The following is a 227,916-nucleotide window of genomic DNA, read 5'->3' as shown; positions in this document are numbered from 1 at the left end:
ACCGCGGCGAGTCGCCGACCACCGGCGCGAAGGACGCTCACGCGTGGCACAGTACTGGCGGATCGGCGACCGGGCGCTACGGCGCGTCGACCACCACGACGCCGTCGTGGTCGGCGACCACGTACTCGCCGGGGACGAACCGGACACCGCCGAGCTCGACGACCTCGTCCACGACGCCCTCGCCGGTCTTGGTGCTCTTGCGCGGGTTGGTGCCCAGCGCCTTGACGCCGAAGTCCATCTCGGCGAGCACGGCCGAGTCGCGCACCGCGCCGTTGACGATGACCCCGCTCCAGCCGTTGGACCGGCCCAGCTCGGCGATCAGGTCGCCGATCAGCGCGGTGTGCAGCGAGCCCTGACCGTCGATCACCAGCACCGCGCCGTCGCCCGGCGTGGAGAGGACCTGCTTGAGCAGGGCGTTGTCCTGGAAGCACTTGACGGTGCGGATCCGCCCCTCGAAGGCGGCGCGCCCGCCGATGGTGCGGAACTGCACGTCGCAGCTGCGCACCTCCGGGCCCTCCCGGTCCGCAAGATCAGCCGTCGACGGTCCCGCCTCTCCGCGATTTTCACTGGTGGTCGCGCCCGGTGGTGAACTCGCGTTTCGCGGTTTCTTGTGGCTAGGTTGCATCACGGTCCCCTGAGGTGCGGTTGAGCAGGACTCGACACAAGAGATGTCATGCGTCCTCCCAACAGGCTTGAGGTGGACCGCGAGCCTACCCACCGGTAGTCGCCTCCCGCGCGGCACCGCGATCAACACCACACCCTGCCGGTCAGCCGCAGTTCTCGGCGCGCTTCAGGAGCAGGTCGCGTTCGCGGGTGTTGGCGGTCAGCTCGGCGGCGCGCTCGAACTCGGCGCGGGCCTCGGCGGGCCGGTCGAGCTTGACCAGCAGGTCGCCGCGGACGCTGGGCAGCAGGTGGTAGCCGCTCAGCGACCCCTCGGCCACCAGCTGGTCGACGAGGTGCAGGCCGTGCTCGGGGCCGAACGCCATCGACACCGCCACCGCCCGGTTGAGCTCCACCACCGGCGACGGCATGACCTCCGACAGCTGCTCGTAGGTCCGGGCGATCCGCGCCCAGTCGGTCTCGTCGGCGGTGCGGGCCCGCGCGTGGCAGGCCGCGATCGCGGCTTGCAGCTGGTAGGGGCCGGGCGGTGCGCCGATCGCCTCCGCCCGCTCCAGCGCGGCGAGCCCGCGGCGGATCAGCAGCTGGTCCCAGCGGGTGCGGTCCTGCTCCAGCAGCAGCACCGGTTCGCCGGTCGGCCCGGTGCGCGCGGCGGCTCGGGACGCCTGGATCTCCAGCAGCGCCACCAGTCCGTGCACCTCGGGTTCGGCGGGCACCAGACCCGCAAGTATCCGGCCGAGCCGCAGCGCGTCGTCGCACAGCTCGGTGCGCATCCAGTCCGCGCCCGCGGTGGCCGTGTAGCCCTCGTTGAAGATCAGGTAGACGACTTCCAGGACCGCGGGCAGCCGCTCCGCGAGCTCGTCCCCGCTCGGCGCCTCGAACGGGATCTGCTTGCGCGCCAACGTCTTCTTGGCCCGCACGATGCGCTGGGCGATGGTCGGCTCGGGCACCAGGAAGGCACGGGCGATCTCCTTGGTCGTCAGCCCGCACAGCACCCGCAGGGCCAGCGCCACCCGCGCCTCGGTGGACAGCACCGGGTGGCAGGCGGTGAACACCAGGCGCAGCAGGTCGTCGCCGAAGTCCGGGCCGTCGTCCACCTCGATCTCGGCGTGCTGCCGCTGCTCCAGGTCGCGGCCGATCTCCTGCTGCTTGCGCGCCAACCGCTCCTTGCGGCGCAGCTGGTCGATCGCCCGGTGCTTGGCGGTGGACATCAACCAGGCGCCGGGGTTGGGCGGGACACCGGTCTCCGGCCACTTCTCCAGCGCGATGACCAGCGCGTCCTGCGCCAGCTCCTCGGCCAGGCCCACGTCCTGCACGAGCCGCGCCAGCCCGGCGATGAGGCGCGCCGCCTCGATCCGCCAGACCGCTTCGATGGCGCGGTGGGTCTCGGAAACCGTCACCACGCCATCTCAGCACAGCTGGTCAGGCGATCCCGCCCGCTTCGCGCACCTCGTCGCGCAGCTTCGCCTCGCGGGCGGCCTCCTCCTCGGACATGTCGAAGTCCTCGGCCTCGAAGACCCGCCGCACCTCGACCGGTTCCGGGCACCGCTTGGCCCACTCCAGGGCCTCCTCGCGGGAGCGGACCTGGAGCAGCCAGAACCCGGCGATCAGCTCCTTGGCCTCGGTGAACGGGCCGTCCACCACGGTCCGCCCGCCGCCGGTGGCGATCTCGGTGCGGAAGCCCTCGGAGCTGGGGTGCAGACCCTCACCGGCCAGCAGCACACCGGACTTGACCAGCTCCTCGTTGTAGTCGCCCATCGCCTTGAGCTCGTCCTCGGTCGGCATCGCACCGGCCTCGGTCTCCGGGGTGGACTTGACGATCATCATGTATCGCATGGCGGGTCGCTCCCTGGTCCTCCGCCGCTGACCAGCGGCGGATCGGTGCACAAGTTCTACCAGCGCAGGGCCGGTTCAGCCGGTGAATTCGCGGATCTCCGCCGCGAACCGCACCTCGACGTCCTCGACCGCCCGGACCTGCAGCACGGTGACCGGGACCGGGCAGCGCCTGGCCCACTCGACCATCTCCTCGCGGGAGCGCACCTGCAGCACCCAGAACCCGGCGATCACCGCCTCGGCGAACGGGCCGCGCACCACGACGCGCCCGCCGTCCTCGGCGACCTCGGTCCGGAAGCCCGCCGAACTGGGGTGCAGCACCTCCCCCGCCAGCAGCACACCTGCTCGGACCAGCTGCTCGTCGTAGTCGCCCATCGCCTCGACGAGCTCCGGGCCGGATGGCGCAGCCGTCATCAGGAATCGCATCTCGGGGTCCTCCTGTCCGCGCGGCCGGACCGTCCGGCCGCTCACCGACGCATCGAACGGAGAACCCCGAGATCGACATGACCCCCAGGGCTCTCCGCTCAGCCAGCCAGGTGCCGCCGGATGAGGTCGTTGGCGCGCTGCGGCTCCTCGTTGTTCGTCATGTGCCCGCAGCCGGTGAACTCGACCAGCTCCGCGTTCGGCATCCGCCGCGCCGCCTCACCGGCCATCCGGTGCAGATCGCTGGACTCCAGCTCGCCCACCACCAGGACCGTCGGCGCGGCGATCTCCTCCAGCCGACTGCGCACGTCCTCCTCCAGGAGGGCGCCGGTCGCGGTGTGGTGGTTCATGATCGTGGTCATGGCCATGTCCCGGCACCGCCGCCGCAGCTCCGGATCCACTTGGTCGGGCTGGCGGTGCGGGCCGTCCACCGCGTAGCGCACCAGCGCGTCGAGGTAGGCCTCGGCGTCCATCGCCTCCTTCGCCGCGTCCTGCGCGCGGTGGTGCTCGATGATGAACGGGTCCCGGAACTCCACCGGCGGCACGCCCGGGCCGAACAGCACCATCCGCCGCACCCGGTCCGGGTGCTCCAGCGCGAACGTCAGCGAGGTGGCCCCGCCCATCGAATTGCCCACCAGCGAAGCGCTTTCGAGCCCGAAGTGGTCCAGGACCGCCAGCAGGTCCTGGTACGGGTGGTGGTCGCGCATCGCCGTGCTGGAGCGCCCGTGCGAGCGCGCCTCGTAGCGGATCAGCTGGTGCTCGTCGGCGAGTTCGAGCTGCTCGTCCCACATCTGCACGCCGAGGAATCCGGCGTGCAGCAGCACGATCGGCGGGCCCGAGCCCACCACCTCGGCGTAGAGCTCCCCGTCGGGGACCGGGATCTTCGTGGTTTCGATGGCATTCATGGCAACCAAGGTGTCATAATGACACCGTGGTTGACAACTCTCCGCTTCCGCCGGAACGACTCGGACCGCGACTGGCCGAGGTCTACGCCGTCCTAGGCCCGCTGTACCGCAGGGTGGCGCGGCTGGTCGAGCACGACAGCCCCCGCAGCGGCCTGTCCATCGGCGTCCGCGCCGTCCTCGAACGCCTGGAGATGGCCGGGACCGCCGAAACCGTCCCGCAGATCGCCCGCACCCTGGAGCTGAGCAGGCAGTTCGTCCAGCGCATGGTCAACGACGCGCTGGCCCAGGACTTCGTGGAGCTGAAGCCGAACCCAGCGCACCGCCGCTCCTCGCTGGTGGAGCTGACCGAGGCGGGCCGCGCCGCGATCAACGCCCTGCAGCAGCGCGAGCACGAGACGATGGGCCGCGTCGGCGGCGACCTCACCGAAGCCGACATCGAGACGACCCTGCGAGTCCTGCGGCACATGCTCGCCTCCGTCCCCGAAACAGACCCCGCTGACACGAAGAACCGGGCCAGGCGATCACTCACCTGACCCGGTTCTCGTGGACTGAGCCATCCATCCCGACGGGCACCGCAGCCGCGAAGCCCGACCCCGCCGTGATCCACAATCTCCCGCCAAGCGCCGCAAGGCGCTTTCGGGCCCACCCTGGCAACTCGCACCGCCGCGGGTTCTCAGCGTTCGCCTGGCGAGGACGGCCCAGCCGCCGTGTATTTGGCATACATAAGGCTGGGCATCCGCAGTCCAGGCGGGCGCTGAGGTTCCGCTACCGGCACCGCCACGCAAGACGAGCCTGGAACAACCGTATTTCAGCGGCCCTTGCGCTCGCGGAGCTTGGCCAGCGCTTCTTCCAGGATGGCCATCCCGTCGGCGTCGCTGCGGCGCTCCTTCACGTACGCGAGGTGGCTCTTGTACGGCTCGGTGCGCCGCGCCGAGGGCGGGTTGTCCTGGTCCAGGCCCGCCGGCAGTCCGCAGCGCGGGCAGTCCCACTCCTCGGGCACCTCGGCGTCCACCGCGAACGACGGCCGGCTGTGGTGCCCGTTGCTGCACCAGTAGTCGACGCGTTTGCGCGGCGCGGCTTCCCCCCGCTCCGACTCGCCCACCGCGGGGCCGGAGCCCACTCGCGTGCCGCGAATGGCGTTACCACCAGTCATCCATCCTCACCCACCAAGCGGCCCTGGGTCGTCGACCGGCTGGGGTGCCGACCGATCAACCGATCTTGATCAACAGGCCGACCCCGACGATGGAGATCACCCACAGCGCCATGACGAACAACGTCATCCGGTCGAGGTTCTTCTCCGCCACGCTGGAACCGGCCAGGTTGGACTGCATACCGCCGCCGAACAGCGAGGAGAGGCCACCACCCTTGGCCCGGTGCAGCAGCACCAGCAGCACCAGCAGCACACTCGTCACGATCAACATGATCTGCAGGAAAAGAGTCATCACGTCCTCGTTCGCACAGCGGTTCGCCACCAAGCGTACCGGGCCGCCAACAGCGAGTTGACCACTGTCCACCGTTTGCCACGGAGACGCTCTCACACTGCTCCACCCGGGGCATCCCCCAGGGTGGCGATGTCGGGTGACGGGCACCCGCGCCCGGCTCGGCGGGTCGCGGGCGCCCGCCGGAGGTCACGGCAGGGGGCCGCCTGCCGCCATGGCGGAGAGCTTGGCGAACTCGTCGCCGTTGAGGCTCGCGCCGCCGACCAGGGCGCCGTCCACGTCCGGCTGACCGACCAGGTCGCCGATGTTGCTCGACTTCACCGAGCCGCCGTAGAGCACCCGCACCTCGTCGGCGATCTCCTTGCCGTACTTCTCGGCCAGGGCCGCGCGGATCGCCGCGCAGACCTCCTGCGCGTCCGCGGCGGTGGCCACCTTGCCGGTGCCGATCGCCCACACCGGCTCGTAGGCCACCACGACCTGGTTGATCTGGTCGGCCTTGAGGCCCTTGAGCCCGTTGATCAGCTGCGTCGTGCAGTGCTCGACGTGGTTGCCCGCCTCGCGCACGTCCAGCTGCTCGCCGACGCACAGGATCGGCGACAGGCCGTTCTTCAGCGCGGCGCGGACCTTCTTGTTGACCAGCTCGTCGGTCTCGCCGTGGTACTCGCGGCGCTCCGAGTGGCCGACCACCACGTAGGTGCAGCCCAGCTTGGCCAGCATCGGGCCGGACACCTCACCGGTGTAGGCCCCAGACTCGTGCTGGGAGATGTCCTGCGCGCCGTACTTGAGCAGCAGCTTGTCCCCGTCGACCAGGGTCTGCACGCTGCGGATGTCGGTGAACGGCGGCAGCACCGCCACCTCCACCTTGGCGAAGTACTTCTCCGGGAGGGCGAAGGCGACCTTCTGCACCAGGGCGATGGCCTCGAGGTGGTTCAGGTTCATCTTCCAGTTGCCCGCGATCAGCGGCGTCCTGGCCATGGTCAGCGCTCACCTTCCAGGACGGCCACACCGGGCAGGTCCTTGCCTTCCAGGTACTCCAGCGACGCACCACCGCCGGTGGAGATGTGCGAGAAGCCGTCCTCCGGCAGGCCCAGGGTGCGCACCGCGGCGGCCGAGTCGCCGCCGCCGACGACGCTGAACGAGTCGGAGTCGACGATGGCCTGCGCGATGCCGCGGGTGCCGTCGGCGAACGCCGGGAACTCGAACACCCCGGCCGGGCCGTTCCAGAACACCGTGGCCGACTCGCGGAGGATCCCGGCGAACTCCTCGACGCTGCGCGGGCCGATGTCCAGGCCCATCCAGCCGTCCGGGATCGCGTCGGCGGCGACGACCTGCTTGTCGGCGTCGGCGGCGAAGCGGTCGGCGACCACCACGTCCACCGGCAGCACCAGCTTGTCGCCGTGCTCGGCCAGCAGCTGCTTGGTGGACTCGATCTGGTCCTCCTGCAGCAGCGAGCTGCCCACGCCGTGGCCCTGCGCGGCCAGGAACGTGTAGGCCATGCCACCGCCGATGAGCAGCTTGTCGACCTTGGGCAGCAGCGCCTTGATGACGCCGAGCTTGTCGGAGACCTTCGAGCCGCCCAGCACCACCGCGTAGGGGCGCTTCGGGTCGCCGGTCAGGGTGCGCAGCACCTCGACCTCGGCGAGCACCAGGCCACCGGCGTAGGCGGGCAGCCGCTTGGCGACGTCGTAGACCGACGCCTGCTTGCGGTGCACGACGCCGAAGCCGTCGGAGACGAAGGCCGCGTCCGGGCCCACCAGCGCGGCCAGCTCGTCGGCCAGCGCACCGCGCTCGGCGTCGTCCTTGCTGGTCTCGCGGGCGTCGAAGCGCACGTTCTCCAGCAGCGCCACCGAACCGTCGGTCAGCCCGGCGACCACGGACTTCGCCGAGTCGCCGACCAGGTCACCGGCCAGCAGGACGTCGGTGCCCAGCAGCTCGCCGAGGCGGCGGGCCACCGGGGCCAGGGAGAACTTCGGGTCCGGCTCGCCCTTCGGCCGCCCCAGGTGCGCGGTGAGCACGACCCGGGCACCGGCCTCGGTCAGCTTCCGCACCGTCGGCAGGGAGGCGCGCACCCGGCCGTCGTCGGTGATCTTCTCGCCGTCCAGCGGCACGTTGAGGTCGGCACGCACCAGAACACGCCGCCCCCGAACGCCCTCGGACAGCAGATCGTCGAGGTTCTTCACGCTCTGCTCCTACGCAGTTATGAGAAAGGCCCGCACGAGCCGGGTTCCCTTACCGCTCGTGCGGGCCTTCAAGGACTGGTCCTTGCAAGCGGCGAAGCCGCTTCCAGCGGTGGACCGGCCGCCGCGACGCTCAGCTCGCTACCGTCCTGAGCCGCCGCAAGCGGCGAAGCCGCTTAGCCCACCTACGCAACTGGCACCGCCGCGGGTTCTCAGAAGCTTTCTCGCGAGGACAGCCCGGACGCCGCGTATTGGTTCATACTCAAGTCCGGGATCCCGCAGTGAGAAAGCTTCTGAGGTTCCGCTACCGGCACCGCTGCGCAAAACGAGCCTGGAACTCTCAAGAAAGCTTCTTGCCGACGAGGTCGACCAGGTCGGCGAGGCGGTTGGAGTAGCCCCACTCGTTGTCGTACCAGCCGACGATCTTGACCTGGTTGCCGATGACCTTGGTCAGCGGCGCGTCGAAGATCGTCGAGTGCGGGTCGGTCACGATGTCGCTGGAGACGATCGGGTCCTCGTTGTACTTGAGGATGCCCTTGAGCTTGCCCTCGGCGGCAGCGGCCTTGAACGCCTCGTTGACGGCCTCGACCGACGCCTCGCCGCGCACGGTGGCGGTCAGGTCGGTGGTCGAGCCGGTCGGCACCGGGACGCGCAGCGCGTAGCCGTCCAGCTTGCCGTTGAGCTCCGGCAGCACCAGGCCGATGGCCTTGGCCGCACCGGTGCCGGTCGGCACCACGTTGACCGCGGCGGCGCGGGCGCGGCGCAGGTCCTTGTGCGGGCCGTCCTGCAGGTTCTGGTCCTGCGTGTAGGCGTGGATGGTGGTCATCAGGCCCTGCTCGATGCCGAAGGCGTCGTCGAGGACCTTGACCATCGGGGCCAGGCAGTTGGTGGTGCACGAGGCGTTGGAGATGATGGTCTGCGAGCCGTCGTACTTGTCGTCGTTGACGCCCAGCACCACGGTCAGGTCCTCGCCCTTGGCCGGGGCGGAGATGATGACCTTCTTCGCGCCGCCCTCGTCCACGTGCTTGCGGGCGTCCGCGGCGTTGGTGAAGAAGCCGGTGGACTCCACGACGACGTCGACGCCCAGGTCGCCCCACGGCAGCTTGCCCGGGTCGCGCTCGGCGAGGATCTTGATGAGCTTGCCGCCCACCTCGATGCCGTCGCCGGTGACCTTCACCTCCTGGTCGAGGCGACCGAGGATGCTGTCGTACTTCAGCAGGTGGGCCATGGTCGCGACATCGCCCAGGTCGTTGGCGGCCACGATCTCGATGTCGTGATCACTGGCGGTGGCGGCCCGCCAGAAGTTCCGCCCGATCCGACCGAAGCCGTTGATACCTACGCGAACGGTCACGCCGATCTCTCCTCGTGACTGACCCGGCCGACGACGCGGCGGGTGAGGTTGATGGTCTCGACTTCACCCTATCTGCCATCGAGGCCGGTGCACGCGGGCGGGCGAGGCCGCTCACCCACCGGAACGGGGATGATCACCACCGGGCGCCCGCGAACCCCGGAACAACCGCATCACAGCTGGTCAAAGCCCCCAGAACGGGCTCCCCCGCCCGTGATCGGCATCTCTGCAACGGTTCTGGCCGAGCCCCGCGGGACCACAGTTTCAATTGAAACTGTGGATATCCCCGCACACCGGGTCGCGGTTTCAGCTGAAACCGCGATCAGGACCCGGATCAGGCCTCGGCTTCGAGCATCTCCGCGGTGACCGCGGACTCGGTGTCCGGAACGCCCAGTTCGCGGGCGCGCTTGTCGGCCATCGCCAGCAGGCGGCGGATCCGACCGGCCACCGCGTCCTTGGTCATCGGCGGGTCGGCCAGCTGGCCGAGCTCCTCCAGCGAGGCCTGCCGGTGCGCCAGCCGCAGCTTGCCCGCGACCATCAGGTGCTCCGGCGCCGTCGGGCCCAGCAGCTCCAGCGCCCGCTCCACCCGGGCCGCCGCCGCGACCGCCGCGCGCGCCGAGCGGCGCAGGTTCGCGTCGTCGAAGTTGGCCAGCCGGTTGGCGGTGGCCCGCACCTCGCGGCGCATCCGCCGCTCCTCCCAGGCCAGCACGCTGGAGTGCGCGCCGAGCCGGGTCAGCAGCGCGCCGATCGCGTCGCCGTCGCGGACCACCACCCGGTCCGCGCCGCGCACCTCGCGGGACTTGGCCGCCACCCCGATCCGCCGCGCCGCGCCGACCAGCGCCAGCGCCGCCTCCGGGCCGGGGCAGGTGACCTCCATCGACGAGGAGCGCCCGGGTTCGGTCAGCGAGCCGTGCGCCAGGAACGCGCCGCGCCAGGCCGCCTCGGAGTCGCAGGCCCCGCCCGAGACGACGTGCGCGGGCAGCCCGCGCACCGGGCGGCCGCGCGGGTCCAGCAACCCGGTCTGCCGGGCCAGGCCCTCCCCGTCGCGCACCACGCGCACCACGTAGCGGGTGCCCTTGCGCAGCCCGCCGGAGGTGATCACGTGCACGTCGGAGTGGTGCCCGAAGAGCTCGTGGATCTCCTTGCGGAGCCTGCGCGCGGTGGAGCCGCTGTCCAGCTCGGCCTCGACCACCACCCGGCCGGCAACGATGTGCAGCCCGCCGGCGAAGCGCAGCAACGAGGAAACCTCAGCTCGTCGGCAGCACGTCTTGGTCACCGCCAACCGGCTCAACTCGTCCTTGACCGCCGCGGTCATCGCCACCGGTCCGTCCTCCTCTCCAGTGCTGCCCGCAGGCTCGCCGCGAGCGCCTGCGGGTCGTGCCGTCCCGGCACGGCGGGTGCGGCGATCTCGTCCAGCAGAGTCCGCGCACCCAGTTCGGCCGCCGCAGCGCGGAGCCGGTCCGGGGTGGGAACCGAGTCCGCGTCGGCCAGCACCGCGTCGACCCGCAACCGCGGTGCGTGCTGCGAGAGTACGTCCAGGTGCTGTTCGGGTGAGAAACCCGCCGTCTCACCGGGCTGCGGCACCAGGTTTAGCACCACGAACCGGCGCGCGGAGGTGCGCACCAGCGCCTCGTGCAGCTCCGGGACCAGCAGGTGCGGCAGCACGCTGGTGAACCACGAACCCGGCCCGAGCAGCACCAAGTCCGCCGACAGCACCGCATCGACCGCTTCCGGGCAGGCCTTCGGGAGGGCCCCGCCGTTCGCCTGCAAGCTCACCTGTTTCACCCGACCGGGCGTACTGGCGATGGCGACCTGACCGCGGATGGTCCGCACCGAGTTCGGGTCGGAGTCCAGCCCGACCACGTCGGCGGACATGTCCAGCGGTTCGGTGGACATCGGCAGCACCCGGCCCCGCACGCCGAGCAGGCGGCAGGCCTGGTCGAGCACCTGCACCGGGTCGCCGAGCACCTCCAGCAGCCCGGCCAGCACGAGGTTGCCCACGGCGTGCCCGGCCAGCGCGCCGCTGCCGCCGAAGCGGTGCTCGAACACCGTCGACCACAGCTTCCCGTCGGGATCGCTGTCGGACAGCGCGGCCAGCGCCTTGCGCAGGTCACCGGGCGGCAGCATGCCGAGCTCGCGGCGCAGCCGACCGGACGAGCCGCCGTCGTCGGCCACCGTCACCACGGCCGTCACGTCCGAGGTGATCTGCCGCAGCGCGGACAGCGTCGCCTGCAGACCGTGCCCGCCGCCGAGGGCGACTGCGCGCAGCTCGGTGCTCACTCTCGCCCCAGGTCCCGGTGCACCGTCTTGACCATCATCCCGTCGTCCTCGGCCAGGCGGCGGGCCAGCTCCTCGGTCAGCGCGACGCTGCGGTGCTTGCCGCCGGTGCAGCCCAGCGCCAGCGTCAGGTAGCGCTTGCCCTCGCGGTGGTAACCGGCCCCGACCAGGCGCAGCAGCTGCTGGTAGCTCTGCAGGAACTCCTCGGCGCCCTCCTGGCCGAGCACGTAGTTGCGGACCTCGTCGTCGAGGCCGTTGAACTCGCGCAGCTCGGGGATCCAGAACGGGTTGGGCAGGAACCGGCAGTCCATCACCAGGTCGGCGTCCATCGGCAGACCGTACTTGTAGCCGAAGGACAGCACGGTGACGCGGGTGCGGGTGCTGGCCTCGGTGCCGAAGGCGTCCTCGATCTTGGACCGCAGCTGGTGCACCGACAGGTTCGAGGTGTCCAGCACCAGGTCGGCCTCGGAGCGCAGCCGGGACAGCAGCGACCGCTCCGCGGCGATGCCGTCGGCCAACCGGCCCTCCCCCTGCAGCGGGTGACTGCGCCGCACCCCCTCGAAGCGGCGGATCAGCACCTCGTCGGTGGCCTCCAGGAACAGCACCTTCGGCTTGTAGCCGCGGGCGTCCAGGTCCTTGATCACCGCCCCCAGGTCCTCGGTGAACGCGCGGCTGCGCACGTCCATCACCACCGCGACGCGGGTGACCGCTCCGCTGGAGCGCGCCCCCAGCTCCACCATGGTGGCGATCAGCTCGGGCGGCAGGTTGTCCACCACGAACCAGCCCAGGTCCTCCAGGCACTTGGCCGCGGTGCTGCGGCCCGCTCCGGACAGGCCGCTGACGACCGCGACCTCGATGCCCGACTCCTCAGTCACTGCTCTCCCCTTCAGCGTTCTCCGTCGCCGGGCGCGGCCCGGCTCCCCCGTCCGCCGCCAGCGCCGAGTGCACGGTCTCGGCGGTGCGGCGGCCGATCCCGGGGACCGCGGCGATCTCGTCCACCCCGGCCTGGCGCAGCTTGCGCACCGAACCGAAGTGCTTGAGCAGCGCCGTGCGGCGGGTCTCGCCCAGTCCCGGAATCGCGTCCAATGTGGAGCTTGTCATGCGCTTGCCGCGCTTCTTGCGGTGGTAGCTGATGGCGAAGCGGTGCGCCTCGTCGCGGACCCGTTGCAGCAGGTAGAGCGCCTCGCTGGTGCGCGGCAGGATCACCGGGTCCGGGTCGGCGGGCAGCCAGACCTCCTCCAGCCGCTTGGCCAGGCCGATCACCGCGACGTCGGTGATGCCCATCTCGGTGAGCGCGTCGGCGGCGGCGTTGGCCTGCGGGGCGCCGCCGTCGATGACCAGCAGGTTCGGCGGGTAGGCGAACTTCTTCGGGCGACCGGTGTCCGGGTCGACGGCCGCCCCGACCTGCTCGCCCTCGGGCTTGCCGGTCTCGCTGAGGTAGCGGTGGAAGCGGCGGCGCACCACCTCGTCGATGGAGCCCACGTCGCCGCCCTCGGCGCCTTCGCGGACCTCGAAGCGGCGGTACTCGGACTTGCGCGGCACGCCGTCCTCGAACACCACCAGCGAGGCGACCACGTCGCTGCCCTGCACGTGGCTGACGTCGATGCACTCGATCCGCAGCGGCGCGGTGTCCAGCGCCAGCACCTCCTGCAGCTCCTGCAGCGCGGCCGAGCGCGCGGTCAGGTCCCCAGCGCGGCGGAGTTTGTACTGCTGGAAGGCCTCCTTGGCGTTGCGCTCGACAGTCTCCATCAGCGCCCGCTTGTCGCCGCGCTGCGGCACCCTCAGGCTCACCCGGCTGCCGCGCAGCTCGCTGAGCCACCCGGCGATGGTCTCGGCGTCCTCGGGCAGCTGCGGCACCAGCACCTCGCGCGGCACCGGGCTGCCCCCGGCGTCGGCCTGGTCGGCCAGCGACGCCTGCTCGCCGTAGAACTGGGTGAGGAACTGCGAGGTGAGTTCTGAGGTGTCCATCTCTGCACCATCAGCCTTGGCGACCTTGTCGATCACCCAGCCGCGCTGCCCGCGCACCCGGCCACCGCGGATGTGGAAGACCTGCACGGCGGCGGCCAGCTCGTCCTCGGCGAAGGCGACCACGTCGGCGTCGGTGCCGTCCCCCAGCACCACCGCCTGCTTCTCCATCGCGCGCCGCAGCGCCTCCAGGTCGTCGCGCAGCCGGGCGGCGCGCTCGAACTCCAGCTCGGCGGAGGCGGCCTGCATCTCCTTGTCGAGCTTGCGCATCAGCTGGTCGGTGTGCCCGGCCAGGAAGTCGCAGAAGTCCTCGACGATGTCGCGGTGCTCCTCGGCGCTGACCCGGCCGACGCACGGCGCCGAGCACTTGCCGATGTAGCCGAGCAGGCACGGCCGGCCGATCTGGGAGTGCCGCTTGAACACCCCGCCGGAGCAGGTGCGCGCCGGGAAGACCCGCAGCAGCAGGTCGAGCGTCTCCCTGATGGCCCACGCGTGCGCGTACGGGCCGAAGTACCGCACGCCCTTGCGGCGCGGGCCGCGGTAGACGTGCAGCCGCGGGTACTCCTCGTGCAGGGTCACCGCGAGCACCGGGTAGGACTTGTCGTCGCGGTAGCGGACGTTGAACTTCGGGTCGTACTCCTTGATCCAGGAGTACTCCAGCTGCAGCGCCTCGACCTCGGTGCCGACGACGGTCCACCGGACCCCGGTGGCGGTGGTGACCATCTGGCGGGTGCGCGGGTGCAGCCCGGCCAGGTCGGCGAAGTACGAGGACAGCCTGCTGCGCAGGCTCTTCGCCTTGCCGACGTAGATCACCCGGCCACCGGCGTCGTGGAACCGGTACACGCCGGGGGCGTCCGGGATCGTGCCGGGTGCGGGTCGGTAGGTGGACGGATCGGCCACACCACCACCCTACGTGCGTGGTCCGACTGCCTGGATCTCGGTGCGGGGCGCACCATCCGGCCGCGGGGCGGGGCACACTGGATCTCCACGACGATGATCGGCCCGGGGAGGTCTCGCGCCTCCCCGCAGCAGGCGGGAGGTCAGCCGTGAACACCGAGAACGCCCATCCCGATCGCGCGGCGCTGTCCGAGGTCGGCCCCGGGGTGCACGCCTGGGTCCAGCCGGACGGCAGCTGGTGGATCAACAACGCCGGGGTGGTGTTCGGCGACGACGGGGCGGTGCTGGTCGACACCTGCGCGACCGCCGAGCGCACGCGGCGCTTCCTGGACGCGGTGCGCGCGGCCGGTGGGGGCGCGCCGATCCGGTTCGCGGTGAACACCCACCTGCACGGCGACCACACGCACGGCAACGCGCTGCTGCCCGAGGCCACCGTCCTCATCGGACACCCGGCGACCCGGGACGGCATCCTGGCCGACACCGTCCTCACCGACCCGCCGCCGGTGTGGACCCCGACCCCGCAGTGGGGCATCACCGAGCACCGCGCGCCGACGGTGCTGCTGCGGGACTCGCTCACCCTGGACGTCGGGGGCCGCCTCGTCGAGCTGCACCACCCCGGGCACGCCGCGCACACCGCGGGCGACGTGGTGGCGTGGGTGCCGGACGCGGAGGTGCTGTTCACCGGCGACCTGATCTTCCACGGCGTGACGCCGCTGGTGTTCATGGGATCGGTGGAGGGCGCGCTGAAGTCGCTGGACTGGCTGGCCGGTTTCCGCGCCAGCGCGGTGGTGCCGGGCCACGGACCGGTCCTGCCGGGCCTGTCGTTCCCGCGCGTGCTCGAGGACCAGGCCCGCTACTACCGCTTCGTGCTGGACACCGCCCGCCAGGCCCGCACCGACGGCCTGTCCCCGCTGGAGGCGGCGCAGCGCTGCGACCTCGGCGAGTTCGCGAGCTGGCCGGACCGCGAGCGCATCGTGCTCAACCTCCACCGCGCCTACGCCGACGCCGACGAGACCGAGCTCGACCTGGCGGCGGCCTTCGCCGACGCGGTCGCCTACAACGGCGGCCCCCTCCGCTCCGCCGTCTGAGCCCGGGGCGGGTGCCGATCCCGCGCGAGATCGGCACCCGGGCGGGTCACAGGGGGCGCGGGATGCGGTCCTCGACGGGGGCGAGGGTGACCGGGAGCGCCGGGAGGGTCTGGTACCAGTAGGCGACCGAGGAGACGTCGTCGGAGCGCTTGTTGGCGTGGCCGTGCTCGATGGTGACCTTGATCGACCTGTCGAACACCACCGGGTCCTCCACGTGGAACCGGTAGTAGGACACCTGGCCGCTCCAGTTCGGCCCGCCCGGCATGGTCAGCCCGTGGTAGGGCGCCTGGTACACCTGGCCCGGGCACCACGCGGTGTTGAAGTAGTCCTCGGTGCCGGTGCCGTGCAGGCGCGGCGGCCACGTCTCGCCGTCGATGAAGAACATGTCGTCGCCCTCGCCGTACCAGTTCCAGTCGCTGGTGCGGCGGAGGTTGTGCACGTTGAGCACGGTGCCGACGTAGTGCCCGCGGCCCTCGGCCTCGAGGATCACGTAGTTGCCCTCGCCGCCGATGTTGGTGCCGCCGAAGAGGAACTCCTCGTTGGTCTGGTCGCCCTGCTCGACGCCGTCGGTGGGGTTCTGCCGCCGCCACTGCGCGTGGAAGTAGCCCAGCTCCGGGTCGGCCTCGGCGTAGGTCTCGTAGTCGATGTAGTAGTAGAACGTCACCGGCTTGACGCTCAGCTCGCTGATCAGCTCGAAGCGGGCTCGTCCGGCGAAGGGCATGGCGAACCAGCAGTTGAAGCCCTTGCCGTCCTGCGGGCTCATCTGCAGCGGCGCGGACACGAAGTTGGCGCTGCGCCCGTGGCCCATGCCGAAGAAGTCGCCCAGCGGCACCAGCACGGCCGGGTGCGGCTGGTCGTCCCAGGTGATCTTGAGGACGAGCCGCCGCAGGTAGTCGCCCTCCAGCTCGGCGGGCTTGCCCACGTGGTCCAGCGCCACCGTGCACCAGATGTGCGTGATCGCCCCGGGCCCCCGGATGTCGGCCAGCTCGCGGGTCTGCCCGGGCTCGACGCGGATGTTGTCGGTGTTGCCGCCGGTCTGGTCCCAGCTGGACACCCGGCCGCGCCGGCTGGCCCGCAACCGGGGCAGATCTCGCAGACTGCTGCCGAAAGCTCCGTAGCCGCCCAAAACCGCCTCCCCAGAAGTGATGTGTCCCTGATCACTTCTTACCACGGGAATCGCCGGGTGCGGCGCTCTTCCAGACGGGGCAAGCTGAATGCGCGGTTCAGCGGACCTCCCGCCCCACCAGCGCGAGACCGCCGCCCTGCCAGCGGTACCGGTCGCGCACCCGAGCGTCCGGGTCCACCGGGTAGACGAACTCCTGCCAGGCGTGCGATTCCACCACCAGGTCGGAGCCGTCGGTCGTCAGGGCCACCGGGAGCAGGCCGGTGCCGAACGGGCCGGGGTCGTCCCGCAGCAGCGACTGGAGCAGCCGCGGCGAGTCCGGCGACGACGCCCCGTCGTACACCCGTACCTCGCCGAGCTCGGAGCCGTCCTCGGTGTCGCACAGCAGCGCGATGACCGCCTCCTGGCGGCCGTCCCCGGTCAAGTCCTCGAACAGCGCGTGCGAGATCGGGCCGAACGGGTACATGTCCGACGCGCACCCCGCTTCCGCGGCCAGCGACGGCCAGTCCGCTCCGCCGAGCGGCCCGTTGGGGTCGGGCCCGCACATCCGCGCCGCGACCGGCGCTGCCGCGGAGCAGTGCTGCACGTGGGCGTCCCAGCCGATCCCCGCGAGGCCACCGGAGCGCACCGTCGAGAACACGGCCGCGGTGTCCCCGCGCCGGAAGCTGAGCGCGCCGTTGCGGTGCACCGCAGGGCTTTCCAGCAGCCGCGCGAACTCCCCCGGGTCCCCGATGTCCACCGCGCCCGGGTCGTCGGCGAACCCGCTGTCGACGACCAGCGGAGCCGACTGCATCGCCCCCACCAGCTCGGCCTGGCCCCGGCAAGCCATGTCGTGCACGGTCGCCAGCGCAGCTGCTGCCTCGTCGGTCAGCGCACCCACCGGCAGCTCGGGTGATCCGCAGTCGCTGCGGGATCGGCCCGGTGCCAGGAAGTGCGTGCCGACCTCGCGGTCCCACCCGGAGAGCAGTTCCCGGTAGATCTGCGCGGCGCCGTCCACCGTGGCCCGGTAGGCCCCGACGGCCACCAGCCACTCCCCGGACGTCGTGAACGACCAGACCGGTCCGCCGTTGAGCAACGGCTCGCCCGCGACGTTGCTGTCGGCCACCCGGAACAGCGCGGCAGCATCGCCGAACCAGGGGTGGTCGACCTTGGTCCACCACGTCTCGGTGTTGTCGGGCCCGGAACGCTCGCAGTGGGTGCTGGAGCGCAGCGCAGCGCCGACCGGACCCACGTCCTCGTCGGCCAGCCGGACGACCGCCACGTCCACCGACGTCTCGCCGACGCCGTACCGCACGAAGCCCGCGGGCGCCCGCGTCCGGAACTTCTGCACCACGGGCACCGGCCCGCACTGCTCCATGCTGGCCTGAACCGCGCTGACCTCGATCGGGCCGACCTCCTTCGTCAGGAACCGGCCGCTTCCCGCGGGCGGCAGCAGCGCGGTCAGCTCCTCCGGCGAGTCGAGCTCCTCCGCCCCGCCCCGGACCCACCAGACACCGCCCGCGATGCCCAGCGCCAGCAGCAGCCCGACCGCCAGCGCCCGCTTCCCGTACCGGTTCACCCGCACGACCTCCCCGGCCCGTCCGGCGACCAGGAGTTGCCGCGCCACCGGTAGACCGCGCTGCTCCCCGGCCCGGTGCCGGTGATCTCGAACGGCCCGCCGGGCGGGTGCACGCCGATGGTCTGCGGGCGGCCGTCCACGACCAGGTCGATCTCCAGCTCCCAGCGGTAGTGCGCCGCCGCGGCGCGCGCCTCGATCTGGAAAACCGCGGTCTCGCCGTCGGTCAGCTGCTTGGCCTTGCCCGCGAAGAACGGCGCACCCAGCTGGTCGTCGCGCAGCTCCCGCGCCACCGGGCGCACCTCGTCCAGGTCGAAACCGATGTTGTCGGCGGGCACGTCGCCCTGCTGGCCCGCGCAGAACAGGGTGCCGGTGACGTTCGGGCCGCGGCTGAGGATCTTGGCCCGCATGTTGGTGATCACGATGTCGCGCGACTGCGCGCCCTCGACCGTCACCGTGCTGCCCTGCACCCCGACCTTCGTGGCACCACCGGCGAAGAAGTCGTACGGCGTGCCGATCTCGCCCAAGCGCTGCTCCGGCAGCTCCTCGGGCAGCGCGAAGGAGAGGTCGCCGACCGCCCCGCCGTCCGAGCTCGCCCAGGCGAGCAGCGGCGGCCGGGCCGCGTCCCGGACCGCGTTGAACACGAAGGGCGCAGCCAACCCGATCAGCGCTGCGACCAGCCCGGTGATGACGAACGCCGGACCGCTCAGCAGCCGCTGCCACCACCGGCGCCGGGGTTCCTCGTCGTCGTCCGCCACGGCACCGCACCCGCCTCCGCACGGGGATTCCGCGTGATCACGCGGAGATCAGCGTATGGGAAGCGCGGCGGGTTTCCCGCGGTGACCGCGACGATCACCCGATCCGCCCAGCGGTCAGCGGGCCGGGGGCTCGTAGTTCTCGATGCGGCGCAGGAGGTTGCGGATGCGGGCCCCGTAGAGCGGGGACAGCGCGTAGCCCGGGTAGCTGGCGAACCAGCTGGCGCTGCCGAGGCTCACCGCGTCCGCACCCGCCCAGAAGTACTCGCGGCAGTCGTCGAAGCTGCGGATGCCGCCGGTGGCGATGATCGGCAGGGTGACGCCGGAGTCGCGGAGCTCCTTGACCACGCGCAGGCCGATCGGCTTGATCGCGCGGCCGGACAGGCCGCCGAAGCCGTTCTTCAGCAGCGGTTGCCCGGTGTTCGGGTCCAGCCGCAGGCCCTTGACGGTGTTGATCGCGGTCAGCGCGGACACCCCGTGGCGGGCCGCCAGCCGCGCGTGGCCCAGGTAGTCGTAGTCCGGCGAGAGCTTGAGGATCACCGGGTGGTTGCTGCGCGGCACCGCCTCGGCCAGCACCGACTCGATGATCTGGTTGAAGTCGAAGTTGACGTTGTGGCAGGAGACGTTGAACTCGACCGCGGCGATCTCCCCGGCGGGCACCGCGGCGTTCACCTTGTCCACCAGGGTGACGAACTCCTCGGCGGAGAACCCGCCGACGGAGATGATGGTGTTCTGCTCGCGGGTGCGCGGGTAGTAGTCGCGCAGGTAGGCGTCGATGCCGACGTTGCACCAGCCGAAGGCGTTGAGCCAGCCGCCGTCGACCTGCCGCAGCGCCTGGCCGTAGCGCTTGATCAGCGCGGGCAGCTCCTGCAGCGGCCACACGTCTCGGGTGGTGAAGTGCCCCTCGCGGGGTTCGACGGTGACGGTGCGGGTGGTGACCGCGCCGAACCGGGCCAGCGGCACGAACGACGAGATCGGGCTCATGCCGTAGGGCACCAGCTTGGCGTTGGCCACGCCGTAGCCGAGCAGGCTGGACGAGGTCACCAGGCGGTTGCGCAGTCTGATGTCGCCGAGCCGAACGCCGGGTTCGGCCGGAACGTCTCGCACCAACCGTAGGTTGCGCTCCTGGGCCACGCTCACGATCTCCTCCTACCCGCGTCGACGACCTGCGCATCGCAGCGTCGACGTCCATTGTCCCCCATTCGCCGCTCCCCACCCCAGCGGCCTCGATCACACGCCCTGTTCGTTCTCTTGCGTTTCGCACATGATTCCTGTTCGATCGCAATCGTGGAAAGTTCGGAACGCACGGCGGCGATCGTCGAGCGGCTGCGGCTGGCCGAGCGCGTCACGGTCGCCGAGCTGGCCGAGGCGACCGGCTGCTCGGAGATGACCATCCGCCGCGACCTGGACCAGCTCGCCGAGCAGGGCGTCCTGCGCCGGGTGCGGGGCGGCGCGGTGAGCTTCCTGCGCGGCCACTCGGCGCCGTTCCCGCTCCGCGAGCGCGACGAGGTGGCGACCAAGCAGCGGCTGGCGGCCGCGGTCGACGAGCTGATCGCCGACGGCGAATCGGTGATCCTCGATTCCGGCACCACGACGCTGGAAGTCGCCAAGCGGCTGGCCCACCGCCAGCTGACCGCGATCCCGCTGGACATGCACTCGGCGAACGCGCTGAGCAACGTGCCGCAGGTGGACCTGCTGCTGCCCGGCGGGCGCGCGAAGCCCGGAGAGCTGTCGTTCATCGGGCACCTGGCAGAGGCGTCGCTGCGCGCGCTGCGGGTGGACACCGCGGTCCTCGGCGTGTGCGGGTTGTCGGCGAAGCACGGGCTGACCGCGCACGACCTGGAGGAGGTCCCGGTGAAGCGGGCCGCCGTGGAGGCCGCCCAGCGCGTCGTGGCCGTCTGCCACGGGGCGAAGTTCGCCCGCACCGGGCTGGGGCTGGTCTGCCCGGTCACCGATCTCGACGTCGTCGTCACCGACTCCTCCGCGCCCGAGGAGGCGCGCGCCGAGCTCGCGGCGGCAGGGGTGGAGGTCCGCGTTGTCTGAGACCACCGTCGCCGTCCCGCAGCGGGCGCGCTGGGCCGTCACGGCCTACTTCGTCAGCACCGGCGCGGCGCTGGGCACCTGGACCGCGCGGATCCCGGCGATCAAGCAGGACCTCGGCCTCGACGACGGGCAGGTGACGCTGGCGCTGTTCGCGGTGGCGGCCGGGTCGGTGCTGGCGATGCAGGCCGTCGGGCACCTCGCCGACCGGTTCGGCAGCGCCCGGGTGCTGGGTCCGGCCGGGGTGGCGATGGCGGCGAGCCTGCTGCTGCCGGGCTTCGCGGGCAGCCTGCCGCTGTTGCTGGTGGGCCTGCTGGTGTTCGGCGCCGGCCACGGGACCGTCGACGTGGCCATGAACACCCACGCGATGCAGGTCCAGCGCAGCTACGGCCGACCGATCGTGAGCACCTTCCACGCGATGTTCAGCGTCGGCGGCCTGCTCGGCGCCGGGGTCGGGGCGCTGGCCGCCCACGCTTCGATCAGTGCGGGGGCGCACTTCGCGTTCGTCGCGGCGGTGCTCGCCGCGGTGCTGCTGCTGGCGCGGCGCGAACTGCTCCCGGCGGAGGTCCGCGCGCCGAGCGAATCTTCGCCGCGGCAGCGCGGAATTTCGCCGGGGATCCTGTTCCTGGGCGTGCTGGCGTTCTTCTGCTCGGTCGGCGAGGGTTCGATGGCCGACTGGTCGCCGCTGTACCTGCACGACGTGCTGGAGACCAGCCCGGCGATCGCGGCGGTCGGCTACGCGGTGTTCTCCGCGATGATGGCCGTCTTCCGCTTCCTGGGCGACTTCCTGGTGGCCCGGCTCGGACCGGTGCTGCTGGTCCGCTGCTGCGGCGCGATCGCGGGCACCGGCCTGGGCACCGCCCTGCTGCTGCACCACCCGGTGGCCGCGATCATCGGCTTCGCGCTGTTCGGGATCGGCCTCTCGTGCATCATCCCGCAGGTGTTCAACGCCGCGGGCAACCGCGACCCGAACCGCAGCGGCCGGGACCTCGCGCAGGTCAGCACCCTCGGCTACGGCGGACTGCTGGCGGGCCCGGTGGTGATCGGCCTGATCTCCAGCTGGACCGACCTGAGCATCGGCATGGCCGTCCCCGCCGCCCTCGCCCTGCTGGTCGCCCTTTCCGCCCCGGCCGTCCGGCCCCGCTGACGGCTACTCGGCGCCCGCCGGGTAGCCCTCCTTCTCCTTCCACAGCTGGGGCCGGTTGCGGCCCGCGAACTCGTGCACGTACCCGCACTCGTCGCAGACCAGCCCGGTGGCGGACTCGTTCGCCCACGCCATGTTGAAGAGCTCGGCGCCGGTCGTGTTCAGCTTGACCTCCCGGGACCAGAACCAGGCGTTGCCGCACCCCAGGCACCGGAACGCCTTCCCCAGCACGGTCGCGAGCTTCGGCTTCGCGTCGAACAGCCCCATGCGGACGATCATGGCAGCCAGCCGGGCCCGCCCGCTCGTGAGTGCGAAAACCGGCCAGAACCGGTTTCCGCACTCACGAGTGCGTCAGCGGGCTGCGGATACCGCCGCCTCGCAGCGGGCCTGCGCCCGATCCACCGCCGCGACCAGGGAATCCGGGGTCAGCCCGGCGATCACCTGGTCCACGTCGCGCAGTCCCGCCCTGGCGAGCAGGCGCTTCTCGTTGGTCACCCACTCCCCTCGCGCGGCCAGGACCGCGTGGGCCGACTGGCAGGCCGCCTGGGCGATCGCCCCCGCCGTTTCGGCGAGCTGACCGCGCGGGGCGTGGTTCGCCCGGGCGTAGGCGAAACCGAGCGATGCCTGCTGCCACCAGACCGCCGGTGCGGCTTCGCGCAGCGCCCGCGGGTACTCCGGTCGCGGCAGCTCACCGTGCAGCACGCGGTTGATCGCCAGCTCGGCCAGCAGCAGGTAGCTCGGGATACCGGCCAGGTGGAACATCAGCGGCTGCCACTCGAAGCGCCCGGCGCGGGCTTCGGCGAGCACGTGCTCGACCACGTCGAGATCGCGGTAGTGGACGTCCACCGGGCGGCCGTCGATCCGCAGCCAGGCACCGCCGTTGAACACGCCGCCGCCCCAGGCGCCGAGCTCGGACACCTCCCCCGGCCAGCCGACGTCGCGCAGGTGCTGCGGCTCGAACCGGCCGCGGTAGTAGATCGCGAAGTCCCAGTCGCTGTCGGCGCGGTGCGTACCTTGGGCGCGCGACCCGCCGAGGCTCACCGCGCGCACGCCCGGCAGCGCGGCGAGCCGGTCGGCGACGTGGGTTTCGAACTCTGCTTCTTCCAGCAAAACGACTCCTCCAGCGCAGTGCGAACCGGCGCGACCGCGAGAACGCGTCGCGCCGTCAACGGGTGGTGGTCACTGCGCGGAGCCCATGCCGCGGAGGTTATCAGCGCTCGCCGACGAAGGTCAGCCAGTGCCGGTAGCGCTCGTCCGCACCGGTCACCGCGGCGCGGAACGCGTCGCGGATCTTGCAGGTCATCGGCCCGGGGCCGCCGATCTCGCGGTTGTCCACCGAGCGCACCGGCGTCACCTCCGCCGCCGTGCCGCACAGGAACATCTCGTCGGCGGCGTAGAGGTCGGAGCGCAGCAGGTTCTCGCGCCGCACCTCGATCCCGAGGTCCGCAGCGAGCGTCCCGACCGTGTCCTGGGTGATGCCCTCCAGCGCACCCGCGCTGGACGGCGGCGTGTAGAGCACGTCGCCGCGCCGGATGAAGACGTTCTCGCCGGAGCACTCGCTCACGTACCCGTCGGTGCTCAGCAGCACCGCCTCGTCGAACCCGGCCTCGCGCGCTTCGAGCTTGGCCAGCGCGGAGTTCAGGTAGGGGCCGGTGGCCTTGGCCGCCGTCGGCACCACCGTCGGGTCGTTGCGGCGCCAGGAGCTGGTCATCAGCCGGATGCCGTGCTCGGCGGCGTCGCCGAGGTAGGCGCCCCACTCCCAGCTGCTGATCGACATCTGCACCACGGCCCCGGTGGGGTCGACGCCCATCGCGCCGTAGCCGAGGTTCGCCAGGTGGCGCACGTAGCAGGAGCGGTGGCCGTTGGCGCGCACCAGCTCCAGCGTCGCCGCGCGCAGTTCCGCCTTGTCGCGCGGCAGCGCCATGCGCAGCATCTTGGCGCTGCGGAACAGCCGGTCCAGGTGCTCGTCGAGCCGGAAGAGCGCCGGTCCGTCCGATGTGGAGTACGCGCGGACGCCCTCGAAAACACCGGTGCCGTAGTGCAGTCCGTGGCTGAGCACGTGGATCCGGGCGTCCTGCCACGGAACCAGCTCGCCGTCCATCCAGATGTAGTCCGCCTCGGTCAGCGCCATCGCCGCTCCCTCCAGCAAAGTGGCATATCTCGCGATGTGGAACAAGCCACTTCGCGGCTGAGTGACACGCTAGCAAGTGGATCGTTCATCCACTAGAGCGTGGTCCTCCTTGCGGCAGAATGGCCGCATGCCATCCGCCGATGTGGACCACTTCGCCGCGCTGCTCCGCGACCGGCTCCGCCACGAGCACGGCCCGCTGAGCCGTCGGCTGGCCGCCGCGCTCACCGACCTCGCGCGCACCGGCGCGCTCAGCCCCGGCACCCGCCTGCCCTCCGAGCGCGACCTGGCCCGCGTCCTGGAGTGCAGCCGCGGCGCGGTGGCCGCCGCGTTCAACGCGCTGTTCGAGGACGGGATCTGCGAGCGCAAGCACGGCAGCGGCACCTACCTCACCGCGACCGGCGCGACCTCGGCGATGGACCGGTTGCTGAGCCCCGGCGCGGTGTTCGCCGATCTGTCCACATCGGTCGTTCCCGATCCGGCGCACCTGCACCTGCCCCGGCTGGACCCGGCCGACCTCCTGCGCACCCCGAGCAGGCACGGCTACGACCCGCGCGGTGAGCCGGGCCTGCTGGAACTCCTCGGCGACGTGCTGATCACCGGCGGCGGGCAGCAGGGCATCGACCTGAGCACCCGCTGCCTGGCCCGCCCCGGCGAAGCGGTGCTGGTCGAGGAACCCACCTACCCCGGCGCGCTGGCCGCCATCACCGGCTGCGGGGCGCGGGCCGTCGCGGTGCCCACCGACGAGCGCGGCATGCTCCCCGGAGCGCTGGCCGAGGCGCTGACCAGGCACCGGCCCGCGTTCGCCTACGTCCAGGCGGTCCGCAACCCCACCGGCGCGGTCGCCGACGCCGAGCGCGTGCGGGAGCTGGCCGGGATCGCCCGCGACGCCGACCTGCCGGTGGTCGCCGACCACACGCTGGCCGAGGTGCGGCACGGGGGCCCGCCGCCCGGCCGCTTCGCCGACACCCACCCGCACGGCACGATCGAGGTCCACTCGCTGTCGAAGACGCTGTGGGGCGGGCTGCGGGTGGGCTGGCTGGTCGCCCCCGAACCGCTGCGCAGCCAGCTCACCGAGCTGAAGCAGACCGGCGACCTGGCGACCAGCACGGTCGCCCAGCGCTTCGCCGCGGAACTGCTGCGGCACAACGACATCACGGCCTGGCGCGCCGAGCTGACCCGCCGCCGCGACCACCTGTCGGCGGCCCTGCGCCGGGAGCTCCCGCAGTGGACCTGGCCCGCCCCGGCGGGCGGCCTGTCGCTGTGGGTCCGCCTCCCCGGCACCGACGCCGACGCCTTCGCCGAACGCGCCCGCGAGCTGGGCGTCGCGGTGGCCCCGGGCTCGATGTTCTCCCCCGACGGCCGCTACCGCGACCACCTCCGCCTCAGCTTCGCCCTGACCCCCGAGCTCCTCGACCAAGCTGTCCCGGCCCTCGCCCGCGCCTGGTCCGACCACGCCTGACGACGCCGGGCGGCTGCGCTCCACATCGGACCGCCCTGGGAGAATTCCGCAGCAGCGCTGGACGACGCGGCGCACCACCGATCAAGGAGAACGCTCGTGAACATCGAGAAGCCGAAGATCGCCCGGCCCACCGGCGAGCCCCCGGCCGAGCTGGTGATCAGGGACATCACCGTCGGCGAAGGCCCGGAAGCCACCGCGGGCAGCCAGATCGCCGTCCACTACGTGGGGGTCTCGCACAGCACCGGCAAGCAGTTCGACGCCAGCTGGGACCGCGGTCAGCCGCTGCGCATCCAGCTCGGCGCCGGTCAGGTCATCCCGGGCTGGGACCAGGGCCTGCAGGGCATGCGGGTCGGCGGCCGCCGCCAGCTGATCATCCCGCCGGGCCTCGCCTACGGCGACCGGGGCGCGGGCGGCGTCATCGCCCCGGGCGAAACCCTGGTCTTCGTCTGCGACCTCGTCGAGGCCCGCTGAGCAGCATCCCGGCTGCGGGTGCCGTGGGCCCACGGCACCCGCAGGACTAGCCCAGGCGCAACCGCCGCACCGGCGGCAGCAGGAACGCGTAGACCGCGGCCCCGGTCAGCGCCACGCCCCCGGCGATCAGCAGCGGCAGGGCGAACGAGCTGGTCAGCCCGGTGATCACGCCGATCAGGACGGGCGAGACGATCCCGGCGACGTTCGCCGCGGTGTTCTGGATGCCGCCCAGCGACCCGACGTGACCGGGGGTCGGGGCGAAGTCCGCCGGGAGCGCCCAGACGCTCGCCGCGGCGAACGTGCTGCAGAAGTACGAGGCGGACAGCGCCGTCAGCGCCACGCCCATCGACGGCGAGACCACCGCCAGCGCGATCACCGAGGTGCCCAGCAGCCCACCGACCAGCGGGATCTTGCGGGCCACCGTCAGCGACACCCCGCGGCGGACGAGGTGGTCGGAGAGCAGCCCGCCGCACCAGCCGCCGATCATCGACGCGATGCCGGGGATCATCCCGTAGAAGCCGAACTTCAACAGGCTCAGGCCGTAGGTCTTGACCAGGTAGGTCGGGAACCAGGTGATGAAGAAGTAGGCGACGAAGTTGACGCAGAAGAAGCCGATCATCATCGCCCACACCGCGCGGAACCGGAACAGCTGGCCCCAGCTGACCGCCTCGCCCGGCGGGACCTCCGCCTCCTGGCCGTGCTCGATGTGCGCCAGCTCGGCGGCCCCGACCCCCGGGTGCTCGCGCGGTTCGCGGTAGAACTTCCACCACACCAGCGCCCACACCACGCCGAGCGCCCCGGCCAGCGCGAACGCCCACCGCCAGCCGAACGTGGCGATCGCCAGCGCCACCAGCGGAACCGAGAGCGTCGCGCCGACCGGATTTCCGTTGTTGAACGTCGCCGACGCGAAGCTGCGCTCGGAGCGCGGGAACCAGCGCGACACCACCTGCGCGCTCGCCGGGAACGCGGGCGACTCGCCGATGCCCAGCAGCAACCGGAGCACGATCAGCGACGCCACGCCCCAGGCCAGGCCCATGGCCATCGTGGACAGCCCCCAGACCAGGCTGGCGATCATCAGCATCTTGCGGGGGCCGAGCCGGTCGGCGAGGAAACCACCGGGCATCTGCCCGGCCGCGTAGGTCCAGAAGAACGCCGAGAGGACGACCCCGGCGACGGCGTCGGACAACCCGAGCTCGTCGCTCATGAACGGCATCGCGACGCTGATCGTCGCCCGGTCGACGTAGTTGATCGCGATGCCGGTGAACAGCACCGCTAGCACCGCGTACCGGACCTTGCCGGTCCCGCCGCGCGCTGGCCCGGTTCCGGTCGACGCTGACCGGGGCGAGGTGACCATCGAGTCCTCCAGAGGTGGAACCGCCGCCGGTGGCGGCGGATGAGCTGGTGTTCAGCGCGGGCGGACGCCGTTGACGACGTCCGTCGGCGGCCGGCCGGCGAGCACTGCGGCGAGCTTCTCGAACAGCCGGTTGCGCAGGTTGTGGTAGGCCTCCCAGGTCACGCCCGCCGTGTGCGGGGTGAGCAGCACGTCGTCGCGACCGCGCAGCGGGGAACCGGACGGCAGCGGCTCCTCGGCGAAGACGTCCAGCGCGGCACCGGAGAGGCGTCCGGTGTCCAGGGCCCGGACCAGTGCGGACTCGTCGATCACCCCTCCGCGACCGGCGTTGACCACGTAGGCGCCCTCGGGGAGCGTGGCGAGCAGGTCGTCGTCGAGCAGGTTCCGGGTCGCGTCGTTGAGCGGCAGGTGCAGGCTCAGGACGTCCGACCGCGCCACGACCTCGCCCAGTTCGAGGTAGTCGCGGTCGGGTTCCGAGGGGACCGGGTCGTGCACCACGACGGTCGCGCCGAAGCCGTCCAGCCGACGGGCGACGGCGCGGCCGATGTTGCCGAAGCCCAGGATTCCCACGGTGAGCGCGGAGAGATCCCGTCCGCGCAGGCCTTCGGGCCCCCAGCCGCCCTGCTCGACCTTGCGGTGGCCCTGCGCGTAGCGGCGCAGCAGCTGCAGCATCGCGCCGACGGTCCAGTCGGCGACCGCGTCGGCGTTGAAGCCGGGCAGGTTCGCCACCGGGATGCCGCGCTCGGCGGCGGCGACGTGGTCGACGCCGTCGAACCCGACCGCGACGGCCTGGACCAACCGGCAGTTCGGCATCGCGTCCAGCAGCGCCGCGTCGATTCGCCGTTCCTTCTCCAGCGGCGCCAGCACGATCGTCGCGGTGGCCAGCTCAGCGCGGTGCGCGGCGGGGTCGGCGTCCGGTCCGATCTCGGTGATCCGCAGGTCGTCGTGCGGCGGCAGGTTCCTGCGGAGCTCCGCCTCGGTGATGTTGTTCAGGTCGTAGAAGCTGACGATGTGCTCGCCCATGCGGGGCCGCGCTCCTCTCCGGGCCGAGGCGCCGGTGAACTCGCGGCGCCGCACGGCACAGTGACACCCCGAACTCAGCATCGTCAACCGTTAACGAAATTTCGTTAACGGTCTACGATGACGGGAACCCCCTCCGACGAAAGGAAGCCGGCACATGAGCGGCCAGCGCACCGTCATCACGGCGGTGACCACGCCCTTCCACCCCAGCGGTGACCTCGACCTGGCGGCCACCAGGGAGCTCTACGGGTTCGTGCGGAGCACCACCGGCCAACTGCTCGTCGGCGGCACCACCGGCGAGTTCCCCGCGCTGAGCACCGGCGAACGCCTGCAGCTGCTGGAGATCGCGCTCGAAACCCTCGGCGACCAGAACGTCATCAACCACGTCGGCGCCGCGGACGCGCGCACGGCGGCGCTGCTGACCCGCGCATCGGTGCGGGCGGGCGCACGGCGGTTGGCCGCGCTCACGCCGTACTACCTGCCCGCGACGCCGGACGAGCTGCACGCCTACTTCGGCAGCATCCGGGAAGCAGCCGGGGACGCCGAGCTCTACGCCTACCTGTTCCCCGAGCGCAGCGGCCTCGACGTCCCGCCCGAGCTGTGCGCCGAACTCGCCCGCGCGCACGGCATCGCCGGGGTCAAGCTCAGCGGCTCCGCCTCCCGCCAGGTGCGGGAGCACGTCGCCGCCGGGCCGGACGGGTTCGAGGTGTACAGCGGCAACGACCGGGAGCTGGCCGACGTGCTGGCCGCCGGGGGTGCGGGCGTCGTGTCCGGCTGCGCGGCCGGGCTGCCCGAAGCGTTCCTGGACCTGCTCGAAGCCCTGCGCACCGGGAACACCGGCACCGGACCGGCGCAGGACCGCGTCGACCGCGTCGTCGCCGCGCTCGGGCCGAGCATCGGGCGGATCAAGTGCGCCCAGCGGTTGCGCGGCCTGCCCGCCGGGGGTTCCCGCATGGCCGTCGCGGATCCGGACGCCGCCGCGGAGGCGATCATCGCGGAACTGGTCCGCGAGAGCGCAAGCTAACCTGGTACGGCCCTGCCGACGACTCACCTGGCGGGGCGGCCCCCGACCTCGCGAGGAGTGGTTTTGAGCTTCCCGTCCCTGGTGCAGCAGTCGCTCGGCGACCGGGTCGCGCAGGAGCTGCGGGTCCGCATCATCGGCGGGGAGCTGGCGCGCGGCACCAGGCTCGTCGAGGACGTGCTGGCCGAGCAGTTCGACGTCAGCCGCGGCCCGATCCGGGACGCCTTCCGCCAGCTGGAGGCCGAGGGGCTGCTGGAATCGCGGCGGCGCGGCGTGTTCGTCATCGGTCTCACCGAGGACGACGTCGACGAGCTGTACACGCTTCGGGGCTCGTTGGAGACGCTGGCGCTGTCGCTGGCCATGCGGCGGGCAGCGCCCGAGGACTGGGCGCGGGCCGAGGAGTGCTCGCGCGCCATGGAATCCGCCGCGCAGCGCCGCGACGCGTCCGCTTTCGCCCGCGCCGACCTGGAGTTCCACGCGCAGCTCTACCAGCTGTCCGGGCACCGGCGGCTGCTGGCGGTGTGGGAGCAGTACCGGCCGACCTTCGGCGTGATGCTGGACGTGACCAACGCGCAGGACATCGACCTGCACCCGGCCGCCGAGGCCCACGCCGAACTCCTCCGGCTGGCCCGCACCGGCGACGAGGAAGGGGCGGTGACCAACCTCCGGGGTCACCTGCTCGGCGCCCAGAACCGGCTCCGCTCCGCCCTCCGGGCCACCCAGAGCTCCGCTGCCGAGGACTGACGGGGCCCGCGACCGCAGCTGGTCGCGGGCCCCGTTCTCGCTCTGGTCAGGCGTCCTGGGCTTGGCGGCGGAGCTCTCGGAGGTCTCGCATCGCCTTGATGGCCTGCTCGCCGTCGGCGGCCTGGATCGCCATGATCGGGACGTACTCGTCCTCCGGCAGCTCCAGGCGCGCCCACGCGGAGCCGTCCGGGAAGCTCACCGCCTGCACCAGCGGCCACGAGTAGCGGTGGGTGCCGATGATGTTGCGGACCTCCAGGCCCTCGGCGTCGGCGCGCAGCCGGGGACGCGTCAGCAGCATCACGCCAGCGGCCAGCAGGACGCCGATCATGGCCATCGCGATCTGGTCGGACACCGAGAAGATCACGCCGGTCGGGCTGTTCGTCAGCAGGGTGCCGACCACCGCGAACACCACGACGAACAGCACCGCGAGCGGGATCGCCACCTTGCGGACCTTCCGCGGCCGCACCTCCACAGTCACAGGAACCCCCGCTCTCCGTCCCAGCCCCGCAGCTCCCGCAGCACCAGCGCGGTCTCCAGAGCCGCCGCGGTGGCCTCGAAGCCCTTGTCCTCCACCGAGTGCTCGAACCCGGCGCGCGCCTCCACCTGCTCCACGGTGTCGCAGGTCAGCACGCCGTTGCCGACCGCAGTGGACTCGTCCAGCGCCACCCGGGTCAGGCCCTGGGTGACCGAGTCGCAGACGTACTCGAAGTGCGGGGTCCCGCCGCGGACCACCACGCCGAGCGCGACCACCGCGTCGTGCTGGTGCGCCAGCTGCTGGCAGACCACCGGCAGCTCGATCGAACCGGGCACCCGCACCACCGTGGGCTCCGCGATGCCCGCCTCCGCGGCCGCCGCCAGCGCGCGGGAGAGCATCTGCTCCACGAACCGCTCGTGCCAGCGGATCGCCGCGATGCCCAGCCGCAGCTCGCCGGCCTTCGGCACGCCGACCCGCGGCCTCCCCTCGCCACTCATGCCGTCACTCCAGTCTCGCCGTTGATCGAGGAATCCTCGCCGTCGTCGAGATTGTCCAGCACGTGCCCCATGCGGTCGCGCTTGGTCCGCAGGTAGTGGATGTTCTCCGGGTTGGGGCGGATCGGCAGCGGCACCCGGTCCACGATGCGCAGCCCGTAGCCCTCCAGGCCGACCCGCTTGGCCGGGTTGTTGGTGAGCAGCCGCATCGACTTCACGCCCAGGTCGCACAGGATCTGCGCGCCCTGCCCGTAGTCCCGGCTGTCCACCGGCATGCCCAGCGCGACGTTGGCGTCCACCGTGTCGGCGCCGTCGTCCTGCAGCTGGTAGGCCTGCAGCTTGTGGATCAGGCCGATGCCGCGGCCCTCGTGCCCGCGCATGTAGAGCACCACGCCGCGACCGGCCTCGGCGACCTTGGCCAGCGCCGCGTCCAGCTGCGGGCCGCAGTCGCAGCGCAGCGAGCCGAGCACGTCGCCGGTCAGGCACTCGGAGTGCACCCGCACCAGGATGTCCTCGCCGTCGCCGATCTCGCCGTAGACCAGGGCCAGGTGCTCGATGCCGTCGAGGGTGCTGTCGTAGCCGACGGTGCGGAAGGTGCCGTGCGCGGTGGGGATGCGGGCCTCGGCGACCCGGACGACCTGCTTCTCGAAGCGGCGCCGGTAGGCGATCAGGTCGGCGATGCTGATCAGCGCCAGGTCGTGCTCCTCGGCGAAGACCTCCAGCTCGTCGCGGCGGGCCATGTCGCCCTCGGACTTCTGGCTGACGATCTCGCACAGCGCACCGGCCGGGCGCAGGCCCGCGAGGCGGGCGAGGTCGACCGCGGCCTCGGTGTGCCCCGGGCGGCGCAGCACGCCGCCGTCGCGGGCGCGCAGCGGGACCACGTGGCCGGGGCGGGTGAGGTCCTTGGCCGTGGACTCCTCGGCGGCCAGCACCTGCAGCGTACGGGCGCGGTCGGCGGCCGAGATGCCGGTGCTCACGCCGTCGGCGGCGTCCACCGTGACGGTGTACGCGGTGCCCTTGCGGTCCTGGTTCCAGTAGTACATCGGGGGCAGGTCGAGGCGGTCGCAGTCCTCGCCGGGCAGCCCGACGCAGATGTAGCCGGACGTGTAGCGGACCATGAACGCCACCAGCTCGGGCGTCGCCTTCTCCGCGGCGAAGATCAGATCGCCTTCGTTCTCGCGGTCCTCGTCGTCGACCACCACCACCGGACGACCGGCGGCGATGTCGGACAACGCGCGCTCGATGCTGTCGAACCTGTTCGTGCTCACGGTGCCGCCAACCTCGGGGTTCATCACTGCGCCTCCCTGACGCCGCCATTGTCCCCCGAACGGACCTGCGCACCACGGGCCTGGTGGTCCAGCTGGGCCGCGGCGAGCCGTTCGAGGTGCTTGGCCAGCACGTCCACCTCGATGTTCACTTCGTCACCCGGCGCGCGGCGGCCGAGGGTGGTCAGCTCCTTGGTGGTGGGGATCAGCGCGACGCTGAACGTCGACTCGCCCGCCTCGACCACGGTCAGCGACACGCCGTCGACGGTGATCGAGCCCTTCTCCACCAGGTAGCGGGACAGCCGCTGCGGCAGGTCGAAGCGGGTCAGCCCGTCGGCCTCGGTGCCGCGCAGCACGGCGGTGCCGTCGACGTGGCCCTGCACGATGTGCCCGCCGAGCCGGTCCCCGAGCGCCATGGCGCGCTCCAGGTTGACCCGGTCACCCGCGGCGATGCCCTTGAGCGAGGAGCGGCGCAGCGTCTCGGACACCACGTCGACGGTGAACTGCCCCTCGCCGACGGTCACCACGGTCAGGCACACGCCGTTGACCGCGATCGAGTCGCCGTGCTTGGCGTCCTCGGTCACCACGGGACCGCGGATGGTGAGCCGACTGCCGTCGGCCAACGGCTCGACCACCTCGATGGTGCCGAGTTCCTCGACGATCCCGGTGAACACTGCTGCCTCCTCGCGTCCGGCGTTCATTCCGGACCTTCTCAGAGCCTGTCTTTGTCTTTGAAGCGGCGCCAGCCGCTTGGCCCACCCTCGCAGCTTGCACCGCCGCGGGTTCTCAGCGTTCGCCTGGCGAGGACGGCCCTGACGCCGTGTATTGGACATACACAAGTCAGGGCACCCACAGCCAGGCGGGCGCTGAGGTTCCGCTACCCGCACCGCCACGCAACACGAGTTCGTCAGACAACGTCTCAGCTCTCCTGCGGGATCGCGCTGATGCGGACGTCCGGGCCACTCATAGTCGTCTCCTCGATCTGCAACCGCCATGCCTGCGAGATGCTTCCCACTCCCGCTTCGCCGAGGGCGGCCGGTCCGGCGCCGAGCAGCACCGGAGCGACGTAGGCCAGCACCCGGTCCACGCAGCGGGCCGCCAGGAACGCCCCGGCCAGCCGCGGCCCGCCCTCCAGCAGCACGTCGACCACGCCGCGGTCGGCGAGCGCGGCGAGCACCGCGCGCGGGTCGCCGCCGGGCAGCTGGATCGTTTCCGCCGCGTCGTCGAAGACCTTCGCGGTCGCCGGGACGTCGCTGTCGCCGACCACGACCCGCAGCGGCTGCCGGTCCAGCAGCGCGCCGTCCGGGGCGCGGGCGGTCAGGTGCGGGTCGTCGGCGCGGACCGTGCCGGTGCCCGCGAGGATGGCGTCCACCCGCGCGCGGATCCGGTGCACCTCGGCGCGGGACTCGGCGGAGCTGATCCACTTGCTGGTGCCGTCCGCGGCGGCCGAGCGCCCGTCCAGAGTGGCCGCGTACTTCCAGGTCACGTGCGGCCGCCCGGTGCGGGCGAAGTGCAGCCAGGCGCGCAGCGGACCGGCCGCCACCTCGTCGACCAGCAACCCGCTCCGGACCTCGACGCCCGCCGCGCGCAGCACCTCAGCGCCGCCGCTGGCCAGCGGGTTGGGGTCGGATGCGGCGTGCACGACGCGCTTGATCCCGGCCTCGACGAGCGCGTCGGTGCACGGCGGGGTGCGCCCGGTGTGCGAGCAGGGCTCCAGCGTCACCACGGCGGTGCCGCCCCGGGCCCGTTCCCCCGCCGCGCGCAGCGCGACGACCTCCGCGTGCGGGCCGCCCGGGGGCCGGGTCGCGCCGACCCCGACGACCTCACCGCCGGTGCCGAGGATCACGCACCCCACGGGCGGGTTCGGGCTGGTCGTGCCCCGGACCTGCTCGCTGGCCGCGATCGCGGCGCGCATCGCCTGCTCCTCGCCACGATCGACCATCGCCGTCCTCCCCGCTCACGCGAACCGACCGTTCGAGCAACCTGCTCGACTCACATGTCCGCTCACCTGGTGGAGGGTGCCAGGGGCTGTGCAGCCATCCACGCTTTCTCATTCTTTGAAGCGCCGCAGGCGCTTAGCCCACCCCCGCGACCGGCACCGCCGCGGGTTCTCAGACGTCGCCTGGCGAGGACAGCCCGTTCGCCGTGCATTGAGCATGCACAAGAACGGGGTCGCAGCCAGGCGGTCTGAGGTTCCGCTACCCGCACCGCTGCGCAGAACGAGCCCGGAATCCGATTATCGCCGGGCGTGGGCGAAGTTCGGGGCTGCCTTGGCTCGCAGCGCCTCGACCGCCTGGGCCGGGTCGTCGGCGTTGTAGACCGCCGAGCCCGCCACGAAGCAGTCCACCCCGGCCTCGGCGGCCTGCTCGATGGTGTCGGCGTTGATCCCGCCGTCGATCTCCACCAGCAGCTTGAGGTGGCCGGTGTCGACCAGCTCGCGCGCCTTGCGGGCCTTGTCCAGCACGTCGGCGATGAACTTCTGGCCGCCGAAGCCCGGCTCCACCGACATCACCAGCAGCGTGTCGTAGTGCTTGAGCACGTCGAGGTAGGGCTCCAGCGGGGTGCCCGGCTTGATCGACAGGCCCGCCTTGGCGCCCGCGGCGCGCAGGTCCTTGGCGATGGCGATCGGGTCCTTGGCGGCTTCCACGTGCACCGTGACGTTGTGGGCACCGGCCTCGGCGTAGCCGACGGCCCAGCGGTCCGGGTCCTCGATCATCAGGTGGCAGTCGACCGGGATGTCGGTCGCCTTCAGGATCGACTCGACCACCGGCAGCCCCAGGGTCAGGTTGGGCACGAAGTGCGCGTCCATCACGTCCACGTGCAGCCAGTCGGCACGCTTGCCGGGCTCGCCGTTCACGGCGGCGATCTCATCGGCGAGACGGGCGAAATCGGCAGAGAGGATGGAGGGCGCGATCATCGGCTGGTTCGACACATGCGGGAGTTTAGAAGAATGCATGACTCGCCTTGCGTAGCGGTGCGGGTGTAGCGGAACCTCAGCGCCCGCCTGGACTCCGGGTGCCCAACTTTATGTATGCCAATACACGGCAGTTGGGCCGTCCTCGCCGGAAGGAACCCCGAGGGGTGGGCACCGCGAACCCGCGGCGGTGCAAGCTGACAGCTCGGGCTATGCGCCTGCGGCGCATGCGACACCTCCAAGCTCGGTGCCATTCATGCGTCGCAGTCGCTGTTCACCACCGAAATCGGCTCCGCCGCTTGCTCCCGAGGGCCGTGTCCGCGCAGCGGGCGCCAACCTTGGCTTCCGCCTAATCCGATGATTGCGCGCTCTCGATCTCGGGGTCGCGCTCAGCCGAGCTGCGGCGGCGGACGACGTAGTACGCGATGCAGAGGACGACGACGAACGGGACGCCCGCCTTCCAGGCCGTGTTGAACTGCTCGGTGAACGGCGTGGTCAGCAGGACCGCCAGGACGAACAGCATCGCCAGCACCGTGGTCACCGGGGCGCCGGGCAGGCGGACCGGGGACGGCGGCAGGCCCTCCTTCGCGCGGCGGCGGCGGAACACCAGCTGGCTGGCGAAGATCAACAGCCAGGTCACCAGCGCCCCGAACAGCGCCAGGCCCAGCAGCATCGGGAACGCCGAGTTCTCCGCGAACACCGCCAGCGCCGCGGCCAGCGCCAGCCCGGCCGCCGAGAGCACCAGCGCCCGGCGCGGCACGCCGTTGCCGCTGACCTTCGCGAACCACTTCGGCGCGTAGCCGTCCATCGCCAGCGAGTGGGTCATCCGCGCGGTGATGTAGAGGTTGGTGTTCATCGCCGACAGCGCCGCGGTGAGCACCACGAAGTTCATGATCCCGGCCGCCGCGGGGATGCCCACCATGCTGAACAGCCGCACGAACGGGCTCTCCGTGACGTCACCGGAGGACGACACCTCGTTCCACGGCAGGATCGAGACCACCACGAGCATGCCGAGCACGTAGAACAGCGCCAGCCGCAGCACCATGCCGCGCGCGGCGCGCGGGACGTCGCGGCCCGGGTTGCGGGACTCGGCGGCGGTCATCGACACCGCCTCGGTGCCCAGGTAGGAGAACGTGACCACGGTCAGCGCCAGCCACACCGCGCCCAGGCCGTTGGGCAGGAACCCGCCGTGCTCGGTCAGCGCCCCGACACCGGCGGGCTGCTGGCCGGGCAGGCCGAAGAAGATGTAGAACACGCCGAGCCCGATGAACACCACGATCGTGACGACCTTGATCATCGCGAACCAGTACTCGAACTCGCCGAAGAACCGCACGGCCGCGAAGTTGACCGCCAGCATCAGCACCGAGAACGCCACCACCGGCATCCACAGCGGCAGCTGCGGGTACCAGAACTGCACGTAGAGCCCGGCCGCGATCACCTCGCTGCCGATGTTGACCACCTGCGCGGCCCAGTAGATCCAGCGCGACACGAACCCCGGCAGCCCGCCGAGGTAGCGCTGCACGACGGCGCCGAAACCACCGGCCTCCGGGTGCACCACGATCATCTCGGCCAGCGCGTAGGCCAGCGCCAGCGCGGCGAACGCGGCCACCGCGTAGGCGATGATCACGGCCGGTCCGGCGATGGAGATCGCCAGGCCGGAGCCGAGGAACAACCCGGTGCCGATCGCACCGCCGATGGCGATCATGCCGACCTGGCGGCCGGACAGATCCCGGCGCAACCCGGACTGCCGTGCCGGTGCGGTCTCCTGTGCCACTACGCCTCCCACTCGTCGCGCACCGCTCGGTGCGCGACGAGCACCTTACGACGAGACCGCTACCACCGGAGGTCGCGGTTGCGCACTTGTGGCCGGGGAGGTCGGGTCAGCTGGGGAGGGTGAGGTCGATCGGAGTGCCCTCCTCGACCGAACGGCTGACCGTGCAGTACTTGGTGATGGCGCGCTCGACCGCTTCGACCAGCTTGGCGCGGTCGCCGTCGTCCTCGATCGCGCTGAGGTCGACGTCGAAGCCGACCTGGACCCGGGCGAACTTGTGCTTGTCCTCCGGGACCGTGGTCCGGTCGGCGTGCACGGTCAGCTCGGCGTCCTCCCCGAGGCGCCGGACGAGCATGTTCTCGCTGGTCACCGCCGAGCACGCGGCGATCGCGGCGAGCAGCAGCTCGCCGGGCGTGAACGCGTCGGGGGCGTCCTCCCGTCCGATCGCCACCTGCCCGCCGCGCGGGTTGGTCGCGAGGAAGGCGTGCTGACCGGTCCTGGTCACTTCGACCGGAGTGGAAGACATTCGTACCACCTGACGTTCGTTGGAGTTGCCGATCCAGCCTCCGTTGCGAGGCTGGCAAGGTCAACCACTCCGGCGACCGCGTTGTTCCGACCTGGGATCGAGGCCATGACCACTACCGCGGAAGGCTTGCAGCGCCGCTTGACGCTGCGCGACCTGATCGTCTCCGGGCTGCTGTTCATCGGCCCGCTCGCCCCCGTCGGCGTCTTCGGCGTGCTGGACGTCCGCAGCGGCGGCGCGGTGGCGCTGGTGTACGTCGTGGCGACGATCGCCATGGGGTTCACCGCCTGGTCCTACGCCCGGATGTCGGCGGCGGTGCCCCGGGCCGGGTCGGTGTTCGCCTACGCCACGGCCGGGCTGGGCCGCGCGCCGGGGTTCGCGGCCGGTTGGATGATCATGCTGGACTACCTGTTCATCCCGAGCGTGGCGTCGCTGTTCGTGGGCATCGCAACCCACTCGCTGCTGCCGCAGGTCCCGGTGTGGCTGGCGACCGGTGCGGCGATCGCGGTGGTCACCGCGCTGAACCTGACCGGGGTCAAGGTCGCGGCCGTGGTCGGCACGGTGGTGCTGGCGGTGGAGATCGTGCTGCTCGCGGTGTTCGTGGTCGCCGCGCTGGTGGTGCTGGTCGGCGAGGGCCCGGCGCGGCCGTGGCTGTCCCCGCTGACCGGGTTCGAGGGGTTCGCGCCGCTGGCGGTGCTGGGCGCGGTCTCGGTGGCGGTGCTGTCGTTCCTGGGCTTCGACGCGATCGCGTCCTTCGCCGAGGAGAACACCGGTTCGGCGCGCCAGGTCGGGCGGGCGCTGCTGTTCTGCCTGGCGCTGAGCGGGGTGCTGTTCTTCGTGCAGACCTACCTGGCGTCGCTGCTGAGCCCCCTGACCCCGCAGCAGCTGGCGCAGGACCCGACCGCGCAGGACGCGGCGTTCTACGACATGCTGCGCGCCGCGCTGGGCGGCTGGCTGGCGGTGGCCGTCACGGCGGTGAAGGCGATCGCACCGGCGTTCTCGGCGATGGTCGCGCAGGCGGCGGTGAGCCGGTTGCTGTTCGGCATGGCGCGCGACGGTCAGCTGCCCGCGGCGCTGGCCCGGATCGACCGGCGGACGCACGTCCCGCGCAACGCGACAGTGCTGGCCGCAGTGGTGACGCTGCTGGTGTCGGTGTGGGCGGCGTCGGCCGAGGACGGTCTGGAGGTCCTCTCGTCGATGGTGACGGTCGGCGCCCTGACCGCGTTCGTGCTGCTGCACGCCTCGGTGATCGGCTACTTCGCGGTCCCCGGCCGGGACCGCCGCGCGTCCACCGTGGTGATCCCGGTGATCGGCGGCCTGATCTCGGTGGTCGTGCTGATCACGGCCAGCGGCCTGGCCCTGGCGGTGGCCGCGGTGTGGCTGCTGCTCGGCCTGGTCGTCCACGCCCTCCGCCGCCGCGCCGCGGTGGGCGGCTGACCCGGCGGTTTCGCGCGAGATCGGCGTTCTGCACGCCTGCGAGGTGGCGGTTTCGCGCGAGATCGCCACCTGCCGCAGGCGCCCGCCGCTCAGGCCTCGCCGATGTCCTCGTACCAGAGGTCGGGGTGGGCCGCGATGAAGTCGGCCATCAGCCGGGTGCACTCCGGGTCGTCCAGGACCACGACTTCGACGCCGTGCTCGGCCAGCCAGTCGTGGCCGCCGTGGAAGTTGCGCGCTTCGCCGATCACGACGCGGCTGATGCCGAACTGGCGCACCAGACCGCTGCAGTACCAGCACGGCGACAGCGTGGTCACCATCGTCGTCCCGGCGTAGGAGCGCTGCCGCCCCGCGTTGCGGAAGGCGGCGGTCTCGCCGTGCACCGACGGGTCGTCGTCCTGCACGCGCCGGTTGTGCCCCTTGCCGAGCACTTCGCCGTCGCGACCGATCAGCGCGGCACCGATGGGGATCCCGCCCTCGGCGAGCCCGGCGCGGGCCTCGCCCACCGCCACCGCCAACCACCGCTGGTAGTCCACTTCAGACACTGAGCACCTCTCAACCCGAAACGCTGCGACCGCACCCACCGAGCCATGACGAGACCTCGCCCGCAACCCGCTCCCCCCGTCCGAGTTCCGCCGCGATCTCAATGGAGATCAGTTCCCCGATTTCCATTGAACTTGTTCATCCTGCCCGTGGACCGCAACTGCGAAGGGCGAACTGCACCGGTCGGCAGGTGTCGCATGCGCCGCCAGGCGCATAGCCCACCCTCGCAGCTTGCACCGCCGCGGGTTCACGGTGCCCACCCCACTGGGGTTCCTTCCAGCGAGGACGGCCCTGACGCCGTGTATCGGGTCATACACAAGTCAGGGCACCCACAGCCAGGCGGGCGCTGAGGTTCCGCCACCCGCACCGCCACGCAGAACGAGGCTGGAAAACCTCATTGAAATCGCGGAGCGGATCAGCTCGGGACCTGGAGCAGGGCGCAGAACATCGCGTCGGTGCCGTGGCGGTGCGGCCAGAGCTGGACGCCCGGGCCGTCGCCGAGGTCCGGCACACCCGGGAAGTACGGGCGCGCGTCGAGCTGGGTCACGCCGGTGCGGCGGATCGCGTCGGCCACCACGCCCTCGGTCTCCGGCAGGTGCGGTGAGCACACCACGTAGGCCACCACCCCGCCGGGGCGGGTCAGGCCGATCGCCGAGAGCAGCAGTTCCCGCTGCAGCTTCGTCAGCTCGCCGACGTCGGAGGGCTTGCGCCGCCAGCGCGCCTCCGGGCGTCGCCGCAGCGCGCCCAAGCCGGTGCACGGCGCGTCGACCAGCACCCGGTCGTAGCCGGGCTCCAGCCCCGGGTCGCGGCCGTCGCCGACGTGCACGTTCACCGACAGACCTTCGGTCGCCTGCCGGATCAGGTCCGCGCGGTGCGGAGCCTGCTCGACCGCGTCGAGGGTGCCGCCGTCCATGGTGACCAGGGCGCCGAGCAGGTTGGCCTTGCCGCCCGGACCGGCGCACAGGTCCAGCCAGCGCTGGTCGGGGCCGGTCAGCTCCGGCCGGGTCAGCGCGAGCGCGACCAGCTGGCTGCCCTCGTCCTGCACCGAGGCGAAGCCCTCGCGCACCGGTTCCAGGTCGCCCGGGTCGCCCGCGCCCGCGTCGAGCCGCACCCCGTAGGGCGAGTACGGTGCCGGGTCGCCGCCGGTGATCGCGGCGAGCTCGTCGGCGCTGATCTCGCCGGGTCGGGCCGTCAGGTGCACCGCCGGGCGGGCGTCGTCGGCGGCCAGCGCAGCGTCGAGCTCGTCGACGCCGAGCACGTCGGCGAAGGCCTGCGCGATCCACCGGGGGTGGGCGTGGCGCATCGCCAGGTGGCCGATCGGGTCCTCGGAGCGCGCCGGGGCGAGCTTGTCGACCCAGCCCTGCTCGTCCAGCTCGGTGGCGCTGCGCAGCACCGCGTTGGCGAAACCCGCCAGCTTAGAACCCGATTCGTACCGCACGATGTCCACAGTGGAAGCCACGGCGGCGTGCGCCGGGATCCGGGTGCGCAGCAGCTGGTAGACGCCGACGCGCAGCGCGTCGAGCAGCTTCGGGTCCATCTCGGACAGCGGGCGGTTGCTGCAGTCGTCGATCACGGCGTCCAGCAGGCCCTGCGCGCGGCACGCCCCGTAGGTCAGCTCGGTGGCCAGCGCGGCGTCCCGACCGGTGATCCGGCGCTGCTTGAGCAGCGGGGGCAGCGCGAGGTTGGCGTAGGCGTCGCGCTCCCGGACGGCTCGCAGCGTCTCGACCGCGACCAGCCGCACCGGGTCGACCTCCACCGGTCGCGGCGGGCCGGACTTGCGTCGCGGCGGGCGGGCCTTGGTCGGCCGGGACGGCCGACGGCGGCGTTCGTTCACTTGAGCCGTTCTCCTTGCTCGATGCGTGTTCCGCGGGCCCAGTCGGTGGCGGCCATCCGCTTCTTGCCCGGTGCCTGCACCTCGCCCAGCGCGACGGCCGAGGTCCCGGTGCCGACCAGCACGCGGCGCTTCTCCACCCGGATCTCGCCCGGCGGCAGTTCGTCGTCCACCACGGACACCGGGCCGAGCTTGAACCGCCCGTCGCCCAGCAGCGCCCACGCGCCCGGGTCGGGCGTGACCGACCTGATGAGCCGGTCCACCGCGGTCGCGGGCGCGGTGAAGTCGACCTTGGCGTCCTCGACGGTGACCTTCGGCGCGTAGCTGACGCCGTCGGCGGGCTGCTCCTCCGCGCGCAGCGTGCCGTCCTCGACGCCGTCGAGGGTCGCCGCCAGCAGCCCGGCCCCGGACACCGCCAGCCGGTCCAGCAGCTCACCGGCGGTGTCGGTGGGGCGCACCTGCTCGGTGACCACGCCGAACACCGGACCGGCGTCCAGCTCGCGCACGATGCGGAAGGTGCTGGCCCCGGTGATCTCGTCGCCGTGCCGGATCGCGGCCTGCACCGGCGCCGCGCCGCGCCACGCCGGGAGCAGCGAGAAGTGCAGGTTGATCCACCCGTGCTCCGGGATGGCCAGCGCCTCCTCCTTCAGCAGCGCGCCGTAGGCCACCACCGGGCAGCAGTCCGGGGCGAGCGCGCGCAGCCGGTCGAGGAACTCCGGTTCCGAGGCGCGCGCGGGCGTGAGCACCTCGATGCCGTGCTCGTCGGCGAGCGCGCCGACGGGCGAGCGCACCAGCTTGCGGCCGCGTCCGGCGGGGGCGTCCGGGCGGGTGACCACGGCGACGACCTCGTGCCGGTCGGACTCGAGCAGGGCGCGCAGCGCCGGGACGGCGGGCGCGGGGGTTCCGGCGAAGACCACGCGCATCAGCGGCCTCCGAACAGCGGGTGCGGGCTCTCCTTGATCACCGGCACGTCGCCGTCGAACCACTCCGCACCGCGGATCTCGCGCAGCGCCTGCTTCCGGGTCTGCTCGTCGAGCCGGTCGACGAACAGCACGCCGTCCAGGTGATCGGTCTCGTGCTGGATGCAGCGCGCCAGCAGGTCGGTGCCCTCCACCTCGACCGGCTCGCCGTGCATGTTCCAGCCGCGCGCCACGACGTGCTTGGCGCGCACGCAGTCCCAGAACATGTCGGGGATGGACAGGCACCCCTCCGGGCCGAACTGCTCGTCGTCGCCGACCGCCGTCCAGGTCGGGTTGACCAGGTGCCCGGCGAAGCCGTCGCAGTGGTAGGTGAACACCCGCAGGCCCACGCCCAGCTGCGGCGCGGCCAGCCCGGCACCGCCCTGCGACTCCATGGTGTCCCACAGGTCCTGCACCAGGGTGCGCAGCTCCTTGTCGAAGTCGACCACCTCGTCGGCCCTGGTGCGCAGCACTGGGTCGCCGAAGAGTCTGATCGGCTGGACGGTCACGTGGGCCCCCTGGAGAGATCGGCAGTACGGGTTTGGCGACCCGCCGAGTTTAGATGGTTTTCCAGACTCGTTTTGCGTGGCGGTGCGGGTGGCGGAACCTCAGCGCCCGCCTGGCCGCGGGTGCCCAGCTCGATACATGGCCGTCCGTTGATCGCCGCGGCTGCGGTCGCCGACCAAGGTGAAAAGCACTCAGCAGAAATCGGCCGCGCCGCGTGGTGGCAGTTGTGCCGACTTGGCCGATTCGGATCACCCGCCGGACGCGATTCACTGGGGAGCCCCGAGTCACGGAGCGGCCATGTCGAGCACCGAGCAGATGCAAGCACTGACCCCCGCAGACCACCCGGGCCTGTTCCAGGCGGCCGACGCCGCCGCGGCCCGCCAACGGCACGCCTACCTCAGGGCCGTGCGATCCCGGCTGGCGCTGATCGTGGCGGCGGCCGTGTTCGCCACCCTGACGCTGCGCCTCGGCGACACCGCCATCGACCTGTTCGCGATCGGCGCCGCGCTGGCGCTCGTCGGAGCGGTGGCGGTCGAGCTGGCCCTGGTGAGCACCCGCCCGGACCGGCTCTGGGCGGAGAGCCGCACCCTCGCCACCTCGGTCAAGACGCTGGCCTGGCGCTACGCCACCTGCGCGGCACCGTTCCCGGCCGGTGACGGGCAGGCCGACCAGCGGTTCACCGAACGGCTGCGCGCGCTGCAGCAGGAGCTCCCCGACGTCCCGCTGGCGCAGCACACCACCGAGACGATCACCGAGCGGATGCGGACGCTGCGCAGCGCACCGCTGGCCGAGCGCAAGGAGGCGTACCTGATCGGCCGGGTGCTCGACCAGCAGGACTGGTACGAGACCCGGGCCCAGCACCACCTTCAGCAGGCCCGGTTCTCCCGGACCGCGATGCTGGTGATCGAGGTGCTGGGCGTGGCGGGGGCGCTGAGCGAGGCCTTCGGCGTCACCGGGCTGAACAAGGCGGGCGCCACCGCGGTCGTGGTGGCGGCCACCGCGGTCGCGGCGATCATCGCGTGGGTCGCCACGCGGCGGCACTCGGCGAAGGCCGCGGCCTACCGCCGGGCCACCGCCGAGCTGGGCGCGATCCGGGACCAGCTGGACCGCGACCTCGACGAGCGGCAGTGGTCGACGGCGGTGGCCGACGCGGAGGCGGCGATCACCCGCGAGCACGCCACCTGGCGGGCCACCCGCACCACCTGACCACCCGCGGGCGCCGCAGTTTCAATTGAAACTGCGGTCCGACGACACGCCGACGGGTGCGGACGACCACCCGTCGGCGCGAGGAACATCCGCGATTTCAATGGAAATCGGATGTCCGATTTCCATTGAAATTGTTCATCCCCGTCCGTGGACCGCAGCCGCGAAGGGCGAACTGCACCGACCGGCAGGTGTCGCATGCGCCGCCAGGCGCATAGCCCACCCTCGCAGCTCGCACCGCCGCGGGTTCACGGTGCCCACCCCACTGGGGTTCCTTCCGGCGAGGACGGCCCTGACGCCGTGTATTGGACATACACAAGTCAGGGCACCCACAGCCAGGCGGGCGCTGAGGTTCCGCCACCGGCACCGCCACTCGGAACGAGGCTGGAAAAACCTCATTGAAATCGCGTCCACCCGGTGGCCGGTCAGCGGGCCGGGGTCACCACCGCTGCTGCGCCGCCGCCGCGGCGCTCGCGCTCGGCCGCGGCGATCCAGCGGCCGTCCGGGAGGCGCTCCACGCCCGTCGCCGCGCCGATCTCCGCGGTCGTCTTGAACTGATGGCCGATGGCCTTCAGCTTCTCCGCCTCCGGCTGGGCCAGGAACGCCGGTTCCGCCTCGGTCGTCGCGGCGTTGCGCTGGGACGCGCGGGGCTCGGCGATGGCGTCGACCAGGGACATGCCGCGGTCCAGGCGCCCGGTGAGGCTCTGCAGCACGGTGGTGATGATCGTCGCGCCGCCGGGGCTGCCGACCGCCAGCAGCGGCTGGCCGTCCTGCAGCACGATCGTCGGGCTCATCGAGCTGCGCGGCCGCTTGCCCGGCCCCGGCAGGTTCGGGTCCGGCTCACCCGGCGTGACCGGGGTGAAGTTGAAGTCGGTGAGCTCGTTGTTGAGCAGGAAGCCCCGCCCGGGCACCACGATGCCGCTGCCGCCGGTCTGCTCGATGGTGAGCGTGTAGGCGACCACGTTGCCCTCGGCGTCGGCGACCGCCAGGTGCGTGGTGTTCGGCCCCTCGTACGGCTCGACGCCGTCGGCGGTGCGGGCCTGGCAGTCCTGCGGCCGGTTCGGGTCGCCCGCCGCCACCGGCGTGGGCAGCACCGAGTCGTCGCTGATCAGGCAGGCGCGGGAGTCGGCGAAGTCCTGATCCAGCAGCTGCTCGGTGGGCACGTCGCTGAACTCCGGGTCGCCGACCCAGCGGTTGCGGTCCGCGAAGGAGATCTTGCTGGCCTCCAGGAACCGGTGCAGGTACTGGGTCTTGTCGGCCGCGGCGAGGTCGGTGCCCTCCAGGATGTTGAGCGCCTCGCCGACGGTCGTCCCGCCGGAGCTGCCCGGCGCCATCCCGTACACGTCCAGACCGCGGTAGGTCAGGTGGGTCGGGGCGTGCTCCAGGGTGCGGTAGCCGCTCAGGTCGTCGGTGGTCATCGCGCCGGGCCGGACCTTGCGGTTCGCGGCCGGGTCCACCGGCGGTTCGTTGACGGTGCGGACCACGTCCGCGCCGATCTCCCCGTCGTAGAGCGCGTTCACGCCGCCCCGGGCGAGCTCCCGGTAGGTGTCGGCGAGGTCGGGGTTGCGCAGCGTGCTGCCGACCTCCGGCAGCTTCCCGCCGGGCAGGAACAGGTCGCGGGTGGCCGGGAAGGCGCGGAAGCGCTCCTCGTTGTCCGCGGTCTGCTCGCGGAAGGTCTCGTCGACGACGAAGCCCTGGCGGGCCAGCCGCTCGGCCGGGCGCAGCACCTCGGCGAGGTCCTTGCGCCCCCACTTCTCCAGCGCGTTCTGCCAGGTCATCGGGGTGCCGGGGACGCCGACGCCGAGCCCGCTGGTGACCGCCTCGTCGAACGGGATCGGTTTGCCGTTCTCCAGGAACAGGTCCTCGTCGGCGGTGGCGGGCGCGGTCTCCCGGCCGTCGATGGTCTCGACCTCGCCGGTCTTGGCGTCGTAGTGCACGAAGTACCCGCCGCCACCGATGCCCGCCGAGTAGGGCTCGGTGACGCCCAGCGCCGCTGCGACCGCGACGGCGGCGTCCGCGGCGTTGCCACCGCGGCGGAGCACGTCGAGGCCGATCTGCGTCGCGTAGGGGTCGACGCTGGACACAGCGCCGCCGAAGCCGACCGCCTCCGCCTCCTTGGGCGGCTCGGGCAGACCTCTCGGGGCCGCCTGCGCCGCGGGGACGATCAGGGCACCGGACATCAGCACTGCGAGGGTGAGCCGAACCGGCCTCGCGGGCATCTCCACACCTCCAACGTCGGGACCCCGCTAACTCTGCACAGTCGTCTCCCCGACGACAACACCGAATTTTCCCGCAGGGCGGATCGTTCGCCGACCGTTCGCTCAGCGCGGTGGCAGGGCCTCCCCGTGGTAGCGGCAGTTCGGCGCCCAGAGCAGGAACGAGCTCATGCCGTTGTCGCGGGCCGCGGCGATCTGCGCCGCCACCTCCGCCGGGCCGTAGCGCACGCCGAGGCTGAAGTCCTGCAACCACGGGATGATCTGCACGTCGGTGCCCTCGACCGCCCTGGCGAACTCGGCCAGCGAGCGCACCACGATGTCGTAGGGCTGGGCGTTGGGGTTGGCCACGCCGAACTCGCCCGGTGCCCAGTGCGACGGGTAGACCATCGGCGAGATGTAGTCGACGTGCTGCGCCATCTGGCGGATGTCCTGGGCGATCTCGGTGGGGCGGTCCACCGCGATGCCGAACACCGATGCGCCGAGCAGCGCGCCGCGCGAGCGGACCTCGGGCTGGGTCTGGCGCAGGAAGTCGGCGATCGCCGCTTCCGGGGTGGTGGTCAGGCCGGGGATGCGCATCCGGTCGAGGTGCCCGTCGGGTCGGCGCACGTAGTCGTAGAGGACGTCGTCGAAGCCCAGCGCGGCGGCCTCGGCGGCGATGTCGATGTTGTACCGGACCACGGCGGGGTCGGCGAAGTTGGTGAAGGCGTACCCGCCGTAGCCGCCGCTCCACGGCTGGCCGTCGGCGGTCTGCACCACCCGCTCCGGGTGCCCGCCGCGCCAGGAGGCCTCGCCCAGCACCGGGTCCTTGAACGCCACCAGCCGACCGACCACCCGGACGCCCATGCCGTGCAGCTGGTCGAGCACCTGCCGCGCGTTGTAGTAGCCCTTGACCGCGCCGATCTGGTGCGCCATCGGCACCGCGGAGTCGTAGACCACTTCCCCGCTCTCGTCCTTGATGTCCAGCTCGACGGTGTCGATCTGGCCCCGCCGCGCCAGCTCCAGGACGGGTTCGCGCAGCGCGTCGCTGGTCCAGGCCAGCCCGGTGAGGTGCACCGCGCGCATCCCCGGGTGTCTGGTGTGGACGGTCACGGTGCGCTCGGCGCGGTTGCCCGCGGCGTCGGCGGCCAGCACCGGCACCTCCCGGCCGGGCCGCTCGACGACCGCGCTGAACCCGCCCTGCGGGTCCGGGACCACGGGCCGCCCGGCGACCAGCACCTCGGTGGCGCCCCGGACGCGCCCCTCGACGGTCACCGGAGCGTTCGGCGCCTCCGCGCGCAGCGAGTCGCCGACCTGCAGATCCGGCGGCGAGTTGTCCACAGTGAACTCCCGGGTGGTGGTGGTCGAACCGATCCAGGAGGGCACGACGACGCGCAGTTCGTGCGGCCCGTCGGCCAGTTCGACCGGCAGCACGTGGTGCGCGCCCGCCGCGCGGACCACCGGCACTTCCCGGTCGTCCAGCAGGACCCGCACGCCGTCCTTGGCGCCGGAGCGGATCTGAATCGACCCGACGTCCGCCGACGTGACGGGCCGGTCCGGCAGCCCGGCGATCTCGACGTCCTCTGTGGACATGATGCGGGCCAGCAGCACGCCGATCAGCAGGACCAGCGCAGCGCCCACCCCGACCACGACGAACCTGGGCAGCTCGGCCAGCAGCGCCCGCGCACGGGCGGTGGCAGCATCCGTCATCGCTTTCGCCTCCCCGACTAGGCGAACTCGCGCGGCAGCACGGAATCCCGTGCTCTTTCAAGCGGAATGCGTGCTCGTCCACCCTCCCAGCCGGAGCGCGGCAGATCAATTAACCACTTGGAGTATCCCCAAGCCGCGAAACCGGAACCTACCGTTGGTGGCGATGCTGCCAGCTGTGCGCTCCGGACGCGTCGTCGCCGCGGTGACGGCGGCACTCCTCACGGCCCTGGCCAGCTGCAGCGCACCTCCACCGCCACCTCGCCAGGTGGTCGAGATCCCGCCGCCCCCACCACCACCTCCGCCGCCGACGCCGGAGTCGGTGGGCGCCAACGAGCTGGGCGAGGTCCCGGTGCTCATGTACCACCGGATCACGCCCGCTCCGACCAGCGTCTACGACCGGACCCCGGAGGACTTCCGGGCGGAGCTGGAGCGGCTGGCCACCGAGGGCTACGTCCCGGTGACCGCGACCGAGTACGCCACCGGGCGGTTCGACCTCCCGGCGGGCGCGCACCCGGTGGTGCTCACCTTCGACGACGGCTCCCCCACCCAGTTCACAGTGGACGGTTCGGGCGAACCGGCACCGGGCACGGCCACCCGCATCCTGCTCGACGTGGCGGCCGCGCACCCGGGATTCCGCCCGGTGGCGACCTTCTACGTCTTCAACCCGCCGTTCGAGGAACCCGGCGGACGGCGCAGCCTCGCCTGGTTGCACGAGCACGGCTTCGAGATCGGCAACCACACCCTCGACCACCCGAACCTGGGGCGGCTCGCGGGGGACGAGGTGCAGCAGCAGATCGCCGGGATGCAGCGGGTCATCACCGATGCCGCACCGGGCGCGGAGGTGCGCTCGATCGCGCTGCCGCTGGGCGTGCACCCGGACGACGAGCGGCTGGCGGCCGACGGTTCGGCGGACGGCACGACCTACCACCACGACAGCGTCCTGCTGGTCGGCTCCAACCCGGCGCCCTCGCCCTGGTCGGCCGACTTCGACCCGGCCAACGTGCCGCGCATCCGCTCCCAAGCCGCGACCGGGCCGGACGCCCAGTTCGGCTCCACGGCCTGGCTGGACCTCCTGGCCGCCGACCCGGCCCGCCGCTACACCTCCGACGGCGACCCGAACCGCATCTCGGCCCCAGCGGGCCTCTCCACCCAGCCCGCCCCAGCGGTCGCCGACCGCCTGTACCGCTACTGAGCCAACCATTCGTCGCGGGTCAGCGCGTACTCCACGTCGCCGTGCTCCGCCCCGTCGATCGGCGGGCCAGGCCAGTCCGCGAAGAACGTCCGCACGTACCGCAGCCCGGCCTTCTCCAGCACCCGCCGCGAACCGGTGTTGACGGTCATCGCCTGCCCGAAGACCCGCCGCAGGCCGAAGTCGGCGAACCCCTTGCGGAGCAGCGCGATCGCGCCCTCGGTGGCGTACCCCCGGCCCCAGGCGAACCGGTGCAGCCGGTACCCGAGCTCGGCCTCGTCCGATGGCCCGTCCCCGTCCGGGTGCAGCATGAACACTCCGATGAACCGCCCGGTCCCCCGCTCCAGCGCGGCCCACTTGCCGAGCCCGCCGAACTTCTCGTAGTACGAGAGGTACCGGGGCAGCAGCTGCTCGGCGACCTCGGCCCGGGTCGGCGGCGGCCCGCCGAAGATGTAGCGCATCACCGCCGGATCGCTGTTGAGCTCCAGGAGCAGGTCGACGTCGTCCGCCCCGAACTCCCGCAGCAGGAGCCGCTCGGTCTCCAGGAAAGCCGTCACCCCCGGAGTGCAGCACTCCCCCGAACCCCCGGACAACTGAATTCCGGGGTCGTGAGTGCGAAACCCGGCTGGAGCAGGGTTTCGCACTCACGACCCGTCAGCAGGCCTCGCCGCGGGTGGTGGCCGTCTCCTCCAGGAGGTCGCGGAGCAGGTCGAAGTCGATCGATTCGACCTTGCGGAAGCGCAGGCAGCCCTTGCCCGCGTCGTGGCCGGTGAGCCGCTCGGCGAAGGCTGCGCGCACGTCGGAGCGCAGGAGGTGGAACGAGATGTACTGCTTCTGGGAGGCGAACGCGATCTCGGCGACGCCGTCGCGCTGGTACGCGGGCATGCCGTGGTTCATGACCTCGTCGAACCCGCTCAGCTCGGCGCGGCACAACTCCCGGATCCGGGTCAGCGCATCCCGCCGGGCGGCCGGGGCTTCCCGCCAGGTATTCGTCCACGTCGGGAGCCGAGCTGCGCACCATGCTCGAAGCCTAGCCGCGGAACGGCCCCGCTGCGCTTGCCCAGGTCGTGGCGCTGTTACGCGCTCACGACCGCCGCCTGGGCCCGAACCGGTCAGAGCATCTCCAGCGGGTCGAGGCGGACCTGGAGCTCGGCCGCCTTGCGGGCTGCGCGGATGGCTTGGGCCGCGTGCAGGGAGCTGGCCAGGGCTCGACCTTCGGTCCGGTCCACGCGGACGATCAGGCGTTCCCGCTCCGAGTTGCCGTCCTCGTCGACCGCGCCGAGCGGCACCGGGCCGAGGATCTCCGCCGTGGCGGGCAAGTCCGCCGAGTCGAGCAGCGCCTCGATGGCCTCCGGCGTGCCGTCCACCGCTGCGACCCGCCGCGCCGGGGGGAAGCCCAGCTCGGCGCGCTCGGCGAGCTCCAGCGAGGCGAACCAGGCCGGGTCCCACCGCACCAGCGCCTGCACCGGTTGCAGCGACGACTCGGCCATGACGACCACCCGACCGCCGTCCCGCCCCGGACGCACCAGAGCGGCCGCGTCGAACCACAACCGCAGCGTCGTCTCGGCCGCGCGCAGCTCCGGGCGGGCCAGCAACGTCCGACCGTCCAGCAGCAGCGCTGCGCCGTACCCGCCCTCGGCCACCGGCTCGGCCCCCGGCGTGCACACGATCAGCGCGGGCTTCGCCGGAACCGTCGCCAGCACCTCCCCCGCCCCGGAGGTCCGCACCGTCACGTTGCTGAACGCACGCCCCAGCTCCTCGGCGGTGCGACCAGCGCCGATGGCGATCGCCCGCAGCCGCCGCGACCCGCAGTTGCCGCACTTGAACGCCGCTTCCGCGGCTCCGCACCAGCTGCACGCCGCGGGCTTCGGCGCGCCGCCCTCGCTGCCTCCCGGCAGCGCCAGCGGCCCCGCGCAGCGGCGGCACCGCGCCCGCTCGCGGCAGTCGCCGCACGCGAGCGCTGGCACGTAGCCGCGCCGCGGCACCTGCACCAGCACCGGCGCTCCCGCGCCGAGCGCGGCTCGCGCCGCTTCGAAGGCCACCGACGGCAGCCGCGCTGCGCGCGCCGCCGGGTCGCGGGCCAGCTGCGTGTCGTCCTCGCCGATGGCGGTCACTCGCGGCGCTGCCGCTCGCACTTCCGCGCGGTGCGCGGTGAGCTCGTGCGCCCAGCCGGACTCGGCGAGCAGCGCGGCTTCGGCGGTGCGGGCGAAGCCGCCGACGATCAGCGCCGCGCCCGCCGCGTGCGCGCGCTGGGTGAGCACGTCGCGGGTGTGCGGGTAGGGCACCTGGGGGTAGCTGTGCAGGTCGTCGCCGTCGTCCCACACGGCCGCGAAGCCCAGGTCGCGCACCGGGGCGAACATCGCCGCGCGCGTTCCGACCACCACGCGGGCCGCGCCGCGCAGGACCGCCAGCCAGCGCCGGTAGCGCTCGGCGGGGGCGAGTTCGGCGGCGAGGGCGACGACCCCGTCGCCGACCAGGGCGGCGCAGGCGTCCTGCAGCCGCTGCAGGTCGCGGTGGTCGGGGACGACGATCAGCGCTCCGCGCCCGGCTGCCGCGGCGGTCGCGGCGACCTCGGCGAGGCGGCCGGGCCAGTCCTCGCCGGGCAGCGCCTGCCAGACCGCCCGGGCCGAGCGCCCGGCGTGCACGGCGTCCAAGAAGGACTGGCCGTGCTGGTAGCGGTTCCAGCCCTCGGTCTCGGGGCGGGGCGGGGGCGGGCCGGGTTCGCTCGGGGCCTTCTTCTCCGCCCCGGCGTGCCGCGGTGGGATGGCCAGGCGCACCACGTCGGCGAGCATCCCGCCGTAGCGGGCGGCGACCGCGCGGGCCATCTCCAGCAGCTCCGGGGTGAGCACCGGCTCGGGCGAGGTCACCCGCTCGACCCAGGACAGGGTGCCCTTGAAGTCGGTGGTCTCGTTGCGCTCCAGCAGGTAGCCGTCGACGAGCTTGCCGCGGAAGCGCACCCGCACCCGGCAGCCGGGCACCGCGTCGGCGTCGAGCCGGTCGGGCACCTGGTAGTCGAAGGGGCGGTCCAGGTGCACCGGCAGCGGGACGTCGACCAGCACGCGGGCCACCGGTCGGTGCGCCGCCGCGGTCCGCTGCTCTGCCGTCGCCCCCTTCCGCTTCCGGGGTTGTGCACCTGCCATGCCTCTTCTCTACCAGAAGCCCCGGACCAGCCCGTCAACAGCACATCAGGACGCTCGGGCCCCGTGTCAGAACCACGCTCGAACACCACGCCACCGACCCCAACCCGGCGTACTCCTGAAAGCACCCGACAGACAAGCGCCACCCCCTCCCCAACCGCACCTCAGGGGACCGTGACGCAACCCAGCCACAAGAAACCGCCAAACGCGAGATGAACCTCGAACGCGACCACCACTGTGAATCGCGGAGAGGCGGAACAGAGAGGCGGAACTGCCCGATGACCCTGGCCGAACTGCTGCCGACCTACCGCCGGAGCTTGCCCGAGAAGCTGTGCACCTCGGTCTGGCCGACCTCTGCCGAGGCGATGCCGTCCGGCGACCTGGTGGTGAGCGGTGTCTCGCTCACCGAGCTCGCCGACCGCTTCGGCACGCCCGGCTACCTGTTGGACGTGCCGACCGTCCGCGAGCGGTGCCGCGCCTACCGCGCGCTGGACGCCGAGATCGCCTACGCGGGCAAGGCGTTCCTGTGCCGCCGGATGGCGCGGCTGATCGCCGAGGAGGGCCTGTCGCTGGACGTCTGCTCGGCCGGGGAGCTGGCCACCGCCCTGTCCGCGGGCTTCCCCGCGGAGCGGATCTTGTTGCACGGCAACGCGAAGACCCACCAGGAGCTGCGCGCGGCGGCGCGCGCCGGGGTGGGCCGGGTGGTGGTCGACTCGCTGGCGGAGATCGACCGGATCCCCGGCCCGCAGGACGTTCTGGTCCGGGTGACGCCCGGCATCGACGGGCGCACCCACCGGGCCGTGGCCACCGGGGTCGAGGACCAGAAGTTCGGCCTGTCGCTGGCCGGTGGGCAGGCGGCGGTGGCGGTGGCGCGGGTGCTCGCCCGCCCCGAGCTGCGGCTGGTGGGGCTGCACTGCCACCTGGGCTCGCAGATCGCCGAGGTGTCCGGCTACGAGGAGGCGGTGCGGCGGCTGGTGGCCTTCCTGGCCGAGATCGCGGTCCGCCACGGGGTTACGCTGCCGCAGCTCAACCTCGGCGGTGGGCACGCGGTGGCCTACTGCCCCGGCGATGCGGCGTTCGACCTGCCCGGCTTCGCCGCCCGCATCCCCCGCGTGCTGGCCTACGAGTGCCGCAAGCACGGCCTCGTGCCGCCGCGCCTGACGTTGGAACCCGGCCGGGCGATCGCGGCCCGAGCGGGCCTGACCCTGTACCGGGTGGTGACCGTCAAGCACAGCAGCACCCGGACCTACGTCGCGGTCGACGGCGGCTTCAGCGACAACCCGCGCCCGGAGCTGTACGGCTCGCGCTACACCGCGCGCCTGGTCGGGCGGACGAGCGATGCGCAGAAGCGCTCGATGAGCGTGGTCGGGCGCCACTGCGAGGCCGGTGACGTCCTGATCCCCGACGCCCAGCTGCCGTCCGACATCCGCGCCGGTGACCTCCTGGCGGTCCCCTGCACCGGCGCCTACCACCACTCGATGGCCTCCACCTACAACCTCGTCCCCCGACCCCCGGTCCTGGCCCTCGAAGACGGGACGACCGAGGTCTGGATCCGCCGCGAAACCGAAGCCGACCTCCTCCACCGCGACATCGCCTAGGCGATCACGACGCCCCGGACCTGCTGTAGAAGGTGATCTGCGGGCCGTACGAGTTCTCGTCGTCGCGGACCTCCACGGCGAACTGCCGCTCCGGGAACTGCCTCGCGAGCAGCGCCCTCCAGCATTCCGCGATCGTGCAGGCGAGTTGGGACAGGTCTTCCTCGTACCCGGTGGTGTCGTCGTTGGTGAAGACGTCCCACAACGTCGTCGTGTTCGCGTGGAACTCGACGAGATCCACGCGGTCCTCCCGACCGGAGAACCAGGTGTCGATGTTCCTCCGGCGAGACCCGCTCGATTCCGCCGGGAGCTCGGAGCGGAAGACGCCACCGCGGTGCTCGATGAAGTTCGGGCAGAAGAGCCACTGCGCGGCCAGCACGAACTCGATGCCACCTCCCCGGCCGAGGTGGTCGAGCGGGGTGAGCTCCGGGCCGTTCGCCTCCTGCCAAGCGGCCAGGAAGCCCGGAAACGGGCGGTTGCCGACCTTCGGATCGGGTGGGTCCGTTTCGTTCCGCTGCTGCTCGTGCGCCATCCCACCACGCGTCGGCCGCGCGGGGTTCCGGGAGGGGTGGGGGCGTAATAGCCTGAGCGGCGGTTCGAGGGTGAGGAGGTGCGATGGCGGGACCGATCCGGCCGACGATCTCCGATGTCGCGCGGGCTGCCGGGGTGTCGCGGACGACCGTGTCGCACGCGCTCAACGGGATCGGCAAGGTCGATCCGCGGACGCGGGAGCGGGTGGTGCAGGCCGCCGCCGAGCTCGGCTACCGGCCGAGCCTGCGCGCGCAGCGGCTGCGCAGCGGCCAGTCCCGGACCATCGGCCTGGTGTCGTCGATGCCGGTCGCGGTGGCGGGCGGCCCGTCCAAGCTCGGCTTCTTCATGGAGGTCGCCGCGGCGGCGGCCGAGACCGCGCTGCTGCACGGCTTCGCCCTGGTGCTGGTGCCCCCGCTGGACTCCGACCCGCCGCTGGACTCGCTGGACATCGACGGAGCGATCGTGATCGAGCCGGACCAGGACGACCCGACCACCAAGCGCCTGCAGTCGCGCGGGGTGCCGATCGTGAGCATCGGACCGCAGCGGGGCACCGACCTGCCGCACGTGGACCTGCGCGCGCCGCAGGTCGGCCGCCTGCTCCTGGACCACCTGCGCGAGCAGGGCGCGGACCGGATCGCGCTGCTCATGGGCAGCGGCCACCGCAGCTGGTACGTGGACCTGGCGGAGGTCTACGCCGAGTTCTCCCGGGAGCACGGCATGCCGCCGCTGGTGGTCGAGGCCGACGAGTCGGGCGGCGAGGAAACCGGCCAGGCCGCCTGCGAGGAGCTGCTGGCGCAGCACCCCGAGGTCGACGCGATCTGCGCGTCGGTGGACGCCTTCGCCATCGGCGCGGTGCGCGCCGCGGAGTCGCTGGGCCTCGACATCCCGACCGACCTGCGGGTGGCGACCCGCTACGACGGCGTCCGGGCCCGCACCAGCACCCCGACGCTGACCGCAGTGGACCTGCACCTGGCGCAGGCCGCGGCGAGCGCGGTCGAGCTCCTGCTGGCGAACCTGAAGGGCACCGAGGTTCCGCAGGTGGTCACCAACCCGCCCCCGCGCCTGGTCCCCCGCGCCTCGACCCTGACCGGTTAGCCGCTCCGTCGGCCCGGGGAAGGTTTCGGCAGCTCATGTCCCGTGAGCAGGCAAAGCGAGTACGACGGCCTGCGCCCGGGCCACCATCGGCATTTCCGGACCGGTTCTGGCCGCAATTGCCGGGACGATCGGGGCATGGGACTTGATGGGAAGACCGCAGTCGTCACCGGTGGCTCTCGCGGGATCGGGCGGGCGATCGTGCAGCGGTTGGCCGCCGACGGCGCGACGGTGCTGTTCGGCTACGCCAGCGACGACTCCGCGGCCGAGGACGTCAGCACGCGCACCGGTGCCCGCGCCGTGCTCGTGGAAATGGGCGAAACCGACCAGGTGGCAAGGCTTTTCGACACCGCCGACGAGCACTTCGGCCAGCTCGACATCCTGGTGAACAACGCCGGGATCCCCGGCACGGCACCGCTGCTGGACACCTCCGAGGCCGAGTACGACCGGATCATGGCGGTCAACGCGAAGGGCACCTTCCTGGCGATGCAGCACGCGGCGCGGCGGATGCGCGACGGCGGGCGGATCGTCAACATCTCCACGATGAGCACCGCGTGGGCCAGCCCGGGCGAATCCGCTTACGCCGCGAGCAAAGCCGCCGTCGAGCAGCTCACGCAGGTCGCGGCCAAGGAGCTGGGTCCGCGCGGGATCAACGTCAACGCGGTCTCCCCCGGCCCCACCGACACCGACCTGCTGCGCGGCGCGGTCGACCCGGACGCCATCGCGGCGACCGAGCACATGACGCCCCTGGGCAGGCTCGGGCGGCCTGCGGACATCGCCGACGTGGTCGCGTTCCTCGTCAGCCCGGACTCGCACTGGGTCACGGGCCAGAACATCCGCGCCACCGGCGGTCTGGTCTGAGCGGGCGCTTTCGCGCGAAACCGGCGCTCTAGCGCCAGGTCTCGACCACCACCGGATCTCCGACTGACAGCGTTCCGCGGCGCAGCACCGCGAACTTCGCGCCGAAAGCGATCCCCTCGCCGGGAACCCGGCGGTACCGGGCGAGCGTCCGCAGCGGTTCCGGGCCGCTGCGGCGCCCGGTCGCCTGGTCGACCGTGGTGACCGCGCACCTGATCGCGAGCTTGGCGAATCCCAGCACCGCGTCACCGGCCCTGATGCGGCCAGCGCGGTCTTCGTCGTGGGCGTCCCAGCCGTCGACCACGATGTTGGGGCGGAAGCGGTCCATCGGCAGCGGTTCCGGCAACCGCTCGTTGAGCAGGTCCAGCGAGGACCGCGACACGACGTGCACCGCGCAGCTGTCGGCGTAGCCGGAGGTCCCGGGCGTCTCGCCGTCGGTGGCGCGGTCGTGCTCCGGCGGCACCCGCACCAGCCTGCTGCGCGCCCCGAGCACGTCGGAGAGCCATTCCGCGACCGGATCTCCCTGGTCGATGCCCCGGTACCCGGTGCCGAAGAGGTCCACCGCCCGGCGCGGTCCGGTCACGTCGACGTCCACCGCGATCGAACCGGCGCCGGGTGCGCTCAGCTCGATCCGGTCGTCGCTGATCGCCGGTTGGATCTGCGCGAGGTGCGGCCACCGGCGCTGGGTCCGGAACACCCCGTTCTCATCGATGACCATGAAAGCCCGGTCGTGCGCCAAACCCGCGTCGGTCAGCGGCGTGCTCGGGACGGACACCCCGGCGCAGCCCTTCACCGGGTAGCTCAGCAGATCAACGATTTCGGTTGCGGGCAGCGGAAGTCCGGTCACCACGAGGACACCTCCGGTCGCGGGAGGCACCCTTCCGACACCCGCACCGACCGAGCGTGGCGGGCCGACGCCCGTTGCAGCGCCTCTCGACCGGCGGCACCAGGGTAACAGCGGTTGATCTTGCCGCACCAACGGTTTTCGGCCCCCGGATGCCACCGGGAACGCCGGTGTGAAACGATTTTGGGTGTTTCACGTCGTGTTCTACCACCCGGAGATCCCCGGCAACGCGGGCAACGCGATCCGCATGGCGGCCGGTTCCGGCTGCGCCCTGCACCTGATCGAGCCCCTCGGGTTCTCCGTGGAGGACGCGAAGCTGCGCCGGGCCGGGCTCGACTACCACGACCGGGCCGCGCTGCACGTGCACCCGGACCTGGAGTCGGCGTGGCGGGAGCTGCGACCGCAGCGGGTCATCGCCTTCAGCTCGAAGGCCGAGCGCTCCTACGAGACGGTCGACTACCAGCCCGGCGACGTGCTGCTGTTCGGTCCGGAATCCACCGGCCTGCCCGAGGAGGTCCTCGCCGACGTGACGCTCCAGGTCCGCATCCCGATGCTGCCCGGCATCCGCTCGATGAACCTCGCCAACTCGGCAGCAGTCGCGGTCTACGAGGCGTGGCGCCAGCAGGGCTTCACCGCGGCCTCGGGCTGAGCGCGCGGGCGCGCGTCCGGGTCCACGGCCAGGTCAGCAGCGCCCACGCGACCATCCCGACGATCGCGGCCACACCCAGGTACCAGGGCCAGCCGCCCATCAGGTCGAGCAGCGACGGGTTGTCGGGCTTCCGGCTGACGAAGCCGTAGTTGCTGCCCGCCCAGGAGTTGAACGCCAGCACCGCCAAAGCCCACGCGGCGGTCACGACCACCGAGAACCAGTACCCGCGCCAGTTCGGCCGCACCCCGACACCCCAGGTCAGGAACGCCGCGGCCCAGAGCACCAGCAGGTGCTGCCCCCAGAACTCGACGAACGCCAGCGACGGGAAGTCCGGGGCGTCCAGCGCCGGGGTGATCATCGCCTGCGGCGTCAGCGTGAGCCCCCAGTAGTAGAGCAGCGCGCAGGCCAGCGGCTGCCGGGTCCACAGGGCGTAAGCGCCGACCATCCACGCGAGGTCGCACAGGTGCAGCGGCAGCGAGTCGTCGATGTCGAACTGCCAGGGCATCTGCTGGTAGATCAGCAATGGGACGTTGAACGCCAGGACCACCGCGGCGAACGCCCGCGAGAGCATCCGCGCATCGCGGTGCCGCCGGCCGAGGACGACCAGCACCGCGGACCCGACGACGATGAGCGCCATGAGCACCAGGTGCGACGGGCCATAAGGAACGAATCGGTCCCCCACTCACCCAGCGTAAAGCTGTCGTGAGCGGCGATGGCGGTAAGGACGACCATCGCCGCTCACGACACCGTCAGGCGTTGGCGGCGGCCTTCAGCGCGTCCGCGCGGTCCGTGCGCTCCCACGGCAGGTCCAGGTCCGGGCGGCCGAAGTGGCCGTACGCGGCGGTCTGCGCGTAGATCGGGCGCAGCAGGTCCAGGTCGCGGATGATCGCCGCCGGGCGGAGGTCGAAGACCTCGTTGATCGCCGACTGGATGCGGGCCGGGTCGACGTTCTCGGTGCCGAAGGTCTCCACGAACAGACCCACCGGGGCCGCCTTGCCGATCGCGTAGGCGACCTGCACCTCGATCCGGCTGGCCAGGCCCGCGGCGACCGCGTTCTTCGCCACCCAGCGGGTCGCGTACGCCGCCGAGCGGTCCACCTTCGACGGGTCCTTGCCGGAGAACGCGCCACCGCCGTGGCGGGCCATGCCGCCGTAGGTGTCGACGATGATCTTGCGGCCGGTCAGGCCCGCGTCGCCCATCGGACCGCCGACCACGAACCGGCCGGTCGGGTTGACCAGCAGCCGGGTGTCGGAGGTGTCGAGGTCGAGCTGCTCGATCTCCGGGCCGACCACCCGGTCCTTGATGTCCACCGCGAGCATCGAGTCCAGGTCGATGTCCGCCGCGTGCTGCGTGGACAGCACCACGGTGTCCAGGCGGACGGCCTGGTCACCGGCGTACTCGATGGTCACCTGGGTCTTGCCGTCCGGCCGCAGGTAGGGCAGCACGCCGTCCTTGCGGACCTTGGTCAGCCGCCGCGACAGGCGGTGCGCCAGCGCGATCGGCAGCGGCATGAACTCCGGGGTGTCGTCGCAGGCGTAGCCGAACATCAGGCCCTGGTCACCGGCGCCCTGCTTGGCGATCTCGTCGATCACGCCCTCGACCCGCGACTCGTGCGCGGTGTCCACGCCCTGCGCGATGTCCGGGGACTGCGACCCGATGGCCACGTTCACGCCGCAGGAGTTGCCGTCGAAGCCCTTGGCCGAGGAGTCGTAGCCGATCTCCAGGATCTTCTCCCGCACGATGGTCGGGATGTCGGCGTAGGCGTCGGTGGTCACCTCACCGGCGACGTGCACCTGGCCGGTGGTCACCAGGGTCTCCACCGCCACGCGGGAGCGGGGGTCCTGGCCCAGCAACGCGTCCAGGATCGAGTCGCTGATCGCGTCGCAGATCTTGTCCGGGTGGCCTTCGGTCACGGACTCACTGGTGAACAACCTGCGACCGGTGCGCAGGCCAGACTGCTGACTCACGACTCTCCCTGAATTGCTTGAAAGTCCACCGCGCGGTGGTTGACGTGCGCGGTCACCCTACTGGCGGTGCCACTGCCGGTTCACAGCATCCCACAGTGTGGATGCCAACCGGGACTTCGCGCCGAACGGGATCGGTTCCTCGGTGCCGTCGCCGCCCAGCAGCCACCCGGCGTTGTCCTCGACCTCGAAGGCCCGCCCGTCCCCGACGGCGTTGACCACCAGCAGGTCGCAGCCCTTGCGGGCCAGCTTGGCGCGGCCGTGGTCGAGCACCGAGGTGGTGGCGTCGCCGGTCTCGGCGGCGAACCCCACGATCAGCGACGCGGCCAGCTTGCCCGCGCCGCGCGCTTCGACCAGTTCGGCGAGGATGTCCGGGTTGCGGGTCAGGGCCAGCGGGTCCGGGTCCCGGTCGGACTTCTTGATCTTGTGCTCGACGTGCGAGACGGGCCGGAAGTCGGCCACCGCGGCGGCCATCACCACGGCGTCCGCGCCGTCGGCCTCGGCCAGCATCACCGACCGCAGCTCCTCGGCGGTGCCCACCTTGATCACCCGGACCCCGGCCGGGGCCGCCAGGTCCGCGGTGTGCGCGGCGACCAGCGTCACCTCCGCACCGCGGTGCGCGGCCACCCGGGCCAGCGCGTAGCCCTGCCGCCCGGAGGAGCGGTTGCCCAGGTAGCGCACCGGGTCCAGCGGTTCGCGGGTGCCACCGGCGGAGATCACCACGCGGCGGCCCTCGAGGTCGCGCGGCAGCGCCTTCGGCTCGGCCAGCAGCAGGCGGGCCAGGTCGACGATCTCGGCCGGGTCGGGCAACCGGCCCTTGCCGGTGTCCGCGCCGGTCAACCGGCCGCTGTCCGGCTCGGCGACCACCACGCCGCGGCTGCGCAGCAGCGCGACGTTGTGCCGGGTCGCCGGGTGCTCCCACATCTCGGTGTGCATCGCCGGGACCATCAGCACCGGGCACCGGGCGGTCAGCAGCGTCGAGGTGAGCAGGTCGTCGGCCTGCCCGTGCGCGGCGCGGGCCAGCAGGTCGGCGGTGGCGGGCGCGACCACGACCAGGTCCGCCTCCTGCCCGAGCCGGACGTGCTGGACCTCGTGGACGTCGGTGAACACGCCGGTGCGCACCGGCTGCCCGGACAGCGCCTCGAAGGTCGCCGCGCCGACGAAGTTCAGCGCCGCCTCGGTCGGGACGACCCGGACCTGGTGCCCGGACTCGGTCAGCCGCCGCAGCACCTCGCACGCCTTGTAGGCGGCGATGCCACCGCTGACCCCGAGGACCACCCGCGGGCGGTCCTCGGCGTGCTCGGTCGTCACTCGCCTTCGGTGTGCTCGAGAACGCCGGCGTGGATCTCGCGGAGCGCGATCGACAGCGGCTTCTCGCGCGGGCCCGGCTCGACCAGCGGGCCGACGTACTCCAGCAGGCCCTCGCCGAGCTGGGCGTAGTAGTCGTTGATCTGGCGGGCGCGCTTCGCGGAGTAGATCACCAGCGCGTACTTCGAGCTGACCTGCTCCAGCAGGTCGTCGATCGGCGGGTAGGTGATGCCTTCGGCGGTGTTGGTGGACGGGCTGCTGTTGAGCGCAGCCAGCGCGCTGGGGGTGCTCACGTGAGTGGCTCCTGCTCCTCGTGGACGGCGGCGTGGTGCCGTTGCCTGGGGGCGGCGGTGCGACCCGCGGCGTGCCGGACTTCGATCTGCCGAACTCCGGCGCTGCTCGCGGTGCCCTTACTCAAAGGCTCGTCACAGCTCGCGACCGAGTATCAATCGTAGCAATTCGCTGGTCGCGGCCTGCACGTCGGCGTTGACCACGCTGGCGTCGAACTCCGATTCGGCGGCCAGCTCCTCGCGCGCGGTCGCCAACCGCCGCTCGACGACCTCGGCCGGTTCGGTGCCGCGACCGGTGAGCCGGTCCACCAGCACCTCCCAGGACGGCGGCAGCAGCATGACCAGCTGCGCCTCCGGCATGGCCCGGCGGACCTGGCGGGCGCCCTGCAGCTCGATCTCCAGCACCGCGGGCCGCCCGGCGGCGAGGGCGTCCTCGACGGGCTTGCGCGGGGTGCCGTAGAGGTTGCCCGCGTAGCGGGCGTGCTCGAGCATCTCGCCGGCGGCGATCATCCGCTCGAACTCCGCGGTGTCGACGAAGTGGTAGTGCACCCCGTCGACCTCCCCGGCGCGCGGCGCGCGGGTGGTGGCGGACACGCTGAAGTAGATCTCCGGGGCCTGCCTGCGCACCTCGCTGAGCACGCTGGACTTGCCGACGCCGGAGGGCCCGGAAACGACGGTGAGCCGAGGCTCGCCCTGGCGGACGGTCCTCGGCTCAGCGCCGGTTTGTGCGTCGATCACTCGCCGCTGAACTCGGAGAGCAGCGCCTTGCGCTGCCGCTCGCCCAGCCCGCGCAGCCGACGGCTGTTGGCGATCTCCAGCCGCTCCATGATCTGCTGGGCGCGGACCTTGCCAACGCCGGGAAGGGCCTCGAGCAGGGCGGAGACCTTCATCTTGCCCAGGACCTCGTCGTTGTCGGCGGTCTCCAGGACCTCCGCCAGCGTGGTTCCACCTCGCTTGAGGCGCTCCTTGAGCTCCGCTCGGGCGCGACGGGCGGCAGCCGCCTTTTCCAGAGCTGCTGCCCGCTGCTCCTCGGTCAGCTGGGGAAGGGCCACCATGTCCTCCGTGATGTGGGGTTTCTCTTGATCGGTGCGGCGACGGTACCGAGTCGGCTCGACCGGGTTCCACGGGGGTCCGGTTTTTGTGAGCCTGATTCGGCCGGGCCCGCCACCAGGCCCGCTCGTACGAGGCGTGCACGAGCGCGGCACCGCTGCAAGTACTACCAACAAAGGCGCTGAAGTGCACTAATCTCGGCGAAATTCATCAAATGTGTCCGATTTCCGGGCAGTTGAGCCATGCCGGTGGCGTCCTCGCAGGTCAAACCGGGGTGAAATGCCCCTCACCGGCGAAGTGATCAAGAACTCGCGAAGACCGCGAAAAATTCCGCTACGCGGAAGTTCCGTATTGATTCAGGCGTCGGCCGGACGTCCGCCGGGGTGCCGGTGCCGCCAGGCCCAGAACACCCCGCACGACAGCAGCGCCCACCCGGCCAGCACCAGGAACGGGAACACGTGCTGGGAGCCGCCGAAGTAGACGGCGGTGTGCAGGGCGTTCACCGAGGCCCCGGGCGGCAACCAGGCGCCGATCAGGCCCAGCGGGGACGGCAGCAGCGGCCAGGACACCGCGCCGCCGGACGAGGGGTTGCCCAGCAGCACCATCAGCCCCCAGGTCGGCACCATCGCCCACCGCCCCAGCAGCGTGTTGAACATGGTGAACACCATGCCGGAGGTGAACATCGTCAGCGCCAGGATCAGCCAGGACTCGACGAACGGGAACCGCACGGCCCCCAGCAGCCAGTCGACCACCGCGATGATGGCGAACCCGCCGAGCAGCGCGAAGGCGGCGGTGAACCCGATCCGCTCGGCGGGGTTGAGCGCCTTGGCGTGCACGCTGAGCTGGATCGCGCCGACGAACCCGATGACGATCGCGGCCAGCGACACGTAGAACAGCGCGAGCCCGCGCGGATCGCCCCGCTGCAGCGGCTTGAGGTCCCGCACCTCGATCGCCACCCCGTGGCTCGCGGCGGCCTGCGTCGCGACCTGCTCCAGCAGCTGCGCCACGGAAGCCCCGGCGGCGCTGGCGAGGTCGAGCCGGACCGCGCTGCCGCGCAGGTCGAGCACGCCGAACACGCGCTGCTCCTCCACCGCGTGCACGGCTTCGCCGTAAGCCGGGTACCGGCGGAGGTCGAACTCGGTCCCCGTGGCCCGCTCCATCTCGGCGAGCAGCGCGGGATCGTCGCGGACCCCGACGACGGCCAGCGGAACGCTGTGCGGCGTCGGATTGGCCATGGCGAAGGTGTAGGACCCGGCGAACAGCGCGGCAGCGGCGCCGATGATGAGCACGAGCACGGTCGCGGGGAAGAACGGCGACCGCCGGAAGGCGGCCCACCGCCCGTCCACCTGCGTCGAAACCATGCGCCGACTCTAGGTGATCAACCCCACACCGGCCGTGGCGGAGCGCCGGACTGCCGGGAGTGGGGATTCCGGCGATTTCGCGCGAGATCGCCCCCGTCCGCCGGGTTCAGAAGGTCTTCATGAGGTCCGAAACCCGGGAGGACATCCGCGGCTTGTCGATCGGGGCGACCGTGGTCCACGGCTCCGCGCCGCGGGTGTTGGTCTCGATCATGTACCAGCCCTTGGCGGTGGCGAAGAAGTTCGTCACCATCGGCGCCCGGTGGCGCTTGCCCTGGCCGTCCATCACCGCCGCGCCGAACTGGGCCCACGCGAGGCGCTCACCACCGGCCATCTCCACCAGCAGGCGGGCGTCGTCGCGCTTGACCCCCTGGCGCGCGAGACCGTCGGCCATCGCGCGGTCGGAGCTCCCGGCCTCCTTGGCCGCCGCAGACATCGCCGCGCTGCGCAGCGAAACACCGCGCCCCGGACCGGCCTTCAGGTCGTCCGGCAGCACGCTCAGCAGCGCGCGGACCATCGAGTCCGCGGGAAGCGCCTGCAGCCGCACGGATTCCTCGGTCAGCACGGCGAGCGTGGCGTTGCTGCGGACGTTGGCGACCATCCCGGTCGTCTTCCGCTCCCCGTCTGGGGTGCGCTCGCCGAAGGTGACGTCGAAGGACCGCTCGTAGCGCTGCAGCGGCAGGAAGACGCCGCAGATGTCCTCCTCGCGCATCTCGTTGCCGAAACCGAGGCGGTGCAGCTCGTCCCAGGCCCGGCGCTCGACGGCGCGCCGCTCGGACTCCAGGATCCCCTCCGGCAGGACGTTGAGCACTATTGGCTTGGTCCCCAGGTTGAAGTGCTTCCACGCCTCGTAGAAGGCCTGCCGCGACAGCTCGAACTTCACGGAATACTCCCCAGACCGCTGCGTGGGCGGCACCGAGCCGATGCCGCCCACGTGATCATCTGCTTGGTTGCGGACTACTTCTGCTGGTCCCAGTCGCCGAACACCGGAGGAGCGACCTTCGGCATGTCGTCGTCGAAGAACCCGTGGTCGCCCTTGAGGAACTCGGGGGTCTCGTGCTCCTGGTCCTCCTCGCCCTGCTTGCCCTGCGGACGCCCGGCCGCAGCACCAGCACCGGCCATGCCACCACGACCACCAGCGCCACCGGCACCACCAGCCCCGGAGCCCGTCCCGGTGCCACCGGCACCGCCGAGCCCACCGGCCCCAGCACGACCACCAGCGCCCAGGCCGGAACCGGCCCCACGACCACCGGCGCCACCAGCACCACCGGCCCCGAACCCGCGGCCACCGGCACCACCAGCGCCGGGAACCCGACCACCAGCGCCCGCGCCCGTGCCGGAACCACCACCGGGCCCGAGAGCCATCCCGGGCACGCCGGGCTGACCGGCCCCCGGACCGGTGGGCACCCGCCCACCGCCCGGCCCGCTCTGCCCGGGCCCACCCTGACCAGGCCGCTGCCACACCGGAGTGGTCCCGTAACCGCCACCGCCACCACCGGTGCCGCCCGACCCGAAACCACCGGAGCCACCGCTGTACCCAGACGGAACGGTCGAAGACCCACCACCGCCGACGCCACCGGTACCGCCACCACCGGCCCACTGGCTGCTGGTGCCGGACGGAGTGTTGGAGACCGTCGGGACGCCGCCGACGGTGGGGTGCTGCGAGCCGGAGACCGCAACCTTCATCCCGTTTTCTGGTGGCGGAGTGAACACCGCACTCGACGCCACATTGCTCTGCGAGGTGTTCGCGTACGTTTCGAAGGCTTGCACAGCCTCCTGACGCAGCTTCTCGTTGTGCTGCTTGGCAGCCTCGGCGTCGGTCTGACCGTTCACCATGCTGTCCCAGGTGTCCTCGAACCAGTTGTTGTCCGGGACTTCCTGCTCTTCGTCCTTACCAGGAATCGAAGACTGCACCTTGTTGAAGGCGTCGCCCTGCTGGGTCATTAGCCGCGATTGCGCCAACGCACTATCGGCAGCGACCTCGGTCCAGAGCACAACCGGCACAGCCTGGTTCTGCATCGCCTCGCCGGACTCAGAGCGCATCACTGCGCCGACTTCCTTGAGCCGGTCCTCGAGACGGGTTCTCAAGTCCCGAAGGTACTGATCTTCGGTCTTCCAACCGTCAGCCTGATTGTAAGCGCCGTCAGCAGAGCCACCGTCGACCCAATTCCGCATTTGCTCCAAGGTTGCGGATTCAAAGGTCGCTGGCTCCATGTGCCTACTGTTGGTCATCCCTCGTCCCCCTCACGCATTGGGAAGATTCTGAAGTGCGGCTTCAGCAAAACGCTTCGACAACTCGCAAGGGTTCGGATCAGCCGAGGACACCACAGTGTTCACGAACAGAGAACCCTGATCGGAAACATCCAGCACGAGAGTGCAGTTGGTTTCAACCAAACTAACCTGCACGGCGGGGTAACCTGCAATCTCGCTCTTCTCAGGTTCCTTGGTCGCCGATTCAGCGTATTTCTGCATGGTCGAAGACTTGTCCACCGCCACGAAGACCGTGGCGTCTACGCCAGCAGTGCCGCGACCATAGCTGCATCCCGGCTTTCCGTTGGACTCGCGCTCCCGCGGAGCTTGATCCGCTCCAAGCTCCTTGACCTGCGCCTCAGAAATAATTGCGCATCGGTCACCGATCTCCAACGACTTCGCCGGAGCGGTACGAGCAGACTGCGTAGCCGGCGCTTCCGATGTCACCTGCTCCTGCGGGGTTCCCGTGCCCGTGGGAACAGGTTCGCCCGAACCACCGCTACAACCAGCCAGCAAAACGCTAGCCAGGACCGCGCTTGCAGCGAGCCCCTTACGCAAGTTCTCCCCCTCGCATACCATCCGCCGCGTTTTCGTCATCGAGCCGCGTCTGCTTTGCACTGTCTCGCAAATCTTCCGCAGCCTTGAGGAGGACTTTCGCAAGCTTCACGTAGTTATCCAGATAGGCCTGGCCATCCCCAGCTACAACCTGGGAGTAAGCCTGGCCGGACTGCGTGCTAACCGGGTCGCTTGCCGACACCCCGTACGCCGCCATTTCGTGAATATCGAGCTGGCGGTCCATCAGAGCCCGGGCTTCATCTTCGAAGGACTGCGCGACCTTCTCGACCTGGTCCGGGTCGATCATCATCGTGCCGCCCGCGGCCTGAGAAGCCGCCAAAGCCGCCTTGTCCTGGACCCTCGTCACAACATCCAGCATGTTGCCCATGAAGCCAGCGGGCCCTGGTGCCATCCGCATGGCCTCGATCTGGCGCTGGTCGACCGGCTGGTACGTACCGCCATCCCCCTCTGACACCGCTGAACTCCCCTCGTTCGCGAACCGTCGCGGGGGTCCAGCGACGGTCATCAGCTTGCCAACGGGGCAAACGTTAACGCACGACACCGTCGCTACGGGACGAAGTCGACCAAAGAAGACTGCGACATCCGAGTGATTTTGACCTCGGAACCGACGAAGGGGTTTCGGAGTCTAAGCAGGTCAGCTATGGGCCAGCCCGCCCGCTCCGACACCAGTCGCCCCCGAAGCACCAGGTCAGGGCACCGAGACCAGATACCGAAGCCCGGTCTCAGCAAGTGCTTCGAAGCTGGCAAGTAGAGCACCCCAACTTGCCAGAAGATTCGGTTGATCTCTCAACAAAATGCGGCATCCGAGCGAAGTCTCGCCCGGATGCCGCACCTGAGGCGCTACCCATGATCATTTACACGTCGAACCGGCCGTTTCGGAGGCCGTCGAGGAAAGATGCCCAGGCACCAACGCCGAGCACCAGCTTGCCCCCTTCAGGGTCCTTGGAGTCTCGCGCCGCAACGGCTGATCCGCTGAATGCGACCTCGACGCAGTTCCCGTAGTTGCTGCTTCGGCTGCTCTTGCGCCAGCGAAGCGCCGAGAGATCCAGTGATGTCACTGAGCTACTCCTTGCCGGTCGTCACACCAACCGCTCGGCGATGCCGTTGATGAGGTCAACTGAATCCTCGACCGACAGTGCCACGTCCTGCAAGGTCTGAAGTGCTTCCTTCGCGGCGGCGACGTGCTCGGGCTCCTCGAGGAACGCGCTGCTCCCCCGGTTCTCGAGATACACCAGGCTAGGATGCTTTTCGAAGTCGAGGACGACGAACGGCCCCGCCATCCCCGGATGCACACCGAGCGCAGATGGCAGCACTCGCAGGGTGACGTTGTCCTGGCTCGTCGCGCTCACCAGGTGGCGGAGTTGGCGGTACATCACCCCCGGACCTCCAGCCGGACGTTCCAGGATGCTCTGCTCGACGAGCACTTCGAGCATTGGCGCAGTCGGCCGGTTCAGCAAGGTCTGCCGCCCCATGCGCGCAGTGACCAGGGTGTCGACCTCCGCGAGGTTCAGGTCTGGATCGGTGCCCTGGACGATGGCGGTCGCGTACTCCGAGGTCTGCAACAGCCCCGGAATGAGCATCGTTTCGTAGTTGTAGATGGCCGTGGCTTCCTTCTCGAAGCGGATCACGTCCTCCCACATCGCTGGCAATCGACCGTCCTGAACTTGCCACCAGTTCGGGCTCGACGCCGTGCGCACAAGGTTCAGCAGCTCCTCGCGACGCTCAGAAGGCACTCGATACAAGCCCAGAAGCGCCGCCACATCGTCTGCGTACAACCCCCGCTGGCCGTTCTCGATCCGGCTCAGCTTGCTCATCGAGAAACCCAGTGCTCCGGCGACTTCCTCCGCTGGCAGGCCGTTACGCAGCCGCAGCTCTCGCAGTTCGCTCGACACCCGCCGCACCCGGACCGGAACCCCTACTCGTCCGTTCATGCGCTCTCCCCGTTTCGGAATCGATCTGAGCTCCCCCGATCACCATCACTGGTTTCCAGCGGGGCAAGCACCCCCAGTCACCCGAAAGAATCGTTGCGTGCCTGATCGGGAACGCCGGAGAGTCCTTCTCGCAAGCGAACATTCCGATACGGGAGGGCTGAAACATGTGCGCTCGCTGGAACATCCCGGCTGACGACCGGCGCGACGAAGTAGTCGTCACGATGCTGATCCGCGACGAGGTGTCGATCAGGCAAGGCGGCGCGGAAGTCGTGGTGAGCCGAGCCCAGCTGACCGACCTCGCCGACAAGCTCTACTTCCTCGACCTGGCATTCCGCTCCGACGCACGCGACGTCGTGGAAGCCCTCTGCGGGCAGGAATGACCTCCAAGGTCGTGTCTCACACTTCGCGCGAAATGCGCCCGATGCCTGTTCTGCCTCCATACGATGCAGCAGATCAAGGGCACATCAGGCAGGGAGGGTCTTGTGCCAAACCAACCGGGGTGGAACCCGAACCAGCAGTGGGGGCCGGACCAGGGACCAGGCGGCGGGTGGTACGGGCCGCCACCAGCCCAACAGACACCACCTGCTCGCAAGCGCCGGAAGTGGCCGTTCATCGCCATCCCCCTTGCCGTGCTGCTGCTCGTCCTCGCGGGCCGCGTCTTCTACGTGCACGTCATCAATCCGCCGAAGAAGATCGCCACGTCCACCAGCGAGGCAGCTCCGCCACCGTCCTTTCCCATGCCCACCACAAGCGAGCGGAAGCCGCCGGAACCCGGCGAGCCGGTCCCGTGCCAGGAAAGGCATCCGAACGGTTACCAGTGCTTTCCCGATGACTTCAACCCGGAGGCCGTGATGGACAGCGTCGCAGCTGAGGGGTGGAAATGCCTTCGAGAAGGCGAGACGGATGAAGGCGGGTTCACCGTGAAAGCGCCGCGGAGGTGCGAGGGCAAGGACAACGTCAACCAGCCCTACACCATCTACGGGTCAATCGAGTACAAGAGGTTCTCCAACCTGCCAGACGGCAAGCTCATGGATTTCACCATCAGCGTGAGCACCTCAGCCAAGGCAAGCAGGGGCGAGCACACCACCAGGGAAGATCCGCCGAAGGCCCTGCTCCGTGCCGTCGATGTCACGTACAAGCACATCTGGCAGGGCAAACCAGAGCTTCTGAAGGAAGCCACCGACGCCTTCGAGCAGATCAAACCCGGGTGCATGTCACCGGCCGGACAGACCTTCGAGGGCGTGAGCGCGACTACCCCGTCCGGCTACGAGATCAACTGCAGTGGCGGGACTTCCATCGCCTCCGGAGACGTCGTGACGCACGGCCAGTCGCTGACGATCAGCGCGGCGCGCCCCAAGTGACCACTCCCGAAAGGCGCCATATCCGGTGAGGCTGGCGATTTCGCGCGAAAGCGGCGCTCTGCACGCCTGGCGGGTGGCAGTTTCGCGCGAAATCGGTGGCTACGCCGGTGGGAGGGTCTTCAGGGCTTCTTCCACGACCTTGGTTGCTGCGTCGCAGCTGCCGCCTACCTCGATCGGGGCTCCGGGGCGGACCAGGGCTGAGACGCGGAGGGTTCCCGTGTCCGCTGCGTCGACGACCAGGGTGCAGCCCGTCGTGTCGTTGACCTTGGCCGTCGGGTAGCCCGCGATGTCGAGCTGTTGGGCACCTCGGTTGGCTTCGGCGAACTGCTGGTAGGTGGTCGTTCCGTCCACCGCGGCGAAGGCCGACCAGCCGGGGCCTCCTGGGGTGCCCGAGCCGTATTCGCAGCCCTGCTTGCCGTTCTGGTCCGTCGGCTTCGGTTCTTGGTCCAGGGACAGGGTTTTCCGCTGGTCCTCGGTGAGCAGGGCGCACGGGTCGGACGTGCTCAGGGACTTCGGCGGGGCCGCTCGGTTCGGGGCGTCCGGTTGGTCGGTCGGGGTTGCGCCGGAACTGCAGCCCGCCAGCAGCAGGCCAGCCGCGATCACGCCTGCAGCGAGTCCCTCGCGCAACTTCCGCCTCCTCGGGGTCGCGGGTCGCCGCCCGCACCGGATCAGTGCGAGCGAACCCTGCCACACCCCGCGAAATTGGCACAACCACTTGCGCGGCGACCGGGAACTTTCCCGTTCAGTCGTCGCCGTTGCCGTTGTTGTTCCCGTTGTTGTTGCCGTTGTTCTCGCGGACCTTGCGCCACTCCTCGCGGTTCTCCTCCCAGGACTTGCGCATCTCCTCCCACTTCCGGGCCCGCTCCTCCGCCCGCTCCTGGCGCTGCTCGGTCCGCTCCTGCGCGGGCGGCGCGAGGACCGGCGGGTCCGGTACGACCGTCACGGTGACCGGGGCCGGGGGTTCCGGCAGCGGCAAGGTGCGGACGTCCTGGGCGACCCGCTCGGTCGCGGTGAGCAGCGTGCGGGCGGTCTCCGTGGCGAGCTCGCCGCGCGCCTGGGCTTCGGCGATCGCCCGGTGCAGGTCGCCGAGCGCCGCCTCCGCGGCGGGGCGGTCGTGGTTCTCCGCTGCGGACTTCACCGCTTCCACGTGCCCGAGCAGCTGCTCGCGGATCTGCGGGTCCATCGCGCGGGGCGCGCTGCTGCAACCGGCGAGCGCCAGCAGCAGGACCGGCAGCAGGAGGCGCTTCATTCTCGGATCAGTCCCTCCAGGTTGGCGAGGTCCTCCGGCAGCCGCTCCACCCCGGCCGGGCCGGACACCGGCGGCAGGTTCGGCGGTTCCGGGGCCGGGGGCAGGGCGAGGAACACGATCAAGGCCACCAGCAGCACCCCGAGCCCGGCGCCGCTGAGCAGCCACGGCTTCAGGTTGCGGCGCGGTTCGGGCTTCGGCAGCAGCTGGGTCGCCGGGCGCGGTGGCTCCGCCTGGATGCGCGGGATGACGTCGGTCGACCGGCCCGCCAGCAGGTCCGCGCACTCCGCCGCGGTCGGGCGCTTGGCCGGGTCGGACCCGGTCATCAGCAGCAGGGCCCGGTGCAGTCCGGTGGGCAGCGACAGCGGGATCTCCGGGGCGCGGACCAGCCGCGCCACCGCGCTCTCCGCCCCGGAACCGGGGTACTCGACCCGCCCCGTCACGCTCTCCAGCAGCACCAGGCCCAGCGCGTAGACGTCGGCGGGGTAGCCGACCTCACCACCGCTGACCTGCTCCGGGGACATGTAGGTGGCGGTGCCGATGAGCACGCCGGAGCTGGTCCTGCGCGCAGCCGCGGCGGCCAGCCGCGAGATGCCGAAGTCGGCGAGGTAGACGCTGTCGTCGCAGGCGATCAGCACGTTGGAGGGTTTGACGTCGCGGTGCACGATGCCGTTGTCGTGCACGTGGGCGAGCACGTCGGCCAGCCGGGAACCGATCTCGGCCACGCGCTGCGGCGACAGCGGGCCGAGCTGGACCTCGTCGGCGAGGGTGCGGCCCTCGACCAGCTCCATGATCAGGTACAGCTCGTCGGGCCCGGCGCTGAAGTCGTGCACGGTGACCAGGCCCGGGTGGCTGAGCCCGGCGAGAGTGCGGGCCTCCTCGGCGAACCGCTCCCGGCCTGCGGCGTCGGCGCCGGAGCGGAACACCTTCGCGGCCACGACCCGCTGCAACCGGGTGTCCATCGCCCGGTACACGTCGGCCATCCCGCCACTGCCGATGCGGGCACCCAACCGGTACCGCCCGCCCAGCAGAGGTGCCTCACCCATCGACCCCTCCGGTCCTTGCGCTCCCGCAACCGACATTAGCCGAACCGGCGCGCACACCTGCGGGACGACCGGGGGACCGCGGCTACGGAGGAAACGGGTTGACAGCCGCGGTGCCGCGAGTTAGCGCTCAGACCAGGACGAACACGAGAGCGGTCAGCAGGAAGAGCAAGGACAGCACGTAGCAGATGATCCGCGCACCCCACGCCAGCGGCGAAAGCCGCACCCGCGCGACCCCGTCGCTGTCGCTGAACTTGCCCCAGTAGAACGAGCTGTACGCGGCGGCGATCAACCCGAGATCACCCCGGCCCACGCCAGCGGCCCCTCGCCCACGACCCGCATCAGCACCAGCCCACCGGCCATCACCACCACCGCGGCCACCCGACCACCGGTCCATCGCCAACCCTCAACAGCCACTCGCTACCCTCCGAAAAGAGCATTCCCAGCGGACACAACGGACTCCGCCGCGGCCTTGTTGTCCATTCGAATCAGCACCGTCGAACCGTCCTGGAAGGCGATCTGCCCGAACCACGCGGGGTCGACATCGCGCCCCATCGGCACTGCGCCGAAATGGCGGATCGCCGCGCTGGGCGCCTCCCACAGCGTCAGCAGGGATTCCTCGTCCGACTGCACCAAGGACTGGGCGTCCTTGGCGATCGACTTGGCGCGCGACAGCCAGCCGCCGGACTGCTGTTCGGCCCTCGGTTCCGCCTTCTTCGCCGCGGACGCCGCCATCACCACGGCGAGGCGGTGGTTCGACAGGACCAACCAGGCATCGGCTCCGCCCGCAGCGAGCCCGTCGGCGACCCCGGCTGCAGCGCCTGCCGGGTTCGGCGCGTGCGCCCACGCCCAGATCGACGGGTCGTGCACCCACTCATCGCCGTGGTAGCGCCCGGTGGCGATCGCCTCGGTCGGCAACGGCCACTCCGGAACTCCGGCGCTCTGCAGCGGGATCCGCCCGCCGTGCTCGTGCGGAGCTCCTCGACGACCACCGATGTCGGAGGCCACGTGACCCCACCGCGGCCCGATCCGCATCAGCAATCGTTCGCCCGGCTGACACCACGTCTGCGCGGCGAGCTTCTCCAGTTTGAACGGGTCTTTCAACACGAGAGCCCCCCTACTGACGTCCGAACGCCATCGCTTCGAGACGTGCGACGTTCTCCTCCGTTGGCGAGAGCACGTCCAGGCCGGATCCGTCGGCCAGTTCGACGCGCAGCGCGAAGACCTTGCGCGGCGCGTACCCGCCCGGAAGCTTCCGGTTCGTCCGGTTGACTGCCCGGACCTGCTGCACCGGGAACTCCGCGCGGACGGCGACCGGCGCGACCGGAATCGGCTCGTTCGGCGGGTACTCGCCGAGTTTCTTGTCCTGCAGGATGTCCACCACGTCACGGGAGAAGTCCCGGACCCCGACACCGAACTTGCGGGCCTTCTGCCAGATGGAGTCACCGGAGTCTTCCGCTTCCTCCGTCGGCGGAGGCACCTCCGCCAGCAGGGCGAGGCGATGCGAGGTCAGCACCCAGGTGAAGCGGGCATCGGCGTCCTCAGCGGGACGAGCCTGCATGATCTGCGCCTGCGGCCCCGGACCGAAGCAGACGACCTTCGGCGGGGGGAGGCGGTTGTCGTGGTCGGACGAGGCGCTCACCATGTCTTCCACCGCCGTGGCCACCCGCCCGACACCAGCGGCTACCGAGCCGCCGCCCGCCCGGCCTTCCCACGACAGGCCGTTGACGTCGAACCGGATGCTGGACCGGGTGCACGGCACCGCGAAGCGGATGACCTCATCCGACCGGCACCAACCGTGCCGAGCCGCCAACACCCCACCGACTCGCCTGCTCACCGCATCACTCCGCACTCATCGTCACGAGAAGCCCTTCTCCTGAGCTGCTCTGCGATCTTCCTCGGACAGATCGCCCTGGAACCAACCCTTGCCCGTGTCGTAGACGTGGTTGGCCCCTTGCTCGATCGCCGCATCGGTGCCGACCTCCATGCCCGCCGACATGGCCGCTCGCCCGACGCTGGTCTGGCCACCGAGGACGCTGCCGATCACCCGCTGGCTCACGTTAGCGGCCAGCGCGCTTTCGCCGGTGGCTCCCTTCATGAACACGTTCGACGTGGTCGACGCCAGAGTGTCGGCATCGAACTGCTTCGCGACGCCGAACACCGGGTTCTGCCGCCCCAGGCGGTTGGTCAGCATCTGACCGCCGGGAATGTTGTTGACCCGGTCCAGCACGCTCTTCAGCGGACCGCGCAGCCGCACCAGCAGCTGCTCAAGCTTCTGGAACAGCTGGAAGAGCTTGCCCTGCACCTGAGCGATCCGGGCGCTGATGCGGCCGCCCTGCACGCCGACCTGGGCAGCGGTACCGGCGCTCGCCGCTCCGACGGAGGCACCGGCGGTGATCCACGACGCCGCCAGCGCGGCCAGCCACTGGACGATCAGGCCGATGATCAGCTCCGTGACCACCTGGATGAAGAACTCGACGAACATGTCGAAGATGTCGGCGATCATGTCCAGCGTGCCCTTGAGGTCGCGGACGTCCTGTGCCAGGGCCTTCACCCCGTCGCCGAATTCCGTCATCTGCTTGCGGAAGGCGTCGCCGTCCTTGCCGACCCACGTCTCGGCGGTGGCCTGAGCGCGATTCTTCTCCTGTTCGGAGACCTGGTCGAGCCAGACCGCGACCTTCTCCCACCCCTCACCGGTGGCGCGCATCTGCTCCGGATCACCGACCGCGTACTCGGCGAGTTCGATCAGCGGGCTGAGCACGATCGACACCAAAAAGCCCAGGCCGTTGCTCATCAACGCCTGCCCTGGGCTGGCCATCGACGTGAGCAGTTCCGCGCGCGCCGACACCGCCGCCACGCCCCACTCCGGCGGGGACGAAGCATCGGCGAGGTCTTGCCCGGCCCCCACCAACGAGGAACCTCGGCCGGCGGCCTGCTCGAACCAGTTCTTCGAATCGCCGTCGCCCTGGTTCAGCGACTGGAAGTCACCCGGCCCCGTCATCCCGCCAGATCCTCCCCTGCCTTCTTCAGCATCTCGGAGATCTGCTTCTCGGTCTCGGCGTAGTCCTTGATCGTGTCGTCGAGCGACTGCTTGGTGTGCTTCAGGAACTCCTGCGCCTTGGTCGCCAGCTCCCGGCACTGGTCGAGGCTCTCGAAGTACTTGCTGCTGATGCCCACCGCTTCACCGATGGGGCCGAAGCACTGGTCGTCCACCTTCGCCTGGTGGAGCAGGTCGGCGAGCTGGGCGAACTTGTCGGCCAGGCTCTCGCAGCCCTGGCCGTGGCCGGACAACGTCTCCGGCGTCACCTTCAAATCCGTCATGTACATCCCCCTCAGCGCAGGAACGAGCCCGTGGAGAAGTCGTCGTCATCGTCGTACGCCTCGCTCCGCTGCGGCTGGCGCTTGGACGTTGCCGGGCCGGGGGACGGTTCCCGCTGAGCGGTGGGCGTTGCCGCGGGCCCGGCCGTCGGCGCTTCGTCGTCGGGCTGCGGTTTGAGCGTGGGGGCTTGGGCGTTGAACGCCTGCTGGAACTGCTCGTACTGGTCGCCGAGGATCGGCGCCACCGCGCTGTTCATCTTCTCCGCCGCGTTCGCCGTCGCCTGGCGGATCGTGGCCATGATCTGCTGCTGCAGGTCGTTGGCCGACTGGCGGACCGCGTTCGGCGCCAGCTTCAGGTCCAGCACCGCTCCGGAGGCGGCCACCGTCACCGTGACCGAGCGGTCCTGGCTGCTCGCCGTGCCCTGCATGTCCTGCATCGCCGACTGGAGCTCGGACGCCTTCTGCGCCTGCTCTTCGAAGCGACGCATCATCGCCTGGATTCGCTCTGAAGCCGTGCTCACCGATTACCCCTCGACTCGGACCTGCTCCGATCGAGACTAGCCGACCGGCGACCACGCGTTCGAAGCTTTCGCCGGTCTTGTTCGCGCTAGCGAATCAGGTGCGCTGGTGCTGCCGGTTGCTGAACCGCACTCGGCGGGCGATCTGCACCAGGACCACGACGATCATCAGGCTGGACGCCGACATCAGGACGTACAGGACGTTCAGTCCGGTCTTGTCGTAGCGGTCCGGGAGGAGGACCGTCGTCGGGCCGGTGCAGCGGACCTCCGCCGGACCGGAGAACCACGCCGGTTCCGGGGCGGGGAGGCGGGAGCTGCGGAGGCTGTTGGCCGGGCGGTCGGGGACGAACTGCCGCGCCTCACCGCTCTCCGGGAGCACCTGGCACTTCACGTACTCGTCGCGCTGAGCCGCCAGCCCGAACGGCTGCCCCTGCTCCAGCTCCACCTGTGCGACCGGGTCGGCGGTGGCCTCCCCATTGCCGAAGACGCGGGACCAGATCGCGGCCTCGGTGGAGACCAGGAAGTAGCCAGCGGTGACCAACCAGACCAGCACGAGCACGATGATCCAGCGCAGCACGCGCGGCGGCTTCTTCTGCGCGACAGCGCCATTCGCAGCGGGGTGCATGCGGATTTCCTATCAGGCGCGCCGACTCCACGTCCGGCGAGTGCTGATTTCGCGCGAAACCGCCGGTTTCCACGCCTGAGAAGTGCCTGTTTCGCACGAAATCGCCGCTCCGCCCGAGCACTGGCTCAACGGCGCGGGACAATGCCTCCGCAACCCCAGCGCCAGCAACTCCTCCCCCTGCTCCAGCACCTGCCGGGCGTCATCGCCGTGAATCCTGAGCGCGTTCAACAACGGCATGATCAGCACCCCCGGATTCTGGTTCTACAGGGCAAAACGAAGGAAGGGCACCTTTGCCGGATGTGCCGGGAAGGTGCCCTTCGCTTCCGCTTCAGCCGTGGAGGAGTTCCGATACCTCGTCTCGGACCCGGTGGGCCGCCGCGCGCAGGGCGTCGGGGGTCGGGCCGTGGCGGAGGATGTCTCGGGAGGTGGTCGGGAGGACGTTCGGGAGGGATTCGCCAAAGACCTCCCGCAGGGTTCGGACCGTCGCTCCCTGGGCTCCCAGGCCGGGGGCCAGGATCGGGCCGTTGAGCCGGGAGAAGTCCAGGTCGCCCGGGCGGATCGTGGCGCCCGCCACCACCCCGACGTGGCCCATCGGGGTCGCGTCGAGGTTGGTCTCCGCCGCCGAGTCCACGATGTACTGGGCGACCGAGTCGCCGCTGCCGTGGATCGACTGCTGCAGGCCCGCACCCTCCGGGTTCGAGGTGCGGGCCAGCACGAACACGCCGCGGCCGGTCTGCTCGGCCATGCCGATCGCCGGGGCCAGCGAGCCGTAGCCCAGGTACGGCGAGACGGTGATCGCGTCCGCCGCCAGCGGGGCGTGCTCGTCCAGGTAGGCCATCGCGTAGGCCGTCATGGTGGAGCCGATGTCGCCGCGCTTGACGTCCAGCAGGACCAGCGCACCGGCCTGCTGCGCCTCGCGGATCACCTTCTCCAGCACCGCGATCCCGGCCGAGCCGTAGACCTCGAAGAACGCCGACTGCGGCTTGAGCACCGCGACCTCACCGGCCAGCGCCTCCACCGCGGTCATCGCGAACCGCTCCAGCGAGGCGGGCGACTCGTCGAGGTCCCAGGCCAGCAGCAGCGACGGGTGCGGGTCGATGCCCACGCACAGCGGGCCGCGCGCCCGCACCACGTCGGTCAGCCGCTGGCCGAAGGGCGCCCGCAGCGGGGCGGTCACCGCTGCCCACCGCCCTGCCGCAGCGCCGCCTGCAGCGCCTGGAGCGGTCGGACCCCGATGTTGCCCTGGATCGCGGCCTCGATGCCCTGCACCGCCGCGGCCGCGCCCTGCACCGTGGTGATGCACGGGATGTCGCGGGAGACCGCCGCGGTGCGGATCTCGTAGCCGTCGACGCGCGGGCCCGGGTTGCCGTACGGGGTGTTGATCACCATGTCGACCTCGCCCGCCTTGACCAGCTCGACGATGTCGCGCTCCCCGTCGACCTTCTCGATGTGCTTGGCGACCACGGTGGACGGAATCCCGTTGCGCCGCAGCACCTCCGCGGTGCCGCTGGTGGCCAGGATCTCGAAGCCCAGGTCCGCCAGCCGCTTGACCGGGAACACCAGGGACCGCTTGTCCTTGTTGGCCACCGAGACGAACACCTTGCCGGAGGTCGGCAGCGAACCGTAGGCACCGGCCTGGGACTTGGCGAACGCCTGCCCGAAGGAGGTGTCGATGCCCATCACCTCGCCGGTCGACTTCATCTCCGGCCCGAGCAGCGAGTCCACCCCGACGCCCTCGCGGGTGCGGAACCGGTGGAACGGCAGCACCGCTTCCTTGACCGCCACCGGCGCGTCGATCGGCAGGTCCGCGCCGTCGCCCTCGCCCGGCAGGATGCCCTCCGCGCGCAGGTCGGCGATCTTGGCGCCGAGCATGATCCGCGCGGCGGCCTTCGCCAGCGGCGCGGCGGTCGCCTTGGACACGAACGGCACGGTCCGCGAGGCGCGCGGGTTGGCCTCCAGCACGTACAGCACGTCGTCCTTGAGCGCGTACTGCACGTTCAGCAGGCCGTGCACGCCGATGCCGCGGGCGATGGCCTCGGTGGACCGCCGCACCATCTCGATGTCCTGGCGGCCCAGCGTGATCGGCGGCAGCGCGCACGCCGAGTCGCCGGAGTGGATACCGGCCTCCTCGATGTGCTCCATCACGCCGCCGAGGTAGACGTCGGTGCCGTCGCACAGCGCGTCCACGTCGATCTCGATGGCGTCGTCGAGGAAGTTGTCCACCAGCACCGGGTGCTCCGGGGTGACCTCGGTGGCGCGGGCGATGTAGTTCTCCAGCGACGCCTCGTCGTAGACGATCTCCATGCCGCGCCCGCCGAGCACGTAGGACGGCCGCACCAGCACCGGGTAGCCGATCTCGTCGGCGATCCGCTTGGCGCCCTCGAAGGAGGTCGCGGTGCCGTACTTCGGCGCGGGCAGACCCGCCCCGGCCAGCACGTCGCCGAACGCGCCGCGGTCCTCGGCCAGGTGGATCGCCTCCGGCGGGGTGCCCACGATCGGCACCCCGGCCTCGGCCAGCCGCTTGGCCAGGCCCAGCGGGGTCTGGCCGCCCAGCTGCACGATCACGCCCGCGACCGTGCCGGACCGCTGCTCGGAGTGCACGACCTCCAGCACGTCCTCGAAGGTCAGCGGCTCGAAGTAGAGCCGGTCCGAGGTGTCGTAGTCGGTGGAGACGGTCTCCGGGTTGCAGTTGACCATCACGGTCTCGTACCCGGCCTCCCGCAGCGCCATCGCGGCGTGCACGCAGGAGTAGTCGAACTCGATGCCCTGGCCGATCCGGTTCGGGCCGGAGCCGAGGATGATCACCTTCGGCCGCTCGCGCTGCTCGGTGACCTCCGACTCCGCCGCCGGGTCGGACTCGTAGGCCGAGTAGTGGTACGGCGTGCGGGCCGCGAACTCGGCCGCGCAGGTGTCCACCGTCTTGTACACCGGCCGCACGCCCAGCCGGTGCCGCAGCGCGCGGACGCCGTCCTCACCGGCCAGTTCCGGCCGCAGCGCGGCGATCTGGCGGTCCGACAGCCCGGCCCGCTTGGCCCGCCGCAGCAGCGCCGCGTCCAGCACCGGGGCCTCGACCAGCTCGGCGCGCAGCTCCACCCACGCCGCGATCTGGTCGACGAACCACGGGTCGATGCCCGAGGCCTCGTGCACCTGCTCCACCGAAGCGCCCAGCCGCAGCGCGCGCTCCACGTTGTAGAGGCGACCGTCGTGCGGGGTGCGCAGCAGCTCCAAAGTGGACTCGACGGTGATGCCCTCCGGGTCCGGCTTGGTCCAGAAGCCCGCGGCCTTGGTCTCCATCGAGCGCAGCGCCTTGCCCAGCGCCTCGGAGAAGCTGCGGCCCACGGCCATCGCCTCGCCGACGCTCTTCATCGTCGTGGTCAGCTCCTGGTCCGCGCCCGGGAACTTCTCGAAGGCGAACCGCGGCACCTTCACCACCACGTAGTCCAGCGTCGGCTCGAAGCTCGCCGGTGTCTCGCCGGTGATGTCGTTGCGGATCTCGTCCAGCGTGTAGCCCACCGCCAGCTTCGCGGCGATCTTGGCGATCGGGAAGCCGGTCGCCTTCGAGGCCAGCGCCGAGGAGCGCGACACCCGCGGGTTCATCTCGATGACGACCATCCGGCCGGTCTCCGGGTGGATGGCGAACTGGATGTTGCAGCCACCGGTGTCCACCCCGACCTCGCGCAGCACCGCGATGCCCACGTTGCGCATGTGCTGGTACTCGCGGTCGGTCAGCGTCATCGACGGCGCCACCGTGACCGAGTCGCCGGTGTGCACGCCCATCGCGTCGATGTTCTCGATCGAGCAGATGACCACCACGTTGTCCGCGTGGTCGCGCATCAGCTCGAGCTCGTACTCCTTCCAACCGAGGACGCTCTCCTCGATCAGCACCTCGTGCACCGGGGACTCGGCCAGCCCGAAGGAGGCCATCCGCTCCAGCTCCTCCTCCGTGTGCGCCATGCCCGAGCCCAGGCCGCCCATGGTGAAGCTGGGCCGGATGACCACCGGGAGGCTGTGCGCCGCGACGAACGCGCGCACGTCCTCCATCGACTTGCACACCGCCGACTCCGGCACCTCGCCGCCGACGGCGCGCACGATGTCCTTGAAGCGCTGCCGGTCCTCGCCGCGCTGGATCGCCTCCACGTCGGCACCGATCAGCTCGACGCCGTACTTCTCCAGCACACCCCGCTCGTGCAGGGCCATCGCGGTGTTCAGCGCGGTCTGCCCGCCCAGCGTGGCCAGGATGGCGTCCGGCCGCTCGGCCGCGATCACCTTCTCCACGAACTCCGGGGTGATCGGCTCGATGTAGGTCGCGTCGGCGAACTCCGGGTCGGTCATGATCGTCGCCGGGTTGGAGTTCACCAGCGAGACGCGGATGCCCTCCTCGCGCAGCACCCGGCAGGCCTGGGTTCCGGAGTAGTCGAACTCGCACGCCTGGCCGATCACGATCGGCCCGGAACCGATGACGAGTACGTGCTTGATATCGGTCCTCTTCGGCATCAGCGAGTCTCCGTCATCAGATCAACGAACTTGTCGAACAGCGGTGCGGCGTCGTGCGGACCCGCCGCCGCTTCGGGGTGGTACTGGACGCTGAACGCCGGGCCGTCGAGCAGCCGCAGGCCCTCGACCGCACCGTCGTTCGCGCAGTGGTGGCTGACCATCGCGCGGCCGAAGTCGGTGTCGAACTGCTCGCCCGGCTCGCCCTCCACGGCGAAGCCGTGGTTCTGCGCGGTGATCGCGACCTTGCCGGTCTCGGCGTCGATCACCGGGATGTTGATGCCCCGGTGGCCGTAGCGCAGCTTGTAGGTGCCGCGGCCCAGCGCGCGGCCGAGGATCTGGTTGCCGAAGCAGATGCCGAACAGCGGCAGCTTGCGGTCCAGCGCCTGGCGGGTCAGCTCGACCTGCGCGTCGGTGGTGGCCGGGTCGCCCGGGCCGTTGGACAGGAACAGCCCGTCCGGGCTGATCGACAGCACCTCGTCCAGGGTGGACGCCAGCGGCAGCACGTGGACCTCGATGCCGCGCTCGGCCATCATCCGCGGGGTGTTGGACTTGATGCCCAGGTCCAGCGCGGCCACGGTGAACCGCTTCTCCCCGACCGCCGGGACCACGTAGGGCTCGGCGGTGGTGACGTCACCGGCCAGCGAGGCGCCGACCATCTCGGCGCTGGCCTTGACCGCGGCGACCATCTCGTCGTCGCCGCCCAGCTCCGGGCCGGAGAAGATGCCGCCGCGCATCGCACCCAGCTCGCGGACGTGCCGGGTCAGGGTGCGGGTGTCGATACCGGCGATGCCGACGATCCCCTGGCGCTCCAGCTCCTCGTCCAGGGAGCGGCGGGAGCGCCAGTTCGAGGGCCGCCGCGCGGGGTCGCGCACGGCGTACCCGGCGACCCAGATCCGCGCGGACTCGTCGTCCTCGTCGTTCCACCCGGTGTTGCCGATCTGCGGCGCGGTCTGCACCACGATCTGGCGGTGGTAGGAGGGGTCGGTCAGGGTCTCCTGGTAGCCGGTCATGCCGGTGGTGAACACGACCTCCCCGAGGGTGCGGCCCACCTCGCCGTAGGCCTCCCCGCGGAAGATCCGGCCGTCCTCCAGCACCAGCGCGGCCGGGACGTGCTCGCTCATTTCTCCTCCTGCCGCGACTCAGCCGAGCCGCCGGTCGTTTCTTCCGGTCCTGCGTGCGCCGCGCCCACGACTTCCTCGGCGGGGGCCAGGGCGCGGATCGCCTCGACCCACTCGGTCTGCGCGTCCTTGTCGTCACCGCGGAAGCCGGTGTCCAGCAGCACCTCGCCGAGCCGCCAGGTCACCACGACGAGCCCGGCGCCGGGCACCACCTTGTTGGCCAGCTTGTGGTCCAGGCGGCAGTCGACCACCGACTCCGCCGGGATCCACAGGTCGCTGGCCCCGGTCCGCTCCAGCAGCAGGCCCGCGGCGTGCAGGTGCGCGCTGCCGTCGGCGCGGTGGCCGATGTCGCCGACCGCGATGCGGTCCTGCCAGTCGGTGGCCTTCGTGGTGCCGACGTACATGCCGGTGGCGGCGGGCCGCAGCTCCGCACCCGGTTCCGCCGGGGGTGCGGGGAAGTCCGGCAGCTCAGCGGCCTGGCGGCGGGCCCGGTTGCGCCAGCCCCGCCACATCCCGAAGAACACCAGCGCGGCCAGCGCGGCCAGCCCGAGAACCCACAGGGTGCGTTCCATCAGCGCCTCACCTTGCCCTCGTGTGCGGTGAGCCGTCCGCGCAGCAGCGTCGCGACCACCCGGCCCGGCAGCTGCATGCCGTCGAACGGCGAGTTCTCCCCCAGGCTGGCCAGCTCCGCGCCGCGCACCGTCCACTCGGCGTCGGGGTCGACCAGCACCAGGTTCGCCGGTTCGCCCACCGCGACCGGTCGGCCCTGGTCGGCCAGCCCGGCGATCTCGGCGGGGCGTTCGCTCATCACCCGCGCGACGCCGCGCCAGTCCAGCAGGCCGGAGCGCACCATCGTCTGCACGACGATGCCGAGCGCGGTCTGCAGGCCGAGCATGCCGGGCTTGGCGGCGGACCACTCGCAGTCCTTGTCCTGCGCGGCGTGCGGCGCGTGGTCGGTGGCCACGCAGTCCACGGTGCCGTCGGCCAGCGCCCGGCGCAGCGCCAGCACGTCGGCGTCGGTGCGCAGCGGCGGGTTGACCTTGTTGACCGGGTCGTAGGTCTCCAGCCGGTCGTCGGTCAGCAGCAGGTGGTGCGGCGTGACCTCGGCCGACACCTGCCCCGCGGTCTCCCGCGACTTCCACCAGCGCAGGATGTCCGCGGTGCCCGAGGTGGAGACGTGGCAGATGTGCAGCGTGCCCCCGGTGTGCCCGGCGAGCAGGCAGTCGCGCGCGACGATCGCCTCCTCGGCCGGGGCGGGCCACCCGGCCAGGCCCAGCCGCGCGGCGTTCGCGCCCTCGTGCGCCTGCGCGCCCACGGTCAGGCGCGGCTCCTCGGCGTGCTGCGCGACCACACCGCCGAAGGACTTCGTGTACTCCAGCGCGCGGCGCATGATCAGCGGGTCGTGCACGCAGTGGCCGTCGTCGGAGAAGACCCGGACCTCGGCGGCGGAGCGCCGCATGGTGCCCAGCTCGGCGAGCTTCTCGCCCTTGAGCCCGACGGTCACCGCGCCGACCGGGTGCACGTCGACCAGCCCGATCTCGCGGCCGCGCCGCCACACGTGCTCGACGATCACCGCGTTGTCGGCGACCGGGTCGGTGTTGGCCATCGCGAAAACAGCGGTGTAGCCGCCCAGCGCCGCCGCGGCCGAGCCGGTCTCGATGGTCTCGGCGTCCTCGCGGCCCGGCTCCCGCAGGTGGGTGTGCAGGTCCACGAAGCCCGGCAGCAGCACCGCGCCGTCGGCGTGCACGATCTCGTCGGCATCGACGTCGAGGTTCGCCCCGATCTGGGCGACGACCTCGCCCTCGACCAGCACGTCCACCGGATCGCCCTCGCCGTACGGACGGACGTCCTTCAACAACAAGCGGCTCATGCTGAGAGCTCCTCTCCGGCCAGCAGGTGGTAGAGCACCGCCATCCGCACGTGCACGCCGTTGCTGACCTGCTGGGTGATGGCGGCGCGCGGGGAATCGGCCACGGCCGGGGCGATCTCCATGCCGCGCAGCATCGGGCCGGGGTGCAGCACGACCGCGTGCTCCGGCAGCTTGGCCAGCCGCGCCTGGTTGAGCCCGTAGGCGATGGAGTACTCGCGGGCCGACGGGAAGAAGCCGCCGTGCATCCGCTCGGCCTGCACGCGCAGCATCATCACCGCGTCCAGCTTCGGCAGCTCCGGGTCCAGGTCGTGGCGCACCTCCGCACCCCACTGGTCGGCCCCGGTCGGCACCAGCGTCGGCGGCGCGACCAGCACCACCTCGGCGCCGAGGGTCTGCAGCAGGTGCACGTTGGAGCGCGCGACCCGGCTGTGCAGCAGGTCGCCGACGATCGCGATGCGGCGGCCGGACAGCTCGCCCAGCCGCTCCCGCAGCGTCGCGGCGTCCAGCAGCGCCTGGGTCGGGTGCTCGTGCATGCCGTCACCGGCGTTGACGACCTGGGTGCCGACCTCGTCCAGCCACCCGGCCAGCCGGTGCGCGGCCCCCGAGGCGGGGTGCCGGATGATCACGCAGTCCGCGCCCGCCGCGGCCAGCGTCAGCGCGGTGTCGCGCAGCGACTCGCCCTTGTTCACCGACGAGCTGCTGGCCGAGACGTTGATCACGTCGGCGCTCATCCACTTCCCGGCGACCTCGAAGGACACCCGGGTGCGCGTGGAGTTCTCGTAGAACAGGGTCACCACCGTGCGCCCGCGCAACGTCGGCAGCTTCTTCACCTCGCGCCCCAGCAGCGTCTGCTTGAGCGTGTCGGCGGTGTCGAGAACGCTGGTCGCGGTGGCCGCGTCCAGGCCCTCGGTGGACAGCAGGTGGCGCATCACTCATTCCCCTCGTTGCGCCGCAGCACCACGCGGTCCTCGCCGTCGGACTCCGCGAGCTGCACGGCGACGTCCTCGGAGCGCGAGGTGGGGATGTTCTTGCCGACGTAGTCGGCGCGGATCGGCAGTTCGCGGTGCCCGCGGTCGACCAGCACGGCCAGCTGCACGGCGCGGGGGCGGCCCTGGTCGCGCAGGGCGTCGAGGGCGGCGCGCACGGTGCGGCCGGAGAACAGCACGTCGTCGACGAGGACGACCAGGGCGTTGTCGATGCCCTCGACGGGCAGGTCGGTGGGCTCCAGCGGGCGGTTCGGGCGCTTGCGCAGGTCGTCCCGGTAGAGCGTGATGTCCAGGGTGCCGGTGGGCACCGTCACCCCGCTGAACTCGCTGATCTTCGCGGCCAGCCGCCGCGCCAGCGGGGTCCCCCTGGTCGGGATGCCCAGCAGCACGACGTCGCTGCCGCCGGTGTCCAGGGCGGTCTTCTCGATGATCTGGTGAGCGATCCGGGCAATCGTGCGCGCAACGTCACCGGTCGAGAGCAGCTCCCGCTGCCCGACCGGGTCCGCCGCGCCCGCCGGTTGGCGTGACGCCACGGTGCGACCTCCTTCTCCGCCTCACTGGACGGATCCTTAAAGGATGGTGTGTGACCTGCCCCGCAGTCGCCGTTGCGCGAACTCGGGCGGACCGCCGGGCTGCCCCGTACGCTATCAGCGTTGCGCGGTCAATCGTCCGGGTGGTGTGGTGGGACTCGCCCCATTGCCGACAAAGACCAACTTGACCTGGTGACGCTGGCGAGCGAACATTACTCTCCGTATCGATCTGAGCTTTGCTCCCCGGTCGGCACTATCGGCTGACGGGGCGAACGAACGGAGAAACGCCACATGGGCGACTACGCCAAGGCGCTGGGCAGCAAGCTCCGCGCTATCCGCCAGCAGCAGGGTCTGTCGCTGCACGGCGTCGAGCAGAAGTCTGGCGGGCGGTGGAAGGCCGTGGTCGTCGGGTCCTATGAGCGCGGCGACCGTGCGGTGACCGTGCAGAAGCTGGCCGAGCTGGCCGACTTCTACGGGGTTCCGGTCGCGGAACTGCTTCCGGAGGGGCGGGTGCCGTCCGGCGCCGAGCCCGCCACCAAAGTCGTGATCAACCTGGAACGGCTGCAGCAGCTGCCCGCCGAGAAGGTGGGCCCGCTGGCCCGCTACGCAGCAACCATCCAGAGCCAGCGCGGTGACTACAACGGCAAGGTGCTGTCCATCCGCACCGAGGACCTGCGATCCCTGGCCATCATCTACGACATGACGCCAGGTGAGCTCACCGAGCAGCTCATCGACTGGGGCGTGCTTCCCCCGGAGGCCCGCCCGGCCCGCGAGGAGTGAGAACTTCCGCACAACGCGAAGGGCACCTCCACCGCGCAGGTGGGAGGTGCCCTTCGCGTTCGGCCGCGAGCACGACGAAGGGCGCCTCCCGCCGGGAGGCGCCCTTCACGCGTTCGTGCTAGTCCTGCTGGACGGTCTTGCGGAGGCGGTTGCCGATGCCCGCGATGCGGCCGAGGACGCCGTTGACGAACCTCGGCGAGTCGTCCGTGGACAGCGCCTTGACCAGCTCCACCGCTTCGTCGATCGCCACCGCCGGGGGGACGTCGTCGCTGCGCCACAGCAGCTCGTAGAGGCCCAGCCGCAGCACCGAGCGGTCCACCGCGGGCATGCGGTCCAGCGACCAGCCCTCGGCGTGCTGGGTGAGCACCTCGTCGATCCGCTCGCGGTTCTCCGTGACGCCCTCCACCAGGGTGACCGTGTACTCGGCCACCGGCGGGACCTCCGGGGAACCGATCCGGTCGGACAGCAGCGTCACCGCGTCCACGCCGCGCTGGTCGGCCTCGTAGAGGAAGTCCACCGCGCGCTTGCGCGCCTTGCTCCGTGAACCCACCTCACACCCTCTTCCCGGCCGCGGTGGCCGACGGGCAGGCGCTCATTTGCTGCTGACGCGGCTGAGGTACCGGCCGTCGCGCGGGTCGACCTTCACCTTGTCGCCGGTGTTGAGGAACAGCGGCACCTGGATCTCGGCGCCGGTCTCCAGCTTCGCCGGCTTGGTGCCGCCGGTGGAGCGGTCGCCCTGCAGACCCGGGTCGGTGTGCTCGACGACCAGCTCGACGGAGGCGGGCAGCTCGACGTAGAGCGGGTTGCCCTCGTGGCGGGCCACGACCACGGCGCTGTTCTCCAGCATGTAGTTCGCCGCGTCACCGACCACGTCGGGCGAGATGCTGACCTGCTCGTAGGTGTCCGGTTCCATGAACACGTAGTCGTTGCCGTCGAAGTAGAGGTAGGTCATCTCGCGGCGGTCGACGTTCGCGGTCTCCACCTTCACCCCGGCGTTGAAGGTCTTGTCCAGGACCTTGCCGGAGAGCACGTTCTTCAGCGTGGTGCGCACGAAGGCCCCGCCCTTGCCGGGCTTGACGTGCTGGAAGTTCACGACGGACCAGAGCTGGCCGTCGAGGTTGAGCACCATTCCGTTCTTCAGGTCGTTCGTGGATGCCACGTGGGGATCTTCTCCTGTGGTGATGGCTTCGGGCGTGTTCCGCCGGATCGCGATTCCGGCGGTGTCGGCGCACCTGACGTGCGTCAGACAGCGACGAGCTCCTTCGTCGTCAAGGTGAGGAGCTCCGGCGTGCTGGGACGCACGACCAGCGTGTCCTCGATGCGGACCCCGCCCCGCCCCGCCAGATAAACGCCAGGCTCGACGGTGACCGCCATCCCGGCGCTGATTCTACCGTCTCCCCGCTGCGACAACGTCGGTGCCTCGTGGATCTCCAGCCCGACGCCGTGTCCGAGGCCGTGCAGGAACTGATCGCCGTACCCGGCGTCCTCGATCACCTTCCGCGCCGCGGTGTCCACTTCGCGCACGTCGGCGTCGACCTGGACCGCGGCCCGACCGGCGGCCTGCGAGGTGCGCACCAGCTCGTAGATCTCGCGCTGCCAGTCGGCGGGCTTGCCCAGCACCACGGTGCGGGTCATGTCCGAGTGGTAGCCGTCGACCAGCGCGCCGAAGTCCATCTTCACGAAGTCCCCGGCGGTCAGCACCGCGTCGGTCGGGCGGTGGTGCGGCACCGCGGAGTTCGCCCCGGCGGCGACGATCGTGGCGAACGACGGCCCGGCGGCGCCGTGGTCCAGCATCCGCGCGTCCAGCTCGCGGGCGACCTCCAGCTCGGTGCGGCCGGGGCGCAGCCCGCCGTGCTCGATCAGGTCGGCCAGCGCCCGGTCGGCGGCGGCGCAGGCCATCCGCAGCGCCTCGATCTCGATCTCGTCCTTGACCAGCCGCAGGTGCTCGACGTGCCCGGGCGCGCGCACCAGCTCGGCCTCGCCCGCGGCGTCGGCCAGCACGTCGCGGCGGTCCACGGTGACGTGCTGGCTCTCGAACCCGACGCGCCGGTGCTCGGCGGCCGCCGCGCCGATCCGCTCGGCCAGGGTCAGATCGCTCGCCCGGTCGATCACCCGCTCCAGGTCCGGGACCTGGTGCTCGGCCTGCGTCAGGTAGCGCCCGTCGGTGCAGAACACCGTCCGCGACTCGGCACCCGGCTCGTCGGCGGCGTGCACCACCAGCGCGGCGTTGGACCCGGTGAAGCCGGTGAGGTAGCGGATGTTGAGCAGATCGGTCACCAGCATCGCGTCCAGCTCCTGCGCGCGGAGGCGGTCGCGGAGGGCTTGCCGTCGGTGGGAGTGCGCTTCGGACATGTTCCGGAGCCTAACGCTCGGACCAGTGGGCGGACCTGGTCAGCTCGAGGTCGGCGGGAAGCCGCCACGACCTTGTGCGGACCGCGTTGTCGGTGCTGAGCGCTAGTGTTCGTGCATGTCGCTGTCGTGGAGCGTGGTGGCGAGCCCGGTCGGAGAGCTGACCGTGGTGGCCGGTGCGTCCGGGGTGCGCCAGGTCGCCTTCGCCGGGCCGGACGCGGTGCTCGGCGCCTACGAGGAGGAGCTGAGCCGGGACACCGGGATGGCGGTCGAGGCCGCCCGGCAGCTCGACGAGTACTTCGCGCGCGACCGCCACGAGTTCGACGTCCCGATCGAGTGGGAACCGCTGGAGGGCCTGCGGTTGCACGTGCTGCGCACCCTGTTCGAGCTGGTTCCGTTCGGGGAGACGGTGAGCTACAAGCGGCTGGCCGAGCTCTCGGGGCGCCCGGAGGCCTCGCGCGCGGTGGGCACGATCATGGGCAGCAACCCGGTTCCGGTGATCGTGCCGTGCCACCGGGTGCTGGCCAGCGGCGGCGGGCTCGGCGGCTTCGGCCCGGGGCTGGAGGCCAAGCGGCGCCTGCTGGTGCTGGAGGGAAGCCTCGAACCGAGCCTGCTGGAGCTGGACCTGCTCGGCTGAGCGCCTCACCGGGCCGGGACGGCCCCGCGGACGGCGAGGAAGAGGTGGTAGGTCGTCTCGTGCTGGCCGAGCCGGACCGGGATCGCCAGCTCCTCGCAGTTGCCGAAGACCTCCTGCAGCGCACCGCGCAGCGCCGGTGAGGTGTCGGCCGACCAGATCGCCAGCGTGCCACCGGCGGTCAGCTTCTCCCCGCAGCGGGCGAGGAATTCGCCGCGGTAGATCGCGGAATTGGCGTCGTAGACGAGGAAGTCGGGGCCGTTGTCCACATCCAGCAGCACGACGTCGAACGCGCCCGGAGGCTGAGCGGCGATCACCTCGGCCACGTCGCCGACGTGGCAGCGCACCCGGTCGTCGCGGATCGCCGCGGCGGTGTCCGGCACCAGGCCGTCGCGGTGCCAGCCGAGCAGCTCCGGTTCGATCTCGACCACGTGCGCCTCGCGCACCCGCGGATCGGCCAGCACCTCCCGCAGCGTGAAGCCCAGCCCCAGCCCGCCGATCAGCACCCGCAGCTCCGCCGCGTCCACCGCGCGCAGCGTGGCGGTGGCGAGTTCCCGTTCGGTTTCGGTGTGCGCGGTGTCCATGACGAACACGCCGTTGACCCGGAGCTCCAGCACGTCACCCCGGCGCAGCAGCGCCAGTTCGCCCCGCTCGGACTCGCCGCGCGCGACTAGTTCGGCCATCGAGGCCACGGTAGCCAACACCGCGGCCGCGATCCGCATCGCCTCACGCCCGCTTCACCCGCCGCTGGGCAAGATCGCCCGGCGGTTCGGCGCGAGGGGGACGCATGATCGGACGACGGCTCTTCCTGGCGGGCCTGGCGGTCACCGCGACCGCGGCGGCGGGCACCCGGCAGCAGGTGCGGCTCGAACTGCCCGCGCCGACCGGTCGGCACCGGGTCGGCGTCACCGACTTCCACCTGATCGACGGCTCCCGCCCCGATCCGCGGGCGCCGGAGAAGCCGTACCGCGAGCTGATGGTGACGGTTCGCTACCCGGCGCAGCGCGTCGGCGGCCACCCGGTGGCGCCGCACATGACGCGCGCGCTGGCCGAGCACTTCGCGCACACCGCCGCCCGGGGCACCGTGGCGATCCCGCCCCGGATCCCGGTCGGCTCCGTCGACTGGGCCGCGACGCCGACGCACTCGCACCGGAACGCCCCGGTGGAGCTCGGCAGCGGACCGCTGCCGGTCCTCCTCTGCTCCCCCGGGCACCTGATGTCGCGCGCCTTCGGGGCGCTGCTCGCCGAGGACCTCGCCAGCCACGGCTACGCCGTGGTCTGCCTGGACCACACGCACGACCCGACCGAGGTGGAGTTCCCCGGTGGCCGCATCGAGGTGAACCGGCAGGCCGACCTACCCCCAAGTCCGCTTCACGGCCTGGTCCAGGGGCCGCACGAGCGCACGCCCCCGGGTGACGACTGGCGGGATTCCGGGGTGTTCCGGGAAATGCGGGAATCGCGGTAGGGATATCCCCCGGTGGGGCCGGAAGGCGTCGAGGCCTCGGATTTGTCCGGAAATGACTCGCCGGTTGGGCCGTTTCGAGCAGGGGTCGGCGGCGGTTCGGCGCAGCGGGCGTTGGTGGGGGCGTCCCCAGAATTGTGGCCCTCCGAACCGATTCCGACCGAAGGGATGCGCCGTGCTCAGCAGAAGGTCCTTCCTCGGCGGTGTTTCCGCCGCCGCCCTCGCCGTGCCCGCCCTCGGCGGCCTGGCCACCTCGCCCGCGTTCGCGCTGGGCGGTCGCCGCGCGCCGGACGTCCCGCTGCCGCTGACGATCGTCAACCGGAGCGGGCAGTTCGACAACGCCTCCATCCACGTCTACGTCGTCGGCGTCAACCTCGACACCGGCGAGCAGTCCCGGGTCACGCCGGAGGGGCAGCTGGTGCCGGTCTCGGAGTCCGACAACGGTTCCGACGGCTTCGCCGACTACGCCATCCCGCTGCAGGGCAGCGGCGACACCGCGCTGAACCTGCCGAGCATGTCCGGTCGGATCTACTTCGCCCTCGGCGACAAGCTGAAGTTCAAGGTCGTCACCGGCGGCGACGGCAAGCCCGCGCTGCAGTACCCGGCGGGCTGGGTGGACAGCGACCCGAACTACGGGATCCTGCACGACACCGTGGAGTTCACCCTCAAGGCCGACGGGATGTACTGCAACACCACGATGGTCGACATGTTCAGCGTGCCGCTGTCCATCCACCTGCAGGGCGCCGCCGACCAGACCACCGGCACGGTGCCCGCCGGCGGCCGGGAGCGGATCCTCACCGGCGTCGCCGAGCACCCCGACTTCGCCGGGCTGCGCCAGGACGACCTGCGGGTGATCGCGCCCGGCCACGGGCTGGACCTCGGCAAGTTCCCGGACACCTACTACGACGCCTACATCGACGAGGTCTGGTCCAAGTACCAGGGCACCCAGCTGCGGGTGGACACCGACAACGGCAAGGTCTTCACCGGCCAGGTCTCCGGCGACACCTTCAACTTCGACGGCGGCGTGCAGCCCATCGGCCGCCCGTCCACGCGGGACGTGCTGTTCTGCGACGGCGCGCTGGCCGCCCCGAACGACGGGATCACCGGGCCGGTCGCGGCGATCCTCGGGGCGGGCTTCAACCGCTCGATCCTGCTGGACTCGGCCGACCAGCCGGGCACCGACCCGGCCACCTTCTACCGGCACGACATCACCAACCACTACTCGAAGGTGATGCACGAGAACACCGAGGACGGCAAGGCCTACGGCTTCGCCTTCGACGACGTGGCCGGGTTCGCCTCCTACGTCCAGGACAACGCGCCGACCTCCATCACCGTGACGCTGACCCCGTGGTGACCCGCTCCGGCGCGCGGCGCCGGATCGACACCGAGAAGGCCGTCGCCAGCAGGCACAGCAGGCCCGCGCCGTACCAGGCCGCGGCGTAGTCGCCGAACTGGTCGCGCACCACGCCCGCGATGCTGGCGATGGCCGCCGCGCCGATCTGGTGGGAGGCGAAGACCCAGCCGAACACCACCGACGCGCGCGGGCCGAAGTGCTCCCGGCACAGCGCCATCGTCGGGGGCACGGTGGCCACCCAGTCCAGCCCGTAGAACACCACGAACAGGACCATCTCCGCCCCCACCGAGGGCGCGAACAGCTGCGGCAGCACGAACAGCGAGATGCCGCGCAACGTGTAGTAGATGGCCAGCAGCAGCCGCGGGTTGACCTTGTCGGTGAGCCAGCCGGACAGCACGGTGCCCGCCACGTCGAACACGCCGATCACGGCCAGCAGCCCGGCGGCGGTGGTGGTCGGCATCCCGTGGTCGTGCGCGGCGGGCACGAAGTGCGTGTTGACCAGTCCGTTCGTGCTCGCCCCGCAGATCGCGAAACCACCGGCCAGCAACCAGAAAGCAGGCGTGCGGGCGGCGTCGCGCAGCGCGCGCAGGGCGGCGGCGGCCGGATTTCCGGTCACGCGCGCGGGTTCCGGCTCGTCCCCGGTCGCGCCGTAAGCGGTCGTCCCCGCGCTGGCGGGGTATTCGCGCATCACCAGCCACACCAGCAGGGCGACCAGCAGCGCCGTGGCGGCGATGGTCAGCGAGGCGACCCGCCAGCCGAGCTGCTCGACCAGGACCGCCGCCAGCGGCAGGAACACCAGCTGGCCGGTCGCGCTGCCCGCGGTCAGCACCCCGCTGACCAGGCCGCGCCGCGCCACGAACCACCGGTCGACCACAGTGGACACGAAGGCCAGCGCCATCGACCCGGTGCCCAGGCCGACCAGCAGCCCCCAGCAGATCACCAGCTGCCAGCTGGCCGTCATGAACACGGTGAGCCCGCTGCCCGCCGCGACCAGCGCCAGCGCGGCCACCGTGACCCGCCGGATGCCGAAGCGGACCATCAGCGCCGCGGCGAACGGCGCGGTCAGCCCGTAGAGCAGCAGGTTCAGCGAGACCGCGGCCGAGATGACGCTGTGCGGCCAGCCGAACTCCTCGTGCAGCGGATTCATGAACACGCCGGGCACCGACCGGAACGCAGCGGCACCCACCAGGGCGACGAAGGCGACGGCCGCGATCCACCACGCCGGGTGGACGCGCCGCGCGGAGACAGTGCTGATCACCCGACCAGCGTCGCCAAGACGACGACGCCGAACCAGTGGCCGGAGGGACAATATGTGAGAAGATCCGGCCATGGCCACCGCTCAGCACCGCATCGCCGTCCTGGGACTGCCGGACGTCATCGGCTTCGACCTGGTGATCCCGTCGCAGATCTTCGTCGGCGCCCGCGACGAGGACGGCATCCCGCTCTACGACGTCCAGGTGTGCAGCTTCGACGGCGGCCCCATCCCCACCACCAGGGGTTTCGCCATCCTGCCCGGGGCCGACCCGGACTTCCTGACCGCGCCGGACACGCTGGTCATCCCCGGCACCCACCTCGAGGGGCCGCGCACCGACGGCAGCCTCGACCCGCAGCTGGCCGACTACCTGGCCGGGCTGCCCGCCCGCACCCGGATCATGTCGATCTGCACCGGCGCGTTCGTGCTCGCCGCGACGGGCATGCTCGACGGCCGCCCGGCCACCACGCACTGGAAGTACGCGGACGACTTCCGCCGCCTGTACCCGAAGGTGGACCTGGACCCGGACGTGCTGTTCGTCGACGACGGCGACGTGCTCACCTCGGCCGGGGTGGCCGCCGGGATCGACCTGTGCCTGCACGTGATCCGCCGCGACCACGGCAGCGAGGTGGCCAACCGCGCGGCCCGCTCCAGCGTGGTGCCGCCGTGGCGGGAGGGCGGCCAGGCCCAGTACATCGAGCGTCCGGTGCCCGCCCCGTCCGGCAACGGCACCGCGGCGACCCGCTCCTGGCTGCTGGAGCACCTCGCCGAGCCGCTGACGCTCGATCAGATCGCCGCGCACGCCGGGACCAGCGTGCGGACCTTCACCCGCCGGTTCCGGGACGAGACCGGCACCAGCCCGATGGACTGGCTGCTCCAGCAACGCCTGGAGCACGCCCGCTACCTGCTGGAATCCACCGACCTGCCGATCGACGCGGTCGCCGAGCGGGCCGGGCTGAGCACCGCGGCCTCGCTGCGCAAGCACCTCCGCCACCGGCTCGGCACCAGCCCGGCCACCTACCGCCGCACCTTCCGCTCCTGACCGCCCCCGGCGCCCACCCCGACCGCAGTTTCAGTTGAAACTGCGGTCCCCCACGCACGGGGACTGCAGTTTCAGTTGAAACTGTGCCTCCCGCGGAAGCATCGCCCCCGACACGCCGACGCCTGTGCACGATCCCCACGATTTCAATGGAAATCAGAGGTCCGATTTCCATTGAACTTGTTCATCCTGTCCGCGGACCGCAGCCGCGGAGGACGACCGGCACCGATCGGCAGGTGTCGCACGTGCATACCCCCCCTCGCAACCGGCACCGCCACAGGTTCTCAGCGTTCGCCTGGCGAGGACGGCCCAACTGCCGTGTATCAGCCATACATCAAGTTGGTCGCCCGGAGTCCAGGCGGGCGCTGAGGTTCCGTCACCAGGCACCGCCGCGCAATACGAGGCTGGAAAACCTCAATGAAATCTCACTGGGTGACACCGGCCTGGATGGTCTGCACCGTGAGCTGGTGACCGGGGATCCCGTTGCCCGCGCAGCCGTTCCGCTCGTGCTCGAACGGGATGAACATCGAGGCGGTCTCCTGCGGCGGGTAGATCCGCAGGCCCTTGGCGGGCTCCATCCGGCACTCGCCGGAGTCGTAGTTCTCCACGGTGGTGTACTTGATCATCGCCGAGGCCTTGCCGCCCGGCTCCAGGTTGATCTCCTCGCCCTTCTTGCCCTCGCGGAACGCGGCCTCGCCGATCTGGTGGCCGTCCTCCCCGCCGACGTAGGACACCCCGGGGAAGCCCTGGAGCACGCACGAGCGGTCGCTGGAGTTGGTGAAGATCAGCGGCTGGTAGGTGCTCCCGGCGGCCCCGTCGCTCTCGCCGAAGGACAGCTTGAGATCGGCGGCCTTGCACAACGGATCGCCGGTGCGCCCGTTCTGCTGCAGGGCAGCGCTCGTGGTCGACCCCTCGCCGGTCGTCCCCTGGGCCTCCCCCACCGGCGAATCCACCGCGCTGGTACCGGAATCCTCCTGGACGGTCGGCGGCAGGGCGTTGTTCACCGTGCTCTGCTCGCCCGACCCGCCGGGGCTGCACGCGGTCAACCCGACCGCCAGCGCCGCCGCCGTGACCGCGAGGAACTTCGCCCTCATCATCGTTCCCACCTCTCCTTGCACCGTCTTCCGATCAGTAGACGCCCGGTGCGCGGAAAGGTTGCGCTGAAATCCGGTCAACCACCGGATCGGCGCGGCGAGGCCGACCGCACGCGGTAGGACTCCGGTGGCCGCACGAGCGCGTCGGGGTCACCTGTGTACTCGACGTCGACGCCGTACTCGTCCCGGGCCGCGGCGATGCTGATGTAGCCGTTGACCACGTCGTCGAGCACCTTCTCGACCGGCCGCGCGCGGGGATCGCCGTAGCCCCCGCCGCCCGGGAAGCGCAGCCGCACCACGGCATCCGGGGCGAGCCGGACCAGCTGCTTGCGCGGCAGGTCCGCGCCGGTGCGGACGTCGGCGAACTCGCCGGGCGCCCCGGCCGAACCGGATTCCGCCCCCGGCGCGGGGAAGTCCACCCGGTCGATGTTGGCGTTGACGGTCCACTCGTGCCCGCCGTGCCGGGTGACCTCCACCACCTGCCCCAGCCCGCCGCGGAACCGCCCCGCACCACCGGAATCCGGCCGCAGCTCGCGGCACCGCTGCACCAGCGGCGTCAGGGTCTCCAGCACCTCGGTGGGCGCGGCGCGGACGCCGGTCGGGAAGCCGGTGGTGCTCAGCCCGTCCTTGTCCGGCCGCGCCCCGGTGCCACCGGCGCCGAAGACGGTGAGCGTGAACGGTCGCGGCTCGTCGATCCCGCCGCCCCGCCACACCGTCATCCACAGCGCGTCCGCGCTCATCGCGGGCAGCCCGCCGGGAACCGCCGGTCGCAGCGCCTCGAACAGCAGGCTGGGCAGGAAGTGCCCGATCAGGTGCCGGGACGCCACCGGTGCCGGGTCGACGCAGTTGAGCACCGAACCGCGCGGCGCGGTCACCTCCACCGGGCGGAACGACCCGGCGTTGTGCGGCACCTCCGGGGCCAGCGCGGCCTTGATCGCGAACGAGGTGTAGGCGCGCGTGTAGTTGAGCACCACGTTGATGCCGTGCGGGGACTGCGGCGACGAGCCCGAGTAGTCGATGTGGACGGTGTCGCCGGAGACCTCGGCGGTCACCGCGAGGTGGATCGCCTCCCCGTCGAAGCCGTCGGAGTCCGCGCTCGCCGAGTACCGGCCGTCCGGGATGGCCCGCAGCGCGGTGCGCAGCGCCTGCTCCGAGCGGCGCATGATCTCGGCGGCGACCTGGTCCACGCCGTCCAGCCCGAACTCGTCGAGCATCCGGTCGAGGCTGCGGATGCCCACCTGGTTCGCGGCCACCTGCGCGTAGATGTCGCCCATCGTCTCGTCCGGGGTGCGCACGTTGGCCCGGATCAGCCGTTCCAGCGTGCGGTCGGGACCGTCGGCGGTGCGCAGCTTGAGGATCGGCAGCCGCAGCCCCTCCTCGAATACCTCCGCCGCCGCGGCGGACAGGATGCGCCCGCCGATGTCGGGCGAGTGGCAGCAGCTGGCGAACCACGCGATCAGCCGCCCGTCGCGGAACGCCGGGGTGGCCACCGTGATGTCGTTGATCTGCCCGGAGGTCATCCACGGGTCGTTGGTGATCAGCACGTCGCCGTCGGCGAGGGACTCCGGCGGGTGCTCGGCGACGATGTGCCGCATCCCGGTCGCCATCGCGTTGATGTGGCCGGGGGTGCCGCCGCTGGACTGCCCGACCATCTCGCCCGCGGAGTCGAACACCGCGCAGGCCAGGTCCAGCGATTCCCGCACCACCGGGCTGAACGCGGTGTTGACCAGCGCGGCCTGCTGCTCGTCGAGCAGCGAGTGCAGCCGGTTGGCGACCAGTCCGACGACCACCGGGTCGACGCGTTGGCTCATCGGGCACCTCCGGGGTTGAGCTCGACGACGATGCTGCTGTCGGCTTCGACCGCGCACCGGGCGCCGGGCGGCACGAGCAGGGTCGCTTCCCGCTCCTCCACCAGCGCTGGCCCTTCGAGCACGGTCCCGGGGCGCAGCCGGTAGCGGTCGTAGACCGCCGTCGGCACGTATCCGCCCGGGGCGAAGTAGGCGTCGCGGTGGCCGAGCAGCGCACCCGAACCGTCCGAAGTGGAGTCGAATCCGAGCCGGGCGCGCGGGCGCGGACCGCTGGCGGTGACCCGCCAGGTGAGCAGCTCGGGCTCGACGCCGGTCGGTGCGACGGTGCCGAAGCGCTGCGCGTACTGGTCGCGGAAGGCGGCCAGCACCGCCGCGCGCCAGTCCGGCACGTCCGGCGGCGGGACGGGCACCTCGATCTCGCTGCCCTGCCCGACGAACCGCATCTCCAGCGCCCGCTCGCACCGGACGTCCACTTCGGACACCCCGGAGCCGACCAGGACTTCGGTGCCCTCGCGCGCCATCTCGGCGAACAGCGCGGCGGCCGCGTCCAGGTCGAGATCGCCCAGCAGCGCGTGCCGCGAGCGGACGATGTCGATCGACATCGGCGCGGACAGGAACCCGAGTGCGCTGAGCACCCCCGCCGCCGGGGGCGCGACCACCGCGGGCGCACCCAGCGCCCGCGCCACGCCCGGACCGTGCAGCGGCCCGTTCCCACCGGAGACGAAGACCGGCAGCCGCGCCGGGTCCTGGCCCCGCTCGATGGCGTGCACGCGAGCCGCGTTGGCCATGTTCTCGTTGGCCGTCGTGTGCACGCCCCACGCCGCTTCCGCCACGGAAACGCCCAGCGGATCGGCGATCTGCTCCTTGAGCGCGGCCTCCGACGCGGCGGCGTCCAAGTGCATCTCACCGCCGAGGAACCGGGCCGGGTCGAGGTAGCCGAGCACGACGTCGGCGTCGGTCACGGTGCACCGCGTCCCGCCGCGGCCGTAGCAGACCGGACCGGGCTCCGACCCCGCCGAGTCCGGTCCGACGGTGATCAGCCCGAGCGGGTCCACCCGGGCGACGGACCCGCCGCCGGTGCCGATCTCGATCATGTCGATGACCGGCGCGCGCACCGGCAGGCCCGACCCGGCGCGCAGCCGGTACACCCGGTCCACCTCGAAGGTGTGGGTGATCAGCGGCCGGTCGCGCTCGACCACGCAGAGCTTGGCGGTGGTCCCGCCCATGTCGAAGGCCAGCTGGTCGGGGCGCCCGGCGGTGCGGCCGAAGGCGACCGCGCCCAGCGCCCCGCCCGCGGGCCCGGACTCCAGCATCCGGATCGGGAAGCGCCGGGCCGTCTCCAGCGCGGCGACGCCCCCGTTGGACAGCATGATCAGCGGATCGGTGCCCACCCCGCAGCGGCGCAGCCGCTCCCGCAGGTCGGCGAGGTAGGTCTCCACCAGCTGCTGGACGTAGACGTTGGCCAGCGTGGTCGAGCTCCGCTCGTACTCGCGGATCTCCGGGTTCACCTCGCAGGACAGCGCCACCCGCAGCTGCGGGGCGACCTCGGCGAGCACGTCCCGGGCCTGCCGCTCGTGCGCGCCGTTGGTGTGGCTGTGCAGGAAGCACACGGCCACCGCCTCCACCCCGGCCGCGGCGAGCTCGACGCCCAGCCGCCGCACCGCGGCGACGTCCAGCGGGGTCAGCACCGCGCCGTCGGCCCGCATCCGCTCCGGCACCCCGAACCGCAGGTGCCGGGGCACCAGCGGGCGGGGCAGTTCGAGGCCGAGGTCGTAGAGCTCGTAGCGGTGCTCGCGGCCCATCTCGACCACGTCGCGGAAGCCCTCGGTGGTCAGCAGCGCGGTGCGCGCGCCCCGGCGCTCGATCAGGGCGTTGGTCACCAGCGTGGTGCCGTGCACGACGGTGGTGATGGCCGCGGGGTCCAGCCGGTGCTCCGCGAGGGTCTGCCGCAGCACCTCCTCCACCGCGGCAGCCGGTTCGCGGTGCGTGGTGAGCGTCTTGCCGACGGCGACGATCCCGTCGTCGTCGACGATGGCCATGTCGGTGAAGGTGCCGCCGATGTCCACCCCGACCCGCAGCGGACGTGGGTCTGTCATGGGAATCCTCCGGTTCGACTGCAGCGCCCGGGACATCGGGAGCGTACGGAATCGTCAGACGATCTGGCAACGGATCGTCCGACGATCGGCCGCCGAAGACCGGACTCCCGGGTAAGATCGAGGCCTGGGACGGCAGAGAGGACCCCCGAGTGACCGACTCCAGCGGCGCCGCCAGCCGGGTGGCCGACGCGCTGCGCACCCAGATCGCCGCGGGCGAGCTGGTGCCCGGCATGCGGCTGTCCGAGGAGCGGGTCAAGCAGGCGCACGGGGTCTCCCGGAGCACCCTGCGGGAGGCGTTCCGGCTGCTCATCCGGGAGCGCCTGCTGGTCCACGAGCTCAGCCGCGGCGTGTTCGTCCGGCAGCTCACCCGGCAGGACGTCGCCGACCTCTACGAGGTCCGCCGCGTCGTCGAATGCGCTGCGCTGCGGCACATCCGCAGCCTGCACCCGGCCGGGCTGCGGCGGGTCTGGGCCGCGATCAAGGACGGCCGGGAGGCCGCCGAGCAGGGCCGCTGGGACGCCGTGGCGGCGGCCAGCATCCGGTTCCACGAGGCGCTCGTCGCGCTGGCCGGGAGCCCGCGGCTGGACGCGCTGGTCAGCGAGGTGCTCGCCGAGTTCCGGCTCGCCTACGCGCACATGCGCGACACCCAGGTCTTCCACGCGGCCTTCCTGAAGCGCAACGCCGAGATCGCCGAAGCGCTGGGCTCGGGTGACATCGAGGCCGCGGCGGACCTGCTGGACGCCTACCTCGTGGACGCCGAGAGGGCCCTGCAGGACCACTTCGTGGACTGATCGCCCGCCAACTCCGCGATTTCATTGAGGTTTTTCCAACCTCGTTCTGAGTGGCGGTGCCGGTAGCGGAACCTCAGCGCCCGCCTGGACTCCGGGTGCCCTGACTTATGTATGACCCGATACACGGCGTCAGGGCCGTCCTCGCCGGAAGGAACCCCGGAGGGGTGGGCACCGTGAACCCGCGGCTGTGCCGGTTGCGAGGGTGGGTTATGCGCCTGCGGCGCGTGCGACACCTGCCGACCGGTGCCGGTCGCCCTTCGCAGCTGCGGTCCACGGACAGGATGCGATTTCAATGGAAATCAGAGGTCCGATTTCCATTGAAATCGGACAGGTGGCCGACACGCGCCGGTGTGTCGCGGCGGAGACACGTCGACCGACGAATCCCGACCGGACCGCGTCTCGGGTGTTGTGAATCGTCAGACGAACTCCTAGAGTCGGCGCACGCTCCCGCAGCGGCTCCGAGCCGCCCGGAGCACCAGAACGAGCTGCGCACCTCGCTCCCCGAGCCAAGGAGCAGTCCTCATGGCCACCACCTCCCTCGATCCCGGCAAGCAGCGGCTGACCCCACCGGCGAAGCGCGCGGTGAAGGGCGCCTGCTTCGGCTTCTTCGTCGACTACTTCGACATCTACCTGCCGGTCGTCGCGCTCACCCCCGCGATCGCCTACTTCCAGCCGCCGGACACCGCGCCCGCCGTCGCCGCCACGCTCTCCTACATCACGCTCGCGCTCACCCTGATCGGCCGCCCGCTGGGTGCCATCGTCTTCGGCCGCATCGCCGACATCACCGGGCGGCGCCGGGCCACGCTCGTCGCGGTGGCCGGGGCCGGGACGTGCACGCTGCTCATGGGCCTGCTGCCCGGGTACGCGACGATCGGCTGGCTGTCGATCGCGCTGGTCCTGCTGCTGCGGTTCGTCGGCGGGGTGTTCATGGGCGGCGAGTACTCCAGCGCGAACCCGCTGGCGATGGAGGCCAGCCCCAAGCGCCTGCGCGGCCTGGTCGGCGGGCTCATCGCGGCGGCCTACCCGCTGGGCTACATCGCGATCTCCCTCGTGGTCGCGCTGACCTTCCAGTTCGCGCCGACCGGGGGACTCGACTCCCCCTACGTGCAGTGGGGCTGGCGCATCCCGTTCTTCGTCGGCGCCGCGCTGTCGGTGTGGTTCCTGCTCTACTTCCGCAAGGTCGAGGAGTCCGACGCGTTCAAGCAGGAGCAGCGCACCTCGGCGGTGAGGAAGTCGCCGCTGAAGGAGCTGCTCACCGGCGAGCACCGGCGGAAGCTGCTGCAGGTTCTGCTGATGATGACCGGGATGTGGTTCACCGTGCAGGCCACCCTGTCGGCCACCCCGGCGCTGCTGTCCGCGGTCATCGGCCTGCCGAGCTCGGCGGTGAACACCGGCCTGCTGGTGGCCAACGTGTTCGTCGCCGCCGGGTACCTGGTGATGGCACAGCTCGGCCAGCGCTTCGGCAGGCGGCGGATGCTGGTGCTGTCCGGGGTCTGGACGGTCCTGCTGGTGCCGGTCGTGTTCGCCACGATGGTCCGGTCGGCGACCGCGGCGGCCGCCGACGGCAGCAGCGTGCTGCCGACGATGGTCTGGGCGACGCTCGCGCTGGTGCTCACGGTGTCGCCGTGGGGCATCGTGTCCACCTACATCATCGAGCGCTTCGCCACCGGGGTGCGCGCCTCGGGCTACGGCATCGGCTACAGCCTCGCGGTGATCGTCCCCGGCTTCTACGCCTTCTACATGATCGGCCTGGCGAACTTCATGCCCTACGAGTACACCCCGATCGCGCTGATCGTCCTCGGCGGCGCCCTCGCCGCGATCGGCGCGCTGCGCGGCCCGGAGACCCGCGACGCCGACCTCACCTGACCGGAGGAGACCGGATGAACGCGATCACGGCGAACACCTCACCCGCCACCGCCCGGCAGGTCATCCGCAGCGGCGGCTGGCCGCGGATCACCACCGGCCTGTGCGCCGGGCACGTCCAGGCCAACCTGGTAGTGCTGCCCCGCGACTCGGCGACCGAGTTCGCCGAGTTCTGCCGGGCGAACCCGAAACCGCTGCCGCTGCTGGAGGTGGCCGACGCCCCGGACCGGCTCCGCATCGCCCCCGGCGCCGACCTCCGCACGGATCTGCCGAAGTACCACGTGCACCGGAGCGGCGAGGTGTCCGAAGTGGACGATGTTTGGGAGGTATGGCGGGACGACCTGGTGGCGTTCCTGCTCGGGTGCAGCTTCAGCGCCGAGGAGCGGTTGCTCGCCGCCGGGGTCCGGTTGCGCCACCTGGACCTCGGCCAGGGCGTGCCCATCTTCCGGACTTCCCTGCGCTGCCAGGAGATCGGCCGGTTCCGCGGGCCGCTCGTGGTGTCGATGCGGGCGGTCCGGGAGACCGAAGTTGCGCGTGCCGTCGAGGTGACCGGGGAGCTTCCGTTCGCGCACGGCGCTCCGGTCCACGTCGGCGATCCGGAGGCGATCGGGATCACCGACCTGGCCCGCCCGGACTGGGGTGATGCGCTTCCCCTGCAGGACGGCGAAGTCCCGGTGTTCTGGGCGTGCGGGGTGACGCCGCAAGCGGTTCTGGCCGAAGTGCGCCCGGAGCTGGCGATCACCCACGCACCGGCGCACATGTTCCTCACCGATCTCCAAGTCGCGGACCTGATCGAACGTGGCGTGGAGGAGGCTTGAGGCCGGTCCTTAGGTCGGACGGTGGTGGGGCTTGTGCTTTGGCGGTAGGAACCGGTCACCCCGGTGTGTCGAAGGATGCGGTTGGGCAGTGAGCGGGGCTTGACCTTAGGAGCCTCAGTTCCCTGCGGAGACGCTTCGAACCCAAACCCAGCCCACCGCCCAACGGCACCTCTCCTCGCCAAGCCCGCGGAGTACCACCACCGATCCCCCAGCAGCGATACCCGGGTCACCACCAGTGCTTTTGTCCTCGTGAGCGGCAAAAGCCGCAAGAGCGACCATTATCACTCACGAGTACGATCACCGCCGCAGGTCGCCACCGCGCAGGTAGGCCGCCCACTCCGCCTCCGGCACGTCCACGACCGCCGATCCATTCGCCTCCGCCACCTCCGGCGGGACCGTCCACAGTCGCCCCTCGACGTCCACCAGGCCGACCTCGCCGCTCGGGGCTCGCAGCGCCTTCGCCCCGGTTTCGATCGTTCCCACCACCGGCAGTTCGGCCACCGCGGGCACTCGGCGGTCCAGGACTCGGGTGACCAGGAGTTCCGCCACCGACCGGCGTTCGATGCGGACCCGCGCGCCGTCGTGCACCACGTCCACGGTGCGTTCCGGGGACGGGACCGCGAAGCCGTTCAGGACCGCTGCCGCCTGCTTCGGCGAGGCGCAGCCGTCGACGCCGGTGACGTCGACGCCGAAGTGGCGGATGTCGGTCGGTGCGGGCAACAACGCCGTCGCTCGCAGGACGTCCAGCGGGACCGTGCCGCAGGGGTCCGATGTGGACACCGGGGCCGTTCCGTCGGGGCGGCGGGCCAGGCCCGGTCCTTCCTGCCAGGGGCCGGGGATCAGCACCGGGGAGTAGGGGTGCTCGGTGAAGTCGCGGTTCCAGAAGGTGACCGACGTGCCGTCCGCCGTCTGGTGGGCGATCGCGAACGCGTCCAGCGCCGGTACCCACATCCAGTCCGCGCTGAAGGCGTCCACCACCGAGCGGGCTCGGGCCCCACCGGCCGGGCGGAACCCCTCCGCGGTCAGCGCCTGGACCTGGTCGCGGAACTCCGGGTCGCGGGCCCGGAGCACGAACTGCCCGGCGCCGTTCCAGCCCGCCCCGGCGGCCGTGGTGTCGGTGAACATCAGGTAGAACCAGCCGTCCAGGTACAGCGCCGACGGCTGACCCGCGCCGTAGGTGTTCTCCCGGTGCACCTCGCCGGACGGGGTGACGATCGGCGCTCCCCCGGCCTCGCGCCGCCAGGACCGGCCGTCGGCGCTGCTGGCCACCCCGATGGAGTTGCCGTGCGCGTGGTCGTCGCCCGCCGCGCCGGTGTAGTACAGGTAGTGGCGACCGTCCACTCTCAACACCGACGGGTCGCAGGTGTGCATGCCGTCGAAACCGCCCGGCTGCCCGGAGAAGACCGGGACCGCGGGCGCTCCGCCGGAGGCGGTGAACGGCCCGTCGAGACTTCCCGAAGCGGCGTGCAGGACGTCGTCGCCGGGCGGGCCGATCCCTGGCAGCTGGCTGCACCACCACACCTGGTACTGCCCGCCGTCCTGCAGCACCGTCGGCCCGTAGTTGTACGGCGCGGGCATGCCGCCCGAGAGCACGACGCCGCCGCTGCTGCGCTCGGGGCCGACCTGCAGGTCGACGGGTAATCGCCCCGGCTGGGCCCGCGACTCGACGCCCGATTGCGCGCCGGGCGTTCCCGACACCTGCGTGCAACCGGCCACCAGCACCGCGCAGAGCAGCCCGGCCGCCCCGCGCAACACCCCCCCGCACCAGCGCCTACGCGCTCGCGCGCTCGGCCAGCCAGCGGATCGCCAGCGGGTAGCCCGCGACGCCGAGACCGGCCACCACCGCGGTGGAGATGTCCGACAGGTAGCTGGTGTGCCGGAACTCCTCGCGCTTGTGCACGTTGGAGATGTGCAGCTCGATCAGCTCCGCCTCGAGCTGCGCCGCCGCGTCGCGAACCGCGATCGAGTAGTGCGTCCAGGCCCCGGCGTTGAGCACCACCGGCCACTTCTGGTCGGCGGCCTCGTGCAGCCACTGGACCATCTCGCCCTCGTGGTCGGTCTGGCGCACCTCGACCTCGACGCCCAGCTCCGCACCCGCGGCCTCGCACATCGCGACCAAGTCGGCGTAGGTGGTGCTGCCGTAGACCGAGGGCTCCCGCTTGCCCAGCCGACCGAGGTTCGGGCCGTTGAGCACCAGCACCTTCACAGCAGCACTCCCGTGGACTTGGCCTCGCCTCGGGTCACCGCCGAGTAGGCGGCGGCGATCAGCGACGGGTCCGGGCCCTCCAGCCGACCGGGCTTGGCCAACCCGTCCAGCACCACGAACCGCAGCACCCCGGATCGGTTCTTCTTGTCGACCCGCATCGCCTCCAGCAGCTGGCCGAGGGCGTCCGGGTCGTAGCTGGTGGGCAGGCCCAGCAGGTCCAGCACCCGGCGGTGCCGGTCGGCGGTCTCGTCGTCCAGCCGCCCGGCCAGCCGCGCCAGCTCAGCGGCGAAGACCAGGCCCACGCTGACCGCGGCGCCGTGCCGCCACCGGTAGCGCTCCCGCCGCTCGATGGCGTGCGCCAGGGTGTGCCCGTAGTTGAGCACCTCCCGCAGGTGCGACTCCTTCAGGTCCGCGGCCACCACGTCGGCCTTGACCTGGATCGACCGGTGCACCAGCTCGCCCAGCACCTCGCCGGACGGGTCGGTGGCCGCCTCCGGGTCGGCCTCGATCAGCCGCAGGATCTCCGGGTCCGCGATGAACCCGGCCTTGACGACCTCGGCCATGCCCGCGATCAGCTCGTTGCGCGGCAGGCCCTCCAGCGTCGCCAGGTCGGCCAGCACCAGGCTCGGCTCGTGGAACAGCCCGACGAGGTTCTTGCCCGCGTCGGTGTTGATGCCGGTCTTGCCGCCGACCGCGGCGTCCACCATGCCCAGCAGCGTGGTCGGCACGTGCACCACGCGCACCCCGCGCATCCAGGTACCGGCCACGAACCCGGCGACGTCGGTGACCGCGCCGCCGCCGAAGGACACCACGACACCGCTGCGGTCCATGCCGATCTTGCCGAGCACCCCCCAGCAGAACCCGGCGACCTGCAGGCTCTTGCCGTCCTCGGCGTCGGGGATCTCCACCCGGTGGGCGTCCACCCCGGCCTCGGTCAGCTCCTCGCGCACCGCCTCGACGGTCGCGGTGATGGTGGGCTGGTGCACCAGCGCCACCACCGATGCGTCGCGCAGGTAGTCGACGAGCTCGCCGAGCAACCCCCGGCCGACCACCACGTCGTAGGGCTGCTGGCTGGCAACCCCGATCCGCACCGGCTCGGTCATCATCGTCCCTTCGGTGAAGACGGCTTTCGACTCATTCTGCTCAGCTGCGCAAGCGCGTCAGCTGGACGCGGCGCTGCGCGCGGACAGCGCGGCCACGACCTGCGCCACGACCTCGTCCGGCTCGACGTGGTCGGTGTCGATCTCGACCGCGGCCACCGAGCGGTAGATCGGCATCCGCGCGTCGAGCAGCGCTTTGAAGGTGGCGCGCGGGTTCACCCCGGCCAGCAGCGGACGCGCGGTGGACAGCCCGACGCGCTTGGCGCCCTCGGCGAGCCCGACCGACAGGAACACCACCGGGTGCCCGGCCAGGCGTTCGCGGGTCCGCTCGGACAGCACCGCGCCGCCGCCCAGCGCCAGCACGCCGTCGTGCTCCCGCAGCGCGGTCTCGACGGCCGCTTCCTCCATCGCGCGGAACGCCGGTTCGCCGTCGGTGGTGAAGATGTCTGCGATGGCCCGGCCGCTGGTGCGCACCACGTCGTCGTCGGTGTCGCGGAAGGCGACGTCGAGCCGCTGCGCCAGCAGTCGGCCGATCGTCGTCTTGCCCGCGCCCGGCGGGCCGATCACCACTGCCCGCGGCGCCATCAGCGCACCTGCCGCTTCTCTGCCCGTTCCCGCAGGCCAGCCAGGTAGCCCTCGACGTTGCGCCGGGTCTCCGGCAGCGAGTCGCCGCCGAACTTCTCCAGCGCGGCCTCGGCCAGCACCAGCGCGACCATCGTCTCGGCGACCACCGCCGCGCGCGGCACCGCGGTGATGTCCGAGCGCTGGTGCATCGCCTGCGCCGGTTCGCCGGTCACCACGTCCACTGTGGCCAGCGCGCGCGGCAGGCTGGAGATCGGCTTCTTGGCGGCGCGCACGATCAGCGGCTCGCCGTTGGTGATGCCGCCCTCCAGGCCCCCGGCCCGGTTGCTGCTGCGGCGGACCCACTTCGCGCCCTCGTCGGGGAAGATCTCGTCGTGCGCGGCGCTGCCGCGGCGGTGCGCGTTGGCGAAGCCCTCGCCGATCTCCACGCCCTTGACCGCCTGGATGCTCATCAGCGCACCGGCCAGCCGCGCGTCGAGCTTGCGGTCCCAGTGCACGTGCGAGCCGATCCCCGGCGGCAGCCCGTAGGCGATCACCTCGACCACGCCGCCCAGCGTGTCGCCGTCCTTCTTGGCCGCCTCGACCTCGGCCATCATCCGCTCGGTCGCGGCGTCGCCGAAGGCGCGCACCGGGTTCTCGTCGATGGCCGCCAGGTCGTCCGGACCGGGCAGCACGTCGTGCTCGGCGTCCACCCCGCCCAGGCTGACCACGTGGCTGACGATCTCCACGCCGAGCAGCTGCCGCAGGAACTGCCGGGCCACCGTGCCGACGGCGACGCGGGCCGCGGTCTCGCGGGCGCTCGCCCGCTCCAGCACCGGGCGGGCCTCGTCGAAGCCGTACTTCTGCATCCCGGCGAGGTCGGCGTGGCCGGGGCGCGGGCGGGTCAGGGGCGCGTTGCGGGCCAGCGAGGACAGCACGTCCTCGTCGACCGGGTCGGCGGCCATCACCTGCTCCCACTTGGGCCACTCGGTGTTGCCGATGCGGACCGCGATCGGGCCGCCCTGGGTGCGCCCGTGCCGGACGCCGCCGATGATCTCCAGCTCGTCGGCCTCGAAGTTCATCCGCGGGCTGCGACCGAAGCCGAGCTTGCGGCGCTCCAACTGGGTCGCGATGTCGGTCGAGGTCACCTCGACTCCGGCCACCATGCCTTCCAGCACCGCCACCAGGGCGGGGCCGTGCGATTCTCCAGCGGTCATCCAGCGCAGCACACCTATAGATCCTGCCACGTCAGGTCGCCGATGAACCCGGCCGGGGGTCCTGGATCACGACCACGGCGCGAAGGCGGTGACCAGCCACGCGGGGAGGAGCACGGTCGGCCCGTGCGGAATCGCGCCGCGCCCCAGCCAGGAGGCCGCGCCCAGCGTGAGGAGCGCCGCCGCGGCGAGCACGACCAGCACCGCCCCCACCGACACCGCGCCCACCACCAACCCCAAGCTCCCCGCCAGCTTCACATCACCCGGCCCCATCGCCCCGGGAGAGACGACCCGAACCAGCAGGTACGCCCCGCCGAGCAGCACCCCGCCCCCGAGCGCACCGGCCCACACCCCGGGCCGGTGCAGCCCCGCAACGCTCACCAGCACCAACGCCACCGGATAGGCGGGCAACGTGAACACGTCGGGCAAGCGGTAGGCGCGGATGTCGCACACCGCGAGCAGCACCCCGCCCCACCCGAGCACCAGCGGCACTCCCACCCACCACCAGGGCATCCCACCGGCGACCCGCACCGCCACCGCGGCCCAAGCCACCCCGACGCCCACCTCGCACCACAACCGAGGCGCCACGACACCCCGCCGAACGCGCCCCAGCACCAACCGCCCGAGCCACCCGGCGCCGAACCCGACGACGCCCCCGAAGACCCCGATCACCGCAACCATGCGGCCACGATCACCCCAGAACCCACCGGACTCCGGCAACCCGACCCCGAGCCCCCGCATGTCGGGACCCGCGCTGACGACGGAGGGCACCGCTGACCGGGTTCGGTCGGCGGTGCCCTCCGGGAGATGTCAGGCGGTGACGGAGAAGAGGGCGTCCCCGGCGACCACCTGGCCGTCCTCGCGGAGGTCGGCCAGCGCCTCTGGCGCCACCTCCAGGGCGATCACCGGGCAGATCGAGGAGTAGCCGTGCGACTCCACCTCGGTCGGGTCCCAGCTGACGATGCGCTGGCCCGCCTCCACCTCGTCGCCCTTGGCCACGTGCAGCTCGAAGCCCTCGCCCTTGAGCTTGACCGTGTCGATGCCCAGGTGCACCAGCACCGCGGTGCCGCCGGGAGCGGCGATCACGAACGCGTGCGGGTGCAGCGTCGCCACCGTCCCGGCGATCGGCGCGACCGCGTCGGCCCGCCCGCCGGAGGGCTTCACCGCCACGCCCGGACCCACCATGGCCTGCGAGAACACCGGGTCGGGCACCTCCGCGAGCCCGGTGGCCAGGCCCGCCACCGGGCTGCCGACCTCGATGCTCACCGCAGGTCCTCGATGTCCTCGGCCAGCGTGTCCGCCTCCGGCCCCACCACGACCTGAACGACGGTGCCCTGCAGCATCACGCCGTGCGCCCCGGCCGCCTTCAGCGCCGCCTCGTCGATCTTCGAACCGTCCTCGACCTCGCAGCGAAGCCGCGTGATGCACGGCTCGATCTCCACAACGTTGTCCCCGCCGCCGAGCGCGGCCAGGATCGCCGCGGCCTTGTCCTGAGCCACCGCGTGCTCCCTTCCTCCCGTACCAACGACGCGGAGCGACCGCGTCGCGACGATCTTGCGCCACTCGGTGTCGATGCGGCAACGAAATCGAAGCCGTCTTGACACCCGATCGCATGACGGCGCATTGTTCGCAACCGACTGGTTTAGACCGGACAGTACCAACTGGGTGCCGCCGGTCAACAGCACCGGGCGAACGCGGCGGTGATCCGCCAATGTTCAACCCGGTGGCCGGTGCCCACAAGGCACCGGCGAGGCGAAGACGCACAGACCGGTGGAGGCAACGTGGCCGCGCGGGGAACCGCAGACGACAGTCGACGCGCTGAAAGCGCGCTGAGCGACGGTCCGATGCCCAAGCACGCGCAGCTGCGGGAGATCTTGCGCCAGCTGGCGAGCGAGGAGCTGCTGCCCGGTTCACCGGTCCCCTCCGAACGCGACCTCGCAGTCCGCTACGGCGTCTCCCGGCTGACCGTGCGGGAAGCCGTCGGCCAGCTGGTCGCCGAAGGTCTGCTGGTGCGGGTGCGCGGCAAGGGCACCTTCACCACCCGGCCCCGCGTGGACTCCCAGCTGCACCTCGCGTCGTTCACCGAGGACATGCTCCGCCGCGGCATGCGCCCGGAGACCGTGCTGCTGGAGGCCGCCGAGGCGGTCCCGCCGCCCGACACCGCCGACGCGCTCGGCCTCGCCCCCGGCCAGCCCGCCTACTGGCTCTACCGGCTGCGCAAGGCCGACGGAGCGCCGATGGCGGTGGAGCGCGGCTGGTACCACGCCGGGCTGCTGCCCGGCCTGCTCGACCGGGACCTGACCGACTCGATGTACACCCTGCTGGCCCGCCACTACGAGGTGCAGCTGGAGAGCGGCACCCAGACCGTGCTCGCCGAGGGCGCCGACACCGACACCGCCCGGCTGCTCGGGGTGCGCCCCGGCAGCCCGGTCCTGGTGTTCCGCCGGATCGCCACCGCGCAGGGACGGCCGATCGAGGACATGACGTCCTGGTACCGCGGCGATCTGTACCAGGTCACCATGCAGCTGGACCGCGACCCGAGCGGTACCGGCCACCACCGCCCGACCATCCGGCCCACCTGAGCCGGATCCCCGAAGACTCGGTGTCCACGACACAGGAGGTAACCGATGAGTGCCAGCGCCACGGCGGCGAGCGGCAACAAGAAGGGATTCGCCCTGCTGCAACGGCTGGGTCGGAGCCTGATGCTGCCGATCGCCGTCCTCCCCGCGGCGGCCCTGCTGTCGCGCCTCGGCCAGCCCGACCTGCTCGGCGAGGAGGGCCTGGGCGCGGTGCTGCCCTGGATGCAGCCCGTGGCCGAAGTCATCGGCGCCGCCGGTGACTCGCTGTTCAACTACCTGCCGCTGCTGTTCGCGATCGGTGTCGCGATCGGCTTCGCGAAGAAGGCCGACGGGTCCACCGCGCTGTCCGGGGCCGTCGGTTACCTGGTGCTGTCCGGGGTGCTGTGGAAGATCACCGGCACCGAGGCGGACAAGGTGTTCAACAAGGGCCCGTACGGCGTGCTCGGCGGCATCATCGCCGGTCTGGTCGCGGCCTGGTTGTGGCAGAAGTACCACCGCATCAAGCTGCCCGCCTACCTGGGCTTCTTCGGCGGTCGGCGGTTCGTGCCGATCATCACCGCGGTCGTCATGCTGTTCGTCGGCGTGGTCCTGGGCGTCATCTACCCGATCTTCGACGCCGGGCTGACCGCCTTCAGCAACGCGGTCACCCAGAACGCGGTCATCGGCGGCGGCATCTACGGCGTGGTCAACCGCCTGCTGCTGCCGTTCGGCCTGCACCACATCCCGAACAACGTGGTCTGGTTCCTCTTCGGCGACTACCACGGCGAGAAGGGCGACATCTCCCGGTTCTTCGCCGGTGACCCCACCGCGGGCACCTTCATGACCGGCTTCTTCCCGATCTTCATGTTCGCCCTGCCCGCCGCCGCGCTGGCCATCTGGCAGTGCGCCAAGCCGTCGCAGCGCAAGGTCGTCGGCGGCGTGATGATCTCGGTGGCGCTGACCTCGTTCCTCACCGGCATCACCGAGCCGCTGGAGTTCTCCTTCATCTTCGTGGCCTGGCCGCTGCTGCTGATCCACGCGGTGCTCACCGGCACCTCGATGGCGCTGGTCAACGCCCTGGACATCCACTCCGGGTTCGGCTTCTCAGCGGGCGCCATCGACTACCTGCTGAACTTCGGGATCTCGCAGAACTCGCTGTGGCTGATCCCGATCGGTCTCGTCTACGCGGTCATCTACTACTTCGTGTTCCGGTTCGTGATCACGAAGTGGAACCTGCGCACGCCGGGTCGTGAGGAGGACGACAACGACGCGGCCGAGACCAGCGCGGATAATGCCGGTGGGAAGGCCGTGCCGAACCCCGACAAGAACTGATCCCGGCAACCGCTTTCCCGATTCCCCCGACGAACGGAGTGCTCAATGTTCGAGCGACGGGTCACCGTGGCCAGCAAGGTCGGCCTGCACGCGCGGCCCGCGGCGCTGGTGGCGAAGGCCGCCGCGGCGCAGCCGGTCAAGATCACCATCCGCAAGGACGACACCCAGCCCGTGGAGGCGGGCAGCATCCTCGGTCTGATGACCCTGGGTGCGGCCTTCGGTGACGAGGTGGTCCTGGCGGCCGACGGCGAAGGGGCGGAAGCAGCCCTGGACCACATCGCCCAGCTGGTCGCGACCGACCTCGACAACGCGAACTGAACCACAGCCCCGAACGAGACCGGCCCCTCCGCCTTCCGAGCGGAGGGGCCGTCGTCGTGCCCGCAACTTCAATGGAAGTCACGTCTCCGATTTCATTGAGGTTTTTCCAGCCTCGTTCTGCGTGGCGGTGCATGTGGCGGAACCTCAGCGCCAGCCTGGACTGCGGGTGCCCTGACTGATGTATGACCAATACACGGCGTCAGGGCCGTCCTCGCCAGGCGAACGCTGAGAACCCGCAGCGGTGCAAGCTGCGAGGGTGGGCTATGCGCCTGCGGCGCATGCGACACCTGCCGACCGGTGCCGGTCGCCCTTCGCAGCTGCGGTCCACGGGCAGGATGAAAAAGGCTCAATGGAAATTGCGGATCATCGGCACGTCGGGCCTCGACACGTCGACGCACGTGGACATCCCACGCGATTTCAATGGAAATCGGACATCTGATTTCCATTGAAATCGCGGTCAGAGCGGCAGCGGGAGCTCGTTGCCGGTGGCTGCGGCGAGGGCGTCGCGCATGACCTGGCGCGGCGCGGGGAGGCCGGTGAACTGCTCGACCTGGCCGAACGCCTGGTGCAGCAGCATGTCCAGGCCGGTCGCGATGGTCCCACCGGCCGCGGTGACCGCAGCGGCCAGCGGCGTCGGCCACGGGTGGTAGACGACGTCGAGCACGCAAGCGGCCTTCGCCAGCTCCGCCACGCGCTCTCCGAGCGCCCCCGCGGGCAGCGTCGACACCACGACGTCCGCCGCTGCCGCGGCGTCCGCGAGCGCGACGCGGTCCAGCCGCTCCACGCGCACCGCGAGCCCCACCCGCTCCGCGGTCTCCGCCGCTTCGCGCGCTCGCACGGGCTCGCGCACCGCGATCGTCGCTTCGCCCAGCCCTAGCTCCGCGAAGGCCGCCAGGGTCGCGGCGGCGGTGCCGCCCGCTCCCAGCACCAGCCCGCTCCGCCCGGTCCGGAAGCCTCCGGCCACGCGCAGCGCTCCGACGACTCCGTCGACGTCGGTGCAGTCCGCGGCCCAGCTGCCGTCGGGCCGGTGCACCAGGGTGTTCGCCGCGCCGACCGCCTCGGCCCGGGCGCTGACCTCGTCGGCCACCTGCAGCGCCGCGCGCTTGCCCGGCATGGTCACCGACAGCCCGGCCCACTCCGGGCCGAGCCCGGCGACGAACTCGACCAGCTGCCGCTCGTCGGCCTCGACCCGCTCGTAGCTCCAGCCGCTGAGCCCGAGCGCGGCGTAAGCGGCGCCGTGCAGCACCGGGGACAGCGAGTGCTCGATCGGGGAACCGAGCACCGCCGCCCGCCGCTGATCAGAAGGCACCGCGGGCCCGCGCTTCGTCGATGTAGGCGCGGTGCTGCTCGTAGGTGTCGGCGAAGCAGGACGTGCCGTCCGGGTAGCACTTCACGAAGTACCGCCAGTTGCCCTCGGCCGGGCGCTCCGCGGCCTCCAGCGCCTCCTTGCTGGCCGTCGAGATCGGCGTCGGCGGCAGCCCGAAGTTCATGTACGTGTTGTACGGCCCCGGCCGCTCCCGGTCCTTCGGGTCGGTCAGCAGGCTCGGCTTGTCCAGCGGGTAGTTGATCGTGGAGTCCATGCCGAGCCGCATGGCCGGTTGCTTGAGCCGGTTCTCGATCACCCGCGCGACCTGGGCGAAGTCCTTGGTGATCGCTTCGCTCTGCACGATCGAGGCGATGGTGAGCAGCTCGTACGGCGTGCGCCCGGTGCCCTCGGCCCGCTGCGGCAGACCGGCGACCTCCAGCGCCGCCGCGGAGCGGGTGACCACGTCGCGCAGCACGTTCTCCGCGGACTCGCCCGGCTTGACGTCGTAGATGCCGGGCATGATCAGGCCTTCCAGCCGCCGCTCCGGCTCCGCCTTGGACGCGTCGGCGATCGCCCACTCCGGCACGCCGAGCGACTTCAGGTCGGCGGTCGCGGCGATGTGGTGCATCTCCTCGGAGGTGGTGCACGCGGGGTTCTCCCCGGCGCAGGTGGCCTCGGCGAGCCGCGTCAGGATGCCCGGCGTGTGCCCGCCGTCGGGGGCCAGCTGGTCCTCCAGCCGCATGCCGCCGCGGATGTCCACCCGGCCGACCTTCGCCTTCGGCGACAGGATGTGCGCCACCGCCGCCTCGCCGGACATCTTGCCGCGCATCAGGTAGTAACCGGGCTGGATGCTGTTGATCTGCCGGTTCTCCTCGGCGGCCTTGGTGAACGCCTTCGTGCTGGCCACCACGTCCTGCTGGGCCAGGGTGCGGCCGATGGCGCTGACGGTGTCCCCGGGCTTGACCTCGATGACGACGTCACCGGTGCCCTCGCCGTCGTAGTCGTCGTACGCGCCGATCTGCATGATCTGGCTCGCGCCGTAGAGCACGCCGACGCCCACCAGCACCAGGACGAACAACCCGGCCAGCGCGGTCACCAGACGACGCCGCTTGCGGCGGCGGAAGCGCTCGGGGTCCGGCGCGCGCCGCCTGCGGTCATCGGGCTCGTCGGCGAACAGTCCGAGATCGTCGGTCACGAAAGGTCCTCTCGCGTCTTCCCCCGACTGTCCAAGAACGCCTGCAAGATCTCCACCGCAGCGGCCTGGTCCACCACGGCGCGCTGCTTCTTCCCCTTGACGCCGCGCTTCGAAAGCATCCGGCTGGCGGTGACCGTGGTCAACCGCTCGTCCGCGAAGCGCACCGGCACCGGCGCGATGCGCTCCGCGAGCGCGGTCCCGTATGACTGCGCGATCTCCGCGGCGGTGCCGTGGCGGCCGGCCAGCGTCTTCGGCAGGCCCACCACGACCTCCACCACGTCGTGCTCGGTGACGAGCTCGGCCAGCTGCGCCAGATCGCTGCCGCCCGCCTCGTCCCGCTTCAGGGTGATCAGCGGCGTGGCCAGCATCGGGGCGGGGTCGCTGAGCGCGACGCCCACCCGGACCGCACCGACGTCGACACCGAGCCGACGTCCCGGTCCGGGCTCCACCTGCTGGTGCTCGCTCACCCGCCAGCCACCACCTGGTCGACGGCCTTGCGCAGCGCGCCGATCGCGGCGGTGATCCCGGCCGGGTTCGAGCCGCCGCCCTGCGCCATGTCCGGCTTGCCGCCGCCGCGCCCACCGACCTCGGGGGCGAAGCTGGGCACCAGCTTTCCGGCCGCGAGGCCCTGGTCGCGGGCCGCGTCGCTGACGCCGACCACGAAGCTGACCTTCTCCGCCTCGGCGGAGAACAGCGCCACCACGGAGGGGCGGGACCCGAGCCGCCCGCGGACCTCCCCGGCCAGCGCGCGCAGCGCGCTGGCGTCCACGCCGTCCGGCACCTGCTCGGCGACCACGGTCACGCCGTGCACGTCGGTGCCCTTCCCGGCGAGCTCACCGGCGGACTGCAGGACCTGCGCGACGCGCAGCTGCTGGATCTCCTTCTCCGCGGCCTTGAGCCGGGAGACCACGCCGTTGATGCGCTCCGGCAGCTCCTCGGCGGGCACCTTGAACTGCTCGGCCAGCTGGCTGACCAGCAGGTGCTCCTTGCTGATGTGGCGCATCGCGTCCATGCCGACCAGCGCTTCGACGCGATGCACGCCCGACCCCACCGAGGAGTCCGAGACCAGCTTGACCACGCCGAGGCGGCCGATGCGCGGCACGTGGGTGCCACCGCACAGCTCGCGGGAGTAGTCGCCCATGTCCACGACCCGGACCTGGTCGCCGTACTTCTCGCCGAACAGCGCGACCGCGCCGAGCTCCATGGCCCGGTCCATCGTGGTGTTGTAGGTCTGCACCTCGACGTCGCTCTGGAGGTAGTCGTTGACCTCCTCCTCGACGCCGGTGAGCACCCCGGCCGAGACCGCCGCGGGGGCGGTGAAGTCGAACCGCATCCGGCCCGGCGAGTTCAGCGAACCGGCCTGCGCCGCGCGCTTGCCGTAGGCGCTGCGCACCGCCGCGTGCACCAGGTGCGTCGCGGAGTGGGACCGCTCGATCGCGTGGCGGCGGGCCTGGTCGACCGCGGCCTCCAGCGTGGTGTCCACGCCCAGCTCGCCCTCGACGACCTTGGCGCGGTGCACGAACAGGCCCGGCACCGCGCGCTGCACGTCGTGCACCTCGACCGCCACGCCGGGGCCGACCAGCCGACCGGTGTCGGCGATCTGGCCACCGCCCTCGGCGTAGAACGGGGTGCGGTCCAGCACCAGCTCGACCTCAGTGCCCGCGGGCGCGGACTTGGCGGGCTGGCCGTCCACCAGCAGGCCCAGCACCCGGCTGTGCGACTGCAGGTCGGTGTAGCCGATGAACTCGGTGGTGCCGTGCTGGTCCAGCAGCGTGCGGTAGGTGGACAGGTCGCCGTGGCCGGTCTTGCGCGCCTTCGCGTCCTCCTTGGCCCGGCGGCGCTGCTCGGCCATCAGGTCCCGGAAGCCCTGCTCGTCGACGCTCAGCCCCTGCTCGGAGGCCATCTCCAGGGTGAGGTCGATCGGGAAGCCGTAGGTGTCGTGCAGCTGGAAGGCCTTGTCCCCGGACAGCTGGCCGCCGCCCGCCTTCTTGGTCTCGGCCACCGCCACGTCGAAGATCTTCGACCCGGCGGTCAGGGTGGCCAGGAAGGCCTCCTCCTCGTTGCGCATCACCGAGTCGATGCGGTCGAACTCGGTGACCAGCTCCGGGTAGCTCGGCGCCATCGCGTCGCGCACGACCTTGCTGAACTCGCTGAGCACCGGCTCCTGCACGCCCAGCAGGCGGGTGGAGCGGATGATCCGGCGCAGCAGGCGGCGCAGCACGTAGCCGCGGGCCTCGTTGCCGGGGGTCACGCCGTCGCCGACCAGCATCACGCCGGAGCGGGCGTGGTCGGCGATGACGCGGAAGCGCACGTCGTCCTCGTGGTTCGCGCCGTAGCGGCGGCCGGAGAGCTCCTCGGCCTTGGCGATCACCGGGCGGACCAGGTCGGTCTCGTAGACGTTCTCCACGCCCTGCAGCAGGCAGGCGACCCGCTCGACGCCCATGCCGGTGTCGATGTTCTTGCTGGGCAGCGTGCCGATCGGCGGGTGCCCCAGCTTCGGCGACTGCTCACCCCTGATGTCCTGCATGAACACCAGGTTCCAGATCTCGATGTAGCGGTCCTCGTCGGCGACCGGGCCGCCCTCGCGGCCGTACTTCGGGCCGCGGTCGTAGTAGATCTCCGAGCACGGGCCGCCGGGACCGGGCACGCCCATGTCCCAGTAGTTGTCCTTGCCGTCGCGGGCCTGGATGCGGTCCGCCGGGACGCCGACGACGTCCTGCCACAGCTGCCGGGCCTCGTCGTCCTTCTCGTAGACGGTGACCCACAGGCGCTGCGGGTCGAAGCCGTAGCCGCCGTCGGCCTGGGACTTGGTCAGCAGCTCCCAGGCGAACTGCATGGCTCCTTCCTTGAAGTAGTCGCCGAAGGAGAAGTTGCCCGCCATCTGGAAGAACGTGTTGTGCCGGGTGGTCTTGCCGACCTCGTCGATGTCGCCGGTGCGCACGCACTTCTGGATGCTGGTGGCGCGCGGGTACGGCGCCGGGGCCTCGCCCAGGAAGTAGGGCTTGAACTGCACCATCCCGGCGTTGACGAACAGCAGCGTCGGGTCGTCCAGGATCAGCGAGGCGCTGGGCACCACGGTGTGGCCGCGGCTGCGGAAGTGCTCGGTGAACCGGTTGTTGATCTCGTGGGTCTGCACGGTGGGTTCCTCGGGAGGTTCAGGTGTCGGGTGGCGCGGTGGCGGCGAGCGGCTGGCGGCGGTGCGCCGACGTCAGCGGCCCGCCCGGCGAGCTCGCCGAGCAGGGGCCGCGTCCGGGCCCGCGTCGATCCGGCGGAACTGCACCGTGTCGGCGTTGCGCACGACGTCCTGCAGCTCCTCCTCCCGCTCCTGCATCCCGGCGCGCACCTCCGCGCCGAACGAGCCGACCGCACCGGCCAGCTCGCGGACCGCGCCGCCCAGCTGTTCGGCCATGCCGCTGGGCGTGGCCTTGCGCGCGGTCTCGTTGAGCTTGCGCATCGCGACGGCTCCGGCCGCGACACCGGCGCCGAACCAGAACAGGCGGCTCACTTGCGCCCCCCTTTGCCCTTGCGGCGGAAGTGGCGGCCCGCGGGCTCCTGCTTGCGCTTCCGGCGCGCCCGCAGCGCCTTGCTGACCCCGTAGGAGAACGCCGCCGTCTTCACCAACGGGCCACCCAGTGTAGCCGTGAACAGCGAGGACAACGCCGAGACGTTGCCGCTGATGGTCTTGGCGTTGGCGGTGATGCCGTCAACCCGCTCCAGCTGGGTGTTGACGTGAGTGATGGTCGAATTCGCGCCGGTGAACAGCGGGTCGGAGTTCTCGTGCGCCTTGCGGATCGCGATGGTCGCCTCGTCCAAGGTCCGGCCGAGCTTGATCAGCGGGATCGCCAGCAGCACGACCAGCAGCACGAACGCTCCGGCGGCGATCAGCGCGGCGATCTGCGTGGGCGTCACGTGCCCTCCCGTATTTCCACGTCATTCCGTCAGACCGGGGCCGTTGCCGTCCGGCCTGTTGATCGCCGCTCAGGTTACCGGCCCCGCTCCCCCACCTGCGCACCCGGTCGCGGAGCACCCCTCGTGAGCGGCGATGGTCGCTGTTGCCGCCATCGCCGCTCACGAGGGGCGGGCGTTGAGCCGGGCGGCCTGGCGCGTCAGGTAGTCGCGCTCGGCGAGGTTGGCCGCCTTCTGAGCCGCCTCCGCGTACAGCCGCGCCGCCGCTTCCAGATCTCCGTCGCGTTCGCGCAGGTACGCCTCCACCGCCGCGTAGCGCGGCAGCGAGGCGTCCAGCTCCGCCAGCTCGGCCAGCCCCGCGCGCGCTCCGTCGGCCTCGCCGACGGCGACCGCGCGGTTGAGCCGGACGACCGGGCTGCCGGTCAGGCGCACGAGCTCGTCGTACCACTCGACGATCTGCACCCAGTCGGTCTCCGCCGCGGTGGGCGCATCCGCGTGCAGCGCCGCGATCGCGGCCTGGGCCTGGAACTCGCCCAGCCGATCGCGGGCGAGGGCCGCCTGCAGGATCTCGACGCCCTCCGCGATCAACCCGGTGTCCCACCTGCTGCGGTCCTGCTCGGCGAGCGGCACCAGGCTCCCGTCGGGCGCGGTCCGGGTGGCCCGCCGGGCGTGGTGCAGCAGCATGAGCGCGAGCAGCCCGGCCACCTCGGGGTGGTCGATCGCGACCGCGAGCTGCCGGGTGAGCCGGATGGCCTCGGCGGAGAGGTCCACGTCGCCCGAGTAGCCCTCGTTGAAGACCAGGTAGAGCACGCGCAGCACGGTCGCGACGTCACCCGGCTGGTCGAACCGCACGCCGGACACGGTGCGCTTGGCCCGGCTGATGCGCTGCGCCATGGTCGCCTCGGGCACCAGGTAGGCCTGCGCGATCTGGCGGGTGGTCAGCCCGCCGACGGCGCGCAGCGTGAGCGCGACCGCGGAAGACGGCGTCAGCGACGGGTGGGCGCACAGGAAGTACAGCTGCAGCGTGTCGTCCACCCCGGGCGCGGGCCCTGGCGCCGGCTCCTCCTCGACCAGGTCCTCCCGCCGCCGACGGGCGGCGTCGGACCGGGTCGAGTCGAGGAACCGGCGCCAGGCCACCGCGACCAGCCAGCCCTTCGGATCCCGCGGCGGGTCGGTCGGCCAGGCGCGGACCGCCTCGACCAGCGCGTCCTGCACGGCGTCCTCGGCCGCCGCGAAGTCGGCCCCGCGGCGGACGAGGATCCCGATCACGGCGGGCGTGAGGGTGCGGAGCAGGTCCTCGTCCACCGGGGTCACTCCGCGATGGTGGGCGGTTCGGTCAGGAACGGGCGCAGCTCCAGCCACTCGTGGATCGGCTTCCCACCGGCCCCGGGAGCCGCGGAGAGCTCGGCGGCCAGTTCGAGCGCCCGCTCGTAGCTGTCCACGTCGATCACCATCCACCCGGCGATGAGGTCCTTGGTCTCGGCGAACGGGCCGTCAGTGACCGGCGGGCGCCCCTCGCCGTCGTACCGGACGAACGTGCCCTCGGGGGCGAGCGCCTGGCTGTCGACGTACTCGCCGGTCTCCTCCAGCCGGGCGGCGAAGTCCTGCATGTACTGGACGTGCGCCGAGATCTCCTCCGGCGTCCACCGCTCCATCGGGACGTCGTTCACCGCAGCCGGAGCGCCGCGGTAGTGCTTGAGCAGCAGGTACTTGGCCATCGTGGTCCTCCTCGGTGCTGGTGCGACCCGCTCACGGGCCACATTCGCACCTGGGACGGAGCGGGGCACGGGTTCTCGACATCGCCGCCGGGATTTTTTTCCGCGCCTCACCGAACCGGCGTGATCGGCTCCGCTCCGGCGAGGACGGCGGCGACGTTGCGGGCGGCGAGCTCGGCCATCGCGGTGCGGGTCTCGACCGTCGCCGACCCCAGGTGCGGGACGACCACGACGTTGTCCAGCTCCAGCAGCGCGGGCTCGACCTCGGGTTCGCGCTCGAAGACGTCCAGCGCCGCACCGGCGATCCGGCCGTCGTGCAGCGCCTTGGCCAGCGCCTGCTCGTCGACCACCGGGCCGCGGCTGGTGTTGACCAGGAACGCGGTGGGCTTCATCGCCGCGAGCGCCCGCTCGTCGATGAGGTGACGGGTCTGCTCGGTGAGCGGGCAGTGCAGGGACACCACGTCGGCGGTGCGCAGCAGCTCGTCCAGCGGCAGGTGGCGCGCGTCGAGCTCGGCCTCCACCTCGGCGGCGGCCCGGCGGCGGCCGGTGTAGGCGATGTTCATCCCGAAGGCGCGGGCCCGCCGGGCGACGGCCTGCCCGATGTCGCCGAGCCCGACGATGCCGAGCGTCTTGCCCTGCAGACCGGTGCCCAGCATGAAGCCGAGGTGGAAGGTCCAGGGCTCGCGGGCGCGCAGCAGCCGTTCGCCCTCCCCGAGGCGGCGGGTGACCATCAGCAGCAGGCCGAGGGTGAGGTCGGCGGTCGCGTCGACCAGCACGCCGGGGGTGTTGGTCACGGTGACGCCGCGCCCGGTCACCGCGGGCACGTCGATGTTGTCGTAGCCGACGGCGACGTTGGCGACCACCTGCAGCTGATCCCCGGCGGCGGCCACCAGCTCGGCGTCCACCCGGTCGTGCAGCATGGTCACGACCGCGTGCGCGCCCCGCACGGCGTCGTGCAGCTCGGCAACCGACAGCGGCCGGTCCTGCGAGCACACCTGCACGGTCCCGGCCCCGCGCAGGACCTCCACCGCCGACTCCGGCACCGTCCGGGTGACCACGATCCGCTTGTCCACCAACGACCTCCTCGCGACGAGTCCGAACGGAACCTACCCGCCCGAGCCCGCCCGATCGACCAGCTCGTTCCGCCGGAACGACTGCGGGACCGACGATCTACCCGTTGCCGCGGATGATGTCGCGCAGCTTGGGCACCCGCTCGCCCAGCGTGCGCTCCGCGCCGCGGCCGGTCGGCTGGTAGTAGTCGCGGCCGACGAGACCGTCCGGCGGGTACTGCTGGGCCAGCACGCCTTCCGGCCGGTCGTGCGGGTACTGGTAGCCCTGCGCGTGGCCGAGCTTCTTCGCCCCCGCGTAGTGGCCGTCGCGCAGGTGCGGCGGGACCGGGCCGCCCTTCCCGGCGCGCACGTCACCGGTCGCCGCGTCGATGGCCGTGGTCACCGCGTTCGACTTCGGCGCGGTGGCCAGGTGGATGGTGGCCTGCGCCAGCGCCAGCCGCCCCTCCGGCATGCCGATGAACTGCACGGCGTGCGCGGCCGCGACGGCGGTCTGCAGCGCGGTCGGGTCGGCCATCCCGATGTCCTCGCTGGCGTGCACCACCAGCCGCCGCGCGATGAACCGCGGGTCCTCGCCCGCCTCGACCATCCGCGCCAGGTAGTGCAGCGCGGCGTCCACATCGGACCCGCGGATGGACTTGATGAACGCGCTGGCGATGTCGTAGTGCTGGTCGCCGCCCTTGTCGTAGAGCACCGCGGCGCGGTTCACGGTGGACTCCACGGTGTGCAGGTCGATGACCTCCGCGCCGGTCGAGCTCGCCGACTCCGCCGCCGCCTCGAGCGCGGTCAGCGCCCGCCGCGCGTCCCCGCCCGCCAGCGCCACGAGGTGGTTCTCGGCCTCCTCGTCCAGCCGCAGCGCCCCGCCCAGCCCGCGCTCCTCGGTGACCGCGCGGCGCACCAGCGTGCGGATGTCGTCGTCCTCGAGGCTGCGCAGCTGCAGCACCAGCGACCGCGACAGCAGCGGGGCGACCACGGAGAAGTACGGGTTCTCGGTGGTCGCCGCCACCAGCAGCACCGTGCGGTCCTCGACCGCGCCGAGCAGCGCGTCCTGCTGCGTCTTGGAGAAGCGGTGCACCTCGTCGATGAACAGCACGGTCGACTCGCCGGAACGGCCGAGGCGGCGCCGGGCCTCCTCGATGACCGCGCGCACCTCCTTCACCCCGGACGACAGCGCGGACAACGCCGCGAACCGGCGCCCGGTGGCCAGCGAGACGAGGTTGGCCAAGGTGGTCTTGCCGGTGCCGGGCGGACCGTAGAGCAGCACCGACGCCGGAGCGCCGCCCTCCACCAGCCGCCGCAGCGGGGCGCCCGCGCCCAGCAGGTGCTGCTGGCCGACGACCTCGTCGAGCGAGCGGGGCCGCATCCGCGCCGCCAACGGCGCGTTCTCGGCCAACCGCTCGCCAGCGCGCTGCTCGGTGTCGGCGCCGAACAATCCCTCGTCGAACAGGCCCTCACTCACACCTCGACGCTACCGCCCGCCCCCGACTGCCAGAGCGCACGGCTCGTCCTGCCCGGGGCGGGCGGATCGTGAGCGCGCAACCGCGCCGAAGCACCGCTGCGCGCTCACGGAACGTCAGCCCACCCGGGCGGGCAGGGCCACCTCGACGGTGCCGTCGCTGCGCCGCCGTTGCGCGGCCCAGTGCTCGACCGCCTGGTGGCAGGCCCGGTCGAGGTGCCGGACCATGGTCAGGTCCAGGTGGACGTGCTTGCCGGTCGGCAGCGTCTCGAGGTGGTCCAGCAGCCGCGGCAACCTCAGGAAGGTCGCGTTGCCGCCCAGCTCGACGCGCACCTGCTCGTCACCGTGCTCGGACTTGACCGACAGCCAGGACACCTCGATCGCGGTCTTGACGATCGCCACGGCCAAGCCGGTGAGGGTGCCGATCAGCAGATCCGTGGCCACGATCATGGTCGCGGTCAGGACCAGCACGAACGCCTCGGAGCGGTTCTCCCGGACCAGCGCCGCGACCTGCCGCAGTTCGAGCAGCTTCCACCCGGCCTGGATCAGCAGGGCGGCGAGCACCGCGGTCGGGATGAAGGACAGGACACCCGGCAGCAGCACGACGAACAGCAGCAGCCAGAAGCCGTGCAGCACCCGGGACAGCTTCGTCTTGGCCCCGGCCTGCACGTTGGCGGAGCTGCGCACGATCACCGCGGTCATCGGCAGCGCGCCGAACACACCGCAGACGGTGTTGCCCACGCCCTGCGCCACGAGCTCCTTGTTGTACTGGGTCTTCGGCCCGTCGTGCATCCGGTCCACGGCCGCGGCGCTGAACAAGCTCTCCGCCGAGGCGATCAGCGCGAAGGTCACGATCGACCCGAGCACGGCCGGGCTGAACAGCATGCCCCAGGCGGTGGCGTCCGGCGGGTTCAGCGCGGCCAGCAGCGAGCCGACCTCCACCTTCTGCACCGGCAGCACCAGCAGCACCGCCAGCGCGCTGGTCACCACCACAGCCACGAGCTGCCCCGGTACCAGGCTCGCCTTGCCCGGGACCTTCTTCCAGAACGCCGTGATCAGCAGCGCCAGCGCCGCCAGCGCCAGGCCGCTGAGGCCCGCCGGCGTGGTCACCACCGCCACGATCAGGTCGGGGATCCCGGCGAACTTCGCCCACGTGCTCTCCGGTTGCGCGAGCCCGCCGACCGGGTAGATCTGGCCGAGGATCAGCACCAGGCCGATACCGGCCAGCATGCCCTGCACCACCGAGGGCGAGATCGCGCGGAACCAGGTGCCCAGGCGGCTGATGCCCAGCACGATCTGCAGCACACCGGCACCGAGCACGACCACCCCCAGCGCGGCGAGCCCGTGCTGCTCCACCGCCGAGGCCACCAGCACGGTGAGCCCGGCGGCCGGGCCGCTGACCTGCATCGTGCTGCCGGGCAGCAGCCCGACGAGCAGACCGCCGACGATGCCGGTGACGATGCCCAGCTCGGCGGGCACGCCGGAGGCGACGGCCACGCCGACGCACAGCGGCACCGCCACCAGGAACACCACGAGCGAGGCGCCCAGGTCGGCGCCGAAGGTGGCCTTCGGCCACTGCGGAACGCCGGACTTCCGGCGCTGCGAGGGTATTTCGACTCGAGTCACAGTGCCCCTCCAAGGGCCAGTTGAGGATCTTTCGGGTAGCCGCCACCGCGCCGCGCACCCCCGTGGTGCGCGGCGTGGTGGGAAGTGCGAGCCCTACAGCGGCAGGAAGTCGGTGTCCTCCGACGCCTGCGGGCAGGTGTAGACCAGGCCGGTGTCGATCTCGTAGAACCAGCCGTGCAGCCGCAGCTCACCGGCGTCGATCCGGTTGCGGATGAACGGGTACTCGCGCAGCGTGCGCAGCTGCTCCAGGACGTGCCGCTTGCTCTCCGAGCGGACGCTGGGGTCCTCCGGCTCGGAGCAGGTCAGGTCACCGGTGCCCAGCCAGGTGCACAGCGCGGGCAGCTCCTCCAGCCCGCGCCCGGCCACGGTCAGCGCGGTGACCGCGCCGCAGTGCGAGTGGCCGCAGACGATGATCTCCGGCACGCGCAGCACCAGCACCGCGTATTCGATGGTGGCCATTTCGCTGGACGCCGAGTCCGGCGCGTATTCCGGGACCACATTGCCCGCGGTCCGCAGTTCGAACAGGGTGCCCGGCTCCGCCCCGGTGATCTGGGACGGGATCACCCGGGAATCCGAACAGCCGATGAACAGCGCGGACGGTTTCTGCCCCGCGGCCAGCTGCTGTCGGCGATCGGCGGAAAGCGCGCTCGAGTGACGTCGGGCGTGTCGCACGAAATGTTCGAAGCTCATTGGGTCTCCGTGTCGTCGGCATGGAAATGTCGGCGAGCAGGACCGATCAGTGCCGGACCACCTGGAGCACGTCCGGAGAATGTTTAAGCTTCATGAAATCGTGGTAGGGATCGCTCCCAGGATTTGGGAGGATTCTCGATCGAGGCCGGATTTCCACCCCGGCGGCCGGTTGCAGCACCTTGGGCAGGGGCGCCCGCCGGACTTCCGCCCGAACCCCGCAGCGGCGGTTCAGCGTGACCCCGGGCAGCCGCTCGCGGAGCTTCTCGGTGTTCTCCTTGGTCTCGTTGGTTTCCGCAGGTCCCGAGCGCGGCGGCGAGCAGCCCTCCCCGGTCGCCTGGGCCGGCCCCAGCACGGCGAGCACGACCGCGAGGACCAGGAACAACCCAGCCCTCGTGATCCGCCAAACCTTGCCGTGCACCGAGTCCTCCGAAAATTGGGCAGCCGATCCCCCACCGGCGTCGTCGACGGTAGAGGGGAGAAGTAGCGAAACGCTGAACTAAAGGTATCCGACGACCGCCACCCGAGCGCAAGTCGCAGATCCGGCGCCACCCACATCCCGAAACCAATGAAGATATGTTAATCCATCGCGCGCGACCTGCGAATTCACCCGGTTGCCGGGTGGACACCACGCCGTTCGCTGCGGTGCGTAAACACCGTTCGCTACGGAAAGTACTCGCGATGTGACCAGCATTACCGGATCGAGTGCACCGCTCCGCCGCAGGAATATGACAGCGCGGAAACGCGCCGGAAACGCGCTCCGTTCAGCGAACTCGGTAGTGGTAGCGGTGCGCGGTCCGGAAGCCCGCCGCCGCGTAAAGCCGCCGCGCACCGGGGTTGTCCGCCTCGACCTGCAGGAAGAGCCGGGCCCCCAGGCCGGACGCCCACAGCGCACCCGCCCGCAGGACCGCGGTGGCCACCCCGCGCCGCCGCCAGCCGGGATGCGTGGCCATCCCGTAGACGCCGCACCAGCCCGCCGACTCGGCGAACATGCCGACCCCGACCGGCACCCCGTCCCGCGACGCGATCGCGAACCGCGCGGGCTCCGGCACCCGGTCCAGGCTCGGCTCCGGCGCACCGCCCACCGCCTCGACGGCGTCCAGCCAGGGCGAGCGCGGACGCGGCTCCAGCCGCACCTCGAACTCCCCCGCCGGACACGCGCCGACCGCCTGCCCGGCGTCGGCGAACATGACCTCGGTGGGCGAGACCGACCGATAGCCCCGCTCCGCGAGCACGGCGTCCAGGTCGGCGTGCCGCTCCAGCGGGCTGACCTGCACGACCGCCGCCGCGCCGCGAGCCGCGTAGAACTGCTCCACCCGCTCGACACCGGCCGGGCTCCAGCCCTCCTCCGGCGGCAGCGCCGAGTTCGAGCGCTTGCGCGCGAGCAGGTCGCAGTGCCGCAGGAGCCAGCCGTCCACCCGCTCCACCGTCGAGGCGGGCCAGGTGGCGGCCGCCGCCCGCTCGATCTCCGCGCCGAACGAAACCATCCCCACCGCCGATGCATATCATGCAAACATCTGGATATGCATCCAAGCAGGTGGGGATGCGCCCGCGCAACGCACTTCTCGCGCGTGAAACCGACTAGCGCGCGCTCACTCCGTGCGGAACGCCGGGTAGGGCTGCAGGTGAAGGGCGCCCGCGCCGAAGCGGTCGACCAGCGCGTCCACCACCTGGTCGGCGAAGTCCGCGACGTCGTCCAGGTCGGCCGCCACCGCGTCGGCCCGCAGGTGCCGCCACCGGTCGACCAGCGCCGTGCTGCGGCGCGGCGAGGGCATGTGCAGGTCGATGGGCCGGTCGGTCTCGCCGGTGCGCGGCAGGAACCACCAGGTGGACACCCAGACCCACAGCAGCTGGGCGTCGAAGAGCCGGGGCAGCAGCACCTCGTCGTCGTCCAGCTCCGGCCAGACCTCGGCGATCTCCGAGCGCCAGGTGGACAGCATGCTCTCGGCGAGGTTGTCCGGCAGCGCGTACGAGCACCACGACGACGGGAACGGGTACTGCAGGTACGCCGCGTCCATCGCGACGTCGCGCACGCAGCCCCACTCGAAGTCCAGGAACCGCACCCCGCTGCTGCCGGTCACCAGGCTGTTGTCCGGGCAGATGTCCGACGGGCTGAAGGCCCGGTACCGGCTCGACTTCAGCAGCTCGGTCGCCGCGTCGAGCCGCTCGACCATGCCCGGCGAGGTGTCCACCCCGAGGACCTGGCTGAGCAGCTCCGGCAGCTCGGACGCCGAGCGCACGATGTCGTCGGCCACCGGGTCGGTCCACGACTTGGCGCCCAGCCGCCGCATCAGCGCGTCGAAGTCCGCCTCGCAGCCCGCAGTGGTGCTGTGCAGCCGCCCGAGCGCCCGCGCCCATGCCAGCAGCGCGCGCTCGGCGACGCGGGAGTCGTCGGCGAACAGCACGTCCGCCAGCGTGGAGCCGCGCCCGAGGTCCTCCAGCACCAGCAGGCGCTCGGTCGCGTCGTGGGCGATGAGCTCGGGACCGACCCGCGCTTCGGGCGGTAGCGCCGTGGTGAGCTGGCAGCTCGCCGCTTCGTGCGCGAAGGGGTCGGACCGGGCTTCCGACGGGCACTCGCCGTAGTGCTTGACCACGACGGTCCTGGGCAGCTCGAAGGGCGACTCGGCGATCCGCACCCGCATGACTACCGAGCGGTCGCTACCGCCGAGGTCCTCGGCATCGGCAAGCCGGACCGGTGCTCCGGTCCGCTTGCTCAGCACAGCTTCCGCGGTCCCGACGGTGTCTGTCGCCTCGGTGCGGACCGGGACGCGAACCTCCGGGGGGCCGGTGGTGATCTCCACGCTCATCGTCTCCAGACACTACCCCCACAACATGAACCCGAGCTGCCATAACCGGTCAAGTGACACACAACCGGTCAGCAGTCGTAATCGCAGCGTGTTCGCCGGTGGACAGCCGTCCGCCGCTCCCGCGGCGACCGACCGGCCCCGTGCGCACTCCCCCCTGGACCTTGACGGAACAGCGGGCCGTCCGCGTTGCACGGCGGCCGCGATCCCACCTACAGCATTTCCCGCGTCGGCACTCCGTCACCCAACCGCGCTCTCCGGGCCCGCAGCAGGAGGACCGCGGTCGCGGACACGACGATGCCCACCAGGTTCACCGCGAGCTGGGCGACCGAACTGGCGCACTGCACCCAGTCGCCGAGCGTCGCCGCCACCACCGCGTAACCGGCGGCGGGCACCGTGGTGACCGAGATGAACACGCCGACCAGGACGGCGGACTTCGCCGAGGGCAGCGACAGCATCCCGGCCGCACCGGCCAGCAGCGACACGACGAGCGACGGCCAGCCGACCTGGTAGACGAACGACACCTGGCTGTCCGCGGGCAACCCGGTGCGGTCGATCAGCCCGATCCACTCGCCGCCGAGCGAGGCGGCCGCGGTGACCAGCATGGCCACCGGGAACCCGACGGCCAGCGCCAGCGCGGCCCGGCGGACCAGCAGCCAGCGCCGCACCACCAGACCGACCGCGATGGCGGCCAGCGGCCCGAACTCGGGCCCGACCACCATCGCGCCGACGATCGTCACCGGCGAGTCGGTGACGATCCCGACCGCCGCCAGCACGCAGGCGATGCACAGGAACGCCAGGAAGGTGCCGGTGAGCCGGGACTCCTCGCCGGTGCGGGCGATCAGCTCGTCCCACACCACCGCGTCGTCGGCGTCACCGGGCGCGGACTCCTCGGCCCGCTCCGCGCGCTGCGACATCGTGGTGCCCGCGTCGGTGATGGTCACCGCGCCGACCTCGGCGAGCTCCGAGGCCCGGATCGAGGACAGCACGTCGTCGGCGGCCTCCCGGGCCAGGTCGACCTCGATCAGGTCGCCCGCCGGTTCGACCGCACCGCCGCGCACCAGCACGATGTGCGCCGCCCCCGGGTGCGTCCGGAGACCGGCCAGCACCCGCTCGGTGTGCTCGGCCGGACAGATCACCCGGAGGTGCAGCACGTCGCGTCCCGGGTCAGCCCTGCTTCTCCACCACGCCGGGCGGGAACACCGAGATGCTCTGGTCGCCGACCTGCGCGGCGGGCTTGGCGTCGATGCCCGCCTCCTTGCGCTGCTCGATGGTGATCGGCGACGGTGCCCCGGTCAGCGGGTCGAACCCGCCGCCGCTCTTCGGGAAGGCGATGACGTCGCGCAGCGAGTCGGCACCGGCCAGCAGCATGCAGATCCGGTCCCAGCCGAAGGCGATGCCGCCGTGCGGCGGCGGGCCGAACTTGAACGCCTCCAGCAGGAAGCCGAACTTGTCCTGCGCCTGCTCGTGGGAGATGCCCAGCAGCTCGAAGACCCGCTCCTGGACGTCCGAGCGGTGGATACGGATGGAGCCGCCGCCGATCTCGTTGCCGTTGCAGACGATGTCGTAGGCCCAGGCCAGCGCGTTCGCCGGGTCCTGCTCGAAGTTGTCCACCCAGTCCGCGTTCGGCGAGGTGAACGGGTGGTGCACCGCGGTCCAGCGGCCGCTGCCGACCACCACGTCGTCGGTCTCGTCGACCGGCTCGAACATCGGGGCGTCGACGACCCACACGAACGCCCAGGCGTCGTGGTCGATCAGGCCGCAGCGCTCACCGATCTCCAACCGGGCCGCGCCGAGCAGACCGCGGGCCGCCGAGCGCGGGCCGGCGGCGAAGAACACGCAGTCGCCGGGGTTCGCGCCGACGGCCTTGGCCAGGCCCTCCCGCTCGGCTTCGGAGAGGTTCTTCGCGACCGGGCCGGACAGCGTGCCGTCCTCGCCGATCAGCACGTAGGCCAGGCCCTTGGCCCCGCGCTGCTTGGCCCACTCCTGCCAGGCGTCGAGCTGGCGCCGCGGCTGGCTCGCGCCGCCCGGCATCACCACGGCACCGACGTACGGGGCCTTGAACACCCGGAACGGGGTGTCCTTGAAGTACTCGGTCATCTCGGTGAGCTCGAGGCCGAAGCGCAGGTCCGGCTTGTCCGTGCCGTACTTGGCCATCGCCTCGGCGTAGGTGATCCGCGGGATCGGGCGCGGGATCTCGTGGTCGGCGAGCTCGCGCCACAGCGCGGCCAGGATCGTCTCGCCCAGCTCGATGACGTCGTCCTGCTCGACGAAGCTCATCTCGATGTCGAGCTGGGTGAACTCCGGCTGCCGGTCGGCGCGGAAGTCCTCGTCGCGGTAGCAGCGCGCGATCTGGAAGTACCGCTCCAGACCGCCGACCATCAGCAGCTGCTTGAACAGCTGCGGCGACTGCGGCAGCGCGTACCAGTTGCCGGGCTGCAGGCGGGCCGGGATCAGGAAGTCCCGCGCGCCCTCCGGCGTCGAGCGGGTCATGGTCGGCGTCTCGACCTCGACGAAGTCGAGGTCGTGCAGGACGTTCCGCGCGATGCGGTTGATCTCGCTGCGCATCCGCATGGCCCGGGCCGGTTCGGCGCGGCGCAGGTCCAGGTAGCGGTGCTTGAGCCGGACCTCCTCGCCGACCTCCAGGTGCTCGTCCAGCGGGAACGGCAGCGGCGCGGACTCGGAGAGCACCACCAGCTCGGTGGCGGTCACCTCGATCTCGCCGGTGGCGATCTCCGGGTTCTCGTTGCCCTCGGGGCGGCGGACCACCTCGCCGGTGACCTGGACGCAGAACTCGGAGCGCAGCCGGTGGGCCCGCTCGGCCATCTCGCCCTCGCGGAAGACGACCTGGGCGACGCCCGAAGCGTCGCGCAGATCGATGAAGATGACCCCGCCGTGATCGCGACGGCGCGCCACCCACCCGGCGAGGGTGACGGTCTGCCCGGCATGACCGGCGCGCAGCGATCCGGTCTCGTGCGTGCGCATCACGGGTACTGAGCTCCTTCTTCCGCTGTTCCAGCGTTTCGACGGCAGTAGCTTCTGGCGTCGCCAGCGCTGCCGGGACCGCGCGACATGCGGGCTCAGCAGGCAGGACGCAGGACTTCAAGGCTAGCCAACGGGGCCCGGCGCACGCCGGGCAGGTGCCGCGCGTCGATCCACCGCAGCGCAGGGTCACCGGCGGGTCCCGGCCCCGGGCGCCGCGACCGGCGCGAGGTTTGCCGCGTTCGCCCGTTCGCCACGGCGACACCAAATGGTCGATACCAATTCCGGTCCAGATGAGTAAGGATTCACCTGTTTCGAAGCATCGACGACGATCAGGCAACGGCATTGTTCGGCAGCCCGAAGCACGGAGGACTGAATACCACCTTAAGCCAGCCCTGTTCCGACTTTAGTTGGAGACGCCAACCGGAACTCGGTCGTTGCGGATCACAGATCCACTGATTAGCGTAAGTTCGGATTCGGCGGACACGAGGAGTAACGATGATCGGCCCGAAAACGGAGGCCCGCCCCACCGCGCAACCGACCGTCCGGACCGCGCAACCCGGGACGAACGCGCTGTCGGCCGAACTCGCCGAACTGCTGCGCACCGGGCCGTTCGAGGTCGCCCTGCGCACCGCGATCCGAGCCAGCCGCCTGAGCCTGGAGCGCATCCAGCACCGGCTGCGCGCCCGCGGTACCCCGGTCAGCATCACGGCGCTGAGCTACTGGCAGTCCGGCCGCCGCCGCCCGGAGCGCCCGGACTCCCTGCTCGCGCTCCAGCAGCTGGAACAGGTCCTGGGCGTGCCGGAGAACGCGCTGTCCGCGCTGCTCGGCCCGCCACGACCCCGCGGCCGCACCCGCCAGGCCCCGGCCGAGGCACCGCCGCTGAGCGCGCTGTGGTCGGAGAACGAGTCGGCCGCCGAACTGCTCACCAAGATCGACACCAGCCACGACAGCAAGCTCGCCCGGCTCAGCCACCACGACGTGGTGCACGTCGACCAGCGCGGCGAGCTGCGCAAGATCCGCACCCGCAAGCTGGTCCGGGCCGAGACCAACGGCGTGGACCGCTGGGTGATCATGTTCGACGGTGCCTCGTCCGGCGAGACCCCGCCGATCATCCGGCCGATCCGGTCCTGCCGGCTCGGCCAGGTGCTCACCGACCACGCCCGCGACCTGGTGGTCGCCGAGCTGCTGTTCGACCGCGCGCTGGCGCGCGGCGAGACGCTGCTGCTGGAGTACGAGATCATCGACCCGCCGACCGGCCCGAACGAGGTCGAGCACAGCTTCTGCCGGCTGTTCCGGCTCCCGGTGCGGCAGTACGTGGCCGAGCTGCAGTTCGACCCGGCGCACCCGCCGATCCGCTGCGAGAGCTACGTCGGCGACTCCACCACGCAGGAGGTGGAACCCCCGAAGCCGCTGACCGTGGACCGGTTCGGCCGCACCCACGCGGTGGCGCTGGACTTCGGGATGGGCGTCTTCGGCGTCCGGTGGCAGCCCGAGGACCAGCTGGGCTGCAGTTCGTCCTCCCGCACCACCACCCGATAAGGGGAAGCGACAAAACAGGCAGGTACGGAGCGTGACTAAATATCCGGCCGCTTCCGAACATCGGTTGAATCCAGCACGAGATCGCCGAATTTTTAACGACCCGGAAACAGCGGGCCAAGTTCCTAAACGAAACAGCAATCGTTTTCCACAACATAGCGCGAACTCCAATCGAAAATGATGTGCATCTGCATTAGCGGTCGATCCGACCCGCGCGGCGCGGCCGCTCGGCACGTCACAGCAGGCTGAGCTGCCGCACCTCCGCCACCTCGGCGTCCGACCTCGCGGCGCCGCCGACGTCGCGGAACTGCGATGCCCGCTGCGGGCGGACACCGTGCCGCCGCTTGGCCTCCGCCACCCGCGCCAGCACCTCCCGCTGGTAGGACTTCGGCAGGTACGAGCCGTCGCGGTACAGCCGGGAGTACATCGGCACCAGCTCGGGGTGCTCCCGCTGCAGCCAGCCGCGGAACCACTCCCGGGCCCCGGGGCGCAGGTGCAGCAGCAGGGGCGTGATGCTCGCGGCGCCCGCGGCGACCAGCTCCCGCACCGTGGCGTCGATCTGCTCCGGGCCGTCGCTGAGCCCGGGCAGGATCGGCGCCATCAGCACCGAGCACCCGATCCCGGCGTCGGCGAACCGGCGCACCACGTCCAGCCGACGGCGCGGCGAGGGCGCCCCCGGCTCGACCGCCCGCCACAGCCGCTCGTCGACCGAGCCCACCGAGACCGCCACCGACACCGGCGCCACCTCGGCGGCCTGCACGATCAGATCCACATCGCGCAGGATCAACGTCCCCTTGGTCAGGATCGAGAACGGGTTCGCCCGATCCCGCAACGCCGAGATGATCTCCCGCATCAACCGGTAGCGCCCCTCCGCCCGCTGGTACGGATCGGTGTTGGTCCCCATCGCGATCGGCTCGCCCGCCCACCGCGGGCTGGCCAGCTCCTTGCGCAGCAGCGCCCCGGCGTTGACCTTGACCACGATCTTGCTGTCGAAGTCGTGCCCCGCGTCCAGGTCCAAGTACGTATGAGTGCGTCTCGCGAAGCAGTACCTGCACGCGTGCCCGCAGCCCCGGTACGGGTTGATCGTCCAGCCGAACGGCACGGCGGACTCGCCCGGCACCCGGTTGATGATCGACTTCGCCTGGACCTCGATCGCGTAAGCGTCCTCGGTGCCCGCCTCGATCGGCACCGGATCAGGTAAGCGCAACCCCGCGCGACCGCTCCCGCGCACCGGCTCCGGCAGCCCGAGCGGCAGCGCGGCCTCCTCCGCGGGCGGGCTGATTCGCTGTCGTTCCCATCGCATGGTTCAATTCGAACACAGTTTCGACAACCTGTCGAGCGGCATTTCCCCACATCAACCGATCGTGGAACCCCGCTGCCCGGACTTCTCGATCTTCCGGGACGGGGTCGGGCGGCCCTCGGTACTCTCCGCGCATGCCCGCCGACGCGCCGACGATCCTCGCCACCTCCGGAGGTTTCCGGGCCTCCCCGCGACTGCACTGGGAGGTCGGTCCGCTGACCCGGTACGCCGTCGAGCTCGCCGGTGTCACCGGCCGGAACCCGCGGGTGTGCTTCATCGGGACCGCGTGCGGTGACGACGGTCGGCTGATCTCGACCTTCTACGACAACGCGTGGCGCGAGGGGTGGGCGGCGAGCCACCTCTCGCTGTTCCCGATGCCCAACGTCGACGACCCGCGCGAACACCTGTTCGCGCAGGACGTCCTGTGGGTCTGGGGCGGTAGCGTCGCCGGGTTGCTGGCCATGTGGCGCCTGCACGAGCTCGACGCCGCGTTCCGCGAGGCGTGGGAGGCCGGTGTCGTCCTCACCGGCGTCTCGGCCGGTTCGATCTGCTGGCACTCCGGCGGCACCACCGACTCGTTCGGCCCCGCCCTCCGGCCGGTCACGAACGGGCTCGGGCTGCTCCCGTGGTCCAACGGCGTCCACTACGACAGCGAGCGGGAACGCCGACCGCTGTTCCAGTCGCTCATCGCGGACGGGACCCTGCCTCCCGGGTACGCGACCGATGACGGCGTCGGCCTGCTCTACCGCGGGACCGAGATGGTCGAAGCTCTGGGCGAGAAGGACGGCGCTGGCGCGTACCGGGTGGAGCGGTCCCCCGACGGCACTGCGGCCGAGACCCGCCTGGACGTCCGCAGGATCTGATCGCGGCGCTGCGACGGGCTGTGCGCACAGCGCCGCTGATGCCCTCTCCGGATGACGCCGATCGGGCAGTCCGCATAATTGGCCGGTGACCGAGCGCCCTCCTGCTGCCGAGCCGCCCGCGTCCGGTGGTGGCCACCGCGCCCGCCACCGTCGCCCGAACAGCCCGGAACGGCGTCCCGCCAGCGGCCACGGCCACGGGCACGGGCACGGACCGGCCGAACCGGCGTCCAAGCAGGTCAAGCGGGTGCTGGCGATCGCGCTGGTGCCGTTCGCGCTGGCCGCGATCGTCGGGGTGCTGCTGCTGTACCCGTTCGGGCACGAGCAGCGCAGCGGGGCCGATCTCGGGTTCGGGCAGCACCCGGTGAACGGCGAGGTCCTCTCCGCGGTCGCGGGTCCGTGCTCCGAGGGCGCGCCGGGGCAGGACAACTGCGTGATCCTCGACGTGCGGATGCAGGACGGGCCCCGGCCCGGGGAGAGCATCAAGCAGGTCGTGCCCACCGATCCGGGCAGCCCGCGGTTCGCCGTCGGGGACCAGGTCGTGCTCAGCTACTCCGGGGCCGACGCCCAGGACCAGTCCTCCTACCAGGTCGTCGACTTCCAGCGCGGCACCCCGCTGCTGGTGCTGGCGCTGGTGTTCGCCGCCGCGGTGCTGGTGCTCGGCAGGTGGCAGGGGTTGTCCGCGCTGATCGCGCTCGGGTTGAGCCTCGTGGTGCTGATCGGCTTCGTCCTGCCAGCCGTGCTGGCCGGGGAGGATCCGCTGCTGGTGGCGATCGTCGGCGCCGGGCTGATCATGTTCATCGCGCTGTACCTGACCCACGGCTTCTCCGCGCGGACCTCCACGGCGGTGCTGGGCACCATGCTGAGCTTGTCGCTGATCGGCGTGCTCAGCGCATTGTTCGCGGCCGCCACCAAGCTCACCGGGCTGGACGAGGACACATCCAGTCTGATCGGCCTGATCGGCGCGCCGATCGATGCGCGCGGGCTGCTGCTGGCCGGGGTCGTGATCGGCGCGCTGGGCGTGCTCGACGACGTCACCGTGACCCAGACCAGCGCGGTGTGGGAGCTGCGCAAGGCCAACCCGTCGCTGACCTGGCGGCAGCTGTACTCCTCCGGCCTGCAGATCGGCCGCGACCACGTGTCCTCCGCGGTGAACACGCTGGTCCTCGCCTACGCCGGGACGGCGCTGCCGATGCTGATGGCCTACGCGCTGTCCGGGCGGAGCTTCGGGGAGATCGTCAGCTCCCAGTCCGTGGCGCAGGAGGTGGTGCGAACCCTGGTGGGCAGCATCGGGCTGGTCGCCGCAGTGCCGATCACCACGGCGATCGCCGCCGCGGTGGCCGTCCGGGAGCCCGCGGAGAGCACGCCCCGGGCGTCGGTTGCCGACCGGGTCGGGCAGGCCGCTGCCACCAGCGCGGAAACCCGCACGGTGCGCAGGCGGCCGCCGCACCTCCGCCCCAGGTCGTGAGCGCGCAACGGTGTTCGAGCACCGTTACGCGCTCACGACTGCGATCAGCGGCCCAGCTCCGCGACGAACCTGGACACCGCGTCGGGGTTGAGGCGCTGCGCCACGCGGCCCTGCGGGGCCGCCGACGCCAGCACGTAGAGCGGCCGCTGCGGAGCCGCGTCCCCCCGGGCCTCCGAGCGCAGCTGCTCCACGATTAGCTGCGAGAGCACCAGCGCACGCGTGTCGGAACTGGCGGCCAAGGTGTCCGCCAGGCGGCGCAGCGCGTAGATCCCCAGCTCGCGGCCGCCGGTCCCGGCGTACATGGCCAGCGAGACGCTGATCGCCTTGCCCTTCGGCGGGCCGCCCACCAGCAGGTTCACCGTGCGCGCCCCGCGCAGGTCGGTGACGAACAGGTCGAGCCGGTCCGCCTCCTTCAGCGACACCACCCGGGTGCCCAGCGCGCGGGCGATCACCTGCCCGTCGCGCAGCGACAGCGTCTTGCGGGACTCGACCAGGGCGAGCAGCAGCAGCGGGACGCCCACGATCGCCGCCGCGATCGCGAACCCCGTGCCACCCGCGAACAGGCCCACGACGCCGCCGAACGCGGCCGCCACGAGGACGGACGCGATCACGATGTTGCGCGCCCGGGTCCGGACCGTCTTGCGGTCCAGGAGGTCGAGCGAGACGGACTCGGCTTCGCTCATCTGGGCTCCGCCACGGCCGCGCGCACCTCGTCGACCAGGTTCTCCAGCGCCACCGGGCGCTGCTCCCCGCTGGCCAGCTCCTTGAGCTGCGCGTTCCCGGCTTCGATGTCGCGCTCGCCCAGCACCAGCGCGTACCGCGCACCGGAGCGGTCGGCGGCCTTCATCGCGCCCTTGAGGCCCTTGCCGCCGTACGCCACGTCGACGCGGACACCGGCGGCCCGGAGCCCGCCCGCTGCCGCGACCAGCCGCCGCTTGGCCGCCTCGCCCATCGGCACGCAGTAGACGTCGCAGCGCGCCGGATCGCCGACCGTCAGGCCTTCCGCCTGGCAGGCCAGCAGCGTGCGGTCCACGCCGAGGCCGAACCCGACGCCGGACAGCTCCTGACCGCCGAGCTCGGCCATCAGGCCGTCGTAGCGTCCGCCGCCGCCGATGCCGGACTGCGCGCCGAGCCCGTCGTGCACGAACTCGAAGGTCGTCTTCGTGTAGTAGTCCAGGCCGCGCACCAGGCGCGGGTTCTCCACGAACTGCACGCCCAGGTCGATCAGGTGCGCCTTGACCTGCTCGTAGTGCTCCTCCGCCTCGGCCGAGAGGTGGTCGACCATCAGCGGCGCGTCGGCGACCATCTCGCGCACCTCGGGCCGCTTGTCGTCGAGCACCCGCAGCGGGTTGAGCTCGGCGCGGCGGCGGGTCTCCTCGTCCAGCGGCAGGCCGCGCAGGAACTCCTGCAGCTTGGCGCGGTAGGCCGGGCGGCAGGTGCTGTCGCCGAGCGAGGTGATCTCGATGCGGTGCCCGGTCAGGCCCAGCCGCCGGTAACCCTCGTCGGCGATCGCGATGACCTCGGCGTCCAGCGCCGGGTCGTCGACGCCGATGGCCTCCACGCCGAGCTGCTGCAGCTGCCGGTAGCGCCCGGCCTGCGGCCGCTCGTAGCGGAAGAACGCACCGCTGTAGTACAGCTTCACCGGCAGCTGGCCGCGGTCCAGGCCGTGCTCGATGACCGACCTGGTCACGCCCGCGGTGCCCTCCGGCCGCAGCGTCACGGACCGGCCGCCGCGGTCGGCGAAGGTGTACATCTCCTTGGTCACGACGTCGGTCGACTCGCCGACGCCGCGGGCGAACAGGGACGTCTCCTCGAACAGCGGCAGCTCGATGTAGCCGTAGCCCGCGCGGCGGGCGGCGTCGGCCAGGGTGTCGCGGACCGCCAGGAAGCCCGCCGACTCCGGCGGGTAGTACTCCGGGATGCCCTTGGGTGCGGTGAACGTGCTCATGGGTGGTGGTTCTCAGTCCTCGTCAGGAGAGGGCGTCGGGGGCGGGCAGGTCCTGCAGGAACGGGTTGCCCGCGCGTTCGCGCCCGATGGTGGTGGTCGGTCCGTGGCCCGGCAGCACGACGATGTCGTCGTCCAGCGGCAGCACCTCGGTGCTCAGCGACTTGAGCATCCGGCCGTGGTCGCCGCCGGGCAGATCGGTGCGCCCGATGGCGCCGGCGAAGAGGGTGTCGCCGGACAGCAGCAGCCGTCCCCCCTCCTCGGCCTCGACGCCGAACAGCACCGACCCGCCGGTATGGCCCGGGGTGTGCGTGACCTCGAACCGCAGCCCGGCCAGCTCCAGCACGTCACCACCGGCGATCTCGCGGACGTCGGCGGGCGCCTCGAACGCCACCCCGTCGCCGAACAGCTGCCGCCCGGCCGGGCCGAGCGCGGCACCGGGGTCGGTGAGCATGTACCGGTCCGCCGGGTGGATGTGGGCCGGGATGCCGTGCTCCGCGCAGATCTCCCCGGCGGAGAAGACGTGGTCGAAGTGCCCGTGGGTGAGCAGCACCGCGGCCGGGGTCAGCCGACGCTCGCGCAGCTGGGTGCGCAGCGGCTCCGCGGCGTCCTGGCCCGGGTCCACCACCACGCAGGGTTCGCCCTCCCCGCGCGCGAGCACGTAGCAGTTCGCCTGCAGCGGTCCTACCGGGAACCCGAGGACAAGCACGAAGAGCGACCTTTCGTTGCGGCGACACCCGATGGCGCGGGTCGGTCGGCCTCCAGGTTATCGTCCCGGCCGCGCGCGCCTCCCGGGCTCTCAGGAAGCGCCGCCGGGGCACCCCATAAACTCGCCGGACAACATCAGGTTCACCGATTCCGGGGAGGGAGCAGGTGCCCAGCAACGAGCAACGTCGCCAGGCGGCCAAGCGGAAGCTCGAACGCCAGATGGAGCGCCGGGAAGCGCAGGCCAAGCGGCGCCGGACGATCACCATCGGCGCGACGATCGTCTTGGTCATCGCGGTCGTGGCGGGCGTCTTCTACTTCACCCGCACCAGCGACGACACCGCCCAGCAGGAGACGCCGCAGGCGCAGCCGGGCATCCAGATCCCCACCGAGCTCGCGCCGCCGCCGAAGCGGCCGACGCCGCTGGCGGACCCGGTCTCCTGCCAGTACCGGCCCGACGGCAAGGCACCCAGCAAGCCGGTGCAGCCCCCGGCCAACGGCGAGGTGTCGTCCAAGGGCACCGTGCAGGCCACCATCAACACCAACCAGGGCGCGATCCCGCTGACCCTGGACCGGTCGCTGGCGCCGTGCACCGTGAACAGCTTCATCAACCTGGCCAAGCAGGGCTTCTACGACGGCACGTCCTGCCACCGGATCGGCACCTCCGGCCTGCAGATGCTGCAGTGCGGCGACCCGTCCGGTTCCGGCAGCGGCGGTCCGGGCTACGCCTTCGACGACGAGACCTTCCCGGAGCTGCAGTACGGCCGCGGCTACCTGGCGATGGCCAACGCCGGGCCGAACACCAACGGAAGCCAGTTCTTCATGGTCTTCGGCGAGGCGCCGCTGTCCCCGGACTACACCGTGTTCGGCACGATCTCCGAAGAGGGCCTGAAGGTCATCGACGACGTCGCCCGCGCCGGTGACGACGGCGCGTACGAGCCGTCGCCGGGCGGCGGCAAGCCGAACAAGCCGGTCAACTTCGAGAAGGTCGAAGTCCAGGCCTGACCCGTTGCGCAGGGGCGTCGCCTTCGGGCGGCGCCCCTTTCGCGTGCCCAGAGGCCCGGGCCGCAGTTTCAATTGAAACTGCAAATCCCACCCACGAGGGATCGCAGTTTCAATGAGCCTTTTTCATCCTGCCCGTGGACCGCAGCTGCGAAGGGCGAACTGCACCGCTCGGCATGCGCCGCAGGCGCATAACCCACCCTCGCAACTCGCACCGCCGCGGGTTCTCAGCGTTCGCCTGGCGAGGACGACCCCTGACGCCGTGTATTGGCCATACATAAGTCAGGGCACCCACAGCCAGGCGGGCGCTGAGGTTCCGCCACCGGCACCGCCACGCAGAACGAGGTTGGAAAAACCTCAATGGAAACTGCACGTTCGCACGACGCCAGTGCGCGGAGTCGGAGGTCCGTCAGGTGGCGGAGGTGACGCGGTAGACGTCGTAGACGCCTTCGATGTTGCGGACCGCCTTGAGGACGTGGCCCAGGTGCTTGGGGTCGCCCATCTCGAACGAGAAGCGGCTGACCGCCACCCGGTCCTTCGAGGTCGTCACCGAGGCCGACAGGATGTTCACCCGCTCGTCGGCCAGCACCTTCGTGACGTCGGAGAGCAGGCGGTGCCGGTCCAGGGCCTCCACCTGGATCGCCACCAGGAACACCGAGGACGCCGACGGCGCCCAGTACACGTCGACCAGCCGCTCCGGCGTCCGGCGCAGGTCGTCGGCGTTGGTGCAGTCCGTGCGGTGCACGCTGACCCAGCCGCCGCGGGTCACGAAGCCCAGGATCTCGTCGCCGGGCACCGGCGTGCAGCAGCGGGCGAGCTTCGCCCACACGTCACCGGCGTCCTTGACCACCACGCCCGAGTCGCCGCTGCTGCGGCGCTTGCCGCGCAGCGTCGACGGCGTCGACCGCTCCGCGATCTCGTCCGCCGCCTGCTCCGGGCCGCCGATGAACGCCACCAGCCGCTGCACCAGGTGCTGCGCGGAGAGCTGCTTCTCCCCCACCGCCGCGTACAGCCCCGTGACGTCGACGTAGTGCAGTTCGCGGGCCACCGCGCCGAGGGTCTCCGCGGACACCAGCCGCTGGACCGGCAGGCCGAGGCGGCGGATCTCCTTGGCGATCAGCTCCTTGCCGGACTCGATCGCCTCCTCGCGGCGCTCCTTGGCGAACCACTGCTTGATCTTGGCCTTGGCCCGCGGCGAGGCCACGAACGACAGCCAGTCCCGGCTCGGGCCCGAGCCCTCCGCCTTGGAGGTGAAGATCTCGACGACCTCGCCGTTCTCCAGCTTGCGCTCCAGGGCCACCAACCGGCCGTTGACGCGCGCGCCGATGCAGCGGTGGCCGACCTCGGTGTGCACCGCGTAGGCGAAGTCCACCGGCGTCGACCCCGACGGCAGCGTGATCACGTCGCCCTTCGGGGTGAAGACGAAGATCTCCCGGGTCGCCAGGTCGTAGCGCAGCGACTCCAGGAACTCGCCCGGGTCGGCGGCCTCCCGCTGCCAGTCGAGCAGCTGCCGCATCCACGCCATCTCGTCGACCTCGACGGCCGACTGCCCGCCGCTGCCGTTGCGCCCCTTGGTCTCCTTGTACCGCCAGTGCGCCGCGATGCCGTACTCGGCGGTGCGGTGCATCTCGTGGGTGCGGATCTGCACCTCCAGCGGCTTGCCCTCGGGGCCGATCACCGTGGTGTGCAGCGACTGGTAGACGCCGAAGCGGGGCTGGGCGATGTAGTCCTTGAAGCGGCCCGGCATCGGCTGCCACAGCGCGTGCACCACGCCCATCGCCGCGTAGCAGTCGCGGACCTCGTCGACCAGTATCCGCACGCCCACCAGGTCGTGGATGTCGTCGAAGTCGCGGCCCCGGACGATCATCTTCTGGTGGATCGAGTAGTAGTGCTTGGGGCGGCCCTCGACCTTCGCGGCCAGCCGCGCGGTGTCGAGCTGGTGGGACAGCTCGTCGATCACGGTGCGCAGGTAGGTGTCGCGGGACGGGGCCCGGTTGGCGACCAGGCGCACGATCTCGTCGTACTTCTTGGGCTGCAGGATGGCGAAGGCCAGGTCCTCCAGCTCCCACTTGATCGTCGCCATGCCCAGCCGGTGCGCCAGCGGGGCCAGCACCTCGAGGGTCTCGCGGGCCTTGCGGGCCTGCTTCTCCGGCGGCAGGAACCGCATGGTGCGCATGTTGTGCAGCCGGTCGGCCAGCTTGATCACCAGCACCCGCGGGTCGCGGGCCATCGCGATGATCATCTTGCGGATGGTCTCGGCCTCCGCCGCCGCGCCCAGCTTGACCTTGTCCAGCTTGGTGACCCCGTCGACCAGGTGCGCGACCTCGTCGCCGAAGTCACCGGCGAGCTTGTCCAGCGAGTAGTCGGTGTCCTCGACGGTGTCGTGCAGCAGGCCCGCCACCAGCGTGGTGGTGTCCATGCCGAGCTCGGCGAGGATGGTGGCGACCGCCAGCGGGTGCGTGATGTAGGGGTCGCCGGACTTGCGCTTCTGGGTGCGGTGCTTGGCCTCGGCGACGTCGTAGGCGCGCTGCAGCAGCCCCAGGTCGGCCTGCGGGTGCAGCTCGCGGTGCACCGCGGCCAGCGGTTCGAGCACCTGCTTGACCTGGGCGGCCCGCTGCGCGGTGATCTTCCTGGCCAGCCGGGCTCGGACGCGACGGGTCGCCGACGCCGGTCGCGGCTCGGCAACCGGGTCGGCTGCCGACGCTGGGGATTCGACGTGTTGGCTCACCGCACGCTCCCGGGATCAGGTGTTGCGTTCCCAGGTCCGCGGACCCGGACACTGAGAATAACGCCATCGGGGCTACGGACCTTCCCTGGTGCGGTTGTGATACGCCCAGCGGTCACCTGGCGCAGTCGATCGACCGCGCGACTTCACCCCGACCGATCACCGGAGCAGGTGGCACCGGGCGGGCATCCAGGGGAAATCGCCGCACCGTTCATCCCCTGGTGTTGCGATCCCCCACCACGTCGGGTACCGGACGACTCCCACCGGGTCAGGCCTGGAGGAGCGCCCGGACCTCCTCGCCCATGATCTTGTCGCGGCCCTCCAGCGCGGTGAGCTCCAGCACCACCGCCGCGGCCGCGACCTCCGCACCGGCCTGCCGCACCAGTCGGCAGGCCGCGCCCAGCGTGCCGCCGGTGGCGAGCACGTCGTCCACGATCAGCACGCGCTGCCCCGCCCGGAGGGTGTCCGCGGGCAGCTCCAGGGTCGCCTGGCCGTACTCCAGCGTGTAGCTCACGCGGTCGGCGACCACCGGCAGCTTGCCGGGCTTGCGCAGCCCGATCACCCCGGTGCCGTAGGCCTGCGCGACCGCGGCCCCCACCAGGAAGCCGCGCGCCTCGACCCCGGCGACCACGTCGAACTCGCAGTCCCGGCCCAGCGCCGAGACCACCGCGTGCAGCCCGGCGCGGTCGGCCAGCATCGGGCTGATGTCGCGGAAGAGCACACCCGGCTCGGGGAAGTCCGGCACCTCGCGGATCAGCTCCGCCGCGCGCCGCAGCGCCAGGTCGGAGGTGTCGGCGACCTGGACCGTCGGCTGCTCCGTCATCGGCGCCGCTTCCCGGTGGGACGACCGGACTTGCCCGCCGGGCGGCTCGGCCGCCGCTGCGTGCCCGCGCCCGCGCTGACCGTCTGCTTCGGCGCTTCCTCCGGCACGTCCTCCCCGGCTGCCTTGGCCGCAGCGCGCTCGCGGCGCGCCTCCACCTTGGCCGCGTGCTCGCGGTACTTCGGCTCGCGCATCTTGAAGTCCACCAGCAGCGGCGTGGCCAGCAGGATCGACGAGATCACGCCGGCGAGCATGCCGACCAGCTGGACCAGCGCCAGGTCGCGCAGCATGCCGACGCCGAGCATCCCGGCACCGACCACCAGCAGCCCGCCCACCGGCAGCAGCGCGATGACCGAGGTGTTGATGGAGCGCATCAGCGTCTGGTTGACCGCCAGGTTCGCCGCCTCCGGGTAGGTGCGGCGGGTCAGCCCGAGCAGCCCGCGGGTGTTCTCCTTGACCTTGTCGAAGACCACCACGGTGTCGTAGAGCGAGAAGCCGAGGATGGTCAGCAGACCGATCACGGTGCTGGGCGTGACCTCGAAGCCGATCAGCGAGTAGACGCCCGCTGTCACCACGACGTCGTGCAGCAGCGCGATCAGCGCCGCCACCGCCATCCACTTCTCGAAGTAGAACGCCAGGAAGACGGTGACCAGCACCAGGAACACGCCTAGCGCGATCAGCGCCTGCTGGGTGATCTCACCGCCCCAGGTGCCGCTGACCGCGCTGTCGCTGATCACCTGCTGGCTCGGCCGCCCCTGGGCGTCCAGCGGCTGCAGCTCGGTGAACAGCGTCTGCTTGACCGCGCCCACCTGCTCGGCGTTCAGCGACTCGGTGCGGATCTGGATGGTCTGGTTGGCGCCGGTGCCGACGACCTGCACGGTCTCGGCCCGGTGCCCCACCGCCTCCTGGAACGCGTCCTGCACGCGGTTGACCTCGATCGGGCCCTGCGCACCGACCGCGGGCATCTGCAGCTTGGTGCCGCCCTCGAAGTCGATGCCGAGGTTGAAGCCCTTGAACCCGATCGAACCGATGCACACCAGCACCAGCAGGCCCAGCGAGACGTACCACCGGGCGCGCTTGCCGACGATGTCGAAGGCCCCGGTCCCGACGTAGAGGCGGTGGAAGACGCTCTCGCGGCGGGTGCCCTCGGTACCTGGAGTCGTCACCTTCACGCCTCCTTGGCGGTGGTCGCGGCGGCCTTGCGGGCTGCTCGGTTCTGGTTACCGAGGCGCTGCACCGCACCCAGGCCGGAGACCGACGGCTTGGACAGGAACTTGCTCTTCGAGGCCAGCGCCACCAGCGGGTGGGTGACGAGGAAGACCACCACGAGGTCCAGCACGGTGGACATGCCCAGCGTGAACGCGAAGCCCTTCACCTGGCCGACGGCCAGCACGTAGAGCACCGCGGCGGCCAGGAAGCTGACCGCGTCGGCGGACAGGATCGTGCGCCGCGCCCGCGTCCAGGCGCGCGGCACGGCCGACCGGAAGGTGCGGCCCTCGCGGATCTCGTCCTTGAGCCGTTCGAAGAACACGATGAACGAGTCGGCGGTGATGCCGATGGCGATGATGAAACCGGCGACACCGGCCAGGTCGAGGGTGAACCCGACCCAGCGGCCCAGCAGCACCAGCACCGCGTAGACCACGCCGCCGGACAGCACCAGCGACAGGATGGTCAGGATGCCCAGCAGCCGGTAGTAGGCCAGGCAGTACACCGCCACCAGCAGCAGGCCGATGCCACCGGCGATCAGCCCGGCCTCCAGGGAGGCCACGCCGAGCGTCGCGGAGACCGTCTCGGCCTCGGACTGGTCGAAGGCCAGCGGCAGCGAGCCGTACTTGAGGATGTCCGCCAGGTCGGTCGCGCTCTGCTGGTTGAACTGGCCGGTGATCTGCGCGTTGCCGCCGAGCAGCGCCGCCTGGATGGTCGGGGCCGAGACGACCTCGCTGTCCAGCACGAACGCGGCCTGCTGGCCGACGTTGGCGGAGGTGAAGTCGGCCCAGATCTTGGCGCCCTCGCTCTTGAAGTCCAGGTTCACCGTCCAGCCCGGCTGGCCCTGCGCCGGGTTCGGCGGCACGGCCTGCGCGTTGGCGACCTCGCGGCCCGGCAGGAACGACGGCTCCAGCAGGTACTTGTACTTGCCCTCGCGGTCGCAGGCGACCAGCGGCAGCTTCGGGTCGTCGTTGCCGCGCAGCGGGTCGTCGGCCGAGCAGTTCAGCGCCTGCAGCGCCTGCATCTGCACGTTCGGGTCGGTGCTCTGCCGGGTGCGCTTGGCCTCTTCGATCTCGCGCTGCTGGTCACCGGGCTGCTGCTGGTGCGCGGCCTGCGGCGTGGTGCCCGCGGGCGGCGGCGCCTGCACCGGCACCGCGCTGGTGACCTTGCGGAAGTTCAGCTCCGCGGTCTGCCCCAGCTGCTTGGCCTCCTCGCTGCCCTCGCCGGGCACCGTGATGACCAGGTTGTTGCCGTCCCGGGTGACCTCGGACCCGCTCACGCCCATGCCGTTGACGCGGGTCTCGATGATCTGCCGGGCCTGGTTCAGCGCCTCGGTGCTGGGCGGTCGGCCGTCCAGGGTGCGCGCGGTGAGCGTCACCCGGGTGCCGCCCTGGAGGTCGATCCCGAGCTTCGGGTACGGCTTGCCGTCACCGGTGAAGAACACCAGCGAGTACAGGGCAGCCACGATCAGCGTGAAGATCGCGAGATAACGCCCTGGGCGGATCTGCCCGGCCGGAGGTGCCACGGCGTTCGTTCTCCTGTCCGGTCTGGAAGCGGTGGTGTTGCGCAGGCGCGCACCCGGCGGAACCTCGGCCGCTCTCTCGGGACGGGACAGCGGTGGTCCCCGAGAGAACGTCTGAGCACCCGCGGGTGGTTCGGGTGCCCCGCCCCGGGAGGCGGCGGCACCACGGTTCAGTTTGACAGGCCCGGCACGGTCCTCACCGCACCGGGTGGCGACCGTGCGTCGATCAGCGATCACGCACGGACGCGGGCCCGGAAGCGCTGTCCGGTGCCCGCGTCGCTACCTGGTGGGCGACGGCCCGCCGCGGGGCCGCGCGGCCCCGGTGCGGGCTCCCACCCGTCGTCAGTTGGTCTTCTGCTGCTCGATCGGCTCGGCGACCTCGGCCTTCGACTCGGTCTCGACCGGGGTCTCCGCCGGGGTCTCGTCCTTGACCTCCGCCGCGGCCGGGGCGTCGTCGGTGGTGACCTTCTCGCGGACCGCCTGGCGCACCCAGGTGGTGGTCATGCCCGGGGCCAGCTCCAGGTCGATGGTGTCGTCGCTGGTGGCCACGACGGTGCCGAACACACCGGAGGTGGTCATCACCCGGTCGCCGGGGGCGATCGAGTTCTGCAGCTTCTGCTGCTCCGCCATCGCGCGCTTCTGCTTGCGCGCCTGCAGGAACAGCGGCACCGCCAGCAGGACGATCAGCAGCGGGAGAATCAGGGAGTTGAGGTCCATCGTGCTCCGTTCAGCGGACGCTTCGGGGCCCAGCCCTCGCAGTACTGCGCCCGAATTGTTCGGATGTTCAAGCCCCAGTGTGCCAGGTCAACTCGGGTCGACGAGCTCTCCCGCTGAGTCGGGAGGGCCTCCGCGGCCCGCCGGGGCGGGTCCGCGCCTGCCGTGCCGCGCACGACCCGTCCGATAGGCACCGAACGAGACGTGAGGAGGATAACGTCACGCGGCGGAGGCGGAGCAGCACCCCGGCACCTGGTCTTGAACCGGTCTTCTGTTGTTGCGGCGGCTTCTCCGCACCCACCCGGCGAACCGGGGCCGGGCAGGCGCCCGAGCTTCCGCCACCCCTACCGCAACGAAGGGATCCGGCGGCAGGTTCCCGCACACGGTATCGGCGTTTTGTCACCGTTGGGTCACTCGTCGAAGAGCCCCGGCTGCGGGCTCCCGGGCGCGTGCTGCGGCGGGGTGAGGCCCAGGTGGCGCCAGGCCGCCGCGGTCGCGACCCGCCCGCGCGGCGTGCGGGCCAGCAGCCCGGCGCGCACCAGGTACGGCTCGCAGACCTCCTCCACGGTGCTCGACTCCTCGCCCACCGCGACCGCCAGCGTGGAGATGCCCACCGGACCGCCGTGGAAGGAGTTGATCAGCGCGCCCAGCACCGCCCGGTCCAGCCGGTCCAGGCCGAGCTCGTCGACGTCGTAGACCTCCAGCGCGGCCCGCGCGACCTCGCGGGTCACCGCGCCGTCGGCGCGCACCTCGGCGAAGTCGCGGACGCGGCGCAGCAGCCGGTTGGCGATGCGCGGCGTGCCGCGCGAGCGCCCGGCGATCTCCGCCGCGCCGTCGTCGCGCAGGTCCACGCCCAGGATCCCCGCCGAGCGGCGCACCACCAGCTCCAGCTCCTCCGGCGCGTAGAACTCCATGTGCGCGGTGAAGCCGAAGCGGTCGCGCAGCGGGCCGGTCAGCGCGCCGGACCGGGTGGTGGCCCCGACCAGCGTGAACGGCGCCAGCTCCAGCGGGATGCTGGTGGCGCCGGGGCCCTTGCCGACGACGATGTCCACCCGGTAGTCCTCCATCGCCAGGTAGAGCATCTCCTCGGCGGGGCGGGCGATCCGGTGGATCTCGTCGATGAACAGCACGTCGCCCTCGGCGAGGTTGGACAGCATCGCCGCCAGGTCGCCGGGCCGCTCCAGGGCCGGGCCGGAGGTGACCCGGATCGACGACCCCAGCTCGGTGGCGATGATCATCGACAGGCTGGTCTTGCCCAGCCCGGGCGGGCCGGAGAACAGCACGTGGTCCGGCTGGTCGCCGCGCTTGAGCGCGCCGTGCAGCACCAGCTCCAGCTGCTCGCGCACCCGCGCCTGGCCGACGAACTCGCTGAGCTTGCGCGGCCGCAGCGACATCTCGACGTCCTGGTCGGCCGGGTCCTGGTGCGCGGCCAGCGAGACGCCGTCGCCGGACCAGTCGGCCTCGTCCTGGTGCATCTGAGCCCGTCTCCTAGTGCGTGTCCTCGAACCCGGTTCCCGGTTCGTCCTCCGAAGCGGCGACCGCGGTCAGCGGTCGTGCACAAGTCTGCGATCCCGCAGCAGGCGCCACCCGCACCACCTCACTTCGGGCCGAGGGCGGCCAGCGCCTTGCGCAGCACCGCCGAGGTGTCCAGGTCGCCGTTGCCCGCCGCCAGCACCGCCTCGACGCTCTGCTCCGCCTGCTTGGCCGAGAAGCCCAGGCCCACCAGCGCCTCGGAGACCTCCGAGCGCACCCGGCCGCGGTCCACCGTCGCGGCCGGTTCGGCCACCCCGGCCACCACGCCGACCTTGTCGCGCAGCTCCAGGATCAACCGCTCCGCGCTCTTCTTGCCGATGCCGGGGACCTGGGTGAGCACCGTGAGGTTGCCGTCGGCCAGGGCGTGGCTGAGCTGGTCGGGCGAGAGCACCGCGAGCGCGGCCAGCGCGAGCCGCGGGCCGACCCCGGAGGCCGTCTGCAGCAGCACGAACAGGTCGCGGGACTCCGCGTCGGCGAAGCCGTAGAGGGTCAGCGAGTCCTCGCGGACGATCAGCGACGTCCACAGCCGGGACTCCTCGCCGCGCCGCAGCCCGGCCAGCGTGGCCGGGGTGGCGTGCACCGCCATGCCCACGCCGCCGACTTCGATCACGGCGTGGTCCAGTCCGATGGACAGCACCGGACCTCGCACCGTGGAGATCATCGGTCAACTCCTCCTCGTGCCGGAACGTTCGTCTTCGCCCGCGCCGCCGCGCGGCATCGCTTCAGCCGCGCGCATCGCGTCCTCCGGTGGCTTTCGCGGCCGCCTTGAGCCGCGCCCGGTGGTTGCGCGCGAGCTCAGCGGCCTTGGCCTCCGCCTGGGCCAGCCGGTTGGCCATCGGCGCGCGCCACAGGTGGCAGACGGCCAGCGCCAGCGCGTCCGCGGCGTCGGCCGGTTTGGGCGCGGCGGCCAGCCCCAGGATCTTGGTGATCATGGTGGTGACCTGCTTCTTGTCCGCCCGGCCGGACCCGCTGATGGCGGCCTTGACCTCGCTGGGCGTGTGGAAGGCGACCGGCAGGCCGCGCCGCGCGGCCAGCAGCGCCACGACGCCGGAGACCTGCGCCGTGCCCATCACGGTGCGCACGTTGTGCTGGCTGAACACCCGCTCGATGGCCACCACCTCGGGCCGGTGCAGGTCCATCCACCGCTCGACCTCGTCGGCCACCGCGCGCAACCGCGACGGCAGCTCGTCCTCCGGCGGGGTGCGCGCCACCCCGACGGCGACGGGCGTGACCGACCGCCCGCGCCCCCCGTCGACCACGCCGAGCCCGCAGCGGGTCAGTCCGGGGTCGACTCCCAGCACGCGCACGACGCCACCTGCCCCAACTCGACCTGAACACTCGTTCGAAACCCTATCGAACCGCCGCGTCCCCCGCCCGCACCGACACGCGCACGCATCCCCCGACGGGGTGAGACGGGTTCAGGGGCCGTCGGTGCCAGGGGTCCAGCTCTCGGGCAGGCCGCTGTCGGTCAGGATCGGCTGGTACTCGCGGAACCCGCCGGGCGCGTCCGGCTGCCACGGGAACTTCGCGTCCTCCGGGCTGGAGACGATCAGCTGCACCGCGGGGAAGTCCGGCCCGTTGTAGACCAGGAACGCGCTGCCCAGGTACTCGGGGTAGTGCTGCAGGGCGACCTTCTCGAAGGTCACCGGGCAGCCCTTCAGGAAGCCGTCGTAGAGCCGACCGGGCACGAACCGCTCGCCCTGGCCCACCCGCTGCACGTAGGTGTTCACCACCGCGTTCGCGACGTCCTCCGGCAACCCGATCACCACGACCTCGGGCTTGCCGAAGCGCCGCCACGCGCCGACCGAGAAGGCGTACTGCGCGCCGTGCTCGTCGCCCGCCACGTGCATCACCGCTGCGCCGTGCTTCTCAGCGGTGTTGACCATCCACCGGCGCAGTTCCTCATCCGTGTCGACCACGATCGCCATTGTGCCTGCGAAGCGCACCGCCCCCACCAGCGGCCACAACACGTACCAGGCGCAACGCCCCGAACGCGCTGCGTATCGCTCGCCGTCGGTCGGGCGGGGAGGCCCCTCCAGCCGGACGACCTCCTCCGCGCGGGCGGGCTGAATGCGGAACGACCGGCCCCGAGCGGTTCGGGGCCGGTCGTTCCAGGTACTGGTGCGGGACGGTCAGCCGACCTCGGCCATGACCTCGTCGCTCACGTCGAAGGCCGCGTAGACGTTCTGCACGTCGTCGCAGTCCTCCAGGGCGTCGATCAGCTTGAAGATCTTGCGCGCGCCCTCGGCGTCCAGCTGGACGTTCACCGAGGCCAGGAAGTTGGTCTCGGCCGAGTCGTACTCGATCTCCGCGCCCTGCAGCGCCTTGCGGACCTCGACCAGGTCGGCCGGGTCGGTGAGGATCTCGTAGCTCTCGCCGAGGTCGTTGATCTCCTCGGCACCGGCCTCCAGCACCGCCGAGAGCACGTCGTCCTCGCTCAGCCCGTTCTTCGGCAGCAGCACGACGCCCTTGCGGTTGAACAGGTACGACACCGAACCCGCGTCGGCCATCGAGCCGCCGTTGCGGGTCATCGCGGTGCGCACCTCGCCCGCGGCCCGGTTCCGGTTGTCGGTCAGGCACTCCACCAGCACCGCGACGCCGTTGGGCCCGTAACCCTCGTACATGATGGTCTGCCAGTCGGCGCCACCGGCCTCCTCACCGGCCCCGCGCTTGCGGGCGCGCTCGATGTTGTCCATCGGCACGGAGTTCTTGCGCGCCTTCTGGATGGCGTCGTACAGGGTCGGGTTGCCATCGGGATCGCCCCCGCCGGTGCGGGCGGCAACCTCGACGTTCTTGATCAGCTTCGCGAAGAGCTTGCCGCGCTTGGCGTCGAGGGCGGCCTTCTTGTGCTTGGTGGTGGCCCACTTCGAGTGGCCGCTCATCTCTCCTCCGTCTTTCTGCGCCTGCGCCGCGTCAGTCCTGCCGCGCGCGGACGATCTGTACGAAATAGCGGTGCACGCGTTCGTCACCGCCGACCAGCTCCGGGTGGAAAGCGGTGGCGAGCACCGGTCCCTGCTGAACCGCGACGATCCTACCGACGTCCGCCGAGCCCTCCGTGCCGTCCGGGGCCTCCGGGACCGCGGCCAGCACCTCGACCTCCGCGCCCACCTTCTCCACCCAGGGTGCCCGGATGAACACCGCGTGCACCGGACCGTCCGGGATCCCGGCGAAGTCCAGGTCGGTCTCGAAGGAGTCGACCTGGCGCCCGAAGGCGTTGCGCCGCACGACCACGTCCAGCGCGCCCAGCGGGCGGACCGCGGGCAGCTCCGGGTCCTGGTCCACGACCTCCCGGGAGAGCATGATCATCCCGGCGCACGAGCCGTAGGCCGGCAGCCCGGCGGCGAGCCGCTCGCGCAGCGGCTCGTACAGCTCGAAGGTGTTGAGCAGGCGGGTCATCGTGGTGGACTCCCCGCCGGGCAGCACGATTCCGTGCACCGCGGCGAGCTCTTCGGCGCGGCGCACCGGGCGGGCGTCGGCTCCGCAGCGCTCGAGCGCGGCCAGGTGCTCGGCCACGCCGCCCTGCAGCGCCAGGACGCCGATCACGGGGTTCGTCACGCCTCCGATTGTCCTGCACGCTCCTCCGCGATCGAAGACCGGGACCTGCCGACCAGCCGCCAGCCGACGAACAGGGCGAGCACCACGACCGGCACCGCGTAGAACGAGGCGCGCACCGCCAGCTCGTCGGAGAAGGCCGCCAGCACCACGATGAGCAGCAGGAACGCCACGACGATCCAGTTGGTGTAGGGCGAGCCGGGCATCCGGTAGGACGGCCGGGTCAGCTCGCCCCGCTCGGCGCGCTTGCGCAGCCGGGTCTGCGCGATCAGCAGCGCGGCCCAGGTCGCGATGACGCCCAGCGAGGCGATCGAGGTGGCGATGTCGAAGGCGTCCTTGGGCACCACGTAGTTGAGCAGCACGCCGATCAGGAACACCGCACCGGTGAACAGCACCGCGCCGAAGGGTGCCTGGCGGGCGTTCATCCGCTCGGTGAACGCGGGCGCCTCGCCGCGCTGGCCCAGCGAGCGCAGGATCCGGCCGGTCGCGTACAGCCCGGAGTTGCAGCTGGACAGGGCGGCGGTGAGCACCACGAAGTTCATGACGTCCCCGGCCCACGGGATGCCGATGCTGGAGAAGACCGTCACGAACGGGCTCTGCTCGCCGCTGTAGGACGTCCACGGCAGCACCATCGCCAGCAGCAGCACCGAGCCGATGTAGAAGACCGCGATCCGCCAGACCACGCCGTTGATGGCGCGCGGCATGACCTTGGCCGGATCCTTGGTCTCCCCCGCGGCGATACCGGCCATCTCCATCGAGGCGTAGGCGAACATGACGCCCTGCATGCTCATCAGCACCACGGGCAGCCCGTTGGGCGTGAAGCCGCCGTGGTCGACGAGGTTGTGCGGACCGGCGGTGGTGCCGCCGACCTCGGCGCCGGTGACCACCAGGGCCAGGCCGACGAACAGGAAGGTCACGATGGCCAGCACCTTGATCACCGCGAACCAGAACTCCAGCTCGCCGAACAGCTTCACCGACAGCAGGTTCACCGCCAGCAGCACGGCCAGGCAGATCAGCGCGGTCACCCACTGCGGGAAGTCCGGGAACCACTTCCCGATGTAGATGCCAGCAGCGGTGATCTCGGCGATGCCGGAGCCCGCCCAGTTCAGGAAGTACAGCCAGCCCGCGGCGAACCCGGCCCACGGCCCGATGAACTCGCGGGAGTACTCCACGAAGCTGCCCGCCACCGGCCGGTACAGCACGAGCTCGCCGAGCGCGCGCATCACGAAGAACGCTGCGATGCCGCACAGCGCGTAGGACACGACCAGGGCGGGCCCGCTCTGGGCCATCCGGCCACCGGCGCCGAGGAACAGCCCGACGCCGATGGCCCCGCCCATGGCGATCATCTGGACGTGCCGGTTGCGGAGCCCCTTCGCGTAACCCTCTTCGCGGTCGAGGGTGTCGGGTGCGCTGACCATGGGGTGCGGTCCTCCCGTGGCGGGAGCCGGGATCGTCCGGCTCGGTGCGTTTCACCCCGGCGCGTGATTGCGATTACGCCGGATAGGTCACGGAGGACCTTAAACAGTGACTTCCGGAGATCGACGCCGGGGTTAACGACGGCTCACACGGCCAGCTCGAACAGGCGCAGCAGCGCCGTGGTGGCCGCCGCGGCGACCACGACCAGCACGAACGGTGCGCGCCGCCAGGCCAGCACCCCGCCGACCGCGACTCCGGCGAACCGGGCCCACCCGGCGAACCCGCCGGATTCGAACACCGCGCTGGTGGCCACGAACGCGCCGAGCAGCACGATCGCGGCGATCGACATCAGCTGCTCCCACTGCGGCGAGATCTGCAGCCGACCCCGCAGCAGCGGTCCGGCCAAGCGCATCGCGTACGTCCCGGCGGCCAGCGCGAAGACCACTCCGAGCGTCATCGGGCTCCCTCCAGCTTCTTCGGCAGCGGCAGCGCCGCTGCCACCCCGACCAGCGCGACCACCACCGGCAGGCCCTCCGGCAGCACCGGAGTGGTCAGCACCGCGATCAGGGCACCCACCGCCACCGCGCGCAGCGTCCGGAACTCGCGCAGCGACGGCATGATCAGCGCGAGCAGCGCGGCGGGCATCGCGGCGTCGAGCCCGAAGGCGGCCGGGTCGCCGACGCCCTGCCCGAGCAGCCCGCCGAGGAACACCGACGGGGCCCAAGCGCAGTACAGAGCGATGCCGGTGAGCCAGTAGGCGCGCCGCTTCTCCGCGTCGGTGCGCTGCGCCATCGCGAACGCGACGGATTCGTCGACCATCAGGTGGCTGCCGACCAGGCGGGCGGGCCAGCTGCGGCCGAACAGGCCGCCGACCGCCAGGCCGAACGGCAGGTGGCGGGCGTTGAGCATCAGTCCGCCGAGCACCGCGGTGACCGGTGCCGCGCCCGCGGTGATCAGGCCGACCGCCATGAACTCCGAGCCGCCGGCGAACACCACCGCCGCCATCAGCGTGATCATCCAGAGCGGCACGCCCTTGCTCACCGCGATCGCGCCGAGCGATGCGCCCACGATGGCCATCGCCAGCGCCATCGAGAGGACGTCGCGCACCAGCGCGTCCCGCCAGAATCCCGTTCGCGTTCGCTGAACCGTACTCACGTTCGCTAGCATGAACGGCGACGGGAGCGTTCGTCAAACCGAATCTAAGGACCGACAGAGCAAACAGCCATGAGTGAGACCGAGAACACCCCGGCCGCGCCGCTGGAGACCATCGCCTTGTCCCTGCGCCGGGAGCGCGAACGCGCCGGGCTGACCCTGACCGAGCTCGCCAAGCGCGCCGGGATCGCGAAGTCCACGCTCTCCCAGCTGGAATCCGGCACCGGGAACCCCAGCGTGGAGACCCTGTGGGCGCTGGGCGTCGCGCTGGGCGTGCCGTTCAGCAGGCTGGTCGACCCGCCGACCCCGCAGGTCCGGGTGATCCGCGCCGGGCAGGTGCCGATCGTGCGCTCCGAGCAGTCGACCTACGGCGCGGCCCTGCTGTCGTCCGGCGAGTCGGGCGCGCGCCGCGACCTCTACGTGCTCGAGCTCGAGCCGGGCGGGGTCCGCCACGCGGAGGCGCACATCCCCGGCTCGGTGGAGCACGTGATCCTCACCGCGGGCCGCCTCGTGGCGGGCCCGGAGGACAGCCCGGTGGAGCTCGAGGTCGGCGACTACGTCTCCTTCTCCGGCGACGTCCCCCACCGCTACGAGGCCCTCGCCCCCGGCACCACCGCCGTCCTCGTCATGGAGCACCGCTGACCGCCGGGGCGGGCGCGGTCACTTCTGGGCCAGCAGGTGCTCCGGCATCGGCTCGTAGCTCTCGAAGTGGCGGGTGAAGGTCGCGCTGCCCGAGGTCAGGGAGCGGACGTTGACCGTGTAGCGGACCAGCTCGCTGGCCGGGACGTGCGCGCGCACCACCGTCCAGCCGCCGCCCTCCGGTTCGGTGCCGACCACCTTGCCGCGGCGGCTGGACAGGTCGCCCAGCACCGCGCCGAGGTGCTCGTCGGGGATGTGCACCGCCACCTCGTCGACCGGTTCCAGGGTGATCAGCCCGGACTGCTCGGCGGCCGCCTTCAGGGCCAGCGCACCGGCCGCCTGGAACGCCGCGTCGGAGGAGTCCACGCTGTGCGCCTTGCCGTCGACCAGCGTGACCCGCAGGTCCACCAGCGGGCAGCCCTCGTTGATGCCCTTCTCGACCTGCGCCCGCACGCCCTTCTCCACGCTGGGGATGAACTGGCGCGGCACCGCCCCGCCGACCACGCGCTCGACGAACTCCACGCCCGATCCGCGCGGCAGCGGCTCCACCTCGATGTCGCACACCGCGTACTGCCCGTGCCCGCCGGACTGCTTGACGTGCCGCCCGTGCCCCTTCGCGGACTGGGCGAAGGTCTGCCGCAGCGGCACCTTGACCGGCACCGTGTCGACCTCCGCACCGCCCTCGCGCAGCCGCTGCAGGACCACGTCGGCGTGCGCCTCGCCCATGCACCAGAGCACCAGCTGGTGGGTCTCACTGTCGCGCTCCAGCCGCAGGCTGGGGTCGGCGGCGATCAGCCGGTTGAGGTTGCGGGCCAGCGCGTCCTCGTCGCTGCGGGTGTGCGCGGTGACCGCGATCGGCAGCAGCGGTTCCGGCATCGGCCACGGCGTGAGCAGCAGCGGGTCGGAGGGGTCGGAGAGGGTGTCCCCGGTCTCCGCCGAGCCGATCTTGGTCAGCGCGCACAGGTCGCCGGCGATGCAGTGCGACACCTCGCGCAGGTTCGCGCCCAGCGGTGAGTACAGGTGCGCCACGCGCTCGTCCTCGTCGTGGTCGGGGTGCCCGCGCTCGGCCATGCCGTGCCCGGAGACGTGCACCGGCCGCTCCGGGCGCATCGTGCCGGAGAACACCCGCGCCAGCGAGACCCGCCCCACGTAGGAATCGACCGAGGTGTGCACCACCTCGGCCGCCAGCGGTCCCCCCGGGTCGGGGGTGAGGGTGCGCGGGTTGCGCCCGTGCGGGTCGGTGAACTCCGGCAGCGCGTGCTCCAGCGGGGACGGGAAGCCGCGGACGATGCCGTCGAGCACCTCCGGGACGCCGACGCCGGTCACCGCGCACACCGGCAGCACCGGGTGCAGACCGCCCTTGGCCACCGCCGTCTCCAGGTCGGCGATGAGGGTGTCCTCGTCGATGTGCTCTCCGTTGAGGTAGCGGTCCATCAGGGACTCGTCCTCGCTCTCGGCGATGATCGCCTCGATGAGCTCGCCGCGCGGCTGGTCGATCTGCTCCCGCAGCCGCTCGTCGGCGGGCCGCAGCTCGCCGGACTCGTACACGCTCTCGGTGACGAGCCCGACCAGCCCGGTGACCTCGCCGTCCGCGCCGCGGTGCGGCAGGTACAGCGGAAGCACTCCCCCGCCGAAGGCGTCCTGGCAGGTCAGCAGCGCGGTGTCGAAGTCGGCGCGCGGCTGGTCCAGGCGGGAGATGAGCACCGCGCGGGGCATGCCGACGGCCGCGCACTCCTGCCAGATCGCCCGCGTCGCCGGGTCGACGCCCTCCGCCGCGGCGACCACGAACAGCGCGGCGTCGGCGGCGCGCAGCCCGGCCCGCAGCTCGCCGACGAAGTCGGCGTAACCGGGGGTGTCGATGAGGTTGATCTTGACGTCGCCGTGCTGGATCGGCGCGACGGCCAGACCGATGGACCGCTGCTGCTCGATCGAGGCGGGTTCGTGGTCGCACACGGTGGTGCCCTCGGTGACCGCGCCGGACCGGGGAATCGTCGCAGTGGCCGCCAGCATCGCTTCGACCAGGGTCGTCTTGCCGGCCGCCGAGGGCCCGACCAGCACGACGTTGCGGATCTCGGCTGGGTCTGAGGGGGCCGGGATAGCCGGCCCTCCTACTGTGCCGCTCTGCTTGGTGCCCATGAGTACTCCTCGCACGCTCCCGGCAATCGATTGTGTCTCCGATCACACACCCGACGCCCAACCCGTGCAAGGTCGCCCCAGCCCGGAGTCCGAACGAGGGACGAACCCCCTTCAGCAGGTGGCGCGACGCCTCCCCGCAACGACGAGCACGCTCACCACGAGCGGCGGCACCGCCCAGAGCGCTGCCGCGATGTAGCCGCCGCTCGTGGGCAGCAGGGCCCCGGCGGGAGTGGCGGCGGCGAGGAGGAGTCCGGCGAGCGCGCTGCCGATGCTGAAGCCGACGCTGCGGACGATCTGGTTGATCGAGAGCACGCTGGCGGTCTCGGCGGGCGGAACGCCGACGAGGACGAGCCGGGGCATCACGGCGGAGACCCCGCCGACGCCGAAGCCGAGCAAGGCCATCGCGATCAGCACGACGACGAGCGAACCGGTCGCGGACGCGAACACCACCGCGGCGATCACCACGGCGATCGCGGAGATCGCGAAGGCCCACCGCTCCGCGAAGCGCGCGACGAGTCCGGGCTGGACCTTGCCCGCGACGAAGCCGAAGAGGGAGAACGGGACGAGGGCAGCGCCCGCCGCCACTCCCGGGAGGCCGAACCCGTAACCGGCGCCCGCCGGGGTCTGCACGTAGCGGGTGAGGAGGCTGAACAGCAGGTACATGCCGACACCCGCGATGAGCACGGCGACGTTCGCCCGGACCACCGGCCCCTGCCCGAGCAACCGCAGGTCGACCAGCGGCGCGGTGGTCCGGAGCTCGACGACCACCCACACCGCGAGGGTCGCGAACGCGGCAACGAGGATCCCCGCCCCGATCCGGGCGTCCACCCACAGCCCGGGTTCGGCGATCACCAGGAGAACGCCGAGCGTCCCGACGCCGAGGAGCACCGCCCCGAGCACGTCGATCCGCGGCCGCTCCCCCGGAGCTTCCCGAGGCAGCACGCGCCAGGCGATGGCGAACGCAGCGGCGGACAGCGCGAACCCGAGCGCGTACGCGGCGCGGAGCCCGGCGAGCTGGTCGACCAGGCTGATCACCGGGTAGCCGACACCGATCCCCACCGTGGACGCGACCGACAGCGCGGCGATCGTCGAGGCGGAGCGCTCCGCGGGCAGGTGCGCGCGGGCGACGCTCATCAGCAGCGCGACCACGGCGACCCCGAGCCCTTGCAGCCCGCGCCCGATCACCAGGGCGGCGAAGGGCAGCGGCAGCGCGGTCAGCGCCCCGCCGATGGCGACGAGGGCGAGGGTCACCAGGATCGCGGTCCGCCGGTGCGGCCCGCTGCCCAGCCGACCGAGCACGGGCCCGGCGATAGCGCCGGTGAACAGAGTGATCGTCAACGTCCACTGCGCGGCCTCGAGCGGTACCTGCAGGCCGGTCGCGACCGCGGTGATGAGCGGAGCGCCGACGCTTCCGATGACAGCCCCCATGAGCGCGACCGCGACGAGCGCGGTCCCGAGCCGGTCCGAAGCACCGGCGCGGCTCACTGGTTCGCCTCGGTCGTGATGTGCTCGAACAGGCCCGCTTGGATCCGGGTGCGAACCCCGTCGGCCCACCTCTCGTCAACGTCCTCGACGTCCAACGCAGCCCCGGCGTTCAAGAGCATCCCGAACGCCAGGAAGGACTTCACCGTCACCGGCTCGAGCCCCGTGACGTCCGCGACCGCATCCCACATCCGCGCGAAGCAGGCCCGAACCTCCGCTCGCACCTCCTCGTCGCCGCAAGCGGCGAAGCCCTGGAGCTGCAGCAGAAGACCTGTGCGATCGGAGAGCAGGTCGTAGTACTGCGCGCCCATCGCGCTCAGCGCTTCAAGCCCGCTCTTGTCCCCGGCCGCCTCGCGCATCGCGCTGCTCAGTCGATCGAACGCGGCACGGACCAGCTCCAGGAACAGCGCCTTCTTCGTCCCGAACATCCGGAACACGTAGGCCTGCGTGATCCCGGCCTCCCGAGCGATGGCCTCGGTGGAAGCCCCGTGCAACCCGTGAGCGGCGAACTCGGCCGCCGCGATCTCCAGGACCTGAGCCCGACGCTCGGCCCCGCGCATCCGCCCAACCACGCCCACCAAGTTACTGGTTACTAGTCACTAACCATTCACCAGATGGCCAATCCCACAGCAGGAACGAGACGAGCACGGGATCAACCGCGCCGCCGCGAAAAGTGGACTACTGGAAATCGGGGTTAGTGGACCGTGTTGCTGGTCCAGTTCGGTTCTAGCCTCGTGTCCGACAGAACACCGAGCAGAGGAAGGCCGAAGGTGACTACCGTCGACGTCAAGGACACCGCCCGCACCGCCCAGACCGGGACCGACGGGGTCAAGCGCGGCATGGCCGAGATGCTCAAGGGCGGCGTGATCATGGACGTGGTCACGCCGGAGCAGGCGAAGATCGCCGAGGCCGCCGGTGCGGTCGCGGTGATGGCGCTGGAGCGGGTGCCCGCCGACATCCGCGTGCAGGGCGGCGTGGCCCGGATGTCCGACCCGGACATGATCGAGGGCATCGTCAACGCCGTGTCCATCCCGGTGATGGCCAAGGCCCGGATCGGGCACTTCGTCGAGGCGCAGGTGCTGCAGTCGCTCGGCGTGGACTACATCGACGAGTCCGAGGTGCTGACCCCGGCCGACGAGGTCAACCACATCGACAAGTGGGCGTTCACCGTTCCGTTCGTGTGCGGTGCGACGAACCTCGGGGAGGCGCTGCGCCGGATCTCCGAGGGCGCGGCGATGATCCGCTCCAAGGGCGAGGCCGGTACCGGCAACGTGGTCGAGGCGACGCGGCACATGCGCCAGATCCGCGCCGACATCCGCCGCCTGTCCGTGCTGGACGACGACGAGCTCTACGTCGCGGCGAAGGAGCTGCGCGCGCCGGTGCAGCTGGTGCGGGAGATCGCCCGGACCGGCAAGCTCCCGGTGGTGCTGTTCACCGCGGGCGGCATCGCGACCCCGGCGGACGCGGCGATGATGCGCCAGCTGGGCGCGGAGGGCGTGTTCGTCGGCTCGGGCATCTTCAAGTCGGGCGACCCGGCCAAGCGCGCCGAGGCGATCGTCAAGGCGACGACGTTCTACGACGACCCGGACGTGATCGCGAAGGTCTCCCGCGGTCTCGGCGAGGCGATGGTCGGCATCAACCTGGACGACCTGTCGGAGCAGCAGCGCTACGCCCAGCGCGGCTGGTGAGCGGTGCCGGTGGGCCGAGCGGTCACGGGTCGTCGCGTTCGACGATGTTCTTCAGGACCGTCGTCGCACCCGTGCCGTTCGGCCACCCGGCGTAGAAGGCGAGGTGCAGGAGGGCCTCCTCCAGCTCGTCGTCGGCGACGCCGTTCTGGCGGGCGAAGCCGAGGTGGAACCGGAGCTGGTCCGTCCTGCCCATCGCGGTCAGCGCCGCGACGGTGATGAGGCTGCGGTCCCGCTTGGACAGGCCGTCGCGCTCCCAGACCTCGTCGAAGAGGACCCGGTCGGTGTAGTGGACCAGGCCCGGGGCGAAGTCCCCGAAGGCGTTCCGCCCGCCCGCCCAGCCCGTGCTCCGCTCGCCTGCGCTGTCGGTCATGCGCTTCTCCCCCTTCGTGCGAACGGATCCATGACACCCCTCGCCCGGGCGGTCGGGGAGTCTCCGACGAGACGTGTACCGGCAGAGCATCCCTCCGCGATCCCGGCCGCCGTAGCGTTGACGGCATGGACACCAGGAATGAGGCACGGCAGTTCCTCATGTCCCGTCGGGCGAACGTCAGCCCCGAGCAAGCCGGTCTGACCGTCTCCGGGCACCGCCGCGTGGCGGGGCTGAGGCGCGGCGAGGTGGCGATGCTCGCCGACGTGAGCCCGGAGTACTACGCCAAGATCGAGCGCGGGAACCTGGCGGGGGTCTCCGACGCCGTCCTGGAGTCGATCGCCCGTGCGCTGCAGCTCGACGACGCCGAGCGCGAGCACCTCTTCGACCTGGCCAGGGCCGCCAACGGCGCCGCCCGGCCGGTGCGCAAGCGCAGGCCGAAGACGTGGGTGGCGCGGGAGAGCCTGACCCGGGCGCTCGACGTGATCGACCGCGGACCGGCCTTCGTGCGCAACGGCCGGATGGACGTCCTGGCCACCAACGCCCTCGGGCGCGCGTTCTACGACCAGGTCTTCGACGGCCCCGGGCAGGGCAACCTCGCCCGGTTCTGCTTCCTCGACGAGCGGGCCGGGGCGTTCTACCCCGATTGGGAGGCCGCCGCCGACGTCACGGTGTCGATCCTGCGCACCGAGGCCGGTCGCGACCCCCGCGACAAGCAGCTGCAGGACCTCATCGGGGAGCTCTCCACCTGCAGCGACGCGTTCCGCACCCGGTGGGGCGCGCACAACGTGCGCCGCCACGGGTCGGGCACGAAGAACTTCCACCACCACCTGGTCGGCGAGCTCACCCTGACCTACGAGGGCATGGAGCTGACCGCCGAGCCCGGCCTGTCGTTCCTCATCTACACCGCCGAGCCCGGCTCACCGAGCCAGGAGCGGCTGGACCTGCTGGCCAGCTGGGCCGCCACGAGCAGCCAGCAGCCCCGGACCAACGATCGCGCGATCGGCGAGGAGAGCAGCGCATGAAGATCATCCCGAAGGCCCCGACCGCGAAGAACCCGCCGGAGCAGTTCACCGGAGACGTGTGGGTCGACCCCGTCGCCTCGCCGCAGGAGCCGGACCAGCGGATGGTCGTGGGCCGGGTGCGGTTCGCCCCCGGGGCGCGGACCGCCTGGCACTCCCACGAGAACGGCCAGACCCTGCACATCACCGACGGCGTCGCCCTGATCGGCACCCGCGACGGCACCGTCGTCCGCGCCACGCCCGGGCAGACGATCTACACCCCGCCCGGCGAGGAGCACTGGCACGGCGCGACGCCCGACGACTTCATGGAGCACCTCGCGATGCTCGAGAACGGCGACGACCCGGCCACGACCACCACCTGGCTCGAACACGTCACCGACGCCGACTACACCCGCGCCGCGTCCGCTGAGGACTGACGACGTGCACATGGGCCGTGTCGGCCGTTCACCTCGTGTCGTTCTGCGAGCGGGCGGAGCGGTGGACCGCGGCCAGGCGCTGGGCGATGGTGATCAGGCTCAGGAGCACCAGCAGCCACACCGCCACGTCGAGGACGTAGGGGACGCCGAGGCCGTGCAGGCCGGTGCCGACGAGGATCACCAGGAAGCGTTCGGCGCGTTCGGCCAGGCCACCGTCCGCGCTCAGCCCGTTGGCCTCCGCGCGCGCTTTGACGTAGGAGATCACCTGGGCGCTGACCAGGCAGATCAGCAGGCCGAGACCGCGCGTCCGGTCCACCTCGACCACCAGCGACCACCAGACCAGCGCGCCGAGCAGCGCGCCGTCGACGAGCCGGTCGCAGCTCGCGTCGAGCACGCCGCCGAACTGCGACGCTCGACCGCCCGCGCGGGCCATCGCGCCGTCGAGGATGTCGAAGAGCAGGAACACCGCCACCACGACGGTGCCCACGAACAGGTCGCCGCGCGGGAAGAACCACAACGCGGCGGCAGTACTGGCGATCGTCCCGGTCAGGGTCACCGCGTTCGGCGACAGCCCGAGCCGCACCAGGCCCGCGCCGATCGGGTTGGTCAGTCGGGACAACGAGGCCCGCGCGAAGATGTTGAGCATTGCTTGAGGGGTCAGCCGCCTGTGCTTGTCGTTTGCCGTGCCAGCAGACTAGCCCGCGCTGATCACCGGTACCGGCGGACGCCCGCCGACACGACCGGCGGTGACCTCCGCCACAGGCGGAATTATTGAAGTTTCAACGTTGTTGGTGCGGGGCGAACTCCCAGCGACGACGGCGCGCGGCAGGGACCGCGGCGGACCTGTCGTTCGAGTTCGAGACAGACTCGCACGTCACACCTTTGGAGACAGCATGACCGCCACCGAGCAGATCCCCGGCTACGTCGTGGGCACCTGGGACATCGACAGCGTCCACTCGGACATCCAGTTCACCGTGCGGCACATGGGCGTGGGCAAGTCCCGCGGCCGCTTCGGCAGCTTCCGGGGCGAGATCGTCACCGCCGCCGACCCGCTGCAGTCCTCGGTCACCGCGACCATCGACACCGCCTCGATCGACACCGGCAACGCGGACCGGGACGCGCACGTGCGCAACGCCGACTTCCTGGACGTCGAGCAGTTCCCGACCGCCACGTTCCGCTCGACCGGGGTCCGCCAGGACGGCGAGGACTTCATCGTCGACGGCGAGTTCACCCTGCACGGCGTGACCAAGCCGGTGTCGCTGGAGACCGAGCTGGGCGGCTTCACCGAGGACGGCCTGCTGGGCCTGTCCGCGAAGGTGGTCTTCAACCGCACCGACTTCGGCGTCGGGCCCGCCGGTGGCGCCATGGTCGGCGAGAAGATCACCATCACCCTCGACATCGAGGCCCGGCTCCGCAGCTGAGACCACCGGGACGGCGGGAGGGCCGGGGACCGCGCAGGTCCCCGGCCCTCCCGCCGTTCTCGCGCAGTTTCAACTGAAACTGTGAATGTCGTCCACGAGGGATCGCAGTTTCAATGAGGTTTTTCCAACCTCGTTCTGCGTGGCGGTGCAAGTGGCGGAACCTCAGCGCCCGCCTGGACTCCGGGTGCCCAACTTGATGTATGCCAATACACGGCAGTTGGGCCGTCCTCGCCAGGCGAACGCTGAGAACCCGCGGCGGTGCGAGCTGCGAGGGTGGGCTATGCGCCTGGCGGCGCATGCGACGACCTGGTCATCGGTGCCGGTCGCCCTTCGCAGCTGCGGTCCACGGCCAGGATGAAAAAGGCTCAGTTGAAACTGCGGTGTCTCGGCGCGTCGGGTGCCCGACACACCGGACGTTGCGGACGACGTCCGCGATTTCAATGGAAATCAGGTGTCCGATTTCCATTGAAATCGCGGTCACCCCGAGGCGCACGCCGCGGGCGGTGCCGGGGTGTTGCGGACGTCAGTCCACCTCGGTCCAGGCGTCGGCGAGGAGCTGGTGGGTCTCGCCGAGGAGCTGGGGCAGGACCTTGGTGTGGCCGATGACCGGCATGAAGTTCGAGTCCCCGCCCCAGCGGGGCACCACGTGCTGGTGCAGGTGGGCCGCGATGCCCGCCCCCGCCACCGGGCCCTGGTTGAGCCCGATGTTGAACCCGTGCGGCGCGGACACCCGCCGGATCACCCGCATCGCGCGCTGGGTGTACTCCGCCACCGCCACCGTCTCCGCCGGGGTCAGCTCCGTGTAGTCCGCCACGTGCCGGTACGGCAGCACCATCAGGTGACCGGGGTTGTACGGGTACAGGTTGAGGATCGCGAAGACCAGCTCGTCGCGCGCCACGATCAGCGTCTCGGCGTCCGGGCGCCCGGAGTCCAGCAGGCGGCAGAACGGGCAGCCGTCGCTGTCGTCGCCGTCCGGCTTGTTCTCGCCCTGGATGTAGGCCATCCGGTGCGGGGTCCACAACCGCTGCAGGGCGTCCTGGACCCCGACCCCGTGCTGCTCGGTCAGCTCCACTCCCTCCGGTCCGACGCTCACGCCGTCCCCGCCTGGAAGTTCTCCGCGGTCGGCGAGGCGTTCTCGCGGCGCTGCACCCAGTCGACCAGCGCGTTGACCGCGGTGTCCACCGGGACGCCGTTGATCTGGGTGCCGTCGCGGAACCGGAACGACACCGCGTCGGCCTCCACGTCCTTGCCGCCGGCCAGCAGCAGGAACGGCACCTTCTGCGTGGTGTGGGTGCGGATCTTCTTCTGCATCCGGTCGTCGCTGGTGTCGATGTCGACGCGGATCCCCTTGTCCCGCAACGCCTTCGCCACCCGCTGCAGGTGCTCGACGTGCTCGTCGGCGATCGGGATGCCGACCGCCTGCACCGGCGCGAGCCAGGCCGGGAAGGCACCCGCGTAGTGCTCGGTGAGCACGCCGAAGAACCGCTCGATGGAGCCGAACAGCGCCCGGTGGATCTTGATCGGCCGCTGCTTGCTGCCGTCCGGCGCGGTGTACTCCAGGTTGAACCGCTCCGGCAGGTGGTAGTCGACCTGGATGGTCGACATCTGCCAGCTGCGGCCCAGCGCGTCCTTGGCCTGCACGGAGATCTTCGGGCCGTAGAACGCCGCGCCGCCCGGGTCCGGCACCAGCTCGAGGCCGGAGTCCTCGGCCGCGCTGCGCAGCGCCTCGGTGGCGACCTCCCAGCTCTCGTCGTCGCCGACGTACTTCTCGTCGTTGCGGGTGGACAGCTCCAGGTAGAAGTCGTCCAGGCCGTAGTCGCGCAGCAGGTCCAGCACGAAGCCCAGCAGCGACTTCAGCTCGTCCTGCAGCTGGTCGGGCGTGCAGTAGATGTGCGCGTCGTCCTGCGTCATGCCGCGCACCCGGGTCAGCCCGTGCACCACGCCGGACTTCTCGTACCGGTACACCGACCCGAACTCGAACAGCCGCAGCGGCAGCTCCCGGTAGGAGCGCCCGCGGGAGCGGAAGATCAGGTTGTGGAACGGGCAGTTCATCGGCTTGAGGTAGTAGTCCACGCCCGGCTTGCGCAGCTCACCTTCGGCGTCGCGCTCCTCGTCGAGGTGCATCGCCGGGAACATGCCGTCCTGGTACCAGTCCAGGTGGCCGGAGGTCTTGAACAGCGTGTCCTTGGTGATGTGCGGGGTGTTGACGAACTCGTACCCGGCCTGCTCGTGCCGCTTGCGGGAGTAGTCCTCCAGCTCGCGGCGGATGATGCCGCCCTTGGGGTGGAACACCGGCAGCCCGGAGCCGATCTCCTCCGGGAAGGAGAACAGGTCCAGCTCGGCGCCGAGCCTGCGGTGGTCGCGGCGCTCGGCCTCGGCCAGCAGCTCCAGGTGCTCGTCGAGCTTCTCCTTGGACTCCCAGGCGGTGCCGTAGATGCGCTGCAGCTGCTGGTTGTTCTGGTTGCCGCGCCAGTAGGCCGCGGCCACCCGCATCAGCTTGAACGCCGGGATGAAGCGGGTGTGCGGCACGTGCGGGCCGCGGCACAGGTCGCCCCAGACGACCTCGCCGTGCCGGTCGATGTTGTCGTAGACGGTGAGCTCGCCGCCGCCGACCTCCATCACCTCGCTGGTGTCCACATCGGACTTGAGGTCGACCAGCTCCAGCTTGTACGGCTCGGCGGCCAGCTCCTCCTTGGCCGCCTCGACCGACTCCAGGCGGCGGCGGGAGAACTTCTGCCCGGACTTGATGATCTGCTTCATGCGCTTCTCCAGCGCCTGCAGGTCCTCCGGGGTGAACGGGCGGTCCACGTCGAAGTCGTAGTAGAAGCCGTCCTTGACCGGCGGGCCGATGCCCAGCTTCGCGTCCGGGAACAGGTTCTGCACCGCCTGCGCGAGCACGTGCGCGGCGGAGTGGCGGATGACGCTGCGCCCCTCCTCGGTGTCGGCGGCGACCGCCTCCACCTCGACGTCGGTCTCCGGCGCCCAGGCCAGGTCGCGCAGGTTGCCCTCGGCGTCGCGGACCACCACGACCGCGTCCGGGCCCTTGGACGGCAGCCCGGCCTCGGCCACCGCCGCGCCCGCAGTAGTGCCCGCCGGAACCTTCACCCGGAGAGCTTGTTGGGCTTGGGAAGGCTGTACGGACACGATCACTCCTCGACTGGGCCGGTCGCCGACCGGCGCGGACACGCTTCGCATCCCGATGCTATCGGCTGGTCGCGGACTGTTTTCGGCCGCCACCCGCACCTCAGCCGGACTGCTCCAGGACGAGCTCGGCCAGCTCGGTGGCCGACACCAGACCGCCGGTGAACGGCCCCAGCGCCAGCGACACGCCCAGCTCGCGCAGGCGGCGGACCTGCAGTTCGTCGCGCACGCCGGCCGCGCTGACCGGCAGGCCCAGCAGCTTCGCCGCGCCGCAGGCGGCCACCACGAGGTGCTCGTCCAGCGGCGCGGGGCCGCTCGGGTCGACGAAGCTGTCCAGGTGCGGGCCCTCGATGCGCGCCATGCCCAGCGGCAGGTCCTTCAGCCGGGGCATCCGGGCGTAGTCCTCGCCGAACTCGTAGACGCACAGCCGCAGGCCCATGTCGGCGAAGATCTCCAGCACGTCCTCGGCGTCGCCCTGCGGGTCGAACAGGGCGGACTCGGGCAGCCCGAGCGCCAGCAGGCCGGGCGGCATCCCGGTGTCGCGGAGGATGCGCTGCACGTCGGCGACCAGCTCGGGGTCGCGCCAGTGCCGCGGCGACATCCGCACGGCGGCGATCGGGGCCTGCTCACCGAGCTGCTGCGCCCAGCGCGCCGCGTGCTCGCACACCTGCTCCAGCGCCCAGCTGCCGAGCCGGGTGATCAGCCCGGTCTCCTCGGCCAGCGCGAAGAAGTCCTCCTCGCCGAGCTCGCCGAAGTCCGGGTGGTCCCAGCGGATGTTGGAGGCGGCCCCGATGTACCGGCCGGTCTGCAGGTCGACGATCGGGCTGTACTCGACGAACAGCTCGTACTGCTCGATCGCGGCGGGCAGCTCGGCGGAGAGCCGGAAGCGGTCGCGGGCCGCCGCGTTGCGCTCCGGGTCGAACAGCACCCACTGGGCCCGGCCGTCCTGCTTGGCCCGGTAGAGGGTGATGTCGGCGTCGCGCAGCAGCGACTCGGCGTCGGTCCCGGCGACCGGGCGCTCCACGATCCCGACGCTGGCCGAGGCGCTGAGCTCGTGCGAGCCGATGCGCGCGGGCCGGGTGATCTCCGCCAGCAGCGTCTCGACCAGGGCGACCAGGTCGTTGGCGCCGGTCGTGTCGGGCACCAGGACGACGAACTCGTCACCGCCCATCCGCGCGGCCAGCGCGCCCTGGGCCGCTCCCTGCAGCCGCTGGGCGACGGTGCGCAGCAGCTGGTCGCCGATCGGGTGGCCGAGGCTGTCGTTGACCGCCTTGAACCCGTCGAGGTCGAAGTAGCACAGCCCGACCCGCCGACCGGGCCGGGTCTCCTCCAGCGCCTTGTCCAGGCTGGACTGCAGCTGGGTCCGGTTCGCCAGGCCGGTGAGCGGGTCGTGCACGGCCTGCCGCCGGAACTGCTCCTGGAGCATGTGCCGGTCGGTGATGTCCTCGTAGAGCACCACCTGGTAGTCGGGTTCGCCGCGGGCGTCGCGGACCAGCGAGGTGGACAGCTGGGTCCACACGTGCGAACCGTCCGGCGCGGTGAACCGGGTCTCCAGCTGGTAGCGGTCGTCGCTGGCCCCGAGCAGGCCGTCGTTGGCGGCCTGCAGCTCCGCCACCCACTCGGGATCGGCCAGTTCGAAGATGCTGCGGCCGACCAGCTCCTCGTCGGTGCGCCGGAAGATCCGCCGCATCGCGGCGTTGGCCTCCTCGATGCTGCCGTCCAGCCGGACCACGGCGATGCCCAGCGCGGAGGAGATGACCACGGCGCGGGAGCGGGCCTCGCTGGCGCGCAGCGCCTCCTCGGCCGCGTCGCGGGCCGCCGACGCCGCGCGCTGGATCAACGACTGCTGGGCCAGGGTCTGCTCGCGCAGCGCCCCGGCGTACCCGGCGGCCAGCTCGCTGAGCACCTCGGTCAGCCGCACCGGGTCGGCCGGGTGGATCTTCGGCAGCGCGGCCGCCAGGTGCTGCAGCGTGCCGGACAGCGCAGCGGAGTTGGTGAAGTGCACGTCGACCAGGCGCTGCCCGACCCCGGCGGCGCGCGCGACGGGCTCGCCGTCGAGCGCGGCGAGCAGGTCGTCCAGGCACTCCGCCAGGAACGCCTCGAGCTCGGGGCGCCCCATCGCGACGTAGCTGGTGTAGATGACCCGGCGGGCCCACTCCTTGACCAGCTCGTCGTGTTCCGGCGCTGCAGCCCGGTCCGGCACAGACCTCACACCTTGCGCCCGACGGCGCCGTAGACGATGGACCGCTCCGGATTGTCCCAAACGTCCTCCTGGGTGTCCGGTCGCCAGTCCGGGACGTAGACCACGCCCGGCTCGACGAGCTGGAAGTCGCTGATCAGCTCGGCCACCTCGTCGCGGGTGCGCAGCGTGACCGGGTTGATGCTGTTCTCGTAGAGCTTGACCAGCCCCTGCACGCCCTCCATGTAGTGGTCGCCGGTGACGTGCGAGAAACCGAGGTAGCTGCCGACCGGGAGGCGCTCGTAGTAGCGGCGGATCACCTCGCGGGGCTTGCTGCTCTCCGGCACGAAGTGCACCAGCGCGACCATCATGACGGCGATGGGCCGGGAGAAGTCGAGCATCCGGCGCGTTTCCGGCGCGTCCAGGACGCTCTCCACGTCCAGCAGGTCGGCTTGCACGATGGTGGCCCGGTCGGTGCCCTCCAGGATGGAGCGGCTGTGCGCCACCGCGACCGGCTCGTTGTCCACGTAGACCACGCGGGCCTCCGGGTCCACGGCCTGGGCGATCTCGTGCACGTTGCCCACGGTGGGGATCCCGGACCCGATGTCCAGGAACTGCCGGATGCCCTGGTCCAGGCAGTAGCGCACCGCGCGGCGCAGGAAGGCGCGGTTGTTCACCGCGATCTCCTTGACGTTGGGCACCACTTCCATGACCTTGCGCCCGAGCTCGCGATCGACCTCGAAGTTGTGCGCGCCACCCAAGTAGAAGTCGTAGCACCTGGCTGCGCTGGGCTTCTCCAGGTCGACGCCGTCGGGAATCCAGTCCGGCCGCTGCTGCATCTCGCGTGACCTCCAGCCGTTGGTCCGCCCGGCCACCGAGATCATCTCTGCGTCGTCGAGCGAGGCGTCCACCGCGACCGGAACGTTGATCAAGCGGCGATCCTACTGTCACCCGCCGCACCGAGTCACGCACTCTGCGCTTCCACCGGACCGACCTCGACCTCCCGGTATGAGCATTGTCACCGTCCGCATCGCGGGATCCGGGGTAAGGGAAACCTAAGCTGGAGGGCGTCTTGGTGGACGTCCACCAGGCCCAGTCGTGATGGGCCAGTCAGCGAGCACTCCGGGTCGGCCGAGGACCGTTCGGCGCGGTGCGGGGTAGGAGGAGATGGAATGACTCGCCCACTGCGGGTAGCGATCGTCGGCGCCGGACCGGCCGGTGTGTACGCGGCCGACATCCTGACCAAGTCCGAGACCCCGGTCGAGATCGACCTGCTGGACCGGATGCCCGCGCCCTACGGTCTGATCCGCTACGGCGTGGCCCCCGACCACCCGCGCATCAAGGGCATCGTCAGCGCGCTGCACCGGGTGCTGGAGAAGCCTGAGATCCGCTTCCTCGGGCACGTCGACTACGGCGTGGACGTCAAGCTGGACGACCTGCGGCACCACTACGACGCGGTCATCTTCGCCACCGGCGCGGACAAGGACCGCCCGCTGGACATCCCGGGCATCGACCTGCCGCACAGCTTCGGCGCGGCCGACTTCGTCTACTGGTACGACGGCTACCCGGAGGCGCCGCGGGACTGGACGCTGGACGGCGAGCAGGTCGCGGTGATCGGCGCCGGCAACGTGGCGCTGGACGTCGCCCGCGTGCTGGCCAAGCAGGCCGACGACCTGCTGAGCACCGAGATCCCGGACAACGTGCACCGCGGCCTGAAGGACTCCCGGGTCACCGACGTGCACCTGTTCGCCCGGCGCGGTCCGGCGCAGGCCAAGTTCACCCCGCTGGAGCTGCGCGAGCTCGACCACCAGGACGGCGTGGAGATCATCGTGCACCCCGAGGGCTTCGAGCTCGACGAGGCCAGCGAGGAGTCGATCCGCACCAACAACCAGGTGAAGACGATCGTCAAGACGCTGCAGGACTGGGCGCTGCGCGACCCGAAGCACGACACGCCGCGGCGGCTGCACCTGCACTTCCTGCGCGCGCCGGTCGAGGTGCAGGGCACCGACCGGGTCGAGGGCTTCAAGGTCGAGGTCATGGAGCTCACCGGCGACGGCAACGTGCGCGGCACCGGCGAGTACGAGACCTACCCGGTGCAGCAGGTCTACCGCGCGGTGGGCTACCTGAGCTCGCCGCTGGCCGACATCCCGTTCGACCACGCCTCGGGCACCGTGCCCAACGAGGGCGGCCGGGTGCTGGACCTGGACGGCGAGCACATCCCCGGCGTCTACACCACGGGCTGGATCAAGCGCGGCCCGGTGGGCCTGATCGGCCACACCAAGGGCGACGCGCTGGAGACGATCAACAACCTGCTCGCCGACCTGGAGTCGCTGCCGAAGGCGGAGGAGCCCTCGGCGGACAGCATCCTGCGGCTGCTCGAGGACCGCGGCGTGGAGTACACGACGTGGGAGGGCTGGGGCCGCCTGGACGCCCACGAGAAGGCGCTCGGCGAAGCCCGGGGCCGCGAGCGCATCAAGGTCGTCCCCCGCGACGAGATGGTCCGCATCTCCCGCGCGGAGTGATCACCTCCCGCTGAAGGGCGCCTCCGATCGGTCGGAGGCGCCCTTCGCGCTTCTCGGCTGGCCGCCCCTCGCCGTCATGCCGAACATTGTCCGGCCAGTCGGGCGTCGGACGTACTACGGTGTCGGGGGACGCCACTCGCATCGCGCAAAGGACGGGCACGTTGACCGAGATCCCGGACACCACGCCAGCCGAACTCGACACCGCCCTGCAGCGGGCCGCCGACGCCGCCGAGGCGTTCGGCGCCCAGGCCCCCGCCACCCGCGCCCGGCAGATCCGCGCGGTCGCCGACGCGCTCGACGCCGCGGCCGGGGAACTCGTGCCGCTGGCCATGGCCGAGTCCCACCTCGGCGAGGGGCGGTTGACCGGCGAGCTCAAGCGCACCACCTTCCAGCTGCGCCTGTTCGCCGACGTCCTCGACGACGGCGGCTACCTGCAGGCCACTGTGGACAGCGCGGACGCCGGATTCCCGCTGGGCGCCAAGCCCGACCTGCGCCGCGTGCTGGTGCCGGTGGGCCCGGTGCTGGTGTTCGCGGCGAGCAACTTCCCGTTCGCGTTCTCCGTCGCCGGTGGCGACACCGCTTCGGCGCTCGCGGCGGGCTGCCCGGTGGTGCTCAAGGCGCACCCGGGGCATCCCCGCCTGTCCGTGCGGACCGGCGAGATCATCACCGACGCCCTGGCCGGATCCGGTGCGCCGGAAGGGGTTTTCCACGTGGTGCTGGGCTTCGAGACCGGAACGGTGGCGCTGCGGGATCCCCGGATCAAGGCGGCGGCCTTCACCGGATCGGTCCCGGCCGGTCGGGCGCTGTTCGACATCGCCAACTCCCGCCCGACCCCGATCCCGTTCTTCGGCGAGCTGGGCAGCCTCAACCCGGTCTTCGCCACCCCCAACGCGGTCCGGGCCCGCGGCGAGGAGATCGCCAAGGGCTACGTGACGTCGTACTCCGGCAACGCGGGCCAGCTGTGCACCAAGCCGGGCCTGCTCTTCCTGCCCGCCGACCACGGCCTGGACGAGGTGCTGGCCGAGGAGTCGAAGGCGGTCGCGGCGCACAAGCTGCTCAACGACCGCCTGCACGAGGGCTACTGCACCCGCCGCGCGGCGGTGACCGAGGTCCCGGGCGTGCGGGTGCTCGCGGAGGGCAGCGTCGACGACGGAGCGGTGCCGACGCTGCTGACCACCGACGTCGACACCCTGCTGGCCAACCGGGAAGCCCTGCTGGAGGAGGTCTTCGGCCCGCTGTCCATCGTGGTCACCTACGCCTCCGAGGACGAAGCGCGCCGAGCGGCCGAAGCGTTCGAGGGCAACCTGACGGCGACCCTGCACGCCGAGGACGACGACGCGGAGTTCGCCGCGAGCCTGGTGAACCGCCTGCGAGACCGAGCGGGCCGCCTCCTGTTCAACGGCTGGCCGACAGGTGTCGCGGTCTCCCCCGCGATGCAGCACGGCGGCCCCTACCCGGCGACGACCGACGCCCGCTTCACCTCGGTGGGCACGGCGGCCATCGACCGCTTCCTCCGCCCGGTGACCTACCAGAACGTCCCCCAGAACCTCCTCCCGGAACCCCTCCAGGACGAAAACCCCTGGGGCATCCCGCAAACCAGGCACAGCCCGAAGTAGCGGCCCTGCCCGTGAGTCGCTGGGCGTTGCCCGGCGACTCACGGCCCGGGGAGGGGCCAGGCTCGAATCTCGCCGTCCTGGTAGAAGGTGAACAGCGTGCGGCCGTCCTCGCTGACCGTCCACTCGCTGGGCGAGTTCGCCAGGCCGACCACGTCCAGGACGTGGAGCTCCTTGCCATTGCTCATGCGAATGACGTTCTCGTTCCGGTCGACCACCACAGGACCTCCTTCTGCGGCAGCCAGTACCTCGCACCACGACTCGCTGCACGGGTCGGTGTACGCCTGCGTCACCTCACCGGTTTCGTAATTCCACCGCCACCCACCGCCAGAGGTATCCAGCCCGAGAACGGAATCGGGGCCCGGCGGACTCGCCCACATCGAGTAGACATCCCCGGCCTGGTTCGGGATGAGCGCCGAGGCGTCCACTTCTCGAACGGGCCGCGCGGTGCGCACATCCCAGAACCTCACGATCTGGTCCGCGGAGTTCAGCACGGCAACCACCGTGCCGTCCTCGACGAATTGCACCGAGTAGTCGTACTCCCCACCGCGAACGCCTACCGGAATGGCGCTCACGATGCTCCCGCTGGAAGTCTCCCGAACTTCCAGAACTTCGGTCTCCCCCGGCCGCAGCGTCGCGAGCAGGGAACCATCCGCACTGGTGGCGCTCGAATACTCGCGATAGCCGTAGGGCAGCTCGAAGAGGCGGCCGGTGCGCAGGTCAACACCTCTCGTCGTTTCTCTCGGCCAGTCGAGCGCCAGCGCGACATCAGCGCTCCCGCCGAGCATCGCAAAGTGCGAGAAATAGAGGGAATAGACCCCATCGCGCCCCAGGTTCCAGGTGCCCCGGGGTGTGCCAGCCGGAAGCAGGAGGACGAGCACCCCGGAAAACGCTGCGAGCGAGGCCGCAGCCCCCACCGCCGCGAACCCCGGCCACCAGCAGCGGAACGCGGTCTTTCTGCGCACTGCGGTTCCGGGCGGGGGATAAGCGCCGCTGTGCCCCGGATGCCGTTCGGCGAGATATTCGCGGAGCACGTCGTGGCGAAGCTGGTAGGCGGCGCCGTTCTGCCGCAGCACCCCGGCCGCGTGTGCGTCGCGCAGGAACGCAGTCAACCGCCAGGGCAGTCGTCCTCGCACGGCCAGCCAGAACCGGGCGACGGTGTAAGGGATCCAAACGCCACCAGAGCAGAACAGGACGACGACCGCACTGATGTATCCCGCCGCCAGAACGACACCCCCGAGCTCCGACCCGGAATCCGGCGGCGTGCCTATGGCCCACGGCAGGACTGCCACGAGCCCCGCCATTGTCGCGCCGCCAGCGACCGCGGTGACCAGCAACGCTGTGCGATCCCTGCGGAGCACCGCGCCCGGCGAACTGGCCACCTCGTGGTGATCAGGTGCAGCCAGCCAGCGCGCCACACCGACCGGAACGCCGAAAACCGCCGGCAGAACGACCACCGCGGTCAGCACTTCTTGAAACCCATCCACCTCGCCGTCGAGGAGAGCGGGCACTGCCACCGGCAGAACGAGGACCAGCCCCGTCGCCATACCGGTCGCGAAGCTCGGCAGCAGCGTCGCGAGCCGGGGCAGGGAACGTCGTGGAATCCCGGCGCGGTCCGCGCTCAGCACGTACGAGACGATGCCGACGACGAGCACGACCCCGGCGTACAGCGAGAGAATTCCATCGTCCGTCGAGTTGTACTCCGAGAGGCGGAGGATCGCGTTCTTCCCGGCGTTCGATCCGGCCAGGTCGGCGACCAGGAAGAAGGCAAGGCCCGCGGTGCAGAATGCTGCGATCATGGTGGCGAGGTCCAGCACCACCCCGCCCAGCAGGGTCAACACCGAATGTCGCAGCGGTGCTCCCGCGCGGGGGGCGATGCGCCCTGCGTGCGCCCCGACCATCACCCCCAACGACAGCGAGCTCACCACGTGCACCGGGGTCAGCTCGCCCAGCATCAGCGAGACTGACAGCGTAGCGGGCAGCGCAACGGGGAGCGCGACGATCGTCGGGACGACCCATCTAGGCACGGACCTGACCAGGTGCCACCACTCGTAGTTCGGGTCGCCGAGTCGCACCAGGTGGTGTGCCAGGAAGGCCAACCAGCGCTCTGCTTTCGCCCGGTAGCGGTCGTCGGGGTAGATCGCGGGCAGGAATTCCGCGAGCAGGTGCCGCCGGGCAGCCGCGGCCGTGTCGAACTCGACGAGCTCTTCCGGTCGGCTGCTGGGACGGCGGTAGACCCGCCGCGCCAAGCTGATCATCAGCGGGCTCGACAGCAGCTCGGCCAGCGGTCCGTCCGGCCGCTCGACCACGGCGTCGATGACGCGGTCCCACCGTCGCGCTCCCTCGACGTCGCGCTGCTCGAAGAAGTCCCGCGCATCCTCGGGCCGGATGGGCTCGATCTCGACCACCGCCGCGTGCGCCAGCACACCGTCCGTCGTCACCGCAGCTTGGAACTCCGCGCTGCGGCAGGTGATCACCATCCGCGGCGCGGATCGGTTGAGCGCTGCCAGCGCCCTCCCCCGCAGCTCGGAGGGGATCTCGTCCAGCCCGTCGAGCACCGGGAGCAACTGCTTGTCCGCGAGCAGTCGCGCGGCTCGGGGCCTCGACACGGCCGGGTATTCCTCGCTGACCTTGCGGGCGATCCAGTCCTCGATGCGTTCGCCCGGATCCCACCCCGCGACCGACAGCAGCACCGGGACCGGCTGTTCCTCGTCGTCGAGCGCGGCCAAGGTGAACAGCAGCGCCAAGGTGCTCTTGCCCGCGCCGCGCTCCCCCAGCACCACGAGCTGGCGTCGGGGGCTCTGCCGGAACGCAGTCAGCAGGGCGGCTGCGGCAGGCCTGGACTCGTCGGTGCCCTCCAGCAGCTCGCCCCGGCGCAGCTCGGCCCGCCCCTTCTCCGCAGCGGTCAGCTTCACCTGGACCGGACGTTGCGTGGGACGCCATCGCAGCCGCAGCGGTCGGGGTTCCTGCAGCCCCCGGTTGTCGCGTTCTGCCGCCCACTGATCGCGGACCTGCCGCCGCAGCTCGGAGGTCGCCGCATCCGGCGAGGTGTCTGGACCGCCCAGCCGAATCGCCCGGGAGATCAGCCACCACTCCAGCAGACCTCCGGCCGCCAGCAGCAGGACCGCGACCGGCCACCAGCCGTGCCGGACCAGGACCGCCGCACCGAACAACAGCGCCAGCCCGAGCGCGCTGGCGGCACCCCACCGGGGACCGCGGTTCCGCGGGTGATGGTGGAAGTGCAGGTCGCCGACGATCGTCCTGGCCTGGACCAGGGAGCCTCGGACAGATCCGGTGTTCTCGTTGCGGGTCTGCTCTGATGCCACCTCAACCTCGGACGGTGATCGGTCGTGTTGGAGCCGTCACCGTATCGACGTCGAGGACCGCAGCGGCGCAGAACGATCGAACTCAGCGCGAACGGGCGCACCCTCAGCGCTGGACGCGGTAGGTGATGTGCGTGACCAGGGAGGCCGGGCGGGCGGAGACGATCTCCAGGTTCTGGGACGGGACGCCGTCGAAGAGGCGTTCTCCCGCGCCGAGGACCACCGGGGCGACGTGGGTGCGGAGCTCGTCGATCAGGCCTTCGCGGAGGTACTGGTTGACCGTGGCCGCGCCGCCGGCGATCGCCACGTCGCGGCCCCCCGCCGCGTCCTTCGCCTGCTTCAGCGCCGCGTGGATGCCTTCGGTGACGAAGGTGAAGGTGGTGCCGCCCTGCATGGTCAGGGGTTCGCGCGGGTGGTGGGTCAGCACGAAGACCGGCGCGTGGTACGGCGGCTCGTCGCCCCACCAGCCCGTCCAGTCCAGGTCCCACTCGCCGCGGCCCGGGCCGAACATGTTGCGGCCCATCACGTACGCACCGGCCGCCGTGACCGCGTCGAGCTCCGCCTGGTTCTCGTCCGGGGTCTCGAACATCCAGGTGGTCAGGCGGTCGACCGGGCCCTCGCCGAAGGGCTTGTCGAGGGACTGACCGGGACCGGCGGCGTACCCGTCGGCCGAGACGGCGATGTCGCACACGACCTTGGCGCTCATGACTCCTCCTGTTCCGATTGCAACTTGCAATCAGTGGTAACCTACACACAACCGAATGCAGAATGCAAGCAGTTCCGGCGAACAGCGGGAGGAGACGTGAAGGAGGAGCACCGTTCCGGATGCCCGATCAACCTCGCCGTGGAGGTGCTCGGCGACAAGTGGTCGCTGGTCGTCATCCGGGACATGATGTTCGGCAACCGCAGGCACTTCCGCGAGCTGCTGCACAGCTCCGAGGAGGGCATCGCCTCGAACATCCTCGCCGCCCGGTTGCAGCGCCTCACCCAGCACGGCCTGGTGTCCAAGGCAGCCGACCCCAGCCACAAGCAGAAGGTGATCTACAGCCTCACCGAACCGGCCATCCAGCTGGTCCCGGTGCTGGCCCACCTCGGCGCCTGGGGACGCCGCCACCTGCCGGTCACGCGCGAGCTTTCGGTCCGCGCGGAACTGCTTGAGCGCGGCGGCCCCGAGCTGTGGGCGGAGTTCATGGACGAGCTGCGCGAACAGCACCTGGGCATCCCGCGCCCGGAAGGCGCGGAGTCGGTCTTCGCCCGCCTGCAAGCCGCCTACGAAGCCGAACTCGCCCGGGAGTGATCCGCCGCATCTGTGCTGGTCAAGTGCCGTGAGTGTTTCGGGGTGCTATGACGCCCCAAAACACTCACGGGTTCTGACCTGGCGATAGGTGCCGGGGACGGTAGCTGCCGACCGTGACCGAGGCCGTCGGCGCGAGGGGTTTCGGCAGCGCAGCGATCTGGGCGCGGAGGGATTCGGGGTCGGCGTGCCAGGCGCTGGGGCCCATCGCCACCACCGCTGCGGCTTCCGGCTCCCCCAGCGAGAGCCGAAACTCGCAGGTCCGCTGCGCGATCAGGTCGAAGTGGTCGGCCAACTGCTCGGTCAGGCGCTCCTGCTTGCGCTCGTCGACCTTGAGCAGGCCCAAGGCCGACACCAGGTCCGCCAGGTGATCGCCGTTGGGCACGACCACCACGAGCCGCCCGTCCGGGCGCAGGACGCGGTGCATCTCAGCGGCGTTGCGGGGCGCGAAGACGTTCAGCACCGCCGAAGCCGCGCCCGTGCGAACCGGCAGCGTCTGCCAGGCATCGGCGACGGCAGCACCCATGCGCGGGTGCGCCTTGGCCGCGCGGCGCGAGGCGTACTTCGAGACGTCCAGCGCGAGCCCAACGCGGTTAGACCCCTCAAGTGCACGAGCGAGGTAGTAGCCGGTCCCGGCCCCGATGTCGACCACGCAGCCCTCGACATCGGCCAGCTCCCCCGCCACCGCGTCGGCGATCGGCGCGTAGTGGCCCGCGGCCAGGAAGTCCGCGCGGGCCGCCACCATCGCGGCGGTGTCACCGACGACCTTCGTACCGCCGGGGAGCAGGCTCACGTAGCCCTGGCGGGCGATGTCGAACACGTGGTTCGCCGCGCAGCGCAGGCTGTTGCCGGTCCGGTCCAGGTCGGCACCGCAATGCGGGCAGGCCAGCACCGCCACCACGTCGTCCAGCACGCCAGCCCTCCACACCGCATCGTCGGTAGGCGATTGTAGAAGCGGCATCACGCGGCTGAGCGAGGCGACCGCGAACAGCTGGGACGGTGGGTGCGATGTGGGATTGGGCGGCAGCCCCCGACTACTGGGCCGCGCGGTTCGCGGTCACGCACCTGCTCGCCATCACCTACCTGCTCGGGTTCGTCAGCGCGCTGCGGCAGTTCCGCGGGCTGCTCGGCGAGCGCGGGCTGACCCCGATCCCCCGCTTCCTGGCGCGCGTCCCGTTCCGGGACTCCCCCAGCCTGTTCCACCTGCACTACTCCGACCGGTTCTTCGCGGGCGTGTGCTGGGTCGGCGTGGTCGGCAGCGCGCTCGCGCTGGTCGCCGACCTGGCGCCGCTGTGGGCGTGGCTCGCGCTGTGGACGCTGCTGTGGCTGCTGTACCTCTCGATCGTCAACGTCGGGCAGGTCTGGTACGCGTTCGGCTGGGAGTCGCTGCTGCTCGAAGCCGGATTCCTGACGATCTTCCTCGGACCCGCCGAGATCGCGCCGCCGACGCTGGTGCTGTGGTTGCTGACCTGGCTGCTGTTCCGGGTGGAGTTCGGCGCCGGGCTGATCAAGATGCGCGGCGACGCCTGCTGGCGCGACCTCACCGCGCTGTACTACCACCACGAGACCCAGCCGATGCCCGGTCCGCTGAGCCGCTGGTTCCACCGGCTGCCGCGCCCGCTGCACAAGGTCGAGGTGCTGGCCAACCACGTCACCCAGCTGGTCGTGCCGTTCCTGCTGTTCGCGCCGCAGCCGGTCGCCACCGGGGCCGGGCTGGTCGTGGCGGTGACGCAGGGCTGGTTGATGCTCAGCGGGAACTTCGCCTGGCTGAACCTGCTGACCACCACGCTGGCCTTCTCCGCGATGGCGATCCCGGTCGGCCTGCCGGTGGCCGGGCTGCCACCGTGGTTCGCCGTGCTGGTGGTGCTGCTGACGGCGGTGTTCGCGGTGCTGAGCTACTGGCCGGTGCGCAACATGCTCGGCAAGCGCCAGGTGATGAACCGCAGCTTCAACAAGCTGCACCTGGGCAACACCTACGGCGCGTTCGGCAGCATCACCCGCACGCGCTACGAGGTCGTGGTGGAGGGCGCCGCCGACTTCGACGCCGAGTGGCGGGAGTACGGGTTCAAGGGCAAGCCCGGCGACCCGCACCGCCGCCCGCCGCAGGTCGCGCCCTACCACCTCCGCCTGGACTGGCTGATGTGGTTCCTCGCGCTGTCCCCGTCCTACGGCCGCGCCTGGCTCCCGGCCCTGGTCGAAGCCCTCCTCCGCAACGACGAGCAGGTCCTGCGCCTGCTGCGGCACAACCCGTTCCCGGACCGGCCGCCGCTGCTGGTCCGCGCGGAGTTCTACCGCTACCGCTTCACCACCCGCGCCGAGCGGCGGGAGACCGGCGCCTACTGGGTCCGCACCCGCGTCGGCGACTTCGTCCCGCCGCTGACCCTGGAGGACCTGACCTGATCCGTGGCGGTCACCAGGTCGGGCGGAGCGGGTAGTGCGCGTCGGTGCCGTCGAGGCGGACGCCGAGCACCTGGTGCAGCTGGACGACGTTGCGCTCGAAGCCCAGTCGGCAGGCCGCCATGTACAGCCGCCAGACGCGCGCCCGCTCGAGCCCGACCTCCGCGACCGCTTCGCCCCAGTGCGCTTCGAGGTTCTCGCACCAGCCCGCCAGCGTCAGGGCGTAGTGCTCGCGCAGGTTCTCCTCGTGGCGCACCTCGAAGCCGTTGTCGTTCATCGCCGACACCAGGGTGCCCACCGGCTCCAGCTCGCCGTCCGGGAAGACGTAGCGGCCGATGAACTTGCCCGGCCGCGCGCCGTAGCTGCCGTCGGGGCGGGTGATGCAGTGGTTGAGCAACCGGCCGCCGGGCACCAGCTTGTCGCGCAGGAACGAGAAGTACGACGGCAGCTGCGCCAGGCCGATGTGCTCGGTGAGGCCGATCGAGCTGACCGCGTCGAACCCGGTCTCGGCGACGTCGCGGTAGTCCAGGTGGCGGACCTCGGCCAGGTCGGCCAGCCCGCGCTCGGCGATGGCCTTCTGCGCCCACTGCGCCTGCTGCCGGGACAGCGTCACGCCCAGCGCGCGGACCCCGTAGTGCTCGGCAGCGTGCATCACCATGCCGCCCCAGCCGCAGCCCACGTCGAGCAGCCGCATGCCCTCCTGCAGCCCGAGCTTGCGCGCCACCAGGTCGTGCTTGGCGAACTGCGCTTCCTCCAGAGTGGACGTGGCGGTCGGGTAGACCGCGCAGGTGTAGGCCATCGACGGCCCCAGCACCCACTCGTAGAACCGGTTGGACACGTCGTAGTGGTAGGAGATCGACTTGCTGTCGCGGCGCTTGGAGTGCCGCCAGCCGCGCGGCCGGTGCTCGACCGCAGGCGGTCGCACCGGCCACCACAGGCGGTACCCGGCCAGCTTCACCAGCAGTTCGCGGCGCAGGCCCGGCGGGATGTCCTCCAGCGCCACCGACGGGAACGCGGCCAGCGCGGTGTACATGTCGCCGTGCACCTCGAGCGCACCGCTGACGTAGGCGCGGGCCAGGCCGAGCTCGCCGGGCGCCGCGGCCAGGTGCGAGAGCGCCAGCGGGGAGCGGACCTCCACGCGGACCTCGGCGCCGGGCGGACCGGTCCGGCTGCCGTCGAAAGCGCTGATCTCCACCGGGGTCTCGCCCCCGAGGACGCGCGCGAACACCTCTGCCCAGCCCATCGGCGAATCCCCTTCCTCACTTCTCCCGGACGCACTTCTCGTACAGCCCGGGTAGTCGGCGCTGCGGGTCGTAGCGCTCCTTGAGCCGCTGGTAGGCGGGTTGGTTGTAGAGCCGCCAGAACTCCTCTTCGGTGAAGTAGGAGTTGGAGTACAGCGACTTGTGGCCGTCCAGCTCGGTCACCACGCGCTCGATCGCCCGGTTGTGCCGCCCCGGCGCCTCCCCCCGGCGCAGCGGCACGGTGGACCAGAACCCGACGTTGACGTACAGCTCGTCCGGGTCCATCGGGTACAGCGGCCAGCCCTTCGCGTCGCGCAGCTGCACCGGGCACAGCCAGACCGGGGAGATGCCGATGTCGCGGTGGAAGAACTCCAGGAACTCCGGCAGCCGGTCCACCGGGATCTCCACGTCCTGGATCACCGGCTCGTTGACGCCCCGGCCGCGCAGCACGGCGAGCCGGTCGGTCACCGCGTGCCGCCGGTCCCAGGCCACGATGCGGCGGTAGACGTCGGAGCGGCGGTAGCGCTGCGGCCAGAACCGCCGCACCACCGGGTGCTGCGCGCCGAACGCGCGCGAGCACCAGAACCAGTCGGTGTCCCACCGCCACAGGTAGTCGTGGGTGGTCAGGTAGTCGGTGCGCCGCTGCGGGATCGAGCGGTAGTAGATCTGCTGGCCGGTGTAGTCGCTGGTGAACGGTGCCTCGTCCACATAGGACCCGATGGTCAGGTACTGGTCGCGGGCGCTGAAGACGGTCCCGTCGAGGAAGTCCACCGGGCGGCCGTCGTAGCTGCGGTCGCGGCAGATCTGCGCGATCGCGTCGGCGCACTCCCGAGCCGTCCCGAACCGCACGTGCTCCAGCCGGACGTACGGGTGGACCCGCTCCAGCTCGATCTCCAGCCGCAGCGAGTAGCCCAACGTGCCGTAGGAGTTGGGGAACCCGCGGAACAGCTCGGCGTGCTCGTTGTCCGGGCGGGCGCGCACCACCTCACCGGAGCCGGTGAGGATCTCCAGCTCCCGCACCGACTCGTGCGGCAGCCCGCTGCGGAACGAGGTGGACTCGATGCCGAGCCCGGCCACCGCGCCGCCGAGCGTGATCGTCTTCAGCTGCGGGACCACCAGCGGGATGTGCCCGGACGGCAGCAGCGCGTCGACGATCTGCTCGTAGGTCGCCATGCCCTGCACCTGCGCGGTGCGGTTGGCGGTGTCCACCTCCAGCACCCGGTCGAAGCGGCCGACGTCCAGGCCCGGACCGGCCGACGGGGCGCGGAACCGGAACAGGTTGGAGGTGGGTTTCGCCAGGCGCACCGGCGCCCCGGCGGGCAGTCGCGCGTACTGCGCGACCAGAGCGGCTACGTCGTCGGAATGGCTGCCTGTCGCGACTGTTCCCCGATCCGCCATGCCCCGACTCTATTGCCGGGACTGCCCTCGGGCATCCCGCTTTTCGGCCGGTGGGCACCGCGCGGCAACCGACAAAACCGAGAAAACGCCCCCGCGGCGAGCCGCCGAGATCGCGATAACCGCAGGTGGCGACCACCCGCGCGGCGATATCAGACGAACTTGCTTGCGACAAGCAAGTTCACCGGGATTTCGATCACACGGACGAATTCCCGGCGCGGCGCAGCGCCCAGGCGCGCAGGCCCCGGAAGCCCTGCACCTTGGTCGGGCCGACCGAGATCAGGCGGTAGTCCGGGTGGCCCCGCAGCGACGCCGCCAGCTCGCGGTCCACCAGCGCCGACGCCGGGCGGGCCACCGAGGTCAGGCGGCTGGCGATGTTCACCGTCGAGCCGTAGACGTCGCCGAAGCGGGCCAGCACCGGGCCCTGGGCCAGCCCGATGCGCAGCGGCGGCAGCAGGTCGTTCTTGGCGATCTCCTCGTTGAGCGTCAACGCGATCTCGGCCGCCTCGGCGGCGGTGTCGGTCACGAACAGCACCTCGTCGCCCACCGTCTTGATGACCCGGCCGTGGTTCTCCGCGACGACCGCCCCGGCCAGCGACTCGAAGCCGTCGATCAGCCGGGCCAGCTCCAGCTCGGTGAAGTCCCGGATCAACCGGGTGTAGCCGACCAGGTCGGCGAAGCCGATCACCTGCACCCGCTCGTCGGCGCCCGGATCGCGCTCGGCGAGCTCCCGCGAGGCCGCGGCCGCCAGGTGCCGCCGCCACACGTAGTCCTGCATCCGCTCCATCACCGGCAGGATCACCGAGGCGACCTGGGCGGTGGTCTCGACGTCCACCGCGAACTTGTCGCCCAGCAGCGACTTGAAGATCCCGACCTGCCACTCGGCCAGCCGGGACATCGTCTGCGCCAGCGAGCGGGCCACCGCCGACTCCAGCTCGGGCGGGATCACCTCGGCCGAGACCAGCTCCACCAGCGCGCGCAGCGCGGCGACGTCGGCGTCGGTGAACACCACCGCCTCGTCGTCGACGTGCGCGAACCCCATCGCCTGCCACAGCTGCTCGGCGCGCTGCACCGGCACCCCGGCGGCCTCGGCGACCTGGTCCTTGGTGTAGCGCGGCGCGCTGCCGAGGATGGTCCGCTCCATCTCGTCGCCGCGCGCGGTCGGCTCATCGCGTGGTTCGGACAACGAGCACATCGCATTCCGCTCGACGGGAGACCTCGGACGGCACCGAGCCGAGGATCCGCCCCTTCAACGTGTTCAACCCGCGGCTGCCCACCACCAGCAGGTCGGCCGCTTCCCTCTCCGCGGCGGCCAGCAGCACCCCGATCGGCGCGCCGACCGCGGCGGAGGTGTCCACCGCGTGCGCGCCCGCGCGGCGGGCGACGTCGGCGGCGTCGCGCAGCGTGGCCTCGGCGGGCGCCGAGCCGACCACCTGGAACGCCTCGTCGCCCAGCTCGTCGCTGGCCTGCTCGACCTCGCGGGCGGGCATCGGGTAGTAGGCGCAGACGATCACCAGCCTGGCGTCGGAGTCGCTGGCGACGGCCCCGGCGCGGGCCACCGCCCGCAGCGAGGGCTCCGAGCCGTCCGTCCCGACGACCACGGTGCGGTAACTGGACATCGCACTCCCACTTCCCCTGGCTGTTCCTGCGCCTGGCACCGGCGTGAACCCTAACGATCGCGATGCCGCCCGGTCACGGTTCGCGATGCGCCGCGTCCAGCTGTGAGCGGCCCGACACGCCACCACCGGCCGTTTTGTCCCGTCGGCCAAACCTTACCGGGAACTCTCATCCAACCCCACAACATGATCACGCACCGCATCCGCGTAGGTTTCGCCAACAACGTGCAAACCGATTGGTGAGGCAGGACACGGACGACGTTGCGCGGGACGTTCGCCGGGCCGAATCACGCCATGTACGTACCCTTTCGCGCATAGAAAGCACCAGGAGTAGAACCGTGACCGCACCAAGACTCCAACCCGGGCGGGGGATCTTCCGCCGCAAGCCGATCGACAGCATCACCGAGGACACCGGTGGTGGCGGGCTGCAGAAGTCGCTCGGGCTGTGGCAGCTGACCGCCATCGGCGTCGGCGGCATCATCGGTGCCGGGATCTTCTCGCTGGCCGGGGCGGTGGCCAACGAGAAGGCCGGTCCCGCGGTGTTGATCTCGTTCCTCATCGCCGGTATCGCCAGCGCGGCCGCGGCGTTCTCCTACGCCGAGTTCGCGGGCATGATCCCCAAGGCGGGTTCGGCCTACACCTACGGCTACGCGGTGCTCGGCGAGGTGGTGGGCTGGCTGATCGGCTGGGACCTGCTGCTGGAGTACACCGCGATCGTCGCGGTGGTCGCCATCGGCATCTCCGGCTACTTCAACGAGCTGGTCGGCTTCCTCGGCATCGATCTCCCGGCCTGGATGATGGGCGCCCCGGGCACCGAGGACGGTGCCGCGCCGCCCGGCAGCTACAAGATCAACCTGTTCGCGGCCCTGCTGTGCCTGCTGATCGCCTTCATCCTCAACCAGGGCATGAAGAGCGCCGCCCGGTTCGAGACCTTCCTGGTGTACCTGAAGGTCGGCGTGGTCCTGCTGGTGATCGTGGTCGGCGCGTTCCACATCGACGCGGGCAACTACAACCCGTTCTTCCCGTACGGCATCAGCGGCGCGTTCGCCGGGGCGGCGACGGTGTTCTTCGCGGTGTTCGGCTACGACGCGATGAGCACCGCGGCCGAGGAGTCCAAGGACGCCCAGAAGCACATGCCGAAGGCGATCGTGTACTCGCTGGCCATCTCGATGGTGCTCTACGTGCTGGCCTGCCTGGTGCTGACCGGCATGATCCCGTTCCAGCAGATCAGCAGCGAGAGCGCGTTCGCGTCGGCCTTCGCCGACGTCGGCCTGCCGGTGCTGGGCGCGGTCATCGCGGTCGGCGCGATCCTGGGCATCCTGACCGTGCTGTTCACCTTCATGCTCGGCGTGACCCGCGTCGGCTTCGCGATGAGCCGCGACGGGCTGCTGCCGCAGTGGTTCGCCAAGACCCACCCGGTGCGCAAGGTGCCGAGCCGGTTCACCTGGCTGATCGGCATCGCCTCCGCGCTGATCGCCGGTCTGCTGCCGATCGGCGAGGCCGCCGAGCTGACCAACATCGGCATCCTGCTGGCGTTCGTGATCGTGTGCGCCGCGGTGATCGTGCTCCGCTACAAGCGCCCGGACCTGCCGCGCGGCTTCAAGTGCCCGGGCATGCCGATCGTGCCGATCATCGGCATCGCGTTCTCGATCTGGCTGGTCACCTTCCTGGACCCGGTGACCTGGCTGCGCTTCGCGGCCTGGTTCGCGATCGGCCTGGTGATCTACTTCGCCTACGGCTACCGCAAGTCCAAGCTGAACCCGGCCAACGCGGAGCCCACCGAGAAGTGACCTGACCCCGGCCGGACCCCGCAGAACGCCGGATCGCCCAGCGCGGTCCGGCGTTCTGCCGTCCGGGGGCGTGCGCTCACGTCCGGCCGCGGGGTCCGGGGATGTCCTCGGCCGAACCGGCGGTCCGCCCCTTCCGCACCCGCGGCGCGGCCGGGAAGATCCGCTCGCGGTCCACCCGGTGGCGGACGAGTTCCGCATCGGCGACGGTCCAGGTCACCACGATCTCGCCGTCGCGCAGGTTCCCGTCCGTCTGCTCCGCGCCACCCCGGGACCCGCGCATCACCTCGTCGGACCAGCGCCGAACACCTCGGCGAGGATGCGCGCAGCAGTCTCCTCGAGCGCGGAGGACGCCGGGATGACCTGTTCACCGGGCAGGCCCAGGAGGTCGCCGGGCCGGTACCACTCGCGCATGTCCTGCTCCCCGAACTCCGCGGCTTGCGGCCGCGTTCCGTGCCTGCGCACCGTCTCGGCGAACGGGACGTCGAGGTAGTAGAACCAGGTGGCGCCCCGGTGGTCGTCCGCGAGCTGGGTCAGCATCGCGGTGTACCGCTCCGCGCTCAGGATTCCCTCGACGATCACGTGGTAGCCGTGGTCCAGGGCGTAGCGGGCGACCGTGGAGATCAGTCCGATGTTGAACCCGCCGGGCACGTCGCGCTCCTTGAGCACGGTGCGCCGCAGCACGTCCTGCTGGACCAGCGCGCATGTGCGGCCGAGCTGCGCACGCACGGCGAGCGCGGTGGACGTCTTGCCGCTCGCCGAGTTGCCCCGCAGCACGACCAACCGCGTCGCCGCCGATCCCACGCTCCCCATCGGCCGGAGCTTAGAGCACCCCAGGGCCGGGCCGACCGCGATCGATCAAGCGGTGTTCGCTGCGTCTCAGCGTGGAGTGGATCACAGCGCTCCGGGCGTTCGGCGGCTTAGGGTTTTCGTCGGAGTTCCTGCCGGGCCTCAACGCTGAGGGGTGCCTGTGACGCGCGTTCGCGAACTGAGCCCATATGTCGAATTGCACCGGGACCAGTGGCGGGAACTGCGAGATTCCCTGCCGCTGCCGCTGACCGAGGACGAGCTGGACGCGCTGCGCGGGCTCGGCGAGCAGGTCGACCTGGCCGAGGTCGCCGACGTCTACCTCCCGCTGTCGCGGCTGATCAGCCTGCAGGTGGCCGCCCGCCAGCGGCTGCACGAGACGACCACGACGTTCCTCGGCGAGGAGACCCGCGGCACCAAGGTGCCGTTCGTGATCGGCATCGCGGGCAGCGTCGCGGTCGGCAAGTCGACCACCGCCCGGCTGCTGCGCACCCTCCTGGCCCGCTGGCCCGACCACCCGCGCGTGGACCTGGTGACCACCGACGGCTTCCTCTACCCGAAGGCCGAGCTGGTGCGCCGCGGCCTGATGCACCGCAAGGGCTTCCCGGAGAGCTACGACCGGCGCGCGCTGCTGCGGTTCGTCACCGAGGTGAAGTCCGGCGCCCCCGAGGTGGCCGCGCCGGTGTACTCGCACGTGGCCTACGACATCGTGCCCGGCGAGCACAACGTGGTGCGGCAGCCGGACATCCTGATCATCGAAGGCCTGAACGTCCTGCAGCCCGCACCGAGCCTGGCGGTGTCGGACCTGTTCGACTTCTCCATCTACGTCGACGCGCACACCGAGCACATCGCCCGCTGGTACGCGGACCGCTTCCTGGCGCTGCGCAGCACGGCGTTCGCGAACCCGGACTCGCACTTCCACCACTTCGCGCAGCTGTCCGACGAGGAGGCCCGCGCCGAGGCCGACCACCTGTGGCGAACGATCAACGAGCCGAACCTGGTGGAGAACATCCTGCCCACCCGCCCCCGGGCGACCCTGGTCCTGCGCAAGGACGTCGACCACTCGATCAACCGGGTCCGCCTCCGCAAGCTCTGACACCGGTGCGGTTCGTCCGGCCCGTCGGGGAGGGGGTCGGACGAACCGCACGCCCTGCCGCCGGGTGGCGACAGGGCGCGGCGTTTCCGGAGACCGGCTTCGGGGGGAGAGAGCGGTCGACCGGTATTTGCACGCTCCCTCGGGGGAGCTGAACCGAGGGTGCCGGATCGGTGTCCGCGGCGGACCGGTGCAAATACCCACACGGGTACGTATTCACGGAGCGCGATCCGGACAATTCGGTGGCATCGGTCACGATCGCGCTCTACCCTGCCGCGCATGACCAAAGCTGATCTTTCCCGCGACCCCCTTCCGCTGCGCGGCCGGACCGCCCTGGTGACCGGGGTCAGCCGCAGGCAGGGCATCGGGTACGCGATCGCGCGCCGGTTGGCGGCTTACGGCGCTTCGGTGTTCGTGCAGCACCACCGGCCGCACGACGTCGAGCAGCCGTGGGGCGGCGACGACCTCGACGCGGTGCTCGCCGGGGTGGCCGAGCAGTTGGTTCCCGGCGCGCGGATCGCCGACGCCGCAGCCGACCTGGCGGCGCCCGGTGCACCGGAGGAGCTCCTCGACGCCGTGGTGGCCGAGTTCGGGCACCTCGACATCCTGGTCTGCAACCACGCGCGCAGCGGCGGCGACGGCGCGCTGGGTGAGCTCGACGCGGCGATGCTCGACGGGCACTGGGCGGTGAACACCAGGTCGTCGATCCTGCTCGCGCAGGCCTTCGCCGCGCAGCACGACGGCCGCCCGGGCGGGCGGATCGTGTTCATGACCTCCGGCCAGCAGCAGGGCCCGATGCCCGGCGAGGTCGCCTACGCCGCGGCCAAGGGAGCGCTCGCCGAGATCACCCTGACGCTCTCCGACCAGCTGGCGGACACCGGCATCACGACGAACACGGTCAACCCGGGCCCGGTCGACACCGGCTACCTGGACGAACCGACCTGGCAGATGATCCGCCCGATGTTCCCGCACGGCCGCTACGGCGAACCGGACGACCCGGCCCGCCTGATCGCCTGGCTCACCACCGACGAAGCCCGCTGGATCACCGGCCAGGTCCTCAACACCGAAGGGGGCTTCGGCCGCTGGCGCCCCCGCGCCTGAGGCGATTTCGCGGCCCAATTGTCACGAAGTCATCCCGAGATGAATGGCAGTCACTTCGCGGTGACACATCCGCACATCTACCCGAAGACCGGCTGGAATCTTGACGTGAGCAACGACCTCCACCCGAACATCGATCGCGACTACCCATTTGGACCTGTCTCCCCATCCCACCCGTACTCTACGTTCGGTCCACGTGAAGTTCCTGAAGAAATACTGGGGGTACGTCGTCGCGCTGGTCGTCGTCTACGGGTGGTTCAGCGGCTCGCTGGGCCCCAACGTTCTCGTGGTGCTATCAGCCGTAGCGTTCCTGTACAGCCTGTTCCAAGCCCCTGTGTGGTGCTGCGCCGAAACCCGGAACCAGGAGTTCTGCCGAAACAACGCCAGCGGTATCTTGATGGGCTGCTGGATTCGGGAGCACCGCTGGCAGAAATTGAAGTGGTTCGTCCGGAGATCCATGTGGGGACGGCTTTTCAAGCGATTGTTCTCCGGGTTTCACGGAGTAGCGGCCAGTTTTTCCGCCGTTGGAACCCTTGTTTCCGCCAGCGCCGCCGTGATCACGTTGATCATAAAAACCTGATACTGGCGAGACCGTGAGCGAGAGATAGTTGCAGGTAGGTGTTGAGACGCCTCCATGCCGGTTCGCTGGCTGCTCAGACAGCCCGGCCGTCTTCTCCGCCTAGCGGGAATCCCGCTCACGAGCGGCGGGTTCGGCGGGCGAGGAGGAGTTGGAGGTGGGCGTTGAGGCGTTCCGCCGGGTTGGACAGGTCGATGCCGGTGATCTCGCCCGCTCGGCGGACCCGGTAGCGGAGGGTGTTGGGGTGGACGTGCAGGCGGTCGCTGGCCGCTCGGACGTCGCCGAAGGCCTCCAGGTAGGCCAGCAGGGAGCGGGCCAGGCCGGTGCCGTGCTCCGCGTCGTGCTCGCGCAGGGTCGTCAGGCGGGCGTCGCGGAAGCGCTCGTTGCCCTGCAGGACCGTCAGGAGCTCGCTGATCACCACCTGCGCGCGGACGTCCGAGATGGTCGCGATCTCCGCGTGCAGGTCGTGGGTCATCGCGTCGAGGACCCGGTCGGCCTCGTTGCGCGACTCGGCCGCCTCGTCCAGCGTCCGCACCTCCGAGCCGACCCCCACCTGGACGCGCGCCCGCAGGTGCTGCTTGGCCGCCGCGACGATCTCCCTCGTCAGGCTCAGCGTCGAGGCGACCGCTGAGCGCTCCGGGAGGTCCGGCAGCAGCACGTAGACCCGCGAGCCGATCGTGGTGACCAGCGCGCTGCGCCGGTACGCCGAGGCGTGCACCGAGATCAGGCTGGTCATCTCCGCCCGTTGCAGCTCCAGCTCGGAGCGGTCCGCGTTGGGCTCCGACGGGCGCAGCGTGAACACCACGACCACCGCCGGTTTCGCCGCGTCCGCACCGATGTTGTCGGCCACCGACTGGGCGTCGATGCGGCCGTCGAGCAGACCGGTCAGCAGGTTCTCGCGGAAGCGCGGCCCGGCGGTGGCCTCGGTGCGCTGCCGGACGAGCTGCAGCGCCGCCACCCGCGCCGCGCCGAGCAGGGCGCGCTCGGAGCGCTCCGACAGCGGGCGGCTGCCCTCCTGCACCCAGATCGAGCCGAGCGGCTGGGTTCCGGCGTGGATGCCCACCGCCATCCGGCGGCGGATGCCCAGGTCCGGCCGCTCGTCGATGCGCACCACGTCCTCCCCGGCGCGCAGCCGCTGGTAGACGCCCCACTCGCGGAGCATCACCAGGTACGGCTCGGGGCCCTGGCGGCCCAGGATGGACAGCCTGCGCAGCTCGTCGACCTCGTCGTCGGAGCGCGAGTAGGCCAGCACCCGGCTCGCCGTGTCTTCGATCGACACGATGCCGTCGGTCATCGCCGCCACCGTCTGGGCCAGCGAGAACAGGTCGCCGAGGGCCTCGCCCAGGTCGGCGTCGGTGGTCAGCCTGGCGTTGTCGATCGCGGAGCGGGCGAAGGACTCCAGGCGCTCCCAGCGCACCTCCGGCCGGACGCCGAGCAGCGCGATCCCGCTGTCGATCGCGGTGTCGCGCAGCACCCGGACGTCGGTCTCGGAGCCCACCTTCACCGCGACGGCCACCGCGCCCTCGCGCGCCGCCGCCCGCACCAGCCGCACCGCGGCCCGCCCGCGGGCGCCGATGACCAGCACGAAGTCGCCGCTCCGACCGCTGCCGGATTCCTCCTCCGGGTCGACAATGACCACGTCGCGCACCTCGACGTCGAAACCGCGGGGCGCGGCGAGCACGTCGACCAGGGGTTCTCCGACGGCGATGAGGAGCTGGCGCAATGGCACCCCCGCCACGGCGACGCCGACCGCGTCGACCTCGACTTCGCGCACCACGAACCCCACTTGTTCAACCGGACAACCCGATACGGACAACGATAGCCGATCGGACAAGCTCCACCGGCTAACGAAACCTTAACCTCCCAAGTAACAGCGGCATTGACGCACAACAGCGACTTCTCACAAGGAGGCGACTTTGGCCATGGACGCCATCACCTCGGTACCGGTTCCGTACAACGAGCCGGTCAAGGGCTACGCGCCCGGATCGCCGGAACGCGAGTCGCTGCAAAAGCGCGTCGCGGAGCTGGAGTCCGAGCAGGTCGAGCTGACCCAGACCATCGGTGGGGTGCAGCGCCTGGCCGGTGGCGAGAAGTTCAACGTGGTCCAGCCGCACGACCACTCCCACGTGCTGGGCACCGCCGCGCAGGCCACCCGCGAGGACGTCGCCGCCGCCGTGCAGGCCGCCAAGGACGCCGCCCCGGCGTGGGCGGCCACCTCGTTCGACGAGCGCGCCGCCGTGCTGCTGCGCGCCGCGGACCTGCTGGCCGGGCCGTGGCGGGACACCATCAACGCCGCCACCATCCTGGGCCAGTCCAAGTCGGTGCAGCAGGCCGAGATCGACGCCGCCTGCGAGTTCATCGACTTCCTGCGGTTCAACGTGCACTACGCGCGGCAGATCATCGCCGAGCAGCCGCGGTCGGTGCCGGGCGAGTGGAACCGGATGGACTACCGCCCGCTGGACGGGTTCGTCACCGCGATCACCCCGTTCAACTTCACCGCCATCGCGGGCAACCTGCCCACCGCCCCGGCGCTGATGGGCAACACCGTGGTGTGGAAGCCGACCCCCTCGCAGCAGTTCGCCGCGCACTTCACCATGCGGCTGTTCGAGGCCGCCGGTCTGCCCCCGGGCGTGATCAACCTGGTCACCGGTGACGGCCAGGCCGTCTCCGAGGTCGCGCTGACCGACCCCGGTTTCGCCGGTCTGCACTTCACCGGCTCCACCGCCACCTTCAAGAAGCTGTGGCGGCTCATCGGGGACAACCTCGACTCCTACCGCAGCTACCCGCGCATCGTCGGCGAGACCGGCGGCAAGGACTTCATCGTCGTGCACCCGTCCGCGGACCCGGCCCCGCTGGCCACCGCGTTCGCCCGCGGCGCCTTCGAGTACCAGGGCCAGAAGTGCTCGGCGGCCTCCCGCGCCTACGTGCCGCGCTCCATCTGGGAGGGCGGTCTGCGCGACGAGCTGGCGGAGCTGACCCGCAGCATCAGCTACGGCGACGTCACCGACTTCTCGCACTTCGGCGGCGCCGTCATCGACGCCCGCGCCTTCGCCAAGCACAAGGCGGCGCTGGACCGGGCCAAGGCCACCGACTCCATCGAGGTCCTGGTCGGCGGCGGCTACGACGACTCGGTCGGCTACTTCGTCGAGCCCACCGTGCTGGTCGGCAGCGACCCCAGCGACGAGGTGTTCACCACCGAGTACTTCGGGCCGATCATCGCCGTGCACGTCTACGACGACGCCAAGTACTCCGAGATCCTCGACGTCGTCGACGCCTCCAGCCCGTACGCGCTGACCGGTGCGGTGTTCGCCACCGACCGCAGCGCCATCGACGAGGCGCACCGCAAGCTGCGCGGGGCCGCTGGCAACTTCTACGTCAACGACAAGCCCACCGGCTCGATCGTGTCCCGCCAGCCCTTCGGCGGCAGCCGCGCCTCCGGCACCAACGACAAGGCCGGTTCGCTGCTGAACATCCAGCGCTGGACCAGCCCGCGGGCCATCAAGGAGACCTGGGACGCCCCCACCTCCATCGGCTACCCGCACATGGGCTGACGGCCCTGCAGCCGCGAGTTCCGCCGGAGGTCCGACCTCAGCGGAACTCGCGGCCCCCGGCCAGCGGTGCCCCGCACCGCGCAACTCCACCCACTCCGAACCCCTCGCCGGTGCTGGTCGCAGGCCCCCGGCGGACCGCGGCACGCATCAAGCAGGCAACGCGGAAGGCAGGAGATCCCCACCCCGAACACCTTTCACCAGAAGGAGAGCCGCGATGCTGCGCAGCACCCTGCTGGCCGCCGCCCGTTCCCAGGGCGTGCGCCGTCTCGTCGAGGCCAACCCGCTGACCAAGCCGGTCGTCAAGCGGTTCGTCGCCGGGACCACCCCCGAGGACGCGGTGAGCGCCACCCGCGCGCTCCGCGACCAGGGCATGCACGTCACCCTCGACCACCTCGGCGAGGACACCCTCGACGCGCAGCAGGCCAACGACACCGTCCGCGCCTACCAGCGGATGCTCTCGGTGCTCAAGGCCGAGGGCCTGGCCGACCGGGCCGAGGTGTCGGTGAAGCTCTCCGCCGTCGGCCAGTTCCTGCCCAGCGACGGCGAGAAGATCGCGCTGGACAACGCGCGGCTGATCTGCGAGGCGGCGGCCGACGCGGGCACCACGGTCACCCTGGACATGGAGGACCACACCACCACCGACTCCACCCTGGGCATCCTCCGCGACCTGCGGGTGGACTTCCCGTGGACCGGCGCGGTGCTGCAGGCCTACCTGCACCGCACCGAGCAGGACTGCCGCGACCTGGCCACCGAGGGTTCCCGGGTGCGCCTGTGCAAGGGCGCCTACTCCGAACCGGCTTCGGTGGCCTACCAGGACAAGGCCGAGGTGGACCGCTCCTACGTGCGCTGCCTGAAGATCCTGATGAACGGCGCGGGCTACCCGATGGTGGCCAGCCACGACCCGCGGATGGTCTCGATCGCCACCGACCTGGCCGCCCGGGCCGGGCGCGACGCGGACAGCTTCGAGTACCAGATGCTGTACGGCATCCGCACCGAGGAGCAGAAGCGGATCGCGGCCGAGGGCGGCAAGCTGCGGGTCTACGTGGCCTACGGCGACGAGTGGTACGGCTACTTCATGCGCCGCCTCGCCGAGCGCCCGGCGAACCTGGTGTTCTTCCTGCGCTCCCTGGTCACCCGGAGCTGACCCGGCGCCCCCGCGGGCCCGGTCCGGATCTCCTCCGGGCCGGGCCCGCTCCGCGTGGGGATCGACACAGCCCGCTCGGCCCGGACTTCGGCGGCAAATACCCTGGAACGGCAAGTCACGAGCGGGAAGAGGGATCTTCGTTGACGCCCAGCTACTTCGAACGCCTCGACGCGAACCGGTTCAAGCCGACCGCCCACGCCAGCGGCGCGTGGCGCAGCGACGAGCAGCACTTCAGCCCGCTGGGCGGTCTCCTCGTCCACGCCATCGAGCGCGCCGAGGAGCGTCCCGGCCTGCTGCTCAGCCGGGTCAGCTTCGACATCTTGGGCAAGATCGACCTCGACGAGTTCGAGGTGCAGGTGGAGACGGTCCGGCCGGGGCGCACCATCGCGCTGGTGGAGGCCACGGCGATCATCGGCGGTCGACCCGTGGTCCGCGCCCGCGCCTGGTACCTCTCCGCGCAGGACACCAGCACCGTCGCGGGCGGCGCCCCGGAGCCGCTGCCGCACCCGGACACGCTGGAGCCGTGGCCGATGAGCTCGCTGTGGTCGGGCGGGTTCATCGCCTCGCTGGAAGCCCGCACGGTCGGCGAGCCGCAGCCCGGGCGCACCGCCGCGTGGATGTCCACCTCCTACGACCTGGTGGCCGGTGAGGAGGCCGGGCCCGCCGCGTCCTTCATCGCGCTCGTCGACACCGCCAACGGCATCGCGGTGCGCCAGCCCCCGACCGAGTGGATGTTCCCCAACGTCGACCTGACGATCCACCTGCACCGCCAGCCGGAGGGCGGCTGGACCGGGCTGGACACCAGCGTCGTCTTCGGCGCCGACGGCCGCGGCATCACCAGCACCGTCCTGCACGACACCCGGGGCCCGGTGGGCCGCGCGGAGCAGATGCTCACGGTCCGCTCGCTGGCGAAGTAGACCGGTCGGGGCCCGTGAGCACTTTCTGGTGCCGTAGCACCGGAAAGCACTCAAGAGCCCCTGGCCCCGGTGCGTCCGGGATCACGTCGGACCGCACGGGCGCCGCAGCTACCCTGAATCGTGAAGGATTCTTCGGATCTTCGGGGTGGGCATGGGTAGGCCGCTGGCAGCGCTGTTCCGGATCGCCGTGCTGATCACCGCCGTCATCGGCGTCTACCTGACCTCCAAGGACGGCTTCGCCAGCTCGCTGGTGTACTTCACCATCCAGAGCAACGCGCTCGTCGCGGTCGTCTTCGCCTGGGCCTCCTGGGCGACGGTGCGCGGCAGCGGCCAACCCCCGGCGTGGCTGAAGGGCGGCTCCACGCTCTACATCGCCATCACCGGCCTGGTCTACAACCTGGTGCTCGCCGATGCGCCGTTCCAGATGACCCCCGCCTCCTCCGGCACCGCGGACCTGTCCAACCAGCTGGTGCACGTGATCGTCCCGATCGCCGCCGTCGCGGACTGGCTGCTGTTCGACGAGCACCGCCGGTTCCGCTGGGCCGCCGCGGCGGCCTGGCTGGCGTACCCGGTGGGCTACCTGGTGTTCGCGCTGGTCCGCGGCGCGCTGCTGGACGGCCCGAACCGCTACCCGTACCCGTTCATCGACCTCGACGTCCTCGGCTACGACGGCCTCGCGCTGAACCTGCTGATCTACGGCGGGGCCTTCTGGCTCCTCGGGCTGGTCCTCGTGGCCGCCGACCGGATCCTCCCCCGCAACGCCGTCCCGACCCCGGAGCCAGTGCCGGAACGCGTCGCCGCCTGACGCCGGTGGCGGGCGCCGCCCGCCACCGGTGTTCCGGTCAGCAGAGCGATGGGGTCAGGGTGAGCCCGACGTCGAGCACGTACAGGTTCTCCGCGACGCCGCACGAGGGGGCGGCCGGGCTCTGGGCGTGGGCGAGGCCATACGCTCCGGCGAGAACGGCGGCCGCGATCCCGGCAGCTGCCACGAAGCGAGCAATGGTTCGGTGCATCGACGTCTCCTCACGGAAGTGGCTAGTGATCACCACCCTGGCCGGAGATCAACTTCCGCGCCCGCCCACTGCCCCCAACGTGCGTCACCCGCACCGCTGGCGGCGCCGCGACCGGTGGTTGGCGACGTTGATGCGATTGCCGCACGACCGGCCCGACGCGCCATTCCCGGTGCCGGTCACTTCGTCGCCGAGAACAATCCGCGAGCGGCGATGGTCGCGCTTACCGCCATTTCCGCCCACGAGAGCAAAACTCCTGGTCAGAGCCTCCTGGTAGCAAGAACCGCGAAAAAGTCAAGTCCGCCGCGGACATGCGGTCCGCCCATTTGTCAAATTGCTCCGGCGAACTGCGATTTTGGAAATTCCCGATTGTTCCCGGTACTGTTCGGGGCACGGGGAAATCGCAGTCGGGGGTGCCTTGCGCTCTTCGACGGCCGCTGGACGGAGGATCGCCATTTCCGCTCGACCACCCGCAGTTCCAGACCGGTTGCAGGCGACGTTCCGGCCCGCGGCGGCCGAGCTGGCCCTCTGGGGCACGGCGGATCCCGCGAGAGCGGCCCGCGAGCTCGGCTTCCCGGACGGCCGCGCGGCCGAACTGGCCACCGTCCTGCCCGCCGACGACGAGGTCGTCGCGGCGGAGGTGCCCGCCGTCGCGGTGCCGATCGCCGACGCCCTCGGCCCGCTCGCCGCGATGCCGTCCCCGGACCGCTGGCCCGCGTGGCAGCGCCCCGGGGACGCGCTGATCGCCTGGAGCGTGGCGGCGAAGCTGGCCCTGGAGCACGTCACCGCAGGGCACCTGGTGCCCGACGTGCGCGACAGCACCGCGTGCTGGCGGTTGGCGAACCTGCGCGACAGCCGGTTCGCCGCGCTGGCCGCCGCGATGCCCCCGGCCGCGCACGCGCTGCGCCGCGATGGCGGGATGTGGACCGCGCCCGAGATGTTGGCCGCGTTCGGCGACCTCGTCGCGGACACCTGCGCACGTGGTGCGGCGATCGCCGGGGCCGGGGCGTGGGTCGCCGCGCTGACCGGGCCGGACCCGGCTGTCGAGCTCGACGAACCCACCAGGTCGGCGCTGCGGGCGTGGGCGCGGGAACTCTCGTCGGAGCCGGTCGCACCGCTCGGCGGGAAGCTGGAGCTGCGGCTGGAGGTTCCGGCCGACGACGACGGCCCTTGGGCGCTGAGCTTCCACCTGCGGTCCGAGGCCGATCCGGCGGTTTCGGTACCGGCCGAGCGCGTCTGGTCGGCGAGCGCCGCGGAATTGCCCGGCTCGCCGCAGGACGCGCTGGTGCAGGGACTCGCAGAAGCCGCGCGCATCTTCCGGCCGCTGGACGCGGCGCTGTCCGAGTCGCGGCCCGCGGAGGCGCGGCTGGACGTCGAGCAGGCTGCGGAGTTCCTGGCCACCAGGCAGCCGGAACTGGTCGCGGCGGGCATCGCCGTCGAGGTGCCGACCGACCTCACCGGAGTGCGCCGACTGCGGGCGCGCCTGCACGCCGTGGACGACGCGGAGTTCCGCTGGGAAGCCGTGGTCGGCGACGAGGTGCTGAGCGCCGACGACCTCGACGAGCTGATCGCGCTGGGCCGTCCGCTGGTGCGCTGGCGCGGCCGCTGGGTCCGCGTGGACGCGCGGGAGGCGGCGGAAGTCCGCGCCAGGCTCGGGAGGACGCAGGCGCTGTCGGAGCCCGAAGCGCTGGCCGCCGTGCTGGAAGGTCGGCGCAGCACCGAGTTCGGCGAGGTCGACGTCTCCGCCGGGGGTCGGCTGCGGGCGCTGGTGGACCGGCTAGGCGAACCGCCGTCCGAACCGCGCCTGACCGGTGTCGACGCCACGCTGCGCGACTACCAGCGGCGGGGTGCCGCGTGGTTGCAGAGCATGGCCGAGCTGGGCTTCGGCGCGGTGCTCGCCGACGACATGGGGTTGGGCAAGACGGTGCAGACCATCGCGCTGCTGGCCTCCCGCGCCGGGGACCGACCGCAGCTGGTGGTGTGCCCGACCTCGGTGGTGGACAACTGGCAGCGCGAGCTGCAGCGGTTCGCGCCGAAGCTCCCGGTGGTCCGCCACCACGGCCCGCGCCGACCGGCGGACGCCGCCGCGTTCACCCCGGGGAGCGCGGTGATCACCACCTATCCCCTGCTGCGTTCGGACACCCTGCTGTCCGATGTGGACTGGGACGTGGTGGTGCTGGACGAGGCGCAGCAGATCAAGAACCAGCACGGGCAGACGGCACAGGCCGCTGGCCGGTTGCGCGCCCGTGCCCGCGTGGCGCTGACCGGTACGCCGGTGGAGAACCGGCTCGCCGAGCTGTGGTCGATCATGCACTTCGCGAATCCGGGGCTGCTCGGCGGTTTCCACCGCTTCAAGGAGCGGTTCGCGGTCCCGGTCGAGCGGTGGCACGACACCGACGCCACCCGTCGGCTGCGCTCGGTCATCGCCCCGTTCCTGCTGCGCCGCCGCAAGGCGGAGGTCGCCACCGACCTGCCGCCCAAGGTCGAATCGGTGGTCGCCTGCGCGCTGACCGACGAGCAGGCCGCCCTGTACCGCCGGGCGGTGCGCGAGGCGCTGGACGCGGGCCTGGGCACCGGGATCGGGCGGCGCGGGCGCATCCTGAAGCTGCTCACCGCGCTCAAGCAGATCTGCAACCACCCGGCGCACTACCTCGGCGAACCCGGCCCGCTGGCCGGGAGATCCGGCAAGCTCACCCGCGCCACCGAGATGCTGGGCGAGGTGGTCGCCGCCGACGACCGGGCGCTGGTGTTCACCCAGTACCGGGCGATGGGCGAGCTGCTGGCCGGGCACCTCGCCGCCGAGCTGGGGCTGCCCGAGGTGCCGTTCCTGCACGGCGGGCTCAGCACCGCGCGGCGGCAGGCGATGGTGGACGCCTTCCAGGACGACGACACCGCCGCCCCGCTGCTGGTCATCAGCCTCAAAGCCGGTGGTACCGGGCTGAACCTGACCCGCGCCACGCACGTGCTGCACTACGACCGCTGGTGGAACCCGGCGGTAGAGGACCAGGCGACCGACCGCGCGCACCGGATCGGCCAGTCCCGCCGCGTGCACGTGCACAAGCTCGTCGCGCACGGAACGCTCGAGGAGCGCATCGCCGAACTGCTGGAGCAGAAGCGCGCGCTGGCCGACTCGGTGGTCGGCAGCGGCGAGTCCTGGCTCGCCGAGCTCACCGACGAAGCGCTGCGCGAACTCGTCGAACTGTCCACGGAGGACTGATGTCGCAGAACTCGGAGGCCTTCGGCGCCACCTGGTGGGGTCGGCGCTGGCGGCGCGCACTGGAGTCGCTCGGCGCCACCTACCCGAACACCCGCCTGCCGCAAGGACGTTCGCTGGCGCGCAGCGGAGCTGTGCGGGACGTCGTGGTCGCACCGGGCTCGGTCAGCGCCCAGGTGCACGCGCGCGGCAAGGCCCTCGACGTGGTGCTGGTGCTGCCGGTGTTCACCGACGCCGAGTGGCGGACCGCGGTCGCGGCGCTGGCCGGGCAGCTCCGGCACGCCGCCGCGCTGCTGCGGGGCGAGCTGCCGGAGGACGTGGACGACACGCTGCGCGAGGTCGACCTGTCGTTGTTCCCGAAGGCCGGTGAGCTCAGCTCCACGTGCACCTGCACCAGTCGCGCGGATCCGTGCGCGCACGCGGCGGCGGTGCACTACGTGCTGGCCCCGATGCTGGACGCCGACCCGTTCCTGCTGACCCGCCTGCGCGGCCGGGACCGCGATCCGCTCCTCGCCGAACTCCGCGCGACCCGCTCCGCCCCGCGCCTCGACCCGACCGCGCTGTTCACGGCGCGCGGCGACCTCGCGGCGATCGAGGTGCACCCGCACCAGCCCGACGACCGAACCCCCGAAGCGCTGCACCTGCTCGGCCCGGCTCCCGGTCTCGACGAGCACGCCTGGCAGCAGCTGATCAGCGCCGCCCAGCGCGCCCGCGTCCGAGCCTGGGAACTCGCCGAGGGGTCGTGAGTGCGTAACAGTGTTCGAACACCGTTACGCACTCACGACCACCTAGCTCCGCTTGCGGTTCAGGAACTCGGTCATGTAGCGCTGGGGTTCGCCGGTGTCGAAGGCGGCGCCGAACTCGGCGACGCTGTCCGCGATCGCCCGCTCAACGGGCAGCTCCTCCCAGGAGCGCAGCAGCTTCTTCTGCTGGCGCACCGCGGACGGTCCGAACTCGACGAACCGGCGGGCGGCGCGGGCCACCGCGGCGTCGAGCTCCTCGGGTGCGACGACCTCGTGCACCAGTCCCCACGACAGCGCGGTCTCCGCGTCGATGTTCTCGGCGGTGAGCATCAGCCAGTCCGCCCGGCCATTACCGATCAGCCGGGGCAGCAGCGCGGCGTGGATCACCGACGGGATGCCGACGGCGACCTCCGGCATCCCGAACCGCGCCGTGCTGCTGCTGATCCGCAGGTCGCAGGCCGCCGCCACCTCCAGCCCGGCCCCGAGGCACCAGCCCGGCACGCGCGCGATCACCGGCGCCGGGAAGTCCCGGACCGCCTGGCACAGCGCGCGCAACCCGTCGATGAACACCTCGGCGCTGCGCCGGTCCAAAGTGGACATCTCGGTGATGTCGGCTCCGCCGATGAAGGCCCGGTCCCCGGTGCCGCGCAGCACGAGCGCCCGGACCTCGGGCCGCTCGGCCAGCTCGCCGACCGCCGCGGTCACCTCCGCGCTGACCGCGCTGTTGACGATGTTCAACACCTTGGCGTTGCGGATCGTGACCGTGGCGATGCCGTCGTCGTCCACGGAGCTGGTCGCGTGCTCGGTGCTGCTGATCTGGTTCAATGCCGCTCCGTCCACCGGTGGGTACCTCGCGACCGGACCCTAGGCCTCCGAACCGCCGGCGACCAGACCCACTTCGCCACGCTAACGACTCGGGCGGGCGCGCAATCTCGTACGCACGGTCGGCCTCGCAGCTCGGTCAGCCGCTGGTCCGCCTGGCCCGCAGGTAGTCGATCGCGAGCGCTTCGAGGTCCGGGCGCTGCCCTTCCCAGCCCGCCGCGAGCGAGCCGGGAGCGCGGACGAGCGCGCGCTGCTGCCGGCCCGTCCGGCTCGTGTGGATCACCGTTCCGGGCGGGGAAGACCCGTCGTCGGCCGGGCCGATGACGTCCAGGTGGTCGTCGAGCAGCTCCTCGACGTCACCGCTGAGCAGCACCTCGCCGCCGTGCAGCAGCACCAGGTGATCGCACACGTCGCGCAGCTCGCCGAGCGAGTGCGAGGACAGCACCACCGTCATCCCGCGCTCGGCGACATCGGCCAGCAGCAGCCGGAGGAACTCCTCGCGGGCCAGCGGATCGAGATCCGACATCGGCTCGTCGAGCAGCAGCAGCTTCGGCAGCCTCCCGAGGCACAGCGCGAGCGCGAGCTGAGTGCGCATGCCCTGCGACAGCGAACCGACGCGGCTGCTGGGGTGCATCTCCGGGTGCGCGGCGAGGGCTTCCTCGACGCGCTCCGACGACCACCGCTCGTTCATCGCGCCCACCGCCCGGATCATCTCCGCTACGGTGAAGTTCGCGTACAGCGGCCGGTGTTGCGGCAGGAACGCCGCATCCGGGTGCAGTCGGCCGCGCACCTCGTCGCCGAACACCCGCACCTCTCCCGCGGACGGCCGGAACAGCCCGGCCGCCAACCCGAGGAAGGTGCCACCTGCTCTCATCGCGGCAGGTCGAACCGATAGCCCGCACGTACCGTCATCAGCATCCGGCACGGCGGATCGTGCTCGATCTCCTCCCGCGACCGCCGGGTGAACGGTGACCGGCGAGGCGTCACCGAACTCATGCGACCACACCGCTCGCACCAGCTCGTCGCGCCGCACCACCGCGGCCGGGATCGCCCAGCAGGAACACCAGCGGATTCCTCGTTCACCTCTCGCCTTCTCGCTCCGCCAACGGGAAAGCTCTTCTCAGAGACCCGAGCGGGAAGCGTTCCGGAGCACGAGAGGCAGCAGCCCACTGACGCGCCCCGCACAGCTCTCGCCACGTCCGGGATTCACCGCCGAAAACGCGGCCCCCACAACGCGAAGGACGTCGAATGTCATCCGATACCTCCCGCGTGCACGTCCCGTCGGATGGCGGCGACGCCGTGTTCCTCGTCGGCGACACGTGCACGACGCTGCTGCGGTCGGAACGGACCAACGGCGAGTTCTCGATGATCGAAGCGATCGTCCCGGCCGACGCCGGACCGCCGCCGCACACCCACCACAACGAGTCGGAGACGTTCGTCCTGCGGGAAGGGCAGCTCGTCATCAACGCGGACGACCAGGAGCACGAGGCGGGCGCGGACGATGTCGTCCACATCCCCAAGGGCGTCGAGCACTCCTTCCGGAGCCTCAGCCAGGACGAGCCCGCGCGCATGCACCTCATGCACGCCCCGGCCGGCGTCGAGGACTTGTGCACCGAGATCGGCACGCCTGGCGAGCGCGGAGTGGTGGGGCCGCCGCTCAACGACACCGACGTGGCGGCGATGGGCGCCGCTGCGGACAAGCACGGCCACAGCCTCGGCTGATCACGCCGCCGGGCGGCCGAACGCCTGGCCGTACCGGCGGTTCGCCGCCACCACCAGTCCCACGCGCGACCGGCAGCCGGATTTGGCGAGCAGGCGGGTCATGTGGCTCTCCACGGTCTTCTCGCTCAACCCGAGCACCGTGCCGGTCTGCCGATTGGTTCGCCCGGTGCCGTCGGCGGCCTGCGCCGCGGCGGCGCCCGGGGGCCAGCGGTTGACCAGGACCACGCCGGGGTCGAGCAGCTCGACGCCGTCGATGATCCCGACCACGGATGGCAGGGGTGCCCCGCCGGGCTTCAGCGGGGCACCCCGGTCCCATCAGGCCGCGACCGGAACCGCGACCGGCCGCTCCACCGGCTGGTGCTCGACGACCGGCTCCACCACCGGCTCGGGGGCCGGATCCACCACCGGCTCGGGGACCGCCTGGCGCTTGCGGTCCACGCCCGCCAGCGCGGCGGCTAGGGCGATGCCGATCGCCGCCAGGCCCACGCCCACCAGGTTCGGCGCCAGGAGGCCGAGGCCGCCCGCGATCACCAGTCCGCCCGCGTAGGCGCCGATGGAGTTGGCGATGTTGAAGGCCGACTGCAGCGCGGCCGACACCAGCGACGGCGCGCCACCGGCCTTGTCCATCACCAGGGCCTGCATGATCGGCGCGACCATGAAGCCGACGGCGCCGATGGCGAACACCGTCACCGCGGCGGTCACCTTGTTGCCGGAGGTGACGGTGAACAGGCCGAGCACCGCGGCCACCCCGACCAGCGCGGCGAACACGCCGGGCATCACGGCCTTGTCCGCGATGCGGCCGCCGATGAAGTTGCCCGCGGTCATGCCGAGCCCGGCCAGCGCGAGCAGCAGCGTGACGGCGGTCGGCGAGTAGCCGGACACGTCGGTGAGGATCGGGGTCAGGTAGCTCAGCACGGCGAAGGTGCCGCCGAGGCCGAAGGTGACGATCGCCAGCGCCAGCCACACCTGCGGCGAGCGGAAGGCGGCGAGCTGCTCGCGCACCGCGGAGCCGCCCGCGGCGGGCCGCCCCTGGTCCGGCACCAGCCGGGCGAGGGCGGCCACCCCGGCCGCGCCGATCGCGGCGACCACGACGAAGGTGGCCCGCCAGCCGAACTGCTGCCCGAGCAGCGTGCCCAGTGGCACGCCGACGACGTTGGCCAGCGTCAACCCCATGAACATCATGGACACGGCCTTGGCCCGGTTGCCCGGACCGGCCATGCTGGCGGCCACCACGGCCCCGGCGCCGAAGAAGGCGCCGTGCGGCAGCCCGGTCAGGAACCGGAACGCCACGCCCACCTCGGCGCTGGGCGCCAGCACGAAGAGCGCGTTGCCCGCGGTGAACAGGCCCATCGTCAGGACGAGCATCGTCTTCCGGGACAACCGGGCACCCAGCAGCGTCAGCGCGGGTGCTCCGACCACCACGCCGAGGGCGTAGCCGGAGATCAGGTTGCCCGCGGTCGGGATGGACACGCCGAGCTCGGCGGCGGCCTGCGGCAGCACGCCCATCATCACGAACTCGGCGGTGCCGATGCCGAAGGCGCCAACGGCGAGTGCGACCAGCGCGAAGGGCACGGTTCTCCTCTCGGGGAAGGCTGGGGAGTCGGCGGGCCCAGGTCGCCGCGTGTCGGGAACACGACGAACTGGATCGATAAAGAGCACGTCCGAAAACAAGGACAGCCGTCCTGTCGGATTCACGCCCCCATCGGCTGCCCGGCGTCCAGTCTCCGGGTCGAACCCCCCGCCTGTCCAACCAGAACAGGGTGAACCGAAACACGCAGTAGCCAACCCCGCGAGACCGCGTAACCCACAAGGGTGGCGGCGACCCCGCCGGTCACTCGTCGTTGCTGAGGCCGAGCACCACCTCGTACGCCTGGCGGCGCGACCAACCGGCCGAGTCGATCAGCGCCCGGGAGATCGTCTTCTGCGGAACGCCTTGGTCCAGCAGCGCCCGGATCAGCCCGGACGCATCGACCTCGGTGTCCGCACCGGCGTCGCCGACGGGCGCGATGCAGCAGAAGACGTCAGCACCGGAGGGGAGCTCCGAAAGGCCCAGCCGGGGCCGCTCCGCGACCGAGGTCCCGGCGACCAGCGTCGCCACCCCGCGCTCGCCCCGCGCCTCCGCGAGGATCCCCGGCAGCTGGTCGGCGGCGCACCGGAAGACCACGGCGGCGTTCGCGTGCCGCCGGACGGTCTTGACGATGCCGCGCCGGTTGGTGTCGTCGACCAGCACCACCGGGTTGCGGGTCGAAGTCGTCGCCGCGACCGCCAGCTGCGGCGGCAGGCCTAGCACCTCGAAAGGCACCGCGGATCCGGCGAGCAGCCCCGCGACCACGTCGCTGCGAGCGCTGACCGCCGTCACCACCAGAACGCGCTCGCCCCGCTCCAACGCACCGCCGAGCCGCCCGAGGTCGGCTTTGCGCGCATCGACCACGGGACGAGCCGCGCCGACCAGCGCACGAGCTTGCTGGTCCTCGACGACCACGAAGTCCGCCGAAGCCACTTCGGCCGCCAGCCGCGGCGCATCGCTCTCGCGCGCGTGGAAGAGGACGAGCCCGCCCGCGACGTCGAGGTCGCGCTCCACGGTGATGTCCACTTCGGTCCCGGGATCGCGCAGGACTTCGAGGAGTTCGCGCGGAAGCGAGCTTGCCGCGAGATCAGCGTCGGTGGCCAAGGTGTTCAGCAGCCGCTCGGAGCTCCGGCGCACCACGGCCGTCGACCCGGGACGCCACAGCGAGTTCGCCACCGCGCGCACGGTCGCGCTGCGCTCCCCCGCGCTGATGGTGATCCGCACCGGCCCGGCGATGCCCGGCGCGGCGAGCTCGCGGACCTCGGCGGCCACCCCGACGACGCACGTCGCCCGCTGGGTGATCTCCGCATCGGCGGCGAACTCCAGGGTTTTCCCGTGCGTGGCGCGGATGTCGGCGTGCCCGCGGCACTTCATGCGCAGCAGCACGCCTCCGGGCTCGTCCAGCATCGCCGTCACTTCCCGATGACGCCCGTGAGCCCGAGGACGTCGAGCTCGTCGCGGGTCGACCCCAGCCGCCGGGTCCACGAGGTGGCCAGCGCGTCCAGCTCCTCGGCGCCGAAGTACCGCGCCTCCTCCAGGGTCCACCCGGCCGCCGCGTAGTACGGGGCGAGCAGCTCCATCGCGGACTCCGGGGTGGGCTCCGGGTGGTCGCCGACCTCGGGGACCGGCGGCCGCCAGGCGTGCAGGTTGAGCGTGATCAGGAACTCCGCGCCGGGCACGCAGAGCTCCGCGAGCCCCTTCAGCATCTCGGTGTCCGACCCGAGCATCCCGCGCAGCAGGCTCCCCCACGGCATCAGCGAGTGCAGCTCCGTGACGCCGCGCAGCTCCGACGGCGGCTTCTCCGCGGACGCCCACACGCAGAGCAGGTTCGGCGCACCGCCCTTCTTCGGCGAAGCAGCGGCCTTCCCGGCGATCTTCTGCATGTTGTCCTTGGCCGCGTCGAGCGCGATCACCAACGTGTCCTGCGCCCCGCGGGCGAGCTGGTAGGCGTGCTTGGCGTTGCCCGCGCCGACGTCGAGCACGACCCCGCCGGAGTACCGGTCCAACATCTCGTCGAACTGCTCCGCGGAGAACTCCACGACGTTCTTGCCCACCACCCTGCGCATGCGCCCAGTCTAGAGACCGCCGTTCCCCGATCCCCGCCGCAGCGGGTTCACCGGGTGTGCACCGACACCGCGTAGTCGCCACCGCCGAAGGGCTCCCGGTCCCACGTGGCGAACCGCTCGGCCAGGGTCAACCCGGCCGCGGCGGCGTGCGCGTCGTACTCGGTGATCGGATAGCCGCGGTCGAGGCTGAACCCGGCGATGAGCTGACCACCGGGGCGCACGTGCCGGGCCACGCTCGCGACGAGCGCAGCCTGGGTGCCGGGCCGCGTGAACAGCGGGACGTTCCCGGCCATGACGACCACGTCGAAGGTCCGCCCGAGGTCGAGTTCGACCAGGTCAGCGCGAACCCAGGAAATCTCGGGCGCCAGCTCCCGAGCGGTGTCCAGCATCGACCGGTCGAGATCGGCCCCCACCACCTCGATGCCGTGCCGAGCCAGCTCGATGGCCACCCGCCCGGTCCCGCACCCTGCGTCGAGAACGCTGGCCGGAGCGAAGGACCGAACGAGGACGGCCTCACCGTGCACGTCCACCCCGGAAGCCGCGAGCTCGTCGAAGCGCCGCTGGTAGTCACCCCCGTCCCACTCGACGGGTCCGTTCGGAGCGACATCGCGCCCGGTTCCTCGAAACATCCACCGATTCTCACACGCGCCACCGACCCCACCCCAGCGCGGTCAACAGTCCACTATGGATCAACAAGGGAGCGGAGGCGACTGGTGGGGATCACCAAGATCGGCCACAGCGCCCCGAGCCGCTGATCGGCATCCGGGCGCTCGACCCTGACCCGCAGCTGCTCCGGTGCACCTGTGCGACTTCCTCACCGGTTTCACCGCCAGCTCCCGCCCTGAATGGCCGCCCCGCTGAGCGCTCGATTTCGCGAACGAGTCGGCGCGCGGATTTCCGCTTTCGCCCGACCGCAAGTCGCTCCCCTCATCTCGTAACCCGAGTTCGAAGTCCGCACCCGATTCGGTCGCCCAAGGCTGCTGCGCAGTGCAGATCCGAGTTGCGCCCGCAGAGGTCGTCGAATTCCGAATCTCCCCCGCGCACGACAACTCGGCTCCATTTCGCAGAACTCCGAGCTCGAATTTCCAAGCAGAAACCGAGGAATGTCGAACCCGGCACCCGGAATTGCCGATGCGAATCCCGAACCGGTACCACGACCAACCCGAGGAGAAGCAACGTGACAACTGCCACACCGGACAGCGGGGAGCGCATCGCACCGCGGATCCGCACGACTGGGCCTCCGACCGGAAGGCGCGACCTGGACCGATGCCCCCGAGGTTCGCACCGAGGCCGGAAAATGTGGTGCATCACACCGCAGGCAGTCGGGATTGGCCCATTCGGGAGAGGGTCGTCTTCATCTGCCCAGGACATCGGTCCGCGCCGCATGAAAGCGCCGAATCCCGCTTTCGCCCCTCGGTGCCGTGTTCCAGCCACCGGGATCTGCGGGTGGAATCATCCGGCACCCGATCAACCAGCACCTTCGCGCAAACCCGGAACGCCGGAGCGGTGCCGCGCACCAACGCCGCGCGGACAATGCGCGGCAGAAAGCCGGAGACATTCACGGTACAGACATTTCGGGCAGGCTCTGATAACTTCGCGGCCGAACCCGCCCGAAGAGGTCCGCCAGCGGACCGGCGGGTAGTTCCCCAACGAGTCGGAGGTGTCGCATGGAGAAGCTGTCCGAGAAGATCGCCCGCGACGACGTGTGGGCCAAGTGGGTCGCAGCGAACTCGGCGCTGTCCGCCAAGGAGGGGTGCATCTCCCGCAAGGAGGGCTGCATCTCGAAGGCGGGCTGACCCGCGCGCCCCGGGCGGCAGGGGTTCGTCCCCTGCCGCTCCCCGTCGTCCGCCCACCACCGATTGGACTCGGATGCAGCCGACCGCCGAGATGATCGACCACGTCCGCGACGTCCCGCTCTACCAGGAATCGCTGGCCGCCGGGGAGTTCCCGGTGCTGGAGAAGGATTCCATCGCCCGCGGCTTCCCGGACAACTTCATGACCCCGGCCCTGGCCGAGGCGCTGGAGACCGGCGAGGCCGAGTTCGTGCTGTCCACCGGCACCAACCACGCGCGGATGCAGCTGATCCGGCCGCCCTACTTCCTGCTCCGGTCCTACTACCGGATCTGGTCCGAGCACCCGGCGATCCGGCACACCTGGCAGGCCGGCTGCCCGCGGGTGTCGGTGACCACCGTGCTGGCCACCGAGCACGTCGCGCGGGTCAACGCCCGCAAGCGCGGCGAGCCGCCCGCCGCGGACCTGCCGCTGGCCGACCGCTGGCTCGACGAGCGCACGGTCTACGTCAACCGGCAACGGGACCCGGCGCTGTGGTCCCGCGCCGAAGTCGAGCGCATGCTGGCCGAGATCGAGCAGATCCGCGCCGGTCACCCCGCGGGCGAGTACCACCTCGACTGCTCCGGCTACCACCTCGCGCACCTGGTGGACAAGGCGCTGGAGTTCGGCCTGGAACTGCCGCGGCCGTCGAGCATCGTGCACGCCTACGAGTACACGCCGGACAACGTCTCCCGGTTCCTGCGCCGCCACTTCGACTGCCCGATCGTCGACCTGTTCGGCAGCACTGAGCTGGGCTACCTGTACTACAGCGACGGCGAGGGCACCTACCACCCGCACCTGGACCGGATGGCGGTGGAGCTGATCCCGGTGGAACCGAGCAGCACGCTCTACTCGGTGATCGTGTCCAGCATCCGCAACGAGTGGATGCCGCTGATCCGCTACCGCTCCGGCGACCTCGCCCGCACCGAGGACGGCTCCGCCGATCCGACGCGCATCGCCCGCTTCTGCGGCAGGGAGAAGGAGCTGATCCGCGTCGGCACGACGCTGCTGTGCCACGGCGACCTCGACCGCTGGATCGGCGAGACGGCACCGGAGGTGTTCCTCTACCGGCTGCGCCTCGGCCGCGGTGCGACGGCCGAGCTGGAGTACACCACCTTCGACCGGCAGCCGACCGACACCTCAGCCCTGGTCGCCGCGCTCGCCGAAAACCTGGAGCTGGCGGTGGATCCGGTGCACCGCGAGCACATCCCGATCGGCAAGTCCGGCAAGTACGCCTGGCTGCACCCCGAATCCCGCCCCAGCTGACCCACCCGCGTGAGGAGCACATCGTGTCCGTGTCCCCCGCCGAACTCCGCGCCCTGCTGGGCGAGGAGCTGCACGACGAAGTGGTGGCGCACTTCGCCGCCAAGACCGACCACCCGGTCGACTTCGTGGAGCGCCAGGTCCTGGAGTGCCTGCGCTACCTGTACCTGGTCTCCGCCCACCAGGACGAGCTCGCGGGCACGTTCCTTCCGGTGGAGCAGGAGATCGACGAGATCTGGCACTACCTGATCCTGCAAACCCGCGAGTACCGGGAGTTCTGCGCCCGGCTGCCGGGCGGGTTCTTCATCGAGCACCGCAGCATCAGCTACACCGAGTACGCCGAGGAAGCGCCGCGCGAGCAGACCGCGGCGGAGGCGCTGCGGTGGATTCCGCTGTACCAAGCGGCATTCGGCCCGTACGACGAGGGCGCGCTGCCGCACTGGACGATGGTCCGCTTCCTGCACGAGCAGCTGGACATGCCGATGGCGCAGATCGCCGAGCTGGACATGGCCGCGATCTGACCCCCGGACCGGCGTCAGCCCCGCCCGGCCACCGCCACCGCGATCCCGACCACGAGCTGCACGGCCAGCACGACGGCGAACGCGGTGGCGTGGCCGGTGCTCACGAGTCCGGTGTAGACGGACCCGAGCGCCGCCACCCCGACCGCCATCGAACCCTGCTGCGTGGTCACCAGCACTCCGCCGCCGCTCCCGGCGTACTCGGTCGGCACCGCGCCGAGCACCGAGATCTGCGACGACCCGACCACGAGCGCCTGGCCCAGCCCGATCAGCACCAGCCCGGGCAGCACCCACCAGACCACGCCGCCGAGCAGCAGCACGCCGATCAGCCAGCCCGCGCCGGTCGCCTGGACCAGCGCCCCGCCGCCCATCACGCGGTCCCCCAGCTTCGCGCGCAACCCGGGCACAGCGAAGGAGCCCACCAGGAACGCCGCCGACATCGACGCCACGACCAGCCCGGCCACCGCCGGGTCGAGCCCGTACCCGTCCTGGAGCGTCAACGGCAGCGCGAACAGGTACCCGGCCCAGGCGGCCAGGAACGGCGCCACCAGCAACAACCCGCCGCGAACCCGAGGCTCGGCCAGCACGGTCGGCGGCAGCAGCGGCACCCGCCCCTCCGCGACGACCCGGTTCTCCGTGCGCCACAGGGCAAGCGCCGCGACCGGTGCCAGGAGGAGCAGCGCGATGGTCCACCACGGCCAGCCCAGCAGAGATCCTCGGTTGAGCCCGACGAGCAGCAGCAGGATCGTGACGGCCAGCAGTCCGGTGCCGCGCAGATCGACGCCGACCGGGTGCGGCGACCGCGTCTCCGGCACCAGGACCAGGGCGAGCGCCACCGCAGCGGCGCCGAGCGGCAGGTTCACCAGGAAGATCAGCCGCCAGGACGTGCCCCACAGATCGGCCTGCACCAGCAGCCCGCCCAGCAGCAGCCCGAGGATCGCGGCGAGCCCGGCGACCGCGGCGTACCAGCTCATCGCCCGGGCTTTGCGCTCGGCGTGCACCGCGGCCTGGATCGTGCCCAGCGCCTGCGGCGGGATCAGCGCGGCCGCGGCGCCTTGCAGGACCCGGGCGGCCACCAGCCATCCCCCGGACGCGGCGAACGCGCACAGCAGCGAGGCGAGGGCGAACACGACCATCCCCACGACCAGGACCCGCCTGCGCCCGAAGGCGTCGCCGAGCCTGCCGCCGAGCACCAGGAAGACGGTGAACGCCAGCACGTACCCGACCACCACGAGTTCCAGGTCCGCCCCGGAGGTGCCCAGATCGGCGGCGATGGTCGGCAGCGCCACGTTGACGATGAACGAATCCATCATCGGCAGCAGCGCGGCCAGCAGCACCACCGCCAACCCGGCCGAGCCCAGCTTCCGCTCCTCGATGGTGGTCATCCGGTGCACAACCCCTGGTAGTCCGTCCGCCGTCGCAGGTCCATCGGCACGTGTCACAACCGCAGGGCGAGCACTCGAACGCACGTGGTGCGGACGCCCGGCCGACGAGGACCACTGCGGGAGCTGGATCTCGACCGGCCCAACGCGCTCGGGAAACCCGTCCCAGAACCGGTTTCCGCCGATCCCGGTGTCGCCGGTGAAGCAGGTGCATCCCCGCGAGTCCGAACCCGATCGCTGCGACGTCCCACAACGCCGAGACTACACAATCCGGGCACAACGCTGGGCAGCCCTGCACCCGCGCGGCAGCCCCATCGCACGAGAGTCCACATCGGACTGATCAGCGGTGTGCGCGTCCCGGCAAGTCGCGCGGGTGGCAGGGCGGCGCCACTGCCGCGTGCTCCGTGGTTCAGACCGGGCGAGTCGCCCTTGGTCCGGTATCCGGCTCGTCGTGCGTCGGGCGTGGTTCGGGTTCGCGGTGCCGCCAGTTGTCCGGGACCGTGGCTGCGAGTACGTCGTCGACGGTGATGACGCCGAGGATCCGATCGGCGTCATCACCGGCAGGGACAGCAGGTCGTAGTCGGTCATCAGGCAGGCCACCGTGATCAGGTCCGCATTGGGGTTCACACCGCAACTACCTGGCCAGCAAGCTCTGGACCCCGGGATGCGCATTGCTGTTGCGGCAGGTACGAAGTGGGCATGTTGCTGCGCGTGGAACCGACGGAGCACGGCCCGGACCGGACTCACGGATCCGGCCCGGCGCAGCATGTGCTGGCGCTGGTGGTCGAGCGCCAGGAACGGGCGGATTGGTGCTGGGCCGCCGTGGCGTGTTCGGTCGCCCGGTTCTGGGGGTGTCACGATTGGTCGCAAGAGCGCGTGGCGGCGGCTACCCCGCGGCCGGGCCAACCGTCGTCCGGCAGCGACTTCGCGCGGCTCGACGACGCCCTGTCCGCGGTTGGCTGCTTCGACCACTGGAGCCCGGGTCACCCGGGGTTCGCCCGGCTCGCGACCGAGATCGCGGTAGGCCGACCAGTCGGGGTGCAGGTGCAGGCGGCAGACTTCGCGCACTTCGTGCTGGTCATCGGATACCACCGAGGACGACGCGAGCTGCAGATCGCCGATCCCGCGCACGGGCCGTCGGTGCAGCCCTGCGACCGGTTCCCGATCTGCTACCCGCCGGTACCCGGCTTCTGGCAGGGCACCTACTGGACGCGACCACCGGTCAACCGGTGATCCGGTACTTGCCGTTCGAGACGGTCCACCTCTTCGAATCAACTGGTGCGAAGTTCTGCCGCTTGACGACCCGGCACAGCGCGCTGTTCACCCGGTTCCCGCTGGACGGGTTCGCGGTGTAGCTCGCCATGTTCTCGTACACCCGCAGCAGCTCGCCGTAGAACGGCAGGCCGAGGCCGCGAGCGGCCGCGTCGAACCCCGGACCGGGGTCGTCCGACCTGGACCGGGGGCCGATGAAGAGGTTTCCGGGGAGCCAGAAGTACACCTGCATCAACCCGTCGTAGAACTGAGGTGTTCCCTGCGCATCGGGGTCGTGCGTCTCGGCGGTGATGCCTTCGGCCAGCGCCGCGACTCCGCGGCGCTCGGCCGCGTCGAAGGTGAGCCGGTAGCGGAACAGCATTCTGGCCATCTCGCGCAGCACCAGTCGCAGATCGCCGAACCGGCGCTGGTCGAGCAACATGTTCCAGTAGTTCTTGAGGACGACATAGGGCACGATGTGGTGCCGCGTCATCGGAACCCCGGTGTTGGGCGGCTGCGCCGGGCCGCTGAGGTCCTCCTTGTAGTTCGGCACCGCCTCGAACGGCGAGACAGGCCGATCGTTCGCCAGGTACCGCAGGTCATAGGCCAACCTTGGTCACCCCGTTCTCACAGCATCTTGGCCGCACGTTCCAAGGAGCAGGACTTCAAGAACTGCCACACCTTGTCGACGATCTCCTTCGCCTTGCCCTCGGAGAACTTCCACACCTCCTGGAGCACCTTGATCACCTGGTCCTTGGTCATGTTCCACACCACGTGCAGTGCCTCGACCGCCTTCTCCGCCGTGTACCCAGCCAGCTTCAGCAACTTGCCGGCTTCGGAGGCCGCGACGTTGAAGGCGTCCTTAAGGACGCGTGCCACGTCGTTGATGCCCTTGAGCAGCCCCTCCCCCACGGCCTTCGCCCACTTCTCGGCACAGGAGACGAGCTCGTGGAAGATCTTGTCGGGGTAACTGGCGAAGTACTCCTGCAGCGAGGCCTTCAGCTCGGTCCAGTTCCGCAGCGAGTCCAGGTTGAACTGCTCGGGGGTCAGCTTCTGGCTGCCGAACCGGAACCACCCGCGCACCGCGAAGCTGAACTTCGGGTCGATCGCGATCGCGATGGCCATCGCGAAGGTGGCCGAGAAGTTCAGCCCGGACGGGATGATCACGACCTCGCCGATCTTCACCGGCTTGGTGGTTTTCACTTGGAAGGAAAGCGAGCCGCCGACCGCTGCGGTGAACTTGCCGTCCCTGAGCGCGCAGGACACCGAGTTCGTGAAGATGAAGGCCGCGGCCCGCCAGGTGAACTCCCAGCCCCCGTCCTTGACAGTGGCCCTGATCATCGCGCTCATGCCGAGCAGGTCGAGCTTGCCGGACAGGAAGACGTACGGGGTGCTGGGCCCGAGGGACACGGTGGTGTTCACCGCTCCTTCCGGCCCCTTCTTCCCCGTGCTGTCGGAGAGCTGGAAGACGCCGTCGCCGAGCACGATGGGCTTGTCCACGCTGCCGGAGGCGTCGATGCCCTGCTCGGGCACGATCCGGACGTCGAACACCAGCCGGTACCCGAACAGGGTCACGTCCCCGGCCGCGCGGAAGCCGAACGGCCAGTGCTTTTGGGTCCGGGGGTCGGTGCAGCCGTTCGGGGCGAGCACGACGGCGAGGGAGAACTTCCGGAACGTGATCTGGTCGGTGAGCTTGACGAGTTGGCTGTTCTGATCGGTGAACTGGCGGATCAGGTCGCCGAGCACGATTTCCTTCTGCTCGTGCCCCTTGGCGAGCACGAGGACGAACGCGTCCAGGTAGGGGACTTCGCCCTTGAACCCGCCGACGGCGGCCAGGTCCAGTTGCACGGAGTTCTTCCCGGAACGCACGACGAGCGCACCACCGGCCCCGAGGGACACCGACATCGAACCCACGGTGATCACACCGAAGAAGTTCTTGATCTCCAGCCCTTTGAGCCCGAACGGCTCCTGCCAGGTCGGACTGGTCGCCGGTGGCGTGCTGCTGCCCTGCAACTTCTTCTGCCACTGCTCGCCCTGTCCCGCGGCGAGCACGAAGTACACCGCCAGCTCGCCGTTCAGGCTGACCATGCCGCCCAGGGCGAGCTTGAGCGTGACCTTCTTCTTGTTCAGGTCCCAGAAGGTCAGGTCGAAGGCTGCCCGCAGGTCGAACTGCGCGCGTTTCGGGACGATCCGGAGCTGGATGCCGGTGAACTGGACACCCTCGATCCCGCTCGCGCCGTTCTTGGACCGGTTCGCCAGCGCGATGCTGAGCTCGGAGTTGCTCAGCGGCTTGGCGATCAGTCCGGTCAGCTGCAGCTCGGCCGGTCCGCCGAAGACGGGTTTGAGCGCACCGGCCAGCACCCCCTTGAGCTCGACGGTGGTGAAGAAGGTGACGCCGCGGGCGAGCGGGACGGGCAGGTTGGGCGGGCGTTTCGGGTCGGCGGGCAGCGATCCGCCGTCCCGGGTGGACAGCGCCAGCCCGGACGCCTTGACCGCGATGCAGTCCTTGATCCAGCTCAGCACGTCCGGGTACCAGGTCCACCCTTGGGTCCAGATGGCACCGATGAACTCCGTCGAGCCGTCGTGCTTGCGGGCCAGCGCGAGGAACGAGACCTGGTTGTTGTTGACGTCGACCGTGCCGGTCACGCCGAGGACGCACTCGGTGCCGGATCGGGTGTTGAGGCCTTGGTTCCCGGCGATGGCGAGCCTGACGACGACCTCGGTGAGCTTGACCTTCGGCAGCTCGTCGGAGTAGACGAGAGTCTTGTCGAAGGTCTTGATCAGGGCGGTGAGATCGGCAGTCGGCAACCGTCCTTCGAGGGTGAACTTCTTGGGGATCTCCCAGTGGGCGTTGAACCTGGCCAGCGGCGACTTGCCCTGCGGCGGCAGCAGCTCCGCCTCAGCGCTGATCTCCCCGGTCAGCTTCTTCGACTTGCCGCTGTAGTCGAGCACGACCGATGCCTGGGTGAGCTTGACCGATGCCACGCCGAGCGAGAGCTGCCAGGTGCTGCTGACCGACGCGGTCAAGGTGAACTCACCGGCCGGGGCGACTGCGGTGATCTCCAGGTTGCTCATGGTCAGCTCGGGGGCATCGGTCAGCGACAGCCCCAGTTTGCGCATCAGCGACACGAGGTTGACCGGGCTGGCCGTGCTCATCCCGAAGGTGGCGGTCACCCCACCGGCGTCCCGGAAGAACACCGCGTCGGCGAGCAGGACGATCCCGTCCAGCAGGACGACCTTGCCCCGCGCGGTGGCGGTGATCTCCCTGGGTCCGCCGCCGAACGGGTTGGCGATGGTGAAGCCCGCGGTGATGTCACCAGCGGTGAAGTAATCCTTGACGACCTCCCAGGTAGTGCTGAGCCCGAGTTCCAGGCGCACATCGGAAACGATCTCGGCCAGTGTCTTCCCGGCGTTCAGGTGGATCACGAGCCGTTGCAGGGACACCGCGTTGCCGAGCGTGAACCCCTTGCCCACGGTGCCGCTGAGCGAACCGCCTGCCCAGGTCGACAGCGCCGCAGTCTGGTGGGTGCGGGGCGTGAACGTCCCGGTGAGCTCCAGGATCTTCGCCCCGGTGTCCAGGTCCGCGGTGAGCAGGATCGGGTCGCTGGAACCGATGGTGACCACGGCCGCCACACGGACGCGGTGCTTGATCGGCGGTCCCAGGTCTGTGACCACCTCGAGCTGGAACTTGGTGCCCATCGAGCCCGCATCGGCCGCGGTGGACCTCAGGGTGAGCTTGGGCTGGAATGCGGAGGGCCTGGACATGTCGCCGGAGCCGATCTCGATCTGTCCGGACAGCGTCACCTGGCCACCGCTCTCCAGCAGCGCAACGAAGTTGTGCAGCAGGCCGGTCCTCTTCACCTTGGGTGCGTCGAATGTGACGCCCTTGCCCAGCGCTGGGACGCCGTTGCCGGGTTTGCGCGCCACCGAAGTCAGGTGCAGGGTCGGTCCGCTGACGAAGCCGAGCCCGTCCAGCACGCTGTTCTTCGTCGCCGGGAACGCCGCGGCGAAGGTCCACTCCCGGGGCAGGCTCAGCGGGATGTACACCGCCGGGGTGCCATCGCTGGTGGGGTTCCCGGACGAGTCGACGAGACCGAACTCGATTCCCTTCACCGCGCGGTCGGTCGCCCCGAACATCGATACCGTACCGTCGACCTTGATGAGATCGCCGGACTTCTTGGTGCTGACCCCGGATACGACCAGGTTGCCGCCCAGCCACCGGCGCACCAGATCGGCCACGTCACCGGCGCCGAAGGCGGTCGACGGCAGGGTCAGCTTGTTCTGCTTGGTGTGCTGGGCGAGAATCCGCTCGACCTCATCGATGCGCATGCCGCTCCTGGGTCAGCTGTTGGAGAACGTGCACTGGAGGTTCGGCGGTTCCCCGCGAAACCGCCGAAACCCGCGAAACCGCCGCGTCAGGTGCCGGTGTTCTGCTTGATGAGCTTGCGGGCGTCCTCGGTGACCCGAGTGCCGATTGCCTCCCGGTTCTTCTCCACCTCGGCCTTGATGCCGTCCACCACGGCCTGCTTGGGCGTGTCCTTGTTCAGCTCCTGGTTGATCTCGTTGTCGAAGCTGCCGCCGGTCTTGACCGTGATCGTCAGGTCGGCGAGTGCGACTGACGGAACCAGCTTGCTGAACTTCACCGTGAGGTCGGAGGCGTCCTTGCCGGTGATGGACGCCTCGATAGCCAGCGACGCCTTCTTGATCTTCACGGTGTACGACCCGTCCAGCTCATCCGGGTCGTCGCCGAGCTTGGCGGTGAAGTTCCCGGACAGCGTGATGGGCGGCAGCGGCACCACCTTCACCGTGCCGTCGCGCGTCTTGACCTTCGTCTCGGTAGTGATCTCGCCCAGCTTCAGCACGGCGCTGATACCACCGGCGATCGCCTTCATGTCCGCAGCCGGGAACAGCGCGTTCGAAGCACCGGTGAGCTGGGAGTCCTTCTTGAGGTAGATGCTGTGCAGCTTCTTCTCCCAGACCGTCTGATCGGGCAGCTTGACGTCGCCGGGCAGCTTGTACGGGTCGAGCTTCGGATCGGTCAGGGACAGGATGGTCGCGGCCGGGTAGAGCGCGCTGTCCTTGTTGTTCAGCGCGGTGCGCAGCCGGTCGAAGAGGTACTGGGTGACCGGGTGCAACCCTTCGCCGGTCCCGTCGTAGAGACCGCTGTTCGGTACCGCACCGAGCGCATCGTCGATCACCTGGTGGAACCGGTTGGTCAGCTCGGTGGCCAGGGCCTTCCGGTTGTTCTCCTTGCTCAGCTCGGTGTTCACGCTCGTGAAGAAGGTGTTGGTCGCCTTCCCGCTGTTGAGCATGTTCAGCAACATCGTCCGGTTTCCATCGATCCAAAGCTGGGTGAAGTCGGTGTTCCCCGGGTCGACCGTGAACTTCTTGTCGTCGAACTCGATGGGCGTGGTGGCGTTGCTCCAGCACTTCACCTCGACGACGGACAGCGCGAGCTTGCGTCCGGATCCGGATCCGGACACCGAGATGTCGCAGGTGATCTGCCCCTGCAAGGCGTTGAACTGCAGCGCGAACCCGCCCGTGGCGTTGAGCTTCAGCTCCGGCCAGTGGGGCAGTTCCGGAACGGACTTGCCGAGAGTTCGCTTGGTGAGCTCCGGCGGGTTCTGCTTCGCGTCGGAGATTCCCAGTTCCAGGTGGGCGGAGTACTTCCCCGCGATGCCCACCTTCTTCGCGAGCTTCGGCTCGTCCTGGTAGTGGCCGAAGGTCACCGGAACCACGCAGCGCAACGTGGTGGTGGAGTGCTGGGAGACGCTGACGTCGCCGACGTGGGCGTTGGGCAGCCCGTCCACCTGCACGGACAGCAGATCGATCGACGGCCAAGGCCGGGTCGGGTGCACGAACAGCTTGAAGTCCTGCGGGAGTTCGTACTTCTTCAGGATCTGGACCAGCTTGCGGTCACCGGCGGTGATGGCCCGCGCTTGAGCGGTCTTACCCGGGTCTCCGTCAACCTTCGGAACGGTCCACTTCTCGGCCTTGATGGGCAGGACGGCATTCCCGTGCTCGTCCTTGAGGGACTCGAGGAGGTTCGGCAGCCACAGCTTCGAGCCCTTCTTGTTCGCTCCCGCGCGCAACACATTGGCGACGAAGCGGAATGGTTCCACGCTCATGTCCAACTCCTTGCATTGTCCACTGCGGTTACGGCGCTCGGTCCACGACGTGCAGGGCCAGGTCGGCCATCGCGGCGCGGTGGGGACCGGGGTGAAAGGGACGCAGGTATTCCAGCGCGTCCAGGGCTTGGGCCCGCGCATCGGCATAAGCGCGGGCGAAGCCCCTGGTGTGCCGCACCTCGTTCGCGGCGCGGTCACCGTCGACCGGTTCGCCACCCCGGAAGGCGCGGGTGACCGGGTGATCCGGTCCCAGCTCGTCAAGCGCGTAGATGATCGGCAGCGAGGCGCGGCGGCGGGCCAGGTCCATGCCGCGGGGTTTTCCCGACTTCTCCGCGTCCTGCACGAGGCCGAACAGGTCGTCCATCACCTGGAAGGCCCGGCCGATCCGCCGGCCGAAGAACCCGGCGCGCCGGGCATCCGCCGTCCGACCGCCGGCCAGCACGACCCCGGCTTCGCAGGCCAGGCCGAACAGCACCGCAGTCTTGCGGTCGATGGTCTCCCAGTACCGGGCGAGCAGCACGTCGGTGTCCCAGGACGGGTTCACCTGAAGTTCGTCGAGTTCGCCGCAGCACACCCGGAAGGCGGTGTCCAGCACCATCTTCACCAGGTCCATGTCCCGTTCGCGATCGATGACGTCGATGAACCCTCGCACGGCCTGCACGAACTGCATGTCGCCGACGATGATCGCGGTCTCCGCACCTCGGACGGCGTTCACCGATGCCATACCTCGCCGCAGCAACGAGTCGTCCACGACGTCGTCGTGGATCAACGTAGCCACGTGCAGCATCTCCAACGCGACCGCACCGTCCACGACCTTCTGCGGCGCGGATTGCGACCCGAGCACGAGGTGGGCGCTGAGCAGCAGCAGCAACGGCCGCAGCTTCTTGCCACCGTGGTAGATCGCGTACTCGGTGCTGGTGAGGTAGTCGCGCTGCGGCTCGAGCCGGGCGGCCAGGGTCTCCTGGTAGCGGCGGCGAGCGTCCGGCAGCAGATTGTTCCACGCGGCCTGGACCGGATCGGGCGCGGCATCGCTTCCGGGGAGACGCAGCGCCGCCCGGTCCGGAACCTCGTCCAGCGCGGTCATCCGGCCATGCCCCCGGACGGTTCGAGCGAGCCGTCCAGCACCGCACGCCGGAGCCGATCGGTCACGGCATCTCGCACCAGGCTTTGCACGAAGTGCGTGCGGGAAGGCCTCTCCCGCGCCACTTCGCCGACCGCACCCCGCCACCGCGAATCATCGATTTCCAGGTCGAAGACCGGGAGTTCCACCTCGATCAGCAGCTCACCGTCCGGACCGTAGGCCACGACCACTCGAGTGCCTTCGATCCGTGCTGTGCAAGCGCTGCGGTACAGCGTGCTGCTCCGCTCGGAGCGTTCGCGGGCGCGCTGCAGCGCCCTGGCCCGGCGGGCTTGCGCCAAAGCAGCCCGCACAGGCTCGGCGAGTTGGGCGGGTGCCTCCCCCGAAGCGACAGCGGCCGTGCCACCGGTTCCCGGTTCGGCGCTGTACAGCGCTTTCCACTCGTCGAGCGACTTGGAAACCGCTTTCCCGGAGTGCTTCTCGACGACCGCGTACACCTCCGTGGCGGTCATCGGCTTCGTCGTTTCGGACGTGTTCCCCGTGTCCTTCTGCACCGTACCGCTGAAGTCCGCCACGGCCTTTGCCGCGGCCTCGTACTTCGCCTTCTCCTTCGGATGCTTTTCGGCCAGGTCGCAAAGAGCGTCGAACAGCACGCCCTGCCGGACGAACGCACTGCCGTTGTAGCTCAGGCTCCCCGAGGCGGTGGACGGGTACTTCTTCTTCTCGTCGTTGACCTTGATCTTGCCGTCGGCGACGGCCTTGGAGGTGTCCTCGGCCATCATCTTGGTGGCGCCCTTGTCCTTCCAGATTTTCTGCAACCCCTCGTCTTCCTGGAAGGCCTTGTCGAAAGCCTCGTTGTGCTTGCCGAAGTCCTCGAGCATCTTCTTCGGCGCTGGCTTGTTCTTGTTCGCGAGTTCTTGGAGCTTCTCGCGCTCCTGCTTCGCCTGCGCGACCCACCACGCCTTCGTCTTCTCGTCGTCGGAACTCCGTTCGGCCTCGGTCGCGCCACCGACCGTGGGCCGAAGCGCGTGCGGCGGCAGTTCGGACAGGTCACCCGCGGTGTCGATGTCGACGATCGGATCGGGGAAGACGGTCAGCGAGCATTCCCCCGCAGTTCCAACGGGGGCAGCTTGAGGGCGTACCGCCGCGGCTCTCCGGAGATGGTCTCCGCTGCTGGCGCGCCCTCCAGCGCGACGACCAGCGAACTCAACCGGAAGTTGAGCGCGCCGGTCGGGTAGTCGACGTCTGCTGGCATCTCGACGGTGCGCGCCAGCGGGAACTCCAGGTCATCGGTGACCGCGAACTCCCTGGAGCGGCCCGCTTCTCGCCCGGAACCTGGTTTGTTGCTCATGCCAACGACCTCCTCGTGGCGGTTGGTCAGGTGATGTTGATCTCCGAGGCGTGAAGCAGAAGCATCTCCTCGTGCGTGGCGATGCCGGGATCCTTGAACGAGACGGTGACCTTCTCGGTCTTGACCTTGAAGTCGAACTCCAGCTTGGGCTTGAGCGTGAAGTCGATGTGCTTCATGATCTCGGCGCCGATCCGCCGCTCCTTGATCTGGCTGTTCTCCACCTGATCGCTCATCGTCTCGCAGGCGAACTCGATCGCGGGCTTGGCGACGTTGGAGAGGGCATCGGTCACCCACTTCTGACCCGGGGCAACCGAGGGTTTGAGATGGACAGCGCCGAGATCCGTAGCCTTGATCTTCAACTGGTTCTGGTTGTCGAGCTGCGCCGTGACGGTCAGGTACGGCTTCGAATCGATGTCGATGTTGTACTTGATGATGCTCACGCGATCTCCTCTGGCAGGGCGTGGCGATGCGGCATCGGTCAGGACAGCGATGGAGTGGCGGTCAGCCGGGCCATCCCGTCGTACTCGTCGAGAGTCAGGTTCCGGAGCGTCAGCTTCACGTTCACCTCGGCGATGTTCAGCGGGATGTCCGGAACGGTGAAGACCTGAACCGACTTGCCGATCAGGTACTCGCGCGCCTTCGGGACGCAGTTGTTGACCAACGCCTGCACGAGCGGCTTGCAGATCCACGACAGCCAGTGCCCATCGCTGACCGCTTCGACCCAGAAGTCCTTGAGGTCCTTGAGCTTGAGGGAGACGCTGTTGTTCACCACGCTCAGGTCGACGACCGCCTCGACCGGATTCGGGTGGGAGACGAAGCTGTAGCCGAGGTGGTACCGGACGAACCAGTGCCGCCCGTCCACGGACACCCAGCCACCGAGGTCCGGGTACACGGAGAAACCGGTCGGGCTGTTGGCGTGGGCGTTGATGCTGTTGACCTTGAAGCCCGCCGTGCACTTGTACCAGCCGCCCCAGTACGAGTCGCCGCCACCACCTTGCCAGGCATAGCCGTTGAGCAGCACAGCCGCCAGCTTGGCGCCCTTCTCCATCGTGTTCTTGCTGAGCAGCACGTAATTTCCGCGCTTGGGCAGCGCGGTCGTGGACGGCGGTGTGGCGTTCGGCCGGTCGCGGAGGTTCGCCACGGTGATGACCCGGTCGTCTCCGACCGCGGCGGCGATCGGACCGAAACTCAGCCCGTAGACGTTGATGTTCGGCACCGACAGCCCGGCGAGCAGCTTTCCCGCCTCGCGCAGCAGTCTGGGCACGATGATCTGGCGGTAGATGACGCGGTCGGACTGCGCGAAGCCCGTCAGGTCGACTTTGGCTCCGTGCGGGGTGAAGGTGCACTTGCCGTCCTGCGCGGTCAGCGTGCAGATCGCCTCGATCGAGGTGGTCTTGCCCTCCTGACCGTCCCGCTTGAACCAGAACTTGGGAAAGGTCAGCACGAAGGCGTTGGTCGTCGGTTTGGGCGCTTGCGCGTTCTCCTTAATCGCATCGCGCCAGAGAGCGTCGCTCGGCGGCTGCAACCTCAGATGAGGCGGTTCGTCGATCTTCCAATCCACCCATTCGTTGTTCCCGCCGATCGTCACCTGCTGCCGGCCTTCTCGGAACTTCTTGAGGTCGTCCCGCCCGTGCAGCGCGCGAAGCGAGGTGTTCAGCGTCTCCTGATCGACGCACACCGCGAAATCGTTGTCCACGAGTCATCTCTCCCCTGGCTAATCGCCGACCGATCAGAGCTTGTTCCCGCCCCGTTCCACCGAACACCCCTTTTCCGACATCGATCCCGGATCCACCGACGCCTCCGTCGTGATCGTCGGCTGGGCCTTGATCTTGGCCGGATTCGAAGTCCCCGGGAACGAGATGTCCACCACCTTGTCCAGCCAGATGGTCGCTCGCGGTTTCAGGAACTTGTAGTCCTTCTCCCACTTCCAGATTTGCCGTTCGTCCGGTTTCATCTTCTGAATCTTCCCGGTGACCACTTGACCGGCCAGATTCTTGCCCAGCAGGGCGAAGACGTCCTGCTGCGGAATCGTCAGATCGATCTGGGAATCGCTCCGGCCGGACTTCTGCTGCGCCGTGACCAGCAGCCGCTTGTCGGCGATCACGACTTCCCCCAGCTCCAGATCCAGCTTGACGTCGGGAACCGGCTCGAGAACGGGGAGCTTAAGGCCGTCCAGCACCAGGTCGACCATGTTCAGCACCTTCGGCACGATGATCTGGTTGACGATCGCCCGGTCCCACTTGTTCCAGTGGGCCTGGTCCAACCACAGGGCAAGGGTGGTGATGCTCAACGCCCCGGAAGCCACCTCGGCCTTGCCGTAGGCGACCACCTTCGTGGTTCCACCGACCGGATTACCGCCCTCCTTCGTGAACTGACCAAAGAACTCGGGGAGCGTCACCGAGAACACCGCACCGGAGGGAACCGAACCAGCATTCGTCAGCTTGTTCCCGTTGCGGTCGATGCAGGTTCGCCACGTTTCCAGAGAAGGCGCCTCGAGACCGAATGCGGGCGCCTTCTTGAGATCCCATTCAACCTTGGTATCGCCAAATTTCTGCTGCCCTTTGAATATGTTTCCCTCCTTCATCGGATAGAGCTTCTCGTACAATTTTGCGACCGCCGCGGTAAGCTTGTCCTGCTGCACGCCGACGGCGGCATCAAAGGGTTTTATCTTGATCTTCACGCGTCCTCCTGGAACCGCACGGCACTCCCGGAATGAAGCGGTAAGCAAGCCAGCCGACCGAAAACCTGCTTTGCCCGAAAGTATCGGCACCCAGCAACGCCAGCCAGGCGAGGTCTCACGGTTCACTCATGAGACCGACCTCGATCGGGGAAACCAGACCATGAACCGGAACGATCTTCAGATAAAACCCGGGCGCACAACCAGTCGACAACACCCCGAGTAGAGAATCGCACGCGGACGATCTTCTGCTCCTTCTCCCACGCCCGCTCGATCCCGGCCTTCTCCAGCAGTCCCGCCTGGCGGGTCAGGCCACTGCGGCTGTAGACGACGCCATCGGCGAGCGCGGTCATGGTCAGCCGCCGATCCGGGCCACCAGCTGGTACTAGACGTAGCTGAGCTCGGCCGTCGCGCGCACCTGCTGCTCGACAGCGTGATGCACCAGGCTCACCGATGACAGGAGCGCGAAGTACGTGCTGAGCTGTCGGGTTCCAGCGCCTCTGCCATACCGTCATCCACTTGCTTCGACTTCAAAGCAAGCTATCGAACCATGACCACTTACAACGAACTAAGCGAAAAGTACTGCCACAACCAGTAAACTCACTGGTCAAGAAGTCTCGGCCCCGCGCACGCGGAGATGGTCCGCGGCGCTCTCGCTCATCACCTTGATCACGTCGGCGGTGAGCCCAGAGACCCACCGCCGCAGAATCCGCGTCTGACCGATCCGATCGACCAAGACACGCAATCAGCGCGCCTCACGATCATTCACACCGGCGTTACAGGCACAGCGCCAGGGGCACGGCTGGCATTCGGAAGAAGCCGATCTATGGCTGGAGTACTACCAGGAGCACGCCGGGCAGGCTTAGCCTGCCCGGCAGGGATCGGGACTACGGGAGTTCCAGTGTGGCCGCGTCGGCCTCGACCCAGCCGGTCCGGTTGAAGCGGAAGCCCTCCGGCAGAAGCACCGGCGATACCGGCTGAGGCTGCTGGTTGCGCCAGCACGTGAACCAGTGCGCCTGATGCCAGCGCCCGTCGCGGCGGCGGGTCTCGTTGAGATCGTCGTTCAGCCAGCCGTCGCGGCTGATGGCGTGCTGGACGTGACGCCACGCCTCATCCAGGTTCTTGACGGGGCCGTGGAACAGGACGTCGTCCACGGTAAGCCGGGACCGGACAGCGCGGGTGTTGTCGGCGGCGTAGTAGGAGAACCCCTTGGCCATGTCGGTCCTCATGGGGTTTCCGCCGGGGTCGCGGCGGTACAAGACCCAGCCGCAGCTGTCGCCGCGGGTTTCGTCGTCGGCTGGATCCCACCACCAGTGGTTGCGGACCCACACCGTGTGGCTCATCGGTTTCTCCTCGAATCTGTGCGGTGAAAGAAGTAGCGGGCCGGGCAGTTCCCCAGGGTCAGGGAACTGCCCGGCCGAGCCGGCCGCCTCCAGACACCCGGCCCCCTCCCCTTCCCGCCCCTCAGTCAGCAAGCGGGGCGAGAACAACTGGCAGGGTTCAGCCGACCTTCTCGAACGGCTGGCACCCGCTGATCTCAAGCAGCTCTCCCGACTTCACCGTCACCCGAGCCGGACCGTCGTTGAGGTTGCTGGTGATGACGTTGGCGAACTCCGAGGAGCCGTTCTTGTACCGCGCCCAGAAGCAGGGGCGACCGTCGCCACCTGCGGACTTGTAGGTCCCGGGCTCGATGTCCTCACCAACGTGGTACATGCCGTCTGTGATACCGCTGGTCAGCGGGCCGGTGTTCTGCGCGGGTGCAGCAGTTTCGGTGAGCGGTGAGGCCGGGACGATTCCCTCCTGAGCGCTGCCCGGGCTGGTCTGAAGGTCATCGGAGATCTTGTCCATGTCCCGGACGAATTGGTCGGCGGCCTGGAACACGATCACCATCCCCACGATGCCAACCACCAGCGAAAGACCACCCAGGCCGGTCCCGATCCACGACATGATCTTGTTGGTGGCCACGCCCTTGCGAGTCCTGGCGACGCCGAGCAGCCCGAACAGCACCGCGAGCCCACCCAGGATGAGCGCGATGAAGCCGGTCAGAGGAATGAGGCTGAACACAAGCCCGATCAGCGCGAGCACCAGCGCGGTAATACCGAAGCCGTTGCGCGGCGGGGCGGCGGGCGGGTAGGGCATGGCTACCTGGTGAGTCATGACGATGTTCTCTTCTCCGCCCGGGTGGGGCGTCCGTGGCTCGCGTAGAAGTGCGAGCATCAACTACCCATTCGTGCGATCACTGAGAGTCGTTACGAATTAGCCCCAAAAAGTCTCCGCAGGCCATACGCGACACAACGCAGTAACGCTGCGCGGTCGGCCGGCGATAACCCCCTGCCCTGTTCCGCCACCGAGCGTGTGACAGGGGCACCGCCGCCGAGGTGCACGATTGCTTTCCGGCCAGCCGCCGCCCGACCCTGAGCCCAACCAGCAGTGAGACCCGCCCCAAAACAGGCCGCGATCTTCGAGGGCTTCTCCGTGTGAAGGTCAACTACAACGGGCAGGCCGGACCGACAAGGATGAGCTCGGCGCGACGATCAAGAAGGTCGGCAAACTCATCGCGGTGGTGCGGAACTGATGGGCGCCAAGACCAACGCCACCAACCCCACTCACGACACCGCGGGCGGTCTGGACACCATCGCCCCGTCCGAGGGCACGATCACCGTCGACGGGGTGAGCTGCCGCATGAAGCGCCTGCGGTGCGCGAGCTGATGAAGCTCATGTGGGCCTGCGGACCGCACCCGGTCGACCCCGGCGCACGGTGGCCACTGCCCATCCTGAGTGCTGTCGTCACTGCCTTCAGCACCCCCGGCGACCGAGTCCTGCTCACCACCGTCACCGGCGATCGCACGACGACTAGCGACGACGACCTCGCCGCAGCACTGAACACGGTCCGCGACCTCGATCGCGCCGCCTCCCACACCTCGCTGGACCAGATCTCTCGGCAGCAGCTTGACGGCGGTGATCCGGTCGATCTTCTCGTGGCCAGCCACACCCCCGGCGACCACGAGCCCGGTGGATCTGCTCGCCCACCACGCGGCGCGGCTGTTGCGCACCGGCGGGATCCTCGCGGTCCTCACCCACACCGACAGCGCCCACGGTGAGCTGCGCGACCCCACCGGAGACATCGTCGCCGCAGCGCAAAACGCTGACCTGCTCTACCTCCAGCACATCGTGTGCCTGCTCGCCCCCATCCGCGGCGGAGGCCTCACGCCCCTCCCCGCCGATCCGGCCACGGTTGGTGATCGTTCGCCTGCTTGGTTCCGGCACCGGCGTGTGCACGCCGATCTCCTCGTCTTCGCCCAACCCCACAACCACCACACCCCCGCAGGCGGCGATGCCCAATGACCCACCACACCCACCAGGCACGTGCCGGGGAGGACGCCCTCATGCACCGCCACCACCACACTCCGGCACACGCGGACCACCGGTCCTGCAGCAGTCCCGCTCCTGGCTAACCGGCTGTGTCGGTGTGGGCGACGGCGCAAACCAGCCCCGCCGCCCAGCGCAAGGGCCGCTACAGCCCCGACTCCTCCGCGCACCCCGCCAAGATGCTGCCCGCCGTCGCCGCCCACGCCATCGCCCACTACACCCAGCCCGGCGACCTCGGCATCGCCGCTGGCGGCGATAGCGTCCCGGCGAAGCCACGACGAACCGCTTGTCGCGCCGCTGCATCGTCGTCCGGCGAACACCGCTCCCGCAGACGCGAACCAGAGGCTCCGCGCCGCGCCGCCACACGCGGTCAACGGTCTCGCTAGCAACGCGAGACGAGTGGTCATGAAGCACGACCTGGAGGGCGTGGCGGCGTGACGAGGCGTCCGAGCCACGCGCCAGCGAGCGATTCCCGGACCAACACCACCGTTTCTTCTCCTACCGTTCAGCTGCACAGACCACAATCGACGAGTGGATCCGCGCATGGTCGGACGCTCAAAGCGTCTCCGACGTCACCTGGGCGACCTACCAGTCACACATCCGCAACCACATCCTGCCTCGCTGGTCCGGCACCGCACTGGGCGACATCACACGTATCGCGGCCAAAGGGTGGGTGAACAAGAAGCTACGCCCGAACATGGCCGACAAGAGCGCGCGACATCCTCGTACTGTTCTCCATGATCCTTGGTGAAGCCGCGGACGACGGACTGATCGCGAAGAATCCGTGCCTCAAGCTGCGCATCAACTTCGAGGGCCCGCGCGAACGCCCCCACGCCACCACCGACGAAGTCGATGCCATCGCCGGGCGCATGCCTCCGGATGCCGGGCTGA

Annotated in this window: 225 protein-coding genes and 1 pseudogene (1 of these 226 only partly in view); 60 read left to right on the top strand and 166 right to left on the bottom strand. The window is 71.0% G+C overall.

Annotated features, from left to right (window positions below; translation table 11 throughout):
• The 6 genes from F1721_RS19235 to F1721_RS19210 form a co-directional block, all read right to left on the bottom strand.
• Positions 1–41, bottom strand: partial view of a TrkH family potassium uptake protein gene (locus tag F1721_RS19235; RefSeq protein WP_246155148.1) — the 5' portion only. Its footprint begins 1,321 nt before the window's first position; 41 of the gene's 1,362 nt are visible here — the first part of the coding sequence; it begins with the start codon at positions 39–41; its stop codon lies beyond the left edge, outside the window.
• A gap of 35 nt (positions 42–76) precedes the next feature.
• The gene (gene rraA / locus F1721_RS19230; RefSeq protein WP_150068090.1) at positions 77–625 is read right to left on the bottom strand and encodes a ribonuclease E activity regulator RraA; all 549 of its coding nucleotides are present in this window, start codon (positions 623–625) and stop codon (positions 77–79) included.
• Positions 626–767: 142 nt separating this feature from the next.
• Entirely contained in the window at positions 768–2,018 is a 1,251-nt protein-coding gene (locus F1721_RS19225; RefSeq protein ID WP_211840526.1) for an RNA polymerase sigma factor, read from the bottom strand.
• 22 nt (positions 2,019–2,040) lie between these two features.
• Complete coding sequence (locus tag F1721_RS19220; protein ID WP_150068088.1) at positions 2,041–2,454, bottom strand: YciI family protein; 414 nt, start codon at positions 2,452–2,454, stop codon at positions 2,041–2,043.
• Positions 2,455–2,529: 75 nt separating this feature from the next.
• Positions 2,530–2,865, bottom strand: coding sequence for a YciI family protein (locus tag F1721_RS19215; RefSeq protein ID WP_246155146.1), 336 nt, complete (start codon positions 2,863–2,865; stop codon positions 2,530–2,532).
• A 110-nt stretch (positions 2,866–2,975) separates the two neighbouring features.
• Positions 2,976–3,779 carry an alpha/beta fold hydrolase gene (locus F1721_RS19210; RefSeq protein ID WP_150068086.1) on the bottom strand — a complete coding sequence of 268 codons (804 nt, stop codon included), beginning with the start codon at positions 3,777–3,779 and terminating at the stop codon, positions 2,976–2,978.
• Between the two features lie 26 nt (positions 3,780–3,805).
• Between F1721_RS19210 and F1721_RS19205 the strand changes: the two genes are divergently transcribed.
• Positions 3,806–4,312, top strand: a complete 507-nt coding sequence (locus tag F1721_RS19205) for a MarR family winged helix-turn-helix transcriptional regulator (protein ID WP_150068085.1) — start codon at positions 3,806–3,808, stop codon at positions 4,310–4,312.
• 275 nt (positions 4,313–4,587) lie between these two features.
• Here F1721_RS19205 and F1721_RS19200 read toward each other — a convergent pair whose 3' ends face one another.
• The 9 genes from F1721_RS19200 to uvrC form a co-directional block, all read right to left on the bottom strand.
• The gene (locus F1721_RS19200; protein ID WP_150068084.1) at positions 4,588–4,932 is read right to left on the bottom strand and encodes an RNA polymerase-binding protein RbpA; all 345 of its coding nucleotides are present in this window, start codon (positions 4,930–4,932) and stop codon (positions 4,588–4,590) included.
• A 55-nt stretch (positions 4,933–4,987) separates the two neighbouring features.
• Positions 4,988–5,221, bottom strand: coding sequence for a preprotein translocase subunit SecG (gene secG / locus F1721_RS19195; protein ID WP_093155681.1), 234 nt, complete (start codon positions 5,219–5,221; stop codon positions 4,988–4,990).
• A 186-nt stretch (positions 5,222–5,407) separates the two neighbouring features.
• On the bottom strand, positions 5,408–6,193 hold the full coding sequence (gene tpiA / locus F1721_RS19190; RefSeq protein WP_150068083.1) for a triose-phosphate isomerase: 786 nt from the start codon (positions 6,191–6,193) through the stop codon (positions 5,408–5,410).
• 2 nt (positions 6,194–6,195) lie between these two features.
• Positions 6,196–7,398: a phosphoglycerate kinase gene (locus F1721_RS19185; protein WP_150068082.1), complete on the bottom strand. Its 1,203-nt coding sequence runs from the start codon at positions 7,396–7,398 to the stop codon at positions 6,196–6,198.
• Between the two features lie 337 nt (positions 7,399–7,735).
• The gene (gene gap, locus F1721_RS19180) at positions 7,736–8,746 is read right to left on the bottom strand and encodes a type I glyceraldehyde-3-phosphate dehydrogenase (protein WP_150068081.1); all 1,011 of its coding nucleotides are present in this window, start codon (positions 8,744–8,746) and stop codon (positions 7,736–7,738) included.
• Positions 8,747–9,077: 331 nt separating this feature from the next.
• Complete coding sequence (gene whiA / locus F1721_RS19175; protein WP_150068080.1) at positions 9,078–10,064, bottom strand: DNA-binding protein WhiA; 987 nt, start codon at positions 10,062–10,064, stop codon at positions 9,078–9,080.
• Complete coding sequence (locus tag F1721_RS19170) at positions 10,055–11,023, bottom strand: gluconeogenesis factor YvcK family protein (protein WP_150068079.1); 969 nt, start codon at positions 11,021–11,023, stop codon at positions 10,055–10,057. The genes whiA and F1721_RS19170 overlap by 10 nt, the downstream gene beginning before the upstream one ends.
• The gene (gene rapZ / locus F1721_RS19165) at positions 11,020–11,895 is read right to left on the bottom strand and encodes an RNase adapter RapZ (protein WP_150068078.1); all 876 of its coding nucleotides are present in this window, start codon (positions 11,893–11,895) and stop codon (positions 11,020–11,022) included. The genes F1721_RS19170 and rapZ overlap by 4 nt, the downstream gene beginning before the upstream one ends.
• Positions 11,888–13,885 (bottom strand): excinuclease ABC subunit UvrC, encoded by a 1,998-nt coding sequence (gene uvrC / locus F1721_RS19160; RefSeq protein ID WP_150068077.1) that lies wholly within the window; start codon positions 13,883–13,885, stop codon positions 11,888–11,890. Before uvrC ends, rapZ begins: the two co-directional genes overlap by 8 nt.
• A gap of 146 nt (positions 13,886–14,031) precedes the next feature.
• Here uvrC and F1721_RS19155 point away from each other — a divergent pair, with 146 nt between their 5' ends.
• Positions 14,032–14,970, top strand: coding sequence for an MBL fold metallo-hydrolase (locus tag F1721_RS19155; protein ID WP_150068076.1), 939 nt, complete (start codon positions 14,032–14,034; stop codon positions 14,968–14,970).
• Between the two features lie 46 nt (positions 14,971–15,016).
• Here F1721_RS19155 and F1721_RS19150 read toward each other — a convergent pair whose 3' ends face one another.
• The 4 genes from F1721_RS19150 to F1721_RS19135 form a co-directional block, all read right to left on the bottom strand.
• Complete coding sequence (locus F1721_RS19150) at positions 15,017–16,024, bottom strand: glycoside hydrolase family 172 protein (RefSeq protein ID WP_425474410.1); 1,008 nt, start codon at positions 16,022–16,024, stop codon at positions 15,017–15,019.
• Between the two features lie 169 nt (positions 16,025–16,193).
• On the bottom strand, positions 16,194–17,699 hold the full coding sequence (locus F1721_RS19145) for a hypothetical protein (protein ID WP_150068074.1): 1,506 nt from the start codon (positions 17,697–17,699) through the stop codon (positions 16,194–16,196).
• A complete protein-coding gene (locus F1721_RS19140; RefSeq protein WP_150068073.1) occupies positions 17,648–18,406 on the bottom strand; it encodes a hypothetical protein in 759 nt (252 codons plus the stop codon). The genes F1721_RS19145 and F1721_RS19140 overlap by 52 nt, the downstream gene beginning before the upstream one ends.
• Before the next feature lie 114 nt (positions 18,407–18,520).
• A complete protein-coding gene (locus F1721_RS19135) occupies positions 18,521–19,510 on the bottom strand; it encodes a beta/alpha barrel domain-containing protein (RefSeq protein ID WP_246155144.1) in 990 nt (329 codons plus the stop codon).
• A gap of 180 nt (positions 19,511–19,690) precedes the next feature.
• Here F1721_RS19135 and F1721_RS19130 point away from each other — a divergent pair, with 180 nt between their 5' ends.
• Both F1721_RS19130 and F1721_RS19125 read left to right on the top strand, forming a co-directional pair.
• Entirely contained in the window at positions 19,691–20,446 is a 756-nt protein-coding gene (locus tag F1721_RS19130) for a DeoR/GlpR family DNA-binding transcription regulator (RefSeq protein WP_150068072.1), read from the top strand.
• Entirely contained in the window at positions 20,439–21,590 is a 1,152-nt protein-coding gene (locus F1721_RS19125; protein WP_150068071.1) for an MFS transporter, read from the top strand. The genes F1721_RS19130 and F1721_RS19125 overlap by 8 nt, the downstream gene beginning before the upstream one ends.
• A 3-nt stretch (positions 21,591–21,593) precedes the next feature.
• Here F1721_RS19125 and F1721_RS19120 read toward each other — a convergent pair whose 3' ends face one another.
• The 3 genes from F1721_RS19120 to F1721_RS19110 all read right to left on the bottom strand — a co-directional run bounded on the left by F1721_RS19120 (position 21,594) and on the right by F1721_RS19110 (position 23,718).
• Positions 21,594–21,854 (bottom strand): hypothetical protein, encoded by a 261-nt coding sequence (locus tag F1721_RS19120; protein WP_150068070.1) that lies wholly within the window; start codon positions 21,852–21,854, stop codon positions 21,594–21,596.
• 84 nt (positions 21,855–21,938) lie between these two features.
• Positions 21,939–22,694: a nucleotidyltransferase family protein gene (locus F1721_RS19115; protein ID WP_150068248.1), complete on the bottom strand. Its 756-nt coding sequence runs from the start codon at positions 22,692–22,694 to the stop codon at positions 21,939–21,941.
• 103 nt (positions 22,695–22,797) lie between these two features.
• Positions 22,798–23,718, bottom strand: a complete 921-nt coding sequence (locus F1721_RS19110) for a branched-chain amino acid transaminase (protein ID WP_150068069.1) — start codon at positions 23,716–23,718, stop codon at positions 22,798–22,800.
• 127 nt (positions 23,719–23,845) lie between these two features.
• On the opposite strand from F1721_RS19110, the gene F1721_RS19105 reads away from it, so the two are divergent.
• Positions 23,846–25,177 (top strand): aminotransferase-like domain-containing protein, encoded by a 1,332-nt coding sequence (locus F1721_RS19105; RefSeq protein WP_150068068.1) that lies wholly within the window; start codon positions 23,846–23,848, stop codon positions 25,175–25,177.
• Between the two features lie 96 nt (positions 25,178–25,273).
• Positions 25,274–25,648 carry an FKBP-type peptidyl-prolyl cis-trans isomerase gene (locus F1721_RS19100; RefSeq protein WP_150068067.1) on the top strand — a complete coding sequence of 125 codons (375 nt, stop codon included), beginning with the start codon at positions 25,274–25,276 and terminating at the stop codon, positions 25,646–25,648.
• 46 nt (positions 25,649–25,694) lie between these two features.
• Here the strand turns inward: F1721_RS19100 and F1721_RS19095 are convergent, their stop codons facing one another.
• Together F1721_RS19095 and F1721_RS19090 are read right to left on the bottom strand one after the other, a co-directional pair.
• Entirely contained in the window at positions 25,695–27,002 is a 1,308-nt protein-coding gene (locus F1721_RS19095; RefSeq protein ID WP_150068066.1) for an MFS transporter, read from the bottom strand.
• 51 nt (positions 27,003–27,053) lie between these two features.
• Positions 27,054–28,022 (bottom strand): 2-hydroxyacid dehydrogenase, encoded by a 969-nt coding sequence (locus tag F1721_RS19090; protein ID WP_150068065.1) that lies wholly within the window; start codon positions 28,020–28,022, stop codon positions 27,054–27,056.
• Between the two features lie 154 nt (positions 28,023–28,176).
• On the opposite strand from F1721_RS19090, the gene F1721_RS19085 reads away from it, so the two are divergent.
• Together F1721_RS19085 and F1721_RS19080 are read left to right on the top strand one after the other, a co-directional pair.
• Entirely contained in the window at positions 28,177–29,043 is an 867-nt protein-coding gene (locus F1721_RS19085; protein WP_150068064.1) for a dihydrodipicolinate synthase family protein, read from the top strand.
• 63 nt (positions 29,044–29,106) lie between these two features.
• Complete coding sequence (locus F1721_RS19080; RefSeq protein ID WP_150068063.1) at positions 29,107–29,784, top strand: GntR family transcriptional regulator; 678 nt, start codon at positions 29,107–29,109, stop codon at positions 29,782–29,784.
• Between the two features lie 46 nt (positions 29,785–29,830).
• Here the strand turns inward: F1721_RS19080 and F1721_RS19075 are convergent, their stop codons facing one another.
• From F1721_RS19075 to F1721_RS19040, 8 genes are all read right to left on the bottom strand, one after another.
• Complete coding sequence (locus F1721_RS19075) at positions 29,831–30,226, bottom strand: PH domain-containing protein (protein WP_246155138.1); 396 nt, start codon at positions 30,224–30,226, stop codon at positions 29,831–29,833.
• A 32-nt stretch (positions 30,227–30,258) separates the two neighbouring features.
• Positions 30,259–30,756 (bottom strand): 6,7-dimethyl-8-ribityllumazine synthase, encoded by a 498-nt coding sequence (gene ribH, locus F1721_RS19070; RefSeq protein ID WP_150068061.1) that lies wholly within the window; start codon positions 30,754–30,756, stop codon positions 30,259–30,261.
• The gene (locus F1721_RS19065; protein ID WP_150068060.1) at positions 30,753–32,045 is read right to left on the bottom strand and encodes a bifunctional 3,4-dihydroxy-2-butanone-4-phosphate synthase/GTP cyclohydrolase II; all 1,293 of its coding nucleotides are present in this window, start codon (positions 32,043–32,045) and stop codon (positions 30,753–30,755) included. Before F1721_RS19065 ends, ribH begins: the two co-directional genes overlap by 4 nt.
• Positions 32,045–32,692 (bottom strand): riboflavin synthase, encoded by a 648-nt coding sequence (locus F1721_RS19060; RefSeq protein ID WP_150068247.1) that lies wholly within the window; start codon positions 32,690–32,692, stop codon positions 32,045–32,047. Before F1721_RS19060 ends, F1721_RS19065 begins: the two co-directional genes overlap by 1 nt.
• A 245-nt stretch (positions 32,693–32,937) precedes the next feature.
• Positions 32,938–33,960 carry a bifunctional diaminohydroxyphosphoribosylaminopyrimidine deaminase/5-amino-6-(5-phosphoribosylamino)uracil reductase RibD gene (gene ribD, locus F1721_RS19055; RefSeq protein ID WP_150068059.1) on the bottom strand — a complete coding sequence of 341 codons (1,023 nt, stop codon included), beginning with the start codon at positions 33,958–33,960 and terminating at the stop codon, positions 32,938–32,940.
• Between the two features lie 294 nt (positions 33,961–34,254).
• The gene (gene rpe / locus F1721_RS19050; RefSeq protein WP_150068246.1) at positions 34,255–34,935 is read right to left on the bottom strand and encodes a ribulose-phosphate 3-epimerase; all 681 of its coding nucleotides are present in this window, start codon (positions 34,933–34,935) and stop codon (positions 34,255–34,257) included.
• A gap of 346 nt (positions 34,936–35,281) precedes the next feature.
• Positions 35,282–36,706 carry an amino acid permease gene (locus F1721_RS19045; RefSeq protein ID WP_150068058.1) on the bottom strand — a complete coding sequence of 475 codons (1,425 nt, stop codon included), beginning with the start codon at positions 36,704–36,706 and terminating at the stop codon, positions 35,282–35,284.
• Positions 36,707–36,812: 106 nt separating this feature from the next.
• Positions 36,813–37,229, bottom strand: coding sequence for an OsmC family protein (locus F1721_RS19040; RefSeq protein WP_150068057.1), 417 nt, complete (start codon positions 37,227–37,229; stop codon positions 36,813–36,815).
• Positions 37,230–37,334: 105 nt separating this feature from the next.
• Between F1721_RS19040 and F1721_RS19035 the strand changes: the two genes are divergently transcribed.
• Positions 37,335–38,663, top strand: coding sequence for an APC family permease (locus F1721_RS19035; protein WP_150068056.1), 1,329 nt, complete (start codon positions 37,335–37,337; stop codon positions 38,661–38,663).
• An 89-nt stretch (positions 38,664–38,752) separates the two neighbouring features.
• Here F1721_RS19035 and F1721_RS19030 read toward each other — a convergent pair whose 3' ends face one another.
• The 4 genes from F1721_RS19030 to def all read right to left on the bottom strand — a co-directional run bounded on the left by F1721_RS19030 (position 38,753) and on the right by def (position 42,502).
• The gene (locus tag F1721_RS19030) at positions 38,753–39,205 is read right to left on the bottom strand and encodes a nucleoside deaminase (protein WP_150068055.1); all 453 of its coding nucleotides are present in this window, start codon (positions 39,203–39,205) and stop codon (positions 38,753–38,755) included.
• A 413-nt stretch (positions 39,206–39,618) separates the two neighbouring features.
• Positions 39,619–41,037, bottom strand: coding sequence for an RsmB/NOP family class I SAM-dependent RNA methyltransferase (locus tag F1721_RS19025; protein ID WP_150068054.1), 1,419 nt, complete (start codon positions 41,035–41,037; stop codon positions 39,619–39,621).
• On the bottom strand, positions 41,034–41,957 hold the full coding sequence (gene fmt / locus F1721_RS19020) for a methionyl-tRNA formyltransferase (protein WP_150068053.1): 924 nt from the start codon (positions 41,955–41,957) through the stop codon (positions 41,034–41,036). Before fmt ends, F1721_RS19025 begins: the two co-directional genes overlap by 4 nt.
• Positions 41,957–42,502: a peptide deformylase gene (gene def / locus F1721_RS19015; protein WP_150068052.1), complete on the bottom strand. Its 546-nt coding sequence runs from the start codon at positions 42,500–42,502 to the stop codon at positions 41,957–41,959. The genes fmt and def overlap by 1 nt, the downstream gene beginning before the upstream one ends.
• 295 nt (positions 42,503–42,797) lie before the next feature.
• Between def and F1721_RS19010 the strand changes: the two genes are divergently transcribed.
• Positions 42,798–43,706 (top strand): DUF4231 domain-containing protein, encoded by a 909-nt coding sequence (locus F1721_RS19010; protein WP_150068051.1) that lies wholly within the window; start codon positions 42,798–42,800, stop codon positions 43,704–43,706.
• Between the two features lie 422 nt (positions 43,707–44,128).
• Here F1721_RS19010 and ggt read toward each other — a convergent pair whose 3' ends face one another.
• Together ggt and F1721_RS19000 are read right to left on the bottom strand one after the other, a co-directional pair.
• Positions 44,129–45,922: a gamma-glutamyltransferase gene (gene ggt, locus F1721_RS19005; RefSeq protein ID WP_150068050.1), complete on the bottom strand. Its 1,794-nt coding sequence runs from the start codon at positions 45,920–45,922 to the stop codon at positions 44,129–44,131.
• A 102-nt stretch (positions 45,923–46,024) separates the two neighbouring features.
• Positions 46,025–47,605 carry a putative glycoside hydrolase gene (locus F1721_RS19000; RefSeq protein ID WP_150068049.1) on the bottom strand — a complete coding sequence of 527 codons (1,581 nt, stop codon included), beginning with the start codon at positions 47,603–47,605 and terminating at the stop codon, positions 46,025–46,027.
• Positions 47,606–47,768: 163 nt separating this feature from the next.
• Here F1721_RS19000 and F1721_RS18995 point away from each other — a divergent pair, with 163 nt between their 5' ends.
• On the top strand, positions 47,769–48,797 hold the full coding sequence (locus tag F1721_RS18995) for a polysaccharide deacetylase family protein (RefSeq protein WP_150068048.1): 1,029 nt from the start codon (positions 47,769–47,771) through the stop codon (positions 48,795–48,797).
• Here the strand turns inward: F1721_RS18995 and F1721_RS18990 are convergent.
• The 3 genes from F1721_RS18990 to F1721_RS18980 all read right to left on the bottom strand — a co-directional run bounded on the left by F1721_RS18990 (position 48,791) and on the right by F1721_RS18980 (position 51,934).
• On the bottom strand, positions 48,791–49,351 hold the full coding sequence (locus tag F1721_RS18990; protein WP_150068047.1) for a GNAT family N-acetyltransferase: 561 nt from the start codon (positions 49,349–49,351) through the stop codon (positions 48,791–48,793). The genes F1721_RS18995 and F1721_RS18990 overlap by 7 nt on opposite strands.
• A gap of 97 nt (positions 49,352–49,448) precedes the next feature.
• Positions 49,449–49,745: a DUF1801 domain-containing protein gene (locus F1721_RS18985; RefSeq protein WP_281288790.1), complete on the bottom strand. Its 297-nt coding sequence runs from the start codon at positions 49,743–49,745 to the stop codon at positions 49,449–49,451.
• 161 nt (positions 49,746–49,906) lie between these two features.
• Positions 49,907–51,934 (bottom strand): primosomal protein N', encoded by a 2,028-nt coding sequence (locus F1721_RS18980; RefSeq protein WP_150068046.1) that lies wholly within the window; start codon positions 51,932–51,934, stop codon positions 49,907–49,909.
• Between the two features lie 275 nt (positions 51,935–52,209).
• Between F1721_RS18980 and lysA the strand changes: the two genes are divergently transcribed.
• Positions 52,210–53,529 (top strand): diaminopimelate decarboxylase, encoded by a 1,320-nt coding sequence (gene lysA / locus F1721_RS18975; RefSeq protein WP_150068045.1) that lies wholly within the window; start codon positions 52,210–52,212, stop codon positions 53,527–53,529.
• Between the two features lie 4 nt (positions 53,530–53,533).
• On the opposite strand, the gene F1721_RS18970 is transcribed toward lysA, so the two are convergent.
• On the bottom strand, positions 53,534–54,058 hold the full coding sequence (locus F1721_RS18970; protein ID WP_150068044.1) for a hypothetical protein: 525 nt from the start codon (positions 54,056–54,058) through the stop codon (positions 53,534–53,536).
• A gap of 83 nt (positions 54,059–54,141) precedes the next feature.
• Between F1721_RS18970 and F1721_RS18965 the strand changes: the two genes are divergently transcribed.
• Together F1721_RS18965 and F1721_RS18960 are read left to right on the top strand one after the other, a co-directional pair.
• Positions 54,142–55,152, top strand: a complete 1,011-nt coding sequence (locus F1721_RS18965) for a LacI family DNA-binding transcriptional regulator (protein ID WP_150068043.1) — start codon at positions 54,142–54,144, stop codon at positions 55,150–55,152.
• 135 nt (positions 55,153–55,287) lie between these two features.
• Positions 55,288–56,010, top strand: a complete 723-nt coding sequence (locus tag F1721_RS18960; RefSeq protein ID WP_150068042.1) for an SDR family oxidoreductase — start codon at positions 55,288–55,290, stop codon at positions 56,008–56,010.
• 28 nt (positions 56,011–56,038) lie between these two features.
• On the opposite strand, the gene F1721_RS18955 is transcribed toward F1721_RS18960, so the two are convergent.
• On the bottom strand, positions 56,039–56,854 hold the full coding sequence (locus F1721_RS18955) for an MOSC domain-containing protein (protein ID WP_246155136.1): 816 nt from the start codon (positions 56,852–56,854) through the stop codon (positions 56,039–56,041).
• Positions 56,855–57,038: 184 nt separating this feature from the next.
• Between F1721_RS18955 and F1721_RS18950 the strand changes: the two genes are divergently transcribed.
• Positions 57,039–57,500 (top strand): tRNA (cytidine(34)-2'-O)-methyltransferase, encoded by a 462-nt coding sequence (locus F1721_RS18950; RefSeq protein WP_150068041.1) that lies wholly within the window; start codon positions 57,039–57,041, stop codon positions 57,498–57,500.
• Here the strand turns inward: F1721_RS18950 and F1721_RS18945 are convergent.
• The 13 genes from F1721_RS18945 to F1721_RS18885 all read right to left on the bottom strand — a co-directional run bounded on the left by F1721_RS18945 (position 57,481) and on the right by F1721_RS18885 (position 68,188).
• Complete coding sequence (locus F1721_RS18945; RefSeq protein ID WP_150068040.1) at positions 57,481–58,182, bottom strand: YwaF family protein; 702 nt, start codon at positions 58,180–58,182, stop codon at positions 57,481–57,483. The two genes, F1721_RS18950 and F1721_RS18945, sit on opposite strands and share 20 nt — an antisense overlap.
• Positions 58,183–58,249: 67 nt before the next feature.
• Positions 58,250–59,431, bottom strand: a complete 1,182-nt coding sequence (metK, locus tag F1721_RS18940) for a methionine adenosyltransferase (protein WP_150068244.1) — start codon at positions 59,429–59,431, stop codon at positions 58,250–58,252.
• Between the two features lie 93 nt (positions 59,432–59,524).
• Positions 59,525–60,775 carry a bifunctional phosphopantothenoylcysteine decarboxylase/phosphopantothenate--cysteine ligase CoaBC gene (gene coaBC / locus F1721_RS18935; protein WP_150068039.1) on the bottom strand — a complete coding sequence of 417 codons (1,251 nt, stop codon included), beginning with the start codon at positions 60,773–60,775 and terminating at the stop codon, positions 59,525–59,527.
• Positions 60,772–61,065 (bottom strand): DNA-directed RNA polymerase subunit omega, encoded by a 294-nt coding sequence (gene rpoZ / locus F1721_RS18930; RefSeq protein ID WP_093154160.1) that lies wholly within the window; start codon positions 61,063–61,065, stop codon positions 60,772–60,774. Before rpoZ ends, coaBC begins: the two co-directional genes overlap by 4 nt.
• A 132-nt stretch (positions 61,066–61,197) precedes the next feature.
• On the bottom strand, positions 61,198–61,800 hold the full coding sequence (gmk, locus tag F1721_RS18925; RefSeq protein WP_150068038.1) for a guanylate kinase: 603 nt from the start codon (positions 61,798–61,800) through the stop codon (positions 61,198–61,200).
• Positions 61,797–62,114 (bottom strand): integration host factor, actinobacterial type, encoded by a 318-nt coding sequence (gene mihF, locus F1721_RS18920; protein WP_150068243.1) that lies wholly within the window; start codon positions 62,112–62,114, stop codon positions 61,797–61,799. The genes gmk and mihF overlap by 4 nt, the downstream gene beginning before the upstream one ends.
• A 354-nt stretch (positions 62,115–62,468) precedes the next feature.
• Positions 62,469–63,473, bottom strand: coding sequence for an ABC-2 transporter permease (locus tag F1721_RS18915; RefSeq protein WP_150068037.1), 1,005 nt, complete (start codon positions 63,471–63,473; stop codon positions 62,469–62,471).
• Between the two features lie 106 nt (positions 63,474–63,579).
• Positions 63,580–64,353: an ESX secretion-associated protein EspG gene (locus F1721_RS18910; protein WP_150068036.1), complete on the bottom strand. Its 774-nt coding sequence runs from the start codon at positions 64,351–64,353 to the stop codon at positions 63,580–63,582.
• A gap of 74 nt (positions 64,354–64,427) precedes the next feature.
• Positions 64,428–65,414 carry a hypothetical protein gene (locus tag F1721_RS18905; RefSeq protein WP_246155190.1) on the bottom strand — a complete coding sequence of 329 codons (987 nt, stop codon included), beginning with the start codon at positions 65,412–65,414 and terminating at the stop codon, positions 64,428–64,430.
• A 300-nt stretch (positions 65,415–65,714) separates the two neighbouring features.
• A complete protein-coding gene (locus F1721_RS18900; RefSeq protein WP_150068242.1) occupies positions 65,715–66,299 on the bottom strand; it encodes a DUF3558 domain-containing protein in 585 nt (194 codons plus the stop codon).
• Positions 66,271–66,750 carry a hypothetical protein gene (locus F1721_RS18895; RefSeq protein WP_150068034.1) on the bottom strand — a complete coding sequence of 160 codons (480 nt, stop codon included), beginning with the start codon at positions 66,748–66,750 and terminating at the stop codon, positions 66,271–66,273. The genes F1721_RS18900 and F1721_RS18895 overlap by 29 nt, the downstream gene beginning before the upstream one ends.
• Positions 66,751–67,150: 400 nt before the next feature.
• Positions 67,151–67,354: a DUF397 domain-containing protein gene (locus F1721_RS18890; protein ID WP_211840524.1), complete on the bottom strand. Its 204-nt coding sequence runs from the start codon at positions 67,352–67,354 to the stop codon at positions 67,151–67,153.
• A gap of 21 nt (positions 67,355–67,375) precedes the next feature.
• Positions 67,376–68,188: a helix-turn-helix domain-containing protein gene (locus F1721_RS18885; protein ID WP_246155134.1), complete on the bottom strand. Its 813-nt coding sequence runs from the start codon at positions 68,186–68,188 to the stop codon at positions 67,376–67,378.
• 203 nt (positions 68,189–68,391) lie between these two features.
• Between F1721_RS18885 and F1721_RS18880 the strand changes: the two genes are divergently transcribed.
• A complete protein-coding gene (locus tag F1721_RS18880; protein ID WP_150068032.1) occupies positions 68,392–68,607 on the top strand; it encodes a hypothetical protein in 216 nt (71 codons plus the stop codon).
• Positions 68,608–68,670: 63 nt separating this feature from the next.
• Complete coding sequence (locus F1721_RS18875) at positions 68,671–69,588, top strand: hypothetical protein (protein WP_150068031.1); 918 nt, start codon at positions 68,671–68,673, stop codon at positions 69,586–69,588.
• A 99-nt stretch (positions 69,589–69,687) separates the two neighbouring features.
• Here the strand turns inward: F1721_RS18875 and F1721_RS18870 are convergent, their stop codons facing one another.
• From F1721_RS18870 to pyrR, 19 genes are all read right to left on the bottom strand, one after another.
• On the bottom strand, positions 69,688–70,215 hold the full coding sequence (locus tag F1721_RS18870; protein ID WP_170301534.1) for a DUF3558 domain-containing protein: 528 nt from the start codon (positions 70,213–70,215) through the stop codon (positions 69,688–69,690).
• A 115-nt stretch (positions 70,216–70,330) separates the two neighbouring features.
• On the bottom strand, positions 70,331–70,837 hold the full coding sequence (locus tag F1721_RS18865) for a hypothetical protein (protein ID WP_150068029.1): 507 nt from the start codon (positions 70,835–70,837) through the stop codon (positions 70,331–70,333).
• Positions 70,834–71,880, bottom strand: coding sequence for a serine/threonine-protein kinase (locus F1721_RS18860; RefSeq protein WP_150068028.1), 1,047 nt, complete (start codon positions 71,878–71,880; stop codon positions 70,834–70,836). The genes F1721_RS18865 and F1721_RS18860 overlap by 4 nt, the downstream gene beginning before the upstream one ends.
• Before the next feature lie 127 nt (positions 71,881–72,007).
• Positions 72,008–72,190 (bottom strand): hypothetical protein, encoded by a 183-nt coding sequence (locus F1721_RS18855; protein ID WP_150068027.1) that lies wholly within the window; start codon positions 72,188–72,190, stop codon positions 72,008–72,010.
• Positions 72,166–72,294, bottom strand: coding sequence for a hypothetical protein (locus F1721_RS35370; RefSeq protein WP_281288784.1), 129 nt, complete (start codon positions 72,292–72,294; stop codon positions 72,166–72,168). The genes F1721_RS18855 and F1721_RS35370 overlap by 25 nt, the downstream gene beginning before the upstream one ends.
• 3 nt (positions 72,295–72,297) lie before the next feature.
• Positions 72,298–72,885, bottom strand: coding sequence for a hypothetical protein (locus F1721_RS18850; protein ID WP_150068026.1), 588 nt, complete (start codon positions 72,883–72,885; stop codon positions 72,298–72,300).
• A gap of 109 nt (positions 72,886–72,994) precedes the next feature.
• Entirely contained in the window at positions 72,995–73,714 is a 720-nt protein-coding gene (locus F1721_RS18845) for a hypothetical protein (RefSeq protein WP_150068025.1), read from the bottom strand.
• 21 nt (positions 73,715–73,735) lie between these two features.
• Complete coding sequence (locus F1721_RS18840) at positions 73,736–74,734, bottom strand: WXG100 family type VII secretion target (protein WP_246155132.1); 999 nt, start codon at positions 74,732–74,734, stop codon at positions 73,736–73,738.
• A 140-nt stretch (positions 74,735–74,874) separates the two neighbouring features.
• Positions 74,875–75,198 (bottom strand): hypothetical protein, encoded by a 324-nt coding sequence (locus F1721_RS18835; RefSeq protein ID WP_246155131.1) that lies wholly within the window; start codon positions 75,196–75,198, stop codon positions 74,875–74,877.
• Positions 75,199–75,209: 11 nt separating this feature from the next.
• Positions 75,210–75,716 carry a YbaB/EbfC family nucleoid-associated protein gene (locus F1721_RS18830; protein ID WP_150068023.1) on the bottom strand — a complete coding sequence of 169 codons (507 nt, stop codon included), beginning with the start codon at positions 75,714–75,716 and terminating at the stop codon, positions 75,210–75,212.
• A gap of 94 nt (positions 75,717–75,810) precedes the next feature.
• Complete coding sequence (locus tag F1721_RS18825; protein WP_150068022.1) at positions 75,811–76,338, bottom strand: hypothetical protein; 528 nt, start codon at positions 76,336–76,338, stop codon at positions 75,811–75,813.
• Positions 76,339–76,350: 12 nt separating this feature from the next.
• On the bottom strand, positions 76,351–76,584 hold the full coding sequence (locus F1721_RS34485; RefSeq protein WP_170301533.1) for a hypothetical protein: 234 nt from the start codon (positions 76,582–76,584) through the stop codon (positions 76,351–76,353).
• 82 nt (positions 76,585–76,666) lie between these two features.
• Positions 76,667–77,515 (bottom strand): orotidine-5'-phosphate decarboxylase, encoded by an 849-nt coding sequence (gene pyrF, locus F1721_RS18820; RefSeq protein ID WP_150068021.1) that lies wholly within the window; start codon positions 77,513–77,515, stop codon positions 76,667–76,669.
• Complete coding sequence (carB, locus tag F1721_RS18815) at positions 77,512–80,832, bottom strand: carbamoyl-phosphate synthase large subunit (RefSeq protein ID WP_150068020.1); 3,321 nt, start codon at positions 80,830–80,832, stop codon at positions 77,512–77,514. Before carB ends, pyrF begins: the two co-directional genes overlap by 4 nt.
• Positions 80,832–81,953, bottom strand: coding sequence for a glutamine-hydrolyzing carbamoyl-phosphate synthase small subunit (gene carA / locus F1721_RS18810; protein ID WP_150068019.1), 1,122 nt, complete (start codon positions 81,951–81,953; stop codon positions 80,832–80,834). Before carA ends, carB begins: the two co-directional genes overlap by 1 nt.
• Positions 81,950–82,522 carry a PH-like domain-containing protein gene (locus tag F1721_RS18805; protein ID WP_246155130.1) on the bottom strand — a complete coding sequence of 191 codons (573 nt, stop codon included), beginning with the start codon at positions 82,520–82,522 and terminating at the stop codon, positions 81,950–81,952. The genes carA and F1721_RS18805 overlap by 4 nt, the downstream gene beginning before the upstream one ends.
• On the bottom strand, positions 82,522–83,820 hold the full coding sequence (locus F1721_RS18800) for a dihydroorotase (protein ID WP_150068018.1): 1,299 nt from the start codon (positions 83,818–83,820) through the stop codon (positions 82,522–82,524). Before F1721_RS18800 ends, F1721_RS18805 begins: the two co-directional genes overlap by 1 nt.
• Positions 83,817–84,749 carry an aspartate carbamoyltransferase catalytic subunit gene (locus F1721_RS18795; protein WP_150068239.1) on the bottom strand — a complete coding sequence of 311 codons (933 nt, stop codon included), beginning with the start codon at positions 84,747–84,749 and terminating at the stop codon, positions 83,817–83,819. The genes F1721_RS18800 and F1721_RS18795 overlap by 4 nt, the downstream gene beginning before the upstream one ends.
• The gene (gene pyrR, locus F1721_RS18790) at positions 84,749–85,339 is read right to left on the bottom strand and encodes a bifunctional pyr operon transcriptional regulator/uracil phosphoribosyltransferase PyrR (protein ID WP_150068017.1); all 591 of its coding nucleotides are present in this window, start codon (positions 85,337–85,339) and stop codon (positions 84,749–84,751) included. The genes F1721_RS18795 and pyrR overlap by 1 nt, the downstream gene beginning before the upstream one ends.
• Positions 85,340–85,627: 288 nt before the next feature.
• Here pyrR and bldD point away from each other — a divergent pair, with 288 nt between their 5' ends.
• The gene (gene bldD, locus F1721_RS18785) at positions 85,628–86,116 is read left to right on the top strand and encodes a transcriptional regulator BldD (RefSeq protein ID WP_010311046.1); all 489 of its coding nucleotides are present in this window, start codon (positions 85,628–85,630) and stop codon (positions 86,114–86,116) included.
• A gap of 118 nt (positions 86,117–86,234) precedes the next feature.
• Here the strand turns inward: bldD and nusB are convergent, their stop codons facing one another.
• The 3 genes from nusB to F1721_RS18770 all read right to left on the bottom strand — a co-directional run bounded on the left by nusB (position 86,235) and on the right by F1721_RS18770 (position 88,468).
• Positions 86,235–86,666 carry a transcription antitermination factor NusB gene (gene nusB, locus F1721_RS18780; protein ID WP_150068016.1) on the bottom strand — a complete coding sequence of 144 codons (432 nt, stop codon included), beginning with the start codon at positions 86,664–86,666 and terminating at the stop codon, positions 86,235–86,237.
• 42 nt (positions 86,667–86,708) lie between these two features.
• Positions 86,709–87,275 (bottom strand): elongation factor P, encoded by a 567-nt coding sequence (gene efp, locus F1721_RS18775; protein ID WP_150068015.1) that lies wholly within the window; start codon positions 87,273–87,275, stop codon positions 86,709–86,711.
• An 83-nt stretch (positions 87,276–87,358) separates the two neighbouring features.
• Positions 87,359–88,468, bottom strand: a complete 1,110-nt coding sequence (locus tag F1721_RS18770) for a M24 family metallopeptidase (RefSeq protein ID WP_150068014.1) — start codon at positions 88,466–88,468, stop codon at positions 87,359–87,361.
• A gap of 115 nt (positions 88,469–88,583) precedes the next feature.
• Here F1721_RS18770 and F1721_RS18765 point away from each other — a divergent pair, with 115 nt between their 5' ends.
• Positions 88,584–89,102 (top strand): methylated-DNA--[protein]-cysteine S-methyltransferase, encoded by a 519-nt coding sequence (locus F1721_RS18765; protein ID WP_150068013.1) that lies wholly within the window; start codon positions 88,584–88,586, stop codon positions 89,100–89,102.
• Positions 89,103–89,107: 5 nt separating this feature from the next.
• Here F1721_RS18765 and F1721_RS18760 read toward each other — a convergent pair whose 3' ends face one another.
• Positions 89,108–89,782: a spermine/spermidine synthase domain-containing protein gene (locus F1721_RS18760; protein ID WP_150068012.1), complete on the bottom strand. Its 675-nt coding sequence runs from the start codon at positions 89,780–89,782 to the stop codon at positions 89,108–89,110.
• Between the two features lie 104 nt (positions 89,783–89,886).
• Between F1721_RS18760 and F1721_RS18755 the strand changes: the two genes are divergently transcribed.
• On the top strand, positions 89,887–90,564 hold the full coding sequence (locus F1721_RS18755; RefSeq protein ID WP_150068011.1) for an alpha/beta hydrolase: 678 nt from the start codon (positions 89,887–89,889) through the stop codon (positions 90,562–90,564).
• A 172-nt stretch (positions 90,565–90,736) separates the two neighbouring features.
• A complete protein-coding gene (locus tag F1721_RS18750; protein ID WP_211840523.1) occupies positions 90,737–91,915 on the top strand; it encodes a beta-1,3-glucanase family protein in 1,179 nt (392 codons plus the stop codon).
• Here F1721_RS18750 and F1721_RS18745 read toward each other — a convergent pair.
• Entirely contained in the window at positions 91,890–93,245 is a 1,356-nt protein-coding gene (locus F1721_RS18745) for an MFS transporter (protein WP_150068238.1), read from the bottom strand. The genes F1721_RS18750 and F1721_RS18745 overlap by 26 nt on opposite strands.
• Between F1721_RS18745 and F1721_RS18740 the strand changes: the two genes are divergently transcribed.
• Positions 93,244–94,209 (top strand): GlxA family transcriptional regulator, encoded by a 966-nt coding sequence (locus F1721_RS18740; RefSeq protein WP_150068009.1) that lies wholly within the window; start codon positions 93,244–93,246, stop codon positions 94,207–94,209. The two genes, F1721_RS18745 and F1721_RS18740, sit on opposite strands and share 2 nt — an antisense overlap.
• 422 nt (positions 94,210–94,631) lie before the next feature.
• Here the strand turns inward: F1721_RS18740 and F1721_RS18735 are convergent, their stop codons facing one another.
• The 3 genes from F1721_RS18735 to F1721_RS18725 form a co-directional block, all read right to left on the bottom strand.
• Positions 94,632–95,303 (bottom strand): DUF4232 domain-containing protein, encoded by a 672-nt coding sequence (locus F1721_RS18735; RefSeq protein ID WP_246155128.1) that lies wholly within the window; start codon positions 95,301–95,303, stop codon positions 94,632–94,634.
• A 74-nt stretch (positions 95,304–95,377) separates the two neighbouring features.
• The gene (locus F1721_RS18730) at positions 95,378–97,111 is read right to left on the bottom strand and encodes a hydantoinase B/oxoprolinase family protein (RefSeq protein WP_150068008.1); all 1,734 of its coding nucleotides are present in this window, start codon (positions 97,109–97,111) and stop codon (positions 95,378–95,380) included.
• Positions 97,108–99,204, bottom strand: coding sequence for a hydantoinase/oxoprolinase family protein (locus tag F1721_RS18725; protein ID WP_150068007.1), 2,097 nt, complete (start codon positions 99,202–99,204; stop codon positions 97,108–97,110). The genes F1721_RS18730 and F1721_RS18725 overlap by 4 nt, the downstream gene beginning before the upstream one ends.
• A gap of 149 nt (positions 99,205–99,353) precedes the next feature.
• Between F1721_RS18725 and F1721_RS18720 the strand changes: the two genes are divergently transcribed.
• From F1721_RS18720 to F1721_RS18710, 3 genes are all read left to right on the top strand, one after another.
• Complete coding sequence (locus tag F1721_RS18720; RefSeq protein ID WP_246155126.1) at positions 99,354–99,995, top strand: GntR family transcriptional regulator; 642 nt, start codon at positions 99,354–99,356, stop codon at positions 99,993–99,995.
• A gap of 522 nt (positions 99,996–100,517) precedes the next feature.
• Positions 100,518–101,861 (top strand): MFS transporter, encoded by a 1,344-nt coding sequence (locus F1721_RS18715; protein WP_150068006.1) that lies wholly within the window; start codon positions 100,518–100,520, stop codon positions 101,859–101,861.
• A 14-nt stretch (positions 101,862–101,875) separates the two neighbouring features.
• Entirely contained in the window at positions 101,876–102,676 is an 801-nt protein-coding gene (locus F1721_RS18710; RefSeq protein WP_150068005.1) for a putative hydro-lyase, read from the top strand.
• A 297-nt stretch (positions 102,677–102,973) separates the two neighbouring features.
• Here the strand turns inward: F1721_RS18710 and F1721_RS18705 are convergent, their stop codons facing one another.
• From F1721_RS18705 to F1721_RS18670, 8 genes are all read right to left on the bottom strand, one after another.
• Entirely contained in the window at positions 102,974–104,428 is a 1,455-nt protein-coding gene (locus F1721_RS18705) for a glycoside hydrolase family protein (RefSeq protein ID WP_150068236.1), read from the bottom strand.
• Positions 104,429–104,447: 19 nt separating this feature from the next.
• Entirely contained in the window at positions 104,448–104,882 is a 435-nt protein-coding gene (aroQ, locus tag F1721_RS18700; protein ID WP_150068004.1) for a type II 3-dehydroquinate dehydratase, read from the bottom strand.
• A complete protein-coding gene (aroB, locus tag F1721_RS18695) occupies positions 104,879–105,985 on the bottom strand; it encodes a 3-dehydroquinate synthase (RefSeq protein ID WP_150068235.1) in 1,107 nt (368 codons plus the stop codon). Before aroB ends, aroQ begins: the two co-directional genes overlap by 4 nt.
• A 57-nt stretch (positions 105,986–106,042) precedes the next feature.
• On the bottom strand, positions 106,043–106,567 hold the full coding sequence (locus F1721_RS18690) for a shikimate kinase (protein WP_150068003.1): 525 nt from the start codon (positions 106,565–106,567) through the stop codon (positions 106,043–106,045).
• On the bottom strand, positions 106,567–107,772 hold the full coding sequence (aroC, locus tag F1721_RS18685) for a chorismate synthase (protein ID WP_150068002.1): 1,206 nt from the start codon (positions 107,770–107,772) through the stop codon (positions 106,567–106,569). Before aroC ends, F1721_RS18690 begins: the two co-directional genes overlap by 1 nt.
• A 54-nt stretch (positions 107,773–107,826) precedes the next feature.
• On the bottom strand, positions 107,827–108,438 hold the full coding sequence (locus tag F1721_RS18680) for a prepilin peptidase (protein WP_150068001.1): 612 nt from the start codon (positions 108,436–108,438) through the stop codon (positions 107,827–107,829).
• Between the two features lie 129 nt (positions 108,439–108,567).
• On the bottom strand, positions 108,568–109,023 hold the full coding sequence (locus F1721_RS18675) for a PTS sugar transporter subunit IIA (protein ID WP_150068000.1): 456 nt from the start codon (positions 109,021–109,023) through the stop codon (positions 108,568–108,570).
• Positions 109,020–109,256 (bottom strand): PTS sugar transporter subunit IIB, encoded by a 237-nt coding sequence (locus F1721_RS18670; RefSeq protein ID WP_150067999.1) that lies wholly within the window; start codon positions 109,254–109,256, stop codon positions 109,020–109,022. Before F1721_RS18670 ends, F1721_RS18675 begins: the two co-directional genes overlap by 4 nt.
• 345 nt (positions 109,257–109,601) lie before the next feature.
• On the opposite strand from F1721_RS18670, the gene F1721_RS18665 reads away from it, so the two are divergent.
• The 3 genes from F1721_RS18665 to F1721_RS18655 are packed head-to-tail and all read left to right on the top strand — an operon-like array spanning position 109,602 to position 111,965.
• Positions 109,602–110,339: a GntR family transcriptional regulator gene (locus F1721_RS18665; RefSeq protein ID WP_150067998.1), complete on the top strand. Its 738-nt coding sequence runs from the start codon at positions 109,602–109,604 to the stop codon at positions 110,337–110,339.
• A gap of 45 nt (positions 110,340–110,384) precedes the next feature.
• On the top strand, positions 110,385–111,647 hold the full coding sequence (locus F1721_RS18660; RefSeq protein ID WP_150067997.1) for a PTS transporter subunit EIIC: 1,263 nt from the start codon (positions 110,385–110,387) through the stop codon (positions 111,645–111,647).
• 45 nt (positions 111,648–111,692) lie between these two features.
• A complete protein-coding gene (locus F1721_RS18655; protein WP_150067996.1) occupies positions 111,693–111,965 on the top strand; it encodes an HPr family phosphocarrier protein in 273 nt (90 codons plus the stop codon).
• Positions 111,966–112,422: 457 nt separating this feature from the next.
• Here F1721_RS18655 and F1721_RS18650 read toward each other — a convergent pair whose 3' ends face one another.
• The 17 genes from F1721_RS18650 to aspS form a co-directional block, all read right to left on the bottom strand.
• Positions 112,423–113,274 carry a shikimate dehydrogenase gene (locus F1721_RS18650; RefSeq protein WP_150067995.1) on the bottom strand — a complete coding sequence of 284 codons (852 nt, stop codon included), beginning with the start codon at positions 113,272–113,274 and terminating at the stop codon, positions 112,423–112,425.
• Positions 113,264–114,466: an endolytic transglycosylase MltG gene (gene mltG, locus F1721_RS18645; RefSeq protein ID WP_150067994.1), complete on the bottom strand. Its 1,203-nt coding sequence runs from the start codon at positions 114,464–114,466 to the stop codon at positions 113,264–113,266. The genes F1721_RS18650 and mltG overlap by 11 nt, the downstream gene beginning before the upstream one ends.
• Positions 114,463–114,933: a Holliday junction resolvase RuvX gene (gene ruvX, locus F1721_RS18640; protein WP_150067993.1), complete on the bottom strand. Its 471-nt coding sequence runs from the start codon at positions 114,931–114,933 to the stop codon at positions 114,463–114,465. The genes mltG and ruvX overlap by 4 nt, the downstream gene beginning before the upstream one ends.
• A complete protein-coding gene (gene alaS / locus F1721_RS18635; RefSeq protein ID WP_150067992.1) occupies positions 114,930–117,602 on the bottom strand; it encodes an alanine--tRNA ligase in 2,673 nt (890 codons plus the stop codon). The genes ruvX and alaS overlap by 4 nt, the downstream gene beginning before the upstream one ends.
• Positions 117,603–117,674: 72 nt before the next feature.
• Positions 117,675–117,971 carry a hypothetical protein gene (locus F1721_RS18630; RefSeq protein WP_170301532.1) on the bottom strand — a complete coding sequence of 99 codons (297 nt, stop codon included), beginning with the start codon at positions 117,969–117,971 and terminating at the stop codon, positions 117,675–117,677.
• Positions 117,968–118,375 carry a DUF948 domain-containing protein gene (locus F1721_RS18625; RefSeq protein WP_093345703.1) on the bottom strand — a complete coding sequence of 136 codons (408 nt, stop codon included), beginning with the start codon at positions 118,373–118,375 and terminating at the stop codon, positions 117,968–117,970. Before F1721_RS18625 ends, F1721_RS18630 begins: the two co-directional genes overlap by 4 nt.
• 159 nt (positions 118,376–118,534) lie before the next feature.
• A complete protein-coding gene (locus F1721_RS18620; protein ID WP_150068233.1) occupies positions 118,535–119,677 on the bottom strand; it encodes an RNA polymerase sigma factor in 1,143 nt (380 codons plus the stop codon).
• 5 nt (positions 119,678–119,682) lie between these two features.
• Entirely contained in the window at positions 119,683–120,090 is a 408-nt protein-coding gene (locus tag F1721_RS18615) for a YciI family protein (RefSeq protein ID WP_150067991.1), read from the bottom strand.
• A gap of 107 nt (positions 120,091–120,197) precedes the next feature.
• Entirely contained in the window at positions 120,198–121,160 is a 963-nt protein-coding gene (locus F1721_RS18610; protein WP_150067990.1) for a 2-hydroxyacid dehydrogenase, read from the bottom strand.
• Positions 121,161–121,257: 97 nt separating this feature from the next.
• A complete protein-coding gene (locus F1721_RS18605) occupies positions 121,258–122,613 on the bottom strand; it encodes a replication-associated recombination protein A (RefSeq protein ID WP_150067989.1) in 1,356 nt (451 codons plus the stop codon).
• Between the two features lie 114 nt (positions 122,614–122,727).
• Positions 122,728–124,236: a SulP family inorganic anion transporter gene (locus tag F1721_RS18600; protein WP_150067988.1), complete on the bottom strand. Its 1,509-nt coding sequence runs from the start codon at positions 124,234–124,236 to the stop codon at positions 122,728–122,730.
• A gap of 93 nt (positions 124,237–124,329) precedes the next feature.
• Positions 124,330–124,926 carry a carbonic anhydrase gene (locus F1721_RS18595; protein ID WP_150067987.1) on the bottom strand — a complete coding sequence of 199 codons (597 nt, stop codon included), beginning with the start codon at positions 124,924–124,926 and terminating at the stop codon, positions 124,330–124,332.
• 46 nt (positions 124,927–124,972) lie between these two features.
• Positions 124,973–125,344, bottom strand: coding sequence for a hypothetical protein (locus F1721_RS18590; RefSeq protein WP_150067986.1), 372 nt, complete (start codon positions 125,342–125,344; stop codon positions 124,973–124,975).
• A gap of 343 nt (positions 125,345–125,687) precedes the next feature.
• Complete coding sequence (locus tag F1721_RS18585) at positions 125,688–126,410, bottom strand: GNAT family N-acetyltransferase (RefSeq protein WP_150068232.1); 723 nt, start codon at positions 126,408–126,410, stop codon at positions 125,688–125,690.
• A 105-nt stretch (positions 126,411–126,515) separates the two neighbouring features.
• Entirely contained in the window at positions 126,516–127,724 is a 1,209-nt protein-coding gene (locus F1721_RS18580) for a phosphotransferase family protein (RefSeq protein WP_211840532.1), read from the bottom strand.
• 215 nt (positions 127,725–127,939) lie between these two features.
• Positions 127,940–128,881: a DUF389 domain-containing protein gene (locus F1721_RS18575; RefSeq protein ID WP_150067984.1), complete on the bottom strand. Its 942-nt coding sequence runs from the start codon at positions 128,879–128,881 to the stop codon at positions 127,940–127,942.
• Between the two features lie 13 nt (positions 128,882–128,894).
• On the bottom strand, positions 128,895–130,715 hold the full coding sequence (aspS, locus tag F1721_RS18570) for an aspartate--tRNA ligase (RefSeq protein ID WP_150067983.1): 1,821 nt from the start codon (positions 130,713–130,715) through the stop codon (positions 128,895–128,897).
• Between the two features lie 492 nt (positions 130,716–131,207).
• On the opposite strand from aspS, the gene F1721_RS18565 reads away from it, so the two are divergent.
• Positions 131,208–132,251 (top strand): hypothetical protein, encoded by a 1,044-nt coding sequence (locus tag F1721_RS18565; protein ID WP_150067982.1) that lies wholly within the window; start codon positions 131,208–131,210, stop codon positions 132,249–132,251.
• A gap of 232 nt (positions 132,252–132,483) precedes the next feature.
• Here the strand turns inward: F1721_RS18565 and F1721_RS18560 are convergent, their stop codons facing one another.
• On the bottom strand, positions 132,484–133,551 hold the full coding sequence (locus tag F1721_RS18560; protein ID WP_150067981.1) for an Rv2578c family radical SAM protein: 1,068 nt from the start codon (positions 133,549–133,551) through the stop codon (positions 132,484–132,486).
• A 131-nt stretch (positions 133,552–133,682) separates the two neighbouring features.
• Between F1721_RS18560 and F1721_RS18555 the strand changes: the two genes are divergently transcribed.
• Entirely contained in the window at positions 133,683–134,411 is a 729-nt protein-coding gene (locus F1721_RS18555) for a Type 1 glutamine amidotransferase-like domain-containing protein (RefSeq protein WP_150067980.1), read from the top strand.
• An 85-nt stretch (positions 134,412–134,496) separates the two neighbouring features.
• Positions 134,497–135,876 carry a YibE/F family protein gene (locus F1721_RS18550; protein WP_211840522.1) on the top strand — a complete coding sequence of 460 codons (1,380 nt, stop codon included), beginning with the start codon at positions 134,497–134,499 and terminating at the stop codon, positions 135,874–135,876.
• 44 nt (positions 135,877–135,920) lie between these two features.
• On the opposite strand, the gene F1721_RS18545 is transcribed toward F1721_RS18550, so the two are convergent.
• Genes F1721_RS18545 through F1721_RS18535 form a run of 3 tightly spaced genes read right to left on the bottom strand, consistent with a single transcriptional unit; the run spans position 135,921 to position 138,530 of the window.
• Complete coding sequence (locus F1721_RS18545; RefSeq protein WP_150067979.1) at positions 135,921–136,559, bottom strand: hypothetical protein; 639 nt, start codon at positions 136,557–136,559, stop codon at positions 135,921–135,923.
• Positions 136,556–137,824, bottom strand: a complete 1,269-nt coding sequence (hisS, locus tag F1721_RS18540; RefSeq protein WP_150067978.1) for a histidine--tRNA ligase — start codon at positions 137,822–137,824, stop codon at positions 136,556–136,558. The genes F1721_RS18545 and hisS overlap by 4 nt, the downstream gene beginning before the upstream one ends.
• Before the next feature lie 22 nt (positions 137,825–137,846).
• Positions 137,847–138,530, bottom strand: coding sequence for an MBL fold metallo-hydrolase (locus F1721_RS18535; protein WP_150067977.1), 684 nt, complete (start codon positions 138,528–138,530; stop codon positions 137,847–137,849).
• Between the two features lie 164 nt (positions 138,531–138,694).
• Here F1721_RS18535 and F1721_RS18530 point away from each other — a divergent pair, with 164 nt between their 5' ends.
• On the top strand, positions 138,695–139,531 hold the full coding sequence (locus tag F1721_RS18530; protein WP_150067976.1) for a peptidylprolyl isomerase: 837 nt from the start codon (positions 138,695–138,697) through the stop codon (positions 139,529–139,531).
• A 406-nt stretch (positions 139,532–139,937) separates the two neighbouring features.
• Here F1721_RS18530 and F1721_RS18525 read toward each other — a convergent pair whose 3' ends face one another.
• The 14 genes from F1721_RS18525 to F1721_RS18460 all read right to left on the bottom strand — a co-directional run bounded on the left by F1721_RS18525 (position 139,938) and on the right by F1721_RS18460 (position 154,171).
• Complete coding sequence (locus tag F1721_RS18525; protein WP_150067975.1) at positions 139,938–142,256, bottom strand: RelA/SpoT family protein; 2,319 nt, start codon at positions 142,254–142,256, stop codon at positions 139,938–139,940.
• Positions 142,257–142,521: 265 nt separating this feature from the next.
• Positions 142,522–143,076, bottom strand: a complete 555-nt coding sequence (locus F1721_RS18520; RefSeq protein ID WP_246155119.1) for an adenine phosphoribosyltransferase — start codon at positions 143,074–143,076, stop codon at positions 142,522–142,524.
• On the bottom strand, positions 143,073–144,245 hold the full coding sequence (gene secF, locus F1721_RS18515; protein ID WP_150067974.1) for a protein translocase subunit SecF: 1,173 nt from the start codon (positions 144,243–144,245) through the stop codon (positions 143,073–143,075). Before secF ends, F1721_RS18520 begins: the two co-directional genes overlap by 4 nt.
• Positions 144,242–145,804: a protein translocase subunit SecD gene (secD, locus tag F1721_RS18510; protein ID WP_150067973.1), complete on the bottom strand. Its 1,563-nt coding sequence runs from the start codon at positions 145,802–145,804 to the stop codon at positions 144,242–144,244. The genes secF and secD overlap by 4 nt, the downstream gene beginning before the upstream one ends.
• Positions 145,805–146,143: 339 nt before the next feature.
• Positions 146,144–146,518: a preprotein translocase subunit YajC gene (gene yajC / locus F1721_RS18505; protein ID WP_150067972.1), complete on the bottom strand. Its 375-nt coding sequence runs from the start codon at positions 146,516–146,518 to the stop codon at positions 146,144–146,146.
• Between the two features lie 407 nt (positions 146,519–146,925).
• Positions 146,926–147,990, bottom strand: a complete 1,065-nt coding sequence (gene ruvB / locus F1721_RS18500; RefSeq protein ID WP_150067971.1) for a Holliday junction branch migration DNA helicase RuvB — start codon at positions 147,988–147,990, stop codon at positions 146,926–146,928.
• A 122-nt stretch (positions 147,991–148,112) separates the two neighbouring features.
• Positions 148,113–148,709: a Holliday junction branch migration protein RuvA gene (gene ruvA, locus F1721_RS18495; RefSeq protein ID WP_150067970.1), complete on the bottom strand. Its 597-nt coding sequence runs from the start codon at positions 148,707–148,709 to the stop codon at positions 148,113–148,115.
• Between the two features lie 61 nt (positions 148,710–148,770).
• The gene (gene ruvC / locus F1721_RS18490; protein WP_150067969.1) at positions 148,771–149,355 is read right to left on the bottom strand and encodes a crossover junction endodeoxyribonuclease RuvC; all 585 of its coding nucleotides are present in this window, start codon (positions 149,353–149,355) and stop codon (positions 148,771–148,773) included.
• A 111-nt stretch (positions 149,356–149,466) separates the two neighbouring features.
• Positions 149,467–149,976 carry a DUF4262 domain-containing protein gene (locus F1721_RS18485; RefSeq protein WP_150067968.1) on the bottom strand — a complete coding sequence of 170 codons (510 nt, stop codon included), beginning with the start codon at positions 149,974–149,976 and terminating at the stop codon, positions 149,467–149,469.
• 204 nt (positions 149,977–150,180) lie between these two features.
• Positions 150,181–150,930 carry a YebC/PmpR family DNA-binding transcriptional regulator gene (locus tag F1721_RS18480; protein WP_150067967.1) on the bottom strand — a complete coding sequence of 250 codons (750 nt, stop codon included), beginning with the start codon at positions 150,928–150,930 and terminating at the stop codon, positions 150,181–150,183.
• Positions 150,931–150,961: 31 nt separating this feature from the next.
• Positions 150,962–151,603 carry a pyridoxal 5'-phosphate synthase glutaminase subunit PdxT gene (gene pdxT / locus F1721_RS18475; RefSeq protein WP_150067966.1) on the bottom strand — a complete coding sequence of 214 codons (642 nt, stop codon included), beginning with the start codon at positions 151,601–151,603 and terminating at the stop codon, positions 150,962–150,964.
• Positions 151,600–153,018: an amino acid permease gene (locus F1721_RS18470; RefSeq protein ID WP_150067965.1), complete on the bottom strand. Its 1,419-nt coding sequence runs from the start codon at positions 153,016–153,018 to the stop codon at positions 151,600–151,602. Before F1721_RS18470 ends, pdxT begins: the two co-directional genes overlap by 4 nt.
• Positions 153,019–153,161: 143 nt before the next feature.
• Positions 153,162–153,473: an AzlD domain-containing protein gene (locus tag F1721_RS18465; RefSeq protein WP_150067964.1), complete on the bottom strand. Its 312-nt coding sequence runs from the start codon at positions 153,471–153,473 to the stop codon at positions 153,162–153,164.
• Positions 153,470–154,171 (bottom strand): AzlC family ABC transporter permease, encoded by a 702-nt coding sequence (locus F1721_RS18460; protein ID WP_150067963.1) that lies wholly within the window; start codon positions 154,169–154,171, stop codon positions 153,470–153,472. Before F1721_RS18460 ends, F1721_RS18465 begins: the two co-directional genes overlap by 4 nt.
• A gap of 69 nt (positions 154,172–154,240) precedes the next feature.
• On the opposite strand from F1721_RS18460, the gene F1721_RS18455 reads away from it, so the two are divergent.
• On the top strand, positions 154,241–154,810 hold the full coding sequence (locus tag F1721_RS18455; protein WP_150067962.1) for a helix-turn-helix domain-containing protein: 570 nt from the start codon (positions 154,241–154,243) through the stop codon (positions 154,808–154,810).
• 18 nt (positions 154,811–154,828) lie between these two features.
• On the opposite strand, the gene F1721_RS18450 is transcribed toward F1721_RS18455, so the two are convergent.
• From F1721_RS18450 to F1721_RS18440, 3 genes are all read right to left on the bottom strand, one after another.
• Positions 154,829–156,943, bottom strand: coding sequence for an elongation factor G-like protein EF-G2 (locus F1721_RS18450; RefSeq protein WP_150067961.1), 2,115 nt, complete (start codon positions 156,941–156,943; stop codon positions 154,829–154,831).
• 111 nt (positions 156,944–157,054) lie between these two features.
• A complete protein-coding gene (locus F1721_RS18445; RefSeq protein ID WP_246155118.1) occupies positions 157,055–158,428 on the bottom strand; it encodes an MFS transporter in 1,374 nt (457 codons plus the stop codon).
• Positions 158,425–158,997, bottom strand: coding sequence for a TetR/AcrR family transcriptional regulator (locus tag F1721_RS18440; protein ID WP_246155116.1), 573 nt, complete (start codon positions 158,995–158,997; stop codon positions 158,425–158,427). Before F1721_RS18440 ends, F1721_RS18445 begins: the two co-directional genes overlap by 4 nt.
• Before the next feature lie 198 nt (positions 158,998–159,195).
• Here F1721_RS18440 and pdxS point away from each other — a divergent pair, with 198 nt between their 5' ends.
• Positions 159,196–160,113 carry a pyridoxal 5'-phosphate synthase lyase subunit PdxS gene (pdxS, locus tag F1721_RS18435; protein WP_150067960.1) on the top strand — a complete coding sequence of 306 codons (918 nt, stop codon included), beginning with the start codon at positions 159,196–159,198 and terminating at the stop codon, positions 160,111–160,113.
• A gap of 22 nt (positions 160,114–160,135) precedes the next feature.
• Here the strand turns inward: pdxS and F1721_RS18430 are convergent, their stop codons facing one another.
• Positions 160,136–160,483 carry a carboxymuconolactone decarboxylase family protein gene (locus tag F1721_RS18430; RefSeq protein WP_150067959.1) on the bottom strand — a complete coding sequence of 116 codons (348 nt, stop codon included), beginning with the start codon at positions 160,481–160,483 and terminating at the stop codon, positions 160,136–160,138.
• A 125-nt stretch (positions 160,484–160,608) separates the two neighbouring features.
• On the opposite strand from F1721_RS18430, the gene F1721_RS18425 reads away from it, so the two are divergent.
• Both F1721_RS18425 and F1721_RS18420 read left to right on the top strand, forming a co-directional pair.
• Positions 160,609–161,505 carry a helix-turn-helix transcriptional regulator gene (locus F1721_RS18425; protein ID WP_150067958.1) on the top strand — a complete coding sequence of 299 codons (897 nt, stop codon included), beginning with the start codon at positions 160,609–160,611 and terminating at the stop codon, positions 161,503–161,505.
• On the top strand, positions 161,502–161,918 hold the full coding sequence (locus F1721_RS18420; protein WP_150067957.1) for a (R)-mandelonitrile lyase: 417 nt from the start codon (positions 161,502–161,504) through the stop codon (positions 161,916–161,918). The genes F1721_RS18425 and F1721_RS18420 overlap by 4 nt, the downstream gene beginning before the upstream one ends.
• Before the next feature lie 28 nt (positions 161,919–161,946).
• Here F1721_RS18420 and pgsA read toward each other — a convergent pair whose 3' ends face one another.
• The gene (pgsA, locus tag F1721_RS18415) at positions 161,947–162,564 is read right to left on the bottom strand and encodes a phosphatidylinositol phosphate synthase (protein WP_150067956.1); all 618 of its coding nucleotides are present in this window, start codon (positions 162,562–162,564) and stop codon (positions 161,947–161,949) included.
• 247 nt (positions 162,565–162,811) lie between these two features.
• On the opposite strand from pgsA, the gene F1721_RS18410 reads away from it, so the two are divergent.
• Entirely contained in the window at positions 162,812–163,339 is a 528-nt protein-coding gene (locus tag F1721_RS18410) for a YceI family protein (RefSeq protein WP_150067955.1), read from the top strand.
• Between the two features lie 523 nt (positions 163,340–163,862).
• Here F1721_RS18410 and F1721_RS18405 read toward each other — a convergent pair.
• From F1721_RS18405 to F1721_RS18390, 4 genes are all read right to left on the bottom strand, one after another.
• A complete protein-coding gene (locus F1721_RS18405) occupies positions 163,863–164,342 on the bottom strand; it encodes an HIT family protein (protein ID WP_246155165.1) in 480 nt (159 codons plus the stop codon).
• 86 nt (positions 164,343–164,428) lie between these two features.
• A complete protein-coding gene (gene thrS / locus F1721_RS18400) occupies positions 164,429–166,444 on the bottom strand; it encodes a threonine--tRNA ligase (protein WP_150068227.1) in 2,016 nt (671 codons plus the stop codon).
• A gap of 139 nt (positions 166,445–166,583) precedes the next feature.
• Positions 166,584–168,683, bottom strand: coding sequence for a putative bifunctional diguanylate cyclase/phosphodiesterase (locus tag F1721_RS18395; protein WP_246155114.1), 2,100 nt, complete (start codon positions 168,681–168,683; stop codon positions 166,584–166,586).
• A gap of 5 nt (positions 168,684–168,688) precedes the next feature.
• Complete coding sequence (locus tag F1721_RS18390; RefSeq protein WP_342782936.1) at positions 168,689–169,591, bottom strand: SAM-dependent methyltransferase; 903 nt, start codon at positions 169,589–169,591, stop codon at positions 168,689–168,691.
• 240 nt (positions 169,592–169,831) lie between these two features.
• Between F1721_RS18390 and F1721_RS18385 the strand changes: the two genes are divergently transcribed.
• A complete protein-coding gene (locus tag F1721_RS18385) occupies positions 169,832–171,181 on the top strand; it encodes an FAD-dependent oxidoreductase (RefSeq protein ID WP_150067953.1) in 1,350 nt (449 codons plus the stop codon).
• A gap of 161 nt (positions 171,182–171,342) precedes the next feature.
• Positions 171,343–172,797 carry an aldehyde dehydrogenase (NADP(+)) gene (locus F1721_RS18380; protein ID WP_425474409.1) on the top strand — a complete coding sequence of 485 codons (1,455 nt, stop codon included), beginning with the start codon at positions 171,343–171,345 and terminating at the stop codon, positions 172,795–172,797.
• Between the two features lie 38 nt (positions 172,798–172,835).
• Here F1721_RS18380 and F1721_RS18375 read toward each other — a convergent pair whose 3' ends face one another.
• Positions 172,836–176,120, bottom strand: coding sequence for an NACHT and WD40 repeat domain-containing protein (locus F1721_RS18375; protein ID WP_150067952.1), 3,285 nt, complete (start codon positions 176,118–176,120; stop codon positions 172,836–172,838).
• 103 nt (positions 176,121–176,223) lie between these two features.
• The gene (locus tag F1721_RS18370) at positions 176,224–176,823 is read right to left on the bottom strand and encodes a dihydrofolate reductase family protein (RefSeq protein WP_150067951.1); all 600 of its coding nucleotides are present in this window, start codon (positions 176,821–176,823) and stop codon (positions 176,224–176,226) included.
• Between the two features lie 96 nt (positions 176,824–176,919).
• On the opposite strand from F1721_RS18370, the gene F1721_RS18365 reads away from it, so the two are divergent.
• Positions 176,920–177,414: a winged helix-turn-helix transcriptional regulator gene (locus F1721_RS18365; RefSeq protein ID WP_150067950.1), complete on the top strand. Its 495-nt coding sequence runs from the start codon at positions 176,920–176,922 to the stop codon at positions 177,412–177,414.
• A 64-nt stretch (positions 177,415–177,478) separates the two neighbouring features.
• Here the strand turns inward: F1721_RS18365 and F1721_RS18360 are convergent, their stop codons facing one another.
• Positions 177,479–178,372, bottom strand: a complete 894-nt coding sequence (locus F1721_RS18360; protein ID WP_387512496.1) for a putative RNA methyltransferase — start codon at positions 178,370–178,372, stop codon at positions 177,479–177,481.
• 47 nt (positions 178,373–178,419) lie between these two features.
• On the opposite strand from F1721_RS18360, the gene F1721_RS18355 reads away from it, so the two are divergent.
• Entirely contained in the window at positions 178,420–179,811 is a 1,392-nt protein-coding gene (locus F1721_RS18355) for a lipase maturation factor family protein (protein WP_150067948.1), read from the top strand.
• Positions 179,812–179,821: 10 nt separating this feature from the next.
• Here the strand turns inward: F1721_RS18355 and F1721_RS18350 are convergent, their stop codons facing one another.
• From F1721_RS18350 to F1721_RS18335, 4 genes are all read right to left on the bottom strand, one after another.
• Positions 179,822–181,051, bottom strand: a complete 1,230-nt coding sequence (locus tag F1721_RS18350; protein ID WP_150067947.1) for an SAM-dependent methyltransferase — start codon at positions 181,049–181,051, stop codon at positions 179,822–179,824.
• Positions 181,052–181,067: 16 nt separating this feature from the next.
• Complete coding sequence (locus tag F1721_RS18345; RefSeq protein ID WP_150067946.1) at positions 181,068–182,447, bottom strand: FAD-binding oxidoreductase; 1,380 nt, start codon at positions 182,445–182,447, stop codon at positions 181,068–181,070.
• 193 nt (positions 182,448–182,640) lie between these two features.
• The gene (locus F1721_RS18340) at positions 182,641–183,630 is read right to left on the bottom strand and encodes an adenylate/guanylate cyclase domain-containing protein (RefSeq protein ID WP_246155112.1); all 990 of its coding nucleotides are present in this window, start codon (positions 183,628–183,630) and stop codon (positions 182,641–182,643) included.
• A complete protein-coding gene (locus F1721_RS18335; RefSeq protein ID WP_150067945.1) occupies positions 183,611–184,063 on the bottom strand; it encodes a universal stress protein in 453 nt (150 codons plus the stop codon). The genes F1721_RS18340 and F1721_RS18335 overlap by 20 nt, the downstream gene beginning before the upstream one ends.
• Before the next feature lie 335 nt (positions 184,064–184,398).
• Here F1721_RS18335 and F1721_RS18330 point away from each other — a divergent pair, with 335 nt between their 5' ends.
• A complete protein-coding gene (locus F1721_RS18330; protein ID WP_150067944.1) occupies positions 184,399–185,850 on the top strand; it encodes an amino acid permease in 1,452 nt (483 codons plus the stop codon).
• A gap of 76 nt (positions 185,851–185,926) precedes the next feature.
• On the opposite strand, the gene F1721_RS18325 is transcribed toward F1721_RS18330, so the two are convergent.
• Both F1721_RS18325 and F1721_RS18320 read right to left on the bottom strand, forming a co-directional pair.
• Complete coding sequence (locus tag F1721_RS18325; RefSeq protein WP_150067943.1) at positions 185,927–186,130, bottom strand: hypothetical protein; 204 nt, start codon at positions 186,128–186,130, stop codon at positions 185,927–185,929.
• The gene (locus tag F1721_RS18320; RefSeq protein WP_150067942.1) at positions 186,130–186,660 is read right to left on the bottom strand and encodes a kinase; all 531 of its coding nucleotides are present in this window, start codon (positions 186,658–186,660) and stop codon (positions 186,130–186,132) included. Before F1721_RS18320 ends, F1721_RS18325 begins: the two co-directional genes overlap by 1 nt.
• A 157-nt stretch (positions 186,661–186,817) precedes the next feature.
• Here F1721_RS18320 and coaA point away from each other — a divergent pair, with 157 nt between their 5' ends.
• The 3 genes from coaA to F1721_RS18305 all read left to right on the top strand — a co-directional run bounded on the left by coaA (position 186,818) and on the right by F1721_RS18305 (position 189,425).
• On the top strand, positions 186,818–187,750 hold the full coding sequence (coaA, locus tag F1721_RS18315) for a type I pantothenate kinase (RefSeq protein ID WP_150067941.1): 933 nt from the start codon (positions 186,818–186,820) through the stop codon (positions 187,748–187,750).
• 276 nt (positions 187,751–188,026) lie between these two features.
• The gene (locus tag F1721_RS18310; RefSeq protein ID WP_150067940.1) at positions 188,027–188,848 is read left to right on the top strand and encodes an SDR family oxidoreductase; all 822 of its coding nucleotides are present in this window, start codon (positions 188,027–188,029) and stop codon (positions 188,846–188,848) included.
• A 193-nt stretch (positions 188,849–189,041) separates the two neighbouring features.
• A complete protein-coding gene (locus F1721_RS18305) occupies positions 189,042–189,425 on the top strand; it encodes a hypothetical protein (RefSeq protein ID WP_150067939.1) in 384 nt (127 codons plus the stop codon).
• A gap of 115 nt (positions 189,426–189,540) precedes the next feature.
• On the opposite strand, the gene F1721_RS18300 is transcribed toward F1721_RS18305, so the two are convergent.
• Complete coding sequence (locus tag F1721_RS18300) at positions 189,541–191,196, bottom strand: PucR family transcriptional regulator (protein ID WP_150067938.1); 1,656 nt, start codon at positions 191,194–191,196, stop codon at positions 189,541–189,543.
• Between the two features lie 148 nt (positions 191,197–191,344).
• Between F1721_RS18300 and pruA the strand changes: the two genes are divergently transcribed.
• From pruA to F1721_RS18280, 4 genes are all read left to right on the top strand, one after another.
• Entirely contained in the window at positions 191,345–192,973 is a 1,629-nt protein-coding gene (gene pruA / locus F1721_RS18295) for an L-glutamate gamma-semialdehyde dehydrogenase (protein ID WP_150067937.1), read from the top strand.
• 214 nt (positions 192,974–193,187) lie between these two features.
• A complete protein-coding gene (locus F1721_RS18290) occupies positions 193,188–194,117 on the top strand; it encodes a proline dehydrogenase family protein (protein WP_150067936.1) in 930 nt (309 codons plus the stop codon).
• 140 nt (positions 194,118–194,257) lie between these two features.
• A complete protein-coding gene (locus F1721_RS18285) occupies positions 194,258–195,034 on the top strand; it encodes a thioesterase family protein (protein WP_150067935.1) in 777 nt (258 codons plus the stop codon).
• A gap of 151 nt (positions 195,035–195,185) precedes the next feature.
• Positions 195,186–195,839: a Pr6Pr family membrane protein gene (locus F1721_RS18280; RefSeq protein WP_150067934.1), complete on the top strand. Its 654-nt coding sequence runs from the start codon at positions 195,186–195,188 to the stop codon at positions 195,837–195,839.
• 37 nt (positions 195,840–195,876) lie between these two features.
• Here F1721_RS18280 and F1721_RS34480 read toward each other — a convergent pair whose 3' ends face one another.
• Positions 195,877–196,047 (bottom strand): hypothetical protein, encoded by a 171-nt coding sequence (locus F1721_RS34480; RefSeq protein ID WP_170301529.1) that lies wholly within the window; start codon positions 196,045–196,047, stop codon positions 195,877–195,879.
• Between the two features lie 484 nt (positions 196,048–196,531).
• On the opposite strand from F1721_RS34480, the gene F1721_RS18275 reads away from it, so the two are divergent.
• Positions 196,532–199,261 (top strand): DEAD/DEAH box helicase, encoded by a 2,730-nt coding sequence (locus F1721_RS18275; RefSeq protein WP_246155111.1) that lies wholly within the window; start codon positions 196,532–196,534, stop codon positions 199,259–199,261.
• Positions 199,261–200,004 carry an SWIM zinc finger family protein gene (locus tag F1721_RS18270; RefSeq protein WP_150067933.1) on the top strand — a complete coding sequence of 248 codons (744 nt, stop codon included), beginning with the start codon at positions 199,261–199,263 and terminating at the stop codon, positions 200,002–200,004. The genes F1721_RS18275 and F1721_RS18270 overlap by 1 nt, the downstream gene beginning before the upstream one ends.
• Positions 200,005–200,046: 42 nt before the next feature.
• Here the strand turns inward: F1721_RS18270 and F1721_RS18265 are convergent, their stop codons facing one another.
• Together F1721_RS18265 and F1721_RS18260 are read right to left on the bottom strand one after the other, a co-directional pair.
• Positions 200,047–200,826, bottom strand: coding sequence for an enoyl-CoA hydratase (locus F1721_RS18265; RefSeq protein ID WP_150067932.1), 780 nt, complete (start codon positions 200,824–200,826; stop codon positions 200,047–200,049).
• A 136-nt stretch (positions 200,827–200,962) separates the two neighbouring features.
• Complete coding sequence (locus tag F1721_RS18260; RefSeq protein ID WP_150067931.1) at positions 200,963–201,697, bottom strand: ATP-binding cassette domain-containing protein; 735 nt, start codon at positions 201,695–201,697, stop codon at positions 200,963–200,965.
• Between the two features lie 374 nt (positions 201,698–202,071).
• On the opposite strand from F1721_RS18260, the gene F1721_RS18255 reads away from it, so the two are divergent.
• Entirely contained in the window at positions 202,072–202,545 is a 474-nt protein-coding gene (locus tag F1721_RS18255; RefSeq protein ID WP_150067930.1) for a cupin domain-containing protein, read from the top strand.
• Here F1721_RS18255 and F1721_RS18250 read toward each other — a convergent pair whose 3' ends face one another.
• The 5 genes from F1721_RS18250 to F1721_RS18230 all read right to left on the bottom strand — a co-directional run bounded on the left by F1721_RS18250 (position 202,546) and on the right by F1721_RS18230 (position 206,807).
• The gene (locus F1721_RS18250; protein WP_246155110.1) at positions 202,546–202,812 is read right to left on the bottom strand and encodes a helix-turn-helix domain-containing protein; all 267 of its coding nucleotides are present in this window, start codon (positions 202,810–202,812) and stop codon (positions 202,546–202,548) included.
• Positions 202,813–202,860: 48 nt separating this feature from the next.
• Positions 202,861–204,117 carry an MFS transporter gene (locus F1721_RS18245; protein ID WP_150067928.1) on the bottom strand — a complete coding sequence of 419 codons (1,257 nt, stop codon included), beginning with the start codon at positions 204,115–204,117 and terminating at the stop codon, positions 202,861–202,863.
• A 259-nt stretch (positions 204,118–204,376) separates the two neighbouring features.
• The gene (locus F1721_RS18240; protein WP_246155164.1) at positions 204,377–205,519 is read right to left on the bottom strand and encodes a DUF371 domain-containing protein; all 1,143 of its coding nucleotides are present in this window, start codon (positions 205,517–205,519) and stop codon (positions 204,377–204,379) included.
• 5 nt (positions 205,520–205,524) lie between these two features.
• Positions 205,525–206,178 (bottom strand): 16S rRNA (adenine(1408)-N(1))-methyltransferase KamC, encoded by a 654-nt coding sequence (kamC, locus tag F1721_RS18235; RefSeq protein WP_150067926.1) that lies wholly within the window; start codon positions 206,176–206,178, stop codon positions 205,525–205,527.
• Between the two features lie 47 nt (positions 206,179–206,225).
• On the bottom strand, positions 206,226–206,807 hold the full coding sequence (locus tag F1721_RS18230) for a class I SAM-dependent methyltransferase (RefSeq protein ID WP_150067925.1): 582 nt from the start codon (positions 206,805–206,807) through the stop codon (positions 206,226–206,228).
• A 1,038-nt stretch (positions 206,808–207,845) separates the two neighbouring features.
• On the opposite strand from F1721_RS18230, the gene F1721_RS35365 reads away from it, so the two are divergent.
• The 3 genes from F1721_RS35365 (at position 207,846) to F1721_RS18220 (ending at position 209,792) form a co-directional block, all read left to right on the top strand.
• Positions 207,846–207,974 carry a hypothetical protein gene (locus tag F1721_RS35365; RefSeq protein ID WP_281288781.1) on the top strand — a complete coding sequence of 43 codons (129 nt, stop codon included), beginning with the start codon at positions 207,846–207,848 and terminating at the stop codon, positions 207,972–207,974.
• A 73-nt stretch (positions 207,975–208,047) separates the two neighbouring features.
• Positions 208,048–209,274, top strand: a complete 1,227-nt coding sequence (locus tag F1721_RS18225; protein WP_150067924.1) for a phenylacetate--CoA ligase family protein — start codon at positions 208,048–208,050, stop codon at positions 209,272–209,274.
• Positions 209,275–209,297: 23 nt separating this feature from the next.
• Positions 209,298–209,792 carry a glycine-rich domain-containing protein gene (locus tag F1721_RS18220; protein ID WP_211840521.1) on the top strand — a complete coding sequence of 165 codons (495 nt, stop codon included), beginning with the start codon at positions 209,298–209,300 and terminating at the stop codon, positions 209,790–209,792.
• A gap of 14 nt (positions 209,793–209,806) precedes the next feature.
• On the opposite strand, the gene F1721_RS18215 is transcribed toward F1721_RS18220, so the two are convergent.
• Positions 209,807–211,174 carry an MFS transporter gene (locus tag F1721_RS18215; RefSeq protein WP_150067923.1) on the bottom strand — a complete coding sequence of 456 codons (1,368 nt, stop codon included), beginning with the start codon at positions 211,172–211,174 and terminating at the stop codon, positions 209,807–209,809.
• 696 nt (positions 211,175–211,870) lie between these two features.
• Between F1721_RS18215 and F1721_RS18210 the strand changes: the two genes are divergently transcribed.
• Positions 211,871–212,404, top strand: a complete 534-nt coding sequence (locus tag F1721_RS18210) for a papain-like cysteine protease family protein (RefSeq protein ID WP_150067922.1) — start codon at positions 211,871–211,873, stop codon at positions 212,402–212,404.
• On the opposite strand, the gene F1721_RS18205 is transcribed toward F1721_RS18210, so the two are convergent.
• The 12 genes from F1721_RS18205 to F1721_RS34800 all read right to left on the bottom strand — a co-directional run bounded on the left by F1721_RS18205 (position 212,394) and on the right by F1721_RS34800 (position 225,813).
• The gene (locus tag F1721_RS18205; RefSeq protein WP_150067921.1) at positions 212,394–213,032 is read right to left on the bottom strand and encodes a hypothetical protein; all 639 of its coding nucleotides are present in this window, start codon (positions 213,030–213,032) and stop codon (positions 212,394–212,396) included. The two genes, F1721_RS18210 and F1721_RS18205, sit on opposite strands and share 11 nt — an antisense overlap.
• A 17-nt stretch (positions 213,033–213,049) precedes the next feature.
• The gene (locus F1721_RS18200; protein ID WP_150067920.1) at positions 213,050–216,751 is read right to left on the bottom strand and encodes a hypothetical protein; all 3,702 of its coding nucleotides are present in this window, start codon (positions 216,749–216,751) and stop codon (positions 213,050–213,052) included.
• An 86-nt stretch (positions 216,752–216,837) separates the two neighbouring features.
• Complete coding sequence (locus tag F1721_RS18195; RefSeq protein ID WP_150067919.1) at positions 216,838–218,550, bottom strand: hypothetical protein; 1,713 nt, start codon at positions 218,548–218,550, stop codon at positions 216,838–216,840.
• Between the two features lie 28 nt (positions 218,551–218,578).
• Entirely contained in the window at positions 218,579–219,634 is a 1,056-nt protein-coding gene (locus tag F1721_RS18190; protein WP_150067918.1) for a polyprenyl synthetase family protein, read from the bottom strand.
• On the bottom strand, positions 219,631–220,509 hold the full coding sequence (locus F1721_RS18185; RefSeq protein ID WP_150067917.1) for a hypothetical protein: 879 nt from the start codon (positions 220,507–220,509) through the stop codon (positions 219,631–219,633). Before F1721_RS18185 ends, F1721_RS18190 begins: the two co-directional genes overlap by 4 nt.
• Positions 220,510–220,721: 212 nt before the next feature.
• Positions 220,722–220,979, bottom strand: coding sequence for a hypothetical protein (locus tag F1721_RS18180; protein ID WP_150067916.1), 258 nt, complete (start codon positions 220,977–220,979; stop codon positions 220,722–220,724).
• Positions 220,980–221,005: 26 nt separating this feature from the next.
• Positions 221,006–221,419: a hypothetical protein gene (locus F1721_RS18175; protein WP_150067915.1), complete on the bottom strand. Its 414-nt coding sequence runs from the start codon at positions 221,417–221,419 to the stop codon at positions 221,006–221,008.
• Positions 221,420–221,457: 38 nt separating this feature from the next.
• Complete coding sequence (locus F1721_RS18170; protein ID WP_150067914.1) at positions 221,458–222,675, bottom strand: hypothetical protein; 1,218 nt, start codon at positions 222,673–222,675, stop codon at positions 221,458–221,460.
• A gap of 33 nt (positions 222,676–222,708) precedes the next feature.
• On the bottom strand, positions 222,709–223,659 hold the full coding sequence (locus F1721_RS18165) for a hypothetical protein (protein ID WP_150067913.1): 951 nt from the start codon (positions 223,657–223,659) through the stop codon (positions 222,709–222,711).
• Positions 223,660–223,781: 122 nt separating this feature from the next.
• Complete coding sequence (locus F1721_RS34805; RefSeq protein WP_211840520.1) at positions 223,782–224,009, bottom strand: hypothetical protein; 228 nt, start codon at positions 224,007–224,009, stop codon at positions 223,782–223,784.
• Positions 224,010–224,543: 534 nt separating this feature from the next.
• Entirely contained in the window at positions 224,544–224,999 is a 456-nt protein-coding gene (locus tag F1721_RS18155) for a hypothetical protein (protein ID WP_150067912.1), read from the bottom strand.
• 157 nt (positions 225,000–225,156) lie between these two features.
• Positions 225,157–225,813: an Rv1352/Rv1906c domain-containing protein gene (locus F1721_RS34800; RefSeq protein WP_211840519.1), complete on the bottom strand. Its 657-nt coding sequence runs from the start codon at positions 225,811–225,813 to the stop codon at positions 225,157–225,159.
• 417 nt (positions 225,814–226,230) lie between these two features.
• Here F1721_RS34800 and F1721_RS35360 point away from each other — a divergent pair, with 417 nt between their 5' ends.
• The 4 genes and pseudogenes from F1721_RS35360 to F1721_RS35655 all read left to right on the top strand — a co-directional run bounded on the left by F1721_RS35360 (position 226,231) and on the right by F1721_RS35655 (position 227,776).
• Positions 226,231–226,365 carry a hypothetical protein gene (locus F1721_RS35360; RefSeq protein WP_281288779.1) on the top strand — a complete coding sequence of 45 codons (135 nt, stop codon included), beginning with the start codon at positions 226,231–226,233 and terminating at the stop codon, positions 226,363–226,365.
• Positions 226,366–226,668: 303 nt separating this feature from the next.
• Positions 226,669–227,001: a hypothetical protein gene (locus F1721_RS18145; protein ID WP_246155109.1), complete on the top strand. Its 333-nt coding sequence runs from the start codon at positions 226,669–226,671 to the stop codon at positions 226,999–227,001.
• A 116-nt stretch (positions 227,002–227,117) separates the two neighbouring features.
• A pseudogene (locus F1721_RS35130) lies at positions 227,118–227,261 on the top strand (site-specific DNA-methyltransferase); the annotation flags it as partial.
• 287 nt (positions 227,262–227,548) lie between these two features.
• Positions 227,549–227,776, top strand: coding sequence for a tyrosine-type recombinase/integrase (locus tag F1721_RS35655; protein WP_150068219.1), 228 nt, complete (start codon positions 227,549–227,551; stop codon positions 227,774–227,776).
• The last annotated feature ends 140 nt before the right edge of the window (positions 227,777–227,916 follow it).

The sequence above is a fragment of the Saccharopolyspora hirsuta genome (genome assembly GCF_008630535.1).
Lineage (GTDB): Bacteria > Actinomycetota > Actinomycetes > Mycobacteriales > Pseudonocardiaceae > Saccharopolyspora > Saccharopolyspora hirsuta.
Note: the sequence above shows the minus strand (reverse complement) of the source record. Positions and strands in the feature narration are given on the sequence as shown.

What these genes read in the sequence shown, in the direction of transcription:
- rraA (WP_150068090.1), bottom strand. Translation starts at nt 625, where the DNA reads ATGCAACCTAGCCACAAGAAACCGCGAAACGCGAGTTCACCACCGGGC.
- F1721_RS19220 (WP_150068088.1), bottom strand. Translation starts at nt 2,454, where the DNA reads ATGCGATACATGATGATCGTCAAGTCCACCCCGGAGACCGAGGCCGGT.
- F1721_RS19215 (WP_246155146.1), bottom strand. Translation starts at nt 2,865, where the DNA reads ATGACGGCTGCGCCATCCGGCCCGGAGCTCGTCGAGGCGATGGGCGAC.
- F1721_RS19210 (WP_150068086.1), bottom strand. Translation starts at nt 3,779, where the DNA reads ATGAATGCCATCGAAACCACGAAGATCCCGGTCCCCGACGGGGAGCTC.
- F1721_RS19200 (WP_150068084.1), bottom strand. Translation starts at nt 4,932, where the DNA reads ATGACTGGTGGTAACGCCATTCGCGGCACGCGAGTGGGCTCCGGCCCC.
- secG (WP_093155681.1), bottom strand. Translation starts at nt 5,221, where the DNA reads ATGACTCTTTTCCTGCAGATCATGTTGATCGTGACGAGTGTGCTGCTG.
- tpiA (WP_150068083.1), bottom strand. Translation starts at nt 6,193, where the DNA reads ATGGCCAGGACGCCGCTGATCGCGGGCAACTGGAAGATGAACCTGAAC.
- F1721_RS19120 (WP_150068070.1), bottom strand. Translation starts at nt 21,854, where the DNA reads ATGGGGCTGTTCGACGCGAAGCCGAAGCTCGCGACCGTGCTGGGGAAG.
- F1721_RS19110 (WP_150068069.1), bottom strand. Translation starts at nt 23,718, where the DNA reads ATGGCGCTGACCGAGGCGGACTACATCTGGATGGACGGCGAGCTGGTT.
- F1721_RS19105 (WP_150068068.1), top strand. Translation starts at nt 23,846, where the DNA reads ATGCCATCCGCCGATGTGGACCACTTCGCCGCGCTGCTCCGCGACCGG.
- F1721_RS19095 (WP_150068066.1), bottom strand. Translation starts at nt 27,002, where the DNA reads ATGGTCACCTCGCCCCGGTCAGCGTCGACCGGAACCGGGCCAGCGCGC.
- F1721_RS19090 (WP_150068065.1), bottom strand. Translation starts at nt 28,022, where the DNA reads ATGGGCGAGCACATCGTCAGCTTCTACGACCTGAACAACATCACCGAG.
- F1721_RS19085 (WP_150068064.1), top strand. Translation starts at nt 28,177, where the DNA reads ATGAGCGGCCAGCGCACCGTCATCACGGCGGTGACCACGCCCTTCCAC.
- ribH (WP_150068061.1), bottom strand. Translation starts at nt 30,756, where the DNA reads ATGAGTGGCGAGGGGAGGCCGCGGGTCGGCGTGCCGAAGGCCGGCGAG.
- F1721_RS19065 (WP_150068060.1), bottom strand. Translation starts at nt 32,045, where the DNA reads ATGAACCCCGAGGTTGGCGGCACCGTGAGCACGAACAGGTTCGACAGC.
- ribD (WP_150068059.1), bottom strand. Translation starts at nt 33,960, where the DNA reads ATGGTCGATCGTGGCGAGGAGCAGGCGATGCGCGCCGCGATCGCGGCC.
- rpe (WP_150068246.1), bottom strand. Translation starts at nt 34,935, where the DNA reads ATGATCGCGCCCTCCATCCTCTCTGCCGATTTCGCCCGTCTCGCCGAT.
- F1721_RS19040 (WP_150068057.1), bottom strand. Translation starts at nt 37,229, where the DNA reads ATGTCTTCCACTCCGGTCGAAGTGACCAGGACCGGTCAGCACGCCTTC.
- F1721_RS19035 (WP_150068056.1), top strand. Translation starts at nt 37,335, where the DNA reads ATGACCACTACCGCGGAAGGCTTGCAGCGCCGCTTGACGCTGCGCGAC.
- fmt (WP_150068053.1), bottom strand. Translation starts at nt 41,957, where the DNA reads ATGCGCGTGGTCTTCGCCGGAACCCCCGCGCCCGCCGTCCCGGCGCTG.
- F1721_RS19010 (WP_150068051.1), top strand. Translation starts at nt 42,798, where the DNA reads ATGTCGAGCACCGAGCAGATGCAAGCACTGACCCCCGCAGACCACCCG.
- ggt (WP_150068050.1), bottom strand. Translation starts at nt 45,922, where the DNA reads ATGCCCGCGAGGCCGGTTCGGCTCACCCTCGCAGTGCTGATGTCCGGT.
- F1721_RS19000 (WP_150068049.1), bottom strand. Translation starts at nt 47,605, where the DNA reads ATGACGGATGCTGCCACCGCCCGTGCGCGGGCGCTGCTGGCCGAGCTG.
- F1721_RS18995 (WP_150068048.1), top strand. Translation starts at nt 47,769, where the DNA reads ATGCTGCCAGCTGTGCGCTCCGGACGCGTCGTCGCCGCGGTGACGGCG.
- F1721_RS18980 (WP_150068046.1), bottom strand. Translation starts at nt 51,934, where the DNA reads ATGGCAGGTGCACAACCCCGGAAGCGGAAGGGGGCGACGGCAGAGCAG.
- lysA (WP_150068045.1), top strand. Translation starts at nt 52,210, where the DNA reads ATGACCCTGGCCGAACTGCTGCCGACCTACCGCCGGAGCTTGCCCGAG.
- F1721_RS18970 (WP_150068044.1), bottom strand. Translation starts at nt 54,058, where the DNA reads ATGGCGCACGAGCAGCAGCGGAACGAAACGGACCCACCCGATCCGAAG.
- F1721_RS18965 (WP_150068043.1), top strand. Translation starts at nt 54,142, where the DNA reads ATGGCGGGACCGATCCGGCCGACGATCTCCGATGTCGCGCGGGCTGCC.
- F1721_RS18960 (WP_150068042.1), top strand. Translation starts at nt 55,288, where the DNA reads ATGGGACTTGATGGGAAGACCGCAGTCGTCACCGGTGGCTCTCGCGGG.
- F1721_RS18915 (WP_150068037.1), bottom strand. Translation starts at nt 63,473, where the DNA reads ATGGTTTCGACGCAGGTGGACGGGCGGTGGGCCGCCTTCCGGCGGTCG.
- F1721_RS18905 (WP_246155190.1), bottom strand. Translation starts at nt 65,414, where the DNA reads ATGACCCAGCAGGGCGACGCCTTCAACAAGGTGCAGTCTTCGATTCCT.
- F1721_RS18900 (WP_150068242.1), bottom strand. Translation starts at nt 66,299, where the DNA reads ATGGTATGCGAGGGGGAGAACTTGCGTAAGGGGCTCGCTGCAAGCGCG.
- F1721_RS18880 (WP_150068032.1), top strand. Translation starts at nt 68,392, where the DNA reads ATGTGCGCTCGCTGGAACATCCCGGCTGACGACCGGCGCGACGAAGTA.
- F1721_RS18875 (WP_150068031.1), top strand. Translation starts at nt 68,671, where the DNA reads ATGCAGCAGATCAAGGGCACATCAGGCAGGGAGGGTCTTGTGCCAAAC.
- F1721_RS18865 (WP_150068029.1), bottom strand. Translation starts at nt 70,837, where the DNA reads ATGAAGCGCCTCCTGCTGCCGGTCCTGCTGCTGGCGCTCGCCGGTTGC.
- F1721_RS18860 (WP_150068028.1), bottom strand. Translation starts at nt 71,880, where the DNA reads ATGGGTGAGGCACCTCTGCTGGGCGGGCGGTACCGGTTGGGTGCCCGC.
- F1721_RS18835 (WP_246155131.1), bottom strand. Translation starts at nt 75,198, where the DNA reads ATGACGGATTTGAAGGTGACGCCGGAGACGTTGTCCGGCCACGGCCAG.
- F1721_RS18825 (WP_150068022.1), bottom strand. Translation starts at nt 76,338, where the DNA reads ATGCACCCCGCTGCGAATGGCGCTGTCGCGCAGAAGAAGCCGCCGCGC.
- carB (WP_150068020.1), bottom strand. Translation starts at nt 80,832, where the DNA reads ATGCCGAAGAGGACCGATATCAAGCACGTACTCGTCATCGGTTCCGGG.
- carA (WP_150068019.1), bottom strand. Translation starts at nt 81,953, where the DNA reads ATGAGCGAGCACGTCCCGGCCGCGCTGGTGCTGGAGGACGGCCGGATC.
- F1721_RS18805 (WP_246155130.1), bottom strand. Translation starts at nt 82,522, where the DNA reads ATGGAACGCACCCTGTGGGTTCTCGGGCTGGCCGCGCTGGCCGCGCTG.
- F1721_RS18800 (WP_150068018.1), bottom strand. Translation starts at nt 83,820, where the DNA reads ATGAGCCGCTTGTTGTTGAAGGACGTCCGTCCGTACGGCGAGGGCGAT.
- F1721_RS18795 (WP_150068239.1), bottom strand. Translation starts at nt 84,749, where the DNA reads ATGCGCCACCTGCTGTCCACCGAGGGCCTGGACGCGGCCACCGCGACC.
- bldD (WP_010311046.1), top strand. Translation starts at nt 85,628, where the DNA reads ATGGGCGACTACGCCAAGGCGCTGGGCAGCAAGCTCCGCGCTATCCGC.
- F1721_RS18770 (WP_150068014.1), bottom strand. Translation starts at nt 88,468, where the DNA reads ATGTCCGAAGCGCACTCCCACCGACGGCAAGCCCTCCGCGACCGCCTC.
- F1721_RS18765 (WP_150068013.1), top strand. Translation starts at nt 88,584, where the DNA reads ATGTCGCTGTCGTGGAGCGTGGTGGCGAGCCCGGTCGGAGAGCTGACC.
- F1721_RS18760 (WP_150068012.1), bottom strand. Translation starts at nt 89,782, where the DNA reads ATGGCCGAACTAGTCGCGCGCGGCGAGTCCGAGCGGGGCGAACTGGCG.
- F1721_RS18755 (WP_150068011.1), top strand. Translation starts at nt 89,887, where the DNA reads ATGATCGGACGACGGCTCTTCCTGGCGGGCCTGGCGGTCACCGCGACC.
- F1721_RS18740 (WP_150068009.1), top strand. Translation starts at nt 93,244, where the DNA reads ATGGCCACCGCTCAGCACCGCATCGCCGTCCTGGGACTGCCGGACGTC.
- F1721_RS18745 (WP_150068238.1), bottom strand. Translation starts at nt 93,245, where the DNA reads ATGGCCGGATCTTCTCACATATTGTCCCTCCGGCCACTGGTTCGGCGT.
- F1721_RS18735 (WP_246155128.1), bottom strand. Translation starts at nt 95,303, where the DNA reads ATGATGAGGGCGAAGTTCCTCGCGGTCACGGCGGCGGCGCTGGCGGTC.
- F1721_RS18730 (WP_150068008.1), bottom strand. Translation starts at nt 97,111, where the DNA reads ATGAGCCAACGCGTCGACCCGGTGGTCGTCGGACTGGTCGCCAACCGG.
- F1721_RS18725 (WP_150068007.1), bottom strand. Translation starts at nt 99,204, where the DNA reads ATGACAGACCCACGTCCGCTGCGGGTCGGGGTGGACATCGGCGGCACC.
- F1721_RS18715 (WP_150068006.1), top strand. Translation starts at nt 100,518, where the DNA reads ATGGCCACCACCTCCCTCGATCCCGGCAAGCAGCGGCTGACCCCACCG.
- F1721_RS18710 (WP_150068005.1), top strand. Translation starts at nt 101,876, where the DNA reads ATGAACGCGATCACGGCGAACACCTCACCCGCCACCGCCCGGCAGGTC.
- aroB (WP_150068235.1), bottom strand. Translation starts at nt 105,985, where the DNA reads ATGACCGAGCCGGTGCGGATCGGGGTTGCCAGCCAGCAGCCCTACGAC.
- F1721_RS18690 (WP_150068003.1), bottom strand. Translation starts at nt 106,567, where the DNA reads ATGGCGCCGCGGGCAGTGGTGATCGGCCCGCCGGGCGCGGGCAAGACG.
- F1721_RS18680 (WP_150068001.1), bottom strand. Translation starts at nt 108,438, where the DNA reads ATGGTTGCGGTGATCGGGGTCTTCGGGGGCGTCGTCGGGTTCGGCGCC.
- F1721_RS18665 (WP_150067998.1), top strand. Translation starts at nt 109,602, where the DNA reads ATGCCCAAGCACGCGCAGCTGCGGGAGATCTTGCGCCAGCTGGCGAGC.
- F1721_RS18660 (WP_150067997.1), top strand. Translation starts at nt 110,385, where the DNA reads ATGAGTGCCAGCGCCACGGCGGCGAGCGGCAACAAGAAGGGATTCGCC.
- F1721_RS18655 (WP_150067996.1), top strand. Translation starts at nt 111,693, where the DNA reads ATGTTCGAGCGACGGGTCACCGTGGCCAGCAAGGTCGGCCTGCACGCG.
- F1721_RS18615 (WP_150067991.1), bottom strand. Translation starts at nt 120,090, where the DNA reads ATGGCCAAGTACCTGCTGCTCAAGCACTACCGCGGCGCTCCGGCTGCG.
- F1721_RS18595 (WP_150067987.1), bottom strand. Translation starts at nt 124,926, where the DNA reads ATGAGCTTCGAACATTTCGTGCGACACGCCCGACGTCACTCGAGCGCG.
- F1721_RS18585 (WP_150068232.1), bottom strand. Translation starts at nt 126,410, where the DNA reads ATGGTTTCGTTCGGCGCGGAGATCGAGCGGGCGGCGGCCGCCACCTGG.
- F1721_RS18565 (WP_150067982.1), top strand. Translation starts at nt 131,208, where the DNA reads ATGATCGGCCCGAAAACGGAGGCCCGCCCCACCGCGCAACCGACCGTC.
- F1721_RS18560 (WP_150067981.1), bottom strand. Translation starts at nt 133,551, where the DNA reads ATGCGATGGGAACGACAGCGAATCAGCCCGCCCGCGGAGGAGGCCGCG.
- F1721_RS18555 (WP_150067980.1), top strand. Translation starts at nt 133,683, where the DNA reads ATGCCCGCCGACGCGCCGACGATCCTCGCCACCTCCGGAGGTTTCCGG.
- F1721_RS18545 (WP_150067979.1), bottom strand. Translation starts at nt 136,559, where the DNA reads ATGAGCGAAGCCGAGTCCGTCTCGCTCGACCTCCTGGACCGCAAGACG.
- hisS (WP_150067978.1), bottom strand. Translation starts at nt 137,824, where the DNA reads ATGAGCACGTTCACCGCACCCAAGGGCATCCCGGAGTACTACCCGCCG.
- F1721_RS18520 (WP_246155119.1), bottom strand. Translation starts at nt 143,076, where the DNA reads ATGACGGAGCAGCCGACGGTCCAGGTCGCCGACACCTCCGACCTGGCG.
- yajC (WP_150067972.1), bottom strand. Translation starts at nt 146,518, where the DNA reads ATGGACCTCAACTCCCTGATTCTCCCGCTGCTGATCGTCCTGCTGGCG.
- ruvB (WP_150067971.1), bottom strand. Translation starts at nt 147,990, where the DNA reads ATGCACCAGGACGAGGCCGACTGGTCCGGCGACGGCGTCTCGCTGGCC.
- ruvA (WP_150067970.1), bottom strand. Translation starts at nt 148,709, where the DNA reads ATGATCTCCACGGTGCGAGGTCCGGTGCTGTCCATCGGACTGGACCAC.
- F1721_RS18485 (WP_150067968.1), bottom strand. Translation starts at nt 149,976, where the DNA reads ATGGCGATCGTGGTCGACACGGATGAGGAACTGCGCCGGTGGATGGTC.
- F1721_RS18480 (WP_150067967.1), bottom strand. Translation starts at nt 150,930, where the DNA reads ATGAGCGGCCACTCGAAGTGGGCCACCACCAAGCACAAGAAGGCCGCC.
- F1721_RS18470 (WP_150067965.1), bottom strand. Translation starts at nt 153,018, where the DNA reads ATGGTCAGCGCACCCGACACCCTCGACCGCGAAGAGGGTTACGCGAAG.
- F1721_RS18465 (WP_150067964.1), bottom strand. Translation starts at nt 153,473, where the DNA reads ATGACGCTCGGAGTGGTCTTCGCGCTGGCCGCCGGGACGTACGCGATG.
- F1721_RS18455 (WP_150067962.1), top strand. Translation starts at nt 154,241, where the DNA reads ATGAGTGAGACCGAGAACACCCCGGCCGCGCCGCTGGAGACCATCGCC.
- F1721_RS18450 (WP_150067961.1), bottom strand. Translation starts at nt 156,943, where the DNA reads ATGGGCACCAAGCAGAGCGGCACAGTAGGAGGGCCGGCTATCCCGGCC.
- F1721_RS18430 (WP_150067959.1), bottom strand. Translation starts at nt 160,483, where the DNA reads ATGACCGACAGCGCAGGCGAGCGGAGCACGGGCTGGGCGGGCGGGCGG.
- F1721_RS18425 (WP_150067958.1), top strand. Translation starts at nt 160,609, where the DNA reads ATGGACACCAGGAATGAGGCACGGCAGTTCCTCATGTCCCGTCGGGCG.
- F1721_RS18420 (WP_150067957.1), top strand. Translation starts at nt 161,502, where the DNA reads ATGAAGATCATCCCGAAGGCCCCGACCGCGAAGAACCCGCCGGAGCAG.
- pgsA (WP_150067956.1), bottom strand. Translation starts at nt 162,564, where the DNA reads ATGCTCAACATCTTCGCGCGGGCCTCGTTGTCCCGACTGACCAACCCG.
- F1721_RS18410 (WP_150067955.1), top strand. Translation starts at nt 162,812, where the DNA reads ATGACCGCCACCGAGCAGATCCCCGGCTACGTCGTGGGCACCTGGGAC.
- F1721_RS18405 (WP_246155165.1), bottom strand. Translation starts at nt 164,342, where the DNA reads ATGGCCTACATCCAGGGCGAGAACAAGCCGGACGGCGACGACAGCGAC.
- F1721_RS18385 (WP_150067953.1), top strand. Translation starts at nt 169,832, where the DNA reads ATGACTCGCCCACTGCGGGTAGCGATCGTCGGCGCCGGACCGGCCGGT.
- F1721_RS18370 (WP_150067951.1), bottom strand. Translation starts at nt 176,823, where the DNA reads ATGAGCGCCAAGGTCGTGTGCGACATCGCCGTCTCGGCCGACGGGTAC.
- F1721_RS18360 (WP_387512496.1), bottom strand. Translation starts at nt 178,372, where the DNA reads ATGCCGCTTCTACAATCGCCTACCGACGATGCGGTGTGGAGGGCTGGC.
- F1721_RS18355 (WP_150067948.1), top strand. Translation starts at nt 178,420, where the DNA reads ATGTGGGATTGGGCGGCAGCCCCCGACTACTGGGCCGCGCGGTTCGCG.
- F1721_RS18350 (WP_150067947.1), bottom strand. Translation starts at nt 181,051, where the DNA reads ATGGGCTGGGCAGAGGTGTTCGCGCGCGTCCTCGGGGGCGAGACCCCG.
- F1721_RS18345 (WP_150067946.1), bottom strand. Translation starts at nt 182,447, where the DNA reads ATGGCGGATCGGGGAACAGTCGCGACAGGCAGCCATTCCGACGACGTA.
- F1721_RS18335 (WP_150067945.1), bottom strand. Translation starts at nt 184,063, where the DNA reads ATGTCCAGTTACCGCACCGTGGTCGTCGGGACGGACGGCTCGGAGCCC.
- F1721_RS18325 (WP_150067943.1), bottom strand. Translation starts at nt 186,130, where the DNA reads ATGCGCGGGTCCCGGGGTGGCGCGGAGCAGACGGACGGGAACCTGCGC.
- F1721_RS18320 (WP_150067942.1), bottom strand. Translation starts at nt 186,660, where the DNA reads ATGGGGAGCGTGGGATCGGCGGCGACGCGGTTGGTCGTGCTGCGGGGC.
- F1721_RS18310 (WP_150067940.1), top strand. Translation starts at nt 188,027, where the DNA reads ATGACCAAAGCTGATCTTTCCCGCGACCCCCTTCCGCTGCGCGGCCGG.
- pruA (WP_150067937.1), top strand. Translation starts at nt 191,345, where the DNA reads ATGGACGCCATCACCTCGGTACCGGTTCCGTACAACGAGCCGGTCAAG.
- F1721_RS18290 (WP_150067936.1), top strand. Translation starts at nt 193,188, where the DNA reads ATGCTGCGCAGCACCCTGCTGGCCGCCGCCCGTTCCCAGGGCGTGCGC.
- F1721_RS18280 (WP_150067934.1), top strand. Translation starts at nt 195,186, where the DNA reads ATGGGTAGGCCGCTGGCAGCGCTGTTCCGGATCGCCGTGCTGATCACC.
- F1721_RS34480 (WP_170301529.1), bottom strand. Translation starts at nt 196,047, where the DNA reads ATGCACCGAACCATTGCTCGCTTCGTGGCAGCTGCCGGGATCGCGGCC.
- F1721_RS18270 (WP_150067933.1), top strand. Translation starts at nt 199,261, where the DNA reads ATGTCGCAGAACTCGGAGGCCTTCGGCGCCACCTGGTGGGGTCGGCGC.
- F1721_RS18260 (WP_150067931.1), bottom strand. Translation starts at nt 201,697, where the DNA reads ATGAGAGCAGGTGGCACCTTCCTCGGGTTGGCGGCCGGGCTGTTCCGG.
- F1721_RS18255 (WP_150067930.1), top strand. Translation starts at nt 202,072, where the DNA reads ATGTCATCCGATACCTCCCGCGTGCACGTCCCGTCGGATGGCGGCGAC.
- F1721_RS18240 (WP_246155164.1), bottom strand. Translation starts at nt 205,519, where the DNA reads ATGCTGGACGAGCCCGGAGGCGTGCTGCTGCGCATGAAGTGCCGCGGG.
- kamC (WP_150067926.1), bottom strand. Translation starts at nt 206,178, where the DNA reads ATGCGCAGGGTGGTGGGCAAGAACGTCGTGGAGTTCTCCGCGGAGCAG.
- F1721_RS18230 (WP_150067925.1), bottom strand. Translation starts at nt 206,807, where the DNA reads ATGTTTCGAGGAACCGGGCGCGATGTCGCTCCGAACGGACCCGTCGAG.
- F1721_RS35365 (WP_281288781.1), top strand. Translation starts at nt 207,846, where the DNA reads ATGGAGAAGCTGTCCGAGAAGATCGCCCGCGACGACGTGTGGGCCAAG.
- F1721_RS18225 (WP_150067924.1), top strand. Translation starts at nt 208,048, where the DNA reads ATGCAGCCGACCGCCGAGATGATCGACCACGTCCGCGACGTCCCGCTC.
- F1721_RS18215 (WP_150067923.1), bottom strand. Translation starts at nt 211,174, where the DNA reads ATGACCACCATCGAGGAGCGGAAGCTGGGCTCGGCCGGGTTGGCGGTG.
- F1721_RS18210 (WP_150067922.1), top strand. Translation starts at nt 211,871, where the DNA reads ATGTTGCTGCGCGTGGAACCGACGGAGCACGGCCCGGACCGGACTCAC.
- F1721_RS18200 (WP_150067920.1), bottom strand. Translation starts at nt 216,751, where the DNA reads ATGCGCATCGATGAGGTCGAGCGGATTCTCGCCCAGCACACCAAGCAG.
- F1721_RS18195 (WP_150067919.1), bottom strand. Translation starts at nt 218,550, where the DNA reads ATGAGCGTGGAACCATTCCGCTTCGTCGCCAATGTGTTGCGCGCGGGA.
- F1721_RS18190 (WP_150067918.1), bottom strand. Translation starts at nt 219,634, where the DNA reads ATGACCGCGCTGGACGAGGTTCCGGACCGGGCGGCGCTGCGTCTCCCC.
- F1721_RS18185 (WP_150067917.1), bottom strand. Translation starts at nt 220,509, where the DNA reads ATGCTCGAGGACTTCGGCAAGCACAACGAGGCTTTCGACAAGGCCTTC.
- F1721_RS18180 (WP_150067916.1), bottom strand. Translation starts at nt 220,979, where the DNA reads ATGAGCAACAAACCAGGTTCCGGGCGAGAAGCGGGCCGCTCCAGGGAG.
- F1721_RS34805 (WP_211840520.1), bottom strand. Translation starts at nt 224,009, where the DNA reads ATGACCGCGCTCGCCGATGGCGTCGTCTACAGCCGCAGTGGCCTGACC.
- F1721_RS18155 (WP_150067912.1), bottom strand. Translation starts at nt 224,999, where the DNA reads ATGAGCCACACGGTGTGGGTCCGCAACCACTGGTGGTGGGATCCAGCC.
- F1721_RS34800 (WP_211840519.1), bottom strand. Translation starts at nt 225,813, where the DNA reads ATGACTCACCAGGTAGCCATGCCCTACCCGCCCGCCGCCCCGCCGCGC.
- F1721_RS35360 (WP_281288779.1), top strand. Translation starts at nt 226,231, where the DNA reads ATGGGCGCCAAGACCAACGCCACCAACCCCACTCACGACACCGCGGGC.